This is a genomic window from Sinorhizobium sp. BG8 (genome assembly GCF_016864555.1).
Taxonomy (GTDB): domain Bacteria; phylum Pseudomonadota; class Alphaproteobacteria; order Rhizobiales; family Rhizobiaceae; genus BG8.
In genome coordinates, this window is record NZ_CP044011.1 from 290,172 (window position 1) to 513,348 (window position 223,177).

Annotated in this window: 216 protein-coding genes, 3 tRNA genes, 9 pseudogenes and 2 riboswitches (2 of these 230 only partly in view); of the genes and pseudogenes, 94 read left to right on the top strand and 134 right to left on the bottom strand. The window is 62.2% G+C overall.

Going from position 1 to position 223,177, the window contains the following annotated elements:
- The 3 genes from F3Y30_RS01280 to hemA form a co-directional block, all read left to right on the top strand.
- Positions 1 to 313, top strand: the 3' portion of a protein-coding gene (locus F3Y30_RS01280; RefSeq protein ID WP_203424793.1) for a xanthine dehydrogenase family protein molybdopterin-binding subunit. Its footprint begins 2,036 nt before the window's first position; 313 of the gene's 2,349 nt are visible here — the last part of the coding sequence; the start codon falls outside the window, past its left edge; it ends in the stop codon at positions 311 to 313.
- A gap of 17 nt (positions 314 to 330) precedes the next feature.
- Complete coding sequence (locus F3Y30_RS01285; protein WP_203424794.1) at positions 331 to 1,128, top strand: xanthine dehydrogenase family protein subunit M; 798 nt, start codon at positions 331 to 333, stop codon at positions 1,126 to 1,128.
- 239 nt (positions 1,129 to 1,367) lie between these two features.
- Positions 1,368 to 2,582, top strand: coding sequence for a 5-aminolevulinate synthase (gene hemA / locus F3Y30_RS01290; protein WP_203424795.1), 1,215 nt, complete (start codon positions 1,368 to 1,370; stop codon positions 2,580 to 2,582).
- 42 nt (positions 2,583 to 2,624) lie between these two features.
- On the opposite strand, the gene dxr is transcribed toward hemA, so the two are convergent.
- The gene (dxr, locus tag F3Y30_RS01295) at positions 2,625 to 3,818 is read right to left on the bottom strand and encodes a 1-deoxy-D-xylulose-5-phosphate reductoisomerase (protein ID WP_203424796.1); all 1,194 of its coding nucleotides are present in this window, start codon (positions 3,816 to 3,818) and stop codon (positions 2,625 to 2,627) included.
- Between the two features lie 200 nt (positions 3,819 to 4,018).
- On the opposite strand from dxr, the gene F3Y30_RS26125 reads away from it, so the two are divergent.
- The 3 genes from F3Y30_RS26125 to F3Y30_RS01310 all read left to right on the top strand — a co-directional run bounded on the left by F3Y30_RS26125 (position 4,019) and on the right by F3Y30_RS01310 (position 5,684).
- Positions 4,019 to 4,738 carry an META domain-containing protein gene (locus tag F3Y30_RS26125; RefSeq protein WP_246752840.1) on the top strand — a complete coding sequence of 240 codons (720 nt, stop codon included), beginning with the start codon at positions 4,019 to 4,021 and terminating at the stop codon, positions 4,736 to 4,738.
- A gap of 73 nt (positions 4,739 to 4,811) precedes the next feature.
- Positions 4,812 to 5,192 (top strand): CAP-Gly domain protein, encoded by a 381-nt coding sequence (locus tag F3Y30_RS01305; protein ID WP_203424797.1) that lies wholly within the window; start codon positions 4,812 to 4,814, stop codon positions 5,190 to 5,192.
- A 144-nt stretch (positions 5,193 to 5,336) separates the two neighbouring features.
- On the top strand, positions 5,337 to 5,684 hold the full coding sequence (locus F3Y30_RS01310) for a hypothetical protein (protein ID WP_203424798.1): 348 nt from the start codon (positions 5,337 to 5,339) through the stop codon (positions 5,682 to 5,684).
- Positions 5,685 to 5,782: 98 nt separating this feature from the next.
- On the opposite strand, the gene F3Y30_RS01315 is transcribed toward F3Y30_RS01310, so the two are convergent.
- Together F3Y30_RS01315 and F3Y30_RS01320 are read right to left on the bottom strand one after the other, a co-directional pair.
- Positions 5,783 to 5,859 (bottom strand) — tRNA-Arg (locus F3Y30_RS01315).
- A 170-nt stretch (positions 5,860 to 6,029) separates the two neighbouring features.
- On the bottom strand, positions 6,030 to 7,190 hold the full coding sequence (locus tag F3Y30_RS01320; protein ID WP_203424799.1) for a M20 aminoacylase family protein: 1,161 nt from the start codon (positions 7,188 to 7,190) through the stop codon (positions 6,030 to 6,032).
- Between the two features lie 190 nt (positions 7,191 to 7,380).
- Here F3Y30_RS01320 and F3Y30_RS01325 point away from each other — a divergent pair, with 190 nt between their 5' ends.
- A complete protein-coding gene (locus tag F3Y30_RS01325) occupies positions 7,381 to 8,442 on the top strand; it encodes a D-alanyl-D-alanine carboxypeptidase family protein (RefSeq protein ID WP_203426437.1) in 1,062 nt (353 codons plus the stop codon).
- 11 nt (positions 8,443 to 8,453) lie between these two features.
- Positions 8,454 to 9,662 (top strand): GTP-binding protein, encoded by a 1,209-nt coding sequence (locus F3Y30_RS01330; RefSeq protein WP_203424800.1) that lies wholly within the window; start codon positions 8,454 to 8,456, stop codon positions 9,660 to 9,662.
- 12 nt (positions 9,663 to 9,674) lie between these two features.
- Here F3Y30_RS01330 and F3Y30_RS01335 read toward each other — a convergent pair whose 3' ends face one another.
- From F3Y30_RS01335 to F3Y30_RS01355, 5 genes and pseudogenes are all read right to left on the bottom strand, one after another.
- Positions 9,675 to 9,923, bottom strand: a complete 249-nt coding sequence (locus F3Y30_RS01335) for a sulfurtransferase TusA family protein (protein WP_203424801.1) — start codon at positions 9,921 to 9,923, stop codon at positions 9,675 to 9,677.
- Entirely contained in the window at positions 9,920 to 11,473 is a 1,554-nt protein-coding gene (locus F3Y30_RS26675) for a murein L,D-transpeptidase family protein (RefSeq protein ID WP_203424802.1), read from the bottom strand. The genes F3Y30_RS01335 and F3Y30_RS26675 overlap by 4 nt, the downstream gene beginning before the upstream one ends.
- Positions 11,474 to 11,687: 214 nt before the next feature.
- Positions 11,688 to 12,641, bottom strand: a complete 954-nt coding sequence (locus tag F3Y30_RS01345) for an acetyl-CoA carboxylase carboxyltransferase subunit alpha (protein ID WP_203426438.1) — start codon at positions 12,639 to 12,641, stop codon at positions 11,688 to 11,690.
- A gap of 102 nt (positions 12,642 to 12,743) precedes the next feature.
- Positions 12,744 to 13,670: pseudogene (gene xerD / locus F3Y30_RS01350) on the bottom strand (site-specific tyrosine recombinase XerD); the annotation flags it as partial.
- A gap of 8 nt (positions 13,671 to 13,678) precedes the next feature.
- Positions 13,679 to 13,828, bottom strand: a complete 150-nt coding sequence (locus F3Y30_RS01355) for a hypothetical protein (protein ID WP_203424803.1) — start codon at positions 13,826 to 13,828, stop codon at positions 13,679 to 13,681.
- Between the two features lie 164 nt (positions 13,829 to 13,992).
- On the opposite strand from F3Y30_RS01355, the gene F3Y30_RS01360 reads away from it, so the two are divergent.
- The 3 genes and pseudogenes from F3Y30_RS01360 (at position 13,993) to F3Y30_RS01370 (ending at position 17,016) form a co-directional block, all read left to right on the top strand.
- Positions 13,993 to 14,574 carry a shikimate kinase gene (locus tag F3Y30_RS01360; protein ID WP_203424804.1) on the top strand — a complete coding sequence of 194 codons (582 nt, stop codon included), beginning with the start codon at positions 13,993 to 13,995 and terminating at the stop codon, positions 14,572 to 14,574.
- A 5-nt stretch (positions 14,575 to 14,579) separates the two neighbouring features.
- Positions 14,580 to 15,710, top strand: coding sequence for a 3-dehydroquinate synthase (gene aroB, locus F3Y30_RS01365; RefSeq protein WP_203426439.1), 1,131 nt, complete (start codon positions 14,580 to 14,582; stop codon positions 15,708 to 15,710).
- Positions 15,707 to 17,016, top strand: a pseudogene (locus tag F3Y30_RS01370) (HlyC/CorC family transporter). Before aroB ends, F3Y30_RS01370 begins: the two are co-directional and overlap by 4 nt.
- Before the next feature lie 30 nt (positions 17,017 to 17,046).
- Here F3Y30_RS01370 and F3Y30_RS01375 read toward each other — a convergent pair.
- Positions 17,047 to 17,328: a BolA family protein gene (locus tag F3Y30_RS01375; protein WP_203424805.1), complete on the bottom strand. Its 282-nt coding sequence runs from the start codon at positions 17,326 to 17,328 to the stop codon at positions 17,047 to 17,049.
- Between the two features lie 111 nt (positions 17,329 to 17,439).
- Here F3Y30_RS01375 and F3Y30_RS01380 point away from each other — a divergent pair, with 111 nt between their 5' ends.
- The 4 genes from F3Y30_RS01380 to F3Y30_RS01395 all read left to right on the top strand — a co-directional run bounded on the left by F3Y30_RS01380 (position 17,440) and on the right by F3Y30_RS01395 (position 22,110).
- Complete coding sequence (locus tag F3Y30_RS01380; RefSeq protein ID WP_203426440.1) at positions 17,440 to 18,072, top strand: J domain-containing protein; 633 nt, start codon at positions 17,440 to 17,442, stop codon at positions 18,070 to 18,072.
- A gap of 64 nt (positions 18,073 to 18,136) precedes the next feature.
- Positions 18,137 to 19,135, top strand: a complete 999-nt coding sequence (gene cobS, locus F3Y30_RS01385) for a cobaltochelatase subunit CobS (RefSeq protein WP_203424806.1) — start codon at positions 18,137 to 18,139, stop codon at positions 19,133 to 19,135.
- A 16-nt stretch (positions 19,136 to 19,151) separates the two neighbouring features.
- Positions 19,152 to 21,053: a cobaltochelatase subunit CobT gene (gene cobT, locus F3Y30_RS01390; RefSeq protein ID WP_203424807.1), complete on the top strand. Its 1,902-nt coding sequence runs from the start codon at positions 19,152 to 19,154 to the stop codon at positions 21,051 to 21,053.
- A 97-nt stretch (positions 21,054 to 21,150) separates the two neighbouring features.
- Positions 21,151 to 22,110, top strand: a complete 960-nt coding sequence (locus F3Y30_RS01395) for an esterase-like activity of phytase family protein (protein WP_246752934.1) — start codon at positions 21,151 to 21,153, stop codon at positions 22,108 to 22,110.
- Between the two features lie 6 nt (positions 22,111 to 22,116).
- Here the strand turns inward: F3Y30_RS01395 and F3Y30_RS01400 are convergent, their stop codons facing one another.
- Positions 22,117 to 22,653: a gamma-glutamylcyclotransferase gene (locus F3Y30_RS01400; protein WP_203426442.1), complete on the bottom strand. Its 537-nt coding sequence runs from the start codon at positions 22,651 to 22,653 to the stop codon at positions 22,117 to 22,119.
- Between the two features lie 95 nt (positions 22,654 to 22,748).
- Between F3Y30_RS01400 and F3Y30_RS01405 the strand changes: the two genes are divergently transcribed.
- On the top strand, positions 22,749 to 23,756 hold the full coding sequence (locus tag F3Y30_RS01405; RefSeq protein WP_203424808.1) for a DUF2125 domain-containing protein: 1,008 nt from the start codon (positions 22,749 to 22,751) through the stop codon (positions 23,754 to 23,756).
- 51 nt (positions 23,757 to 23,807) lie between these two features.
- Here the strand turns inward: F3Y30_RS01405 and F3Y30_RS01410 are convergent, their stop codons facing one another.
- Both F3Y30_RS01410 and F3Y30_RS01415 read right to left on the bottom strand, forming a co-directional pair.
- Positions 23,808 to 24,737 (bottom strand): prephenate/arogenate dehydrogenase family protein, encoded by a 930-nt coding sequence (locus tag F3Y30_RS01410; RefSeq protein ID WP_203424809.1) that lies wholly within the window; start codon positions 24,735 to 24,737, stop codon positions 23,808 to 23,810.
- Positions 24,738 to 24,823: 86 nt separating this feature from the next.
- Complete coding sequence (locus F3Y30_RS01415; protein WP_203424810.1) at positions 24,824 to 25,615, bottom strand: class I SAM-dependent methyltransferase; 792 nt, start codon at positions 25,613 to 25,615, stop codon at positions 24,824 to 24,826.
- Between the two features lie 89 nt (positions 25,616 to 25,704).
- Here F3Y30_RS01415 and gloB point away from each other — a divergent pair, with 89 nt between their 5' ends.
- Both gloB and F3Y30_RS01425 read left to right on the top strand, forming a co-directional pair.
- On the top strand, positions 25,705 to 26,475 hold the full coding sequence (gene gloB, locus F3Y30_RS01420) for a hydroxyacylglutathione hydrolase (protein ID WP_203424811.1): 771 nt from the start codon (positions 25,705 to 25,707) through the stop codon (positions 26,473 to 26,475).
- Positions 26,475 to 26,903, top strand: coding sequence for a cupin domain-containing protein (locus F3Y30_RS01425; RefSeq protein WP_203424812.1), 429 nt, complete (start codon positions 26,475 to 26,477; stop codon positions 26,901 to 26,903). Before gloB ends, F3Y30_RS01425 begins: the two co-directional genes overlap by 1 nt.
- Before the next feature lie 33 nt (positions 26,904 to 26,936).
- Here F3Y30_RS01425 and F3Y30_RS01430 read toward each other — a convergent pair whose 3' ends face one another.
- Together F3Y30_RS01430 and F3Y30_RS01435 are read right to left on the bottom strand one after the other, a co-directional pair.
- The gene (locus tag F3Y30_RS01430; protein ID WP_203424813.1) at positions 26,937 to 27,827 is read right to left on the bottom strand and encodes an EamA family transporter; all 891 of its coding nucleotides are present in this window, start codon (positions 27,825 to 27,827) and stop codon (positions 26,937 to 26,939) included.
- 30 nt (positions 27,828 to 27,857) lie between these two features.
- On the bottom strand, positions 27,858 to 28,601 hold the full coding sequence (locus F3Y30_RS01435) for a DUF3108 domain-containing protein (protein WP_246752935.1): 744 nt from the start codon (positions 28,599 to 28,601) through the stop codon (positions 27,858 to 27,860).
- 338 nt (positions 28,602 to 28,939) lie between these two features.
- Between F3Y30_RS01435 and rpmB the strand changes: the two genes are divergently transcribed.
- Together rpmB and F3Y30_RS01445 are read left to right on the top strand one after the other, a co-directional pair.
- Positions 28,940 to 29,230 (top strand): 50S ribosomal protein L28, encoded by a 291-nt coding sequence (gene rpmB / locus F3Y30_RS01440; protein ID WP_203424815.1) that lies wholly within the window; start codon positions 28,940 to 28,942, stop codon positions 29,228 to 29,230.
- Positions 29,231 to 29,345: 115 nt separating this feature from the next.
- Positions 29,346 to 29,984 carry a VUT family protein gene (locus tag F3Y30_RS01445; protein WP_203424816.1) on the top strand — a complete coding sequence of 213 codons (639 nt, stop codon included), beginning with the start codon at positions 29,346 to 29,348 and terminating at the stop codon, positions 29,982 to 29,984.
- A 92-nt stretch (positions 29,985 to 30,076) separates the two neighbouring features.
- On the opposite strand, the gene F3Y30_RS01450 is transcribed toward F3Y30_RS01445, so the two are convergent.
- Genes F3Y30_RS01450 through ftsE form a run of 4 tightly spaced genes read right to left on the bottom strand, consistent with a single transcriptional unit; the run spans position 30,077 to position 33,381 of the window.
- Complete coding sequence (locus tag F3Y30_RS01450; RefSeq protein WP_203424817.1) at positions 30,077 to 30,865, bottom strand: 1-acyl-sn-glycerol-3-phosphate acyltransferase; 789 nt, start codon at positions 30,863 to 30,865, stop codon at positions 30,077 to 30,079.
- A 41-nt stretch (positions 30,866 to 30,906) separates the two neighbouring features.
- Complete coding sequence (locus tag F3Y30_RS01455) at positions 30,907 to 31,662, bottom strand: YdcF family protein (RefSeq protein ID WP_246752841.1); 756 nt, start codon at positions 31,660 to 31,662, stop codon at positions 30,907 to 30,909.
- Between the two features lie 59 nt (positions 31,663 to 31,721).
- The gene (locus tag F3Y30_RS01460) at positions 31,722 to 32,729 is read right to left on the bottom strand and encodes an ABC transporter permease (RefSeq protein ID WP_203424818.1); all 1,008 of its coding nucleotides are present in this window, start codon (positions 32,727 to 32,729) and stop codon (positions 31,722 to 31,724) included.
- Positions 32,722 to 33,381, bottom strand: coding sequence for a cell division ATP-binding protein FtsE (gene ftsE, locus F3Y30_RS01465; RefSeq protein ID WP_203424819.1), 660 nt, complete (start codon positions 33,379 to 33,381; stop codon positions 32,722 to 32,724). Before ftsE ends, F3Y30_RS01460 begins: the two co-directional genes overlap by 8 nt.
- A 204-nt stretch (positions 33,382 to 33,585) precedes the next feature.
- Here ftsE and F3Y30_RS01470 point away from each other — a divergent pair, with 204 nt between their 5' ends.
- The 3 genes from F3Y30_RS01470 to F3Y30_RS01480 all read left to right on the top strand — a co-directional run bounded on the left by F3Y30_RS01470 (position 33,586) and on the right by F3Y30_RS01480 (position 35,507).
- Positions 33,586 to 34,296, top strand: coding sequence for a hypothetical protein (locus F3Y30_RS01470; protein WP_203424820.1), 711 nt, complete (start codon positions 33,586 to 33,588; stop codon positions 34,294 to 34,296).
- Positions 34,297 to 34,380: 84 nt separating this feature from the next.
- Complete coding sequence (gene hpt, locus F3Y30_RS01475; protein ID WP_203424821.1) at positions 34,381 to 34,926, top strand: hypoxanthine phosphoribosyltransferase; 546 nt, start codon at positions 34,381 to 34,383, stop codon at positions 34,924 to 34,926.
- Between the two features lie 221 nt (positions 34,927 to 35,147).
- A complete protein-coding gene (locus F3Y30_RS01480) occupies positions 35,148 to 35,507 on the top strand; it encodes a response regulator (protein WP_203424822.1) in 360 nt (119 codons plus the stop codon).
- Between the two features lie 89 nt (positions 35,508 to 35,596).
- On the opposite strand, the gene F3Y30_RS01485 is transcribed toward F3Y30_RS01480, so the two are convergent.
- The 4 genes from F3Y30_RS01485 to argH all read right to left on the bottom strand — a co-directional run bounded on the left by F3Y30_RS01485 (position 35,597) and on the right by argH (position 41,404).
- Entirely contained in the window at positions 35,597 to 38,242 is a 2,646-nt protein-coding gene (locus F3Y30_RS01485) for a TIGR02302 family protein (RefSeq protein ID WP_203424823.1), read from the bottom strand.
- Positions 38,243 to 38,419: 177 nt separating this feature from the next.
- Positions 38,420 to 39,688 carry a diaminopimelate decarboxylase gene (lysA, locus tag F3Y30_RS01490; protein ID WP_203424824.1) on the bottom strand — a complete coding sequence of 423 codons (1,269 nt, stop codon included), beginning with the start codon at positions 39,686 to 39,688 and terminating at the stop codon, positions 38,420 to 38,422.
- A gap of 12 nt (positions 39,689 to 39,700) precedes the next feature.
- Positions 39,701 to 39,892: a lipoprotein gene (locus F3Y30_RS01495; protein ID WP_203424825.1), complete on the bottom strand. Its 192-nt coding sequence runs from the start codon at positions 39,890 to 39,892 to the stop codon at positions 39,701 to 39,703.
- 108 nt (positions 39,893 to 40,000) lie between these two features.
- On the bottom strand, positions 40,001 to 41,404 hold the full coding sequence (gene argH / locus F3Y30_RS01500) for an argininosuccinate lyase (protein WP_203424826.1): 1,404 nt from the start codon (positions 41,402 to 41,404) through the stop codon (positions 40,001 to 40,003).
- Between the two features lie 27 nt (positions 41,405 to 41,431).
- On the opposite strand from argH, the gene F3Y30_RS01505 reads away from it, so the two are divergent.
- Positions 41,432 to 42,103: a TlpA disulfide reductase family protein gene (locus F3Y30_RS01505; protein ID WP_203424827.1), complete on the top strand. Its 672-nt coding sequence runs from the start codon at positions 41,432 to 41,434 to the stop codon at positions 42,101 to 42,103.
- Between the two features lie 24 nt (positions 42,104 to 42,127).
- Here F3Y30_RS01505 and F3Y30_RS01510 read toward each other — a convergent pair.
- The 11 genes and pseudogenes from F3Y30_RS01510 to F3Y30_RS01565 form a co-directional block, all read right to left on the bottom strand.
- Positions 42,128 to 43,149 (bottom strand): annotated as a pseudogene (locus F3Y30_RS01510) (sulfate/molybdate ABC transporter ATP-binding protein).
- Positions 43,146 to 44,039, bottom strand: coding sequence for a sulfate ABC transporter permease subunit CysW (cysW, locus tag F3Y30_RS01520; protein ID WP_203424829.1), 894 nt, complete (start codon positions 44,037 to 44,039; stop codon positions 43,146 to 43,148). The pseudogene F3Y30_RS01510 and the gene cysW overlap by 4 nt, the downstream one beginning before the upstream one ends.
- A 2-nt stretch (positions 44,040 to 44,041) precedes the next feature.
- Positions 44,042 to 44,863: a sulfate ABC transporter permease subunit CysT gene (gene cysT, locus F3Y30_RS01525; RefSeq protein WP_246752842.1), complete on the bottom strand. Its 822-nt coding sequence runs from the start codon at positions 44,861 to 44,863 to the stop codon at positions 44,042 to 44,044.
- 80 nt (positions 44,864 to 44,943) lie between these two features.
- On the bottom strand, positions 44,944 to 45,927 hold the full coding sequence (cysP, locus tag F3Y30_RS01530) for a thiosulfate ABC transporter substrate-binding protein CysP (RefSeq protein ID WP_203424831.1): 984 nt from the start codon (positions 45,925 to 45,927) through the stop codon (positions 44,944 to 44,946).
- Between the two features lie 267 nt (positions 45,928 to 46,194).
- Positions 46,195 to 47,067 carry a 3-hydroxybutyryl-CoA dehydrogenase gene (locus tag F3Y30_RS01535; protein ID WP_203424832.1) on the bottom strand — a complete coding sequence of 291 codons (873 nt, stop codon included), beginning with the start codon at positions 47,065 to 47,067 and terminating at the stop codon, positions 46,195 to 46,197.
- Between the two features lie 148 nt (positions 47,068 to 47,215).
- A complete protein-coding gene (locus F3Y30_RS01540; RefSeq protein ID WP_203424833.1) occupies positions 47,216 to 48,145 on the bottom strand; it encodes an electron transfer flavoprotein subunit alpha/FixB family protein in 930 nt (309 codons plus the stop codon).
- 25 nt (positions 48,146 to 48,170) lie between these two features.
- Entirely contained in the window at positions 48,171 to 48,920 is a 750-nt protein-coding gene (locus tag F3Y30_RS01545) for an electron transfer flavoprotein subunit beta/FixA family protein (protein WP_203424834.1), read from the bottom strand.
- 178 nt (positions 48,921 to 49,098) lie between these two features.
- The gene (locus F3Y30_RS01550; protein ID WP_203424835.1) at positions 49,099 to 49,887 is read right to left on the bottom strand and encodes a rhomboid family intramembrane serine protease; all 789 of its coding nucleotides are present in this window, start codon (positions 49,885 to 49,887) and stop codon (positions 49,099 to 49,101) included.
- Between the two features lie 33 nt (positions 49,888 to 49,920).
- Complete coding sequence (locus F3Y30_RS01555) at positions 49,921 to 50,499, bottom strand: cob(I)yrinic acid a,c-diamide adenosyltransferase (RefSeq protein WP_203424836.1); 579 nt, start codon at positions 50,497 to 50,499, stop codon at positions 49,921 to 49,923.
- Between the two features lie 14 nt (positions 50,500 to 50,513).
- On the bottom strand, positions 50,514 to 50,717 hold the full coding sequence (locus F3Y30_RS01560; RefSeq protein ID WP_203424837.1) for a twin transmembrane helix small protein: 204 nt from the start codon (positions 50,715 to 50,717) through the stop codon (positions 50,514 to 50,516).
- 110 nt (positions 50,718 to 50,827) lie between these two features.
- Positions 50,828 to 51,676 carry an SDR family oxidoreductase gene (locus tag F3Y30_RS01565; protein WP_203424838.1) on the bottom strand — a complete coding sequence of 283 codons (849 nt, stop codon included), beginning with the start codon at positions 51,674 to 51,676 and terminating at the stop codon, positions 50,828 to 50,830.
- Between the two features lie 101 nt (positions 51,677 to 51,777).
- Between F3Y30_RS01565 and F3Y30_RS01570 the strand changes: the two genes are divergently transcribed.
- Positions 51,778 to 52,719 (top strand): YihY/virulence factor BrkB family protein, encoded by a 942-nt coding sequence (locus F3Y30_RS01570; RefSeq protein ID WP_203424839.1) that lies wholly within the window; start codon positions 51,778 to 51,780, stop codon positions 52,717 to 52,719.
- Here F3Y30_RS01570 and gluQRS read toward each other — a convergent pair.
- Positions 52,678 to 53,571: a tRNA glutamyl-Q(34) synthetase GluQRS gene (gene gluQRS, locus F3Y30_RS01575; protein ID WP_203424840.1), complete on the bottom strand. Its 894-nt coding sequence runs from the start codon at positions 53,569 to 53,571 to the stop codon at positions 52,678 to 52,680. The two genes, F3Y30_RS01570 and gluQRS, sit on opposite strands and share 42 nt — an antisense overlap.
- 82 nt (positions 53,572 to 53,653) lie before the next feature.
- On the opposite strand from gluQRS, the gene F3Y30_RS01580 reads away from it, so the two are divergent.
- Positions 53,654 to 54,304, top strand: a complete 651-nt coding sequence (locus tag F3Y30_RS01580; protein ID WP_203426445.1) for a DNA-3-methyladenine glycosylase — start codon at positions 53,654 to 53,656, stop codon at positions 54,302 to 54,304.
- A 115-nt stretch (positions 54,305 to 54,419) separates the two neighbouring features.
- Positions 54,420 to 54,977, top strand: coding sequence for an HNH endonuclease (locus F3Y30_RS01585; protein WP_203424841.1), 558 nt, complete (start codon positions 54,420 to 54,422; stop codon positions 54,975 to 54,977).
- Between the two features lie 109 nt (positions 54,978 to 55,086).
- Here F3Y30_RS01585 and F3Y30_RS01590 read toward each other — a convergent pair whose 3' ends face one another.
- Both F3Y30_RS01590 and F3Y30_RS01595 read right to left on the bottom strand, forming a co-directional pair.
- On the bottom strand, positions 55,087 to 55,599 hold the full coding sequence (locus tag F3Y30_RS01590; protein WP_203424842.1) for a disulfide bond formation protein B: 513 nt from the start codon (positions 55,597 to 55,599) through the stop codon (positions 55,087 to 55,089).
- 20 nt (positions 55,600 to 55,619) lie between these two features.
- Complete coding sequence (locus F3Y30_RS01595; RefSeq protein ID WP_203424843.1) at positions 55,620 to 56,207, bottom strand: YqaA family protein; 588 nt, start codon at positions 56,205 to 56,207, stop codon at positions 55,620 to 55,622.
- 157 nt (positions 56,208 to 56,364) lie between these two features.
- On the opposite strand from F3Y30_RS01595, the gene F3Y30_RS01600 reads away from it, so the two are divergent.
- The 4 genes from F3Y30_RS01600 (at position 56,365) to F3Y30_RS01615 (ending at position 59,216) form a co-directional block, all read left to right on the top strand.
- Positions 56,365 to 56,449, top strand: a tRNA-Leu gene (locus F3Y30_RS01600).
- A 306-nt stretch (positions 56,450 to 56,755) separates the two neighbouring features.
- On the top strand, positions 56,756 to 57,016 hold the full coding sequence (locus tag F3Y30_RS01605) for a hypothetical protein (RefSeq protein WP_203424844.1): 261 nt from the start codon (positions 56,756 to 56,758) through the stop codon (positions 57,014 to 57,016).
- Between the two features lie 219 nt (positions 57,017 to 57,235).
- Positions 57,236 to 57,499: a BON domain-containing protein gene (locus tag F3Y30_RS01610; protein ID WP_203424845.1), complete on the top strand. Its 264-nt coding sequence runs from the start codon at positions 57,236 to 57,238 to the stop codon at positions 57,497 to 57,499.
- 67 nt (positions 57,500 to 57,566) lie between these two features.
- A complete protein-coding gene (locus F3Y30_RS01615) occupies positions 57,567 to 59,216 on the top strand; it encodes an AMP-binding protein (protein ID WP_203424846.1) in 1,650 nt (549 codons plus the stop codon).
- A gap of 9 nt (positions 59,217 to 59,225) precedes the next feature.
- Here F3Y30_RS01615 and F3Y30_RS01620 read toward each other — a convergent pair whose 3' ends face one another.
- From F3Y30_RS01620 to secA, 3 genes and pseudogenes are all read right to left on the bottom strand, one after another.
- Complete coding sequence (locus F3Y30_RS01620; protein WP_203424847.1) at positions 59,226 to 60,491, bottom strand: GNAT family N-acetyltransferase; 1,266 nt, start codon at positions 60,489 to 60,491, stop codon at positions 59,226 to 59,228.
- A gap of 4 nt (positions 60,492 to 60,495) precedes the next feature.
- Entirely contained in the window at positions 60,496 to 61,908 is a 1,413-nt protein-coding gene (locus F3Y30_RS01625; protein WP_203424848.1) for a lipopolysaccharide biosynthesis protein, read from the bottom strand.
- Between the two features lie 225 nt (positions 61,909 to 62,133).
- Positions 62,134 to 64,850, bottom strand: a pseudogene (secA, locus tag F3Y30_RS01630) (preprotein translocase subunit SecA).
- Between the two features lie 237 nt (positions 64,851 to 65,087).
- Between secA and F3Y30_RS01635 the strand changes: the two are divergent.
- From F3Y30_RS01635 to F3Y30_RS01660, 6 genes are all read left to right on the top strand, one after another.
- Positions 65,088 to 65,963: a peptidylprolyl isomerase gene (locus F3Y30_RS01635; protein WP_203424849.1), complete on the top strand. Its 876-nt coding sequence runs from the start codon at positions 65,088 to 65,090 to the stop codon at positions 65,961 to 65,963.
- Positions 65,964 to 66,014: 51 nt separating this feature from the next.
- Positions 66,015 to 67,256, top strand: coding sequence for a bifunctional glutamate N-acetyltransferase/amino-acid acetyltransferase ArgJ (gene argJ / locus F3Y30_RS01640; protein ID WP_203424850.1), 1,242 nt, complete (start codon positions 66,015 to 66,017; stop codon positions 67,254 to 67,256).
- A gap of 14 nt (positions 67,257 to 67,270) precedes the next feature.
- Positions 67,271 to 68,077, top strand: a complete 807-nt coding sequence (locus F3Y30_RS01645; RefSeq protein WP_246752843.1) for a GNAT family N-acetyltransferase — start codon at positions 67,271 to 67,273, stop codon at positions 68,075 to 68,077.
- Positions 68,074 to 68,490, top strand: coding sequence for an 8-oxo-dGTP diphosphatase MutT (mutT, locus tag F3Y30_RS01650; protein ID WP_203424851.1), 417 nt, complete (start codon positions 68,074 to 68,076; stop codon positions 68,488 to 68,490). The genes F3Y30_RS01645 and mutT overlap by 4 nt, the downstream gene beginning before the upstream one ends.
- A 108-nt stretch (positions 68,491 to 68,598) precedes the next feature.
- Positions 68,599 to 68,919: a hypothetical protein gene (locus F3Y30_RS01655; RefSeq protein WP_203424852.1), complete on the top strand. Its 321-nt coding sequence runs from the start codon at positions 68,599 to 68,601 to the stop codon at positions 68,917 to 68,919.
- A gap of 47 nt (positions 68,920 to 68,966) precedes the next feature.
- The gene (locus tag F3Y30_RS01660; RefSeq protein ID WP_203424853.1) at positions 68,967 to 69,143 is read left to right on the top strand and encodes a Flp family type IVb pilin; all 177 of its coding nucleotides are present in this window, start codon (positions 68,967 to 68,969) and stop codon (positions 69,141 to 69,143) included.
- A 13-nt stretch (positions 69,144 to 69,156) separates the two neighbouring features.
- Here F3Y30_RS01660 and F3Y30_RS01665 read toward each other — a convergent pair whose 3' ends face one another.
- Complete coding sequence (locus F3Y30_RS01665) at positions 69,157 to 70,029, bottom strand: class I SAM-dependent methyltransferase (RefSeq protein ID WP_203424854.1); 873 nt, start codon at positions 70,027 to 70,029, stop codon at positions 69,157 to 69,159.
- 95 nt (positions 70,030 to 70,124) lie between these two features.
- Between F3Y30_RS01665 and F3Y30_RS01670 the strand changes: the two genes are divergently transcribed.
- Genes F3Y30_RS01670 through F3Y30_RS01690 form a run of 5 tightly spaced genes read left to right on the top strand, consistent with a single transcriptional unit; the run spans position 70,125 to position 73,080 of the window.
- Positions 70,125 to 70,901: a ComF family protein gene (locus F3Y30_RS01670; RefSeq protein ID WP_203424855.1), complete on the top strand. Its 777-nt coding sequence runs from the start codon at positions 70,125 to 70,127 to the stop codon at positions 70,899 to 70,901.
- Between the two features lie 42 nt (positions 70,902 to 70,943).
- Positions 70,944 to 71,201: a glutaredoxin 3 gene (gene grxC / locus F3Y30_RS01675; protein WP_203424856.1), complete on the top strand. Its 258-nt coding sequence runs from the start codon at positions 70,944 to 70,946 to the stop codon at positions 71,199 to 71,201.
- Between the two features lie 11 nt (positions 71,202 to 71,212).
- Entirely contained in the window at positions 71,213 to 72,070 is an 858-nt protein-coding gene (locus F3Y30_RS01680; protein WP_203424857.1) for a carbon-nitrogen hydrolase family protein, read from the top strand.
- Complete coding sequence (locus F3Y30_RS01685; RefSeq protein WP_203424858.1) at positions 72,067 to 72,495, top strand: DUF1178 family protein; 429 nt, start codon at positions 72,067 to 72,069, stop codon at positions 72,493 to 72,495. The genes F3Y30_RS01680 and F3Y30_RS01685 overlap by 4 nt, the downstream gene beginning before the upstream one ends.
- Positions 72,496 to 72,522: 27 nt before the next feature.
- Positions 72,523 to 73,080 (top strand): DUF3291 domain-containing protein, encoded by a 558-nt coding sequence (locus F3Y30_RS01690; protein WP_203426447.1) that lies wholly within the window; start codon positions 72,523 to 72,525, stop codon positions 73,078 to 73,080.
- Here F3Y30_RS01690 and ubiG read toward each other — a convergent pair whose 3' ends face one another.
- On the bottom strand, positions 73,081 to 73,827 hold the full coding sequence (ubiG, locus tag F3Y30_RS01695; RefSeq protein WP_203424859.1) for a bifunctional 2-polyprenyl-6-hydroxyphenol methylase/3-demethylubiquinol 3-O-methyltransferase UbiG: 747 nt from the start codon (positions 73,825 to 73,827) through the stop codon (positions 73,081 to 73,083).
- Positions 73,828 to 74,048: 221 nt separating this feature from the next.
- Between ubiG and F3Y30_RS01700 the strand changes: the two genes are divergently transcribed.
- The 3 genes from F3Y30_RS01700 (at position 74,049) to F3Y30_RS01710 (ending at position 76,467) form a co-directional block, all read left to right on the top strand.
- Positions 74,049 to 74,858 carry a DUF6030 family protein gene (locus F3Y30_RS01700; protein ID WP_203424860.1) on the top strand — a complete coding sequence of 270 codons (810 nt, stop codon included), beginning with the start codon at positions 74,049 to 74,051 and terminating at the stop codon, positions 74,856 to 74,858.
- 133 nt (positions 74,859 to 74,991) lie between these two features.
- Positions 74,992 to 75,585, top strand: coding sequence for a hypothetical protein (locus F3Y30_RS01705; RefSeq protein ID WP_203424861.1), 594 nt, complete (start codon positions 74,992 to 74,994; stop codon positions 75,583 to 75,585).
- Between the two features lie 48 nt (positions 75,586 to 75,633).
- A complete protein-coding gene (locus F3Y30_RS01710; protein WP_246752844.1) occupies positions 75,634 to 76,467 on the top strand; it encodes a metallophosphoesterase family protein in 834 nt (277 codons plus the stop codon).
- A 72-nt stretch (positions 76,468 to 76,539) separates the two neighbouring features.
- On the opposite strand, the gene F3Y30_RS01715 is transcribed toward F3Y30_RS01710, so the two are convergent.
- The 9 genes and pseudogenes from F3Y30_RS01715 to F3Y30_RS01755 form a co-directional block, all read right to left on the bottom strand.
- Complete coding sequence (locus tag F3Y30_RS01715; RefSeq protein WP_203424862.1) at positions 76,540 to 77,967, bottom strand: mannose-1-phosphate guanylyltransferase/mannose-6-phosphate isomerase; 1,428 nt, start codon at positions 77,965 to 77,967, stop codon at positions 76,540 to 76,542.
- Positions 77,968 to 78,215: 248 nt separating this feature from the next.
- Positions 78,216 to 78,623 carry a F0F1 ATP synthase subunit epsilon gene (locus tag F3Y30_RS01720; protein WP_203424863.1) on the bottom strand — a complete coding sequence of 136 codons (408 nt, stop codon included), beginning with the start codon at positions 78,621 to 78,623 and terminating at the stop codon, positions 78,216 to 78,218.
- A gap of 75 nt (positions 78,624 to 78,698) precedes the next feature.
- Positions 78,699 to 80,225, bottom strand: coding sequence for a F0F1 ATP synthase subunit beta (gene atpD / locus F3Y30_RS01725; RefSeq protein WP_203424864.1), 1,527 nt, complete (start codon positions 80,223 to 80,225; stop codon positions 78,699 to 78,701).
- 26 nt (positions 80,226 to 80,251) lie between these two features.
- Positions 80,252 to 81,130 carry a F0F1 ATP synthase subunit gamma gene (locus F3Y30_RS01730; RefSeq protein ID WP_203424865.1) on the bottom strand — a complete coding sequence of 293 codons (879 nt, stop codon included), beginning with the start codon at positions 81,128 to 81,130 and terminating at the stop codon, positions 80,252 to 80,254.
- A gap of 28 nt (positions 81,131 to 81,158) precedes the next feature.
- Entirely contained in the window at positions 81,159 to 82,688 is a 1,530-nt protein-coding gene (atpA, locus tag F3Y30_RS01735) for a F0F1 ATP synthase subunit alpha (protein WP_203424866.1), read from the bottom strand.
- Positions 82,688 to 83,254: a F0F1 ATP synthase subunit delta gene (locus F3Y30_RS01740; RefSeq protein ID WP_203424867.1), complete on the bottom strand. Its 567-nt coding sequence runs from the start codon at positions 83,252 to 83,254 to the stop codon at positions 82,688 to 82,690. The genes atpA and F3Y30_RS01740 overlap by 1 nt, the downstream gene beginning before the upstream one ends.
- 259 nt (positions 83,255 to 83,513) lie before the next feature.
- The gene (locus F3Y30_RS01745; protein ID WP_203424868.1) at positions 83,514 to 83,897 is read right to left on the bottom strand and encodes a DUF4345 domain-containing protein; all 384 of its coding nucleotides are present in this window, start codon (positions 83,895 to 83,897) and stop codon (positions 83,514 to 83,516) included.
- Positions 83,898 to 84,152: 255 nt separating this feature from the next.
- Positions 84,153 to 86,356 (bottom strand): annotated as a pseudogene (locus F3Y30_RS01750) (primosomal protein N').
- Between the two features lie 188 nt (positions 86,357 to 86,544).
- Complete coding sequence (locus F3Y30_RS01755) at positions 86,545 to 87,447, bottom strand: 1-acyl-sn-glycerol-3-phosphate acyltransferase (protein ID WP_203424869.1); 903 nt, start codon at positions 87,445 to 87,447, stop codon at positions 86,545 to 86,547.
- Positions 87,448 to 87,577: 130 nt separating this feature from the next.
- Between F3Y30_RS01755 and F3Y30_RS01760 the strand changes: the two genes are divergently transcribed.
- Both F3Y30_RS01760 and F3Y30_RS01765 read left to right on the top strand, forming a co-directional pair.
- On the top strand, positions 87,578 to 88,513 hold the full coding sequence (locus F3Y30_RS01760; RefSeq protein ID WP_203424870.1) for a tyrosine recombinase XerC: 936 nt from the start codon (positions 87,578 to 87,580) through the stop codon (positions 88,511 to 88,513).
- 91 nt (positions 88,514 to 88,604) lie between these two features.
- Positions 88,605 to 89,687 carry a TraB/GumN family protein gene (locus tag F3Y30_RS01765; RefSeq protein WP_203424871.1) on the top strand — a complete coding sequence of 361 codons (1,083 nt, stop codon included), beginning with the start codon at positions 88,605 to 88,607 and terminating at the stop codon, positions 89,685 to 89,687.
- A 20-nt stretch (positions 89,688 to 89,707) separates the two neighbouring features.
- On the opposite strand, the gene F3Y30_RS01770 is transcribed toward F3Y30_RS01765, so the two are convergent.
- The 18 genes from F3Y30_RS01770 to sdhC form a co-directional block, all read right to left on the bottom strand.
- Positions 89,708 to 90,166 (bottom strand): DUF2867 domain-containing protein, encoded by a 459-nt coding sequence (locus F3Y30_RS01770; protein ID WP_246752845.1) that lies wholly within the window; start codon positions 90,164 to 90,166, stop codon positions 89,708 to 89,710.
- 200 nt (positions 90,167 to 90,366) lie between these two features.
- The gene (gene lpdA / locus F3Y30_RS01775; protein WP_203424873.1) at positions 90,367 to 91,773 is read right to left on the bottom strand and encodes a dihydrolipoyl dehydrogenase; all 1,407 of its coding nucleotides are present in this window, start codon (positions 91,771 to 91,773) and stop codon (positions 90,367 to 90,369) included.
- A 23-nt stretch (positions 91,774 to 91,796) separates the two neighbouring features.
- Positions 91,797 to 92,552: an SDR family oxidoreductase gene (locus tag F3Y30_RS01780; protein ID WP_203424874.1), complete on the bottom strand. Its 756-nt coding sequence runs from the start codon at positions 92,550 to 92,552 to the stop codon at positions 91,797 to 91,799.
- Positions 92,549 to 93,061 (bottom strand): hypothetical protein, encoded by a 513-nt coding sequence (locus tag F3Y30_RS01785; protein ID WP_203424875.1) that lies wholly within the window; start codon positions 93,059 to 93,061, stop codon positions 92,549 to 92,551. The genes F3Y30_RS01780 and F3Y30_RS01785 overlap by 4 nt, the downstream gene beginning before the upstream one ends.
- A gap of 3 nt (positions 93,062 to 93,064) precedes the next feature.
- A complete protein-coding gene (locus tag F3Y30_RS01790; protein ID WP_203424876.1) occupies positions 93,065 to 93,709 on the bottom strand; it encodes a LysE family translocator in 645 nt (214 codons plus the stop codon).
- A gap of 46 nt (positions 93,710 to 93,755) precedes the next feature.
- Positions 93,756 to 94,169 (bottom strand): MAPEG family protein, encoded by a 414-nt coding sequence (locus F3Y30_RS01795; protein ID WP_203424877.1) that lies wholly within the window; start codon positions 94,167 to 94,169, stop codon positions 93,756 to 93,758.
- Between the two features lie 10 nt (positions 94,170 to 94,179).
- Entirely contained in the window at positions 94,180 to 95,415 is a 1,236-nt protein-coding gene (odhB, locus tag F3Y30_RS01800; RefSeq protein WP_203424878.1) for a 2-oxoglutarate dehydrogenase complex dihydrolipoyllysine-residue succinyltransferase, read from the bottom strand.
- 41 nt (positions 95,416 to 95,456) lie between these two features.
- Positions 95,457 to 95,768 (bottom strand): YciI family protein, encoded by a 312-nt coding sequence (locus tag F3Y30_RS01805; protein WP_203424879.1) that lies wholly within the window; start codon positions 95,766 to 95,768, stop codon positions 95,457 to 95,459.
- Between the two features lie 13 nt (positions 95,769 to 95,781).
- Positions 95,782 to 98,778, bottom strand: coding sequence for a 2-oxoglutarate dehydrogenase E1 component (locus F3Y30_RS01810; RefSeq protein WP_203424880.1), 2,997 nt, complete (start codon positions 98,776 to 98,778; stop codon positions 95,782 to 95,784).
- Positions 98,779 to 98,928: 150 nt separating this feature from the next.
- Positions 98,929 to 99,831, bottom strand: coding sequence for a succinate--CoA ligase subunit alpha (gene sucD, locus F3Y30_RS01815; RefSeq protein ID WP_203424881.1), 903 nt, complete (start codon positions 99,829 to 99,831; stop codon positions 98,929 to 98,931).
- A 17-nt stretch (positions 99,832 to 99,848) separates the two neighbouring features.
- Positions 99,849 to 101,042 carry an ADP-forming succinate--CoA ligase subunit beta gene (gene sucC / locus F3Y30_RS01820; RefSeq protein ID WP_203424882.1) on the bottom strand — a complete coding sequence of 398 codons (1,194 nt, stop codon included), beginning with the start codon at positions 101,040 to 101,042 and terminating at the stop codon, positions 99,849 to 99,851.
- Between the two features lie 30 nt (positions 101,043 to 101,072).
- Positions 101,073 to 102,035, bottom strand: coding sequence for a malate dehydrogenase (mdh, locus tag F3Y30_RS01825; RefSeq protein WP_203424883.1), 963 nt, complete (start codon positions 102,033 to 102,035; stop codon positions 101,073 to 101,075).
- A 178-nt stretch (positions 102,036 to 102,213) separates the two neighbouring features.
- Positions 102,214 to 103,395, bottom strand: coding sequence for a cell division protein ZapE (gene zapE, locus F3Y30_RS01830; protein WP_246752846.1), 1,182 nt, complete (start codon positions 103,393 to 103,395; stop codon positions 102,214 to 102,216).
- A gap of 34 nt (positions 103,396 to 103,429) precedes the next feature.
- Complete coding sequence (locus F3Y30_RS01835) at positions 103,430 to 103,966, bottom strand: protease inhibitor Inh/omp19 family protein (RefSeq protein ID WP_203424884.1); 537 nt, start codon at positions 103,964 to 103,966, stop codon at positions 103,430 to 103,432.
- 358 nt (positions 103,967 to 104,324) lie between these two features.
- Positions 104,325 to 105,104: a succinate dehydrogenase iron-sulfur subunit gene (locus F3Y30_RS01840; protein WP_203424885.1), complete on the bottom strand. Its 780-nt coding sequence runs from the start codon at positions 105,102 to 105,104 to the stop codon at positions 104,325 to 104,327.
- Between the two features lie 18 nt (positions 105,105 to 105,122).
- Entirely contained in the window at positions 105,123 to 106,964 is a 1,842-nt protein-coding gene (sdhA, locus tag F3Y30_RS01845) for a succinate dehydrogenase flavoprotein subunit (RefSeq protein ID WP_203424886.1), read from the bottom strand.
- Positions 106,965 to 106,970: 6 nt separating this feature from the next.
- Complete coding sequence (gene sdhD / locus F3Y30_RS01850) at positions 106,971 to 107,351, bottom strand: succinate dehydrogenase, hydrophobic membrane anchor protein (RefSeq protein ID WP_203424887.1); 381 nt, start codon at positions 107,349 to 107,351, stop codon at positions 106,971 to 106,973.
- A 13-nt stretch (positions 107,352 to 107,364) separates the two neighbouring features.
- Positions 107,365 to 107,757: a succinate dehydrogenase, cytochrome b556 subunit gene (gene sdhC, locus F3Y30_RS01855; protein ID WP_203424888.1), complete on the bottom strand. Its 393-nt coding sequence runs from the start codon at positions 107,755 to 107,757 to the stop codon at positions 107,365 to 107,367.
- Between the two features lie 306 nt (positions 107,758 to 108,063).
- Between sdhC and F3Y30_RS01860 the strand changes: the two genes are divergently transcribed.
- Complete coding sequence (locus F3Y30_RS01860) at positions 108,064 to 108,768, top strand: hypothetical protein (protein ID WP_203424889.1); 705 nt, start codon at positions 108,064 to 108,066, stop codon at positions 108,766 to 108,768.
- Positions 108,769 to 108,780: 12 nt separating this feature from the next.
- Here F3Y30_RS01860 and F3Y30_RS01865 read toward each other — a convergent pair.
- From F3Y30_RS01865 to tsaD, 5 genes and pseudogenes are all read right to left on the bottom strand, one after another.
- Positions 108,781 to 109,484 (bottom strand): annotated as a pseudogene (locus F3Y30_RS01865) (methyltransferase).
- Positions 109,481 to 109,912, bottom strand: a complete 432-nt coding sequence (locus F3Y30_RS01870) for an EVE domain-containing protein (RefSeq protein ID WP_203424891.1) — start codon at positions 109,910 to 109,912, stop codon at positions 109,481 to 109,483. The pseudogene F3Y30_RS01865 and the gene F3Y30_RS01870 overlap by 4 nt, the downstream one beginning before the upstream one ends.
- A gap of 4 nt (positions 109,913 to 109,916) precedes the next feature.
- Positions 109,917 to 110,210, bottom strand: a complete 294-nt coding sequence (locus tag F3Y30_RS01875; protein ID WP_203424892.1) for a YciI-like protein — start codon at positions 110,208 to 110,210, stop codon at positions 109,917 to 109,919.
- Positions 110,211 to 110,231: 21 nt separating this feature from the next.
- Entirely contained in the window at positions 110,232 to 111,221 is a 990-nt protein-coding gene (locus F3Y30_RS01880) for an NAD(P)H-dependent glycerol-3-phosphate dehydrogenase (RefSeq protein WP_203424893.1), read from the bottom strand.
- Positions 111,218 to 112,312, bottom strand: a complete 1,095-nt coding sequence (gene tsaD, locus F3Y30_RS01885; protein ID WP_203424894.1) for a tRNA (adenosine(37)-N6)-threonylcarbamoyltransferase complex transferase subunit TsaD — start codon at positions 112,310 to 112,312, stop codon at positions 111,218 to 111,220. The genes F3Y30_RS01880 and tsaD overlap by 4 nt, the downstream gene beginning before the upstream one ends.
- Positions 112,313 to 112,385: 73 nt before the next feature.
- Between tsaD and hemC the strand changes: the two genes are divergently transcribed.
- The 7 genes from hemC to F3Y30_RS01920 all read left to right on the top strand — a co-directional run bounded on the left by hemC (position 112,386) and on the right by F3Y30_RS01920 (position 118,796).
- On the top strand, positions 112,386 to 113,315 hold the full coding sequence (gene hemC / locus F3Y30_RS01890; RefSeq protein WP_203424895.1) for a hydroxymethylbilane synthase: 930 nt from the start codon (positions 112,386 to 112,388) through the stop codon (positions 113,313 to 113,315).
- Entirely contained in the window at positions 113,315 to 114,040 is a 726-nt protein-coding gene (locus F3Y30_RS01895) for a uroporphyrinogen-III synthase (protein ID WP_203424896.1), read from the top strand. The genes hemC and F3Y30_RS01895 overlap by 1 nt, the downstream gene beginning before the upstream one ends.
- Positions 114,041 to 114,157: 117 nt before the next feature.
- Positions 114,158 to 115,432, top strand: a complete 1,275-nt coding sequence (locus F3Y30_RS01900) for a COG4223 family protein (RefSeq protein ID WP_203424897.1) — start codon at positions 114,158 to 114,160, stop codon at positions 115,430 to 115,432.
- Between the two features lie 11 nt (positions 115,433 to 115,443).
- Complete coding sequence (locus F3Y30_RS01905; RefSeq protein WP_203424898.1) at positions 115,444 to 117,036, top strand: heme biosynthesis protein HemY; 1,593 nt, start codon at positions 115,444 to 115,446, stop codon at positions 117,034 to 117,036.
- 26 nt (positions 117,037 to 117,062) lie between these two features.
- Entirely contained in the window at positions 117,063 to 117,548 is a 486-nt protein-coding gene (locus F3Y30_RS01910; protein WP_203424899.1) for a TerB family tellurite resistance protein, read from the top strand.
- Positions 117,549 to 117,552: 4 nt separating this feature from the next.
- Positions 117,553 to 118,269, top strand: coding sequence for a glutamine amidotransferase (locus F3Y30_RS01915; protein ID WP_203424900.1), 717 nt, complete (start codon positions 117,553 to 117,555; stop codon positions 118,267 to 118,269).
- A gap of 230 nt (positions 118,270 to 118,499) precedes the next feature.
- Complete coding sequence (locus tag F3Y30_RS01920; protein ID WP_203424901.1) at positions 118,500 to 118,796, top strand: YggT family protein; 297 nt, start codon at positions 118,500 to 118,502, stop codon at positions 118,794 to 118,796.
- Between the two features lie 118 nt (positions 118,797 to 118,914).
- On the opposite strand, the gene ppa is transcribed toward F3Y30_RS01920, so the two are convergent.
- The 5 genes from ppa to F3Y30_RS01945 form a co-directional block, all read right to left on the bottom strand.
- Positions 118,915 to 119,448 (bottom strand): inorganic diphosphatase, encoded by a 534-nt coding sequence (gene ppa / locus F3Y30_RS01925; protein WP_203424902.1) that lies wholly within the window; start codon positions 119,446 to 119,448, stop codon positions 118,915 to 118,917.
- A gap of 174 nt (positions 119,449 to 119,622) precedes the next feature.
- Positions 119,623 to 120,129, bottom strand: a complete 507-nt coding sequence (locus tag F3Y30_RS01930; protein WP_203424903.1) for a GNAT family N-acetyltransferase — start codon at positions 120,127 to 120,129, stop codon at positions 119,623 to 119,625.
- A 206-nt stretch (positions 120,130 to 120,335) separates the two neighbouring features.
- Complete coding sequence (typA, locus tag F3Y30_RS01935; RefSeq protein ID WP_203424904.1) at positions 120,336 to 122,165, bottom strand: translational GTPase TypA; 1,830 nt, start codon at positions 122,163 to 122,165, stop codon at positions 120,336 to 120,338.
- A gap of 138 nt (positions 122,166 to 122,303) precedes the next feature.
- On the bottom strand, positions 122,304 to 123,866 hold the full coding sequence (locus F3Y30_RS01940; RefSeq protein ID WP_203424905.1) for an alkaline phosphatase D family protein: 1,563 nt from the start codon (positions 123,864 to 123,866) through the stop codon (positions 122,304 to 122,306).
- A gap of 131 nt (positions 123,867 to 123,997) precedes the next feature.
- Entirely contained in the window at positions 123,998 to 126,061 is a 2,064-nt protein-coding gene (locus F3Y30_RS01945; RefSeq protein ID WP_203424906.1) for a M3 family metallopeptidase, read from the bottom strand.
- 406 nt (positions 126,062 to 126,467) lie between these two features.
- Here F3Y30_RS01945 and F3Y30_RS01950 point away from each other — a divergent pair, with 406 nt between their 5' ends.
- On the top strand, positions 126,468 to 127,559 hold the full coding sequence (locus F3Y30_RS01950) for a DUF475 domain-containing protein (protein WP_203424907.1): 1,092 nt from the start codon (positions 126,468 to 126,470) through the stop codon (positions 127,557 to 127,559).
- 124 nt (positions 127,560 to 127,683) lie between these two features.
- Here the strand turns inward: F3Y30_RS01950 and F3Y30_RS01955 are convergent, their stop codons facing one another.
- The 5 genes from F3Y30_RS01955 to F3Y30_RS01975 form a co-directional block, all read right to left on the bottom strand.
- Positions 127,684 to 127,851, bottom strand: a complete 168-nt coding sequence (locus F3Y30_RS01955) for a hypothetical protein (protein WP_203424908.1) — start codon at positions 127,849 to 127,851, stop codon at positions 127,684 to 127,686.
- Positions 127,852 to 128,021: 170 nt separating this feature from the next.
- A complete protein-coding gene (locus tag F3Y30_RS01960; protein WP_203424909.1) occupies positions 128,022 to 129,539 on the bottom strand; it encodes a tripartite tricarboxylate transporter permease in 1,518 nt (505 codons plus the stop codon).
- A gap of 9 nt (positions 129,540 to 129,548) precedes the next feature.
- Positions 129,549 to 130,040: a tripartite tricarboxylate transporter TctB family protein gene (locus tag F3Y30_RS01965; RefSeq protein WP_203424910.1), complete on the bottom strand. Its 492-nt coding sequence runs from the start codon at positions 130,038 to 130,040 to the stop codon at positions 129,549 to 129,551.
- Complete coding sequence (locus tag F3Y30_RS01970) at positions 130,037 to 130,981, bottom strand: tripartite tricarboxylate transporter substrate binding protein (RefSeq protein WP_203424911.1); 945 nt, start codon at positions 130,979 to 130,981, stop codon at positions 130,037 to 130,039. Before F3Y30_RS01970 ends, F3Y30_RS01965 begins: the two co-directional genes overlap by 4 nt.
- A gap of 255 nt (positions 130,982 to 131,236) precedes the next feature.
- Positions 131,237 to 132,304, bottom strand: a complete 1,068-nt coding sequence (locus F3Y30_RS01975) for an ABC transporter substrate-binding protein (RefSeq protein WP_203426450.1) — start codon at positions 132,302 to 132,304, stop codon at positions 131,237 to 131,239.
- A gap of 79 nt (positions 132,305 to 132,383) precedes the next feature.
- On the opposite strand from F3Y30_RS01975, the gene F3Y30_RS01980 reads away from it, so the two are divergent.
- Both F3Y30_RS01980 and F3Y30_RS01985 read left to right on the top strand, forming a co-directional pair.
- Complete coding sequence (locus F3Y30_RS01980; protein ID WP_203424912.1) at positions 132,384 to 133,058, top strand: response regulator transcription factor; 675 nt, start codon at positions 132,384 to 132,386, stop codon at positions 133,056 to 133,058.
- Positions 133,055 to 134,449, top strand: a complete 1,395-nt coding sequence (locus F3Y30_RS01985; protein WP_203424913.1) for a sensor histidine kinase — start codon at positions 133,055 to 133,057, stop codon at positions 134,447 to 134,449. Before F3Y30_RS01980 ends, F3Y30_RS01985 begins: the two co-directional genes overlap by 4 nt.
- A 3-nt stretch (positions 134,450 to 134,452) precedes the next feature.
- Here F3Y30_RS01985 and F3Y30_RS01990 read toward each other — a convergent pair whose 3' ends face one another.
- On the bottom strand, positions 134,453 to 135,094 hold the full coding sequence (locus F3Y30_RS01990) for a LysE family translocator (protein WP_203424914.1): 642 nt from the start codon (positions 135,092 to 135,094) through the stop codon (positions 134,453 to 134,455).
- A gap of 155 nt (positions 135,095 to 135,249) precedes the next feature.
- Between F3Y30_RS01990 and F3Y30_RS01995 the strand changes: the two genes are divergently transcribed.
- On the top strand, positions 135,250 to 135,729 hold the full coding sequence (locus tag F3Y30_RS01995) for a MarR family transcriptional regulator (RefSeq protein ID WP_203424915.1): 480 nt from the start codon (positions 135,250 to 135,252) through the stop codon (positions 135,727 to 135,729).
- Positions 135,726 to 136,955 carry a multidrug effflux MFS transporter gene (locus F3Y30_RS02000; RefSeq protein WP_203424916.1) on the top strand — a complete coding sequence of 410 codons (1,230 nt, stop codon included), beginning with the start codon at positions 135,726 to 135,728 and terminating at the stop codon, positions 136,953 to 136,955. Before F3Y30_RS01995 ends, F3Y30_RS02000 begins: the two co-directional genes overlap by 4 nt.
- Positions 136,956 to 137,028: 73 nt before the next feature.
- On the opposite strand, the gene F3Y30_RS02005 is transcribed toward F3Y30_RS02000, so the two are convergent.
- On the bottom strand, positions 137,029 to 138,252 hold the full coding sequence (locus tag F3Y30_RS02005; RefSeq protein ID WP_203424917.1) for an argininosuccinate synthase: 1,224 nt from the start codon (positions 138,250 to 138,252) through the stop codon (positions 137,029 to 137,031).
- Positions 138,253 to 138,428: 176 nt separating this feature from the next.
- Here F3Y30_RS02005 and F3Y30_RS02010 point away from each other — a divergent pair, with 176 nt between their 5' ends.
- On the top strand, positions 138,429 to 139,073 hold the full coding sequence (locus F3Y30_RS02010) for a LysE family translocator (RefSeq protein WP_203424918.1): 645 nt from the start codon (positions 138,429 to 138,431) through the stop codon (positions 139,071 to 139,073).
- 25 nt (positions 139,074 to 139,098) lie between these two features.
- Here the strand turns inward: F3Y30_RS02010 and F3Y30_RS02015 are convergent, their stop codons facing one another.
- From F3Y30_RS02015 to F3Y30_RS02050, 8 genes are all read right to left on the bottom strand, one after another.
- Positions 139,099 to 139,893 (bottom strand): ABC transporter ATP-binding protein, encoded by a 795-nt coding sequence (locus F3Y30_RS02015; RefSeq protein WP_203424919.1) that lies wholly within the window; start codon positions 139,891 to 139,893, stop codon positions 139,099 to 139,101.
- Positions 139,890 to 140,771, bottom strand: coding sequence for an ABC transporter permease (locus F3Y30_RS02020; RefSeq protein ID WP_203424920.1), 882 nt, complete (start codon positions 140,769 to 140,771; stop codon positions 139,890 to 139,892). The genes F3Y30_RS02015 and F3Y30_RS02020 overlap by 4 nt, the downstream gene beginning before the upstream one ends.
- A 130-nt stretch (positions 140,772 to 140,901) precedes the next feature.
- The gene (locus F3Y30_RS02025; RefSeq protein ID WP_203424921.1) at positions 140,902 to 141,855 is read right to left on the bottom strand and encodes an ABC transporter substrate-binding protein; all 954 of its coding nucleotides are present in this window, start codon (positions 141,853 to 141,855) and stop codon (positions 140,902 to 140,904) included.
- A 90-nt stretch (positions 141,856 to 141,945) separates the two neighbouring features.
- The gene (gene rlmN, locus F3Y30_RS02030; RefSeq protein ID WP_203424922.1) at positions 141,946 to 143,187 is read right to left on the bottom strand and encodes a 23S rRNA (adenine(2503)-C(2))-methyltransferase RlmN; all 1,242 of its coding nucleotides are present in this window, start codon (positions 143,185 to 143,187) and stop codon (positions 141,946 to 141,948) included.
- 260 nt (positions 143,188 to 143,447) lie between these two features.
- Positions 143,448 to 143,951 carry an invasion associated locus B family protein gene (locus tag F3Y30_RS02035; RefSeq protein ID WP_203424923.1) on the bottom strand — a complete coding sequence of 168 codons (504 nt, stop codon included), beginning with the start codon at positions 143,949 to 143,951 and terminating at the stop codon, positions 143,448 to 143,450.
- 401 nt (positions 143,952 to 144,352) lie between these two features.
- Complete coding sequence (locus F3Y30_RS02040) at positions 144,353 to 144,733, bottom strand: YkvA family protein (RefSeq protein ID WP_203424924.1); 381 nt, start codon at positions 144,731 to 144,733, stop codon at positions 144,353 to 144,355.
- 269 nt (positions 144,734 to 145,002) lie between these two features.
- A complete protein-coding gene (locus tag F3Y30_RS02045; protein ID WP_203424925.1) occupies positions 145,003 to 145,728 on the bottom strand; it encodes a beta-ketoacyl-ACP reductase in 726 nt (241 codons plus the stop codon).
- A 97-nt stretch (positions 145,729 to 145,825) separates the two neighbouring features.
- Entirely contained in the window at positions 145,826 to 147,007 is a 1,182-nt protein-coding gene (locus F3Y30_RS02050; protein ID WP_203424926.1) for an acetyl-CoA C-acetyltransferase, read from the bottom strand.
- A gap of 323 nt (positions 147,008 to 147,330) precedes the next feature.
- Here F3Y30_RS02050 and phaR point away from each other — a divergent pair, with 323 nt between their 5' ends.
- On the top strand, positions 147,331 to 147,909 hold the full coding sequence (gene phaR, locus F3Y30_RS02055; protein WP_203426451.1) for a polyhydroxyalkanoate synthesis repressor PhaR: 579 nt from the start codon (positions 147,331 to 147,333) through the stop codon (positions 147,907 to 147,909).
- 162 nt (positions 147,910 to 148,071) lie between these two features.
- Here the strand turns inward: phaR and rpmF are convergent, their stop codons facing one another.
- The 3 genes from rpmF to mtgA form a co-directional block, all read right to left on the bottom strand.
- Entirely contained in the window at positions 148,072 to 148,257 is a 186-nt protein-coding gene (gene rpmF, locus F3Y30_RS02060) for a 50S ribosomal protein L32 (protein WP_203424927.1), read from the bottom strand.
- Positions 148,258 to 148,434: 177 nt separating this feature from the next.
- A complete protein-coding gene (locus tag F3Y30_RS02065) occupies positions 148,435 to 149,082 on the bottom strand; it encodes a glutathione S-transferase family protein (RefSeq protein WP_203424928.1) in 648 nt (215 codons plus the stop codon).
- A 75-nt stretch (positions 149,083 to 149,157) separates the two neighbouring features.
- Positions 149,158 to 149,904, bottom strand: coding sequence for a monofunctional biosynthetic peptidoglycan transglycosylase (mtgA, locus tag F3Y30_RS02070; protein ID WP_203424929.1), 747 nt, complete (start codon positions 149,902 to 149,904; stop codon positions 149,158 to 149,160).
- A gap of 139 nt (positions 149,905 to 150,043) precedes the next feature.
- On the opposite strand from mtgA, the gene F3Y30_RS02075 reads away from it, so the two are divergent.
- From F3Y30_RS02075 to F3Y30_RS02085, 3 genes are read left to right on the top strand one after another with little or no spacing between them, the layout of a single operon-like run.
- Positions 150,044 to 150,961 carry a polyprenyl synthetase family protein gene (locus F3Y30_RS02075; RefSeq protein ID WP_203424930.1) on the top strand — a complete coding sequence of 306 codons (918 nt, stop codon included), beginning with the start codon at positions 150,044 to 150,046 and terminating at the stop codon, positions 150,959 to 150,961.
- A gap of 4 nt (positions 150,962 to 150,965) precedes the next feature.
- Positions 150,966 to 152,021, top strand: a complete 1,056-nt coding sequence (gene hisC / locus F3Y30_RS02080) for a histidinol-phosphate transaminase (protein WP_203424931.1) — start codon at positions 150,966 to 150,968, stop codon at positions 152,019 to 152,021.
- A 59-nt stretch (positions 152,022 to 152,080) separates the two neighbouring features.
- Positions 152,081 to 152,722: a LysE family translocator gene (locus F3Y30_RS02085; RefSeq protein WP_203424932.1), complete on the top strand. Its 642-nt coding sequence runs from the start codon at positions 152,081 to 152,083 to the stop codon at positions 152,720 to 152,722.
- Position 152,723: 1 nt separating this feature from the next.
- Here F3Y30_RS02085 and ispG read toward each other — a convergent pair whose 3' ends face one another.
- The 4 genes from ispG to F3Y30_RS02105 form a co-directional block, all read right to left on the bottom strand.
- Positions 152,724 to 153,977: a flavodoxin-dependent (E)-4-hydroxy-3-methylbut-2-enyl-diphosphate synthase gene (ispG, locus tag F3Y30_RS02090; protein ID WP_203424933.1), complete on the bottom strand. Its 1,254-nt coding sequence runs from the start codon at positions 153,975 to 153,977 to the stop codon at positions 152,724 to 152,726.
- A gap of 405 nt (positions 153,978 to 154,382) precedes the next feature.
- The gene (locus F3Y30_RS02095; protein ID WP_203424934.1) at positions 154,383 to 155,162 is read right to left on the bottom strand and encodes a Bax inhibitor-1/YccA family protein; all 780 of its coding nucleotides are present in this window, start codon (positions 155,160 to 155,162) and stop codon (positions 154,383 to 154,385) included.
- A 264-nt stretch (positions 155,163 to 155,426) separates the two neighbouring features.
- Positions 155,427 to 157,970, bottom strand: coding sequence for an ABC transporter permease (locus F3Y30_RS02100; RefSeq protein WP_203424935.1), 2,544 nt, complete (start codon positions 157,968 to 157,970; stop codon positions 155,427 to 155,429).
- Positions 157,967 to 158,677 carry an ABC transporter ATP-binding protein gene (locus tag F3Y30_RS02105; protein WP_203424936.1) on the bottom strand — a complete coding sequence of 237 codons (711 nt, stop codon included), beginning with the start codon at positions 158,675 to 158,677 and terminating at the stop codon, positions 157,967 to 157,969. Before F3Y30_RS02105 ends, F3Y30_RS02100 begins: the two co-directional genes overlap by 4 nt.
- Positions 158,678 to 158,739: 62 nt before the next feature.
- Here F3Y30_RS02105 and F3Y30_RS02110 point away from each other — a divergent pair, with 62 nt between their 5' ends.
- The 7 genes from F3Y30_RS02110 (at position 158,740) to F3Y30_RS02140 (ending at position 166,400) form a co-directional block, all read left to right on the top strand.
- Positions 158,740 to 159,384, top strand: coding sequence for an arylesterase (locus tag F3Y30_RS02110; RefSeq protein WP_203424937.1), 645 nt, complete (start codon positions 158,740 to 158,742; stop codon positions 159,382 to 159,384).
- Positions 159,385 to 159,472: 88 nt separating this feature from the next.
- Entirely contained in the window at positions 159,473 to 160,054 is a 582-nt protein-coding gene (gene thpR / locus F3Y30_RS02115) for an RNA 2',3'-cyclic phosphodiesterase (RefSeq protein WP_203424938.1), read from the top strand.
- 358 nt (positions 160,055 to 160,412) lie between these two features.
- On the top strand, positions 160,413 to 163,406 hold the full coding sequence (locus tag F3Y30_RS02120; protein WP_203426452.1) for a helicase-related protein: 2,994 nt from the start codon (positions 160,413 to 160,415) through the stop codon (positions 163,404 to 163,406).
- A 4-nt stretch (positions 163,407 to 163,410) separates the two neighbouring features.
- Positions 163,411 to 163,821, top strand: a complete 411-nt coding sequence (locus F3Y30_RS02125) for an RNA-binding S4 domain-containing protein (RefSeq protein WP_203424939.1) — start codon at positions 163,411 to 163,413, stop codon at positions 163,819 to 163,821.
- A 193-nt stretch (positions 163,822 to 164,014) separates the two neighbouring features.
- On the top strand, positions 164,015 to 164,353 hold the full coding sequence (gene fdxA / locus F3Y30_RS02130; RefSeq protein ID WP_203424940.1) for a ferredoxin FdxA: 339 nt from the start codon (positions 164,015 to 164,017) through the stop codon (positions 164,351 to 164,353).
- 374 nt (positions 164,354 to 164,727) lie between these two features.
- Positions 164,728 to 165,297, top strand: a complete 570-nt coding sequence (locus tag F3Y30_RS02135; protein WP_203424941.1) for a CarD family transcriptional regulator — start codon at positions 164,728 to 164,730, stop codon at positions 165,295 to 165,297.
- Between the two features lie 233 nt (positions 165,298 to 165,530).
- Positions 165,531 to 166,400 (top strand): RNA polymerase factor sigma-32, encoded by an 870-nt coding sequence (locus F3Y30_RS02140; RefSeq protein WP_203424942.1) that lies wholly within the window; start codon positions 165,531 to 165,533, stop codon positions 166,398 to 166,400.
- 65 nt (positions 166,401 to 166,465) lie between these two features.
- Here F3Y30_RS02140 and F3Y30_RS02145 read toward each other — a convergent pair whose 3' ends face one another.
- The 4 genes from F3Y30_RS02145 to thiB form a co-directional block, all read right to left on the bottom strand.
- Positions 166,466 to 167,905, bottom strand: coding sequence for a M48 family metalloprotease (locus F3Y30_RS02145; RefSeq protein ID WP_348649860.1), 1,440 nt, complete (start codon positions 167,903 to 167,905; stop codon positions 166,466 to 166,468).
- A 278-nt stretch (positions 167,906 to 168,183) separates the two neighbouring features.
- Positions 168,184 to 168,918: a thiamine ABC transporter ATP-binding protein gene (gene thiQ, locus F3Y30_RS02150; RefSeq protein ID WP_203424944.1), complete on the bottom strand. Its 735-nt coding sequence runs from the start codon at positions 168,916 to 168,918 to the stop codon at positions 168,184 to 168,186.
- Positions 168,911 to 170,533, bottom strand: coding sequence for a thiamine/thiamine pyrophosphate ABC transporter permease (thiP, locus tag F3Y30_RS02155; protein ID WP_203424945.1), 1,623 nt, complete (start codon positions 170,531 to 170,533; stop codon positions 168,911 to 168,913). Before thiP ends, thiQ begins: the two co-directional genes overlap by 8 nt.
- Positions 170,534 to 170,536: 3 nt before the next feature.
- Positions 170,537 to 171,544, bottom strand: a complete 1,008-nt coding sequence (gene thiB, locus F3Y30_RS02160; protein ID WP_203424946.1) for a thiamine ABC transporter substrate binding subunit — start codon at positions 171,542 to 171,544, stop codon at positions 170,537 to 170,539.
- A gap of 36 nt (positions 171,545 to 171,580) precedes the next feature.
- Positions 171,581 to 171,695, bottom strand: a riboswitch (TPP riboswitch).
- A 185-nt stretch (positions 171,696 to 171,880) separates the two neighbouring features.
- On the opposite strand from thiB, the gene F3Y30_RS02165 reads away from it, so the two are divergent.
- From F3Y30_RS02165 to F3Y30_RS02190, 6 genes are all read left to right on the top strand, one after another.
- Complete coding sequence (locus F3Y30_RS02165) at positions 171,881 to 172,537, top strand: thiamine diphosphokinase (protein WP_203424947.1); 657 nt, start codon at positions 171,881 to 171,883, stop codon at positions 172,535 to 172,537.
- 3 nt (positions 172,538 to 172,540) lie between these two features.
- Positions 172,541 to 174,364, top strand: coding sequence for an ABC-F family ATP-binding cassette domain-containing protein (locus tag F3Y30_RS02170; protein ID WP_203424948.1), 1,824 nt, complete (start codon positions 172,541 to 172,543; stop codon positions 174,362 to 174,364).
- Positions 174,365 to 174,476: 112 nt separating this feature from the next.
- Complete coding sequence (locus F3Y30_RS02175; protein WP_203424949.1) at positions 174,477 to 175,274, top strand: basic amino acid ABC transporter substrate-binding protein; 798 nt, start codon at positions 174,477 to 174,479, stop codon at positions 175,272 to 175,274.
- A gap of 9 nt (positions 175,275 to 175,283) precedes the next feature.
- Entirely contained in the window at positions 175,284 to 176,105 is an 822-nt protein-coding gene (locus F3Y30_RS02180) for an amino acid ABC transporter permease (RefSeq protein WP_203424950.1), read from the top strand.
- Between the two features lie 257 nt (positions 176,106 to 176,362).
- On the top strand, positions 176,363 to 177,772 hold the full coding sequence (gene leuC / locus F3Y30_RS02185; RefSeq protein ID WP_203424951.1) for a 3-isopropylmalate dehydratase large subunit: 1,410 nt from the start codon (positions 176,363 to 176,365) through the stop codon (positions 177,770 to 177,772).
- A 145-nt stretch (positions 177,773 to 177,917) separates the two neighbouring features.
- On the top strand, positions 177,918 to 178,475 hold the full coding sequence (locus tag F3Y30_RS02190) for a histidine phosphatase family protein (protein WP_203424952.1): 558 nt from the start codon (positions 177,918 to 177,920) through the stop codon (positions 178,473 to 178,475).
- A gap of 45 nt (positions 178,476 to 178,520) precedes the next feature.
- Here F3Y30_RS02190 and F3Y30_RS02195 read toward each other — a convergent pair whose 3' ends face one another.
- Together F3Y30_RS02195 and F3Y30_RS02200 are read right to left on the bottom strand one after the other, a co-directional pair.
- A complete protein-coding gene (locus F3Y30_RS02195) occupies positions 178,521 to 179,351 on the bottom strand; it encodes an aldo/keto reductase (protein WP_203424953.1) in 831 nt (276 codons plus the stop codon).
- Between the two features lie 126 nt (positions 179,352 to 179,477).
- The gene (locus F3Y30_RS02200) at positions 179,478 to 179,993 is read right to left on the bottom strand and encodes a L,D-transpeptidase family protein (RefSeq protein ID WP_203426453.1); all 516 of its coding nucleotides are present in this window, start codon (positions 179,991 to 179,993) and stop codon (positions 179,478 to 179,480) included.
- 189 nt (positions 179,994 to 180,182) lie between these two features.
- On the opposite strand from F3Y30_RS02200, the gene F3Y30_RS02205 reads away from it, so the two are divergent.
- Together F3Y30_RS02205 and F3Y30_RS02210 are read left to right on the top strand one after the other, a co-directional pair.
- Positions 180,183 to 180,866 (top strand): response regulator transcription factor, encoded by a 684-nt coding sequence (locus F3Y30_RS02205; RefSeq protein WP_203424954.1) that lies wholly within the window; start codon positions 180,183 to 180,185, stop codon positions 180,864 to 180,866.
- A gap of 14 nt (positions 180,867 to 180,880) precedes the next feature.
- A complete protein-coding gene (locus tag F3Y30_RS02210) occupies positions 180,881 to 181,336 on the top strand; it encodes a cyclic nucleotide-binding domain-containing protein (RefSeq protein ID WP_203424955.1) in 456 nt (151 codons plus the stop codon).
- A gap of 9 nt (positions 181,337 to 181,345) precedes the next feature.
- Here F3Y30_RS02210 and F3Y30_RS02215 read toward each other — a convergent pair whose 3' ends face one another.
- From F3Y30_RS02215 to tesB, 6 genes are all read right to left on the bottom strand, one after another.
- A complete protein-coding gene (locus F3Y30_RS02215) occupies positions 181,346 to 182,152 on the bottom strand; it encodes an exodeoxyribonuclease III (RefSeq protein ID WP_203424956.1) in 807 nt (268 codons plus the stop codon).
- Positions 182,153 to 182,363: 211 nt separating this feature from the next.
- Entirely contained in the window at positions 182,364 to 183,026 is a 663-nt protein-coding gene (locus F3Y30_RS02220) for an outer membrane lipoprotein carrier protein LolA (protein ID WP_246752847.1), read from the bottom strand.
- Positions 183,027 to 183,138: 112 nt separating this feature from the next.
- Positions 183,139 to 185,793, bottom strand: a complete 2,655-nt coding sequence (locus F3Y30_RS02225; protein ID WP_203424958.1) for a DNA translocase FtsK — start codon at positions 185,791 to 185,793, stop codon at positions 183,139 to 183,141.
- A 267-nt stretch (positions 185,794 to 186,060) separates the two neighbouring features.
- Positions 186,061 to 187,422 (bottom strand): ammonium transporter, encoded by a 1,362-nt coding sequence (locus tag F3Y30_RS02230; protein WP_203424959.1) that lies wholly within the window; start codon positions 187,420 to 187,422, stop codon positions 186,061 to 186,063.
- Between the two features lie 28 nt (positions 187,423 to 187,450).
- The gene (locus F3Y30_RS02235) at positions 187,451 to 187,801 is read right to left on the bottom strand and encodes a P-II family nitrogen regulator (protein ID WP_203424960.1); all 351 of its coding nucleotides are present in this window, start codon (positions 187,799 to 187,801) and stop codon (positions 187,451 to 187,453) included.
- A gap of 214 nt (positions 187,802 to 188,015) precedes the next feature.
- Entirely contained in the window at positions 188,016 to 188,903 is an 888-nt protein-coding gene (gene tesB / locus F3Y30_RS02240; protein WP_203424961.1) for an acyl-CoA thioesterase II, read from the bottom strand.
- 76 nt (positions 188,904 to 188,979) lie between these two features.
- Between tesB and F3Y30_RS02245 the strand changes: the two genes are divergently transcribed.
- Complete coding sequence (locus F3Y30_RS02245; RefSeq protein ID WP_281435453.1) at positions 188,980 to 190,209, top strand: ubiquinone biosynthesis hydroxylase; 1,230 nt, start codon at positions 188,980 to 188,982, stop codon at positions 190,207 to 190,209.
- Between the two features lie 99 nt (positions 190,210 to 190,308).
- Here F3Y30_RS02245 and F3Y30_RS02250 read toward each other — a convergent pair whose 3' ends face one another.
- From F3Y30_RS02250 to F3Y30_RS02265, 4 genes are all read right to left on the bottom strand, one after another.
- Complete coding sequence (locus tag F3Y30_RS02250) at positions 190,309 to 190,464, bottom strand: Trm112 family protein (protein WP_203426454.1); 156 nt, start codon at positions 190,462 to 190,464, stop codon at positions 190,309 to 190,311.
- 61 nt (positions 190,465 to 190,525) lie between these two features.
- Positions 190,526 to 191,206, bottom strand: coding sequence for an LON peptidase substrate-binding domain-containing protein (locus tag F3Y30_RS02255; protein ID WP_203424963.1), 681 nt, complete (start codon positions 191,204 to 191,206; stop codon positions 190,526 to 190,528).
- Between the two features lie 123 nt (positions 191,207 to 191,329).
- Positions 191,330 to 192,289: a thioredoxin gene (gene trxA, locus F3Y30_RS02260; protein WP_203424964.1), complete on the bottom strand. Its 960-nt coding sequence runs from the start codon at positions 192,287 to 192,289 to the stop codon at positions 191,330 to 191,332.
- Positions 192,290 to 192,346: 57 nt separating this feature from the next.
- Positions 192,347 to 192,856 (bottom strand): prolyl-tRNA synthetase associated domain-containing protein, encoded by a 510-nt coding sequence (locus tag F3Y30_RS02265; RefSeq protein WP_203424965.1) that lies wholly within the window; start codon positions 192,854 to 192,856, stop codon positions 192,347 to 192,349.
- Positions 192,857 to 193,172: 316 nt separating this feature from the next.
- Between F3Y30_RS02265 and F3Y30_RS02270 the strand changes: the two genes are divergently transcribed.
- Positions 193,173 to 193,247, top strand: a tRNA-Gly gene (locus F3Y30_RS02270).
- Positions 193,248 to 193,551: 304 nt separating this feature from the next.
- On the opposite strand, the gene F3Y30_RS02275 is transcribed toward F3Y30_RS02270, so the two are convergent.
- The 4 genes from F3Y30_RS02275 to rplS all read right to left on the bottom strand — a co-directional run bounded on the left by F3Y30_RS02275 (position 193,552) and on the right by rplS (position 196,835).
- Complete coding sequence (locus F3Y30_RS02275; RefSeq protein WP_203424966.1) at positions 193,552 to 194,574, bottom strand: aldose epimerase family protein; 1,023 nt, start codon at positions 194,572 to 194,574, stop codon at positions 193,552 to 193,554.
- Between the two features lie 109 nt (positions 194,575 to 194,683).
- Complete coding sequence (locus tag F3Y30_RS02280; RefSeq protein WP_246752849.1) at positions 194,684 to 195,133, bottom strand: GNAT family N-acetyltransferase; 450 nt, start codon at positions 195,131 to 195,133, stop codon at positions 194,684 to 194,686.
- Positions 195,134 to 195,137: 4 nt separating this feature from the next.
- A complete protein-coding gene (metA, locus tag F3Y30_RS02285) occupies positions 195,138 to 196,061 on the bottom strand; it encodes a homoserine O-succinyltransferase (protein WP_203424968.1) in 924 nt (307 codons plus the stop codon).
- Between the two features lie 58 nt (positions 196,062 to 196,119).
- A riboswitch (SAM riboswitch) is annotated at positions 196,120 to 196,197 on the bottom strand.
- Positions 196,198 to 196,316: 119 nt separating this feature from the next.
- Positions 196,317 to 196,835, bottom strand: coding sequence for a 50S ribosomal protein L19 (gene rplS / locus F3Y30_RS02290; protein ID WP_203424969.1), 519 nt, complete (start codon positions 196,833 to 196,835; stop codon positions 196,317 to 196,319).
- A gap of 307 nt (positions 196,836 to 197,142) precedes the next feature.
- On the opposite strand from rplS, the gene F3Y30_RS02295 reads away from it, so the two are divergent.
- Complete coding sequence (locus F3Y30_RS02295) at positions 197,143 to 197,889, top strand: sulfite exporter TauE/SafE family protein (protein WP_203424970.1); 747 nt, start codon at positions 197,143 to 197,145, stop codon at positions 197,887 to 197,889.
- On the opposite strand, the gene trmD is transcribed toward F3Y30_RS02295, so the two are convergent.
- The 5 genes from trmD to ffh form a co-directional block, all read right to left on the bottom strand.
- Positions 197,871 to 198,566 (bottom strand): tRNA (guanosine(37)-N1)-methyltransferase TrmD, encoded by a 696-nt coding sequence (gene trmD, locus F3Y30_RS02300; protein WP_203424971.1) that lies wholly within the window; start codon positions 198,564 to 198,566, stop codon positions 197,871 to 197,873. The two genes, F3Y30_RS02295 and trmD, sit on opposite strands and share 19 nt — an antisense overlap.
- Before the next feature lie 2 nt (positions 198,567 to 198,568).
- Positions 198,569 to 199,138: a ribosome maturation factor RimM gene (rimM, locus tag F3Y30_RS02305; RefSeq protein ID WP_203424972.1), complete on the bottom strand. Its 570-nt coding sequence runs from the start codon at positions 199,136 to 199,138 to the stop codon at positions 198,569 to 198,571.
- Between the two features lie 83 nt (positions 199,139 to 199,221).
- A complete protein-coding gene (rpsP, locus tag F3Y30_RS02310; protein WP_203424973.1) occupies positions 199,222 to 199,587 on the bottom strand; it encodes a 30S ribosomal protein S16 in 366 nt (121 codons plus the stop codon).
- 36 nt (positions 199,588 to 199,623) lie between these two features.
- On the bottom strand, positions 199,624 to 199,944 hold the full coding sequence (locus F3Y30_RS02315) for a chorismate mutase (protein ID WP_203424974.1): 321 nt from the start codon (positions 199,942 to 199,944) through the stop codon (positions 199,624 to 199,626).
- A gap of 14 nt (positions 199,945 to 199,958) precedes the next feature.
- Entirely contained in the window at positions 199,959 to 201,533 is a 1,575-nt protein-coding gene (ffh, locus tag F3Y30_RS02320) for a signal recognition particle protein (protein ID WP_203424975.1), read from the bottom strand.
- A gap of 366 nt (positions 201,534 to 201,899) precedes the next feature.
- Here ffh and F3Y30_RS02325 point away from each other — a divergent pair, with 366 nt between their 5' ends.
- From F3Y30_RS02325 to F3Y30_RS02345, 5 genes and pseudogenes are all read left to right on the top strand, one after another.
- On the top strand, positions 201,900 to 203,018 hold the full coding sequence (locus tag F3Y30_RS02325; protein ID WP_203424976.1) for an MBL fold metallo-hydrolase: 1,119 nt from the start codon (positions 201,900 to 201,902) through the stop codon (positions 203,016 to 203,018).
- A 71-nt stretch (positions 203,019 to 203,089) separates the two neighbouring features.
- Positions 203,090 to 203,997, top strand: a pseudogene (dapF, locus tag F3Y30_RS02330) (diaminopimelate epimerase).
- Complete coding sequence (gene mtaB / locus F3Y30_RS02335) at positions 203,994 to 205,271, top strand: tRNA (N(6)-L-threonylcarbamoyladenosine(37)-C(2))-methylthiotransferase MtaB (protein WP_203424977.1); 1,278 nt, start codon at positions 203,994 to 203,996, stop codon at positions 205,269 to 205,271. The pseudogene dapF and the gene mtaB overlap by 4 nt, the downstream one beginning before the upstream one ends.
- 12 nt (positions 205,272 to 205,283) lie before the next feature.
- Positions 205,284 to 206,879 (top strand): signal recognition particle-docking protein FtsY, encoded by a 1,596-nt coding sequence (gene ftsY / locus F3Y30_RS02340; protein WP_203424978.1) that lies wholly within the window; start codon positions 205,284 to 205,286, stop codon positions 206,877 to 206,879.
- On the top strand, positions 206,876 to 207,526 hold the full coding sequence (locus F3Y30_RS02345; RefSeq protein ID WP_203424979.1) for a septation protein A: 651 nt from the start codon (positions 206,876 to 206,878) through the stop codon (positions 207,524 to 207,526). The genes ftsY and F3Y30_RS02345 overlap by 4 nt, the downstream gene beginning before the upstream one ends.
- 10 nt (positions 207,527 to 207,536) lie before the next feature.
- Here the strand turns inward: F3Y30_RS02345 and F3Y30_RS02350 are convergent, their stop codons facing one another.
- The 5 genes and pseudogenes from F3Y30_RS02350 to ccmA all read right to left on the bottom strand — a co-directional run bounded on the left by F3Y30_RS02350 (position 207,537) and on the right by ccmA (position 210,513).
- Complete coding sequence (locus F3Y30_RS02350; RefSeq protein ID WP_203424980.1) at positions 207,537 to 208,142, bottom strand: DsbE family thiol:disulfide interchange protein; 606 nt, start codon at positions 208,140 to 208,142, stop codon at positions 207,537 to 207,539.
- Positions 208,139 to 208,303: a heme exporter protein CcmD gene (gene ccmD / locus F3Y30_RS02355; protein WP_203426455.1), complete on the bottom strand. Its 165-nt coding sequence runs from the start codon at positions 208,301 to 208,303 to the stop codon at positions 208,139 to 208,141. The genes F3Y30_RS02350 and ccmD overlap by 4 nt, the downstream gene beginning before the upstream one ends.
- The gene (locus F3Y30_RS02360) at positions 208,297 to 209,061 is read right to left on the bottom strand and encodes a heme ABC transporter permease (RefSeq protein WP_203424981.1); all 765 of its coding nucleotides are present in this window, start codon (positions 209,059 to 209,061) and stop codon (positions 208,297 to 208,299) included. The genes ccmD and F3Y30_RS02360 overlap by 7 nt, the downstream gene beginning before the upstream one ends.
- A gap of 60 nt (positions 209,062 to 209,121) precedes the next feature.
- A pseudogene (gene ccmB / locus F3Y30_RS02365) lies at positions 209,122 to 209,780 on the bottom strand (heme exporter protein CcmB).
- Positions 209,781 to 209,868: 88 nt separating this feature from the next.
- Positions 209,869 to 210,513 carry a heme ABC exporter ATP-binding protein CcmA gene (gene ccmA, locus F3Y30_RS02370; protein ID WP_203426456.1) on the bottom strand — a complete coding sequence of 215 codons (645 nt, stop codon included), beginning with the start codon at positions 210,511 to 210,513 and terminating at the stop codon, positions 209,869 to 209,871.
- Between ccmA and F3Y30_RS02375 the strand changes: the two genes are divergently transcribed.
- The 4 genes from F3Y30_RS02375 (at position 210,457) to F3Y30_RS02390 (ending at position 215,249) form a co-directional block, all read left to right on the top strand.
- Positions 210,457 to 210,669, top strand: a complete 213-nt coding sequence (locus F3Y30_RS02375) for a hypothetical protein (protein ID WP_203426722.1) — start codon at positions 210,457 to 210,459, stop codon at positions 210,667 to 210,669. The genes ccmA and F3Y30_RS02375 overlap by 57 nt on opposite strands.
- 111 nt (positions 210,670 to 210,780) lie before the next feature.
- Positions 210,781 to 213,474, top strand: coding sequence for an aconitate hydratase AcnA (gene acnA, locus F3Y30_RS02380; protein WP_203424982.1), 2,694 nt, complete (start codon positions 210,781 to 210,783; stop codon positions 213,472 to 213,474).
- Positions 213,475 to 213,676: 202 nt separating this feature from the next.
- Positions 213,677 to 214,444 carry a thioredoxin family protein gene (locus F3Y30_RS02385; protein WP_246752850.1) on the top strand — a complete coding sequence of 256 codons (768 nt, stop codon included), beginning with the start codon at positions 213,677 to 213,679 and terminating at the stop codon, positions 214,442 to 214,444.
- A gap of 409 nt (positions 214,445 to 214,853) precedes the next feature.
- A complete protein-coding gene (locus tag F3Y30_RS02390) occupies positions 214,854 to 215,249 on the top strand; it encodes a DUF2794 domain-containing protein (protein ID WP_203424984.1) in 396 nt (131 codons plus the stop codon).
- A gap of 16 nt (positions 215,250 to 215,265) precedes the next feature.
- On the opposite strand, the gene F3Y30_RS02395 is transcribed toward F3Y30_RS02390, so the two are convergent.
- From F3Y30_RS02395 to F3Y30_RS02405, 3 genes and pseudogenes are all read right to left on the bottom strand, one after another.
- A complete protein-coding gene (locus F3Y30_RS02395; RefSeq protein WP_203424985.1) occupies positions 215,266 to 215,826 on the bottom strand; it encodes a GNAT family N-acetyltransferase in 561 nt (186 codons plus the stop codon).
- A 173-nt stretch (positions 215,827 to 215,999) separates the two neighbouring features.
- Positions 216,000 to 219,457: pseudogene (pyc, locus tag F3Y30_RS02400) on the bottom strand (pyruvate carboxylase).
- Between the two features lie 111 nt (positions 219,458 to 219,568).
- A complete protein-coding gene (locus F3Y30_RS02405) occupies positions 219,569 to 220,309 on the bottom strand; it encodes a LuxR family transcriptional regulator (RefSeq protein WP_203424986.1) in 741 nt (246 codons plus the stop codon).
- 29 nt (positions 220,310 to 220,338) lie between these two features.
- On the opposite strand from F3Y30_RS02405, the gene F3Y30_RS02410 reads away from it, so the two are divergent.
- Entirely contained in the window at positions 220,339 to 220,614 is a 276-nt protein-coding gene (locus tag F3Y30_RS02410) for a hypothetical protein (RefSeq protein ID WP_203424987.1), read from the top strand.
- Between the two features lie 3 nt (positions 220,615 to 220,617).
- The gene (locus F3Y30_RS02415) at positions 220,618 to 222,375 is read left to right on the top strand and encodes a glucan ABC transporter ATP-binding protein/ permease (RefSeq protein ID WP_203424988.1); all 1,758 of its coding nucleotides are present in this window, start codon (positions 220,618 to 220,620) and stop codon (positions 222,373 to 222,375) included.
- Positions 222,376 to 222,520: 145 nt separating this feature from the next.
- Here the strand turns inward: F3Y30_RS02415 and opgC are convergent, their stop codons facing one another.
- Positions 222,521 to 223,177: the 3' portion of an OpgC domain-containing protein gene (gene opgC / locus F3Y30_RS02420; RefSeq protein WP_203424989.1), read on the bottom strand. 540 nt of this gene lie beyond the right edge of the window; 657 of the gene's 1,197 nt are visible here — the last part of the coding sequence; the start codon falls outside the window, past its right edge; its stop codon occupies positions 222,521 to 222,523.

Here is a 223,177-nt window from a genome sequence, read left to right on the forward strand (position 1 = left end):
CGGCATCGCGCAGGGTGTCGGCCAGGCGCTCCTCGAGGGCGTGCATTACGATCCCGAGAACGGCCAGCTCGTGACCGCAAGCTACATGGACTACACCATGCCGCGGGCGGACGACCTGCCGTCCTTCAATGTCTCCCACCAGAACACGCCCTGCCCCGGCAATCCGCTCGGCATCAAGGGGTGCGGGGAAGCCGGGGCGATCGGATCTCCGCCGGCGCTGATGAACGCGATCACCGACGCCATCGGCAACAATGACCTGTCCATGCCAGCGACGCCCCAGAAGGTCTGGGCCGCAGCCAATGCCGTGAACTGACGGGGAAGGATCAGACCATGTATCAGACCACCTATCACCGCGCCGCCTCCGTCGACGAAGCCCTCCGCCTGCATGCGGGCGGAGAGGAAAGCAAGTATGTCTCGGGAGGGATGACGCTCATCCCGACCATGAAGCAGCGGCTGGCGGCGCCGACCGATCTGATCGACCTGCGTCGCATTGCCTCTCTCAAGGGCATCTCGATCAGCGGCAAGACCGTGCGCATAGGCGCAGCGACGACGCATTACGAAGTGTCCTCGTCGGCCGAGTTGCGGGCCGTCTGTCCTGCCATATGCGATCTGGCCGCCCATATCGGCGATCCCCACGTGCGCCACATGGGGACCATCGGCGGTTCGATCGCCAACGATGATCCGGCTGCCGACTATCCTTCCGCGATGCTGGCACTGGGTGCGACCATCGTCACGAACAAGCGCGAGATCGCCGCCAGCGACTTTTTCGTGGGCATGTTCGAAACGGCTCTCGAAGACGGCGAGATCATCACCTCGATCTCCTTCGACGCTCCCGCCAAGGCTGCCTATGCAAAGTTCCCCAATCCGGCATCGCGCTATGCCATGGCCGGTGTCTTCGTCGCGCGCGATGCCGGCGGCACCGTGCGCGTTGCCGTGACCGGCGCGGGATCAAACGGCGTCTTCCGGCAGACGGACATGGAAGCGGCTCTCTCCGCGAACTGGTCCGCGGACGCGATTGCAGGCATCACCGTGGATCCCGCCGATCTGCTCTCCGACATTCACGGCAGCGCGGAATATCGCGCCAATCTCGTGAAGGTCATGGCCAAGCGGGCCGTTGCGGCGGCCTGACCGAGTGCATCCGGCCGGGAATGAAGGGGACGGTCCCGGCCGTCCCTTTTGTTGCGGACTTGACATGCATCAACAACGAGGGGAATTAGTCTCGGTAGTCTGGAATGGTTCAAATATAGGCGCCGTTTTGCCGCAGCCCTGCTTGTTGCAGACCATACTTTGCGGGTGTAGGTGCGGTGCCACTTGAGAAAGCGGATAGTGCCGCTTCAGGGTGCCGGTTTTCCGGTCAGGAGACTGTGATGGATTTCGAAAGCTTCTTCAAAACCGAGCTGGAAGGCTTGCATCAGGAGGGCCGCTACCGCGTCTTTGCTGATCTGGAGCGCCACAAGGGCAATTTCCCCAAGGCGACGCGCCACACGGTTTCGGGACCGCAGGAAGTCACGGTCTGGTGTTCCAACGACTACCTCGGAATGGGCCAGCACCCGAAGGTCACCGAGGCGATGAAGCTGGCGATCGACCAATGTGGCGCCGGTGCCGGTGGCACCCGCAACATTTCGGGCACCAACCACTATCACGTCTTGCTGGAACGCGAGCTTGCTGACCTTCACGGTAAGGAAGCCGCCCTGCTCTTCACGTCGGGCTATGTCTCCAACTGGGCCGCGCTCGGCACGCTCTGTTCCAAGATCCCCGGTGTCATCGTGTTTTCGGACGCCGGGAACCACGCTTCGATGATCGAGGGCATTCGCCACTCGAAGTGCGAGCGGGCCATCTGGAAGCACAACGACCTCAAGGATCTCGAAGCCAAGCTCGCCGCTGCCGACCCGCGTGCGCCCAAGCTCATTGCCTTCGAATCGGTCTACTCGATGGACGGTGACATCGCGCCGATCAAGGAGATCTGCGATATTGCCGACCGCTACGGTGCCATGACCTACCTCGACGAGGTGCACGCCGTCGGCATGTACGGTCCGCGCGGCGGGGGAATTGCGGAGCGCGAAGGCCTGATGCACCGGCTGACGGTGATCGAAGGCACGCTCGGCAAGGCATTCGGCGTCATGGGCGGCTACATCGCAGCTTCCACGGCACTGTGCGATTTCATCCGTTCCTTCGCGTCCGGGTTCATCTTTACGACAGCACTGCCGCCGACGCTTGCCGCAGGTGCCGTCGCCTCGATCCGCCACCTCAAGGAAAGCCAGCAGGAACGTTTCGCCCATCAGGAACGGGTTCGCCGCCTTCGAGCGCAGCTCGACCGGAATGGCATTCCGCACATGGGCAATCCGAGCCACATCGTGCCGGTGATGGTTGGCGACGCCGCAAAGTGCAAGTGGATCTCGGACCTGCTGCTCGACAACTTCGGCGTCTACGTGCAGCCGATCAACTATCCGACGGTGCCGAAGAAGACCGAGCGCCTCAGGATCACCCCGACGCCGCTGCACTCGGATGCCGACATCGACCATCTGGTCGGCGCGCTCCATTCCCTGTGGTCGCGCTGTGCGCTTGCCCGCGCCGTGGCATAAGACAGGCGCATTGACGCGCCCCTGCAAAACAATGGCCGCCCTCTAGGCGGCCATTTCCTTTTTCGAGATGATCTCGCGGGCCATTCGCCGCGCCTCGGCGTCGGCTTCGAAGACATGAGCCATCTTGGTGGCGCTGCCACAGCCGATCATTCCATCCATCACTTCTTCGGCGATCTCGGCCATGTCGAGGAAGCCGATCCTTCCATCGACGAAGGCATAGCAGGCCACTTCCTCGGCGGCATTCATGACGGCAGCCTGCAGTCCGCCGCGTTCGAGTGCGACGCGCGCCAGCCGAAGCGCCGGGAAGCGGTCTTCGTCCGGAGCCTCGAAGTCGAGACGCGAGAGCCTGGTGAAATCGAGCCGCTCGACGTTGAGGGACGGGCGCTTCGGATAGGTGAGCGCATAACCGATCGCAGTGCGCATGTCGGGGCACCCGAGCTGCGCGATCACCGAGCCGTCGGTGTAACCGACCATGGAGTGGATCACCGATTGCGGATGGACGACCACCTCGATCTGGTCCGGCCGGACGTCAAAGAGGTGCTTGGCCTCGACCATCTCCAGCGCCTTGTTGAACATGGAGGCGCTTCCGATCGAGATCTTGAGGCCCATGGACCAGTTCGGATGCGCGCGTGCCGCTGCGGCCGTGACCCCTGCCATCTGCTCGCGCGTAGACGTGCGGAAGGGTCCGCCGGATGCCGTGAGCACGATCCTCTCGACGGCGTGGCGCTGGTCGTCCTCGAGCGACTGGAAGATCGCGCTGTGTTCACTGTCGACGGGGATCAGCCGCCCGCCGCCCTGAGCGACCGCGTCCACGAAGAGGCTGCCGGCAGAAACCAGGCATTCCTTGTTGGCAAGGGCGATATCGGCGCCGCGCTCGGCCGCAGCAAGCGTCGGGGCAAGGCCTGCCGTGCCGACGATCGCCGCCATGACCCAATCGGATTCCATCGCCGCCGCTTCGATCAGGGCCTCGCGCCCGGCGGCCACTGCCGTGCCGCTTCCCGAAAGCGCCTGCTTGAGCTCCGCATAGCGGCTCTCGTCGGCGGTAACCGCGATGCGCGCGCCGCAGGCACGTGCCTGTTCGGCCAACAGCTCCACATTACCGTTACCGGTGACGGCGACCACTTCGAAGCTTTCGCGTCCGCCAAGCTGGTCGATCACATCGAGTGTACTGGTGCCGATCGATCCGGTCGCGCCGAGAATCGTCAGGCGGCGTCTTTCACTTTCGCCCCGAGCCATGGGTGGATTCCGTCATTTTCTTCTTCTATTGGATAGGCTGTACAGCTGAACGGCACGCGCAACAAGACTCGCGACCACACGGAGGAAGCCGAATCGCCAGGAAAGGCAGCGGCGAAGCTGCTTTATCTTGACCTTTTCGCCGGAGCAGCCATAACGTCCACGCGAAGCGCCGGGCGCTTGAAGGACAATTGGAGGATTCTGTGCGGATATCGATTAAGGCTTGTGCGATAGCCCTGTTGTTTCTTCCTCCGTTTTCGCAAGCGTCGGCCGCAGATATCATCGTTCCCCAGGGACTGGGCGGGACCTGGGTCGCCCAGGACATCAACGGCGGAGCCGTGATCGACACGCTGCGCACGACACTCGAAATCCGGCCCGACGGCTCTTACGGCGGCAATGGCGGCTGTAACACCTACAGGGGCAACCTGAAGGTGGAAGAAGGCGGCGCGATCACCTTCGCGCCGGCCGCCGCGACCCGCAAGATGTGCGCGCCCGCGATCATGGACCAGGAACAGAAGTTCTTCGACGCCCTCGGCACGGTGAAGTCCTGGAGGCTCGAGAACGGGTTCCTCCATCTTGCCGACAAGGATGGCGGACATGCCCTGCGGCTTTCGGCCTCCCCGGATGGAACCGATATCGTCATCCACTTGCCGCAGACCCTTTCGGTCGCCCGCGAAACCGTGAACTATGTATGCGACGACGGACAGAAGCTTTCCGTCGAATACATCAATGCGATGCCTATTTCGCTGGCCGTGCTGGCGATCGGCGAAAACACCGTGATTGCCAGCAACGTGCTGTCCGCATCCGGAGCCAAGTACACGGGCGGTCAGTACGAATGGTGGACGAAGGGCGAGGAAGCAACGCTCTACGACCTTACCAGGGGCGAGAACGCACCCGGCGTCGTCTGCCGCCGGCCGAGCTGATCCGGGCGCCGGACGTCCGGCGGGATGGATCCTTGAAAAACACGAGGGACCTCGAGCGGGAGGACTTGCGACAATGACGACATTCCGCGTCGGCCAGAAAGTGGTCTGCGTCAACGATCGCTTCAAGAACGTGTCGATCGACCAGGGCATTCGGAAAGGCCAGATCTACACGGTGCGCTGGACCGGCCAATACCGCCACTATGTCGACGGCGATTTCTACGGCATCAAGCTGGTGGAGCTTTACCGGGGCAATGACGATGGGCCCGAAGGCTACGGCGCAGTCGACATGCCGTTCAGGGCAACGCGCTTCCGACCGCTCGTCAGCGATCGCTTCCGCAGCATGCTGGGCATGAAGGCACCGAAGCCGAAGGTCGAGGCTCGCCCCTCCATGATCCCGTCCGTTCGCCCGAAACCCAAGGTCGCCGCGCCGGTGAAGGAAGAGGAAACTGTCTGATGGACGGAAGCTCTCGGGCGCAAGTGCAAAAGCGTCCCGAGCCTCTCCCTACATCCGCCGGCTCGCCCTCCTTTTTCAACTGAAGCAGGCCCAGTCTTGCCTGGCGGCATGATCGGTCCCCGAGAAACGAATGGAGCAGGGCTCGTGAACGACAAGCTGTCAAAGCAGTTTCACGCCGAGATGCTGGCGATCTACGACCACTGTGCGGCGCTGGGCTTCAGACCGGTCCTGCTGCGTCGGTTCGTCATCCTCAACGGAGGCGTGAAGGCAGCCAAGGAACTGGTCTTCAAGCCCGGGACGACGGGCCTCGAGCGGCTCGTTGCCGCCGGAAGACAGGAGCTGTCGCTGGAGGCAAGAATGCTCGCGCCGCAGTACAGTCCGCTCTTCACGGCAGCCGAGATAAAGGAGGCCACCCAGCGCCTGGCGAACGCATCGCCGCGCTCGCGCTCGAGGGGAAGACTGACGGCACAGGTCACGCCTCGCGAATCGTAGGAGATACGCGGAGTCCAGGACCCCGGCCCGGAAAACGAACGCATAGGAACGTCGTGGGAACGTACAGGGACGCAGGATAGACTAACGAATTGATTTGGTGGTGATCCCGACGCGATTCGAACGCGTGACCCCCAGATTAGGAATCTGGTGCTCTATCCTGCTGAGCTACGGGACCACTGACAGCACCCATACAAAAGCTCGCCGTCGAAGCCAAGCGATTTTACGAGCGGGGCACCTGCTGACGGTCCGGATTGCCGGATGGCGGGCCAGCAGGAGCGGACGTCCGGCAAGATTCTCCCTGGGACGCCGTCCCGCGGAGCCCATCCGGCCCGACGCCTCGTTTTGTCAGGCGGCCAATCGGCTCTCCGCGAGTCGCACCCAGTAGCTCACCCCGTGCGGTATGACCTCGTCGTTGAAGTCGTAAGCAGGGTGGTGGAGGCCTGCCGTCTCGCCGTTGCCGATGAAGACGAAGGCTCCGGGCCGGGAAAGCAGCATGTAGGAGAAGTCCTCGCCGCCCATCATCGGATCGATGGACGCGTTGACCTTCCCGTTGCCGGCAATCTCGGTCGCCGTCTCGACCGCGTACCCCGTTTCTCCGGGATGGTTGACCGTAACCGGATAGTTACGGTGATACCGGACGGCGATCTCGGCGCCGTGGGCTGCTGCCAGCCCGGCGCAGATCTGGCGGATGCGCGCCTCGGCTTCCTCGCGCATCTCGTTGCTGAGGGTGCGCACCGTGCCGGCGAGCGTCGCCTGCTCCGGAATGACGTTGTGGGCGAAGCCGGCGTTGAACTTCGTGACCGAGACGACGAGGCACGAAACCGGATCCGCAGACCGCGAGACGATCGTCTGGAGCGCCGAAACGATGCTGGAGCCGATCACGATCGGATCGATGGTCTTGTGTGGCTGCGCCGCGTGCCCGCCGCGCCCGTTGATGGTGATGTCGAATTCGTCGGTCGCGGCCATGATCGCGCCGACCCTTACGCCGAAATTTCCGACCGGCATGCCCGGCAGGTTGTGCATGCCGTAGACCTCGGAGATGGAGAAGCGTTCCATCATGCCGTCCTTGACCATCTCGTTGCCGCCGCCGCCGCCCTCCTCGGCCGGCTGGAAGATCACGGCGACGTTGCCGTCGAAATTGCGGGTTTCAGCAAGGTACTTCGCAGCCCCCAGCAGCATCGCCGTGTGGCCGTCATGACCGCAGGCATGCATCTTGCCGGTCGTCTGCGAGGCCCAGGACTTTCCGCTCGCTTCCACAATGGGCAGGGCATCCATGTCGGCGCGAAGGCCGATGGTGCGGCCGGGGCCTCGTCCCTTGATCAACCCCACGACCCCCGTCCGTCCGATTCCGGTGACCACCTCGTCCACACCGAAGCTCGCAAGCTTCTCTGCAACGAAGGCCGCGGTCTTCTCGACGGCGAACATCAGTTCGGGCTCCCGGTGCAGGTGTCTGCGCCACTCCGTGATCTCGTCATGAAGTTCTGCGGCACGGTTCAATACGGGCATGCGGAGTTCCTGTCGTTGCGGCCTCAGAAAAATGGCCATGAATCGGCGGATGGCTTTGCCATCACCCTGCCATATAGGGTAAATAGGGCGAGGCTTCGAGACAACTGCCGATTTCCGAAGGACAGAACCCTTGCAGACGAGTGGACGATTCATGCGCCGGAATGCGGCTTTCTTTGGAGCGGCGACCGCGATGGCCGCCTCGTTCTTTGCCACGACGGTGATGGCGGAAACTGGCCCGCGCATGCTGGTCGACGTGAACTCGCTCAAGGTGATCGAGCACAGGGACGCCTTCCACAAGTGGTATCCGGCCTCGCTGACCAAGCTGATGACGGCCTACACCGTATTCCGCGCGATCAAGGCCGGCGAAATCACGCTGCAAAGCCCGGTCGTCATGACCAAGAACGCCGCCGGCGAACCACCGAGCAAGATGGGCTTCAAGCCCGGCCAGGCGATGACGCTCGACAGCGCCCTGAAGATGATGCTGATCAAGTCCGCCAACGATATCGCGGTCGCGATCGCCGAGTCGGTCGGCGGCTCCGAGCCGGCCTTCATCCAGCGCATGAACAGCGAAGCAGCCCGCATCGGCATGAGCTCTTCCCACTTCATCAATCCCAACGGCCTGCCGGGCAAGGGCCAGTACACCACCGCCCGGGATCTCGCCGTTCTGGCAGTGACGATCAAGCGCGAATTCCCCGAGTATGCTCCCTATTTCGCCATGGAAGGGTTCACCACGGGCAAGCGCAACTACAAGAACTACAACATGCTGATCGGTCGCTTCGATGGCGCCGATGGCATGAAGACGGGCTTCATCTGCGCCTCCGGCTTCAACCAGGTTTCGTCGGCCACCCGCAACGGGCGGAGCGTCGTTTCGGTCGTTCTTGGCGAAGAAAGCCTCGGTGCGCGCGCCGACGCTTCGGCGAACATGCTGCAGAAAGGGCTGACCGCTGGAGGAGCCGGCGCGACGACTCTCGGCCGCTTGCAGCCCTATGGCGATACGATCGAAGTGGCTGATATCTCTAGGGAGATCTGCTCCAAGCATGGCGCCAAAATTCGCAGCGAAGGCCGCGACGAGGCCGGGCGCCAGAAGCTGTCCTCTCCCTATATCCATGAGCTGGATCGCCCGCTGAACCTGGTCTTTGCGGGCCTTATCAGCGGCGGGGTGGCCAAGGCATCGGCGAACGAACAGGCTTCCGTGGGCGATACCGGCGAAGCCGCGAACGTGCCCATCCCGATCCCGCGCCCGACCTTCTGATCGGTAATACGATGTCCTTCGTGAACAAGAGGGTGCCCGTCTCGATCGTGACCGGATTTCTGGGCGCGGGCAAAACCACCCTGCTCAACCGTCTGCTTAGGGATCCGGACCTTACAGATACCGCCGTCATCATCAACGAGTTCGGGGAGGTCGGCATCGACCACCTGCTGGTCGAGAGCTCGGGCGACGGCATCATCGAACTTTCCGACGGCTGCCTGTGCTGCACGGTTCGCGGCGAACTGGTCGACACGCTCGCCGACCTCATGGATCGCATGCAGACCGGCCGCATAAGCCCTTTGCAGCGCGTCGTCATAGAGACCACGGGGCTCGCGGACCCGGCGCCGGTACTGCAGGCGGTGATGGGAAACCCGGTGATTGCCCACAGCTTCAGCCTTGACGGCGTCGTTGCCGTCGTCGACGCCGTCAACGGACTGTCGACGCTCGCGAACCATCCGGAAGCCGTAAAGCAGGTCGCGGTCGCGGACCGGCTCGTGGTGAGCAAGCAATCGCTGGCCGATAAGGACGCGATTTCCGCACTGTTCTCGGAGCTTTCGGTGCTCAATCCGCGCGCGTTGATCGTGGATGCCGACGATGCGGTGGCCGTACATGCCTCGCTGCTTGCATGCGGGCTCTACGACCCGGGCTCAAAGACGCCTGACGTCCAGCGCTGGCTGAATGACGAGGCGGCATCGACGCACGGGCATGGCGACCATGACCACCCGGACCATGACCACGCCGACGACCATCACGATCATGACGGGCATGAGCCGCACGCGCACCATCACGGGCACGCGCATGGCCACGGTCATGGACACCAGCACGCCCACGACGTGACCCGTCATGACGCGACGATACGCTCGTTCAGCCTTGTCCACGACAGGCCGATCGATCCCATGGCGCTTGAGATGTTCATCGACCTGCTGCGCTCGGCGCACGGGGAGAAGCTGCTTCGCATGAAGGCGATCGTGGCGGTCAGCGACAAGCCGGAGCGGCCGGTGATCCTTCACGGCGTGCAGACGGTGTTCCACCCTCCGGAGCGGCTCGCCGCCTGGCCGGATCCGTCCGACCGGCGCACGCGGATGGTGCTGATCACCAAGGACCTTCCGGAAACCTTTGTACGCGACCTCTTCGATGCGTTTACAGGCAAGCCCCGGATAGACAGGCCGGACAGGTCCGCGCTCGAGGACAACCCCCTCGCGATACCTGGTCTCAAACTGTAGAGGGTAGACCCCTCATCCAATCTTGCGGATGAGGAAACGGTGACCGTCGTCGAGGCGCTCGGACGCCTCCAGGCCGTGGCCGTATTGCTTGCAGAAATGCGGAATATCGATCACCGCGAGCGGATCGGTCGTCTCGACCCAGACAGCCGCCCCGGCGGACATCGACTCAAGCCTCTTACGCGTCTTCAGAACTGGCAGTGGGCACTTCAACCCCTTGAGGTCGTAGGTGTCGACGCGATCGAGTTGGTCGCCCACGGTCATTTCTTCCAGAATTTCCAGAACGGCTTCTTCTCGCCCTGCTCGGGCTGAGCCTGGGCAACATAGGCATTCGCGTTCTCGCCGGGAACGACCGCCGCGGCTGCGCCCTCGGATGCCGCCTGCTGCTGCTGTGCACCGGCAACAGGATTAGGATTTGCCTCGGCCGGCTTCTTCTCGGCGATGGCGGAAGCTTCCTCGGCAGCCAGGCTGTGCGGCGCGGTGGCACTGCGGGCCTCGGCTTCGACGCTTGCTGCGGCATCGACCGGCGCGGGCCCGACCGCGGCAACGGCGTTATTCTCTGTGTCCTTGGACCACAACTTCCAGAAGGGTTTCTTTTCCGGCTGCTGGGGCTCTGCCTGGACGCCGGCGATCGTGGGGTTCTCGCCCGGAACCGGCACCCCGCCGGTGGCTTTCGCCGCCGCCTTGCCCTCGGCCACGTCGGACGCGAGATTGGCGAGTTCAGCCGCCTTGCGGTCCTCCTCCGCCTTCTGTGCCCGGTCGGCCATTTCGATCTTGCGCTGGGCGGCTTCCTCCGCCCTCTTCTTCTCCGCCTCGATCTCGCGAAGCGTCATCAGCTTGCCGGCATCGATGGAGTTGCCGGTCGGGGCGTAGGCGAGCTCGCGACCCTTGCGCTGCTCGGCGACGATCGCCTTGCGCTGGGCCTCGCTCGGCTCGAGCCAGACGGTGCCCTCGTACTTCTTCATCGCCTTCTGGTATTCCATGGCATAGGTCTTCTGATGAGAAGCCAGCGCCATCTGCAACGAGGCAGGGGTAGACATCGCCGGGCACTTGCCTCCAGAGGCGAAGGTGCCCTCGGTTGCCTGCTGGTTGAAGACGTACTTCTTGTCGCAGACATTGACCTCGGGCGGACGCTTGGTGACCTCGAAGTGGTCATAGCCCACTTTGAGCATCTTCCAGAATTCCATGTTCGGATTGTCGCGGTGACGCGCCATATTCTCCGCGGTCATGCGGAAGGGAAAGATCTGAAGCTGGATGTTCTGCTGGCCGCCCTTGAACGCATCGCGCGCGAAGGCGAAAATCTCGATCATCTGCTCGTCGGTCATCGAGTAGCAGCCCGACGACGAACAGGCGCCGTGGATCATTAGATTGCTGCCGAAGAAGCCGTTTGCACGGTCATAATTGTTCGGGAAACCCGTGTTGATCGCCAGGTAGTAGCTCGAATGCGGGTTCATCAGCGCCTTGGAGAGCGGATAGAAACCCTCCGGTGCCTGACGGTCGCCTTCCTTCTGCTTCGGACCCAGCTTTCCCGACCAGGCGCAGATCTTGTAGCTCTTGACCATCTGGAACCGGTCAAGGCGATTCGCCTTCCAGACCTCGAGGGTGCCTTCTTCCTTGAAGATGCGGACCATCACCGGTGCCGCGCGGTCGATGTTCATCGAGGCCATCTTCGAGACGATCTGTCCCGAAAGGGGATATTCGACCTTGTTGGAAACCGACTTCAGGTTGACCGACGCGGTATCCAGCGTGTCGTTTGTGCAGCCACCGGCAGCGACGGCCATCATGGAAACAGCGGCAAGAACTTTCAGGCGCATTACAAAAATCCGTGATGTGAACAGGCTTCCGCCGGCTCATCCGGCGTGTCGGGCAGGAAATTCTACCCTGCTTATACTTCACAAAGTATTACCGGCAAACCTTTCGCGGAGCTTCCGCCGACCGGTGCTACCGGTCAGACATCAGGAATATGGCCAACGTTTGGCCATACTCGCGCCTGGAGCGAAAACGGATCACGTGTTGCAAGTCAGTCCGTCAGAGCTGCCGGCCGATATTGAGGTAGCGCTGGCGGCGGTCACGACGCAACTGGTCGCCCGGCTTGGCCGAAAGATCCTTCAGAGCGCCAGCGATTACGTCGCCGGTGGCGGCGATCACGCTCTCCGGATCGCGGTGCGCACCACCGACGGGTTCCGGGATGATGCCGTCGATCACGCCGAAGGCTCTCAGATCCTCCGCGGTGATCTTCATGTTGCTCGCGGCTTCCTTGGCACGCGTCGAATCACGCCAAAGGATGGAGGCAGCCCCCTCCGGCGAGATGACGCTGTAGATTGCGTGTTCGAGCATGTAGACCCGGTCGCCGGTCGCAATCGCGATGGCACCACCCGAACCGCCCTCGCCGAGGACGACGGACACGATCGGCACGCGGACGTTGAGGCACATTTCGGTCGACCGGGCGATCGCCTCGGCCTGTCCTCGTTCCTCGGCACCGATGCCCGGATAGGCGCCGGCGGTGTCAATCAGCGTGACGACCGGCAACCCGAAACGGTCTGCCATCTCGAGAATGCGGATAGCCTTCCGGTAGCCTTCCGGGCGAGCACTGCCGAAGTTGTGCTTCAGTCGCGACTTGGTGTCGTTGCCCTTTTCCTGGCCGATGATGGCGACCGGCTGGCCGCGAAAACGCCCGAGCCCGGCCTGGATTGCCTCGTCGTCTGCAAACTTGCGGTCGCCCGAGAGCGGTGTGAACTCTTCGAAGAGCCCGGCTGCATAGTCCATGAAGTGCGGCCGCTGCGGATGCCGGGCGACCTGCGTCTTCTGCCATGGAGTGAGCTTCGAATAGATATCGACCATCGCCTCGCGGGCGCGGACCTCCAATCGGCCAACCTCATCCGACGTATCGATGCTCTGATCTTCCTCGGCGAGCTTCTTGAGCTCATGGATCTTGCCTTCGAGGTCGGAGATGGGTTTTTCGAAATCGAGGTAATTATGCATGAGTTGCGTTCCGATCAATTGCTCCAACTGGCCCAGACCTTGGGAGAATGTCCTTCGGCCAGGAAACGTTGGCGTCCTAATCCGGCTTTTTTCCCTGCTTGGCAAGGGGTGATGGTTTTGAACAAGTTCATGTAGGCGCTCTTCGAGCACATGCGTGTAGATTTGCGTTGTCGAAATGTCCGAATGGCCCAGCAGTTCCTGCACAGCACGCAAGTCCGCTCCGTTCTGGAGCAGATGGCTTGCGAAGGCATGGCGCAGCACGTGCGGCGAAAGACTTGCCGCACGGATGCCCGCCCGCGATGCGAGGCCCTTCAGCTCCCGGGCGAAAACCTGGCGCGGCAGATACCCTTCCTTTCCGTTCGAGGGGAACAGATAGGTACTCTGTTCGCGTTTTCCATCCGCCTCGCTTTCGGCGGCGAGCGACTCGCCATAGATTGCCAGGGCCGCGCTTGCCGCGCGCGACAACGGGACGAGCCGCTCCTTGTTGCCCTTGCCCTTGATCACCAGGAACCGGCCTTCCTGCGCAAGCACCGTCACGGGTAGAGACACGAGCTCGCTGACGCGCATGCCGGTCGCGTAGAGCGTTTCGATCAGCGCATGCATGCGCCGGCGCGCGAGCAGCCCCGGGCCAGGCTCGGCGGCCTCGCGCTCCGCCTGCCCGATCAATCGCGTCACATCCGCGATGCTGAGAGTCTTCGGCAGCGACCGGGCCTTGCGGGGCGCGTCGAGAATGCCTGTAGGATCGTCGCCCCGCATGCCCTCGCCATAAAGGAATTTGTAGAACTGGCGCAGCGCCGACAGGCTGCGCGCCTGCGACGACGCCTTGAAGCCCTGCCGCGCGAGATGGGAAAGATAGGCGCGCAGATCCTCAGACCCGGCTTCCGTCAGCCGTACGCCTCTTTCGCCGAGAAAGGAGCGAGCGTCGTCGAGGTCCCGCTCATAGGACTGCAGGGTGTTTTCCGCGGCCCCCCTCTCGGCACTCATCATCTCGAGGAAGGATTCGAGATGAACCGCGCTCAGGTCTCGCATTGGGCCCCCTATGGCTGCGGATTGATGCGCTCGGCGGGAATGCGGATGGTCACCTCGCGCTGACGGGGCTCGACAAACGTAACCAGCGCCACCATGGTTCCATAGATCGTTCCCGCGATGACGGCGCAGACAAACAGGAACCGGAAGAGGGTCGGCATTTCGCACTCCTTGTTGCCGGGATCTATAACACAAGGAGGAGGCGCCAGCGCAAGACATCGATCGGCAAGTGCGAGGGGTCTCCGCTTGAACGCTTGACGCTTCCCGTGCATTTGTCGATACGGATTTAGAACCACAACCGGAACCTGGGGCCAGGACCTCACCCATGACAGAGCTGATCGAACCGGTTTCCCCGACGCTGACCGAGCAGGCACGTGCCGCGCTGGGCAAGCGCAACCTCGTGCTGATCGGATTGATGGGTGCCGGAAAGTCGGCGATCGGCCGCCTGACGGCGCAGGCCCTCGGCGTTCCCTTCATCGACACCGACCATGAGATCGAGCGCGTTTCGCGCATGTCGATCTCCGATCTCTTCGCTGCCTACGGCGAAGAAGAGTTTCGCGCGCTTGAAACGCGCGTCATCAAGCGGCTCCTGAAAACCGGCCCCCGCGTGGTTTCGACCGGCGGCGGCGCCTACATCAACGACCGAACCCGAAAGCATATCAAGCGCGGCGGCCTGACCTTGTGGCTGAAGGCCGACCTCGATGTCCTCTGGGACCGCGTCAGCAAGCGCGACACGCGCCCGCTCCTGAAGACCGAAAACCCGAGGCAGACGCTCGAAAATCTCATGCACGCCCGCTACCCGATCTATGCCGAGGCGGACCTGGTGGTGCTCTCCCGTGACGTCCGCAAGGAAATCGTGGTGGAAGACGTGCTCGCTGCAATTGCCGGAACCATTCCCGAGAAGTGAAGATGATGAACACCCATGCCCTTCCCGCCGCCCGTACCGTTCGCGTCGAACTGGGCGATCGTTCCTACGACATCCTCATTGGTCCGGGCCTCATCGCCCAGGCAGGCGCTGAGGTCTCGGGCAGGCTGAAGGGCAGAAAGGTAGCCGTCGTCACCGACGAGCACGTGGCGCCCCTCTATCTTGAGCGCTTCATGAACTCGCTGAAGGAGAGCGGCATCGATGCCGTCGCGCAAATCCTTCCTGCCGGCGAGAAGACCAAGAGCTTCGAGCACCTGATCACGGTTTGCGACGGAGTGCTGGCCGCCCGGATCGAGCGAAACGACGCCGTCGTGGCGCTCGGCGGGGGCGTGATCGGCGACCTCACGGGCTTTGCCGCCGGCATCGCGCGCCGCGGATCCCGCTTCATCCAGGTACCGACCTCCCTGCTTGCGCAGGTCGATTCGTCGGTCGGCGGCAAGACCGGCATCAACTCGCCGCACGGCAAGAACCTGATCGGCGTCTTCCACCAGCCCGACCTGGTGCTCGCCGACACCGACGTGCTCGACAGCCTTTCACCGCGCGAATTCCGCGCCGGCTATGCCGAGGTGGCGAAATACGGCCTCATCGACAAGCCCGAATTCTTCGCCTGGCTCGAGAAGCACTGGGAGGATGTCTTCGCCGGGGGCGCGGCCCGTATCGACGCAATCGCCACGAGCTGCCAGGCAAAGGCGGATGTGGTGGCGGCCGACGAACGGGAAAACGGCAGGCGTGCCCTGCTCAATCTCGGCCACACTTTCGGGCACGCGCTCGAGGCCGCCACGAAGTACGACAGTGCCCGCCTCGTTCACGGCGAGGGCGTTGCGATCGGCATGGTGCTCGCCCATCAGTTTTCCGCGCGTATGAACCTGGCGAGCCCCGACGACGCGGTGCGCGTCGAGGCTCATCTGCGCCGGGTCGGCCTGCCCGTCTCCATGGACGAGATCCCCGGCGGCCTGCCACCCGCGGAGGTGCTGATGGACGCCATCGCCCAGGACAAGAAGGTCAAGGGCGGCAAGCTCACCTTCATCCTTACAAGAGGCATCGGCCAGTCCTTCGTGGCGGACGACGTGCCAGCGTCGGAGGTGCTGGGCTTTCTGGAGCAGAAAAGGCCCAAATGACCGGCGAGACCATCATCGCGCTTTTCGCGGAGTACGGACTGATCCTCCTGTCGATCCTCGGACTGATCGTGGCGTCGGCATTTTTCTCCGGTTCCGAGACCGCTTTGACCGCGGCATCACGCGCTCGCATGCATACGCTGGAGAACAATGGCGAGGAGCGGGCCAGCATCGTCAACCGCCTGATCTCGCGACGAGACCGCCTCATCGGGGCCTTGCTGATCGGCAACAATCTCGCCAACATCCTGGCATCCTCGCTCGCAACGAGCCTCTTCCTGCAACTATTCGGCGATTCCGGCGTCGCGATCGCGACCCTCGTGATGACCGTCATTCTCGTGATCTTTTCGGAAGTGCTGCCGAAGAGCTGGGCGATCGCCTCTCCGGACCGCTTCGCCCTCGCCGTATCGCGGATGGTGCGCGCATTCGTCGCCCTCGTCGGACCGCTCTCGACAGGGGTCAACGCCATCGTTCGCTTCCTGCTCGGTCTATTCGGCGTAACGCTCTCCAATGACGTTCCCATGCTTTCCGCGAGCGACGAGCTTCGCGGGGCCGTCGATCTGCTTCACCGCGAAGGATCGGTGGTCAAGGCCGACCGGGATCGCCTTGGCGGCGTTCTTGACCTCGGTGAACTCGAGGTCTCGGACATCATGATCCACCGCACGTCCATGCGCGGGATCAATGCCGACGACCCGCCCGAGGTCGTCGTGAGAGCAGTCCTGGAAAGTCCCTATACGCGGATGCCCCTCTGGCGCGGCGCGACCGACAACATCGTCGGGGTCGTCCACGCCAAGGATCTGCTGCGCGCGCTGGCGGAACCGGACGCCGAGCCGGGAAACATCGATATCACCAGGATCGCCCAGAAGCCCTGGTTCGTCCCGGACACCACCAACCTGAAGGAACAGCTCAACGCCTTCCTTCGCCGCAAGGCACATTTCGCCGTCGTCGTCGACGAATACGGCGAGGTGCAGGGGTGGTCACGCTCGAGGACATCCTGGAGGAAATCGTCGGCGATATCTCGGACGAGCACGACATCGACATGCAGGGCGTGAGGCAGGAAGCCGACGGCTCGATCGTCGTGGACGGCAACGTGCCGATTCGCGATCTCAACCGGGCGCTTGACTGGCAACTGCCCGATGAGGAGGCGACGACGATCGCCGGACTGGTGATCCACGAATCGAAGTCGATTCCGGAGGAACGCCAGGCCTTCACCTTCTATGGCAAGCGCTTCATCGTCATGAAGCGGGTGAAGAACCGCATCACCAAACTGAGAATCCGGCCCGCCGAAGAAGGACCGCCCTCGGTCCCCTAAGCTTCCTCAAGACATCTGCATCGCCCGTCCTCAGCGCGCGCCGGGCTCTCCCGGCGCTGCTGCCTCGATCGCGAGGGCATGCAGGCCCGCATTGAATTCGTCCTTCAGAAGCTCGTTCACCACGCGGTGCCTTGCGACCCGCCCCATCCCGGAAAATGCGGCGGAAACGATGCGCACCCGCATGTGGGTTTCGCCCGCGCCGGAGAAATCCGGTTGGTGCCCGGCATGAAGGTGGCTTTCGTTCACGACTTCGAGGCGCTCTGGCGAAAGGGCTTCCGACAACCTATCTTCTATCCGTGATTTCACAGTCATCGGTATGCCTTTCGGGCCCGGGGCTTGCCCTCGGGCTGAGTAAAATACTCCCAGAAAGCCAGCAACATTCCGCTTTGTCAATTCTTGTTGTGCCCCTCCACGGAGCCCATAATCAGGCCCATGAAACTTGATTCAAAATACTTCGATGGCATCCGGACCCGCCGCCGGGTGGAGCGCCCCGAGCCCATGGCACCCACGTGCCAGTGGGACGGGTGCGAGGAGAACGGCGTTCATCGCGCGCCGGTCGGCCGCAATGCGGAGGGCCAGTTTTTCCTCTTCTGCTTCGAGCACGTGAAGGAATACAACAAGGGCTACAACTACTTCTCCGGCCTTTCGGACAACGAGATCGCCCGCTACCAGAAGGAAGCGATCACCGGGCACCGCCCGACCTGGACGATCGGCGTCAACAAGGCGGCCAAGAACGGTCCCGCCCAGGGACACGTGCGTTCGGGCACGGCAGGCGCCAACCAGCGCATCCGCGATCCCTTCGGGTTCGTTGACCAGAGCCGGGCTCGCGGACCACGGCTGGAACCTCGCACCCGCAAGCTGAAGACCCTGGAAGCCAAGGCCTTCGACACGCTCGGCCTGCACGCGAACGCCACGGCGCAGGACGTCAAGAGCGCCTACAAGAGCCTTGTAAAAAAGCATCATCCCGATGCAAACGGCGGAGACAGGGGTTCGGAAGAACGTTTTCGCGCCGTTATTCAAGCATATCAATTGTTAAAGCAGGCCGGCTTCTGCTAGAGCAGGCGGAGCAGCCAACAGGATTTGAGGCGGGCGCGCGGATGGCGTCCGCTGCGGAGACATGATGACCAAGATGGATCTCGATATTTCCAACCTCCCGGACACCACGGTTTCGGTGCGGGAGGTTTTCGGCATTGACACGGACATTCGGGTGCCGGCCTATTCCAAGCCGGACGCCTATGTGCCCGAACTGGATCCGGACTATCTGTTCGATCGCGACACGACGCTCGCGATCCTGGCCGGTTTTGCCCACAATCGCCGCGTCATGGTGTCCGGCTATCACGGCACCGGCAAGTCGACCCACATCGAGCAGGTCGCCGCGCGTCTGAACTGGCCCTGCGTGCGCGTCAACCTCGACAGCCATGTCAGCCGTATCGATCTGGTCGGCAAGGATGCGATCGTCGTCAAGGACGGGCTCCAGGTCACCGAATTCAAGGACGGCATCCTGCCCTGGGCCTACCAGCACAATGTCGCGCTCGTGTTCGACGAGTATGACGCCGGTCGCCCGGACGTGATGTTCGTGATCCAGCGCGTGCTGGAATCGTCCGGCCGCCTGACGCTTCTCGACCAGAGCCGCGTGATCCGCCCCCATCCCGCCTTCCGCCTGTTTGCGACGGCGAACACTGTCGGCCTCGGCGACACGACGGGCCTCTATCACGGCACCCAGCAGATCAACCAGGCACAGATGGACCGCTGGTCGATCGTCACCGCCCTCAACTACCTGCCGCACGACAACGAGGTGAACATCGTCGCCGCCAAGGTGAAGTCGCTCGCTGGCAGGAAGGATGGACGTGAGACGATCTCGCGGATGGTCCGCGTCGCCGACCTGACCCGCGCCGCCTTCATCAACGGCGACCTTTCCACCGTCATGAGCCCGCGTACGGTCATCACCTGGGCGGAGAACGCCGAGATCTTCGGTGACATTGCGTTCGCATTCCGCGTCACCTTCCTCAACAAGTGTGACGAACTCGAAAGGGCACTCGTTGCCGAGCAGTACCAGCGCGCGTTCGGCGTCGAGCTGAAGGAAAGCGCGGCGAACATCGTGCTGGAGGCGACGGCCTGAGAGCCGGAGAGAATGCATGGCTGCTCGCGGTGACAATATCAGGCCAAGACCCGGCGCGCCGGTTGACGTGGAGCCCTTCCGCAGGGCTCTGACGGGGTGCGTGCGCGCGGTTGCGGGAGATCCGGAAGTCGAGGTCGTCTTCGCAAACGAGCGACCGGGACTGACGGGCGAGCGCATCCGGCTGCCGGAGATTTCCAAGCGGCCGACGCGCGAGGAACTGGCGGTGACCCGCGGCCTCGGCGATTCGATGGCGCTTCGCAAGGCCTGCCACAATGCCCGCGTCCACGCGACCATGTCGCCCCAGGGTGCCGACGCACGCGCCATCTTCGACGCCGTCGAGCAGGCCCGCGTCGAGGCGATCGGCGCGACAAGGATGGCCGGCATGGCCTCCAACCTCAGCTCGATGCTCTCTGAAAAATACGCCAAGGCGAACTTCGGCGCGATCACGCGGCAAGCGGATGCGCCGCTCGAGGAAGCAGTCGCGCTGATCGTTCGCGAGAAGCTGACCGGCGAAAGGCCACCGTCCTCCGCCGGCAAGGTGCTCGACCTCTGGCGCGAGTTCATCGAGGAGAAAGCCGCCACCGACATGGAGGGGCTTTCCGCCGCCATGAACGACCAGCAGGCCTTTGCCCGGGTCGTACGCAAGATGCTCTCGTCGATGAACGTCGCCGAGCAGTATGGCGAGGACGAGACCGAACCGGACGACCAGGACACCGAGACGGACGAGGACCAGCCGCGCAGCAACGAGGAGGACGACAGCACCTCCGAGGAGGAAGCCGGCGACGATACGGCACCCGCCGAAGAGAACGAGACCTCCCAGGAGGAAATGGACGAAGGCGAGATGGATGGCGCGGAGATATCCGACGACGATCTCACCGACGACGACAGCGATGATTCCGAGACGCCCGGCGAAGTGCGGCGCCCGAACAATCCCTTCACGGATTTCAACGACAAGGTCGACTATTCCGTCTTCACCGAAGAGTTCGACGAGACGATCATGGCCGAGGAGCTCTGCGACGAAGCAGAGCTGGACCGGTTGCGAGCGTTCCTCGACAAGCAGCTCGCCCATCTGCAGGGCGCTGTCGGCCGGCTTGCGAACCGCCTGCAGCGCCGCCTGATGGCGCAACAGAACCGGTCCTGGGAGTTCGACCTCGAGGAAGGCTACCTCGACAGCGCGCGCCTGCAACGCATCATCATCGACCCGATGCAGCCGCTTTCGTTCAAGCGCGAGAAGGATACGAACTTCCGCGACACGGTCGTCACGCTGCTGATCGACAATTCCGGCTCGATGCGCGGCAGGCCGATCACGGTTGCCGCCACCTGCGCCGACATCCTTGCCCGCACGCTCGAGCGGTGCGGCGTCAAGGTCGAGATCCTGGGCTTCACCACGAAGGCCTGGAAGGGCGGACAATCGCGCGAGACCTGGCTCGCGAGCGGCAAGCCGCAGACACCGGGCCGGCTCAACGACCTGCGCCACATCATATACAAATCCGCCGACGCGCCCTGGCGGCGGGCCCGGCGCAATCTTGGCCTGATGATGCGCGAGGGATTGCTCAAGGAGAACATCGACGGTGAGGCGCTGATCTGGGCGCACAACCGGCTCCTCGGACGCCCGGAGCAGCGTCGGATCCTGATGATGATCTCCGACGGGGCCCCGGTCGACGACTCGACTCTTTCCGTCAATCCCGGCAACTACCTTGAACGGCACCTTCGCGCCGTCATCGAGCAGATCGAGACACGTTCCCCCGTCGAACTGCTGGCGATCGGCATCGGGCACGACGTGACGCGCTACTACCGCCGCGCTGTGACGATCGTCGACGCCGACGAACTTGCGGGCGCCATGACCGAACAGCTTGCATCGCTCTTCGCGGACGAAAGCATGAGCCCGAGAGCAGGACGAACCCGGCGTGCAAGCTGATCCGCATTCCCACGGCGAGCAGCGATTGCGCAGATCCTGCAGGCGCAGGTCAGCGTCGAAGCTGCTTACGGCAGTTGCGGCGGTCGCCACCCTCGCCCTGTCCTGTTCCGGTATCGCCCGCGCGGGTCCGATCGACGTTCCTGTCGACAGCAGGACGATCACCGCATTCGCGATCGGCTCCCCTGCCCGCGTCTTCGACAAGCTCGAATTCGTCGGTGGCATCACCTATTCCTCGAACAACGCGCTGCTTGGTGCTGTCTCCTCGATCCGGTTCCGTCCGGACGGCACGCACTTCGTCGCGGTTCTCGACACCGGCCACTGGCTGACGGGGCGCATTGAGCGCGACGAAGGCGGAGCGCTCTCGGGTCTCGCGGACGTGCGGATTTCTCCCATGCTCGATGCGAAAGGCCAGGAGTCCAAGGTCAAGTACGAAGTGGACGCGGAAGGGCTTGCGCTCGCCGAGGGCAAGGCGCTGGTGAGCTACGAGCAGTTTCACCGCATCATGGCCTATCCGGACCCGGGCTTCGAGACGTCCGGGCCGAGCGGTTTACTGCCATTGCCGTATCCAACGCGGGAGCTGCGAAGCAACAGGGGTTTCGAGACGCTTGCCATGTCGCCCGAGCATGGACCGCTAGGCGCCGTCCCCGTAATCGTCGCCGAACGCAGCCTCGACGATGCCGGCAACATGCTGGCCGCCATCCTCGACGGCCCGATGCAGGGCAAGTTCAGCGTCGTTCGCCACGATCCCTACGACGTCACCGATGGCGCGTTCCTGCCAAACGGCGACCTGCTGCTCCTCGAGCGGCGGTTCCGGCTTTCGGACGGCGTCGGAATGCGCATCCGCAGGATCGCCGCCGATGACATCAAGCCGGGCGCCGTGGTCGACGGAGAAGTGTTGCTCGACGCCGACATGAGCCACCAGATCGACAACATGGAAGGCATGGACATCGTTGCCATGCCCGACGGCGACGTGCACATCATCGTGGTGTCCGACGACAACCACTCGATCCTGCAGCGCAACCTGATGCTGGAATTCCGCTTCGCCGGCCTCGACTGACGTCGGTCAGGCTGAAAGCGCCCTGAGCTTCACCGCCGCCCGGCCCACATCCTCCAGCCAATGGTCTCGGATACCCATTTCTCGCAGGTGGTCGAGCGTGCTGGTGACATAGTCGATGTTCGCACCGGACCTGCCTGTCGCACGGCTGACGGTCTCGGCCGCCTCCTCTATGCCGAGCGATCCCGCATACTGCTGGTGCTCGCGGTCGATGACATAGGTCACCGCCGTGACCCTGCGTCCATCGGCAAGCGAGGCCAGCAGATTGCGCTCCTTGTAGACGTGGGTGACGAGTTCGCGCTCGCGCAGATAGTCGACGACGGCCGCGCTTCGCTCCGGCAGGACACGGAAAGCCATTCCCCTGCACGACCCGCCCCTGTCCAGGCCGAGGACGAGGCCGGGGCTTTCCTGCGTGCCCCGATGCACCCAGGAGCGCACGCAGAGCGAGCGCCTGAAACCGTAGAGATGGGCCTGCTGCCGTTCCTCGAATTCGAACCCCGGATTCCACATCAGGGATCCGTAGCCAAACACCCAAAATTCGTCCATATCCACGCCGCTTACCTCGAAGACCGAAAAGCTGCCGCATTTCCGGTCATTCTCCGGAGCACAGGCAAATCAAGCGCCCACCATTGGAGAACATCATGGCATCGTCAAGCCACGCCGTTCAGCGAGGCAGCGCCCGTAAGATACGGGCCCTCGCGATTGGCGTGCTCCTCTTCGTTGTGCTCTATTGCGCGGCCTGGTTTTATGGCGCGAACCGGCTCTCGACCTTCCTCGGTGACCGCATGAGCGCACTGGACAACGGTCGTTTCTCGGTGTCCTGCCAGGATCTCGACGTCCGCGGCTTTCCCTTCCGCGTCGGCGTTTTCTGCAATTCGGTCGACATCGACGACAGGACGTCCGGTACTTCCGCGACCCTTGGCGCGCTGCGATCGGCGGCGCAGGTCTACAGGCCCGGGCATGCGGTCGTGGAGGTCGACGGGCCTGCGCAGATCCGCGTCTCGCCCGATCTTTCGCTCACGGCCGACTGGGCGCTCCTGCGCGCAAGCGGCGTCGCATGGCGGGATGGATTGCAGCGCGCATCGCTTGCCTATGACGAAATGAAGGGCAAGCTCAGCGCACCTTCGGCAGGCGGATCGGCGCGCTTCGTCATTCGCCACGGCGAGATGCATATGCGCCAGAATGGCGAGGCGCTCGACGTGGCCCTGTCGGTCAACGGCCTGTCCCTCGAACTCGAGGGCAGCATGCTTCCCGTGGTCGACGTTGCGGCCGACGCGACGCTCGACGGGGCAAGCTCCTGGATTTCCAGCGAGGGGATGCCACCGAACGCCCCCCGCGGCCTGAAGGGCGCTCTCCACGGCGTCTCGCTCGACTTCGGCGATGGGCACACCGCATCGCTCTCGGGACCGTTCTCGATCGACGACGACGGCGAGCTTTCAGGAAATTTCGATCTCGTCATCCACGGCATCGACGTCTGGAGGGATTCAGTCTCGCGCTCCTTCCCCGAAATGGCGGGAACGACATCAGGCATAGCGGAAATGATCAAGGGACTCTCGGAGGACGGGCAGAATGCGACGGTGAAGCTCACCGTCAACAAGGGAACCGTCTATCTGGGCGTGATCCCGATCGCCTTCCTGGAGAGCTTCTGACGATCTGTTGCCGGAAATCGCTTCGGCAAGCGGCCGTGCAGAGGGACTGTATCAGCCCTTGGACGGATCGGCGGGACGGCCGAAGTTCGGCGCCGCCGTATCCTGCCCCGCATCGATGATCGACCGGCGGATCGCGCGGGTGCGGGTGAAGAGGTCGAAGAGCTTCTCGCCATCGCCCCAGCGGATCGCGCGCTGCAGATAGGCGAGATCCTCGGAGAAGCGGGCGAGCATCTCCAGAATTGCCTCCTTGTTGTGAAGGCAAACGTCCCGCCACATGGTCGGGTCGGAGGCGGCGAGACGGGTGAAGTCGCGGAAGCCGGACGCCGAATACTTGATGACTTCCGACTCCGTCACCGTCTCCAGGTCGTCGGCGGTGCCGACGATGTTGTAGGCGATGATGTGGGGCAGGTGCGAGACGATGGCCAGCACCTTGTCGTGGTGGGCGGTATCCATCTCGTCCACTTTCGAGCCCAGCGTCTCCCAGAACGTGGTGAGCTTCTTCTTGGCCGCCTTGTCGGTGCCCGGTACAGGCGTGAGAATGCACCAGCGGCCGCGAAACAGCTCCGGAAAGCCCGCGTCCGGCCCCGAGTGCTCCGTGCCGGCCAGCGGATGGCCGGGAATGAAGTGCACGTTCTTCGGCATGTGCGGCAGCATCTGCGCCACGACCGACGCCTTGGTCGATCCGACGTCCGTGACGATGGCGCCCGGCTTCAGGTGGGGTGCGATCTCGCGAGCGACGTCGCCGGACGCACCGACGGGGACGGACACGATGACCAGATCCGCGTCCTGCACGGCTTCTCCAGCGTCGAGCGTGTAATCCGTGCCGAGCTCGAGTTCCCTTGCGCGATCGAGCGTCTTCTGGCTGCGCGTGGACACGGTCACGGAACCGGCGATCCCGAGGTTCTTGACGGCGCGGGCGATCGATGAGCCGATCAGGCCGATGCCGATCAGGGTGATTTTGTCGAATTGACGATCTGACATGCCGCGCGTTCCATGATGAATAGTCGCCGCCGGGTCCGCTTCAAACATGTACGGCACCCGGTCGTTCCCGGAGGTTTCAGCAGCACTTACCGGTGAAGCTGTGGATTGTCGAGGCCCTGGGTCGGTGCCGCCGACTTGGCATGCTTGCGCGTGGTGGGGACGCCGTGACCTGCAAGGACCGGAACGAAGACGCGCCGAGATGCCCTGACCGCGACCGGCAGGCCCTGATAGAGGCGCTTCTGTGCCTCGACGACGATGACGCCCGCGAACATCGGCCAGAGCATCCGCCCGAGCCGCTCGAATATGCCGCGCAGCTTGAGCACGCTCCTGAGTTTCGAAGGCGGGAAGAACAGAGCGTCCGCATAGGCGCCGGGCGTGAAGTTTGTTTCCCGCAGGAGTGCGGTGAGCTGCCGCCTGGAATAGGGCCGTCCCGATCCGAACGGTGTGTGCTCCATTCGTGCCCACACGCCGCGACGGTTCGGGACCACGATGACGAGGCGACCACCGGGCGCCAGCACCCGCCAGAGCTCCTTCATGGTTTCCCGCGGGTTTTCCGCATATTCCAGCGAATGTACCATGAGGATGCGGTCTATCGATGCATCCGGCAGCGGCAGTTCCTCGTCGAAGACCAGCGCCGTGGACGACAGCTCGCCCGGCGGCCAGTTCACCGCGCCCTGGCCGGCCGGCATGAAGGCAAACGTCCGCTCTGTATCCTCGCGAAAGCGCTCGAGATAGGGGATCGCATAGCCGAGGCCGATCAGCCGCTCTTCCGGGAGACGGGCCCAGATCGAGGAGAGCGCCATCGTGATCGAATGGCTCGCAAGTCGCCCGAGCTGTGAATGATAGAATTCGCGGAGATCGACAATATCGGCGTGCATGGGTGTGATGTTAGCGATGGGCGGATGGACTTCAAGGCCGGAACCCTTACATTCCCGCCGAACGAAAGAAACTGAAGGGAGATCCGACCATGGCCGCGCTTGAGATCGAGCTGTTCAACTGCCGCAGTGACAATTTCGGCGTGCTGTTGCACGATCCGGTGACAGGCGCAACGGCGAGTATCGATGCGCCCGAGGAGAAGCCGATACTCGACGCGCTTGCCCAGCGCGGGTGGCACCTGAGCCACATCCTGACTACCCATCATCACGGCGATCACGTTGAGGCAAACCTCGCGCTGAAGGAGCGCTTCGGCGTCACGATCATCGGCCCGGCCCGGGAATCGCCGCGCATTCCGGGCATCGACCGCGGCGTCGACGAAGGAGACAGCTTCGATTTCGCCGGCCATCCGGTGGAGGTGATCTCGACACCGGGCCATACGGCCGGTCACATCTGCTTTCATTTTCCCGAGGACAACCTGCTGTTTGCGGCCGATACGCTCTTTGCGCTCGGCTGCGGGCGTCTTTTCGAGGGAACGCCCGCCGAGATGTGGAACTCGCTCTCGAAGCTCGCACGCCTGCCCGAGGAAACCGAGGTCTACTTCGGCCATGAATATACCCTCTCCAACGCCCGCTTCGCGGTGACAGTCGATCCGGAAAACGCCGAACTCGCTCAGCGCGCCGCGGAGATCGAGAAGCTGCGTGCGGCGGGCAGGCCCACGGCACCGACGACGATCGGGCTCGAGAAGAGAACCAATCCGTTCCTGCGCGCCGCCGATCCCGCGATCCGCAAGCACCTCGGGATAGAGACGGCAAGCGACGCGGAAGTTTTCGGCGAGATCCGCGCCCGCAAGGATCGCTTCTGATGACTCCGGCCGAGATCATCGAGGCGCTGGGCATGCAGCGACATCCTGAAGGCGGCTCGTACGTTCAGACGTTCCGCGACGCAGCCGGAGGATCGCGCGGTCACTCCACCGCGATCTACTACCTTCTCGAGAAGGGCGAGCGCTCCCACTGGCATCGGGTGCGGGATGCCGCCGAGGTCTGGCACTACTATGCCGGTGGGCCACTGGCGCTTTCGATTTCCGAGGACGGCATCACGGCGGAAACGAAGACGCTCGGCCCCGACCTTGCCGCGGGCGAGCGCCCCCAGATGCTGGTTCCCGCCAACTGGTGGCAGTCGGCCGAACCGCTCGGCGAATGGACCCTCGTCGGATGCACGGTCGCGCCGGGGTTCGACTTCGCTTCATTCGAGATGGCGGAACCGGGCTGGGAGCCCGGCCCGACCTGCTGAGGGCAGAGCGCGGCTTTTGCCCGGATCGGTGCGTCAGGCGCCTTCTGCGGCCCGTTGCCGGCCCCGTCGGAAGATCATTTCGTTGGCGGCGAGCACGGCGCCTCCCGTCACGAGCAAGCACGCCGCCGCAATGCGCCACGAGGGTTCCGCGAAGCCCGCGAGAATGAGGATCAGGGTCGACAGAAGCGGTGCTGCATAGCTTGCAGCTCCGAGGATCTGGATGTCACCATTCTTGACCCCGAAATCCCAGGCGTAGAAAGCGGCTCCGACAGGCAGCAGGCCGAGACCCAGTACGGCGAGCCACTCGAAAGCGGACCCGGGCCAGACGGTCGTCTCGAGCCCAAGATGGCAGAAAAGCGACAGCACCGATGTGACAAGGCAAAAGCCGGTAACGACATCGGTGGATACCGCCTCGAATCGGCGCGTGAGCAGCGAATAGCCCGACCACGTGAAGGCACAGAGGAACGCTGCTCCATAACCGATCGCATACTCACCATCGAAGGCGACGCCGTTGCGCCCGACGATCAGCACCGTGCCCGCAAGGCCCGCAAGCGCTCCGGCGATGTGATACCAGCGCAACCGCTCTCCGGGCAGGAGCGCCGAGCCAACGACGATCAACAGCGGCCAGAGATAGGCGATCAGCCCCGCCTCAACCGCCGGAGCGTTCCGGAGCGCGGTGAAATAAAGGAAGTGATAGCCGAAAAGGCCGGCGATACCGACGATCCAGACCTTGGCCGGCTGCCGGAGCAAGGCCAGTCGTTGCGGTCTTGCTGCGAGCACCAGGATACCGGGGATGCTGCCGATGAAGAAGCAGATCGCCGAAAGCTGGAACGGCGGCATCTTGCCCGACGCGGCCGTGAAAAGGGCAAGCAGGGACCACATGAGAATTGCGGAAAAGCCGATCAGCGTCGCGCGAAATTTCACGTTCGATCATCCTCGAAAGGGAAGGGAGAACTAGCCGCCGAAGCGGGTGGCCGATACGGTCACCGGCCCGTATTTGGTAGGAATACGCACGAAGACGGGAGCGTAGACATTGGCGGTGTCCGCTTTGGCGAACCAGATTTCCATGGTCTTCAACTGACGCAGATACTCCACATCGAGGCGCCCCTTGCGGTAGCCGGACTTCGGCACGAAACGAATGCCGCAGACGATGACCTCGCCCTCGAAGCCCTTGGTCGAGAAGGATCGCGTGCCCTTCGCCACAAGCTTGATGTCCATCCGCGACTCGCCGTCGAAGATCGGCAGCGTCTTGGGGCAGACCCGCGTGCCCGCCGGAATGATCAGTCCCGAGATAGGATCAAGGACGGAGCGCATGTCACTCTTCGTCACCGGCACCCAGTTCTTCGTGCGCCTGCGTTGGGGCTGCATCTGGGCCGAAACGACATTGCCGTTGTCGAAGGTTACATCGATCTTGCGACCTCGCTTGCCGCTCTGGTAGACGACGGAATAGGTCTGCGCGCGCAGCTTGTCGCGGGCAATCGTGCCGGAAACGGAAGTTGTTCCGCGCGTGCTCGAAAGAATGTCTGCGAGGCCGGCCGAACTCATCCGGCCATGGATGGAATAGCGACTTCCGGAGAACTCGGATCGGAATGTTGCGACAGCGACCGGCAGGCCCGCGAGCCTTATGCTGTAATCGGTAACGTGCTCGACTTCGGCAGCGAACGCCGGAACACTGCCGCCCGACAGCATGAGCGGCATTGCGACGGCTGCAATCCAACTCCGCCAGTTCATTCGCACCACGCTCCTCTGCACGCCTTGGCGTATAAATTCATTGAGGCGATTATACGCCGTTTGCGCGGGGCGACAGCAGGTAATCTCGAGCCGCCCGCACGCGTCGCGCGCTCCGCGCACGACTTGTCTTTTGGCCGCAAATCAGCGCATTTTGCAACAGAATTCCCGTCAGGCCCAAGGTTTGGCTTGACGTGCCTGCGCGGTATGACTATAGAACCGCAACTTTCCAATAAGGCCAGACGGACTGCGGCCGGGCACGGCACTGGAATCGTATTGTCCGAAACCGAAGAAGAATAGGTGTATCCATGTCCCGTAGTTGCGAATTGACCGGCAAGGGCGTCCAGTCGGGCAACAATGTGAGCCACGCAAACAACAAGACCAAGCGTAGGTTCCTGCCGAACCTCTGCAATGTCACGTTGATCTCCGACTCGCTCGGCCAGCGTTTCCGTCTTCGCGTTTCTGCGGCTGCACTGCGTTCCGTTGAACATCGCGGCGGTCTCGATGCCTTCCTGCTGAAGGCAAACGAGAACGAACTGTCGATGCGCGCACGTCTGCTGCGTCGCCAGATCGTCAAGAAGACGGCTGCTGCCGCCTGATTTCAGGCCGGTAACCACTATAACAGCTTGAAGGCTTGACCGGACCGCCGGTCAGGCCTTTTGGTTTGTTCTATCGATTATCACTCCAACTGGTGGCATCACCCAGGATAAAAAAATGCAGGCGAACCGCATTACGTTTTTCTACGTCCTCCTGATGACGCTCGTCGTCGTCTCCTCCAATATCCTCGTCCAGTATCCGCTTTCCGGAACCCTTTTCGGCATAAGCCTGGGCGATCTGCTGACCTATGGCGCCTTCACCTATCCGGTCGCCTTCCTGGTCACCGACCTCACGAACCGTCAGTTCGGACCGAAGATCGCCCGTCGCGTCGTGGTGGCCGGCTTCGCCGTCGCTGTCCTCTTCTCCTTCGCGGTCGCGTCGCCGCGTATCGCGATTGCCTCGGGCTCGGCCTTCCTGGCGGGCCAGCTCCTCGACATCTCCGTGTTCAACAAGCTCCGCCGACAGACCTGGTGGCGGGCACCGCTGATCGCCTCGCTGATCGGCTCGGCGCTCGATACGCTGATGTTCTTCTCCTTTGCCTTCGCGCCCTTCTTCTCCTTCTTCGGTCCGAACGACGATTTCGCGATCGGATCGGCTCCGATCTTCGGCGTCCTTGCCGCAGAAGCGCCGCGCTGGATCTCCTGGGCACTCGGGGACTTTACGGTGAAGGTGCTGGTGGGCATCGTCATGCTCCTGCCCTACGGCGCTCTGATGAGCGTCCTGAAGCCGATGCCGGGCGTGGAAAAGACGGCCTGACGGCAGCACAACGCCTCTCATGAAAACGGCCGCCGCGGAGAAATCCGCGGCGGCCGTTTCTGTTTGTCCTGCCGGTGGCTTGAGCCTCGGCGCTACTCGGCCCTGCCCTGCAGCTCGGCAATGCGCTCGGCCGCCATCGGCGGCAGCGGGAGCTTCGGATTGTCCTTCGCCGTTTCGACGAGCAGCTTGTCGCTCGCCGATTCCATGACCTCGACGAGATGCGCCAGGAAATCATCGGGATCCATGCCCGGAGCGATGGGAGGCAGGACACGGACCTTGAAGTGCCCCGGATAGCGCAGGAACTTGCGGCGCGGCCAGAAGAGGCCCGGATGCATGACGACGGGGACCACGGGAACGTCGAGATCGCGATAGAGGCGGGCGATACCGTATTTGTATTCCGGAGGGGCTCCGGGCGGGCGACGCGTGCCTTCAGGATAGATGATGAGCTGTCGGCCGCGCCTGAGCTCCGCCTTGGTTCGGTTCATCACCTCGGCCATGACCTTGCCCCGCGCACCGCGGTTGACGGGAACCATCCGCTGCTTGAGCAGGTACCAGCCGAACAGCGGTATCCACGTCAACTCGCGCTTCAGGATGTAGAAGGGATCGTCCAGCCACGGCAGCAGCGCATAGGCATCCCAGAAGGACTGGTGCTTGGGTGCGAAGATGTAGCTGCCTTTCGGGATGTTTTCGAGACCTTCGATCTCGAACGTCGTCCCGACCACCTTTTCGAAAAGCCAGTGATTGGTGCGGACCCAGTTCTTTGGAACTGCATAGGCCTTCTTCCGCGGCAGCAGGAAGTAGACCGGGGTCAGCACGACCATTTGCATGATCAGGTTCAGGTAGAAAAGGAAATTGAACAGCAGAGAACGGAAGACGATCATCAAGCAGGCTTTCATCGAGAGCGGCAACGCTGCCTACACGATTATTTCGCCATCGAAAACTCCCCGCCGTCGTTCTCTTGCGCCCGATTATCCAGGGCCACGTCGCCGCGAAGTCCTTTCGATGAACCGGCGCCTGCCATATCGCGCAGCGTGGCGGCCGTATACTTGATGTACTCCGAAATCATCGGCCTCACGACGGCCCGCTTGGCCAGCCAATAGCCGCTCTTGAGATCCGCGCTGACGACGGGATAGGAAATGAATTCCGTCCGGTTGTCGCTGCGCTTCAGTTCCAGGAGGCTGCGCGGCATATGATAGTTGTTGGTGACCACGAGTATGCTGCGGTAGCCGTGATCGCTGATCCACCGCGCGGTTTCGTTTGCATTACCGATTGTGTCGATCGCGTCGTGGCCGATATCGACGCAGCATTCGAAGAGCGTCGAGGAGCTCTGGTTAAGCTTGCGGATCTGGTTGCCGCTTGTCGTCGGATGGACGCCGGAGATGAGCAGCCGCTGGCCGGCGCCGGATTTCAGAAGCTCGAGCCCCTGGCCGATCCGCTGGGCACTCCCCGTCAGCACGACGATGGCATCCGCCTTCGGGTGGATCGGAGGCTGGAGCGCCGCGACCTGGTCGGCGAAGCGAAGAAAGCCGACAAAGGCTACCGCGGAGACAACGGCGAGTGCGAGGATGACATAGCGCACAACGCGGCGTGCCGGGCGCGAAGACCTGGTTGCCTTTTCGCCCTCGCAAACCATGGGCCCGCTCACGAGCTCCGCGTCAGCCTGGTTACCCGCTTTCATCGAATCTCCATAAACCGAGATTGCGGCATTGAGTAGTCCGGATAACGCCTTTCCCCTTGTCAGGCATTCGGGACCGAATCCGTGCGCGCCGGATCGGAACGGATAAGATCGATTTCGTAAATCGTCCGCATCACCGTGAAGCGGGCGGTCAGCGTCGTCAACGCCGCGATGATGAGCATGGTTCCGATGATCCCGAGATAGCCGGTGATGCCGATCGCGAAGGTTCCGAAGAGTGCGGTCGCCTGATCGCTCTGGGGTGTTGCCAGCGAATGGCTCTGCCAGATGCCGGCGGCCGCGAAGCAGAGCGCGGCGAGCGCTCCTCCCGCAAACGAACCCTTGAGGCTGATTTTGAGGAAATGCTTCTGGAACTCGGAGGCGACGAAGCCCGCCTCGGCACCGACGAAGTGCAGAACCTCCACGATGTGCCGGTTTCCGGAAAGCGCACCCCGCGTCGCGAAGATGACTGTCAGCACCATCGCCGAGAAGACAAGGACGAGGACGGCGGTGCCGATCAGCGCGGTCGTCCTCGCCATGGCGACCAGTCGATCGACCCATGTGCGATGGTCGTCAAGGAAGGCCTGCGGGATCTTCTCGGCGAGCGTCTTGCGCATTTCCGCGAAGTCCGGCGGGTTCTGTTCGTCGATCGTGATGATGACGAGGCGCGGCACGGGCAGCTCGTCGAGATCCAGCCCCTCCCCGAGCCACGGCTCCAGCAGGCGGGCGGTCGCCGCCCGGTCCATGATCTGGCCGTCCTTGGTACCGTTGAAGGTCAGCGCCAGGTCGCGGGCGTCGCGCAGCGCCTTCTCCATGTCGATGGTGTCGTCAGGCTTTATCTGGATGGTGATCTCGCGGGAGATCTGGCTTTGCCAGCTTGCCGCCGTCGCCCGCACCATGGTGACGGCGCCGAAGGTCAGGCAGGCGAGGAAGGCCATGATCGCGATGACGAGCATCAGCGCATTGCCGGACACATTGGCCGGAGGCACGATCGGTCCGATCGGCCGCACGCGCATTTCCGGCCGCCGCCCCGACGTCCCGCTCCGGTTTTGATCGCGCCCTTCGTCAGTCATAGATGTCCAGCCGTCCCTGGGAAAGAATCATGCGCCTCGCCTCCACCTGATCCATCAGCGACAGATCGTGCGTGGCGATGACGACAGCCGTGCCGAGCCGGTTCAGCTCGAGGAAGAGGCTCAGCAGACGCCGGGCCATCGGCGGGTCGACGTTGCCGGTGGGCTCGTCGGCAAGGAGGATCTCGGGCCGATCGATCAGCGCGCGCGCAATCGCGGCACGCTGCTTCTCACCACCGGAAAGCACGGGCGGAAGCACGTTGATTCGCTCACCGAGCCCGACCCATTTCAGAAGTTCGAGCACGTCCGCCCGATAGCTCGATTCTTCCTTGCCCCGCACACGCAGCGGCAGCGCGACGTTTTCGTACGTGGTCAGGTGTTCGAGCAGACGAAAGTCCTGGAAGACGATGCCGATCCGGCGTCGGAGCATCGGCAGTTCGTCGCGCGGGATCGTGGAGACCTCGCGGTCGAAGGTGCGGATGATTCCCCGCGTCGGTTTCAGCGAAAGAAGCAGAAGCCGCAGCAGCGTCGTCTTTCCCGCCCCGGACGGGCCGGTCAAGAACTGAAAGGAGCGTACAGGTATGTCGAAGGTAAGATCGCGGAGAATCTCCGGACCCATTCCATATCTCAAGCCGACGTTTTCGAAGTGAATCAATGGTCAACCCAGTTCAACGAGCAGGAATCCGTCCGTATCGGCCCACCAACTATCGCAGGCGGATCGCACAGGAAAAAGGCCCTTGTGGGACGGATTTCCGAAGCATTAACCAATATGGTTTACGTTTGGTAAGGATTTGATTCAATGCCCGACTTTTCGCAGTCGGTCATGCCAGGCAGTCGCCATGCGCAGGAGGAAAGAGCCATGAGCGCGTTCCGATCTAAACAGTTCAGGACAGCAGGCACAATCGATCTCCTTCCACCCGAATCCTCGGCCGGAACCCGCGGGTCGACGTTCGTCAGGCGCAAGCCCGAGATTGTCGATGCCGACTTCGTGGTCGTTGAATGGGAACCCGGCTTGCGAACCGGTCGTGCTCCCAACGACAACGCCAAGACCCGGGCTCGTTTCCACGCCCAGGAGGCACGACGCGACGCGCGGCTTTCGCCCGCCCTCCGCCTGCTTCTTTCAGCGATTCCCGCCGCAGCGCGGCTCGGCGAGCGGGTCCTCCGGCTACTGCCGGCACGCGCTTTTGCCACCGCCGTGGCGCTTTCGTTCCTCTCGATCTTCACCGCGACCGGCGGCTTTGCAGCGCTTTACGAAGCCATCGGTTCAACCAACGAGCAGCAGCCAATCACGATCACGGGTGTCACGACATCGCTGGATGATCGCAATGGCATGAAGGTTCTTTCCGTCTACGGAACGGTCGAGAACCGCGATCTCGTGGCGCATGCAGTCCCCGATATCGTGGTGGACGTGATTTCGGGCGGATATCTTACGAGCCAGCGGATCGCGCCCGAGGATGCCACCTTGCCGGCCGGCGCGAGCAATCATTTCGCGCTAAAAGCCCCGCATTCGGGCGGAAAACTGCCGAAAGTCTCGGTTTCGTTCGCTCCTGTGGGTGCAGCCACGGAATGAGTGTGATATGCGCTTTGCCAAACCCCGCGGCATGGCGAAACATCACCGTTCGGCCGCATGAGCCATAACGGGAATCCTATGCCAATGCAGGTCGTACGCGGAAAGAGAATCCGGACCCTCTATAGTCCTGAGCAGATTGCGCAGCGCAACAACGAACTCGCAGCCCAAATCAAGGGAGGACCGATCCAGGACCTGCTCGTGATCTCGGTGCTGAAAGGCTCGTTCATCTTCGCCGCCGACCTCATTCGCGCAATGCACGCCACGGGACTTGCTCCCGAGGTCGAGTTCATCACCCTGTCCAGTTACGGGAAAGGCACGGTGTCGCAGGGCGTGAAGATCATCAAGGACATCGACAGTGATGTCCACGGCCGGGATATCCTGCTGATCGATGACATCCTCGAATCCGGCCGTACGCTGCGTTTCGCAAAGGAGCTGATGTACGAGCGCGGCGCACGCCACGTCACCATCGCGGTGTTGCTCGACAAGCGGGTGAAGCGCCAGACGGAGCTCGAGGCCGACTACGTCGGATTCGAATGCCCGGACTACTTCGTCGTGGGCTACGGCATGGACGTGGCCTATGCATTCCGCGAGCTGCCCTTCGTCGGCGTCGTCGAGGGCGACGACGAGTAATCCTCGTTTGCGGCACACTCACCTTTCACGTTTACCGATCGCAAAGGAAACTCTGGTCTTTTGTGGGCGCGGCCGGTTCGAGAGAGCACGGTCGCGACCGGATGAGCCGGTCGGTGCGCATGCCCCTTGCCACGGAATGATCCACTGGGAAGGATGATGCGCTGTTTTTCGACTGCTGCTGCAGCTCCGACCAAAAGGCGGGCGTGGCAAAAGGGGGAGCGATGGCGAGAATACTGATCACCGAAGACGAAGATTCCCTGCGCATCTTCGTGGCACGAGCCCTGAGGCTCGACGGCCACGAGACGGTCGAGGCGGCCGACGGAGCCGCTGGACTGGAAGCGCTCGGCACGGGCGGATTCGACCTGCTGCTCTCCGATATCCGCATGCCGGTCATGGACGGCATCGAACTGGCGCACAAGGCGTCAAATGCCTATCCCGGCCTCAAGATCCTGTTGATGACCGGCTATGCGGAGCAGCGCGAGCGTGCCGACGATCTGGCGACGAAGATTGTCGACGTCGTGAGCAAACCCTTCACCCTGCCCGATATCCGCTCCGCGGTCGCTCACGCGCTGGCGGCCTGAACGCCGGCGTAATCTTGATGATGGATGCGCGCGACTAAGCCTGGATCAGCAGTGATCCATGCCCCCCGCGGCAAGCGTCGCGCAATTCGTCAGTGGATACCGAGCAGCCGCTCCAGGTAGTCGCGCTCCAGTCCGGGAGTGATGCCGGTGCCGAGGCGCCGGCGGATCTCTTCGAGGATCTCGCGGGCGCGCTGGATATCGATTTCCTCGGGAACTTTTGTCGGGCCGCCGAAATCCGGACCTTCGCTGCTGGTCTGGCGTTCGCGCCCGAGCGGATCGCGGCCATTGCGGCCGGCCTGCGGCAGGCCTTCGCCTTCACCCTGTCCCTGGCCCATCGCCTGCATCTGGCTCATCATGTCCTGTGCGCCCTGGCGAAGCGCCTCGAGCGCCCTGCCCTGGCTGCCGACGGCGGGTTCGCCCTGGCCCTTGCCGAGCGATTCGGACGCTCCCTTCATTTCGCGGCCGGCATCGCCGAAGCCCTTGCCAGGCTTGATGCCCATACCCTTCAGGGCCTGTTCCAGTTGGCTGAGCTGTTTGCCAAGGGCGTCCTGCTGGGCCTTCAGATCCTTCAGCGCCTGCCGCAATTCATCGGCAGTCATCTCGTCTGCAGGTGACTGCTGCGCCTCGCCCTGCTGTTGCTCATTGCCCCGGTCACCCGGCTGCTGGTCGAACAGCTCCTGGTCCTGCCCATCGAGCGGGTCGCCGCGCTGCATGCGGTCGCGCAGGGCCTGATCATACTTGAACGTCTGGTCCATCAGCTGCTGCTGCTGCTGCATCAACTCGCCGAGCTTGTCCATCTGCTGGCGCATCGCATCCGATTGCTGGCCCTGCTGGGGTCTGCGGCCCGCCTGCAGGTTGTTCAGCATCCGCTGCATCTGCGACAGGAGTTCGCGCGCCTCGTCCTTGGAACCCGACCGCGCCAGGTTTTCGATCTGGTCCATCATCCGCTGCAGATCCTGCTGGCGCAGCACCTGGCCCTGTTGCTGGGCATTCTCCTGCATCTGGCCGTTCTTGGCGGCCTGGCGCGCCAGTTCCTCCAGATAGGCCTGCATCGCCTCGCGCAGTTCCTTCATCAGCTTGGCGATTTCCTCGTCGGACGCATTGCGTTCCAGGGCGTCGGAGAGCGCCTTCTGTGCATCCCTGAGGCGTCTGTCCGCGAGCGAGAGGTTTCCGTCCTCGATGCCCAGCGCGATCTCCCAGAGATAGTCGGCGGTCTCACGCATCTGGTCGTCGTTTCGAGCCATGCGCATGCGTTCCTGCGCCGACTTCAAGAGCAGGAAATGCGTGAGGCTCGGGATAGTCTCCTCCGGCCGAATGAGCAGGGCCTCATTCAGCGCGATGGCGCGGGGAAGCTGATTCGCGTCGAGCGCCATGACCTGCCGCTGCTCGGCGACTGCAGCGGCGAGCGGTTCGAAGAAATTCTTGGCGGGAAGCCGGATGACCTGAGGCTGGCTACGGCCCTCCTGTCCTGCAGCGTCCCGCGCAACGAGCGTGATGCGCACCATCTTGCCGGAAAGCGGATGTTCCGAAAGGTTGCGGCTCGTCGTTCCCTTGGCCGTGCGGGCACTGCGGCGCGGCAGATCGAGACGGTACTCCGGCGGCGGATAGAGCGGCCGTGCATCCTTGGCGGGAACATCGACTGGCACAATTTCGGCGAAGGCCTCCTGAACGCCGTAATCGTCCTTGGCGATGAAGCTGATTTCCAGGGCCGCAGCGACGGTCTTGCGCGGGATTCCGTCGAATGCGATCTCAGGCACCCGATCGGGAATGACGGAGAACGTCCACTTCCGGCCATCGATCAAAAGCTCGCCTCCGCGGACGATCTTGTAGTCGAGCGTCTGGGCAGGCACCTGCCCCGGAGGCGTGGCACTGGCCGCGACCGTCGTCTCGGCGGCGGCTTTCTTGTCCGTCGACTCGGCCTGCGTCTTGTCCTTGGACCGCAGCACGGTCGGAGAGGTCTCGCCTTCCGGCTGGAAGCTCGCCACGTCGTCACCGGAGCCGCCGGTTATGCGGATGGTCAGCTCGCTGAACTGCGGCACCCGCACGACTTCACCTTCAGTCTCGGCACCTCCCGTGAGAAACACCGGCGCGCGGCCCGTGTGCACGGGCGGCGTCACCCAGGCGTCAATCCGGATGTCGGGCTTTTCCTCGGCGGGAACCTGAAGAACGAACGCATCGGACAGAAGTCCGCCGCGGTTCGAATAGGAGAACGCGAAAGCGATTGCCACCAGGAGCACGGGTACCGCGCGTATCCCAAGCCGATCGTGCCGCGCAATGTCGGGCCGGGGCCATCCGGTGTGCAGCGCCCCGATCATGCGGGCCATGCGGGCCTGATGCTCTTTCCAGAGAGCCACCGCAAAGGAGTCCGCGGCAACCGGCCTGTCCTCCTGGACGCGGATGGCCTGGTGAGCGAGCGCATTGCGGCTTTCGAGCATGCGGTAGGCGTCATCCGCCGTCGGCCACGACAGACCTCTCAGACGAGAGGCAAGCACCAGGAAAGCAATGACGAAGCCGGCGAGAACTCCCAGATGCAGCCAGGCCGCGGAATATCTGAAGAGGCCGAACCACGTGACGGCGAGGAACGTGAGCACCAGTAGCAGGATGGGAAGGAGCCGCGGCACGAGGGCTTCGGCAAAGAGCACCGCCTGTGCGGCAACGCGCTTTGCCCTGATGCGGCGGGAGACGCTTCTGCCAGCGCCGCCGTCCTTCTGAAGCCTGCCTTTATCGACCGCCATCAAGCCTCGTTCCCGTTTGGATCACGCCTTGGCCGACTGCGGTGCCAGGCGCCCGTGCAATGGAAGATAACACTCTTTGTGGCGAAGACGAGAGCGAACGCAAAAACGTGATCGCCCATCCGGCGAAAGCCGGGGGCGATCCACTGCTATGCACCGGCCTGTTTCGCGGGACAGACGTCAGGCGAGCCAGTCGGGGATGGAATCGAGGCCGATGATATCGTCGTAGGTAGGCCGCGGGCGAATCACGTGGGACGAGCGTCCCTTCACCAGCACTTCCGGAATAAGCAGGCGCGTGTTGTAGGTTCCGGCCTGTACGGCCCCGTAAGCGCCGGCCGAACCGACCGCGATCAGATCGCCGGGCTTCGGCATGGCCATCTCGCGGTCGAGCGCCAGATAGTCGCCGGTCTCGCAGACCGGGCCCACCACGTCCGCCGTGATGCGCGGCGCGCTTGCGGCCGAAATCTTTACCGGCATGATTTCGTGCCAGGCTTCATAGAGCGTCGGCCGGATGAGATCGTTCATGGCGGCATCGACGATGACGAAGGTCTTTTCCCCGCCATCCTTCACATAGATCACTTCCGTGACCAGAATGCCCGCGTTTCCGACGATCAAACGGCCCGGCTCGGTCACGATCTTGCAGTCGAGGCCGCGCAGTTGCTCCTTGACGATCTCGGCGTAGGCATCGGGGAGCGGCGGCGGTGAATTGTCGGTCTTGTAGGGGATACCGAGACCGCCGCCCACGTCGACGTGGTCGATCGTATGCCCGTCGGAACGAAGCGTCGTCACGAGTTCCCTGAGGAGCTTGAACGCATCCTCGAACGGTTGCAGCTCGGTGATCTGGCTGCCGATATGCATGTCGATGCCGGTGATCTTGATGCCCGGCAGCGTGGCCGCGTGCGCGTATACGGCGCGCGCGCGCTCCCAGGAGATACCGAACTTGTTCTCCTTCTTGCCGGTCGAGATCTTCGCGTGGGTTCGCGCGTCGACATCCGGATTGATGCGGAAGGACACATGCGCCTGCTTGCCGAGCTTGACCGCGCGGGCGTTGAGTATCTCGAGCTCCGGCTCCGATTCCACATTGAAGCAGTAGATGCCGGCTTCCAGGCCGAGATCCATCTCCCTCGGCGTCTTTCCGACGCCGGAGAACATGATTCGGGAAGCCGGTACGCCGGCTGCGAGCGCGCGGCGAAGCTCCCCTTCGGAGACGACGTCGATACCGGCGCCCAGCCGCGCCAGCGTCTTCAGGACCGCCTGGTTGGAATTCGCCTTCATGGCATAGCAGACCATTGCGTCCACGCCGTCGAAAGCCTTCGAGAAGACCTTGTAGTGACGCTCCAGCGTCGCGGTGGAATAGCAATAGAAAGGCGTTCCGACCGCCTTGGCGATTTCCGGAACGGGAACGTCCTCGGCGTAGAGAATGCCGTCTCGATGCTCGAAATGATTCACTGTCAAATTCCGTCAGAGAAGGGGGTCGAGAAAGAATGGCCTGTCTTCGACCGGCTGCTTCTTGTTTTTCGACATGCCGCTGTCCTGCTTGGCAAGGGGTGCGCGTCCCGGAGGCTCCAGGTCGCCCTTGCGCCCGCAGCCCGCGACGAGGACGCCCATGAGCGCCAGCGCGAGCGTCAGTCTGCCGATGTCTTTCAGTATCATGCGTGCGTTCCCGGATTGCGGCCAGATGCCGAGCGATCGAATTCTCTTAACGAATCTGGATGCGATTGTGCACCCTGATTCTGGTCATGAATCCTGCAACCGGCGTGATCAGTTGCGTTCGCGCCACCAGGCGATCTGGCGGCGGACGTTTTCCGGCGCGGTGCCGCCGAAGGAGGTGCGGCTTGCCACCGACGCTTCCACGGTCAACACGTCGTAGACCTTCTCGGTGATCGCCGGGTTGATCGCCTTCAGATCGTCGAGCGCGAGCTCGGCAAGCTCGCAACCGCGTTCCTCCGCCAGCGCGACCGCGTGGCCCGTGGCGTGATGCGCATCGCGGAACGGCAGGCCTGCCTCTCGCACCAGCCAGTCCGCGAGATCCGTGGCCGTGGAATAACCGGATCCGGCCGCAGCCTTCATGCGATCGACGCGGATCGTCATGTCACGCACCATTCCGGTCATCGCCGCAATCGCCAGCTCGAGGCTTTCCGCGGCGTCGAAGACCTGTTCCTTGTCTTCCTGCATATCCTTGGAATAGGCGAGCGGCAGCCCCTTCATTACCGTCAGCAATGCGATAAGCGAACCGTTGACGCGGCCGGTCTTGGCGCGCACCAGCTCCGCGGCATCCGGGTTCTTCTTCTGCGGCATGATCGACGAGCCCGTCGAGAACGCGTCGGAAAGCCGGATGAAGCCGAACTGCGGCGTCGACCAGATGACGATCTCTTCGGCAAGGCGCGAGAGATGGGTGGCAGCGATCGCGGCGATCGAGAGGAACTCGAGGGCGAAGTCGCGGTCCGAAACCGTGTCGATCGAGTTGCGGGTCGGACCACGGAAGCCGAGCGCCGCGGCGGTCATGTGGCGGTCGATCGGGAAGCCGGTGCCGGCGAGCGCCGCAGCGCCGATCGGGCTCTCGTCCATATGCTCGATGGCGTGGCGCACGCGCGAGCGGTCCCGGCCGAACATCTCGACATAGGCCATGCAGTGGTGACCGAAGGTGACGGGCTGCGCCGTCTGGAGGTGGGTGAAGCCGGGCATGACCGTGTCGGCATGCTCTTCCGCCCGATCCAGGAAAGCCGCAATGAGCGCCGTCAGCGCAGTGTCGGTCTTCTGCAGCTCTTCCTTGACCCAGAGGCGGAAGTCGAGGGCCACCTGATCGTTGCGCGAGCGCGCCGTATGGAGACGTCCTGCCGCCGGTCCGATGAGGGTGGCAAGGCGCGCCTCGACATTCATGTGAATGTCCTCCAGGCGGCGCGAAAACTCAAACTGGCCGCTCTCGATCTCTGACAGGATCGTGTTCAGCCCGTGAACGATCTTGTCTTTGTCATCAGCGGAAATGATGCCTTGATGCGCGAGCATCGTCGCATGCGCTATAGAGCCGCGGATGTCCTGGGCATAAAGCTTCTTGTCGAAGCCGATCGAGGCATTTATCTCCTCCATGATCGCATCCGGGCCGGAAGCAAAGCGGCCGCCCCACATCTGGTTCGAGGATTTGGTCTCAGAAGTTCCGTCAGCCATGGGATGATGCCTATCCTGGAGAATGAAATGACAGCGAAGAAGGTGCCGGCCGCCAAACTGATCGCAATCGCCGGTGTTGCCGGACTTTTCGCCGGTGCGGCAGCGATATACGTGATCGAGAGCCAGTCTGGCAATGGCAAGGCGGTTGCTTCCGCAAGCAGTGCCGAATGCGGCGCGGCTGCAGCCTTGGCCGAGAGCCTCGTTCCTCTATCCAAGGGTCAGGTCGCGGCGATGATGAGCGTCCCCGAGCATCGCAAGCTCCCGGATCTTTCGTTCACCGGCCCGGACGGTGCCCCGAAGCGCATCGCCGACTTCAGCGGCAAGACATTGCTTGTGAACCTCTGGGCGACATGGTGCGTTCCCTGCCGCGAGGAAATGCCTGCGCTCAACGCGCTGCAGAAATCGATGGGAAGCGATCGCTTCGAGGTGGTCGCGATCAACATCGACACCGGTACCGACGACAAGCCCAAGGCATTCCTGGAGGAAACCGGGGTCCACGACCTCGCCTACTATCGCGACAGCTCCATGGAGACGTTCAATACGCTGAAGAAGGAAGGCCTCGCGTTCGGATTGCCTGCCACGCTGCTGATGGACGAGAAAGGTTGCCTTGTCTCGTCCATGAACGGACCTGCCGCCTGGGACAGCGACGATGCCAAGGCGCTGATCGGCGCCGCGATCGGGACGCGCCCGGCCACGTGAGATTGCCCCTCCGGTCATTGCCGGTCAAGGCGTGGCGTAGATCCGTGGACGGCGGATATCTATGAAACCGAGCTCCCCCTTGCGGTGCGGAAACTCAGGCGACGTGTCGAATTCGACCGGATGGCCGCCGGTCGTCATCGCCAGCACGCGCCGCGAGTCCGGCCGGTCGATCACCCGCACGATCTGCGCCGCGATGCCTTGGCCGTCTTCGCGCCAGGTCACGTCCGTCGGACGGAAGTGGATGCTGGCCGCTCCCTCGGCAAGGCCGGGTGCATCGAAGGGAACGTCCTGCACGTAGGCCCTCGCATCCCTCACGACGGCGGGCAGCACGTTCGCGTCGCCCAGAAAATTCATGACGAAGGCATTCGCCGGAGAGCGGCAAACCTCCTCCGGCGTGCCGTGCTGGACGATCTTGCCCTTGTCCAGGATGACGACGCGATCCGCAAGGTCCAGCGCTTCCTCCTGGTCGTGCGTCACGAAGAGGGTCGTGATGCCGAGTTCGTCATGGATCTTGCGCAACCAACGCCGGAGGTCGCGCCGGACGTTGGCATCGAGCGCCCCGAAGGGCTCGTCGAGCAGCAGGACACGGGGATCGACGGCCAGCGCCCGGGCAAGCGCCACGCGCTGGCGCTGGCCACCCGATATCTGTGCCGGATACCTGTCCTTGAGCCCGGCGAGCTGCACGAGGCGCAGCAGTTCGTCCACCCGCTCGGCGATCGCGCCAGCGGAGCGCCGGACCTTCGACACCTTCATCCCGAAGGCGATGTTTTCTCCGACCGTCATGTGCGGAAACAGGGCATAGTGCTGGAAGACGAAACCCACCCCCGATCGCGGACCGGAATGCCGGTTGCATTTTCCTCGCCGAAGTAGATATCGCCGCCGTCTGCATATTCCAGGCCCGCGACCATGCGCAGGATCGTCGTCTTGCCGGAACCGGAAGGACCGAGCAGAGCCACCAGTTCCCCGCTTTCGATCTCGAGAGAAACACCGTGGACGGCGCGGAAGGTATCGAAGGTCTTCACGACCTTGTCGAGGCGGATTTTCAAGCTTTGACCTCCGTCGGAACGGGTTCGGCGCCTGCAAGCGACGACGGACGACGGATGCGACCGGCGCCCTTTCGCTCGAGCAGGACCTTGGCGACGAGCGTGACGATCGCCAGCGCCGCGAGGATGGACGCGGCCGCGAAGGCGCCAACCGCATTATAGTCGTGATAGAGCAGCTCGATGTGGAGCGGCAGGGTGTTCGTCTGCCCACGAATATTGCCGGACACCACGGAGACGGCACCAAACTCGCCCATGACGCGCGAGTTGCAGAGCACGACGCCGTAGAGCAGTGCCCACTTGACGTTGGGCAGCGTGACGGAGAAGAACGTGCGCCAGCCGCTGGCGCCGAGCGAGGTTGCCGCCTCCTCGAGATCGCGTCCCTGCGCCTGCATCAGCGGGATCAGCTCGCGCGCGACGAAGGGCGCCGTCACGAACATGCTGGCGAGCACGATGCCCGGAAGCGCGAACAGGATCTTCAGGTCCGCTGCCTGCAGGGCCGGGCCGAACAGGCCCTGGAGGCCGTAGACGAAGAGATAGGCGACACCCGCCACGATCGGAGAGATCGAGAAGGGAAGCTCGATCAGGATGAGCAGGACGCGCTTGCCGGGAAAATCGAACTTCGTGATGGCCCAGGCTGCCGCCACGCCGAAGACCGTGTTGAGTGGCACCGCGATTAGTGCCGTGACGACGGTCAAAAGGATCGCATGGAGCGTATCCGGATGGGCAAGCGTCTTTGCGAAGTAGCCGAGCCCCATTGAAAACGCCTGCACGCCGATGACGACGAGCGGCGCCACGATCACGATCGCGACGAGGGTAAGGATGATGGCGAGCAGCACGCGGCGGAAACGCGGGTTATCGCCGACGCGCGGCGGGCGGCGCGAATGATTTCGCATCGTCAGCCCCTCACTGTATAGCGCAGGGCCCGCGCCTGAAGGAGATTGGTGACCGCCAGCATCAGGAAGGCCGTGATGAGCATGACCGACGCGATGGCCGCGGAAGCGGGATAGTCGTATTCCTCAAGACGGATGAAGGCGAGAAGCGCGGTGATCTCCGTCTCGAAGGGCTGGTTGCCGGCAATGAAGATGATCGCCCCGAACTCGCCGAGGCTGCGGGCAAAGGACAGGGACAGGCCGGCAAGCAGGGCAGGCGCGAGAAGCGGCAGCATGACCCGCACGAAGATCGCCAGATCACTCGCGCCGAGCGTCTGGCCGGCTTCCTCGAGCGCCGGATCGATCTCCTCGAGGACCGGCTGGACCGTGCGAACGATGAAGGGTAGGCTCGTGAAGGACATCGCGACCATGATGCCGAGCGGGGTATAGGCGACCTTGATGCCTAGAACCGCAAGGGGGGCGCCGAACCAGCCGTTAGTGGCAAAGAGCGTCGTCAGCGAAATGCCCGCCACAGCGGTCGGCAGGGCGAACGGAAGATCGACCAGGGCATCCACGAACCGCCGGCCGGGAAAGCGGTAGCGCACCAGGACCCAGGCGAGGCCCAGTCCGAAGAACAGGTTGAAGACCGTCGCCGCCAGCGCGCAAAGCACGGTCACCCGATAGCTCGCGACTGCGCGCTCGGAGGACACGATGCGCCAGTAGTCCTCTAATCCCAGGCTCGCCGCTTTGAAAACCAGCGCAGCGAGCGGCAACACGACGATAATCGCCGCATAGACCAGTGTTATGCCGAGCGAAAGCGGCAGACCCGGCAACACCCGCCGTTTCACGTTCCCCGTCCTTTCAACAATGCAGAAGCCGGCGGGCATCGAAGGCCCGCCGGCTGGTCTGCAACCGCAGTGGATTCCTCTTAACGGCTACCGTAGATGCTGTCGAGAATTCCGCCCTCGGCGAAATGTTCCGCGGAGATCTTTTTCCAGCCGCCGAACACGTCATCGACGTTGACGAGGCGGATCTCCGGGAACTGGCTCTTGAATTCAGCCGCAACCGCCGGGTCATGGACGCGGTGGCCGAACTCGGCTGCGACCTTCTGGCCGGCCGGAGAATACAGGAACTGGAGATAGGAGGTGGCAAGCTCTCGGGTACCGTGTGCATCGGCAACCTTGTCGACGACTGCGACCGGGAATTCGGCAAGCAGGGAGACCGACGGGACGACGGACTCGAACTTGTCCTCGCCGTACTGCTTGGCGATCGCCTTGGTCTCGGCCTCGAAGGTGATGATGACGTCGCCGATCTCGCGCTCGACGAAGGTGGTGGTCGCTGCGCGTCCGCCGGTATCGAAGACCGGCACGTTGTCGAAGATCTTGGCGACGAATTCCTTCACCTTCGTCTCGTCACCGTTGAACGCTTCCTTGGCATAAGCCGTGGCGGCGAGATAGGTGTAGCGCGCATTGCCCGACGTCTTCGGGTTCGGGAAGATGACCTTGACGTCGTCGCGGGCGAGGTCGCTCCAGTCCTTGATGTTCTTCGGATTGCCGGCGCGAACGAGGAACGAGGGGAAGGAATAGAACGGCGAGGCTGCGTTCGGGAACTTCTTCTGCCAGTCTTCCGCGACGAACCCGTTCTTCACGAGGAAATCGATGTCGGTAACCTGGTTGAAGGTGACCACATCAGCCTCGAGCCCCTCGACGATCGCGCGTGCCTGCTTGGACGTGCCTCCGTGCGACTGGTCGATCGTCACGCCGGGATGCTCCTTGACGAAGGCCTCGTTCTCGGCGACGAACAGTTCCCGCGCGACGTCGTAGGAGGCGTTCAGCAGCTTGTCGGCGGCATTGGCGGACAGAGGCGATGCAAGGGCGACGAGGGCAGCGCCGACCAGCAGCAAGCGTTTCATATCAATTCTCCCGAATGGATTGAGTATCTGCCGCGACAATAACGGCCCTACACAACCGATCCGAGACAAGGCGGACCCTGCGCCCGTAGCGAAGAGGAAAATAATTCCCGGAAACGGCCGCCGTGGAGAAAAGCGGCTGGGCTCCCGCGGTTACTCTGGAAAGGCGGCTAGACGGCACCCGATAGCGGGAACCGGTTCGGGAGAAAGACATGCGTGAAAACAATGCCCTGATGCATTGGAAGCGGATTTCTTGGATCAGGGGACGCCTTAGCGCGTCGGGACCGGAACGTCGCCACGATAGTCGTAGAAGCCGCGCCCCGATTTCCTTCCGAGCCAGCCAGCCTCGACATACTTCACGAGCAGCGGGCAAGGCCGGTACTTCGAATCGGCCAGGCCGTCATAGAGAACCTGCATGATCGAAAGGCAGGTATCGAGGCCAATGAAATCGGCAAGCTGGAGGGGCCCCATCGGATGATTCGCGCCGAGCCGCATGGCGGTATCAATCGCCTCGACCGATCCGACGCCTTCGTAGAGCGTGTAGATCGCCTCGTTGATCATCGGCAGCAGGATGCGGTTGACGATGAAGGCGGGAAAATCCTCGGCAACGGTGATGGTCTTGTCCAGCGAGGAGACAAATTCCTTGGCGGCCGCGAAGGTGTTTTCCTCGGTGGCGATCCCGCGCACCAGTTCCACGAGCTTCATCACGGGAACCGGGTTCATGAAATGAATGCCCATGAAGCGCTCCGGACGGTCGGTCGCGGAGGCGAGGCGGGTGATCGAAAGCGAAGACGTATTGGTCGCCAGTATGGCATCCGCCTTCAGGACCGGACAAACCTGCGCGTAGATCTTGCGCTTGACCGTTTCGTCCTCGGTGGCCGCCTCGATGACGAGGTCCGCCTGGGAAAGGTCGTTGAGATCCGTCGTCCCCTTGATGAGGGACAGGGCCTTCTTGCGGTCCTCGTCGGTCATCTTGCCCGAGGTCACCTGGCGGGCGAGATTGCCGTTGACGGTCGCCAGGCCGGCTTCGATCCGCTCTGCCGAAAGATCGTAGAGCTGAACCTTGTATCCGGCCAGGGCCGAGACATGCGCAATCCCGCAGCCCATCTGTCCCGCTCCGATGATACCGAGATTCTTGATCACAGCTCTGGTTCCCTACCTCAGACGAAGCCGGACGAGCACGGCCACAAAAAACCGGGCCGGAAGAACCGGCCCGGGGTTAAGTGATAAAGCGGTACAGCACATTTTTCCAGTGATTATTCACTGGAGAAGGCGTGCCCCTGCAGCGCGGTCAAAGCGCCTTTTCAAGTTCCGGCAGGACGTCGAAGAGGTCGGCGACGAGGCCGTAGTCCGCGACCTGGAAGATCGGGGCTTCCTCGTCCTTGTTGATGGCGACGATGACCTTCGAATCCTTCATGCCGGCCAGATGCTGGATGGCGCCGGAGATGCCGCAGGCGATGTAGAGTTCGGGCGCGACCACCTTGCCGGTCTGGCCAACCTGCCAGTCGTTCGGCGCATAGCCGGCATCGACGGCGGCGCGCGACGCACCGACGGCCGCCCCGAGCTTGTCGGCGACCGGCAGGATCACCTCCTTGAACTTCTCCGACGAGCCGAGCGCCCGGCCGCCCGAGATGATGATCTTCGCCGACGTCAGCTCCGGACGGTCCGACGACGACAGCGCATCGCCGACGAAGCTGGAAAGGCCCGGGTTTGCGCCGGCCGAAACCGTCTCGACCGCAGCCGAGCCGCCGTCCGCCGCTGCGGCAAAGCTTGCCGTGCGCACGGTGATCACCTTCTTCGCATCGGTCGCCTGCACCGTCTGGATGGCGTTGCCGGCATAGATCGGCCGCTTGAACGTGTCGGACGAGACCACCTCGATGATCTCAGACACCTGCGCGACGTCGAGAAGGGCCGCGACCCGCGGCAGCACGTTCTTGCCGACCGAGGTGGCGGCCGCAAGGATCGTGTCATAGGAACCCGACAGCGAGACGATCAGGGCCGCCAGCGGTTCGGCCAGGTTGTTGGCGAGGCTGGCGTCGTCGGCGACGAGCACCTTGGCGACGCCGGACAGCCTTGCCGCCTGTTCGCCAACCGCCCCGGCACCGGAGCCGGCAACCAGCACATGCACCGCGCCGCCGATCTGCGTTGCCGCCGTCAGCGCCTTGGCCGTCTGGTCGGAAAGGTGGTTCTTGTCGTGGTCAGCCAGAAGAAGAATGGCCATGATGTAATCTCCTATCTCTTCCGGATCAAAGCACGCCGGCTTCGGTCTTCAGCTTCTCGACGAGCTCGGCGACCGACTTCACCTTGACGCCGGCCTTGCGCCCGCCCGGCTCCTCGGTCTTCAGCACCTTCAGCCGGGCTGTCGTGTCGACGCCGAAATCGCCCGGGCTCTTCTTGTCGAGCGGCTTCTTCTTCGCCTTCATGATGTTCGGCAGCGAGGCGTAGCGCGGCTCGTTGAGCCGAAGGTCCGTCGTCACCACCGCCGGCAGCGTCACTTCGATCGTCTGCAGGCCGCCGTCGACCTCACGGGTAACCTTTGCCTTGCCCTCGCCGATCTCGACCTTCGAGGCAAACGTCCCCTGCGCCCAGCCGAGCAGCGCCGACAGCATCTGGCCGGTCTGGTTCGAGTCGTCATCGATCGCCTGCTTGCCGACGATGATCAGCCCCGGCTGTTCGGCCTCGGCCACGCCCTTGAGGATCTTGGCGACGGCGAGCGGCTCGACCTGATCCTCGGTCTCGACCAGGATCGCCCGGTCGGCTCCCATGGCGAGTGCCGTCCTCAGCGTCTCCTCGGCCTTGGCGGGACCGATCGACACCACCACGACCTCCTCCGCCTTGCCGGCTTCCTTCAGACGCAGCGCCTCTTCCACGGAGATCTCGTCGAACGGATTCATCGACATCTTCACATTCGCAAGCTCGACACCCGTGCCATCCGCCTTCACGCGGATCTTCACGTTGTAGTCAACAACCCGCTTAACGGGGACCAAGATCTTCATGGCTTCCTTCCTTCAAATGCCCGCGAGGGAAAATGCGCCTTTCAAGGGCGGCCTGATTGTCGGTTGGCGACATCGATACGCGTTTTTTTCCCAATTACAATGTCGCAAGATCGCCTCTCACCTCAAAACATCTAATTTACGCTTACGTTCACGTCAAACGTCGTGAGCCAGATCACCCTCAGCGTCCCCAGCGGGGCGGAGGCGTTCTCGCAGCATCGGTCGGAAGAGATTCCGACCCTGTCGCGGCACCTTCGGCATGCCGCACCGCTCGCGGCGTGACGATGCTCCTGTCGAAAAGGGGAACGCCCGGTCGGCGGAGCACGACCACGAGGATTGCGCCCGCGACGATGCCGCCGACATGAGCGCCCCAGGACACCGTATTATCCTGGTCGACGAAGAGCATGTAGAACTGCTGGGCGATCCAGAAGGCGAGCGGCACCACCGCGGGCAGCGGCAGCGGGATCCGGAACAGCACCAGAACCCATACGCGAACCCTTGGGTGGAGCAGGAAGTAGGCCGATACAATGCCCGAGATCGCTCCGGACGCGCCGATCAGAGGAAACTCCGAGTCCGGCTGCGTGATGCCGTGCAGGAGGGCGCCGGAGGCTGCGCACAGCAGGTAGAAGACCAGAAAGCGGACATGTCCGAGCGCGTCCTCGACATTGTCGCCGAAGACCCAGAGAAAGAGCATGTTCGACGCGAGATGCATGAAATCCCCATGCAGAAACGCGTAGGTGAGGTAGGTCGCGGTTTCCGGAACGATCACCAGGTTCGGCTCGAGGTCCGCATAGCCGAAAACGACGGCCGGGATATAGCCGAGGCCGACGACAGCCTCGTCGGAGAAGGTCTGGGTGGAGGCGAACCCCGTCACCAGATAGACCAGCACGTTCACGACGATGAGACCGATCGTCACGTACTGGGCCCTTATGTACTTCAAGGAATTCGTGTCATGCAGCGGTATGAACATCGGCACCCCTTGTGAACGGCCGTTGGCGGCAATCTACCTGTTCTTGCCAGGGACCCAGAGGACGTCGGACCGGCCCTGGTCGTTCGTCCAGCGGGCGGCGACGAAGAGGAAATCCGAGAGCCGATTGATATAGGCGACCGCCTCCTTCGATACGACCTCTCCTTCGCTGCTCTGGAGCTCGACCATGCGCCTTTCGGCACGCCTCGCGACCGTCCGGGCGATATGCAGCGTCGCCGCGGCAGCGCTGCCTCCCGGCAGCACGAAGGACCTCAGGGGCTGCAGGTCGGCATTCAAGAGGTCGATTTCAGCCTCCAGCCGGTCAACCTGCGCCTGGACGATGCGAAGCGGCTCGTATTCCAGCGGCTCTCCGGTATCCGGTGCCGCAAGATCGGCACCGAGATCGAAGAGATCGTTCTGTATGCGCATGAGCATGGCGTCGATCGCCGGCCAGGCGGACAGGTGCTGGCGCGCGAGGCCGATGACGCTGTTGGTTTCGTCGATTTCGCCATAAGCCTCGACGCGAAGGTCGTGCTTCAGCCGGCGCGGACCGGAGACGAGACCCGTCGTGCCATCGTCCCCCGTGCGGGTGTAGATCTTGTTCAGCTTGACCATGCGCTTCCTTCAGCTCAGGACGGACGCCCGCCGCCGGTGACCCAGAGGGTGAGCATGATGAGGACGATGGCGACGGCCTGCAAGAGCACCCGCATCTGCATGAGCTTGTTCGAGGTGTTGCCGCTGCCGCCGCGCGCCATGTTGACCAGACCGCGAATGAGCACGATCGCGACGAGCCCCATGACGAGGAGTGTGAGAAAGGTCAGAAACGAGGACATTTTCGGCGAGCCTATTCTTGCTGTTCATCAAAATTATACACCCGAAATAGCGCCTTCGCCGACCCGCGCACAGTTTTTCCTGCGGCACGGGCTGCGACCGACGGCCGCGCTCAGCCGAAACGGCCGATTATCCGGTAGAAAAGATCAGATGGCAGGAACCTCTTCAGGAGAACCCCCTGCTTCGCCGGGGTCGTGACGACATAATGCGCTTTCGGCGCGGGTGCCGTCAGCGCCTTCTTCAGGACGTCGTACACGGCTTCCGGGCCGAGCTTGCCCTTCGACGGTCCGCTTTCGCCCGTAAGGCGCTTCAACTGGCGTCGATACTCCTCGGCATGGACCGAGTGCTCGAGGTCGATGTTTTTCCTGATGTGCGTGAGCGCATTGGCGGTAAAACGGGATTCGATCGGCCCCGGCTCGATCAGGCTGACATGGATGCCGCTCCCCGCCAGCTCCATCCGCAAGGTCAGCGACAGGCCCTCCAGCGCGAATTTCGACGCGTTGTAGGCACCCCGCCAGCGATAGGGCACGATGCCGAGGATCGAGGAGCATTGCACGATACGCCCGTGTCCCTGGGCGCGCATCGCGGGGATCACCCGGCGCGTCAGATCGTGCCAGCCGATGACATTGGTCTCGAGCTGCTGGCGCAGCGCGTCGGCCGGCAGGTCCTCGACCGCACCCGCCTGGCCATAGGCGCCGTTGTTGAACAACGCATCGAGCCGTCCGTTCGTAAGGGACAGGACATGGTCGACCAGCGCAGCGATCGTCTCGGGCTGCGTGTAGTCCATCAGGAACGTTTCGATGCCCTCGGCCTCGAGCCCCGTCGCATCCTCGACGCGGCGGACGGTCGCAAAGACGCGCCATCCATCCTTCGTCAGCGCACGGGCGCAATGGGCACCAATTCCAGAAGAGCAACCGGTGACGATGATGCTCGGAAGGCCTTGCGAAAGGGCTGATGTCATTTCGGTTCCTGTACAAATCTGCTTTCGTTTCCCATATTCACCCGAAGGTTACAATCAGGCGCCGACTGCATCGCAAGGCAACGGCATGAAATGGATGGCGCATGCCCACCTCCCTCCGCATTCTCTACAGGGTCGTCTTCGATGCGATCTGGCATTTTTCGGAGGATGACGGTTGGGCCATGGCAAGCCACGTGGCGCTCTCCACGCTACTCGCGCTGTTCCCCTTCCTGATCTTCGGAACGGCCCTGGCCTCCTTTCTCGGGGCCGACCAGTTCGCCGACACCGCCGTCCACCTGATCTTCGACACATGGCCCCCCTCGATCGCGGAGCCGATCTCGCGGGAGGTCGTCGCCGTGCTGACGATCCCGCGCGGCGGCCTTCTCACTCTCTCGGTGCTTGCGGCGGCCTACTTCGCCTCCAACGGCGTCGAGGCGTTGCGCGTCTCTCTCAACCGCGCCTATCGCGTGGCCGAAACGCGCTACTGGTACATGACGCGCCTCGCGAGCCTCGGCTTCGTCGTCGTCGGCGTGCTGGCGCTCGTCGTCATCAGCATCGCGCTCGTTGCGGTCCCCATTGCCGTGAAGGAAAGTGGCACCTGGCTCCCCTGGCTGACCTATATCTACTCGGTCGTGCAGAACTGGGGCATCATGGGCACGATTATCGTCCTGTTCGTCGGGTTGCTCATCGCGCATCTGTGGATGCCGGCGGGACATCGTCGAATTATGGATGTCCTTCCCGGCATCATTCTCACGCTGCTTGCCTGGAGCATCGGCGCCTACGCCTTCGCCCGATATCTCGCTGCCTTCGCCACGTATGTGACGACCTATGCGGGCCTTGCCTCTATCATGGTCGCGCTGGTCTTCCTCTACATCGTCGGCGTGATCTTCATTCTGGGAGCGGAAATCAACGCCGCCATCCTCAAGTACCGGGTCAAGCACATTATCCGTGACCGGTTCCGCGAACCAAGGGAGCAGAAGGTACTGGGCGACAAGGGAGACGAACTATCCGACACCCGCAAGGAGCGCGCGAACATCCGCCGGTGAGAAGCCTCTTTCGCGGGAGGAGGCCAGTCCCGTGTCGCCGTTGCTCTTGGAAAGCTTGCGCCCGTCAGGACCGAGCACCAGCCCGTGGTGGCGATAGCGAGGCGCGGGAAGCCCGAGCAGAACCTGCAGCAGCCGATGGACCGACGTCGCGTGGAAGAGATCCTGACCCCGCACCACGTCCGTCACGCCCTGGGCCCAGTCGTCGAGCGTGACAGCCAGATGATAGCTGCCCGGCGCGTCGGAACGGGAGAGGACGACGTCCCCCCACTGCCCAGGATCAGCTGCGATCTTGCCTGTCTGGCCCTCCGGCCCTTTGCCTTCCTCCTCCCAGGAGAGCAGCGGCCCCGCCTCCTGCGTCGCTCGGCTCATGTTCAGTCGCCATGCATGCTTGCGTCCCTCGGCGATCCACCGGCGAGCAACGGCGGGGTCGAGCTCCCTTTCCTGCTCCGGATAGAGAAGCGCGCCGTCCGGATCACACGGCCAGTTTCCGCCGTCGAGCGAATGGGTCTTCGCAATCGACTTCACCTCGCCGCGGCTGAGGAAGGCGGGATAGACGAGCCCCCTGGCGATCAGGCGTTCGAGGGCCTCGGCATAGCCGGCAAGGTGCTCCGACTGGCGGCGGACCGGCGTCTCCCAGGAAAGCCCCAGCCAGGCCAGGTCCCGATAGATGGCTTCCTCGAATTCCGGCCGGGAACGGGTGGTATCGACATCCTCGATACGCAGGAGGAATCGTCCGCCGCACGCTTGCGCCAGGTCGTGGTTCAGGATGGCGGAAAATGCGTGACCGAGATGCAGCGCTCCGTTTGGACTGGGGGCGAAGCGGAACACGCGTTTTGACAAAGACAGATCCATGGTTTTCTCTTGGCATGAATTCGGCATTGGCGTCACTATCGTCGTGATGGCGCGATAGTCCGCTTTGGTGAATGTCATGCAGATGCACATGATAAGGACGAAGGAAGATGTCGCAGCCGGTCTCGTGGACCTGGCGCTGCTCGACCGCCGCCTTTTTTCCGTGATCGACAAGGCGGGGCCCGTGCCGCTGCGCAGGCTCGATCCCGGCTATCGCGGGATCGCCGGGATCATCGTCTCGCAAATGGTTTCCCGGGCGAGCGCCAACGCCATCTGGGGGAGGCTCGAGGCCGCAGCGGTGGAGATCACGCCCCACCACGTCCTCAACCTCAGCGATGCCGACCTGCGGGGCGCCGGACTGTCGCGCTCGAAGGCCGAGACGCTGCGCCGGGTAGCCGAGGCGATCGACGGCAACGCGCTGGATCTCGACGCCGTCTGCCACATGGAGGCGGAAGCCGCGATCCGCCTGCTGACCCAGATCAAGGGCGTCGGCCGATGGACCGCGGAGGTCTATCTTCTCTTCTGCGCCGGTCATCCGGACGTCTTCCCGGCAGGGGATGTTGCGCTGCAAAATGCGGTCGCACATGCCTTCGGGCTGGTCGTGCGTCCCTCCGCCGCGGAACTCGATCAGATCGCGGCAACGTGGTCGCCGTGGCGGGGTGTTTCGGCACGGCTTTTTTGGGCCTATTATTCCCGTGCGATGCGAAGCGAGGCAGCGCCAGTGATGCCGGAATAGCACGCGGCGCACGGAGTGGCGAAAGTTCTGTTTTGCTTTTTCTTTCAGGCTTCACAATGCTGTAACATCAGGCCTAATATAGAGATGCAGATGCCGAATCGATCAGGAGAATCACTTGACGATTTCTGTTTCACCACAGGCCCTGCCAGCTCTGGTTCTGAATGCTGACTACAGGCCACTGAGTTACTACCCCTTGTCGTTGTGGTCCTGGCAGGACGCGATCAAGGCCGTATTCCTAGACCGCGTAAACATCATAGCCGAGTACGAGCATTCGGTGTCATCCCCGAGCTTCACGATGCGCCTGCCGAGCGTCGTGTGCCTCAAGAACTACGTGCAGCCTTCGCGCCACCCCGCCTTCACACGGTTCAACGTGTTCCTGCGCGACAAGTTCGAATGCCAGTATTGCAGTTCGCCGGACGACCTCACCTTCGACCATGTCATTCCGCGTGCCCACGGGGGCGAAACGACATGGTGTAACGTGGTGGCCGCCTGCTCGCCCTGCAATCTCAGGAAGGGCAGCAAGCTGCCGAAGCAGGCGGGCATGTTCCCGCATCAGAAGCCCTACCAGCCGACGGTTCAGGATCTGCACAACAACGGGCGTCTGTTTCCACCCAACTATCTGCATGAGAGCTGGATGGACTATCTCTACTGGGATGTCGAACTGCAGCCCTGAGGGCTCTGCGGCATTGGCGCAAGCCCCTCTCGCAGGTGCGATCCGATCTGACGGAGGCACCCGGGAGGAGCCATGTCCCTTCAGATCCGCACCAAAAGAGCGCGTGGACCTACGCGCGTTTCCCGCGTGCACCGCCGAAAGCTATTGCCGCAAGGATCAGGCTCGCGATCACGTTCCATCCCGCAAACGACAGTCCGAGGAAACGGAAAGACGCATCGGAACATGACGGTGGCTTCGTCGTGCTGAGCTCGGAAAGGAGCGAGCCTGCATCGCGCGCGATGCCTGGCGCAGACGTCGAGCACGTCGCCGGCCCTTCCCAGAAGTGCCACTCGACGCCCGAGTGGTAGACGCCAAGCCCGGCACCGACCAGCATCATCACGCCCACGATCACGAGCAGGCTGCGGGTGAGCCAGGCAGGACCGCCGAAGAATGCGGACGCTGCCGCGAGCACGGCAACGGGAATGCCGTAATAGTAGGGATCGCGCTGCAGGAGGCAGAGCGCACAGGGAATGTAACCGCCGATGTGCTGGAAGCCGAGGGCGCCGCCCACCGTTCCCGCCATGCCGAGGGCAAGCAACAGGGAGGGCAGCAGGCGATTTTTCGGTGTGACGGACGAGTTCATGACGGTGCGTTCCATGTGGGTCAGCGGATGAAGCGATAAGCGATATAGACCAGGATGAGCAGCGCCGCCCCGACTCCGGTAATCAGAGCGAGCCGCTTTTCTATGAAATGCCGTATGGACTCGCCATGTCGGCGCAGCAACCATGCCAGGAAGTAGAAGCGCGCGCTCCTCGCGATGGCGGACGCCACAATGAACACCCCGAGATTGATGTTGGCGGCACCGGAAAGGATCGTGACGACCTTGATCGGCGGAAGATGGGCAAGTCCCGAGGTGACCAGCATAAGGACCAGTGTCTGGTACCCGACGGAGGCTCTCAGCTCCTCCAGCGCCTCGTACTTTCCGTAGAAGGTGAGAACGGGTTTGGCGATCGTCTCGAAGGCGTAGTGGCCGAGATACCATCCGGCGACACCCCCGAGGACGGAGGCGATCGAAGCGATCAGCGCGCAACGCCACGCCCTCTCCGGGCGCGCGAGCGCGAGCGGAAGAAACAGGACGTCGGCGGGAACGAGGAAGACCGAACTCTCAACGAAGGCGATGACGGCGAGCCAGACCTCGGCGGATTTCCTCGCTGCAAGGGACATCGTCCAGTCATAGAGGCGTCGCAGCATACGGGTGTTCCAGTTGACAGGTCGCGATATCTAGCAGGTGACGCCGATATGTAAATTGGCGCACGCGATTGTGATCATGGGTTTGGGAACGCATTTGCTGTTGACCGGTCCAAAACGCATCGTGTAAACGGCGATGACTGCTTGTCGCAGGTGCCGTGCCCCATTGGCGGAACTGGTAGACGCGCTCGACTCAAAATCGAGTTCCGAAAGGAGTGCTGGTTCGATTCCGGCATGGGGCACCAAAGCTTTCATTTCACCCATCAATACTCCGTTTTTGGGGCTCCGCGAGCGATCGGATGGCCTGGTCGCCGGCAGGCTCGCTCATCTCGCCCCGCCATCCTCGGTGAACCGTGCCACCCGCGCTCATTGCTTCCGGTCCGATTTCCATGGCCAAGGGGTGATCGAGGCAGCGCTCGCGCCCGACATGCCTTTTCCTTCCTCCCGCTATTGTTTGGCCTCGATTGGGGCGCATGATCTCCGCCTTCACAAACAAATCAACGGCGCCATGCGTAGACAAGAGTGCCGATTTCAGGAGGAGGAGGACCCGCATGTCTTCCAAGATCTATCGACAGTCCATTGGTCCACAGGACCTGCGGATGGTGCGCGAGATCCTGCAGCGTGCAGGCTACATCACGTCGAACATGGATGCCGGGCAAGGACCCCACCGCAAGGCAGCCTTGATGCTCATCCGGCGCTTCAAGTCGGCGTCCCTTGATATCGAAACGACCCGGCTCTCACGGCAGGAGCCTCCGCCAGTCCCCGATTCCGGCGCGGAGAGAAGCGCTTCACGGATGAATGCGCGCCCTTGAAAGGTTCGAATGCGCGGAGTGTCGTGCTGGTCCCGGACAGCGGGTTGCATGCGAGGGCGTACATCAGCGCTGAGGAAGGCATCACCACGGCAGGGGCTCAGAAAGCCTGCGCCCCTGCGGCTGTCTCCCCAAGCTCGTCCTGAGCCTGTTCCTGCCGGCCTGTTGAACCTTTAGGCGCGCCGGGCGTTCCAGACCATCGATTCGAGGAAGGAGAAGGCGATGGTTTTCAAGACGGGGACCTTTCACGGGGAGAAACCCGAGCATTTCGACGGGCCTCATCCGGCGTGGCTCGAATCCGCCGTGGCCGAAAACTTGGCCGCCGCAGGTGATGTCGATGCATCGGACATTACGGTGACCTGCAGGGGCACCCGGGTGATCCTCACCGGCAATGTGGCCTCCGAAGAGGAGGCACAGCGCGCCGTAGCGGTGGCAGGCGCCACAAAAGGCGTCGAATCGGTAGAAAACCGGCTTTCGAGCATCTAGGGCGACGATTGCCGGGGCGACCCGGAAAGTGTTAGGTGCAGTGCAGCGAAACGGAGCTGCACCGAACATGCTTGCCGAAAAGCCGACCTATGACGAACTTTATCGCGAGTTCGTCTGGCAGATTCCGGAAAAATTCAACATTGGGCGGGCAATTGCCGACGATTGGGCAGCGCGTGAACCTGATCGCGTCTGCCTTCAGCATTTCAGCCCGGACGGCAATCACAAGTCCCTCACCTACGGCACGCTTTCCGCCCGCTCCTCGTCCGTCGCGCATGGGCTTGTTGCGCACGGTGTACGGCCGGGCGATCGCGTCGCGATCTTGCTGCCACAGGGTTTCGAGACCGTCATCGCCCATCTCGCAATCTACAAGCTCGGTGCGATCGCCCTTCCGCTCGCATTGCTCTTCGGTGCCGAAGCGCTGGAGTTCCGGCTGAAGGACTCGGGCGCGTCGGCAATCATTACCAATCGCTTCGGCCTCGAACGTCTGGGCAGCATCCCTGCGGAGCTGCACGATCTTGAGCTCGTCGTCGTTGCCGACGGCGAGCCTCCAGCAACAGCCGTCTCGTTCCACGCGCTTGCGGAGAGTTATCCGTCGGTCTTCGACGCGGTGGACAGCGGCCCGGACGACCCTGCGATGATGATCTATACATCAGGGACGACAGGACCGCCGAAAGGTGCGCTTCACGGCCATCGTGTCCTGCTCGGCCACGTCCCAGGCTTCCAGATGCACCATGAGTTCCTGCCACAGCCCGGCGACCGCATATGGACCCCGGCAGACTGGGCCTGGGCCGGAGGCCTTCTGAACGTCCTGCTCCCGTCGCTTCTGCTGGGTGTGCCGGTGGTATCGTCGCCGGGCCAAAAATTCGATCCGCACATGGCCTTCCGGATCATGGCGGAGATGAAGGTGCGCAATGCCTTCATTCCACCTACCGCCCTCAGGCTGATGAAATCAGTCGAGAACCCACTCGAGAAATACGACATCAGGCTGCGCACGATCGGGTCTGCCGGCGAATCGCTCGGAAGCGAGACCTGGCAATGGGTCCGCGATACCCTTGATATCACCATCAACGAGTTCTACGGCCAGACCGAATGCAACATCGTGATCGGTTCGATCGGCAAACTCGGCGTCTCCCGGCCCGGCCCCATCGGTAAGGCCGTTCCGGGCCATGAGGTCGCGATCATCGATGCCAACGGGGTGGTCCTGCCGGCCGGGACTGTTGGCCAGGTCGCGGTCCGCCGGCCAGACCCTGTCATGTTCCTCGGCTACTGGAACAAGCCCGACGCGACGGCCGCCAAGTTCGTCGGTGACTGGATGACGACCGGCGATCTCGGAAGCATGGATGCCGAGGGATACGTCACGTTCTTCGGCCGCGACGACGATGTCATCACCTCCTCCGGATACCGGATAGGCCCGAGCGAGATCGAGGACTGTCTCGCAGGGCACCCTGCGGTGCAACTGGCGGCCGTCGTCGGCAAGCCGGACAGCCTGCGCACGGAAATCGTCAAGGCCTATGTGGTTCTCGAGACAGGTATCGCGGCGGGCGTCGCCCTGGCCGACGAAATCCGCGAATGGGTGAAGACCCGGCTGTCGATGCACGAGTACCCGCGCGAGATCGAATTCGTGGATTCGTTGCCTCTCACGACGTCCGGAAAGGTCATCAGGCACCTGCTGCGGTCACGGGCCGCCGAGGAGGCGCGCGCGACGGGCGCCGCCTGATCCCTCGCCTCAGCGCTTGGCGAGCGCGCGGATCTTCTCACGCAGGAGCCGCGCCATCTTGCGCGTGTTGCGGTAGAGATGCAGTTGGGTCGCCACCTGGCGGACGTCCCGGTCCTTGTTCTGCGCAAGACCGATGACAAGCGTTCCCATTGCCTCGCGCTCCTGCCAGAACCGGCTCATGATCGGATGGGTAGGAATGGCACAGGAATCCGACCGCACGATATTGGCATCATCCAGATGCCATTCGGTCAGTTCGGCGACGAGAAGCTTTCCTGGCGAATACATCGCATAGGCCTCGTCATAGGCCGTCTTCCAGGTGTAGGCCTCGCCGCCGGTCATGAAGACGATCATCGAAGCGATCGCCCGCCCGTCGAGGTCGAGCGTGTGGATGCGCACGCCGTCGGTCTCGGCGAGATTGGAGATCGCTTCGCGCGCGAAGGCGGCGCGGTAGCGGTCCGTTATCATTGCGGTGCGCGCGCGGCCCTTCCAGCCGCTTGCTTCGAGCAGCAGGAACTCCTCCATGCGCAGGCGGATATCCTGCGGCTGGCGGGCAACGCTGTAGGATAACTGGCCCGCCTGATCGAGTTTTCGCCACTGCCGGTGCAGCTCGCGAAAATGGTTGGGCGAGATGGCGTTTCGCACATAGGTCGCGCCATCCGCAAAGCTTTCAAGCATGGGACGCTCGTAGGGCTCGGCGACCGCCACCGGAAGATTCCGCCCGATCGCGACCGCGCGCATCAGGCGCGCGAAAGGCCCGTTCAGCCTCAGGTCCGGAAGGACGAGGACACCGGGCAAGGCGAGATCCGGACGACCAAGGGCCTCCAGAAGATTGTCCATCGTTTCCGAGGCTTCCTCGGCGTCGATCAATGGCGTTCCGAGCGGTCCGAAAGGGTGGGCCCAGGCACGAATGATGCTTCCGCCGACCGCAAAGCCGGGTTTGTCGACCGAGAACGGCATCAGATAGCGTATGCGGCTTCGCCTTGAATCCTCGTCACGGATGACCGACAGCCGTATGATCCTGTCCTCGAGCCGCGGCATGGCGGGTGCAAGAAAACGGCCCGTGAAGAAGACGTTCGGCTCGAGCGCGCGATTCGCCAGGAAATCGAGCTCCTGCTGGAGATCGTAGCCCGCAATCCCCGGATAGACCGACAGCGTTCGGCCGGGGCGGCCGATCGCGACCTCCCTCTCCGCTTCCGGCCGCTCGACACGCTGCATGCGGGAAGGCTGGGTCTGTGGGGCCGCCAGGTTGTCCTGAAAGTGTACCGGGTCGATCATGGCGTCAAACCTGCCTGTTTTCCATCCTCGCCAAGGGATTGGCAAAGGCGAAGAGGACAATTCCAATCTTGCGGCGGACGGTGATGTGCAGAAGCAGTGCTTCCACCATCATCGCACCCATTGTAGCGAGAGCCGCGCCGGTCAGGCCGAAGAGTGGGATGAGCGTCACATTGAGGGCGACATTGGCGGCAAGTGCCGCGGCATAGACCACTACGCAAAGCCGCTGTTCTCCTGCCATCGTCAGAAGCACTTCCCCCGGCCCCACGGCGGCCTTTGCGATGATCCCCGCATAGAGGATGACCATCAGGCTGTATCCCGCGGTGAACGCCGATCCGAAGAGCGCCAGCAGGAATTCTCCAGCGAGCAACACGGCAAGCCCGACGGCGAGTGATGGCCAGAAGCTCCAGCGGGCCGTCTCGCCGGCGAAGGAAGCAAGCGCCGAGCGGTCGCCGTCGGCAAAAAGTGCCGAGAAGCGCGGGGCGGCCGCCGCCTTCACGGAGAACAACACGAAATGGACGAGCGCCATGGTCTTTGCGGCGGCGAAATAGATCGCGACGCTTTCGGGATCCAGAAACATCCCGACGACCACGACGTCGGAATTCGTCAGCAGAAAGCCGAAACCCTCGATGAGGAAAATCGGGATCGCCACCTTGAACCAGGTCGGGAATTCGATCCGTCGCGGACCCGGGAGGTAGCGGCGTTTCAGGCGCCAGACGATGTTGAAGAACTGCACGACCGACGTGAGATAGGTTGCCGCCAGCCCCGCGGCCATCGCTGTGCGGGCAGTGGCGGGCGCCCCGCACAACACGGCTCCCACCATGAAGATCAGGATGAGCAGCGGACGGGTGATGTAGGTGGGGCTGAGGGCCACGACTGCCCAGCTGTGGGCACGGGCCGTCCCCTCGAGCACATCGCCGAGAGCGATCATCGGCAGGCAGAAGATGCCGAGATAGAGCGGGATGATGTAGTAGCTCTCGAGATGCGAGCCGAACGCCCAGAGGCCGGCAAGGCTGATCGCAGCCAGCGTTCCGGATGACACCATGGCGAAGACGCGCGCAGTCGAGGTCAGGCCGCGGATCTCTTCACGCGCATCGCGTGCATTGTATTGCGGCAAGAACCGGACGACCGTCGAGTGGAACCCGAGGCACGACAGGTTACCGAAAAGGACGACGAGGACCCAGACGAAAACGAATATGCCGTATTCGAACTCGCCCATCATGCGCGCAAGCACAATCTGCGAGACAAAGGCGATCACGGCGCTGACGACGCGTATGGCGAATGCGATCAGAGCCATACGCTGGGCCAGATTGTGGGGATCGTCGCCGGTCAAAATGATGGCGAGCGTCCGGATCAGCGGCGCCAACTTCCCGCGAAGTCCGGGGGGCAGAAGCCTCTCCGCCGACTGAATGACCGCCATGAACACAGGAACCCGTACGCTACGCAGAACTGGACGACACTCTTGTCAGATCACGGTTAACAAAGCGTGTGCCAACCCTACGGTTGCATGAGGAGTTGGCCGCCCGCCGGATGTCAGGGCATCCCCGGCAAGTGACTGCTCGCGCACGGCCCGGTCAAACCGAACGGCCCGGGATCTTGGTCGATCCCGGGCCGCTGGAATTTCGGTGGCATAGTTGACTGGCCGTCAGACCTGCTCGAAGGCACCGTGGCAATGCTTGTACTTCTTGCCGGAACCGCACGGGCACGGCTCGTTGCGCGATACCCTGCCCCAGGATGCCGGATCCTGTGGGTTGCGGTCCTCGGGGGCGACGGCGGTGGCCATGAAGCCACCCTCGTGGAAGTCGTCTTCGCCCGTCGTGCCGTCGATGTGGTGACCCTCCATCTGCGGAAGTGCCGGAGCAGGAGCCTCGGCGGCCTCGCGGACCAGTTCCACCCTCATCATCTGACCCGTGACGGTCTGGCGAAGGTTTGCGAGAAGCGCCTGGAAGAGTTCGAAAGCCTCCGACTTGTATTCCTGCAGCGGGTCGCGCTGCGCGTAGCCGCGGAACCCGATGACCGAACGCAGGTGATCGAGGTTTACGATGTGCTCGCGCCAGAGGTGATCGAGCGTCTGCAGCACGACCGAACGCTCGACATAGTTCATGATTTCTGGGCCGAAGCGCTGGGCACGGTCGGCCGCAGCCTCGTCCGCAGCCTTCGTGATCCGTCCGAGAATATCGCTCTCGTCGATGCCTTCCTCGGCTGCCCACGCTTCGAGGGGCAGGTCGAGATTGAGATGCTGGGCAACGCCTGCCTTGAGGCCGGCGATGTCCCACTGCTCGGCGTAGGCCCGCTCGGGTATGTGCATCTTGACGAGATTTTCGATGACCTCGTTGCGCATGTCGTCGACGGTTTCGGAGATGTTTTCCGCTTCCATCAGCTCGAGCCGCTGCTCGAAGATGACCTTGCGCTGGTCATTGAGCACGTCGTCGTACTTCAGAAGGTTCTTGCGGATATCGAAGTTCCTCGCCTCGACCTTCTTCTGTGCGCGCTCGAGCGCCTTGTTGATCCACGGATGAACAATCGCCTCGCCTTCCTTGAGGCCGAGCTTCTGGAGCATGCTGTCCATGCGATCGGAACCGAAAATCCGCATCAGGTCGTCCTGAAGGGACAGGAAGAACTTCGACCGTCCGGGGTCGCCCTGGCGGCCCGAACGGCCACGCAGTTGGTTGTCGATGCGGCGGCTCTCGTGACGCTCCGTCGCAAGGACATAGAGGCCCCGGCGGCAAGCGCCTGCTCCTTGAGCTTCTTGACCTCCTCGATGATGCTGCTCCGCTTGGCGTCGCGCTCGGCACCCGGCTCGATCTCCGCCAGTTCCCGTTCGAGGCGCATTTCGAGGTTGCCGCCGAGCTGGATGTCCGTGCCGCGGCCCGCCATGTTGGTCGCAATGGTCACGGCACCCGGTACTCCGGCCTGGGAAACGATATAGGCTTCCTGCTCGTGGTAGCGCGCATTCAGCACCTGGAAGCCGCTGAATCCGGAGCGCTTCAGCATCTCCGCAAGCAGTTCCGACTTCTCGATCGAGGTGGTGCCGACAAGGATCGGCTGTCCGCGCTCGCGGCAATCCTTGATCTCGGCGATGATCGCCTTGTATTTTTCCTCGGCGGTCCGGTAGACCTCGTCGTCCTCGTCGATGCGCTTGATCGGCAGGTTGGTCGGGACCTCGACCACATCGAGACCGTAGATGTTGCCGAATTCCTCGGCCTCGGTCGACGCGGTACCCGTCATGCCGCCAAGCTTCGAGTACATGCGGAAGTAGTTCTGGAAGGTGACCGAGGCGAGCGTCTGGTTTTCCGGCTGGATCTGGACCTTTTCCTTGGCCTCCAGCGCCTGGTGCTGGCCTTCCGAGTAGCGCCGTCCCGGCATCATGCGACCGGTGAACTCGTCGATGATGACGATTTCGTCGTTGCGGACGATGTAGTCCTTGTCGCGGGTGAACAGCTTGTGGGCCTTCAGCGCATTGTTGATGTGATGGACGATGGCCACGTTCTCGACGTCATAGAGCGACTCGCCCTTGAGCAGGTTTGCCGCGCGCAGCAGCCCTTCGAGTTTCTCCGTCCCGATTTCGGAGAAGTTCGCGGAGCGCTGCTTCTCGTCGATCTCGTAGTCGGCCTCGTCCAGCATGGGAATGAAGGCGTCGATCGTGATGTAGAGATCGGATCGGTCGTCGAGCGGTCCGGAAATGATAAGCGGCGTGCGGGCCTCGTCCACGAGAATGGAGTCGACTTCGTCCACAATTGCGAAGAAGTGGCCACGCTGGACCATCTGGCCGCGATCATACTTCATATTGTCGCGCAGATAGTCGAAGCCGAGTTCGTTGTTGGTCGCGTACGTCACGTCGCAGGCATAGGCGGCGCGGCGCTGGTCATCATCGAGACCATGCACGATGACGCCCGTCGTCATGCCGAGAAAGCCGTAGACCCTGCCCATCATCGCGGAGTCGCGCGTGGCCAGATAGTCGTTCACGGTAACCACGTGAACGCCGTTTCCGGCAAGGGCGTTCAGATAGACGGGCAGTGTCGCCACGAGCGTCTTGCCTTCGCCGGTCTTCATTTCGGCGATCGACTTCTCGTGAAGGATCATGCCGCCAACCAGCTGGACGTCGAAGGGGCGGAGGCCGAGCACCCGGCGTGCCGCCTCGCGTGCGACCGCAAACGCCGGCACGAGCAGATCGTCCAGGGTCTTTCCGGCCGCCAGCTGCGCGCGGAATTCCACCGTCTTGGCTGCGAGCTGCTCGTCGGTGAGAGCCTTCATCTCGCCCTCGAGCGCGTTTATGGCATCTACCTTCGGCTGGTAGGAGCGGATTCGTCGCTCGTTCGACGACCCAAACAGTTTACGGGCGAGACCGCCAAGACTGACCATCAGGATGGTCCTTTCTATTGTGCACCGGCAAAGGGTTGTCCGGCAGGGTAAAATGCGCGCAAAGCCGTGAAACGCCCGGAAACTGTTCTGGACGCGAGATTGCGTGACAGATAAGAGGGGGGTCGAATGATGTCAACGGCGCAGTCGGTTGCAGAACCGCCACATTGTGGTGTTGTGGAGCCGAATGGAACCCGGAATCGATGGGATTTCGGCGTGGATGTGAAAGGTCTTTTGAGTATGTTCAAGCACAGCAAGTTTGCAGCGGTCGCTATTCTGGCGATCTCCGCCTATCACGGCGCTGCCTTCGCGCAGGATGCAGCAGACCCGGTCGTGGCCAAGGTCGGTGGCGTCGAAGTCCATCAGTCGGAACTGACCCTTGCTATGACGGGCCTCGATCCGCAGCTCGCCAACCTCCCCGAGGAGCAGAAGCGCGTCGCCGCACTTTCCGCCATCATCGACGTCAAGCTGCTCGCCGCCGACGCCAACAAGGAAGGCCTGCAGAACGACGAGACTTTCAAGCAGCGCGTCGCCTACCTCACCGACCGCGAGCTCCACAATGCCTACTTCAAGAAGCATGTGGTCGATTCCGTCACGCCGGAAGAGGTGAAGGCCCGCTACGAGAAGGAAATCGCTGCGATCGAACCGCAGGAAGAGGTGCACGCGCGCCACATCCTGGTGAAAACCCAGCAGGAAGCCAAGGACGTCATCGTGGCGCTTGATGGCGGCAAGGACTTCGTCGAACTCGCCAAGGAGAAGTCGACGGATCCGAACAAGTCCGAAGGCGGCGATCTCGGCTATTTCACGAAGGGCCGCATGGTCCCGGAATTTGAAACGGCAGCCTTCGCGCTCGAAAAGGGTACCTACTCCAAGGAGCCGGTGCAGACGCAGTTCGGCTTCCACGTCATCAAGGTCGAGGACAAGCGCAAGCAGGCGCCGCCTACTCTCGAGCAGGTGCAGGATCAGGTTCGCCAGCTCGTCATGCGCGACAAGTACGTTAAGCTCCTGGAAGACGCCAAGGCTGAATCGACCGTCGAGATCGAGGATCCGGCCCTGAAGAAGGCCTATGAAGAGGTCAACAAGCAGCAGGCCGATCAGAAGCCGCAGCAGCAGTAGGATCAATCGGGGCCCGGCATGTCCGGGCCCCTTTTTGCTCAGGGTTTCTCCATGTCCGGTACCGTTTCCCCCCTCGCCCCGAAAACCTTTGCCGAAATGCCCGCCATCCGCGGAGTTCGCATGGCGACTGCCGCCGCGGGCATCAAGTACAAGAACCGCACGGACGTGCTGATGATGGTGTTCGACGAACCCGCCACTGTGGCAGGCGTCTTCACCCGCTCCAAGTGCCCGTCCGCGCCTGTCGATTTCTGCCGTGCGAACCTGCCCGGCGGCACAGCGCGCGCCGTGGTCGTCAACTCCGGCAATGCCAATGCCTTCACCGGCAAGAAGGGACGCGAATCCACCGCGCTCACCGCACAGGCAGCGGCCCGAGCCACCGGTTGCAGCGAGGGTGAAATCTTCCTCGCTTCCACCGGGGTGATCGGCGAACCGCTCGACGCGACCAAGTTCGCAGGCGTTCTCGATGAGCTCGTCGTCTCGGCGACGGGTGATTTCTGGTTCGAGGCCGCCAAGGCGATCATGACGACGGACACCTATCCCAAGGTGGCGACGCGCGTCGCGAAGATCGGCGACGTGGATGTCCGCATCAACGGGATCGCGAAGGGCGCAGGCATGATTGCCCCGGACATGGCGACGATGCTGTCCTTCGTCGTCACCGACGCCGACATACCCGCTCCCGTACTCCAGGCCCTGCTTTCCGAAGCGGTGGAACCTACATTCAATTCGGTGACGGTCGACAGCGACACCTCCACATCCGATACGCTCATGCTCTTTGCAACGGGAGCGGCAGCAGGTGATGGCCAGAAGCCGGTCGCCGGCGCCAACGATACCGCGCTGGCAGGTTTTCGCTCCGCCCTCAATGACCTTCTCCGGGATCTGGCGCTTCAGGTCGTGCGGGATGGCGAGGGTGCGCGCAAGATGGTCGCCGTGACGGTAGAGGGTGCAGAACACGACGCGGCGGCAAAGCGCATTGCGCTGTCGATCGCCAACTCGCCTCTCGTCAAAACCGCGGTCGCGGGCGAAGACGCCAACTGGGGACGCGTGGTGATGGCAGTCGGCAAGTCCGGCGAGATGGCCGACCGCGATCGACTGGCAATATGGTTCGGAGACGTGCGCGTCGCCGTCGACGGAGAGCGCGATCCCGCCTACTCGGAAGCAGCCGCGAGTGCAGTAATGAAGGAACAGGACATCAGCATTCGCGCCGAAATCGGATTGGGCACCGGACGTGCGACGGTATGGACCTGTGATCTCACCAAGGAGTATGTCGAAATCAATGGCGACTACCGCAGTTGACCATGGGAGCAGGAATGTCCCCGCCGCCCTCCTTCGATGCTCGCAACACGGAAGTGAGTGCCATGTCTGATCTGCCGAACGTGCGCCGGCTCGAAGCGGTCGGCTTCAGGGCATGGCCAGCAGCGTCGGTCATCTATGACGGCAGCTGGCTCATCCGCCTGACTGCCGGTCATCCCTCGAAGAGGCTGAATTCGGTCAACCCACTCGATCCCGCTGACTACGGCGATATCCCGATCCGTCTGGAGAAGGCGGCGAAGCGCTTTTCCGACTACGGACGCCCGCTACTGGTGCGCCAGACGCCGCTGACGCCGAAGCAGCTCGTCGCCCACATGGACGAGGCGGGCTGGAGCACGTTCGGGGAGACGATCGTCATGATGGCGGACGTGACGGTGACGGAAAGCGCCGATGGCGTCGATCATCTTCCGAGCCGCGACGTCGGTCGGTTCGTCGACGCCCGCATACGTGTCTGCAACGAGGACCCGATGCTGAAGCCGGGGCTGACCGAGATCATCAACGCGATCAAGCCGCCGGCCGGTCTCTTCATCTTCGAGGAACGGAATTTCGGCCCCGTGGCGGTCTCGCTCGCTGTGCAGGACAATGACCTTGCCGGCATCCTCCAGCTTGGCGTCAAGGCGGAAAGACAGGGTCAGGGTATCGGCACCGACATTCTCGGCGCGTCGATCCGCTGGGCTAAGATCCGCGGCGCGCGGCGTGCCTGGGTGCAGGTCGAAGCCGACAATGCAGCCGGACTTGCGCTGTACCGCAAAACCGGATTCCGTGAAGTCTACCGGTATGCCTACCGAGGACCGGAAAACCCATGAGCGATACGCGCCAGCACCCCATCCTGCTCGTGGCCGCCTGCGCGCTCGTCGACACCGACGGTCGCATCCTGCTTGCGCAACGCCCCGAAGGCAAATCGCTGGCGGGTCTCTGGGAGTTTCCGGGTGGAAAGGTCGAGAAGGGCGAAACGCCCGAGGAGACGCTGATACGGGAACTCGACGAGGAGCTTGGTATCCACACCAAGGTCGCGTGCCTCGCGCCGCTGACGTTCGCGAGCCACACCTATGACGACTTTCACCTGCTGATGCCGCTCTACATCTGCCGACGCTACGAAGGCATCGCCGTCGGGCGTGAGGGACAGGCGCTCAAATGGGTGCGGCCCCGCGATCTCAGGGATTACCCCATGCCGCCGGCGGACGAGCCGCTTATCCCTTTCCTCATCGATTTGCTGTGATATTCCTGCCGCAACCTTAGGATTTGCATGCTTCGTTAATCGATCGTTTATACCCCTGGGGCAAATAATCTCTCTCGAAAACAAGTGTGCGTGTGCGAGAGATTGTTGATGCGTGACGAAGATTTCTGGAACGCGGTCCAGGACAAGGACCTGACGCCTGCCGGATCCACTCGGACCGGCGTCCTGAACCTTGCACTGCTGTTCGGCACTGCCGTGATCGCGCTCGCCCTTGTCCTGACGCCCGTTCTCTCTTCGAAGACGAGCCCAAGGATGATGGCCAATACGCCCGACCAGTTCGACATGATCAAGACGGGTTCGATTCCGTCCGAGGGCACCGGGAAGCGTTATACCGTACGCCGCAGCGTCCTGCAGGAAATGCCGGGCGCGGTCTGCATCATCAACGGTGAAGGGTCCAGCAGCGGCTGCTGAACGTTTCGCAATCCGGCCCGGCCAGACGGTCCGAAAGAGGAATGGAAATGATAGAGAATTTTATTAAGCCATTTCTGAAAGACGAGCGCGGGGCAACGGCTGTCGAATATGGCCTCCTTGCGGCACTTATCGCGATCGGCCTTTTGTCCGGCCTCACCGCGTTCAGCGACTCGCTCAACAACGTGTTCATGACCATCGACACGAGCATCAACGAAGCGGGCTGACGATCGGCGACGCCTAGCTCTCAGGGATGCCTTTCAGCGCATCTGCAAGCCGGACCTTGGCGGAACCCGGCTTCAATGGCTTTTGCTGGCTTTCGTGCGGAGCCCAGCCGGAGGCGTATATGATCGAGAAGGTCGCACGGATGCGCCCGTCCGGGTCCGAGTGGCGCTCGGCGTAAAGTTCGGCCGCACGCAGGAACACCGTCCGCGAAAGCGGCCTGCGACTGCGCGCCGCCAGCGGATTGGCCATGCCCATTGCCCGCAGGTCCTTCATCAGCGGGAAAATCGAGTCGTAGCGGACCGTATAGGTCTCCTTGTCGGTAACCGGCAACGCGAAGCCGCCCCGCTGAAGCAGCGCACCCACTTCCCGGACGTCCGGGAACGGAATGACCCGCGGACTTGCACCGCCCGCAACCTCGCTTTCCGCCGCCAGCAGGACATCGCGCAACTCCTTCAGCGTCTCGCTTCCCGGGATGGCGGCAAGGAACAGGCCGTCCGGCGCAAGCGCGCGGCGTATCTGCACGAAAACTCCCGGAGTATCGCCGGTAAGGTGGAGCGACAGCGGCGAGACGATGAGGTTCACCGATTGCGGATCCAGCGGGACGATTTCGAGGGATGAAACGGTCACCGTGGCACCATCGTCTGCAAAGCGCTGATCCGTCTCGATCCGTTCGATCGAGCCGACCTTGCCGGTGGCGGCAAGCGCCTTTGCCGTGGTTCCCGTGTAACCGTGCAGTTCGGCCGCGTGCTCGAAGTGGCGCTCGACGACACTCAGGCGCTCCGCAAGTTCGCGCGCCGCGATATCGAGCAGAAAATCTGCGCGGTCCGGGCTCGAAAGCGCCCGAACACGGTTCCTCTCGATGAGAGCCTGGTCAAAAAGTGTCTCCACGGCTGTCGTCCAATCCGCTAAGTTTCTGCTGCGGGTCCCTGTTGCCCGCCATCTTCGCACCGCTTTGGCCGCACACAGATAGTAAAGTCAACCTGATGTCGCAAAGACTGACGAGCAGATTGCGCGGACGTGTCGTTTCCGCCCTGACCACTGTGGCGGGTGCGGCGGTCGACTTCGCCTATCCGCCCTCCTGCTTCGGCTGCGGTGTCTTGCTCGAGCGGGACCAGGGCATCTGCGGTCGCTGCTGGTCCGCCGTCCGCTTCATCGAGCGCCCCTATTGCGAGGTCCTGGGGCTACCCTTTTCCCACGACCTCGGGCGGGAGATACTGAGTGCAGAGGCGATTGCTAACCCGCCGCCCTTTGACCGCCTTCGCTCTGCCGCCCTGCACGACGAGCTGGCCAGAGGGCTCGTGCACGCCTTGAAATACCGCGACCGGACCGATCTGGCCCGCATCATGGCGCGGTGGATGGTAAGGGCGGCCGACGGTGCGCTCGATACATGCGATGCGATCGTGCCCGTGCCCCTCCACCGCACGCGCCTGCTTTGGCGCAAGTTCAACCAGTCGGCCGAACTTGCCCGCGCGATCGGCCGCATCTCCGGCAAGCCCGTTATCGTCGATGCCATCAAGCGGACCCGGCGGACCCGGCGACAGGTAGGTCTTGGCGCGCGCGCCCGCGAAGACAACGTCCGCGGCGCCTTCGCGGTGACGGAAACAGGCCGGATCTCGCTTGCGGGCAAGCGCATCGTGCTTGTCGACGATGTCTACACGACCGGTGCCACCGTTTCGTCCATTAGCCGTGTTCTCAAGCGTGCGGGCGCCCGCGAGGTTGTGGTTTTGACCTTTGCAAGGGCCATGGCAGAACCTATATGAAGATCAAGCGCGAGCCGCGCAAACTGATGGAGCATGTGTTTTATGGCACCGGTGGTAATCTATACGCGACAGTTCTGCGGCTATTGCAGTGCGGCGAAGAAACTCCTCGAGAACAAGGGCGTTCCGTTCGAGGAACATGACGCGACCCACTCCCAGGAACTACGCCAGGAGATGATCCGCAAGGCGAATGGCAGGAGCACCTTCCCGCAGATCTTCATCGGCGAGGAACATATTGGTGGCTGCGACGACCTGCATGCGCTCGATCGCGAGGGCAAGCTCGATCCGTTGCTGGCCGCCTGAGGAGACTGTCGATGACCGTCAAGATCGCCGCCATCCAGATGTGCTCCGGGGTTGACCCTGAGAAGAACGTCGCGACGCTGGCACGTCTCGTCGAAAGCGCTGCAGCGGCGGGGGCGGTCTATGTACAGACTCCGGAAATGACCGGGGCGATCCAGAAGAATCGCGCCGGGCTCCAGGCCATATTGAAGCCGGAAGAGGAAGACATTGTCGTGCGCCGGGCGGCATTGCTCGCCCGCGACCTCGGGATCTTCCTGCATATCGGATCCACCGCCATCGCGCGGCCGGACGGCAAGGTCGCCAATCGCGGCTTCCTCTTCGCCCCCGGCGGAGAGCGCGTATGCAGTTACGACAAGATCCACATGTTCGACGTGGATCTCGACAACGGCGAGAGCTGGAGGGAAAGCTCGGTCTATGCACCCGGCAGCACAGCACGCGTTGCTAGTCTTCCGTTCGCTAAGCTCGGTTTCGCCATCTGTTACGACGTGCGGTTCCCCGAGCTCTTCAAGGCAGAAGCACAGGCCGGTGCCGAGATCATTTCCCTGCCTGCGGCGTTCACGCGCCAGACCGGCGAGGCCCATTGGGAAACGCTCCTGAAAGCCCGTGCGATCGAGAATGGCGTCTTCGTCATCGCCGCCGCTCAGGCAGGCCTGCATGAGGACGGCCGGGAGACGTTCGGTCATTCGATGATCATCGACCCCTGGGGCCGGGTTCTCGCCTCTGCAGGCGGCACCGGCGAGGATGTCATCACCGCCGAAGTAGACCTGTCCGCCGTCGCCGCCGCCCGCGCGAAGATCCCCAATCTGAAGAACGGTCGTCCGTTCACGGTGGAGGAGATCGCGCTGCCAGCGAAAGGAGGCGTTGCCGCTTGATCCGTTTTGATCTGATCTGTGACCACGGGCACGAATTCGAGGGCTGGTTCACCTCCGGAAGCGATTTCGACCGGCAGCAGGAAAGGCACCTCGTCACATGTCCCGCCTGCGGCTCTGCCACTGTCTCCAAAAGGCTGATGGCACCGGCGGTATCCACCGCCCGCAGCAGGGAAGGGCAGCACAGCCTCGTCATGAACCCGCAGCAGCAGGAAATGGTGAGCAAGCTGCGCGAAATCGTCGACACGATCCGCGCGAACGCCGACGACGTAGGAGAACGCTTTCCCGAGGAAGCCCGCAAGGTCCACTACGGAGAGACGGAACAACGCGGACTGATCGGCCGCGCGAGCGCCGAAGAGGCAAAGGCGCTGATCGAGGAAGGGATCCAGATTGCTCCCCTGCCCGTTCTGCCGGACGACGTGAACTGAGTGTCGTCACGGCCGTATCATCTTGCGATGTACAATTTCGGCCTCCATGTCGACGACTATGAGAGCCCGGCGGTAGAGGGCTTCCGCCTGCGCGAGGCTGCGAATTTCGAGGCGGCATCGCGCGCGAGCGGTTTCGTTGCACGCTCCGCCTATCCGGACGAACAGGACCTCGAATGCTGGGGTCCGCAGCAGTTCCCCCGCTTCCTGGAAGGGAGCGGCTTCGAGAGCGGGCCTTCCTCGCTCTCCCTCTGGACCGACATCGAATCCTTGATGGCCTTTTCCTACAACGGCGTTCATGCGGATGCCCTGAAGCATGCCCGCAAGTGGAACCGGAAACAGGCCTGGCCGCCTCTCGTACTCTGGTGGGTGCCGGAAGGCGAACGGCCGACGTGGGCGGAAGGGGCCGGGCGGCTGGAACATCTGCATGACCATGGAGCGAGCAGCCGCGCCTTCACGTTCAAGCTGCCCTTTGATCGCACCGGGTCACCCTACTCCGTCGACCGGACCGCTATGCGCGAAAAAGTGCTGGCAAACAGACCTGGCCAGGCGGATCTGCTTTCGCACGTTCGCGCACTGAAGGCCTGATCACTTCGCTCGCGCGGCAACCATCATGTAGTTGACATCCATGTCCTTCGACAGGTTCCACTGATTGGACAGCGGACTGAAGAATACTCCTGTTCGCTCGACGACCGTAAGACCGGCTGCCGAAAGCGGACGCTCGATTTCTTCTGGACGCACGAGTTTCTCGTACTGATGCGTACCGCGCGGTAGCCAGCGCAGAATGTTCTCGGCCGCAAATATTGCGAGCGCCGCGGCCTTGAGCGTCCGGTTGATGGTGGCCACGAACATCATGCCGCCGGGACGCACCATGGATGCACAGGTCGACAGGAAGAAGTCGACATCGGCGACATGCTCCACGACCTCCATGTTGAGGACGATATCGAACGTCTCGCCCGCCTCGGCGAGCGCTTCCGCCGTGACCGCCCGATAATCGACGGCAACTCCGCTCCCAGCCGCATGCGCCTTGGCAATACCGATGTTCTTCTCGGACGCATCGGCTCCGATCACATCCGCTCCCATCCGCGCTATCGGCTCCGACAGAAGTCCGCCGCCGCAACCGATATCGAGAACGCGCAGCCCCTCCAGCGGCCTGTGGCCGCGGGGATCGCGTCCGAAATGCTGCGACACGAGATCGCGGATGTAGGTGAGCCGGACGGGATTGAACTTGTGGAGCGGACGGAACTTGCCCGTCGGATCCCACCATTCCGCAGCCATCGCCGAGAAGCGGTCGACTTCCGCCTGGTCAATCGTCGTGCGTGATGGCTCGTTCATGGCGTTTTCCTGTACTGCTGCCCGTTTGAAGTCGGACGGCTGGACACGGATGTCAAGGGCCTTGAGGAGGACAGGCAAATTCGACGCACCGGCGGTTCCCTTCCGCGCGGCGCGGGGGTCCTTGCAGCGGCCACTGTTGTAGCTTATCACCACGGAAGGACTTTGCCGCGAAAGTTGCACCGGACGCGGTCGGCCAGTTACCACTTCCGGATTTCAAGGACATGACGGAGCGCCCCCGGAGCAGATCTGGTAAAGTTTTCTTCGTCGTTTTGCTGCTGTGTATCGTCGCCGCGATCACCGCCACTTTCCTGGCCGCCAACAACCTGCGCAACCTGAACACCCTGCTCGTCCGGTTCGGCTTCGAGCCGATCGACCTCTTGGGAGCACAGGCGCCGGTCGAGCCCCGTAAGAAGCAGGCCGTACGCAAGGAACCGCCACGCCCTCAGGTTGAACTCCCGGACCACCTCATGGCGGGACAGGGGGCCCTTGAGACGAAGTTCATCCGGTCCATCCGAAGGAACCCGCGCGCGCTCTGCGACGACCTCCAGAAGAGGGGGATCGTCAGTTCAGGATGGAAGGAAGGTCTGCTCGAGACCGGCGGTTGGGAATGCTCGGCGTTCCGGGAATATCCATCCGGTGAAAAGGACGGCGCCGCCCCCTCTTCGACGTTCCTTTCCATTCGCGGATCGAAGGAAGAGTTCGTCACGAGCTTCAGGATAAAGCTCAACATCGAGAATACCGAAAGCCAGAAACAGGTCACCGACGCGGTCATTGCGGCAACCGAGGTGTTTCTGGCGGAAGTTCGATGGAACGACGCGCCTGAGATCCTCGACAACATCCGGGCACTCAAGGAGTTCGACGTGGTACGGTTCGGAAACCGGATCCAGCTGAAGAGGGAAGCGGGAGACACGCCACGCTTCAATTTTCTCGTGACTCCGGATCGCAAGCGCCCCGCCAATCCGTACCTTCCTGACTACTTCGACCGTGACCGCTGGCTTCCCCTCCCCGATGATGCCGCCGGAAAACGCTGACGTCTTGCGGCGAAGGTGTTTTGCGTTCACGATCAGGCAGTTCCAGTAGGAGATCCGCCCGGAGAACGCCTTGCAGGAAAGCATCCGCCATCGCGGCTTCTCGATGCGCTCCGAACGTGGAAGGCCGCGAGGCATGCCGTGGTTGACAGCAACGGTTGCGGTGAGCCTCGTGCTGCCGGTTGCTGCCATGGGTGCAGGCCTGCCCGACGGCTTGTTGTCGGGCGAGCAACTGTGGACCGACAGGCCGGTCCGGATAGACCGGGCGAAACAGACATTCGAGCGGATCGAGATCGAACGGCCAGTCCTGCCGTTGAGCCTCGACATTCCCTCCCGGGTTATCGTCTTCGATAGCACGTCCTTCCTGCACGAAGGGCGGATCTACGTCTTAAATGGAGGAATTGCCGTTGGCCCGCGCAGGCTTTGCCACGACGAGGCCCAGCGGGTCTTCACCTGCGGCCAGCAGGCACGCCTCTACCTCAAGCGGTTGATCGCCACGCGGACACTGCAGTGCCGGGAACTCTATCGCGTTGCGATCGCGCACTTCGTGGACTGCTACATTGGTGGCAGGGATCTCTCCGAGATCCTCGTCGCAAAGGGGGCTGCCTGGGCGGCGACGCGATCGCTGCAGAATGCGCAGCGCCAGAGCATGAACGAGGGGCGCGGCATATGGACAGACACGGAATGCCGCGCGCAGGCGCACTGCGCGTCCGAGTCCACCGCCCGGTAAAGCTGCCCCGCCAGCCGCCGCCCTTGCAGGCTTGGATACGGACCACGGATGGGAGCAGAAACTGTTTCCTCCGTCAGCGATCTCGCTTATGACGGTTCCATGAAATCGCTGTTGAGCCGGATCGTTCGCCCAGTGCCTGCATCAGATCCCGAGAATACCCGCCGCAGGAGACTGCGGATCGACGACATGCCGTTTCCGATCTACGCGATCGGGGATGTTCACGGCTGTTACGACGAATTGATCGACGCAGAGAGGAGGGTGTTGGCTGACCTCGGTTCCCCCGACCGAGAGGCGACCCTGATCTACCTCGGCGACTATGTGGATCGCGGGCCGAATTCGAAGGCTGTTCTGGATCATCTCGCGCGCCGCAACCATGGCGACGGCCTTACGCGCATCGCTCTATGCGGCAATCACGACGATGCGTTCCTCAGCTTCATCAACGACCCCGCGAACACGATGTACTGGCTGGATTTCGGCGGGGACGCGACTCTGCGCTCCTACGGCATCGAGCCCTACCAGTATTTCGGACGCTCGGGCGGGCTGACCGAGTTGAAGTTGCGGATGAAAGAGGTGATCCCGCAGGAGCATGTCAACTTCCTGCAGTATCTCCCCATCGCGCTCCAAGTTCGCAGCGTCGTCTTCGTCCATGCCGGCGTTCGCCCCGGCGTTCCCATGGAACGGCAGAGCGACGAGGATCTCATCTGGATCCGAGAACCGTTCCTGACCGAAGGACCGCGCCTTCCGCTCGTGGTCATCCACGGCCACACCGCGTCCCAGGAGCCCGTCTTCGACGAGCGCCGCATCTGCATCGATACCTGCTGCTATGCAACGGGGCGGCTCGCCGTCCTGAGGTTGGGACCGCACGGAGCCCATATTCTCTGAAGACAATGCCGAGGGCCCGGCGACCAACCGCCGGTGCCATCGTGCCAGACGGCGATTGCCGTCGCTCCCTGCCTAGTGGCGGCCGAACTCATCCTCAATGCGAATGATGTCGTCCTCGCCGAGGTAGGATCCCGTCTGGACCTCGATGAGTTCGAGCAGGATCTTCCCCGGATTTGCGAGGCGATGGACCTCGCCCTGGGGAATGTAGACAGACTCGTTTTCGCGTAGCGGAACCGTCTTGGTCCCGATCGTCACCTCCGCGGTGCCGCGCACGACGATCCAGTGTTCCGAGCGATGGTGGTGCTTTTGCAGGGAGAGCCGCTTGCCTGGCGTCACGAACAGACGCTTGACCTGGAACCGGTCGCCGTTCAGCACCGATGTATAGCCGCCCCAGGGTCGATAGGATGTGCGGTGCGTTTCCGTGAGCTTGGCGGTCTCCGCGATCGCAGCGAGGTGCTTGACCATCTTGCCTACACTCTGGCTATCCTCCAGGCGTCCGACATAGACGGCATCCTCGCTCGCGATGACCGCCAGATCGTCCAGCCCCTGAACGGCGACGTGGATATCCTTCGAAAGGACGAGGGAATTGCGCGTATCGAGCAACGTCGCCCTTCCATCCGAAACATTGCCCTGTTCATCGTGCTTGCCGAGCTTCCAGACCGAGTCCCAGCTGCCGAGATCCGACCAGGTGATCGGGGAGGGAACAACCGCGGCAATCGGTGTTTTCTCGAAGACCGCGTAGTCCACGGAAATGTCCGGTGCGCGTGCAAATGCCTCCGCGTCGAGCCTCTCGAAATCGAGATCCCGTTCGGCTTTTGCAAGCGCATCGCCGACTGCCTCGACAACCGCGCTGGCATGGACGCGCAACTCCTTGAGGAACGGACCGACCGGCAACATGAACATACCGGAGTTCCAGAGATAGTTGCCGGACGCCAGCATCTCTTCGGCGCGGTCGCGATCCGGCTTTTCTACGAACCGCTTCACAGCATGCGCTCCGCTTGAAAGCGGATCGCCTATTTCGATGTAGCCATAACCGGTAGCGGGTTCCGTCGGGGTGATGCCGAAGGTCACGAGCCGGCCAGCCTCAGCCGCTTCGCGGGCCTTGCGAATGCAATCGAAATAGACGCTGTCGGCGGTGATCTCGTGATCGGAGGCAAGGACCTGCATGATCGCATCTTCGCCGAAGGCCGCGGCCGTGATGAGTGCAGCCACGGCCAGAGCCGGTGCGGTGTTCCGCGCCACGGGCTCGAGCACGATCGATTTCAATTCAACACCCGCGGACCTGGCCTGCTCGGCGACAAGAAAGCGGAAATCCGCGTTGGTCACGACGATCGGCTGCTCGTAAAGCGCCGGATCGGAGACCCTTTCGAGGGTCTTCTGAAAGAGCGTCTTGTCGCCCAGAAATTCCAGAAACTGCTTCGGTGCCGAAGCGCGAGACAAAGGCCACAACCGGGTGCCTTTTCCACCGGCCATGATGACGGGTACAATCTTGTCAGTCATAAACTCTCATTCCCAAAACCAGCAACCGATATAGGTCAGCAAGGCGGAGTGTCCACCCCGGAACGATGGATGCACGAATGCCCACTCCCCTCTGCGTGGAGCAAATCTACCGGAAACTGATTAAGGAAGATGTCCCGTGCGGACGATTTTCACGGCCGCGGACTATCAATCATGCCGAAGCCGCAGAAGAATCGGCAAAGAAAAACCCCGCACATGGCGGGGTTGCTTCAAGAGGCTGTTCCTGACTTTCAGGCAGGAATGACGATGCCCTGCAGCGTGGTCAGCTGGGCCAGATGGCTCTCCAGTCCGTGACGCTGTTCATCGGTGGTCGCGCCGGCAAGCTCGTTGCGGGCGATTTCGATGCGCTTGGCAATGTCTTCGCGATTGACTTCGTCCACGTGGACCGCCGATTCCGCGAGAACCGTGCAACCGGTCGGCAGGATATCCGCAAAGCCGCCGAAAATGACGAACCGATCGGTCGTGCCGTCAGCGAAACGGACAGTGATCACGCCGGGCTTGATCGTCGTCATCGTCGGGGCGTGATTGGCCATAACGGTCATTTCGCCCTCGGTTGCCGGAATGACGACTTCGCTGACGCTTGCCGACAGGAGCAGGCGCTCAGGGGAAACGAGTTCGAGATTGAAGCTATCGGCCATAACGATTCACTTTTTCTGATCTGGTCAGAGCTGGGAAGACGCCCGCCCGAGCGGGCGCCTTTCGGCATTGGCTTATCAAGCGGCTTCGGCAGCCAGCTTCTTTGCCTTCTCGACGGCTTCCTCGATGGAGCCGACCATGTAGAAGGCAGCTTCCGGCAGGTGGTCGTACTCGCCGTTCACGAGGCCCTTGAAGCCCTTGATCGTGTCTTCGAGAGCAACCAGCTTGCCCGGGGAACCGGTGAACACTTCGGCGACGAAGAACGGCTGGGACAGGAAGCGCTCGATCTTGCGGGCGCGGGCCACGGCCAGCTTGTCGTCTTCGGAGAGTTCGTCCATGCCGAGGATGGCGATGATGTCCTGGAGCGACTTGTAGCGCTGCAGGGTCGTCTGCACCTTGCGCGACACTTCGTAGTGCTCTTCGCCGACGATCATCGGGTCGAGCATGCGCGAGGTCGAGTCGAGCGGGTCAACGGCCGGGTAGATACCCTTTTCAGCGATCGAACGCGACAGAACCGTCGTTGCGTCCAGGTGGGCGAACGAGGTTGCCGGTGCCGGGTCGGTCAAGTCGTCGGCGGGAACGTAGATCGCCTGAACCGAGGTGATCGAGCCCTTGGTGGTCGTGGTGATGCGTTCCTGCATCTGGCCCATGTCGGTTGCGAGCGTCGGCTGATAGCCCACGGCCGAAGGAATACGGCCGAGAAGTGCCGACACTTCCGAACCCGCCTGGGTGAAGCGGAAGATGTTGTCGACGAAGAACAGAACGTCCTGGCCCTTGTCGCGGAAGTCTTCTGCGATCGTCAGACCGGTCAGTGCCACGCGGGCGCGTGCACCCGGCGGCTCGTTCATCTGGCCGTATACGAGGGCTGCCTTGGAGCCTTCGCCACCGCCGTGCTTGTTAACGCCGGACTCGATCATTTCGTGGTAGAGGTCGTTGCCTTCGCGGGTACGCTCACCCACGCCTGCGAACACCGAGTAACCACCGTGCGCCTTGGCGACGTTGTTGATCAGTTCCATGATGAGAACGGTCTTGCCGACGCCTGCACCGCCGAAGAGGCCGATCTTGCCACCCTTTGCATACGGAGCGAGAAGGTCGACGACCTTGATGCCGGTGACGAGGATCTGTGCTTCCGTGGACTGCTCAACGTAGGCCGGAGCGTCCTGGTGGATCGCACGCTTGGAAGCGGTGACCAGCGGACCGGCTTCATCGACGGGCTCGCCGATGACGTTCATGATACGGCCGAGCGTTTCGTCGCCGACCGGTACCGAGATCGGTGCGCCGGTGTCGGTGACGGCCTGGCCGCGGACGAGACCTTCGGTCGAGTCCATGGCGATCGTGCGGACGGTGTTCTCGCCGAGGTGCTGGGCGACTTCGAGAACCAAGCGGTTGCCGTGGTTGTCGGTTTCCAGCGCGTTCAGGATGAGCGGCAGTCCACCTTCGAACGCCACGTCGACGACGGCGCCGATGACCTGCGTCACGCGGCCGGTTGCGCCCTTGGCGCTGACCGACGATACGGTGGAAGCGGCCTTAGCAGTTGCCGTCTTGCGCGGTGCAGCGGGCTTCTTTTCCGCCGCGGTTTCTTTCGGGGTAGCTGCCTTAGCCATGATTCTTACCCTCTTTGTCCTGGTCCTTAGAGCGCTTCAGCGCCCGAGATGATTTCGATGAGTTCCTTGGTGATCTGAGCCTGACGCTGGCGGTTGTAGCTGAGCGTCAGCTTATTGATCATCTCACCGGCATTACGTGTCGCGTTGTCCATGGCGCTCATCTTGGCACCCATTTCACCGGCGACGTTCTCGAGCAAGGCCCGGAAGATCTGAACGGAAATGTTGCGCGGGATGAGATCGCTGAGGATCGCTGCAGCATCCGGCTCGTAGTCGTAGATCGCCGAGGCATTGTCCTGCGCAACAGCTTCGCCGGCGGATGCCGGGATCAACTGCTGAGCCGTCGGGATCTGCGCGATGACCGACTTGAACTCGGAATAGAACAGCGTGCAGACGTCGAACTCGCCCTTTTCGAAGAGCCCGATCACCTTGCGGCCGATGACATCCGCGTTGCCGAAACCGATGCGCTTCACTTCGCGAAGATCGACACGGTCAATGATCAGCGACGCAAATTCGCGGCGAAGGATATCGAAGCCCTTCTTGCCGACGCAGATGATCTTGACCGTCTTGCCGTTCGCCAGAAGCTTGCGCGTGTGGTCACGGGCGAGGCGGGCGATCTGCGAGTTGAAACCGCCGCAAAGACCGCGTTCAGCCGTGCAGACGACGAGCAGGTGCACGTCGTCCTTGCCGGTACCCGTCATCAGGCGCGGAGCGCTCTCGTCCTGGCCGACCGCCTGAGCGATGTTGGCCAGAACAGAACTCATGCGCTGCGAATAGGGCCGCGCGGCCTCGGCCGCCTCCTGCGCACGCCGAAGCTTCGCCGCGGCGACCATTTTCATCGCCTTGGTGATCTTCTGCGTCGCCTTGACGGAGGCGATCCGGTTTTTCAGATCCTTAAGTGAAGGCATCCGTTGTCCGTCCTAGAATGGAACCCGATCAGGCGAAGGATTTGGCGAAAGCATCGAGCGCAGCCTTGAGCTTGCCCTTGATGTCGTCGCTGATGGCCTTGTCCTTGCGGATAGCTTCGAGAATGTCCTTGCCTTCGGAACGCATGTAGGTGAGCAGGCCCTGCTCGAACTTGCCAACCTGGTTGACAGGCAGCTTGTCGAGGTAGCCGTTCACGCCGGCGAAGATCACCGCGACCTGCTCTTCCGTCTTCAGCGGCGAGAACTGCGGCTGCTTCAGGAGTTCGGTCAGTCGTGCACCACGGTTCAGCAGGCGCTGCGTCGCAGCGTCGAGGTCCGAACCGAACTGGGCAAAGGCGGCCATTTCGCGATACTGGGCGAGTTCACCCTTGATCGAGCCTGCGACCTGCTTCATCGCCTTGATCTGAGCGGCCGATCCCACGCGGGAAACCGACAGACCGACGTTAACGGCCGGGCGGATACCCTGGTAGAACAGGTCCGTTTCGAGGAAGATCTGGCCGTCGGTGATCGAGATCACGTTGGTCGGGATGAATGCGGAAACGTCGTTGCCCTGCGTTTCGATGACCGGCAGAGCGGTCAGCGAGCCAGCGCCGTTGTCGTCGTTCAGCTTTGCAGCGCGCTCGAGCAGGCGGGAGTGCAGGTAGAAAACGTCGCCCGGATAGGCTTCGCGGCCCGGCGGACGGCGCAGCAGGAGCGACATCTGGCGGTAGGAAACGGCCTGCTTGGACAGGTCGTCATAGCCGATGAGGGCGTGCTTGCCGTTGTCGCGGAAGTATTCGCCCATCGCGCAGCCGGCGAACGGTGCGATGTACTGCATCGGAGCAGGGTCCGAAGCGGTCGCAGCAACGATGATCGAGTACTGCAGAGCGCCGCGCTCTTCGAGAACCTTCACGAACTGGGCAACCGTCGAACGCTTCTGGCCGATAGCGACGTAAACGCAGTAAAGCTTGTCGCCTTCCGGTCCGTTGTCGTGGATAGCCTTCTGGTTCAGGATCGTGTCGAGAATGATCGCGGTCTTGCCGGTCTGGCGGTCGCCGATGACGAGCTCGCGCTGACCACGGCCGACCGGGATGAGAGCGTCGATGGCCTTGAGGCCGGTAGACATGGGCTCATGCACCGACTTGCGCGGGATGATGCCCGGCGCCTTGACGTCGACGCGTGCGCGCTGCTTGGCATTGATCGGGCCCTTGCCGTCGATCGGGTTGCCGAGCGCGTCGACCACGCGGCCGAGCAGCTCCGGACCAACCGGAACGTCCACGATGGCACCGGTCCGCTTGACGATGTCGCCTTCCTTGATGTCGCGGTCGGAGCCGAAGATAACGACACCGACGTTGTCGGATTCAAGGTTCAGCGCCATGCCGCGAATTCCGCCCGGGAATTCGACCATTTCGCCGGCCTGCACATTGTCGAGTCCGTAGACGCGGGCAATACCGTCACCGACGGAAAGCACCTGGCCGACTTCGGAGACTTCTGCCTCCTTGCCGAAGTTTTTGATCTGATCTTTGAGAATTGCGGAAATTTCCGCGGCGCGGATATCCATCAGCCGACCTCTTTCAGTGCAAGCTTAAGGGTAGAGAGTTTGGTGCGAAGGGAAGTATCGATCTGACGGGAACCGACCTTGACGATCAGCCCACCGAGAATCGAGGGGTCGAGGGTGACGTTAACAGTCACGTCTTTGCCGGTGACGCCCTTGAGCGCCGCCTTCAATTCGTTCGTCTGCGCCGCGGTCAGCGCATGGGCCGAGGTCACGTCCGCAGCAATTTCGCCACGATGGCGGGCTGCGATCACGCGATAGGCCTTGATGATTCCGGAAAGGACAAACAGGCGGCGATTGGAGGCTACCACCTTGAGGAAATTGTCGACGAGACCCTTGATGCCGGCCTTTGCCGCAATTGCCGAAATAGCTTTCAGCTGATCTTCAGCAGAAAAAACCGGGCTGAGGATGAGGCGCTTGAAATCTGCGCTCTCGTCGATCATGGCCTGGATGCGATCGAGCTCCGCACCGACGCTCTCGGCCGAGCCAGCTTCAAGCGCGAGTTCGAAAAGCGAGGACGCATATCTCTCTGCAACACCGGAAATAAGCTGGGATGTGTCTGCCACGGGCACAAGCTTCTCTTATTTTCATTCAGAGCGGTTGCCTCTGGAGAAATCCACAGGCCCAAAACCCTGAAAACGTTGCGATTTTCTTCAGCTCCCACAGGCTCGACGGCCCGCTTTTTCTGAATTTCGCGGTTCGTCTAGCATACGAAGTCTGGACTCGCAACACGCGCAGAGCACGAATACGACAGAAGTCGACGAGACTCTGCGCAAAAAATGGCGAAATTGGATCAGGTTTGCACCGGCAACGGCGATGCTGACCGCAAGCTCAAAGGAATCCGAAGACGTAGGCAAGCGGCAGACCCGCCAATATGCCTTGGACGAAGAGGAGGATGAGGCTCTTCACGCCGAACGAGCGGTCCGACATCATCGAGAGGATGCGACCGAACGCCGCGAGGGCGAAAGCGCCGCCCATGGCGAGGTAGATCCAGCTTTGCGCCAGAAGAAGTGCGGCAATCGCAAGCCCTGCATGGAACCCGCCGATCGAGCGCGCGGCTGCAAGCCCTTCGCTGTTGCTGTCCCTCAGCTCCAGACCGCTCAACCGCAAGGCGAGACCGGGCGCGAAGAGACCGAGGAGCCCGATAAGCGCAGTCACCACCGCCGCCGAAAACGCCAGGAATTCACCGGTTTCCGTCGGCACGTAGAATTCCATGGGCTGATCTCCGGTTGCCTGCCATAAGTCCTTCGGCGTTATGGCATAGTTCGCACTTCCCCGGAACGTGGATCGCACGCTTATGCACCGGGATAAATGAAGGCGCGGAACGATCGCGACGATCAGCCTCCCCACGCGGAAAAGGTTGAATTCCCGCCCGCGCTTTCGGCATTCCCGCGAATCAGGAATGCGCTCCACCAGCAGCTTTGATGCCATTTCGGGTTGAGGACCGCTGAAAGCTCCGGCGGATCCGCCCTAGAGAAAGCTCTGCGGATCGATGTCGATCTGGACCTGGATACTGCCGCGCACCTTCGGCCCGCGCCCTACGGTTTCGCGGACAAAGGCCTGCATGTCGCTGTTGCGTCGGCCATGAACCAGCAACCGGAACCGGTGCCTGCCGCGGACAAGCGCAAGAGGGGCCTCGGCGGGGCCGAGGATCGAGATACCGGAGACGGCCGGCGCCGCCTGGCGCAAGCTCCGTGCATGCCCCTCCGCCTCGGCCCGGCTGTCGGCGGAGACGATGATCGACGCAAGCCGTCCGAAGGGTGGCAGGATCGCCTTCTCGCGCTCCCCGATCTCCCGCTCGTAGAAGGCTTCGGCGTCGCCTGAAACGATCGCCTGCATTACGGGGTGCATCGGCTGATAGGTCTGGATGAGGCCATGGCTCTTCAGTCCGGATCGGCCGGCGCGGCCCGTGACCTGCGACAGGAGCTGGAAGGTACGCTCGGCCGCTCGCGGGTCTCCGTTCGCAAGCCCGAGGTCGGCATCGACCACGCCGACGAGCGACATGAGCGGGAAGTTGTGCCCCTTTGCCACGAGCTGGGTGCCGATCACGATATCCGCCTCACCCTTGGCGATCGCCTCGAGCTCGAGCCGCAGTCGCTTGACGCCCATCAGATCGGAAGACAGGACGATCGTTCGGGCATCGGGAAAATGCTTCTCGACCTCTTCAGCGATTCGCTCCACCCCCGGCCCGCAGGCCGCGAGATGGTCGAATGTCCCGCATTCGGGGCAGACCTCGGGGGTCCTCTCCGCATAGCCGCAGTGATGGCACTGTATCTGCCCGCGAAAGCGATGCTCCACCAGCCAGCTCGAGCATTGCGGGCACTGGAAGCGATGGCCGCATACCCGGCAGAGTGTGAGCGGGGCATATCCCCGCCGGTTCAGGAACAGGAGTGCCTGTTCGCCCTTCTCGACGGTCTTGCCGATGGCGCGCAGCATGACTGGCGAGAGAAACCCGCCGCGCTGCGGCGGGTGTCGGCGCATGTCGACCAGGTGCAGGTCAGGCAGCGCCGCGTCGCCGAAGCGCGTCGGCAGGTGAAGCGTCCGATAACGGCCGACGTCGCCGTTTACCCGGCTTTCGACCGAGGGGGTCGCCGACACTAGGACGACCGGGAAATCTCCGATGCGCGCCCGGACGACAGCCATGTCGCGCGCGTTGTAGAAGACGCGGTCTTCCTGCTTGTAGGCGGGGTCATGCTCCTCGTCGACGATGACGAGGCCAAGTTCCTCGAACGGCAGGAACAAGGCGGAGCGAGCGCCCGCCACGACGCGAACGTCGCCGGTTGCCACCTGCCGCCATACCTTTTCTCGCGTACGCGGAGCGAGATCCGAATGCCATTCGGCGGGCTTGGAGCCGAATCGATCCTGAAAGCGTTCGAGAAAACCGGCGGTCAGGGCAATTTCGGGAAGAAGAATCAGTACCTGCTTCCCACGTCGGAGCGTCTCGGCGATTGCCTCGAAATAGACCTCCGTCTTACCGGATCCCGTGATGCCGTCGATCAGCGAGACGGCAAACACGCCTTCGCGGACGCTCTGCACCAGCGATTCGGCAGCCTCCGTCTGCGGTCCCTGCAGTCGCGGCTGCGTATAGTCGGGATCGGGTCGCGCGACGACCGGCGGCGGCGGCAGGAAAACGGTCTCGAAGCATCCTTGCAAAACGAGCCCGTCAATGACGCTGGAAGAGGTTCCGGCCGCATGCGCGAGACCGGATCGTGTCCACGGATGCCCTTCTTCTGCAAGGGACAGTACCCTCTCGCGGGCCGCCGTCACCCGCTCGGGTCTTGCCCCCGTGAAACGCAGCGCCTCGACCATCGGCTCGGGATCGAAGGCAGCCGGCGCGCGCAGCGCCATGCGCGCGACAAGCCCGGGCGGGGTCAGCGTGTATCCCGCGACCCAATCGAGAAAGGTCCGCATGTCCGCGGAAAGGGGCGGACAATCGAAGACCTTCTCGATGGGACGGAGCTTCTTTGGGTCGAGGGACCGTCACCACCATCGTCCCAGACGACACCGGACACCAGTCGCGGGCCAAGCGGCACCTGCACGATCGAGCCAGGCTCCACCGCCATGCCGTCCGGAACCGCATAGGAATAGGCTTGCGGTGCCGGCATGGGAACCAGCACCGGCACGCTGCGCACGGAAGGCGCATCGCCGAAGAGATCGACCGAATCGCTGCTCATGATCTGCGACCTTGCATGCGCCGGGCCGGGAAGAAAACGGGAAATGCGGAAAGCCAAGCCGCCTCGCGCGCAGGCCGATCGAGGCGCGCACCCTTCATGAAATCGATCCCGATGGCCGGCGTGAAATGCGGAAGCATGCCCTTCCCTACTCATTTCACCGAAACGAGGAAAGGGCAGTTTTCGACCGACTATCGCACGGCAAACGGCGTGTGCGGATCGCGCGCGAGTTCGAAGACGCTGTGGCGCTCGAGTGCGCGGGTGATGTCCACCGGGTCACCATCGAGTTTGTCGGGCGGGATGAGGTTGCCGACGGTGAATTCGAAGCGGTTACCCTTCTTGTTCAGAAGCTCGTGGAAGACGGTCATGTCGCGCAGTTCCGTGGACCACTTCGCCAGCCAGTAGAAGAGCCCCGAATTGCGGGCCTTCATATGGATAGGCAGGATTGGCAGGTCATGCTTGCGGGCAAGTGTCACGACCGAGGTCTTCCACGGCCGCTCCTTGAGCCGCCCTTCGGCCCAGTAGGCAATTCGCCCGGAGGGAAACAGGATGGCAGCCTTGCCGTCCGAAATCGCCCGGTTGGTGATCTGCAGCGTCTCGCGGGTTTTCAGCTTGCTCTTGTGCTCATCCCGCCACTCCACCGGAATGACCATCTCTACGATCCGCGGATTGACGCGGATGGCGTCGCGATTGGCGAAGAACATCATGTCCGGGCGCCGACGCTTGAGCAGGTCGAAGACGGCCACTCCGTCCGCTATGCCGGTCGGATGATTGCTCACGAGAAGAAATCCACCCGTCTTCGGGATCCGCTCTTCATTGCGAACCGCGATCTCGAGGCCAAGAATATCACTCAGGAATTCGAAAGCCTGGTATCCCGGCAGGTTCGCCACCGCATCCGCAAATTCGATCGCACGCCGGTAGTTGAGGATCGTGTAGACGAACGGCCTCAAGGCCGGCCACATCGGATGTCGCACGATGCGCGCGCCGCGCTCGGCGATGAGCGTATCCACGATATGACCCGGCTGGCCTTGCGAGACGAGCGCGAGGGTGTCAGCGAAGTGTCCGATCATCGTTGCCGAATCGCGCCTTGTCATGATGTGCCCGTTCGATTGCCGCCCAGATATGGCAACTCAGTGTGATCCTCAGATGACAGGCGGGCCGTCACCGTTAGCAAATCCCTAACACTGGCGCGTCACTATGACGGCTCTCTCTTTGGGGACCGACATGGATCAACTGCTAATCATCGCGGATTCGGAGCTCATGGCGGAGCGGCAGGTCTGGCTTGACGCTCTCGCCGAGGAACGCCGCCTGTCGGAAAACACGCTGACGGCCTATGAGCGAGATACCCGGCAGTTCCTCGGCTTTCTGACGGGTCATCTGGCGGGGCCGGCGAAACTTCGCGACATCCGCGAACTGCGCCCTGCCGACCTTCGTGCGTTTCTTGCTTCTCGCCGGCGCGACGGAGCGGGCGCGCGTACGCTCGGCCGCGGCCTTGCGGGCCTGCGTTCCTTCCTCCGCCATCTCGAAAGAAAGGGTCTCGTCAATGCAGCGGGTGCAGCGGCGGTCCGCTCGCCGAAGCAACCCAAATCACTACCGAAGCCGCTGACCGACCGGCAGGCGCTCGCCGTGGTCGATTCCGGCGAACAGCTGGCCGACGAACCCTGGGTCAGCCAGAGGAATGCCGCCGTTCTTGCCCTTCTCTATGGCTGCGGCTTGCGAATTTCGGAGGCTTTATCGCTGACGCCAGCGGATTTTTCCGGCACGCCCACTTCGCTGCGCATCGTCGGCAAGGGCAACAAGACGAGAATCGTTCCTTTGATCGAGGCGGCGCGCAAGGGCGTGACGGATTACATCGCCCTCTGCCCGTTCCAGCTGGCGGCCGAAGGGCCACTGTTCAGGGGAGCGCGCGGCGGACCACTCCGGGCGGCGATCATACAGCGCGAAATGCAGAAGTTACGCAGTGCACTCGGCCTTCCCGATACCGCCACGCCGCACGCGCTGCGCCATTCTTTCGCGACGCATCTGCTAGCAGGCGGTGGCGATCTGCGAACCATCCAGGAACTGCTCGGGCATGCAAGCCTCTCGACAACGCAGGTCTATACCGGTGTTGATTCCGCACGGCTGCTGGAGATCTACGACCGCGCCCATCCGCGTGCGTGACACCGGAAAAAGACGCTTTTGAACCCCATTGTTAAGGGAATGTGAGTGGCGACCTGGTAGGGTCGCGCGAGTATCATTCGGAGCATCGTGCATGGTCAGCTATGTTCATCGGGGTCGGGCGGCCGTGGCAAACGGCCTGGCGGAAGCCACACTGTGGCTGATGGCGGGGCTTCACGTTCTGGCCGCTCTATCGTTCGTCGCGGTCCTTTTCGCCGCGGCCCAAGCTGACGCCGCTGAAGAACCCGCAAGCTGCGGTGGCGCGAACATCCTCGCCGAAATTCAGGAAAGCGATCCGGCGATGTATCAGCGCCTCGTCGAGGAGGCCGGCGCCGCGCCAAACGGCAAGGGCATTTTCTGGAAGGTCGAGAAGGAGGGCACGGCCCCGTCGTACCTGCTTGGAACAATGCACGTCACGGACCCACGCGTCCTGGCGATGCCCGAGGCCGCACGCAGCGCCTATGCAGCCGCGTCGACGGTCGTCATCGAATCCGATGAGATCGCCGACGAGAAGAAGGCCGCGACCGCGCTGCTCGCGCATCCGGAACTCACGATGTTCATGGATGGGCGGACCATCACCGATCTCCTCGACAAGCACGACGTGGAAGTGCTTTCCGCGGGCCTGAAGAAGCGCGGGCTCTCGCTCGCTGCCGTTTCCCGGATGAAACCATGGATGCTCGCGAGCTTCGTAGCACTTCCGGCCTGCGAGCTCGCACGCAAAGCAGCCGGCGCATCCTTCCTCGACCAGAAGCTCGCGAAGGACGCGATAGCCGACGGCAAGACGCTGAAGGGTCTCGAAACGCTGCTGGAGCAAATCTCATCGCTGGACTCGCTGCCCCTGGAGCCGCAGCTCGAGGGCCTGGTTCAGACGGTAGCGCTCGGAGACCAGTTGAACGACGTGATCGAGACCATGAGCCAACTCTATCTCGCCGGCGATATCGGGATGATCATGCCGATGATGCGTGCGGCGGTGGCCGAGGATGAGGATGGCACCGGCTATGCAGACTTCGAGCAGCGCATCATCATCGATCGCAACCATCGGATGGCCGAACGGGGCGCGCCGATTCTCGACGGCGGAAATGTCTTCATGGCCGTCGGCGCATTGCACCTGCCTGGCGAAGAGGGCCTGATCGAGCTGTTTCGCAAACAGGGTTTCGTGATCACCAGGGTCCAATAGCGACTTCGGAAGAGCAGCTGTCAGGCAGACCGCACATTCGTGCAAAACGGGCGCAGGGTGGCGGGAACGATGCGCTTGTGCAGCGGGCCGACGAACAACAGGTAGACCCGGCCGAGCAGGTTCTTGCGGTGGACCAGTGTCGTGACACCGATGATCTGGCCGACAGCACCCTGCCTCGTGTCGACTACGATTCGGAAATCCAGATGACGGTCATCGAACCCGAGCACCGCCCTGTGCGGCGTTGCCTCGATCACTGGAAAACCGCCTGCACTCGCCCCTGCCTTCATCTCCACGGACCTCAGGCCGACAAGTGCCACCATGCGGTTTCTGAGAAACATCAGTCCACGAATCCACGAGGGCGGATTTTCCAACAGCCGGTACGCCGCATCGATCGGCGCCAGGCCGCCCTCGCGAAAATCGCCTTCGAAACGGTCACGCCAGTCGGCTGAGGGAAGTGGGGAGAGGAGATCGGCTTGCACGTGGGACGTCCTGTTTATGCCGAGCGGAGAATTTCTGCTGGTCGTGCAAAAGGAAATGGGACGAATCGCCGCCCCTGAGCCGAGACGCCAAGGAGACCTTCCCCCGCTCATCGCATCGACCGGTAGCTTCACGAAATGCAGAGAGCCCCGGTCCGTGCATGCCGGACCGGGGCTCTCTGCGGGGTATCAGTGGAAGACGATCACATATGGATCGGCTTGAAGAAGGCTGCGAGCGCCGCTTCCTTGACAGCCTCCGACATGGTCGGATGTGCATGGCAGGTGCGGCCCAGGTCTTCCGCGGAACCGCTGAATTCCATCAGCACGGCGATCTCGTGGATCATCTCGCCCGCGCCGAACCCGACGATGTGGCCGCCCAGCACCCGATCGGTATCCTTGTCCGAAAGGATCTTCACAAAACCGTCCGTCACCTGCATTGCGCGGGCACGGCCATTCGCGGTGAAAGGAAACTTGCCGACCTTGTAGGCGACACCGGCCGCCTTCAGTTCTTCTTCCGTCTTGCCGACGGAGGCGACTTCCGGCTGCGTGTAGACCACGCCCGGGATGACGTCATAGTTCACGTGTCCGGCCTGGCCCGCAAGGATTTCGGCAACAGCGACGCCCTCGTCTTCGGCCTTGTGTGCCAGCATAGGTCCGCGAACGACGTCGCCGATCGCATAGATCCCCTGCACGCTCGTCTGGAAGTGGTTGTCGATCTCGATGCCGCCGTTCCGGGTCATGACGACGCCAGCATCGGCAAGCCCGAGCTTGTCGGTGAACGGCTTGCGGCCGGTCGCGATCAGCACCACGTCGGCATCGATCGTCGCAGCCTCGCCGCCCTTGACCGGTTCGTATGTCACCTTGGCGCCGGCGCCAGACTTCTCGACCGCCGTCACCTTGGCGCCGAGCTTGAAATCCATGCCCTGCTTCGCGAGCATCCGCTGGAACTGCTTGGAGACCTCGCCGTCCATGCCGCCGAGGATGGTGTCGAGGTACTCGACGACGGTGACCTTGGCGCCGAGCCGCGACCAGACGGAACCGAGTTCGAGGCCGATGACGCCGCCACCGACCACGACGAGGTGGTTCGGCACCTTGTCGAGCGCAATGCCGCCCGTGGAGGATATGATCACCTTCTCGTCGATCTCGACAGGAACCCCGGGAATGCCTGCAACGTCGGAACCGGTGGCGATGACGATGTATTTCGATTCGAGGATCTGCTCCTCGCCCTTGTCATTGGTGACCGACACCTTGCCCTGGCCGAGGACCTTGCCGGTCCCCTGGATTCCGTCGATCTTGTTCTTCTTGAAGAGGAACGCGACACCGTCGACGTTCGCCTTCACCGTCGCGTCCTTGTGCGCCATCATCTTCTCGAGGTTCAGCTTGGGCTGCAGCCCCTCGATGCCGAGGGCATCCATGCCGTGAGCCGCGTGGGCATACATCTCGGACGCATGCAGCAACGCCTTGGACGGAATGCAGCCGATGTTGAGGCATGTGCCGCCATAGGTGGCGCGCTTTTCGACCACTGCCGTCTTGAGACCGAGTTGGGCCGCCTTGATTGCGCAGACGTAGCCACCCGGGCCGGAGCCGATTACGATGAGATCATATGCCATTGAAAATCCTTCCTGCGGAGCCGTTACCTGCCGCCGCTGACATTGAGAACGGCGCCCGTTACATAGGATGCCGCGTCGGAGATGAGATAGAGAATTGCCTTTGCCACTTCATCGGCCGTTCCCGGCCGCTGCATGGGGATGGAGGAAGCCATTTCGCGCGCACGATCGGGTGTGCCGCTCGCGATGTGGATGTCGGTATCGATGATCCCGGGACGAACGGCGTTGACGCGAATGCCCTCCGCCGCCACCTCGCGCGCGAGACCCACCGTGAAGCTTTCGATCGCGCCCTTGGTTGCGGCGTAATCGACATACTGTCCCGCCCCGCCGATCACGGCCGCCATGGAAGAGACGTTGACGATCGAGCCGCCCTTGCCGCCATGTCTGGTCGACATGCGGCGCACGGCCTCCTGGGCGCATCGGATCGAACCGATCGCGTTGACGGCGAACATCCGCTCGAGCCGTTCAACGGATATCTCATCAAGCCGCTGCAAAAGACCGGTTATCCCGGCGTTGTTGACCATGCCGTCAAGCCTTCCGAACGTCGCGTCCAAGGCTGAGAAAATCGCCGCAAGTCCGAGCTCGGTGCCGACATCACCCTCGATGGCGACTGCCGAGCCACCGTTTGCCCGTATCTCGGACACAACGGCTTCTGCCGCATCCGCGTTCGACGCATAGTTCACGGCGACCTGCCAGCCTTCGGAAGCGGCAAGCCGGCACACGCTGGCGCCGATGCCGCGGCTTCCGCCAGTGACGAGGAGAACGGGGTTGCCGGCGCTCATTGTCCGCATCCTTTCATCACGAGTACATCCCAGGGAGCGACGGTCGGCTTTTTCTCGTCCCAGATGGACGAATACCTGATCGCCGGCCCGAGGCCAGGAAACAGGAGCTGCTGGGCCGCTTGTTGATCTGCGGGCGGCAGGACGCCAACCACACCGGATTGCTCTACCGAATAGACGACGCCTTCCCAAACGGTGCAGGCGGCGATCTCGTCACCGGTTGCGTCACCTTCGGGGCAATTGTTCATGATCATCCCGCCCGGTCGAGGAACGTCGTCGCCACTTGTCATGACGATGCCGTCAAGAACGAGGCCGGAGCCCAGCACATGGACCTTGAAATGATGGCTGGTTGCGGCTGCTTGCGAACCGACGGGCTCGAAGCGGAACTCGTAGCCCTCGTCCCGGTCCTCGTAGATCGCCTTCTCCTGGCGGCACTCCACGGCATGTGCCTGGATAGGCGCGATTACCCCGGCAAGAAGGGCTACTGTCAGCAGTCGGAAATTCGAGGCCATCGCTCAGGCGGCCTTCTCGGTCGCGAGCTTGATGCCGAGCGCAATGAACACCACGCCGCTCGTGCGGTCTATCCACTTACTCGCCCGGCCAAAGGCAGCACGCATCCTCGGCGTCGTCATGAAGAGCGAGACGCCGACGAACCAGAGTATGAGGCACGTTGCCATCACCAGCCCGTAGCCGAATTTGACGGCCATTGGCGTATGGGCGCTGACCACGGTCGAGAAGATCGACAGGAAGAAGAAAACCGGCTTGGGGTTGAGCGCGTTGGCCATGAAGCCTAGGCCGAATGCGCGCAGCGCGGACTGGTGCCGGGCAACCGGAGCGCTATCGGCGCCACCCTCAACCGTAAGATCCGCCTTACCCGCTCTCAGCGCCTTGATCCCGATGTAGACGAGATAGGCGACGCCGCACCATTTGACGATGTTGAACAGATAGATCGACTGCGAGATCAGGAGGCCGAGGCCCAGGATCGTGTAGGTGACGTGAAACATCAGCGAACTGCCGATGCCGAAGGAGGTAATGATTGCCGACCGGCGCCCGTGGACGATCGACTGGCGCATCACCATGGCAAGGTCGGCGCCGGGAGACACGATCGCGAACGAGAAGATCGCCATCAGGGACATGAGCTCGAAGACATAGGGATGCATGACAACCTCTCCGGATGGGAGCCGCCGGCGGCGTCCCCTTGCGCCTTCAGAAAACCAGTGCCGCAACCATCATGAGGAGCCCGGCGGCAGCGAGCGTCCAGACCAGCGAACGGACGTATGGTACTCCCGCGAGATAGAGCGGCAAGTAGACGATGCGGCCGACGAACCACACCAACGCGCCCGCAAGTCCCCACCCCGAACGGTCGCCGACGATGACCAGCGTAAGCGCCAGTCCGACGAAAGCGGGATAGGTCTCACGGAAGTTGGCGGCGGCCCGCTCGGCCCTGCCGGCGAGAATGCCGACCGGGCGCCTGTCTCCGTCACGCGGTCCCGCATTCCACGCGGACCCGAGTTCCCGCGTGGAAAGCATCGCCTGCAGCACGATGTGAACGAAGAGCAGCACCGCGCTCCACGCCACGAGCGCGGCCAGAGGCGAAAGGGTCGGCACCGCCTGCTCCATGTTTCGTCCCTTAGAGGTCCAGAACCAGACGCTCCGGATCTTCCAGGCTTTCCTTGACCCGTACGAGGAACGTCACCGCTTCCTTGCCGTCGACCATGCGGTGGTCGTAGGACAGCGCCAGATACATCATCGGACGGATAACGATCTGCCCGCCGACGACGACCGGACGTTCCTGGATCTTGTGCATGCCAAGAATGCCGGATTGCGGGGCGTTGAGGATCGGCGAAGACATCAGCGAGCCGTAGACGCCGCCGTTCGAAATCGTGAAGGTGCCGCCCTGCATGTCGTTCATGGAGAGCTGGCCATCGCGGGCGAGCTTGCCGAGGCGACCGATGTCCTTCTCGATCTCGGCAATCGACATCTGGTCCGCATCGCGTACGACTGGGACGACGAGGCCCTTGTCGGTCCCGACGGCCACACCGATATGGCAGTAGTTCTTGTAGATGATGTCGGTGCCGTCGATCTCTGCGTTGACGGCCGGAATTTCCTTCAAGGCGTGCGTGACGGCCTTGGTGAAGAAGCCCATGAAGCCGAGCTTCACGCCGTGCTTCTTCTCGAAGATGTCCTTGTACTTGTTGCGCAGGTCCATGACCGCCTTCATGTCCACCTCGTTGTAGGTGGTCAGCATGGCGGCCGTGTTCTGCGCATCCTTCAGGCGCCGTGCGATGGTCTGGCGCAGGCGGGTCATCTTCACGCGTTCCTCGCGCGGCGCATCGGCCTCAGCGGAGGGAGCACGCGCGACAACCGGCTGGGCGACGGCGGGAGCAGGGATGCCCTTGGCGACGGCAGCCAGGACATCACCCTTCAGCACCTGTCCACGCTTGCCGGAACCCTCGACCTGATCGGCGGAGAGATTGCTCTCGGCGAGAAGCTTTGCGGCGGACGGGGCAGGCGGCGTAGCCGAAGCCGGGGCTGCGGCGGCAGCGACGGGCTGGGCAGCGGCCGGCGCCGCGTTGACGGCCTTTGCAGGCTCGGCGGCAGCAGCTGGTGCGGCGGCACCGGCGGCAGCACCCTCTGCGATCTGTCCAAGAAGCGCGCCGAGGCCAACGGTTTCGCCGTTGGCTGCAACAATCTCGGTAAGAACGCCGGAAGCGGGAGCCGGTACTTCTACAGTTACCTTGTCGGTTTCGAGTTCGAGGATCGGTTCGTCGGCCTTCACGGCATCGCCGACCTTCTTGAACCAGGTGCCGACGGTGGCTTCGCTGACGGATTCACCGAGGGTCGGGACGCGGATTTCAGTAGCCATTGTTCAAGTCCTGAGGTGGTTATGGTTGAATATCTTGTCGGTTACCCGGCCAGGTCCGGCCGGAGAATAAGTGATGGCATTGGCGAAACATCGAAACGGAAGCCGAGACCCGCGCGAATGACAGGATCCTCGCCCGCAAGTGCCTCGGCCTCGGCGAAAGTCGCGACTTCGACCACCGCCATGCCCCAGGCGCCCTCTCCTTCGAAGACAGGCCCGACGGCGATGGCCGTGCGTGCTGCTGCCTTTTCCCGCCAGTAGGCCGCGTGTCTGTCGAACGCGGCCTTCTCCAGTTCGTTTGCATCATGCGGAAAGCGTGGGCGCGGCGGCACGAGTTTCAGATGAAAATATGCCATCGCGCCAACCTCCTTAACCGCCGAGAGCATCCTCGAGGAATGCCGCGAGCTGCGAAAGATGCTTGGACATCAGGCCCGTCGCCGGAGATGCGGCTGCGGGACGTCCGGTGTAGCGGACGCGCTGATACTTGGCATCGATATGCGCCAGAACCCACTCGAGATAGGGGTCGATGAACGACCACGCACCCATGTTCTTCGGCTCTTCCTGGCACCAGACCATCTCGGCGTTGCGGAAGCGGCTGAGCTCGTTGATCAGCGCCTTCGCCGGGAACGGATAGAGCTGCTCCAGGCGCAGGAGGTAGATGTCGTCGATGCCACGCTTTTCGCGCTCTTCCAGGAGGTCGTAGTAGACCTTGCCCGAGCACATGACGACACGACGGATCTTCGCATCCTTCTGGAGCTTGATCGGACCGTCCTTGATGACCTCCGCATCGTCCCACAAGAGGCGGTGGAACGAAGACTCGCCCGCCAGTTCGGAGAGCGACGACACCGCCCGCTTGTGACGCAGCAGCGACTTCGGCGTCATCATGATGAGCGGCTTGCGGAAATCACGCTTCACCTGGCGGCGAAGGATGTGAAAGTAGTTCGCCGGTGTGGTGACGTTGGCGACCTGCATGTTGTCTTCCGCGCACATCTGAAGCCAGCGTTCGAGACGCGCCGAGGAGTGCTCCGGACCCTGGCCCTCATAACCGTGCGGCAGCAGGCAGACGAGGCCGGACATGCGAAGCCACTTGCGTTCGCCGGACGAGATGAACTGGTCGAAGACCACCTGCGCGCCGTTCGCAAAGTCACCGAACTGGGCTTCCCAGAGGGTGAGTGCATTCGGGCGAGCCAGCGAGTAGCCGTATTCGAAGCCGAGGACGGCCTCTTCGGAGAGCATCGAGTTGATGACCTCGTAACGGCCCTGTGCCGGAGAAAGATTGGCGAGCGGGATGTAGCGATCTTCGGTCTCCTGATCGTAGAGAACCGTGTGGCGCTGCGAGAAGGTGCCGCGTTCGCAATCCTGGCCGGAAAGACGGATCTTGGTGCCCTCGACGCAGAGCGTGCCGAAGGCGAGCGCCTCGGCCATGGCCCAGTCGATGCCTTCGCCGCTCGAGATCATGTTGGCGCGGTTATCCATGAAACGCTGGATGGTTTTGTGCGCCTTGAAGCCCTCGGGGATTTCGGAAAGCTTGCGTCCGATTTCCTTCAGCTGCTTCATCGACACAGATGTCTTTCCGCGCCGCTGCTCGTCCTGATTGTCGGCAGCACGCAGACCGGACCATGCACCGTCGAGCCAGTCAGCCTTGTTCGGCTTGTAGGACTGGCCGGCCTCGAACTCCTGCTCGAGAGAGGCGCGCCAATCGGCCCTCATCTTCTCGAATTCGCCTTCGGTCATGTGACCTTCGGCGATCAGGCGTTCGGCATAGAGCTGGACGACCGTCTTGTGAGCGCGGATTGCCCGGTACATCTTCGGCTGCGTGAACGCCGGCTCGTCGCCCTCGTTGTGGCCGAAGCGGCGGTAGCAGAACATGTCGATGACGACGGGCTTGTGGAACTTCATGCGGAATTCGGTCGCAACCTTGGCCGCATAGACCACGGCTTCCGGATCGTCGCCGTTCACATGGAAGATCGGGGCTTCGATCATCTTGGCCACGTCCGACGGATAGGGAGACGAACGGGAGAAGGCCGGATTGGTGGTGAAACCGATCTGGTTGTTGATGATGAAGTGGACGGTGCCGGCAACGCGGTGACCGCGCAGGCCCGAGAGACCGAGGATTTCGGCCACGACGCCCTGCCCTGCGAAAGCGGCATCGCCGTGCAGCAGCAGCGGCATGACCTTCACGCGTTCGCGCAAGGGAATGATGTCCCCCTCGAACACGGTCGCCATCTGGTCCTGCTTCGCCCGCGCCTTGCCCATCACGACAGGGTTGACGATCTCGAGGTGCGACGGATTGGCAGTCAGCGACAGGTGCACCTTGTTGCCGTCGAACTCGCGGTCCGATGAGGCGCCGAGGTGGTACTTCACGTCACCCGAACCTTCGACGTCGTCAGGCGCGTAGGAGCCGCCCTTGAATTCGTGGAAGATCGCCCGGTGCGGCTTTGCCATGACCTGGGACAGAACGTTGAGGCGTCCGCGGTGCGCCATGCCGAGAACGATCTCCTTGAGACCGAGCTGGCCGCCGCGCTTGATGATCTGTTCCAGTGCGGGAATGAGAGATTCGCCGCCGTCCAGGCCGAAGCGCTTGGTACCCTTGTACTTCACGTCGATGAACTGCTCGAAGCCCTCGGACTCGATCAGCTTCTGCAGGATCGCCTTCTTGCCTTCCGGCGTGAACTCTACACCCTTGTCCGGGCCTTCGATGCGTTCCTGGATCCAGCCTTTGATCTCGGGGTCGGAGATGTGCATGAACTCGACGCCGAGCGTGGAGCAGTAGGTACGCTCCAGGATCTCCATCATCTGCCGGATCGTGCCGTATTCGAGACCCAGCACGTTGTCGAGGAAGATCTTGCGGTCGTAGTCAGCCTCGGTGAAGCCGTAGGACGACGGAGAAAGCTCGTTATAGTCCTCGACCGGCGCAGCAAGCCCGAGCGGATCGAGCTTCGCATGGAGGTGGCCGCGCATGCGATAGGCGCGGATCATCATGATGGCGCGTACCGAGTCACGGGTCGCCTGGTTGACGTCGGCCTCGATCACCGGCTTGCCGGTTTCGGCAGCCACGGCCTCGGCCTTCGCCTTGACCTTCTTGTCGATGACCTTCTCGACGACGGCCCAGTCGCCGTCCAGCGCGGAGACCAGTTCGCCATTGGCGACGATCGGCCAGTTCTTCTTCTTCCAGGAAGCGCCCTTGGCAGCCTTCACCACGTCGGCGGGCTGATCAGCCAGCGCCTTGAAGAAGTCCCGCCACTCCTCGTTTACCGAGGAGGGGTCCTCTTCATACTTGGCATAGAGCTGCTCGATATAGGCTGCATTGGCTCCGTCGAGAAACGACGTGACCAGGAATTGCTCGTTGGCGTCTTGCCTTGCCATGGCTTATCGCGGGCGCCGCGCCCGCCTCCCGACTATGGTTCACCGGTTCGTCCGGTCATGATGTTCCGCGGGCGTGAACCGCCTCGGCGGAAGCGACAGTGATAGCGGGGCCGGCTCTTCGAAGCCGCCCCCGCCAGATTGGTGTACTTCTCAGCCCTTGAGGACTTCGACGAGCGTCTTGCCGAGGCGAGCCGGCGAAGGAGACACGCGGATGCCCGCGGCTTCCATCGCGGCGATCTTCGATTCCGCATCGCCCTTGCCGCCGGAGACGACAGCACCGGCATGACCCATGGTGCGGCCCTTCGGCGCCGTACGGCCAGCGATGAAGCCGGCCATCGGCTTCTTGCGGCCCTTCTTCGCCTCGTCGATGAGGAACTGCGCCGCATCCTCTTCCGCCGAGCCACCGATTTCGCCGATCATGATGATCGAAGTGGTGGCCTCGTCTGCGAGGAACATCTCGAGGACGTCGATGAACTCGGTGCCCTTGACCGGGTCGCCGCCGATGCCGACAGCGGTGGTCTGGCCGAGACCCTCGTTGGAGGTCTGGAAGACAGCCTCATAGGTAAGCGTGCCGGAGCGGGATACAATGCCGACGGAACCCTTGCGGAAGATGGAGCCCGGCATGATGCCGATCTTGCATTCTTCCGGCGTCAGGATACCCGGGCAGTTCGGGCCGAGCAGGCGCGACTTGGAGCGGTCGAGGCGGGCCTTGAGGCGCACCATGTCGGCAACCGGAATGCCTTCCGTGATGCAGGTGATGAACGGGATTTCCGCATCGATCGCCTCGATGATCGCGTCCGCGGCGCCAGCCGGCGGAACGTAGATCACGGATGCGTCCGCGCCGGTCTTTTCCTTGCCTTCGGCAACGGAAGCGAAGATCGGCAGGGTTTCGCCCTTGGAGCCGGTCCAGGTTTCGCCGCCCTTCTTCGGGTGGATACCGCCGACCATCTGCGTGCCGTAGTAGGCGAGCGCCTGTTCGGTGTGGAAGGAGCCGGTCTTGCCGGTCAGGCCCTGAACGAGGACCTTGGTGTTCTTGTTGACGAGAATCGACATGAGGTCTGGTCCTTGAGTTAGCCGTTGATCGCGGCGACGATCTTCTTGGCAGCGTCGTCCAGATCATCCGCGGCGGTGATCGCCAGACCGGATTCGTTCAGGATCTTCTTGCCAAGCTCGACATTCGTGCCTTCGAGACGAACGACCAGCGGAACCTTGAGGCCAACTTCCTGCACGGCTGCGACCACGCCTTCAGCGATAACGTCGCACTTCATGATGCCGCCGAAGATGTTGACGAGGATGCCCTCGACCTTCGGGTCGGCGGTGATGATCTTGAAGGCCGCAGCCACCTTCTCCTTGCCGGCGCCGCCGCCGACGTCGCAGAAGTTCGCCGGCTCCTTGCCGTAGAGCTTGATGATGTCCATCGTCGCCATTGCGAGACCGGCGCCGTTGACCATGCAGCCGATATTGCCGTCAAGCGCGACATAGGCGAGGTCCCACTTGGAGGCCTCGATTTCCTTGGCGTCCTCTTCGGTTTCGTCGCGCAGCGCCTTGATGTCGTCGTGGCGGAACAGGGCGTTGCCGTCGAACGAGACCTTGGCGTCGAGAACGCGCACGCGGCCGTTCTTCATGACGATCAGCGGGTTGATCTCAAGCAGGCTCATGTCCTTCTCGACAAAGGCCTTGTAGAGGATCGGGAAGAGCTTTTCGGCGTCGGCCTTGGCTTCGCCTTCGAGCTTCAGGGCCGCGGTCAGCTTCGCCAGATCGGCGGCGGTGACGCCGGCTTCCGGGTTGATTGCGACGGTGAGGATCTTTTCCGGCGTGTCATGCGCGACGGCCTCGATGTCCATGCCGCCTTCGGTCGAAACGACGAAGGCAACCTGGCCGACCGAGCGGTCGACGAGCAGCGAAAGATAGAGTTCGCGGTCGATGTCGGCGCCGTCCTCGATGTAGAGGCGGTTCACCTGCTTGCCGGCTTCGCCGGTCTGCGCGGTGACGAGCGTGTTGCCGAGCATTTCCTTGGCATGGGCCTTGGCTTCGTCGATCGAGAAGGCGAGGCGCACGCCGCCCTTGGCGTCGGGCCCGAGTTCCTTGAACTTGCCCTTGCCGCGGCCGCCGGCGTGGATCTGGCTTTTCACCACGTAAAGCGGGCCGGGGAGAGACTTCGCAGCAGCTTCTGCCTCGTCGGCGGAGAAGATTGCAACACCTTCCGCGACCGGCGCGCCAAAGCTCTTCAGGAGAGCCTTGGCCTGATATTCATGAATGTTCATGGGATCTGTCCTGTTATCTGCCGGAGGCGACTACTTGAGGGCCGGCGCGATGTTGATGCATGCCTCGCAGAGACCGGCGACGGCGCCGACCGACTTGTCGAAGGCTTCCTGCTCAGGCTTGTTGAGGTCGATCTCGATGATGCGCTCGACACCGCCCGCACCGATGACGGTGGGAACGCCGACATACATGTCCTTCACACCGTACTGGCCGGAGAGATAGGCGGCGCAAGGCAGGACGCGCTTCTTGTCCTTGAGATAGGATTCCGCCATCTCGATCGCAGAAGCAGCCGGCGCATAGTAGGCCGAACCGGTCTTCAGCAGGCCAACGATTTCAGCGCCGCCATCACGGGTACGCTGGATGATTTCTTCGAGGCGCTCCTTGGTGATCCAACCCATCTTGACGAGGTCGGTCAGCGGAATGCCGGCAATCGTGGAGTAGCGAGCGAGCGGCACCATGGTATCGCCATGGCCGCCGAGAACGAAAGCGGTGACGTCCTGAACGGAAACCTTGAACTCTTCGGAAAGGAAGAGGCGGAAGCGAGCGGAGTCGAGCACGCCGGCCATGCCGACGACCATGTTCTTCGGCAGACCCGAGAACTTCTGGAGAGCCCAGACCATCGCGTCGAGCGGGTTGGTGATGCAGATGACGAAGGCGTTCGGGGCATACTTCTTGATGCCCGCGCCAACCTGTTCCATGACCTTGAGGTTGATGCCGAGCAGGTCGTCGCGGCTCATGCCCGGCTTGCGGGCGACGCCTGCGGTGACGATGCAGACATCAGCGCCTTCGATCGCCGCATAGTCGCTGGCGCCGGTGAGCGAGGCGTTGAAGCCTTCGACGGGTGAGGACTGGGCGATATCGAGGCCCTTGCCCTGCGGAATGCCGTCCGCGATGTCGAACAGAACGATGTCGCCCAGTTCCTTCAGGCCGGCCAGATGCGCCAGCGTGCCACCGATCATTCCAGAACCAATAAGTGCGATCTTCTTGCGCGCCATGAAAGTGCTTCCTTTGCGATCCAAGTTCGAGGGCCGGACGTCGCAAACGCCAAACCGTCGGCGCAAGCCATTACGCCTCATCGGTTAATAATTCAACCCATTCTTTTGGACCAAGGAATTTCAATCGGTTAGAACCAGAAATTCTTACGTAAACGTAAGAATTCTCGTTGCACTTCCGTCACATTCCACGTCGCTTCTCAACGAAGTTGCGATAATAATCCTCGCTGCGCAGCTCGATCAGGCGGGAGACCGTACGGTCGAACTCGAACCCTTCGGTGCCCTTCCGGGTGACCAGCAGCTTTTCCGGAGCGGCGGCCGCCGAAGCGAAAAGACGGGCACCCTGGTCGTAGATCGTATCGACGAGATTGATGAAGCGCTTGGTCTCGTTGCGCTTGTCAGCCCCGAGAAAGGGGATGTGATCGACGAAGAGCGTATCGTAGCGCTCTAGGATCGCGAGATAGTCGGCCGCACCGACCGGCCGTTCGCAAAGATCCGCAAATGAGAACCGGGCCGACTTTCCCGCCGCTACCGGGACAACGATCCGGCGGCCCTTGATGGCGATCTCCGAGGAATTCACCTGCTCCCCCTCCGCCTCGCGATGCCAGGCCGCATCCATCGCCGCATCGCTCTCCGGTCCCAGGGGATACCGGAACACGGGGAGACCCGCGTCCTTCTCCAGCCTGTAGTCGGTATCGGAATCGAGAGCGACGACCTCGACATGCTTTTTGAGCAGTCCGACGAATGGCAGGAACAGTCCCCTGTTGAGGCCGTCCTTGTAAAGATTATCCGGCTCCACGTTGGACGTGGCGACGAGTATGCAGCCGCGCGCGAAGAGCTCCGCGAACAGGCGCGACAGGATCATAGCATCCGCAATGTCCGTGACCGAGAACTCGTCGAAGCAAAGGAGGCGCGCCTCCTCGATCAGCGCAGCCGCAACAGGCGGAACCGGATCAGCCTGCTTCGTCTCGCCATTCTTCAATTGCTGGCGATGCTTGTGGATGCGCTCATGGACATCGGCCATGAACTCGTGGAAGTGCGCCCGCCGCTTTCGCCGTGCCGGCGCCAGCTCGAAGAACATGTCCATCAGCATGGTTTTGCCGCGGCCGACGCCGCCGTAGATGTAGAGCCCCTTGGGCGCACTCGCCGTCTCAGGCTTCCGCGCGGCGAAGAGCCAGCCGAGCGCGCTCGACTTGCGCGCCGGGCGCTGGGCGTGGATCTCTTCGAGGAGGCGATCGAACCGGAGCGCCATTGCCGCCTGCAGCGGATCGGGCTGAAGTGCGCCCGATGCGACCATCGACTTCAAACGGTCGGAAACCCCGTGTTCGGGGTATGCGGAGACCTTGTCCCAGTCCTGGCCCATGGGCGAACGCTACCGATCTCGGAGGCGGAAGATGTTAACGCGACAGGCTTACCGGCTGTCCGGAACTCGTCGAACCGTCGAAGCGGGTGTCCGCAGTCTTGTAGAGCGTCGCGATGGAATTGCCGTTGCGATCCTTCAGGATGACCTGCTTGCCGGCGACTTCCCAGGATCCCATGGCGGTCAACTCTCCGGCGCAACCACGCGTGCCGCCGCGCGATCCGCTGCCCAGGTTGGTGAGCGTCAGGAACATGTCGCACGAAGAGGGACCATTGGAGACGCGCCAGTTGCCGACCATGGATTCCTTGGTGACGTCAAGGGCCGTGGCTGCGGCAGCCGTGTCGGTCGCAGCACCCTGGCCGGTCGCCATTGCCGTGTCGGTGGACGGCTTCTCGGGGAACTGCGACGTATCCGTGGAAGGATCCGGAAGCTGGCTCGACTGAACCGTTCCGATCGGCTGTGCTTCGAGCGGAGTGGCCATCGGCTGCGTGTTGATGCCGCTCATCGAGGTTCGCTGGCACCCGGCGAGCGCGAGCGCAATCATCAGTCCGCTCGCTGCATGAACAATCCGCATGTCGACACTCCTGCCCTGTCCCGGAATCTATGGTGCTACGCAACAACTCCCGCGGAATTACCTTGAATCGTCCTTGCAAATCAAGTCTGCAGCCGAATGTTTAATTTACCGGTAGCAGAGAATTACTGGAGATGGGTAGTGCCGGTTGTGCACTGCGGCACTCCTGCCGCGATCCTTTCACGCGAGCACCACACCTGCCAGCAGCGGATCGCCGCAAGCGGTACAGAACTAAGACGCCGGAGAACCGCGGCCGGACTGGGCAGTCCGGCGGCCGGTGGGCCTCGCTGCGCACGTTGCAGGCTGCAGTTTCTGTGACGTCCTTCTGCCGAAGGCGGTTCACGTTTTCGGGAAGAATGCTCTAGAGCCGGCGCTCGACCATCATCTTCTTGATCTCGCCGATCGCCTTTGCCGGGTTCAGCCCCTTCGGGCAGGCCTGGGCGCAGTTCATGATCGTGTGGCAGCGATAGAGGCGGAACGGATCCTCAAGATTGTCGAGACGTTCGCCCTTTGCCTCGTCGCGGCTGTCGATCAGCCAGCGATACGCCTGCAGGAGTACCGCCGGACCGAGGTAGCGGTCGCCGTTCCACCAATAGCTCGGACAGGAAGTCGAGCAGCAGGCGCAAAGGATGCATTCGTAGAGCCCGTCGAGCTTCAGGCGATCCTCGTGGCTCTGCTTCCATTCCTTGGCAGGCGTCGGAGACACCGTCTTCAGCCAGGGCTCGATCGAGCGATGCTGGGCGTAGAAGTTGTTGAGGTCCGGCACGAGGTCCTTGACGACCGGCATGTGCGGCAGCGGGTAGACCTTGATCGCTCCCTTCACCTCGTCCATGCCCTTGGTGCAGGCGAGCGTGTTGGTGCCGTCGATGTTCATCGCGCAGGAACCGCAGATTCCCTCACGGCAGGACCGGCGTAGCGTCAGCGTCGGGTCGATCTTGTTCTTGATGTAGAGCAGCGCGTCGAGAACCATCGGGCCGCAGTCGTCGACATCGATGTAGAATGTATCGATGCTCGGGTTCTTCCCGTCGTCCGGGCTCCAGCGATAGATGCGGAATTCGCGCGTGTTCGTGGCGCCGGCAGGCTTTGGCCACACCTTGCCTTCGGTGAGCTGGGAATTCTTGGGGAGAGCGAGTTCAACCATGTCCAGTTCACCTCGGGATCAGTAGACGCGGGCCTTGGGCTCGATCTTCTTCGGATCGATCCCGGGAGCGATAAGGTCGGTGTGAACGGGCCGATAGTCGAGCGTGACGTCGCCGGCCTCATTGACCCAGGCGAGCGTGTGCTTGCGCCAGTTGACGTCGTCGCGGCCGCCAAGCGGGCCGTCCTTGTAGTCCTCGCGCGCATGCGCGCCGCGGCTTTCCTTGCGGGCTTCCGCGCCGACGACCGTGGTGATGGCGTTGGCCATGAGGTTTTCCAGCTCGAGGGTCTCGACGAGGTCGGAGTTCCAGATCATCGAGCGGTCGGTAACCTTCACGTCAGGCAGTTCCTGCCAGATCGCCTTCATGCGGCAGCAGCCTGATTCAAGCGATTCCTGGGTGCGGAACACCGCTGCGTCTTCCTGCATCGTGCGCTGCATCTTCTCGCGAAGGATAGCCGTCGGCGTGCCGCCGTTCGCATGGCGAAGCCGGTCGAAACGCTCCATGATCTTGTCGCAGGCGGCCTTGTCGAGTTCGGGCACGGCCTCGTCGCGGTCGATGATCTGGCCGGCGCGGATGGCTGCCGCCCTGCCGAAGACGACGAGGTCGATCAGCGAGTTCGAGCCGAGCCGGTTGGCTCCGTGTACCGAGGCACAGCCGGCTTCACCGACGGCCATCAGGCCGGGAGCGAGGCGTTCGGGATTGGATCCGTCCGCGTTCAGCACTTCGCCCCAGTAGTTCGTCGGAATGCCGCCCATGTTGTAGTGGACGGTCGGCAGGACCGGGATAGGCTCGCGGGTAACGTCGACGCCGGCGAAGATCTTCGCGCTTTCGGAGATGCCCGGCAGACGCTCGTGCAGCACCGCCGGATCGAGATGGTCGAGATGCAGGAAGATATGATCCTTGCCCTTGCCGACGCCCCGACCCTCGCGGATTTCCATCGTCATGCAGCGCGAGACCACGTCGCGCGACGCAAGGTCCTTTGCCGATGGTGCATAGCGCTCCATGAAGCGTTCGCCTTCGGAGTTGACGAGATAACCGCCCTCGCCGCGCGCACCTTCCGTAATCAGACAGCCGGCGCCGTAGATGCCGGTTGGATGGAACTGAACAAACTCCATGTCCTGCAGCGGCAGGCCGGCGCGCGCGATCATTCCGCCGCCGTCGCCCGTGCAGGTATGCGCTGATGTCGCGGAGAAATAGGCCCGTCCGTAGCCGCCGGTGGCGAGCACCACCATCTTGGCCGAGAACCGGTGGATCGTGCCGTCATCGAGGTTCCATGCCACGACGCCGGTGCAGCGGCCGTCGCTCGACATGATCAGGTCGATGGCAAAATACTCGATGAAGAACTCGGCATTGTTGCGAAGCGACTGGCCGTAGAGCGTGTGCAGGATCGCATGCCCGGTGCGGTCGGCTGCCGCGCAGGTGCGCTGCACGGGCGGCCCTTCGCCGTAGTTCTGCATGTGGCCGCCGAAGGGGCGCTGGTAGATCTTGCCCTCTTCGTTGCGCGAGAACGGAACGCCATAGTGCTCGAGTTCGTAGACAGCCTTCGGCGCTTCCATAGTCAGGTACTGCATGGCATCGACATCGCCGAGCCAGTCGGAGCCCTTGACGGTATCGTAGAGGTGCCATTGCCAGCTGTCCGGCGTCATGTTCTGCAGCGAGGCGGCGATGCCGCCCTGTGCCGCGACAGTGTGCGAACGCGTCGGAAACACCTTGGTGATGCACGCGGTCTTCAGACCCTGTTCGGCCATGCCGAGGGTTGCCCGCAGGCCGGCGCCGCCCGCTCCAACCACGATCACGTCGAAAGAGTGGTCGACATACTCATAGGCTTTGCCGCTTGCGGCCGGCGAAGAGATCGATGCCATGATGGATTATCCTGCGAAAGCGATTTTCAGGACGGCAAAAAGACAGAGCCCGCCCACGAGAATCGTAAAGAACGTATTGAGCATCAGGAGCGCGATTTTCTGGCCTTCGGCGTGAACATAGTCCTCGATGATGACCTGCATGCCGAGCTTCATGTGATAAAGACCGGAGATAACCACGAAGCCCATCAGAACCGCGATCAGCGGGTTGGAGAGCGCCGCTCTGGTCTCCGCATAGGAAGCTGAGCTGTGGGTAATGAGGAAGCCGACGAAGAAAATCAGAAGCGGCACGTTGGCGACCGCCGTCAGACGCTGGCGCCAGAAGTGCTCCGTGCCTTCCTTCGCCGAGCCGAGACCGCGAACCTTGCCGAGAGGTGTGCGCATATCCATTGATCGTACTCCTTCAGCGCATCGCATAGCCGACGATCCAGATCAGGATCGTCAACACCACGGAGCAGACCACCGTCGCCTTCGCGACCTTGGTCGCAAAATGCTTCTCGTAGCCGTAACCCATGTCCCACATGAAATGGCGCAGCCCGCCCAGCATGTGGTGCACCAGCGCCCAGGTGTAACCGAAAAGGATGAGCCGACCGACAAGCGTTCCGAAGAACCAGCTCGCCCATTCGAAATATGCTTCTCCGGATGCGAGCGCGACCAGCCACCAGGCGACAAGGATTGTGCCGAAGTAAAGCGCCCCGCCGGTGATGCGGTGAACAATGGACATAACCATTGTTGGAATCGGCTTGTAGATTTGGAGATGCGGCGAAAGCGGCCGGCTTTTGGTGACATTCGTCATCGGAACCTCACGGAACCCCGGAGGTCGGCCCTAAAACTGGACAGTTTTTCTCCGGAATTGCAGTATGTTGTGCGCAATGCAGTGCATGCGACGTTTAATCACCGGATTGCCTAACCACAAGTCTCATTGCAGTGCAAAATCAATTTAATCGATTAGACGCAGAAGGTGTATTTTCGGCCACCAGCACGCGGCCCTCGCCGGTTAACGATAAGTAACGATTCCATAACCAGATTCGTGACTTTCGGGGTCGGATGGTCCAGACTGTCGTTAAGGATCTGTTAAGCGTATTCCGGAGGCTGGAGCAGAATGACTCTGTTTTTATCGACCCGCCTGGTCAAGGTCGCGGTAGCCGCAACTCTGTTCTGCGGGGCATTGGCCCAAGTCGCCGAAGCGGCCGACCGGACGCGGTTCCATCACCGGCACAACTCGCATGCCCGCAACCACAAGAACAAGATTCCCGACATAAACACGTTCAACGGAAACCGCCCATACTTCGGAACCAACCGACGCTTTGCCTGGGACGGCCGTGGCGATTGGGGCGGCCGGGGTAACTGGGGCGGTCGGGGTGATTGGGGCGACCGGGGGAATTGGCAAGGACAGCGCCAGTGGCGTGGGCAGCGCAACTGGAACAATGGCGACCAGTTTCCACGCATAAACACGTTCAACGGAAATCGCCCCTACTACCGGGGCTATGGACCCTATGCCTGGGACGGACAGACCAACTACGGGCGCCGCGGATATTTCGGCCGGGACGAGATCGTGATCAGGAACCAGCGCCCGTGGCCGACCGGCCAGACCAGCAGCGGTTATGAGAACAACTTCTACGGCGGCGCCCTTTCCGCCTACAACGATCCGGGCAACGGCATGTATTTCTACTGGGCGGGCAATGACTTCCCGGGTATGGACAGGATGCCGCCAATGCCGTCGCGGGGTGGCAAGGTCATCGCCGTGACGCCGGGCTATACCGGCGGCTGCTCATGGGAATCAGGCGTCTGTGTGGTGAGGCCCTGAGGGACACAGTCCTCAGGCGGGTTCCGGCAGGAACCGCCAGACGGTCGTCTTCTTGACTTCGCTGTCTTCCAGCTGGCGGGTGACGGAAACCTCGTAACTCGCGAGCGCCTCCATGCGCTGGCGCGGGCAATAGCTGCGCCCGGGATCGCCGACCATCACGAGCGCGCCCCGCTGCGCAAGGCGAGAAAACCACGGCACAAGCCGATCGGCGAACTCGCGATCGTAGAAGACGTCACCGGCAAGGACGACATCCCAGCCCTCATCGCGTCCGATGAGATCGTCTTTCAGGAATGTCAGCCGCACATCGTTGAGGGCAGCGTTCAGCCGCACTGCGGTTTCCGCCCAGGGATCGATGTCGGCGGCCGTCACGTGCTCGGCACCCGCCATGGCAGCGGCAATGGCTACGAGGCCCGATCCGCTGGCGAAATCCAGTACGCTGCGGCCTCTCACCAGCTCCGGATTATCGATGACATGCCGTGCAAGCCCCTGCCCGCCCGCCCAGGCGAACGCCCAGAACGGCGGCGGCAGTCCGATCTCCTCGAGCTCCGCCTCCGTCTTCAGCCAGAGCTCGTGAGCTTCAGACGCGAGATGCAACCGAACTTCGGGCACGTGCGGCGGAACCAGCACACCGGTATTCGCCAGAATGAAGCTCTCCGGATCTGTCTTCACGCTTCCGTCCTGTCGGGCCGGCTGCAGCCCTCGTTCTCGGATCTCACTTCGGCGGATTGTCCAGTCCGCCCATGCGGCAGACCTCGATCCACTCATCATCGGTTACGGGCTGTACCGAAAGCCGCATCGACGTCACCAGCGACATTTCGGACAGGGCCGGATTGGCCTTGATGTCCTTCAGGCTCACCGGCCGCGGCAGGTCACGAACGGCACGGATATCGACGCAGTCCCAGCGCGGATCGTCACCTGCAGTGGAATCAGGGTGGGAGAGCGCGCAGACCTCCGTGATGCCGACGATCTCCAGCCCTTCGTTCGAGTGATAGAAGAACCCCTTGTCGCCGATCTTCATCGCACGCATGTTGTTGCGCGCGAGATAGTTGCGCACGCCCGTCCATTCCGTTCCCTGCTCGCCTGCTTCCTTCTGCATGGTCCAGGACCATTTGAACGGTTCGGACTTATACAGCCAGAATGCCATTCCTTCACGCCTCCGGCTTGTTGAACGTCCAGGTCCAGGGCTTCACGTCCACGGTCGCGAACAGGCCCGCCTTGCTGAACGGATCGGCCTCTGCAAGCGCGCGGGCCGCATCGAAGCTGTCTGCCTTGACGACCACGAGGCTGCCGTTTGGTTTGCCGTCGCCATCGAGGAACGGCCCGGCGAATGCGAGCCTGCCTTCGGCGTTGAGGCGATTGAGGTGCTCCACATGCGCGGGGCGGGTATCGAGCCGCAGTTGAAGGGAGTTCGGTTTGTCGGTGCAAAGGAGAGCGAAGTACATGTCAGTCGTTCCTTTCGTTGATCATTCCTGAGTGATTGGGCGGGACATCAGCTGCACGATCGCCGTCTTGATGTCCATGCGGCCACCGACGATCGCGGCAACCGCTGCCGTGACCGGCATATCGATGCTCAGCTTTTCGGCGACCGAGGCGGCCACCGACGCAGCAAACGCGCCTTCGACGAGGTCGCCGGGCCATCCGTCCGCCGTTCCGTGCCGACCGAGCGCGATGCCGAAGCGCAGATTGCGCGACTGGTGGCTTGTTCCCGTCAGCACGAGATCGCCCAGACCCGAAAGACCAGTCACCGTGATCGGATCGCCCCCATGTGCCGCAACGAATCGCGACATTTCCGCCAGCCCTCTCGCTATCAGTGCCGCCCGGGCGGAATCGCCGAGCCCCGCGCCTTCCACGATTCCGCAGGCGATCGCGAGCACATTCTTGAGCGCCCCGCCGAGTTGCACTCCGATGCGGTCGGCGGATGGATAGAGCCGGAAGGTCGGCCCCGAAAGAGTCTCGGCGATTTCAGCGGCCTGTCGCGCCGTCTCCCCGGCGATGACCATCGCGGTCGGCAGCCCCTTCGCGATGTCTGCGGCAAAGCCCGGACCGGACAGCACGGCAACATGCCTGCCGGGCAATTCCTCTTCCAGCACCTCCGTCAGCAGGCGACCGGACGACTTCTCCATGCCCTTGGCGCATATCGCTACCGATGCCTGGGGATCAAGATAGGACGCCAGTTCCCGCGCCGCCGTTCTCTGCGCCTGCGAGGGCATGGCAAAGAGTACGATGGGTGCGCCTTGAAGAACCGTCGGATCGATAGACGCCGTGAGATTTTGGGACAGGTCGATCCCTGGCAGTACCTTCTCGCTTCGATGCCGCTCGGAGACTTCGCGCGCCACGCTTTCCTGGCGCGCAAGCAGGACCACGTCGCAGTCCCCCTTCGCAGCCGCGACCGTTGCGAGCGCAGTGCCAAACGCCCCCGCACCGACGACAACGACTTTTTTCCTGTCACTCATGCTTTTGCGCCCCTCTTGCCGGAACCGAGCAGCGCTGCCGCATCAGCATCGAGTGGCCAGCGTGAGCGCGGCGCGACGGAAAGGGGATCGGCCTCCAGTCCGGTCGCCATTCGCTCGAGCGCTGCCCAGGCAATCATGGCGGCGTTGTCGGTACAGAGCGCATGGGGCGGCGCGACGAACCGAAAGCCGCGCCGGGCGCAAAGCTTCTCCAGCGTCTGACGCAGGACCAGGTTCGCTGCCACACCTCCCGCGACGACGAGCGCGGGCGATCCCACGTCCGCAAACTCCTTCTTGAAACGCTCGAGGCCGCGTCCGATGCGATCTTCCAGCGTGCGCGAGACCGCCTTCTGGAACGAGGCGCAGATGTCGGCAACGTCCTGGTCGGTCAACGGCTCTATCGACTGCGCGGCCTGGCGAACGGCCGTCTTTAGGCCGGAGAAGGAAAAGTCGAGCCGCGCTTCACCGACCAGGGGCCGGGGCAGCGGAAAGCGATCCGCATTGCCGTTTCGCGCCGCGCGCTCGACCGCGGGTCCCCCCGGATAAGGCAGGCCCAGAAGCTTCGCCGTCTTGTCGAAGGCTTCTCCGAGCGCATCGTCGATGGTCGTGCCCCAGCGTTCATACTTGTCGACCCCGCGCACGAGGATCAGCTGCGTATGTCCGCCCGAGACGAGAAGCATGAGATAGGGGAAGGACAGCCCGTCCGTCAGCCGCGCCGTGAGCGCGTGTCCCTCGAGATGATTGATTGCGTAGAGGGGCTTTCCTGTGGCGCGTGCGATCGCCTTGCCCGTCATGAGGCCGACGATCAGGCCGCCGATCAGCCCCGGTCCGCTTGTCGCCGCAATCGCATCAACGTCGGCAAGCTTGAGGTCCGCCCGCAACAGGGCCTCGGAAATCAGACTGTCCAGTGCTTCGACATGCGCGCGCGCCGCAATTTCCGGCACGACGCCGCCATAGGCGCTATGCTCGTCAAGCTGGCTCAGCACCACCTCTCCGAGGATTGTGCCTTCCCCGCTTTCGGAGCGCCGCACGACAGCCGCGGCGGTCTCGTCGCAGCTTGTCTCGATGCCGAGTATGGTGAGATGGGACGACATGAAGCACGCTGGTTGATTGCGATGGCTGCGAAAGCCGGTTACGAGAACTCCCGGTAACAACGGATGACGGCGGATGCAAACAAAACCTTTCAGGATCGGCACGCGGGGCAGTCCCCTGGCCATGGCCCAGGCTCACGAAACGCGCGCGCGCCTCATGGCCGCCCACGGCCTTCCGGAAGAGATGTTCGAGATCGTGGTCCTTTCAACGAAAGGCGACCGCATTACCGACCGGTCGCTGGCCCTCATCGGAGGCAAGGGTCTCTTCACGGAAGAGATCGAAGCCCAGCTTTCGTCCGGAGAGCTCGACTTCGCGGTGCACTCCTCCAAGGACATGCCGACGAAGCTTCCCGAGGGGCTCGAGCTTGCAGCTTTCCTGCCCCGCGAGGACATACGCGACGCATTCATCGGCCGCACATCGAAACGCCTCTTGGAACTGCCTGAAAATGCAACGGTCGGCTCCGCCTCCCTGAGGCGCCAGGCTCTCATTCGCAGGCTTCGCCCGGATCTCAATGTTGTCGTGTTCCGCGGTCAGGTCGAGACGCGGCTGCGCAAGCTCGACGAGGGCCAGGCCGATGCCACCCTGCTCGCTTTCGCGGGCCTGAAGCGCCTCGGCAAGAGCGACATCCCCACGGAGCTCCTCGATCCCGATCAGTTTCCGCCCGCCCCGGCGCAGGGCGCCATATGCGTCGAGGCGCGAAGGGACGATCGCCGTGTGCGCGACCTGCTCTCAGCGATCGACGATGCGACCACCCATCAGGCGGTCGCCTGCGAACGCAGCTTCCTCGCTTCGCTGGACGGCTCCTGTCGCACCCCGATCGCGGGCTACGCGGTATCGGACGGAATGCAAGTCCGGTTCCGCGGCATGATCCTCACCCCGGACGGCACCCGGTTCCACGAGGTCGAGGAGACGGGCCACGCTTCGGCCGCGGCGATGGTCGGTGAAAGAGCGGGCGTGCGCATCCGGGAAGAGGCGGGCTCCTCCTTCTTCGAGAGCTGGAGCTGATGCGCGTACTCGTCATCCGCCCCGAGCCTTCTGCCCAGCGTACCGCAAGAAAACTCACTTCGCTCGGTCACGACCCTATCGTCTTGCCGCTTGCGGCAGCCGAGAATGACACCGACGGGACACGGGAAGCGCTGAAGGAGCCGCACTCGTCGCTCGCCATCACGAGCGCGCAGGCGGTGCGCGTCCTGCAGTCCCTCGGCCCCGAGCTGGATCGACACCTCCTTTCGACGGTCTTCGCCGTTGGCCGATCGACGGCCCGTGTTGCGACAGAGACGGGCTTCCGGACCGTTCTCACCGCCGAAGGCGACGGCCGCGAACTCGCGGACTTCATCGCCGCGCATTACCGCAATTTCGGCACCCCCGTGGAACCGACGCTTTATCTCGCTGGTATTCCCCGCGCGCCAAACTTCGAGGCCCGTCTCAAGGAACACGACATCCGTTTCAAGACGGTCGACAGCTATCGGATGAAGCCGATCCGGCCGCCGCGGGCGACGTTGCGGCCGATACTGCTGGATGGCAGACCGGACGCAATCCTCTTCCATTCGCGGGAATCCGCCGTTCGCTTCTTCCAGCTGCCAATGGTCGAAGAGTATCCGGACCAGTTGCAAAGCACGCTCCTTCTCTGCATGAGCCGCAATGTCGCTACGGCCGTACCCGAACGGTTTGCCGCTTCCGTGGTCGTCGCATCCAGACCGGACGAAGACAGTCTCCTCGACCTGCTGTAGCCGTCAGGAATTGCCCCGCTCGGCGAGGCAAAGTCAGCAAAATTCGCCGAGGGGCTTTTCCTCGATGGCAAGCCTGTCTACGTTTGTGGCAGAGCATCAGACCTTGAGGAGTTCTCCATGGACCCCGACAAACCGTCGCGTCGACAAAAATCCGACCAGCCGCCAGTCACGATCGAAATAGAGTCTCCCCCCATCAAGGAGAGCGATCCACACGTACCGGCGGAGCAGGAGGTGGATACTGCGGTCTCCGCCCAGCCCGAGGAGACCGTCGCTGACGCTCCTGTAGGGTCGGAAGCAGCAGCTTCAGAGAAGGTTGCCGAGGAGGAAAATTCCGCCTCCACGACATTTTCCGAGGCCGAGTCGCATTCCTATTTCGGCGGCAGCGATGCCGCGAAGGCACCGGAACCCGTCCCCCCTCGCAGGGGCAGTGCCGGACCGCTCGCTGCCGGCATACTCGGCGGCCTGATCGCGCTCGTGGGTGCTGGAAGCCTGCAATATGGGGGCTACCTGCCGTTCCTCGGTCCACAAGAGGAGGAATCGAACGCGGCCGTCGATGCGCTTTCCGAGGAAGTTGCGAGCCTGAAGGCTACGCTGGCGCAAGCGCCGAGCGCGAGCCCTGACCTTGTGCCACTGGAGACCCGGATCGCCAGTCTGGAGCAGAGCCTTGCGAACGCACCTTCGTTGAGCAGCGGAAACACGACCGAGACATCAACGGCACTTGCCTCTCTTGAAGCGAAGGTTTCGGCCCTTTCAACAGAACTCGCAACGGTCAGCAAGCAGGCAGAAGACGCGGCGCGCGCAAGCAGCGGGAGCGAGACCCAACTCGATGAGAGGCTTGCTGTCGTCGAACAGAAGCTTGAGAAGCCTGAGAAGGATGTCTCTGTGGCCCGCGCCATGGGCGCGGCCACGCTGAAGACGGCGATTGACCGCGGTGGCCCATACCTGGCGGAGCTCGAAGCACTTGCGAGCGTCGCACCGGACGATCCGGCAATTGCGGGCCTTCGCGAACGGGCTGCCGTCGGTGTCGTATCGCGCAGCCAGCTCGCCGCAACCTTTCCGGATACCGCCGACAAGATACTGGCGGCCATCCATCAGCCTCAGGGCGACGAGGGCGTCATTGCCCGGCTGATGTCGAGTGCCACCTCCGCCATCCGCATTCGCCCGGTCGGCAGCGTCGAGGGAGACAGTCCCGAGGCGATCGTCGCGCGTATTGAAGACAAGGTGCGCAATGGCGACCTGAAGGGCGCGGCAATCGAATGGGAAGTTCTGCCTGAGGCAGGAAAGGCCGCCGGAGCCGACTACAAGACACTGCTGGATCAGCGGGTCGCCGTCGAGGATCTGGTCGGCGCCGTCGTTTCACGTTCCATGTCAAGCACCGGAACCCAGGGATGAGGAAAGAGTAGATGGTTCGTATCCTGGTCTTCGCACTCATTGTTCTGGCCCTGGGATCGGGCTTTGCCTGGCTTGCGGACCGCCCCGGCGAGCTCTCGCTCGTCTGGCAGGGCCAGCGTGCCGACATGAGCCTGATGGTCGCCGCCACGCTGCTCGTATCCTTCCTTGCGGCAGTGATGCTTGCCTGGTGGATCGTTCGGGTCGTCCTGACGTCGCCCCATTCCATTCAGCGCTACTTCCGCGCCCGCAAGCGGGACCGGGGCTATCAGGCCCTGTCGACAGGACTTATCGCCGCCGGAGCCGGTGATGCGTCCCTCGCCCGCAAGATGAATGCACGGGCAAGAGGTCTCATCCGCGCGGACCAGGAACCCCTGATCCACCTGCTCGAGGCACAGGCCGCCCTGATCGAAGGACGGCACGACGAGGCCCGGCAGACATTCGAACGCATGGCGGACGATCCAGAAACGAGGGAACTGGGCCTGCGCGGCCTGTACCTCGAAGCGCGAAGGCTCGGCGCAAACGAAGCGGCACGCCAGTACGCCGAGCGAGCCGCGGAGAAGGCTCCACACCTCCCATGGGCCGCCGAAGCGGCGCTCGAGTATCGTTCGCAGGCAGGCGACTGGGACGACGCGCTTCGGCTCGTCGATCAGACACGATCCACCACAAGCACGGACAAGGCGGCGAACGACCGAAGGAAGGCCGTGCTTTTGACGGCAAGGGCCGGCGGCAGGCTGGAGGCCGACCCGAGGGGTGCTCGCGACGATGCGACCCACGCACTGAAGCTCTCGGAAAACTTCGTGCCGGCAGGTCTGATCGCCGCGAAGGCCTACCTCCGCGAAAACAACCTCCGCAAGGCGGCATCCCTGCTCGAACAGCTTTGGAAGGGCCAGCCGCATCCCGAAGTCGCCAAGCTCTATGTCAGGGCGCGCAACGGCGACTCGGCAAGCGAGCGGCTGAAGCGTGCGGAAAAGCTCGAGGGCCTGCGTCCAAACAATGTCGAGGCGCTGATTGCCGTGTCCGAAGCGGCGCTCGAAGCACGGAATTTCCACCTGGCACGCGACAAGGCGGAGGCGGCGGCGCGATTGTCGCCACGTGAAGGCATCTTCCTGCTCCTGGCCGATATCGAGGATGCCGAAACCGGCGATCAGGGCCGCATCCGCCACTGGATGAACCAGGCATTGAAGTCTCCGCGTGACCCGGCCTGGACCTCCGACGGTATTGTCGCTTCGGAGTGGATGCCGGTTTCACCGGTGACCGGCAAGCTGGACGCCTTCGAGTGGCGGGCACCCGTCTCCCAGCTCGACGGTCCGGTCGAGGAAGGATCGGCCAATCCGGCGGAGGAGGCGATCCGCACGCTCCCGCCGATCGCCGTTACGGCCGCGAAGGCAGAGGCGGCAAGCCAGCCGGTCGCAGAGAAGGTTCAGACAATCCATATTGAACCCGCCCAGAAGGCAGAGAAGAAAACGTCGGACAAGACGGCTGAAGACAAGAAACAGGCCGGCAGCATCGGGGAGGAGAAGCCATTCTTCGGCGGACTGCCGGATGATCCCGGCGTGAAGGGCGAAGTGCGCAAGGAAGCGGCTTCCGCATTCCGGTTGTTCTGATCGACGCAAGGGGTAGTGGGCTAAGGATGTTCGAGCGGTTGCAGCAATTCGTCGCGAGCCTGTCGGGAGATTCGAAACGCGGCCTTGCCACAGGTGATCCGCGCGTCGCCGTGATCGGGCTGTGCATCCAGGTCATGGAAGCGGACGGGCAGATCCTGGAGGTGGAACGCGAGGCGTTGCGATCGGCTTTCAAGGACCGCTACCACGTGAACGACGCCGAGTTCGACGCACTCGTCGACGCTGGAACAAGTGCCGAGAGCGAGGCGATCGATTTCTTTCGCTTTACCTCCGAACTCAAGCGCCAGCTCTCGGAAGACCAGCGAATTGACCTTGTCGGCCTGCTGTGGGAAATCGTTTATGCCGATGGCGTCCGCAGCGAGCTGGAAGATCATGCCCTCTGGCGCATAGCTGATCTGCTTGGGGTGACCAGCAGGGAGCGCATCATGAAGCGGCAGGAGGTAGCCGGGAGGATTGGTGAAACCGGAGGGGGCGAGGAAGCGCAGGACGCCTGAGACGATGTTGGAAATACCGCGGAAGCCGGGCGACAACCGGCCCATTCTGATCGTGCTCCACCAGGAGTCCTCCAGCCCAGGGAGGGTCGGCCACATCCTTCGAGAGATGGGCTTCGACCTGGACATTCGCAGACCCGTTCTCGACGATCCTCTTCCGCCGACATTGAACGACCACGCCGGCGCCGTCGTGTTCGGCGGCCCCATGAGCGCGAATGACAACTATGACTACGTCCGGCGCGAGATCGACTGGCTCTCGGTCCCCCTGACGGAGAACCGCCCGTTTCTGGGCATCTGCCTCGGGGCGCAGATGCTGGTCCGGCATCTCGGAGGTAAGGTCGGCCCCGATGCCAACGGCATGACGGAGATCGGCTGGTATCCGTTGAAGGCAACGGATGCCGGCCACGAACTGATGGTCTGGCCAAGCATGGTCTATCAGTTCCACCGCGAGGGCTTCGAGCTACCGCGCGACGCAACCCTGCTTGCAACCGGCCACCACTATGAAAACCAGGCGTTCCGATATGGAGAATCCGCCTGGGGTATCCAGTTCCATGGCGAGCTCACGCTCGCGATGATGCACCGCTGGGTCGTTCGCGGCGCCGAGCGTTTCGAACTGCCGGGAGCCCAGATCGGCAAGGCGCATCTCGATGGCCGCATGCTTTACGACGCTGCTCTGCGTGTCTGGATGAAGGCATTTCTCAACCGCATCTTTCATGAGCAGTGAACCCGGTCGTCATTCGCTCCCTGCGTGCTCGGAATGAGCCGGCCATGAAAGTTGCCGACCGGGGAGCGGAACGGTTGTTCCAATAGCGGTAAGCGGCCGGATGATGCGCGGGGGATCGTCACGGGCGCAAGGACGCACGTTAAACATGTTTGCCGGTTGGACCGTACTGCGCACTTGCTGCTTTCCGCGCCAATGTCTACATGTCAGCACGGATTAAATTGGAGAAGACAATGATAGCGGTCATCAACACCCTATTGTTCATCATCAGCATCGCGTGGTTTTTGGTCATCGCATCGGCGATCTTTTCCTGGCTCTACGCGTTCAACGTGATCAACGCGAACAATCAGGTCATCGCCACGATCGGGCGATCGCTCTACCAGTTGACTGAACCGGTCTACCGGCCGATCCGTCGCATCCTGCCGAATTTCGGCGGCGTCGATCTTTCGCCACTCGTTGTTCTGGTCATCCTGTTCTTCCTGGAGCAGGTCATCCGCAGCGTCCTCGCACCCGCCCTCCTCGGGCTCTGAGCCGGCCAGTCGGTCCGGCTCCGCCGTGCGGCCATCAGCGGACCAGAAATGAAAAATCCTCCGGCTCGCTTGGCGAACCGGAGGATTGATTGGACGACCGTCGATTACTCCGGTCGAGTTACTTCTGAGCCTTGGCCCGCTCTACCGCTTCCTTGATCAGTTCCTTGGCCGCAGCCGCGTCCTGCCAGCCGAAGATCTTGACCCACTTGCCGGGTTCCAGATCCTTGTAGTGCTCGAAGAAGTGTTCGATCTGCTTGAGAGTGATTTCCGGCAGGTCCGTGTAGTTTTGAACCTTTTCGTAGCGCAGGGTGAGGTGCGTCGAGGGAACGGCGATGATCTTCTCGTCCTTGCCCGAATTGTCTTCCATCATCAGCACGCCGATCGGGCGCACATTGATGACACAGCCCGGAACGAGCGGCCGGGTGCTGGCGATCAGAACGTCGATCGGGTCGCCGTCGTCGGAGAGCGTGTGCGGCACGAAGCCATAGTTGCCGGGATAGGTCATCGGCGTATAGAGGAACCGGTCGACGACGAGCGTGCCGGCTTCCTTGTCCATCTCATACTTGATCGGATGTCCACCGACGGGAACCTCGACGATTACGTTGACGTCTTCCGGCGGGTTCTTTCCGATGGAGATTGCATCGATACGCATGGTGACTCCTGAATGCTGTGGAATTTGCGGTCTCGATAAAGGGAAACATCCTGCAACGCAACATCACTTTCGTTGTGCCGCCGCAGGGGGCGACACTAAAGCACTGCCGGACCACGGCCCGGTGGCGATCACCGACCCGTCCTGCAACCTCGTTCGATGCGTGAAGTGGCGGCGTTATCGCCAGGCGAAACCGATCTTCTTCAGATCCTTGTCGCCGAAGTTTTCCATTCCCTCGGCGATGTCGACGCCGCCCTCCGAGCGGAAGAACCGCTCAGCGTGCTCGCTGTCTTCGAGGCACCAGACCACAAGCCCGTCACACCCAAGGGACTTGAGCAAGCGCCGGGCTTCCCCGAAGAGCATCCGCCCGAGGCCGAGCCCCTGGTATTCCGGACGCAGATAGATCTCGTAGATTTCGCCCTCGTAGGGCAGCGCCTTGGCGCGATTCAATCCGAGGGTGGCATAACCCGCCACCGTCCCAGCAACGTCGAGAACCAGCAGTGTCGCCGGGCCGCGGGTCGCCTTGCGCCACCAGTTCTCGTTGCGGCGTTCCACCATGTTGATCAGCGGCTTGTGCGGTATGAGGCCGGAGTAGGTGTGCAGCCAGGATACCCGATGGGTCTCGGATATCGCCCGCGCGTCCTGCGGCTCGGCGCGCCGCACATCGATCGACAAAGTTTTCATGATGTGACTCTATTCCGGCACAAACGCCGCAGGAATCCCGGCGACTCCGGCGATCCCGCTTGCCCACAGGCAAGTTTGTTACGGCGCTTCGGAAAGTTAACGCTTTTTTAACATTCGTCACAAGGCGTAAAACGATAGCACACATGAAAAACCCCGGCGCGAGGGCCGGGGCTTTTCATCACTTCCATGTGACCGCCAAGGGCGAATCACATGCCGGCTGCTGCACGGGACTTTTCGAAGCGCTTGCGCTCATTCGGATCAAGATAGAGCTTGCGGAGACGGATGGACTTCGGCGTGACTTCCACCAGCTCATCGTCCTGGATCCAAGAAAGCGCGCGCTCAAGCGTCATCTTGATCGGCGGGGTGAGGCGCACCGCTTCATCCTTGCCGGCGGCGCGGATGTTGGTGAGCTTCTTGCCCTTCAGCACGTTCACTTCCAGATCGTTGTCGCGGGTATGGATGCCGACGATCATGCCTTCGTAGACCTTCTCGCCAGCGTCGATGACCATCGGCCCGCGGTCTTCGAGGTTGAAGAGGGCGTAGGCCACTGCCTCGCCGGCTTCGTTGGCCAGCAGGACTCCGTTCACACGCCCGCCGATCTCGCCCTTGAAGGGCTGGTAGTCGTGGAACAGGCGGTTCATGATCGCGGTGCCGCGCGTATCGGTCAGAAGCTCAGACTGGTAGCCGATGAGGCCGCGTGTCGGCGCGAAGAAGACGAGACGGACGCGGTTGCCGCCGGAAGGACGAAGCTCGACCATCTCGGCCTTGCGCTCCGACATCTTCTGCACGACGACGCCGGAATGCTCTTCATCCACGTCGATGACGACTTCCTCGATCGGCTCGAGCATCTGGCCCGTCGCCTCATCCTTGTGCATGACAACGCGCGGACGCGAAACGGCAATCTCGAAGCCTTCGCGGCGCATCGTTTCGATGAGCACGGCGAGCTGAAGTTCGCCACGACCGGAAACGAAGAACGAGTCCTTGTCGCCCGACTCTTCGATCTTCAGCGCGACGTTGCCTTCGGCTTCCTTGAAGAGACGGTCGCGGATGACGCGGCTCGTCACCTTGTCGCCTTCGGTGCCGGCAAGCGGCGAGTCATTGACAATGAAGGACATGGTAACGGTCGGCGGGTCGATCGGCTGTGCCTTCATGGCCTCGGAGACCGAGGGATCGCAGAATGTATCGGCGACCGTACCCTTGGTCAGGCCGGCAATGGCCACGATGTCGCCCGCATGGGCTTCTTCGATAGCCGTGCGCTCGATACCGCGGAAGGCGAGGATCTTCGATATACGGCCGTTTTCGATGAGCTGGCCGTCCTGGCCGAGAACCTTGACGGTCTGGTTCGGCTTGATCGAACCGGAATGGATGCGGCCGGTGATGATACGACCGAGGAAGGGGTTGGCTTCGAGGATTGTGCCAATCATGCGGAACGGGCCTTCGGCAACCGTCGGCTCCGGCACGTGCTTCAGCACGAGATCGAGCAGCGGCGCCATGCCTTCGTCCTGCGGGCCTTCCGGGTTGACGTTCATCCAGCCGTTGCGGCCCGAACCGTAGAGGATCGGGAAGTCGAGCTGTTCGTCGGTGGCGTCGAGATTGGCGAAAAGGTCGAAGACCTCGTTCAGCACTTCCTCGTGGCGGCCGTCCGGACGGTCGATCTTGTTGATCGCGACGATCGGCTTCAGGCCGACCTTGAGCGCCTTGCCGACCACGAACTTGGTCTGCGGCATCGGGCCTTCGGAGCTATCGACGAGAACGATCGCGCCGTCCACCATCGAGAGGATGCGCTCCACTTCACCGCCGAAGTCGGCGTGGCCGGGCGTGTCCACGATGTTGATGCGCGTGCCCTTCCACTCGACCGAAGTCGCCTTGGCGAGAATGGTGATGCCGCGTTCCTTTTCCAGGTCGTTGGAATCCATGACGCGTTCAGCAACGCGCTGGTTCTCGCGGAAGGAGCCGGACTGTTTCAGGAGTTCGTCGACGAGGGTGGTCTTCCCATGGTCAACGTGCGCGATGATCGCGATATTGCGAATGGACATATGAATATCTCTGAGGTTACGGGCGCGCACGCATGCGGAAGGCGCCATTTGCATTTGGGGCGTCCATACATCGAATTACGCAATTGCGAAAGGGGGCAAGCCGAACTCTGTCTCCTAAACGCTGCAAAGCTGGCGGCTTCATGCGTTACGCATTGGGTCTAGCGTCACCCTGAACAGTTCCTGATCCTCCCGATCCATGAGCCGCACGGTGAGTTGTTCGGTCTGTCCATTGATGTCGACGATGCCGAAGAACTGCAGGCCCGCCGACGGAGGGAGATTGCTGTCCGCCCCGCCCCCGGACGCCTTCATGAATCGGACTTCGGGTCCGAACGTCATGTCGAGAGGGTGCGGACCGTAGGTTCCCGAATGCAATGGGCCGGAAACAAACTCCCAGAAAGGCAGGAACTCCTTGAAGCGCGCCCTTGCTGGGTCATAGTGGTGTGCCGCCGTGTAGTGAACATCGGCGGTCAGCCAAATGACATTCTGGATGGCATTGTCGCGAAGAAAGGTGAGAAGGTCGGCAATTTCCGTCTCCCGGGCCGCGGGCGGCCCGTTAAGCCCGTCGGCGACGCCTTCATAGCCGAGCTTGTTCGCATAGTCGTCCCACACGACGACACCGAGCGGCATGTCGCAGGCGATCACTTTCCAGACCGCTTTCGACGCCAAGAGTTCGCGTCTCAGCCAGTCCGCCTGCCTCCAGCCGAACAGGCCGTTTTCCAGACTTCCCTGGTTGGGGCTACGGTAGGATCTGAGATCGACGAAGAACACGTCGACCAGCGGGCCGTAGGCGACCTTGCGAAAAATCCGACCCGGCTGGGCCGGAAAGTAGCCGATCGGCGTCATCTCCTGGAAGGCGCGCATGGCCCGCGCCGCATAGAGGGAGACATCCTTGTCCGGATAGCGGGGATCGTCCCTGAGGTCCGTCGACGCCGACCAGTTGTTCAGAACCTCGTGATCGTCCCACTGGAAGAACACTGGACACTGGGCGTTGAAATCGAGAACGTTCCGGTCAAGCAGATTGTATTTCCACTGGCCGCGGTACTCTTCGAGCGTCCGGGCGACCTGGCGCTTCTCGTCCGTGACGATGCGGTTCTTCCAGATCGTCCCGTCCTTTAGCTTGATCTCGTCGGGGATTGGGCCGTCAGCGTAGATGGTGTCGCCGGAATGGATGAAGAAATCCGGCTCGTGCCGCAGCATTGTCGAGTAGGTCTTCATACCGACATCATCGATGCCCCAGCCCTGCCCCGCCGTATCCCCGGACCAGACGAACCGCACCGACCGCCGGCGCAGTGGCCCCGTGCGAAACCGCCCGACCACTGGCTCTGAGACCAGGTGACCGGCATAGGGATCGGTCGCCGTGAACCGGTAGAAAATGTCCTGGTCCGGCAACAACCCCTTGAGCTGGGTCTTAACCGCGAAGTCGTTGCCCGGCAGTGCCTTCAATGGGGGCAGGCGGACAGGGTCGGAGAACCCCTCGGTCGTCGCGTATTCGACCGTAACCTCGGCCGCGCGATCGACCCGGGTCCAGATCATGCCGGAGGACGGATCGACGTCGCCTGACTGCACACCGTGGGTGAAAAGCGGGCGCCCATGTCCGCGGGCGTAGTATGGAACGGCCAATGCGGAAGAAGCGGCGAGAGCGCCTGCACCGGACGCAAGAAGGAAGGACCGCCTCGTAAGCACATCAGGAACAATCGCCATGCCACCTCCGGCCGAAACCTGCGAATCGGATAGCGATTCGCAGGCTGACCATTGGCGGCCGAGGTGTCAGGCGCGCAACGAAACGATGACTGTTCGCGTACATTTCGGTGACAGAAGCGTGAAGGAGAGGCTCAGGCCGCCAGCCCCTTCTTCACAAGCATCGCATCCACGCTCGGCAGTTTGCCGCGGAACGCCTTGTAGGCGTCCTCGGGATCAATCGAGCCGCCGACCGAATAGATGTTTGTCTTGAGTCTCAGTGCCATTTCCGGATCGAAGGCGTCCCCGGTCTCGGTAAACGCTGCAAAGGCATCGGCGTCGAGAACTTCGGACCACATGTAGGAATAGTAGCCCGCCGAGTAGCCGTCTCCCGAGAAAACGTGCTGGAAGTGCGGCGTCGCATGGCGCATGACAATCGAGGCGGGCATGCCCAGGCCCTCCAGTACATCCGCCTGGACGGCCATCGGATCCTCGACCGGTCCGCGCGTATGGAAAGCCATGTCGACCAGCGCGGAGGACGTGAACTCGACGGTCGCGAAGCCGGCATTGAAGGTGCGCGCGGCGAGCACCTTGTCCAGCAGCGCCTGGGGCATCGCCTGCCCTGTCTCATAGTGGACGGCATAGGCCTTGAGGATGTCGGGCACCGTCAGCCAGTGCTCGTAGAGCTGCGACGGCAGCTCCACGAAGTCACGGGAGACCCCGGTGCCGGAAACGGACGGATAGGTGACGTTCGACAACATGCCGTGAAGCGCGTGGCCGAACTCGTGGAAGAGCGTACGGGCATCATCGAGCGAAAGCAGTGCCGGCTTGCCTTCTGCTGGCTTGGCGAAGTTGCAGACATTGTAGATGATCGGGATCTCGCCAATCGCACCGTTCTTCAACGGAAGCTTGTGCTGGCTCTGGAAGGCGCTCATCCAGGCGCCCGAGCGCTTTGAGGCGCGCGCGAAATAGTCGCCGAGGAACATGGCCAGAAGCCGGTCGTCGCGATCACGGATCTCGAACACCCTTACGTCGGGATGATAGGCGGGCACATCCTTTTTCTCGACCGCCCGTATGCCGAACAGCCGGCCCGCGACGTCGAAGCAGGCCTCGATGATCTTCTCGAGCTGCAGGTAGGGTTTCAGTTCCGCTTCGGAGAAATCGAACTTTCGCGCACGCAGCTTTTCCGCATAGTGGCGCCAATCCCATGGCATCACGGGATGGTTCTTGCCTTCCTCCACCACGAGTTCGGCAAGTTCCGCCTCTTCCTCCCGTGCACGCGCGACGGCCTTTGCCCAGACGGTGGTCAGAAGTTCGTTGACCGACTCCGGCGTCTTGGCCATCGTATTGTCGAGCTTCAGGGCAGCATAGTGTGCGTAGCCAAGCAGCGACGCCTTCTCGGCGCGCAGTGCCAGCGTCTCCTTGACGATCTCCCGATTGTCCGTCTCTCCGCCGTTGCGTCCCCGTGCCGCCCAGGCATGGAATGCCTGTTCCCGCAGAACCCGGTTGGTGGAGAAGGTGAGAAACGGTTCGATGATCGATCGCGAGAGCGTCACCGCATACTTGCCGTCCTCGCCGCGCTCGCGGGCGGCGGCGGCCATCGCGTCGCGGAGGAAATCGGGCAATCCCGCGAGTTCACTTTCCTCGGAAAGCAGCAGCGCCCAGCTCTTTTCATCGGCAAGCACGTTCTGGCCGAACTTCGCGCCGAGGCCGGCGAGTGTCTCGTTGATTGCGGTCAACCTCTCCTGCTTGTCCTTTGCAAGTGCGGCCCCGGACTTGACGAAGCCTTTCCAGTGGCGCTCAAGGACACGCGTCTGCTCACCCGACAGGTCGAGCTCCTCCCTTTTCTGCCAAAGTTCATCGATGCGGGAAAAGAGCGCCTGATTGGTACCGATCCTGGAGTAGTGCCGCGACATCTTTGGTGCAATCTCGCGTTCCAGCGCCTGTATCGTCTCATTGGTGTTGGCTCCGGCGCGGTTCCAGAAGAGTGCCGACACGCGTGACAGCTCGTCGCCGGCAATCTCAAGCGCCGTCACCGTATTGTCGAACGTCGGCGCGGCTGTATTGCCCGCGATCGCCTCAACCTCTGTCTGGTGAGCATCGAAGGCCGCATCGAAAGCGGACGAAAAGGCATTATCCTCCACCAGATCGAAACGCGGCAGGCCGTTCAGGCCGTTCCATTCTACGAGAGCGGGGGAGATGCGTGGATCTGCGGTCATTCTGTCCATCCTGTACCTTCAAATCATCAGACGGCGAATATAGGCACAACGAACGGGGATTGGTACGCCGATGGCGCAGCGGACTGGAAAATTGGATCGCATCCGGCTAAATTGCGTCGAGACCCGGACGGCCGGCACCGAACCACTTGACGCAAGCGTCGACATCGGTGACAACGGCCGGGTTCCGCGGCCTTACATTCCGGATGCCGCAGATCGAACATTGGTGCCGGGCCCCTCTGGCGAGAGTTTTACGGCGCTCTCGTGATGTCGGTACCGCCAGCAGATGAGCCGGCGGATTCTAGAACATGAAGATTTTGATCATGCCTGATCCGCATGCCTGTGTCGGCATGCGTTTTTCCACTACCCGTTCCAACACTTACAAGCTTTCGGGGCAGGAGGTGCGGCCATGACCCGACCTGCAATGCCCCAGAATGCCACGGGCTACTTCAAGTGGGCCTTCATCGTGACCATTGTCGGGCTGGTGCTCGGCGCATGGGTCGGATGGCAGGCGACCGGCACGCTCAGCGGCATGGCGACCGTCTTTTTCATCTGTGCCGTCCTTGCGGTGCTTGAGATATCGCTCTCCTTCGACAACGCCATCGTCAACGCCAACAAGCTCAAGGACATGACGCCGGTCTGGCAGCACCGGTTCCTGACCTGGGGTATCGTGATCGCCGTCTTCGGCATGCGTATCGTATTCCCCCTGCTGATCGTGGTGATCGCCGCAAACATCGGGCCGATCGAGGCACTGGTCCTCGCCGCCAAGAACCCGGCGGAATACGCCCGGATCATGACGGATGCGCACCTCCCCATTGCAGCCTTTGGTGGCACCTTCCTGATGATGGTGGGCCTCACCTATTTCTTCGATCATGAGAAGGACGTGCACTGGATCGCCTTCATCGAGAAGCATATGTCCCGCTTCGCGACCATCAAGGGCATCGAGATCGCCTTCGTTCTTTGCTTGATCCTGCTGTTCTCCAATCTTCTCGAGGGCGAGGAAGCAACCACCTTCGTCTATTCGGCGATCTACGGCCTGCTGACCTTCCTGGCGGTCGAGGTCGTGGGTGGCCTGCTCGATGCGTCCCAGCAGACGATGAGCGCAGCGGCAAAAGGCGGCCTCGGGGCTTTCATCTACCTGGAAGTTCTGGATGCCAGCTTCTCGTTCGACGGCGTCATCGGCGCCTTCGCCCTGACCCAGAACCTGTTCATCATCGCCATCGGCCTCGGCATCGGCGCGATGTACGTGCGCTCGATGACCATCATGCTGGTGGACAAGGGTACGCTCGCGGAATACCGCTATCTCGAGCACGGGGCCTTCTACGCGATCCTGATCCTCTCGGTGATCATGTACTGCCAGACGCTGGTGCATATTCCCGAAGTGATCACGGGCCTCGGTGGCGCGGGCCTGATCGGTATCTCGCTCTGGTCCTCCATCCGCCACAATCGTCTTGAGCAGCAAGAGGAAGAGCGTCGGGAACGCGCGGTCGAGCACGTATAATCCCATTCACGAAACTGAGCCGGGCCGCTCCAGCATTGAAGCGGCCCGCGGTTCCGAAAAGCCAAAAGGCCCGCCGGTCACGCGACCGGCGGGCCTTTTGGTTATGAATTCGATGGATGGGTAATCAGCGGCTATGCGGGAAGGAAGCCGGGTCGATCCCCAGGGTGTTGAGGTCGCGCGTCTTCGGACGGCGGCCAGCCTCGACGGCAGCGGCAGCGGCATTGGCGGCGCTCAGAACGGCAAAGGCACGGCCCAAGAAGCCATTGCGGATGGTGTTACGGAAGTCGGACATCGTCTTGCTCTCTTTTCTCAACTCTCTTTGACGCAAGACAGATGAGGCTTCGCAGCCTTGTAGACAAGTCACGCAGTGGCAGGTCAGCCATGCAGATAGAGCAGGCCGGCATCCGAAGGGATGGCCGGCCTGCTCCAATTTTGCCTTGGGAGGCTACAGGAACCTGGAACTCAGTCCTCGCTTGCCGCGAGCTGCGACAGGACCTTGCCGCGTCCCCGTGCCCGAAGGATCAGGGGAATGACGAGGGCAGCAAGCGCGATCGCCAGCAGGACGACGGCGACCGGTGATCCGAGGAACGTGGTCGGATCGCCCTGACTGATTGAGAGTGCCCGGCGCAGCTGCTGTTCGGCGAGCGGCCCGAGGATAAGGCCGACCACTACTGGCGCGATCGGGTAGCCGAACACGCGCATGGCGTAGCCGAGCAGACCGAAGGCGAGCAGCATTCCGAGTTCGAACACCGATGGATTGGCGCCGATCGTCCCGAGCGTCGCAAACAGCAGGATGCCCGCATAGAGCCATGGCTTCGGGATGGTCAGCAGCTTCACCCACAGACCGATCAGCGGCAGGTTGAGAACGAGCAGCATCAGATTGGCGATCAGCAGGCTGGCAATGAGACCCCATACGAGCTGCGGATTGGTCGCAAAGAGAAGCGGTCCGGGCTGGAGACCGTACTGCTGGAAGCCGGCGAGCATGATCGCCGCGGTCGCCGTGGTCGGCAGTCCGAGGGTCAGGAGCGGCACGAGCGTACCCGCGGCGGAGGCATTGTTGGCCGCCTCCGGCCCCGCCACCCCTTCGATGGCGCCATTTCCGAATTCTTCTGGATGCTTGGTCAGCCGCTTTTCTGTGGCGTAGGAGAGGAAGGTGCCGATTTCGGCGCCGCCAGCCGGCATCGCCCCGATGGGAAAGCCGATCGCGGTGCCCCGAAGCCAGGGCTTCCAGGACCGCGCCCAGTCGGCGGCGTTCATCCAAACGGATCCCTTAACGGCCTCAACCTTGTCCGGGCCACGATCGCCCTGAGCGGCAATAAACAGTGTTTCACCGATGGCGAACATAGCCACTGCAAGGGTCGTCACCTCGATGCCGTCGAGCAGGTCCGGAACGCCGAAGCTCAGGCGCGCCTGGCCGGTCAGCTGGTCGATACCGACGACGGCAAGTGCAAGACCGATGAACAGGGAGGTAAGCCCCCTGAGGGTCGAGTCGCCAAATGCCGAGGAAACGGTGATGAAGGCGAGAACCATCAGCGCGAAGTATTCGCGGGGTCCGAAAACCAGAGCGAGCTTTACGATGTAGGGCGCGATGAAGGCAAGTGCCAGCGTGGCGATGAGGCCGGCAACGAAGGATCCGATCGCCGCCGTCGCTAGAGCAGGTCCGCCCCTCCCCGCACGAGCCATCTTGTTGCCCTCGAGCGCGGTGACGATCGACGAGCTTTCGCCGGGCGTATTGAGAAGGATCGACGTCGTGGATCCGCCATACATGCCGCCATAGTAGATACCGGCGAACATGATGAGCGATCCTCCCGGGTCGAGCCGGTAGGTGACCGGCAGCAAGAGCGCCACCGTGAGCGCCGGACCGATACCAGGCAAGACGCCGACGGCCGTTCCTAGCGTCACGCCGATAAGCGCATAGAGCAGATTCATCGGCTGCGCGGCAACGAGCAGCCCCTGAAGAAGAAATTCAAACGTACCCATCGTCGGACCTCAGAAGAACAAATGCTCGAGGGGGCCGGCTGGCAAGGAGAGTTGCAGCAGCTTGGCGAAGACGACCCACACGGCAAAACTGATCAGAATTCCGACGGGAATGGTGATCCACAACTGCCGTTTGCCGAAACCACGGGCCGTCAGTGCGAAAAGCAGCCCGGTAGCGATTGCGAAACCCGCGATCTTCAGCAGGATCATCTGGATGGCTAGACCACCGACGATCCAGGCCACGGGCGCAGTTTCCTGGTGGTCGCGCTCGGGAAAGTCGCCGCGGAATGCCTCGATGGCGGTCCAGCCGGCAAGGGCGATCAGACAGCATGCAATGACATAGGGAACCGTGGTCGGTCCGACCTGCGAATAGCCCACCAGTCCGCTCAGCCGGGACACGTCCCAGAAGATCAGCAGTCCCAGCGCCGCAAGAACCACGGCGATGACAAGCGCCGCCCTGTCAGGGCGGCGCGACGTTGTTGCGGGGGAAGTCCCGTTCTTCATTGTACGAGCCCGATGTCCTTGAGGACGGTTTCCGTTGCGGACGTATCCTTTGCGAGTTGCTCATCGAACGCGCTGCCGGAGAGATAGGTGTCCTGCCAGCCCTTGGTCTTCAGAACGTCCTGCCAGGCGGCGGATTTTGCGAGCTTCTCGATATCGCTGGAGACCGCGGCCTTCTGTTCGTCCGTCAGGCCCGGAGCTGCAGCGACCATGCGCCAGTTCTCGACGACCACGTCGAGGCCACTTTCCTTGATCGTCGGCGCGTCGACGCCTTCTATGCGGTCCGCGCTCGACACCGCGAGCAGTCGCAGCGTTCCCGCCTTCACCTGGGACTCGAATTCGCCGTAGCCGGAGATGCCGGCGCTCACCTGCGCGCCGAGGATGGCGGCCAGTGCTTCGCCACCGCCCGAGTAAGCGATGTAGTTGATCTTCTTGGGATCGACGCCTGCAGCCTTGGCGATGAGGCCGACTGCGATGTGGTCCGTGCCGCCCGCCGAACCGCCGGCCCAGGAAACGGCGCCTGGATCCTTCTTCAGGGCTTCGACCAGGTCTCCCATCGTCTGGAAGGGCGACGAGGCCGGGACGACGATCGCCTCGTACTCGCCGGTGAGGCGTGCGATCGGCGTGACATCCTTGAGCGTCACGGGCGACTTGTTGGTGAGGATCGCGCCGACCATGACGTAGCCGCCGACGATGAGTGCGTTGGGATTACCCTGGTTCTGGCTCGCGAACTGCGCAAGTCCGATCGTTCCGCCCGCGCCGGGCACATTGACCACCTGCACGTTGCCGGAGATTCCCTCCTGCTGCATGACAGTCTGCAGCGAACGCGCGGTCTGGTCCCATCCGCCGCCCGGATTTGCAGGGGCGATGATGGTGTAGTCCGCCGCCAACGCGGGAAGCGCCATCGCGCCGGCGAGAATCGATGCCAAGAAGAATTGTTTCACGAAATGTCCTCCGTCAGGCGCGGTTTGTCCGCGCGTTGTAGATCGTCGAGGAAGGAGGAGTTGCGTTCGCAGCGGTCTCGGGACTGCCGTCCCGGATCGTTCAAGTGCCATGCTCCTCCCGGCCTCCACCTCATCCGCCTCCACGGACGATGAAGAACCCTAAGCCAGCACATCAAGCTGACATCTAGCTGACATTCTAGGGCGCGAGGCAACGGAAGGAAACATTCGCCCGCAACGATTTCGAGGCCACTCGCCCTATTGGTTGCGCAAAACCTCGTTCCAGCGGTCGATCAGCCGGGCGCGTTTGACCTGGTCGAGATAAACCATCAGCCCCGGGCTGACAGGTACGGGCTTCAACTGAGCTCCGAGCATCTCGCGCATGGTATTCGCCGTATTCTCCCCGCCGACATCCGGGCTGACAGCGGCAATCTGGAGTTCCCGCGCCATGATCGTCTGCCCTTCCGTCGACATGAAGAACGCGAGATACCGGCGCCCCAGCTCCGGCTGCGCTGCCGCCTGCGGCACGAGGCCGATCCGTGACATGACGACGGTGTAGTCTCTGGGAAGCACGATTCCGACATCCGGGTTTCTTGACGCCCAGTCCGCCGCGTAGGAGCCAAGGATGTTGTACCCGAGAACGAAACGTCCATCGGCGACGCGCTCGAGGATAGCCGAACTGGTCGAGTAGAGCTTGACCCCCGCAGCGCCCATGGCTCGAATAACCGACCATATGTCGCCGAACTGCTCCTGATCGCGCGCCATGAACAGAAAGCCGACACCGGAGCGCTCGATGTCGTAGGTACCGATCCGACCATGAATTTGGTCGCCGTGGCGTTTGAGGTAGTCGACGAACTCCGCCCTGGAAGCCGGCGGTTTCTCGTCCTTGAAACTCGGCTTGTGATAGACGAACACCGCCGGCTCGAACGTCAATGCGTAGGCCGTGTTGCGCCAGTTCGCCCATTCCGGCCATCGCTCGCTCATGGGCAGGTCGCTCCGCTGGGCATAGCCGTCGTTGCTGAGCTTGACCTGCAGGTCCATTGCCGACGAGAAAGCGAAATCTGCGGTCTTTTCGCCCGCGTCCGTTTCCCTCACGATGCGGTCATAGACTTCTCCGGTAAGCATCTCCTCGTAGCGGACGGCAACGTCCGGATTGGCCTTCTGGAACCCCTCGATCATCGGTCGAGCTAGAGGCTCGTCGAGTGACGAATAGACGACCAGCACCGGCGCGTCGGCAGCTCCGGATACTGCGCGATAGGATACGGTTGCCCCCTCGGCTAAGCCGACGAAGATCGAAAGAAACGCGCAGACAAGCAGGAACCGCATTTCGGCAGATTGCACCACGCCGAAATCGTTCACAAGCCGCAGCCAACCCGCTAATGTCATGCGGGGAGAGCACAGGCGCATGCGAATTCTACTGGTCGAAGACAACGAAGCCCTGGCGGACGGGCTTTCCACCATCCTGCGCGGCACCGGCCACGCAGTCGATACCGTCCGCGACGGCGCGTCTGCCGATGCGGCGATCGCGACGGAGAACTTCGATCTCGTCATTCTGGACCTCAATCTTCCTGAGATGGATGGGCTTGAGGTGTTGCGGGCGATGCGGGCCCGGCAAAACAAGGCGTCGGTTCTGATCCTGACCGCGCGCGGCAGTGCCGAGGAAAAGGTCAAGGGCCTCGATCTCGGCGCAGACGACTACATGATCAAGCCTTTCGACATATCCGAGCTCGAGGCGCGCGTGCGAATGCTGCTGCGCCGCCAGGCAGGTCTGAGATCCTCCGCGATCAGTTTCGGCGGCGTCGATCTCGACCTGAATTTCCGCACTTTTTCTGCCGCGGGCACACCGCTCGACATACCGGCGCGCGAGACGGGTCTTCTCGAAATCCTCTTCATGCGAGCCGGCAAGGTCGTGTCCAAGGAAGCCATCATGCAGTCGCTGGCCGCCTTCGATGACGATCTCAGCCCCAACGCGATCGAACAATATGTAAGCCGGCTAAGAAAACGTCTCGCACCCCATGGCCTCACCGTCCGAACCGCGCGCGGCATCGGCTACTATCTCGACAAGGCAGCGCCGGTTTGACGCTCCTGCCCTCCTCATCTCTCAGACGGCAGCTCCTGTTCTGGCTGCTGGTCTCGACGGCAGTGATCGGCGCGCTTGCGCTCGTCGACACCTATCGGGAAGCCGTGAAGACGGCCAACCTCGTCTCGGACCGCGTGCTCGCGGGTTCCGCCCTCGCGATCGCCGAACGCGTCGTGGTTGCCGAGAATGGCAGCCTCGAGGTCGACATCCCCTATGTGGCCCTCGAAATGCTGACGTCGGCGGCGCAGGATCGGGTTTTCTATCGCGTCGACGGCCCGCCGGGAAAGTTCATAACCGGCTACAAAGGCTTACCGACGATCGCGCAGACGGATTCGCAGCTCGCGGTTTTCGACAATGCTACCTTTCGCGGTGAACGTATTCGCATCGCCGTGCTCCAGCGCTCTGCCTCGACTGGGATCAATTCCGTTCCCTTTGCCGTGACGGTGGCGGAAACCACAATCGCCCGTCGCCAGCTGACGCAGGCGATCCTGCTGCGCTCGGCGCTCCGGCTCGCCCTGATGATCGCGGGCGCGGCGACGATCGTCTGGATCGCCGTGACGCTTTCGCTCCGGCCGCTCTACCGCCTCGGGGATGCTATTGCAGAGCGCAACCCGGACGACCTGCATCCCATCGAGCAGATCGTGCCTGCGGAAGTGCAGGGCCTTGTGGAGACGGTCAATTCCTTCATGGTCAGGCTACAATCCGCACTCGACGCCCTCAGGAACTTTTCCGGCAATGCCAGCCACCAGTTGCGCACGCCGCTGGCGATCATCCGCACCCAGCTTGCGCTCGCCGGCCGCGCCACGACACTGGCCGAGGCGCAGGATGCGGCCCGCAAGGGCGACATAGCCGTGGCCCACGCGGAACGGATTCTCGCACAGCTCCTGCTCATGGCGAAACTGGACGCTGCCGGATCCAAGGGACGTCAGGCACTGTCGCCCATAGACATCACTGCGATCTCGCAGGAGATTACCGCCGACCGCGTCCCTGCCGCGAGCGCGGCCGGGATAGATCTTGGCTTCGACGGGAGTGGACCTGTGCTCGTGCAGGCAGAGCCGCTGCTCTTCGGCGAACTCGTACGCAATCTCGTCGAGAACGCGATCCTCTACGCCGGTGCAGGCGCGGAAGTGACGGTGCGTACACGCAGCACCGGCGACGGGGCGCTGCTCGAAGTCGAGGACGACGGCCCCGGCATTCCGAAAGAGCGCCGGGAGCTGGTTCGCCAAAGGTTCGCCCGGGAGCACCATCGTGACGCGCCGGGCATGGGATTGGGTCTTCCGATCGTCGAGGAGATCGCCCAGCTCTTCGGAGGAACGCTTTCGCTTAAGGACGGCGCCGGCAGCAACGGATTGCTGGTCGAGGTCAGCTTTCCTGCCCCCGCGACCTCCTGAGCCTCAAGGTTTGCGCCAGCCGAGAAGGCCGGGTGCCGCATGGCATACCGCCTGAACCGCAAATCCCATGAACAGCACACCGGACATCCTCACGATCGCGAGTTCGTGGCGTCGGTAGAAACGGCGCACATGCGCAGCGCCGATAATCCCTATCAGGATGACGTCCGCCGTCAGGAAGCCGAAGAACGAGACGGCAAGCAGCAGTGGCAGGGCGTGAAAATCCAGCGCGTTGGACGAGCTTGCCAGAAGCGCGGTAAACGTCGCGAGCGCCACCGGATAGCCCTTGGGATTGGTGAGCCCGAAGATAAGCCCACGCCGCAGGGGCCGTTCGACCGTCAATACCGCGGCGCCTTCCGCATGCCGCTTTGCACTCAGCGCCGTCCAGCCGATCCAGGCGAGATAGAAACCGCAGAGCAGACCGAGGACGTCGAAAACTGTCGAGCCGATGGTTTTTGCGCCGACGATCGCGACGAGCGCAAGCGCAGACCACAGGAGATCGCCGGCCAGATGACCGCCCATGAAGAGCGCCCCGGCCTTTCGGCCCTGCCCGGCGCCGATACCAAGGAGCGCCAGAAAGGCGGGACCGGGTATAAGAACATAGAGCAGTGCCGCCATGAAGGCACCGAACAGCATTGACGACGTCATGAAATCTCCTGCGACGGGACGTACCATTCGACCCTGTCGCCAGGTTGCAGTCAAGCCTGGTGAAACGACCAGACCACGGCGCCACTGATGCGACTGAGCTTGCTCCATTCGATCGCAGATGCTAAGTAAACCTTATTAAATTCCAGTCCCGAACGATGCAGACCAAATTCGACCCCGATACCATCGGCATGCTCCTGTCCGACGTCTCGCGCTTGCTGCGCGGCGCATTCGACCGAAGCATCAATGCCTCCGCCCTTGGCATCACGCCGGGCGAGGCCCGCACCCTCATCCAGATCTCCGCCTACGGTCGCAGCAAGCAAGCGGACATCGCAGTTCGCATGGGCATCGAGCCGATGACGCTCTCCGCCTATCTCGACAGACTTGAGGCTCTGGGGCTGGTTGAACGCGTCCCCGACGCCTGCGATCGCCGCGCGAAGAACGTTGTCGTCACCGAAAAGGCAGATCCGCTGCTCGCCGACATAAAGGCAGAGATGCGAATTCTCATGGGTGACGTTACTGCAGGTCTCGATCTGGAGGAACGCGAGGACCTGCGGGCCAAGCTCATCATTCTGCGCCAGAACCTGCGTCAGCCCGATCGGTCGTCAAATCCCGGCGAAAAAGGCGAAAATTCATGACGCGGCGAATGACCGAGCGGAGAACGGCATCCCTGGGCGCCCTTCTGGCGACCATCGGCCCCATATCGATGTCGCTGTACACACCCGCCATGCCGGAGCTCGTGCACGCCTTCGCAACGACCGAATCGGCGATCAAGCTGACGCTTTCCTTGTACTTCTGCGGCTTCGCCTTTGCCCAGCTCGTTGCCGGGCCATTGGCGGATGCCTTCGGGCGCCGGACCGCGACGGTGATATTCCTGGCGATCTACCTGGTCGGCAGCCTCTCGGCCGCCTTCGCGCCCTCGATCGAGTGGCTGCTCGCAGGCAGGCTCATTCAGGGGATCGGAGCCTCCGTCGGCATCACAGTGGCGCGCGCCATCGTGCGCGATCAGTTCATAGGCGCGGAAGCCGCGCGTATCATGAACCTGGTGGGGATCATGCTGGCCATAGGGCCTGCCATGGCACCGACGATCGGTGGCCTTACGCTCGCCGCCTTCGGCTGGTCTTCCATTTTCTTCCTCATGGTCGGTTTCGGCCTGTTGTCGTGCCTCACGATCACGGTCTTCATGAAGGAGACAATCGTTCCCAACAGGCGCCGAGCGGCACCCGGCCCACTCGTCGCGGCCTACTGGGAGCTTTTGCGAGACAGTCGCTTCGTCGCCTCTGCCCTTGTCATGGGCGGGGCCGTCGGGGCGCTCTACGCCCAGTCGACGATGCTGCCCTTCATCCTCATCGAGAAGGTTGGCCTAACCCCGACGCAATTCGGCATGGGAATGCTGATGCAGTCCGGTTCCTATTTCACTGGCTCAGTGGCGCTTCGGTACTTTTCGCGCCGATATGGCGGATCTCTGTCGGTTCGCACCGGGCTCGGCTTCATCGGCGCCGGCAGCCTGATCATGGCGCTTTCGGTCGCCTACGTCCCACCTTCGTTTCTTTCGATCATGTTGCCCGTCGCCTTCTACACGTTCGGCATCGCCTTCGTGACACCTCATATGACGACAGCCGGGATGTACCCGTTCCCCCACATCGCCGGTTCCGCTTCCGCCCTGATGGGTTTCGTTCAGATGGGCTCGGGCTTTGCCGCCGGAATGCTGGCAGCCGCCATTGGCATTCCCCTCACGTCCTTCGGCACGATCATCCCTTCCATGGGGCTGATGGCGATTGCGAGCTACGTGTGGTTCCTGACATCCGTCCGGAAGGCCGAGCGGCAAGCCGCCTCCGAGGCTGCTGCTGCCATCGGCGAATAGACACCTTCATCAATGAAAAGGCCCGCCGGCGCATGCGCGGGCGGGCCTGGTTCTGTCAGAAAGCAGCGGTCGGTCAGCCGCGGCGGTTGCGGGCAGCAAGAGTGCGCAGGCGAAGCGCATTGAGCTTGATGAAGCCCGCAGCGTCCTTCTGATCATAGGCGCCCTGGTCGTCCTCGAACGTGACGAGCTTGTCGGAATAGAGCGACTTGTCGCTCTTGCGGCCGGTGACCATGACATTGCCCTTGTAGAGCTTGAGCGTCACCTCGCCCTCGACATGCTCCTGGCTCTTGTCGATGAGCGCCTGCAGCATTTCGCGCTCCGGCGAGAACCAGAAGCCGTAGTAGATGAGCTCCGCGTAGCGCGGCATCATTTCGTCCTTGAGGTGCGCCGCGCCGCGATCGAGCGTGATCGATTCCATCGCACGGTGCGCCGCAAGCAGGATTGTGCCGCCAGGCGTTTCGTAGACGCCACGGGACTTCATTCCGACGAAGCGGTTCTCCACGAGGTCGAGACGCCCAATGCCATTGTCGCGGCCATAGGTGTTGAGGGTTGCGAGCAGCGTTGCGGGCGACATTCGCACGCCGTTGATCGAAACCGCGTCGCCACGCTCGAAGCCGACGGTGATGACTGTCGCCTTGTCCGGCGCGGCTTCCGGCGAGATCGTGCGCATGTGCACATATTCCGGAGCTTCCTGCGCCGGGTCCTCAAGGACCTTGCCTTCGGAGGACGAGTGCAGAAGGTTTGCATCGACCGAGAACGGCGCTTCGCCCTTCTTGTCCTTGGCGACCGGGATCTGGTGCTGTTCGGCGAAGTTCAGGAGATCCGTACGGCTCTTGAACGACCAGTCGCGCCAGGGGGCGATGATCTTGATGTCGGGGTTCAGTGCATAGGCCGAAAGCTCGAAGCGAACCTGGTCGTTGCCCTTGCCGGTGGCGCCATGGGCGATCGCGTCGGCACCGGTCTTCTTGGCGATCTCGATCAGGTGCTTGGAGATCAGCGGGCGAGCGATCGAGGTGCCGAGCAGGTAGACGCCTTCGTACACGGCGTTGGCACGGAACATCGGGAACACGAAGTCGCGAACGAACTCCTCGCGGACATCCTCGATGAAGATTTCCTTGATGCCGAGCATCTCCGCCTTCTTGCGCGCCGGCTCGAGCTCTTCGCCCTGGCCGAGATCGGCGGTGAAGGTGACGACTTCGGCGCCGAGTTCCGTCTGGAGCCACTTCAGGATGATGGAGGTATCGAGACCGCCGGAGTAGGCGAGAACGACCTTCTTAACTTGCTTTTGCGCTGCCATGGTTGTCTGTCCGTCTGGTGCTTGGATAGGAGGCCGTGCCGCCCGAGAATTCCGCGGCACTTTTAGCCAGAAAGCGCCGGGACACAAGCACAACACGACGAAGTGCCGCAATTTGGATGGCAAAATATCCGATCGCAGAGTATCAGTCAGCAACGACACGACATCGGATCCGACACATGGACTTCCTGCCTTCGCTTCCCACGCTGCTCGCCTTCACCGCCGCGACGCTGTTGCTTGCGGCCACACCCGGGCCTGACATGACGCTCTCGATCAGCCGCGCCCTTTCGCAGGGCAAGGCTGCCGCATTCTTCGTGGTCATCGGAACGAGCCTCGGCTGTGTCGTTCACACGCTCTTGGTCGCGTTCGGCATTTCGGCCCTGATCACTGCTTCTCCAACGGCTTTCATGATCCTGAAGACGGGAGGAGCCGCCTACCTGTTCTGGCTGGCGGTGCAGGCAATTCGCTACGGATCGAGCCTCGCCGTTGGCACCAAGGTCGAGGCAAAGGCGGCGACACCGCTCGCCAACATTTCGACCGGCCTGTCGGTAAATCTTCTCAATCCGAAGGTTATCATCTTCTTCATGACGTTCCTGCCGCAGTTCGTGACTGCGCACGATCCGGCGGTGACCCAGAAGCTGCTCTTCCTCGGCTTCTTCTTCATCGTCGCGGCCATGCCCGTCAACATGGCCGTCATACTGACCGCCGACTGGCTGTCGAGCTGGCTTCAGCGAAAGAAATACGTGATGCGGGCCATCGACTACACGTTTGCAGGCGTGTTCTCGATCTTCGCCGTGAAGATTTTCTTCACCCAGGCGCGCTAGCCGGAGCGCGCCCGAGGGGACTTCTTCAGCCGATCAGCAGCGCATCGTCATCGAGCGTTTCGCCGCGCATCTTGCGGAACATTGCAATCAGGTCCTCGACCTGGAGCGTCTTCCTGCTGTCGCCGCTCACGTCGAGGATGATCTCGCCGCCGTGGAGCATCACCGTGCGGTGGCCGAAATCGAGTGCCTGGCGCATCGAATGTGTGACCATCAGCGTGGTGAGCTTGCGTTCGGAAACGATCTTCTGCGTGAGCTTCATGATGAACTCGGCCATCCCCGGGTCGAGAGCCGCCGTATGCTCGTCGAGCAGCAGAACTTCGGAGCCGGCAAGCGTCGCCATGACCAGCGAGACCGCCTGCCTCTGGCCACCGGAGAGGAGATCCATGCGATCACCCATCCGGTTCTCGAGCCCGAGATTGAGTTCTGCGATGCGATCCCTGAACACCGACCGCCGCTGCGGCCCGAGCGACGCGACAAGACCGCGGCGTTCGCCGCGCCTTGAGGCAAGCGCCATGTTTTCCTCGATCGATAGCGAACCGCAGCTCCCGGTGAGGGGATCCTGGAACACGCGGGCAACAAGGCCCGCGCGCGCGGATGTCGCCTTGCGCGTGACGTCGGCACTGCCGATTAGGACTTGTCCTTCGGTTGGCAGCACGTCACCCGCAAGCACGCTGAGCAGTGTCGACTTGCCTGCACCGTTCGATCCGATCACCGTGACGAACGAACCCTGCTCGATCGTCAGGCTGACGCCGTTGAGCGCCTGCTTTTGCAAGGGCGTCCCGCGTCCGAATACGACCTTGATATCCTTGAGTGTGATCATGAGGTGGCTCCACCGCGGCGAAGTCGGGGAAGGACAAGCGCGATCGTAACCAACAGGGCGGTGACGAAATTCAGGTCCGACGCCTGCAGCCCCAGGACATCGGTCGATAGCGCGAGCTGGATGGCGATGCGGTAGAGAATAGAACCCAGAACGCAGCCGATGAGCGCGATAAGGATGCCGCGGGTCCCAAGCAGCGTTTCGCCGATGATGACAGCGGCGAGACCGACGACGATCGTGCCGACGCCCGAGGTTACATCTGCGAAACCGTTCGTCTGTGCAAAGAGCGCGCCGCCAAGCGCCACGAGAGCGTTGGAGATCGCCATGCCGAGGTAGATCTGCCGGCTGGTGTCCACGCCCTGTGCCCGCGCCATTCGGGCATTGGCGCCGGTCGCCCGCATGGCCAGGCCCGCATCGCTTTCGAGGAAGCGCCAGACGAGCACGATCGCAATGACGACGAGGACGCCGATGAAGAGCGGGCGCACGTAGAAATCCCTGAGGCCGTGGCCGAAGAACGGGCTCAGCATGGTGTCGGCGTTGATCAGCGCCACGTTGGGCTTGCCCATGACGCGCAGGTTCACGGAGAAGAGCGCGATCATGGTGAGGATAGATGCGAGCAGGTTCAGGATACGGAAGCGCACATTCAGCAAGGCCGTGACCAGGCCTGCTGCGGCCCCCGCAACCATGGCCACGGCTGCCGCGAGCCAGGGGTTCACGCCTGCAATGATCAGGACGGCCGTCACCGCAGCGCCAAGGGGAAACGATCCGTCGACCGTGAGATCCGGAAAATCGAGGACACGGAAGGCGAGGAACACGCCGAGCGCGACGAAGGCGTAAACCAGCCCCAGTTCAACGGCTCCCCAGAATGCGATCTGACTCACTGCAATCGGTCCTCATTCCTGATGTCCGCCCCGCCCGACGGCGAAGCGAAGCGTTTCAAATAGAGTTGACCGCCACCGGGTGTCCGGGGCGGTCAAATATCGGTTCTGTTCGAAACCGTTGTACGGCTTCTTACTCGACGACGCGGTTTGCGCGGCCGAGGACGCTTTCGGGCAGGGTTACGCCCATCTTCCCGGCGGCAGCCTTGTTCACCACGAGATCGCTTCCCGCAGCGATCCGCACCGGGATGTCGCCGGCATTCTCGCCCTTCAGGATACGCACCACGACCTCTCCGGTCTGCTTGCCGACATCGTGGTAGTTGAAGCCGAGAGCCGCGAGCGACCCACGCGAGACGGAGTCCGTGTCGGCCGTGAAGAGCGGCAGCTTTGCCTCCTCCGCAACGGCGACCGCACCTTCGAGTGCGGAAATGATCGTGTTGTCGGTCGGGACGTAGATGGCATCGGCACGCCCGACGAGCGCGCGAGCGGCACCCTGAACCTCGGCAGATTTCGTTGCGGCGGATTCGACGATGGAAAGACCGGCCTTCTCGGCTTCAGCTTTCAATACTGCAAGCAACGAGACGGAGTTGGCTTCCCCGGAGTTGTAGAGGTAGCCGATCGTCTTGACGTTGGGGAGGATCTCCTTGATCAGCGCCACGTGCTCGGCCACGGGAGACATGTCGGAAAGTCCGGTCACGTTGCCGCCGGGCTTTTCCATGTCCTTGACGAGCTGCGCGCCGAGCGGATCGGAGACAGCCGTGAAAACGATCGGGATATCACGGGTCGCCGAAACGACTGCCTGAGCCGACGGTGTGGAGATCGGCACGATCACCGTCGGATCCTCGCCAGCGAACTGGCGCGCGATCTGCGCGGCGGTCGCCGGATTGCCCTGTGCGGACTCATAGATGAATTTGAGGTTCTCGCCATCCTTGTAGCCGGCGGCGGCCAGGGCCTCCTTGACGCCGTCGCGAACCGCGTCAAGCGCCGGATGTTCCACGATAGCCGTGACGGCAACCGTGACCTCGTCAGCGCGAGCGGGCATGGACATTGCCACAGTGGCGGCAAGGGCCAGCAAAAATGAACGCATTTTGGACCTCCGTAGGTGATTTTGGCGCCTTTTTAGGCAACGGAGGCGCCTCAATCAATCGGCAACGGAATCTTTACCAATCAAACTTTGTTATGCGTCGTCTTCGCCATGATTGGCGATCATCATTGCCTCGAACGCCATCCTGTCGACCTTGCGCATGCGCTCGGAGTCCGACTTGAGCTGACCGCACGCGGCAAGAATGTCGCGCCCGCGGGGCGTGCGAATCGGCGAGGCATATCCGGCGGCATTGATGAAATCGGCGAACTTCTCGATCTGTTCCCAGTCGGAACACTGGTAGTTCGTACCCGGCCACGGATTGAACGGAATGAGATTGATCTTGGCCGGAATGCCCTTGAGCAGCCGCACGAGTTCCTTGGCATCCTCGAGCGTATCGTTGACGTCCTTCAGCATGACGTACTCGAAGGTGATCCTGCGCGCATTGGAAAGGCTGGGATAGGCCCGGCAGGCGTCGAGAAGTTCCTTCAGCGGATACTTCTTGTTGATCGGCACCAGCATGTCGCGCAGATCGTCGCGCACGGCATGCAGCGAAATCGCCAGCATGACGCCGATTTCTTCGCCGGTGCGGTAGATTTCCGGAACGACGCCCGACGTCGAAAGCGTTATGCGCCGCTTCGAGAGCGAAAGCCCGTCGCCATCCGACGCGATCAGCAGCGCCGTCTTGACGTGTTCGAAATTGTAGAGCGGTTCGCCCATGCCCATCATCACGATGTTGCTGATCTTGCGACCCTCGGCCGGTACGATCGCACCCGCGGGCGTATCACGGTCCGGAAAATCTCCGAGCCGGTCGCGCGCCAGCAGCAACTGGGAGAGGATTTCCTCCGCGGTCAGATTGCGCACGAGCTTCTGCGTTCCCGTATGACAGAAGGAGCAGGTGAGCGTGCAGCCGACCTGGCTCGATATGCACAGCGTGCCGCGGCCTTCCTCCGGGATGTAGACGCTCTCGACCTCAACCGGCCGACCCGCGCCGCGCGGCGGAAAGCGCAGAAGCCATTTCCGGGTGCCGTCCGTCGAGATCTGTTCTTCGACGATCTCCGGACGTGCGATGGTGAAATGCTGCTTCAGCATCTCACGCATCTCCTTCGACACGTTGGTCATGTGATCGAAGTCGGAAACGCCGCGCACATAGAGCCAGTGCCAGAGCTGGCTCACCCGCATCTTGACCTGGCGCTCGGGAACGCCGCATTCGGCAAGTGCCTTTGCCATGTCCTCGCGCGGGAGACCGATCAGCGACGGCTTCTCGGCCGCCATTGCCTTGCGCTGCACTGGCGCAGCGGCCCGTTCGGCGGTGTTTACAAAGTCCATAGTCGCCATAAGAGCAATCCTGTTACGGCTGAACGTTCTCGCGGAGGAATCCCTCCGTGCGGTGGCCGTCTGTCAAGCATGAAAATCTGTCGAGCCCGATTGCGCGAACAGCCGCGCAGCTCCTTGAGCGCGCCTTTAGCATTGTTTTTCCGCAAAGTCACCCTGCATGCCGCAGGCCGGTCCATGGCGCGCACAGCAGCTTCTCAACGCGAAAGGGCCGGTCGCTGCGACCGGCCCTTTCGCAAAGCCTTGCGGCTCCAAGGCTGAAATTACTTGCACGCCTCGATCTGCTTCAGCGCGGCCGAGATACCGGACAGCGAATAGGCGTAGGACGTTACGGTGCCCTTGCGCGATGTCGCCTTTACCGACATGTCCTTGCCGGACTTCATCGCCGCGACGAGGGCCGGCTCTTCGGCGGCGTTCTCCACCCAGGCAGAATTGCCCTTGGTGAACATCACGAAGTTGCGTCCGTCGATGATGACGCTCACCTTGGAGTTCTCCTGGAGGGGGTAACCCATCATTGCCTGCGGTTCGTAGCTGATATTCTGACCGGGGCGCTGCGATACCAGGAAGAAGATATCACCGTGGTCGACGTTGGCCGGGCTCTTCTCCTTGGGAACGGAGAGGACGTAGCATACCTTGCCGCCACTCGCCTGATAGGAATAAGCACCCCAGGCGTTGAACTGCTGAATGCGGGTCGGGGACTGCGCGGAAGCAATGCCGGAAGTTGCCAGAACAATTGAGAGTGCGGTCGCGAGCTTTCTTACGAACATGTTTTCCTGCCGATTGTCTTGTCTTTCGACGCCCTTATGGTGCTGAGCGGTACAATGTATGATGAAGATTTGATTTATTTTGACTTAATTCACGTTACCAAACCGTCAACGCGCATTCCATTTTCCTCATGCGGTTGAAATACAATGGGTCAGCGCTCCATGCAAATCGTACCGCCTGCCTTCTAGAAGGCGGGTGCTACAGGACCGTCGATGGTGAGATAGAAACCCGTCAGACGACTCTATGCCATAAAGATTCAGGCAAGAATTTGACGCTTGTCGAACCCGCCGCTCCGATTTCGCGCGCCGCAAAGCATCTCTCCCCCGACAAGGCCCGTATGAAGCTGGATGTCCGCAGAATCATGCGGTGCAGACGAAGATGACTGCCGGCCTGTTCTCCCGGATCAACGGTCCCCTGCGTCCGTGGACAGCGCCCTGTCCGCCGCCTCATAGTGCTGCTCGCGGATGTGGCCGCCGATCGCCGCAAGCGCGGCAGCGATGATCGCAACGTCGTCGGAATAGCCGATCACGGCAAGGAAGTCAGGGAGCGAATCGAACGGAAGGACGAAGTAGGCAAGTGCCGCGAGCAAAATGCCCCGAACGCGCACCGGCGTCTTCGGATCCATGGCGCAATAGTAGGCGGCCACGAGGTCACGGCTGAAGGGAACCTGTCGGAAGGCACGCTTCAGCGTCGGCCAGAAGCGCTTCTTTACCTTTCGCTGCTGGTTTTCCTGCTCGTCTTCATCGCCGGGCAGCAGGATTTCGCCGATCTTTACGTCATCCATTCCCACACTCCATGAGCATGCCGCGCACGCGGCGCTCTGCCGCTAACGATATGGGTATGGTCCAGATCCGCTTCAACCGGATGAGAGACTTCAGCTGCGCACGACCAAAGCCGGAACGAATCGGCGACAAAGGGCGGACACAGCTGGTTTCCGCTTTTGTTCACCGCAACATTTGGTGCAAAATCAAACTGTTAACCATAGGAAACAGTGGATAAGTTGCGCCAGCGGTCGCCGGCGCGCTACCCTAGGGGCGCCGGCGACTGCCTTGTTCATACGACGAACTGGCCGCCGTTTACGCTGAGTGTAGATCCGGTAATGAACCCGGCATCGTCGGAAGCGAGAAACACTGCTGCGCGCGCGATCTCTTCCGGCTCGCCGAGCCGCCCCACCGGGATCTGGGGAATGATGCGCTCGTTTAACACTTTTTCCGGAACTGCAAGGACCATTTCCGTTCCGATGTAGCCGGGGCAAATGGCATTGACAGTAATGCCCTTCGCCGCACCTTCCTGCGCGAGCGCCTTGGTGAAGCCGAGGTCTCCTGCCTTCGCCGCCGAATAGTTGGCCTGCCCCATCTGCCCCTTCTGTCCGTTGATCGAGGAGATGTTGATGACGCGGCCGAAGTTGCGATCCCGCATGCCGGTCCAGACCGGGTGCGTCATGTTGAAGAGGCCTGTCAGGTTGGTGTTTATGACGGCTCCCCATTGATCAGGGGTCATCTTGTGGAACATGGCATCCCGCGTGATGCCGGCATTGTTGACGAGGATTTCGATGGGGCCGAGATCCGCCTCCACCTTTGCGATGCCTGCAACACAGGCCTCGTAGCTCGATACGTCCCACTTGTAGACGGGAATGCCGGTCTTGGCCTTGAAAGCCTCAGCGGCCTCGTCGTTTCCGGCGTAGTTGGCCGCAACCTTGTACCCTGCATCCTTCAGCGCGATAGAGATGGCCGCGCCAATACCGCGTGACCCGCCGGTCACCAATGCTATCCTGGTCATATGCTTCACTCCCTAATCGTATTTTGATTGGATGCGCGGAGCATTCCCCACGGCACACGATCGCGTGCCGCCGGGTGCCCGTTTGGTAAGTGAATGCTTACATGCGTTCAACGCAGAGAGCGACGCCCATTCCGCCCCCGATGCAAAGTGTGGCCAGTCCTTTCGATACGCCACGGCGCTTCATCTCAAAAAGTAGCGTGTTGAGTACGCGTGCACCCGAAGCACCGATCGGATGCCCGATCGCGATCGCTCCGCCGTTGACGTTGACGATCGACGGATCCCAGCCGAGGTCCTTGTTGACGGCGCATGCCTGGGCGGCAAAGGCTTCGTTTGCTTCCACGAGATCGAGGTCTCCGACCTTCCAGCCGGCTCTCTCCAGCGCCTTGCGCGATGCCGGAATGGGACCGGTTCCCATGATTTTCGGATCGACCCCGGCAGTAGCCCAGGAGACGATGCGCGCCAGAGGCGCGATGCCCCGGCGGGAGGCCTCCGCTTCGCTCATCAGCAGCGTCGCAGCCGCCCCGTCGTTGATGCCGGAGGCGTTTGCGGCAGTCACCGTTCCATCCTTGTCGAAGGCCGGGCGCAGCTTCGCCACCGAATCCAGCGTTGCGCCGTGGCGGATATATTCGTCCGCATCGACGACGATGTCGCCCTTCCGGGTCTTGACGACGAAAGGCACGATCTCGTCCTTGAAGCGTCCTTCCTTCTGCGCAGCCTCGGCCTTGTTCTGGGAGGAAACGGCAAAGAGATCCTGCTCCTCGCGCGAAAGCTGCCACTGCTTGGCGACGTTTTCTGCAGTGATGCCCATGTGGTAGCCGTAGAATGCGTCCGTCAGGCCGTCCTTGATCATCGTATCGATCATCTTGAAGTCGCCCATCTTGACCCCGCCGCGCAGGTGGGCGCAATGCGGAGCCATGGACATCGACTCCATGCCGCCGGCGACGATGATGGAAGCATCACCGGTGGCGATCTGCTGCATGCCGAGCGCAACGGCGCGCAAGCCCGAACCGCAGAGCTGGTTCATGGTCCAGGCCGTCTTCTCCTGGGGAATGCCCGCCTTAATGGCTGCCTGGCGCGCCGGATTCTGCCCCTCGCCCGCCTGCAGCACCTGGCCAAGAATGACTTCATCCACCTCTTCAGCGGCGACACCGGCGCGCTCGAGAACCGCAGAAATCACCGTGGCGCCCAGCTCATGGGCGGGATTGTTGGCGAAGGCTCCGTTGAATGTGCCGACGGCGGTGCGTGCGGCGCTGGCGATGACAATGGATGGAGTGCTCATGGAGTGCTTCCTCGTTTGTTGTCCTGCGTCCCCTGCGGCACCAGTGCGATACCGTTGATATGGGCACGCTCGTCCGGGTAGTTCACGATACACCGGCAAAGCAGTGCCGGCGAACCCTCAAGTCAAAACTGGCAAAGCTGGGGGGCAGAGTCAAACGGATCGTCGGCTCGCTGCAATCAAACTGGCTGGCGCTTGCGTTTCGCCAAGTTATTTTGCGCAGCATTTTTCGCCGCAACGCACAATTCGATTGTCAGCAGGTTTTTTTTGCGGATACTCATTTCGACCAAAAAGCAGAATTGGAACACGGGGATGAGGAGACCCAGATGGCCAAGAATGACGGTCAGATAGTCATCAAGAAATACGCGAACCGAAGACTCTACAATACCGGAACGAGCACCTATGTGACGCTCGACGATTTGGCCGTCATGGTGAAGAAGGGAGAGGACTTCACCGTGCAGGACGCCAAATCCGGGGAGGACATAACGCATTCCGTCCTGACGCAGATCATCTTCGAGCAGGAATCCAAGACCGGCAATACATTGCTGCCGATCTCGTTCCTGCGGCAGCTGATCTCGTATTACGGCGACCAGATGCAGATGGTCGTGCCGAGTTATCTCGAGCATTCAATGCAGGCGTTCACCGAACAACAGGCACAGATGCGCGAGCAGATCAACAAGGCATTCGGGGACACGCCGATCAGCAAGAATCTCCAGCTCCCGATTCAGATCGTCGAGGAGCAGGTGCGGCGCAACACGGAAATGTTCCACAAGGCGATGCAGATGTTCTCGCCCTTCATGAATACTCCGCAGCCGAAGGAAACGAAGAAGGCGGAAGCCAAGGACATCGACGATCTCAAGGAGCAGTTGCGCGCGCTGCAGAACAAGCTCGACAAGTTCGGCTGAAGCCGAAGGTAACGCGCGAACCGGGCGTGAGGCGCAATGTTCGCTTCTGCCCGAATGCACTGGGTGTCGCGAGGCACATCGGGCAACGGGCCAAGAGAAGAAGAAAAAGAAAAGGGGCCGGTTACACCAGCCCCTTTTTATCGTAACCCATCAGAGGAAAGCTTATGCGCTTTCCTTCGGCGTCAGGACCTGACGGCCGCGATACATGCCGGTCTTCAGATCGACATGGTGCGGGCGGCGCAGTTCGCCGGAGTTCTTGTCTTCGATATAGGTCGGAGCCTTAAGACCGTCAGCAGAACGGCGCATACCGCGCTTGGACGGGCTTGTTTTTCTTTTCGGTACAGCCATTTCACTACTCCACTTAACGGGCAAAACATGTCCCCGGCCACTCAAAATGGCCGAAAAAGACATGTATCTATCTCGGAAATTTGCCGGGCTTATACATGGCAAAATCCTGCTTGACCAGTCCCTCAACACAATTTTTCGAATCCGCTCCGTCCGGCCGAAGGTTGGAGCAGCATATGGTCAAGCCTCGTCTTCGGGAACGATCCAGGGCTCGGCAAGGGCTGCCGTTTCCCACTTCTTCCAGGCCGGATGCGCCTTCACCCGGCTCATATAGGCCAGGGCGACCGGATCCTTGGTCAACTCGTAGACTTCGAGCCGGTTCACGACCGGGGCATACATCGCGTCTGCCGCCGAGAATTCACCGAAGAGGAACGGTCCACCCGAACGGTCGAGGCACTCACGCCAGATGGCCAGAATTCGCGCAACGTCCTCGGTGACGCCCTCCGGAAGCGCAATCGCGCCCCGCTCGCGCCGGATGTTCATGGGGCAGGCGCCGCGCAGCGCCCGGAACCCCGACAGCATCTCCATCGAGATCGACCGGGCGCTGGCGCGCGCCGCACGGTCCGCGGGCCAGATGCCGGCATCCGGATAAAGCTCCGCGACATACTCGATGATGGCGAGCGACTCCCAAACACTGATGTCGCCGTGCTTCAGGACCGGCACGCGGCCAGTTGGCGAGAACTTGTGAAACTCCGGATTGCCTGCAGGGAAATCGAACGGGATCACCACGTCTTCAAAGGATACTCCCGCCGCGGTCATCGCGATCCATGGGCGAAACGACCATGAGGAATAGTTCTTGTTTCCGATATAGAGAACGAGGTCGGACATAGGGGGCTCCTGCACATTTCGGATGGCGCGACACTATTCGCCGGCGCCGTCTGCGGCCAATGAAATGCACTGAACTCACTCATAAAGGCATTTGATGTATTCGCCTGAACGGCTCGCACGGCGCTCGATCAGGGAAGCCAGCCGCTTGAGGCCGCGCCCCGGCTTGGAGGCGTTGCGGTCGATCGGATTGGGAAGCGACACGGCAAGCAAGGCAGCCTGCCTCCGCGAAAGCTTCGATGCCGGCACGTTGAAATGGTGCTGGGCAGCCGCTTCGATGCCATAGATGCCGGGGCCCCACTCGGCAATGTTGAGGTAGATCTCCATCAGGCGCCGTTTGCTCCAGACGAAATCCGCCGCAAGCGCCAGCGGGAGCTCCATTGCCTTGCGCACGAAGGAGCGGCCGTTCCAGAGGAACAAATTCTTCGCCGTCTGCATGGGGATCGTGCTCGCGCCGCGCGTCGCCTCGCCATCGAGGGCATCGTTGACCACGCCGCGCATTTCGCCCCAATCGACTCCGCGATGACGGCAGAACTGGCCGTCCTCGGACATCATGACGGACTGGACCAGAACCGGGGCGATCTCGTCGAATTCGACCCATTGCCGGTCGTATCCGCGAAACGTCACGAGATCGGCGAGCATCAGGGTAGAAATCGGACGGACAGGTTCGATGGCGTAGATGAGGATCAGGGCATAGGGAAGGAACAGGATGGCCAGCGCTGCCAGCGCCAGCTTCCTCCAGGAGCGGCGAAGCCGTTTGCTCACACCCTCGCCCTCACTGGCCGGCAACTCCGTGTCCGTGCGTGTGTCCGGTAAGATCTCCAAAAGCAGCGGTCCGTCCTCTCGCCATCCCCGGTTTTCATAACCTCAGCGCCGTAGCAAAGCCAGTGGCGGCGGCGATTCTTTGTCAGTCTCCCAGGGATTCGCCGTTGCCAGCGGAATAGGCCCGTGCCAAAGAGCGGCCATGACCAAAGAGACACAAGATTTCCAGCACCGCCTGAAGGCAAATGCGGAGGCTGTCGAGACGGTTCTGGCGCGGCTGCTTTCTCCGGAGCCGGAAGGCGGCGAGATCGTGCGCCCCGCGCACCTGCTTGGCGCGATGCGACATGGAGTGCTGAATGGCGGTAAACGCCTGCGCCCTTTCCTGGTCATCGAATCGGCAGCCTTGTTCCCTGGAGCAGATCGCGAGGCGGCGCTGAGGGTCGGCGCAGCCCTGGAGTGCATCCACTGTTACTCACTCGTTCACGACGACCTGCCGGCGATGGACGACGACGATCTTCGACGAGGACAGCCGACCGTTCACATCGCCTTCGACGAAGCGACCGCAATTCTGGCGGGCGACAGCCTGCTGACCTTCGCTTTCGACATCATCGCCGCGCCGGAAACAGTTCTCCCTGATCGAACGAAAACCGAACTCGTCCTCGCGCTTGCCCGCGCCGCTGGGATCGGCGGGATGGCGGGCGGTCAGGCGCTTGACCTGGCTGCCGAGAGCACGACCCCGGATGAGAGCGGCATCGTCACACTGCAGGCCATGAAGACGGGCGCCCTGATCCGCTTTGGCTGCGAGGCTGGCGCGATCCTCGCTGGCGCGGCTACCGCCGAGCGGGTGATGCTGCGCCGGTTCGGCGAAGTCATCGGGCTTGCCTTTCAGCTTGCCGACGATCTTCTGGATCTGACCGCCGACGCCGAGACAATGGGCAAGGCCACCGGCAAGGACGCCTCGCGGGGCAAGGGCACCCTGGTGGCGCTTCATGGCCAGGGTTGGGCAGAGCATCGCCTGGATGCCCTGGTGCGCGAGGCAGAGGCCATTCTTGCGCCGTTCGGCGACAAGGCAGGGACATTGGTGGAAACGGCGCGTTTCATCGCGAACCGCAGGAGTTGACGTTATGAGCACCTATTGGTCCCCGATCGTTGCATCGCTCAAGCCCTATGTGGCGGGCGAGCAGCCGCGAATAGAAAACCTGGTAAAGCTCAATACGAACGAGAATCCCTACGGCCCGTCGCCGATCGCGATCGACGCGATAAAGGCTGCCGCTAGCGACAGTCTCAAGCTCTACCCCGACGCGAACGCGGTCGCTCTCAGGAAGGCGATTGCGAAGCGCTACGGAGTGACTGCCGATGAGGTCTTCGTCGGCAACGGATCAGACGAGGTGCTGGCCCACACCTTCGTGGCACTCCTCAATCACGAGTCTCCACTGCTCTATCCGGACATAAGCTACAGCTTTTATCCGACCTATTGCCGCCTGTTCGGGATAGACGCGGTCGAGGTACCACTGACGGAAGACTTCACGGTCGACCTCGCCGACTACAACCGTCCTGCGGGCGCGATCATTCTTCCCAATCCCAATGCGCCGACCGGTATCGGCCTTCCGCTTTCAGCGATCGAGGCGCTCGTGGCCGAGCACAGAGACATTCCCGTCGTGATAGACGAGGCCTATGTCGATTTCGGAGGAGAGACCGCAGTCCCCCTCACACGTAAGTACGACAATCTGCTTGTGGTTCAGACGCTTTCGAAATCGCGGTCGCTTGCCGGACTGCGTGTCGGGTTCGCCATTGGCCAGCGGCCGCTGATCGACGCGCTGGAGCGCGTGAAGGACAGCTTCAATTCCTATCCGCTCGACCGCGCCGCCCAAGCGGGCGCGATCGCGGCAATCGAAGACGAAGCCTGGTTCGACGAGACGCGGCTGAAGGTCATGGCATCGCGCGAGCGCGTCACCGGAGCGCTGCGCCAGCGCGGCTTCGAGGTCTTGCCATCGCTGGCGAACTTCGTCTTCGCGCGTCACCCCGATCGCAGCGGCGAGGCGCTTGCGAAGGGACTTCGCGAGCGCGCCGTTCTGGTACGCCATTTCGCCAAACCGCGTATTTCGGACTTCCTTCGCATTACCATCGGCACCTCGGAGGATTGCGACCGTCTGATTGCCGCACTCGACGACATCCTTTGACAGGACCACACGGTGAAGTATCTGATGTAAACCGGCCATCGTGATAAGGACGAGGTTCGATGACTGAAATCCTGCCCTTCATGCCGCAACTGACCGTCGCCTGGACGGCCTACCTGATCGCCACCGCATCGCCGGGGCCTGCGATCATGGCGATCATTTCAACATCGGTCAGCCAGGGCCGCAGGGCAGGTCTTCTCTTGGCCGCCGGCGTTCTCACCGGGTCCTATACATGGGCAGTGCTGACGGCATCCGGCCTTTCTGCACTGATCCGCAGCTACGGGCACGCGCTTGTGGTGCTGAAAATCCTCGGCGGCGCCTATCTGCTGTGGCTCGCGTGGGTTGCCCTTCGATCCGCGAGCAGAAACGGCAAGGCTTACTCGGCCGAGCAGACGCTGCCCGCGCTTTCCGCGCGACGGCAGTATCTCAAGGGCCTTGGCATCCACCTTACCAATCCGAAGGCGATCTTCTCGTGGATCATGCTGACGTCGATCGGCATGCCGGCAGGCGCCCCGGCAGGGGTGATGGTAACACTGATCGCCGGATGCATGGTGCTCGGGCTCATCACGTTCATCGGGTTTGCACTGGTGTTCTCGCTCGGGCCGGTCCACAGGGCATACCTGAAGTCCCGCCGCGTCATAGAGGCCATGATGGCGGGCTTCTTCGCATTCGCGGGCGTGAAACTGTTGACGGCCCGGATTTGACCTACTCCGCTGCCGCCTGTCCTTCGCCGAAGCGTTTCTCGATGTAGTCGGCGACGAGGGTCTCGAAATCGCCCGCGATGTTCGTACCCCTCAACGTCATCGCCTTCTTTCCGTCGATGTAGACGGGTGCGGCCGGCAGTTCGCCGGTGCCGGGAAGCGAGATGCCGATGTCCGCGTGCTTGCTCTCGCCCGGACCGTTGACGATGCAACCCATGACGGCGACCTTCAGCGCCTCGACGCCCGGATACTTTTCCCGCCAGACCGGCATGTTGCGACGGATGTCGTCCTGGATCTTCTGGGCCAGTTCCTGGAAAACCGTCGAGGTCGTGCGGCCGCAACCCGGACAAGCCGCGACGACGGGCACGAACTGGCGGAAGCCCATGACCTGAAGGAGTTCCTGGGCGACCTGGACTTCACGGGTACGGTCACCGCCCGGTTCCGGCGTCAGCGAAATGCGGATCGTATCGCCGATGCCCTGCTGGAGCAGGATGCCGAGCGATGCCGAGGATGCGACAATGCCCTTGGAACCCATGCCCGCCTCGGTCAGACCGAGATGCAGTGCATGGTCGGAGCGGGCCGAGAGCATCGCATAGACGGCGATGAGATCCTGCACGTTGCTCACCTTGGCCGAGAGGATGATGCGGTTGCGGGCCAACCCGATCTCTTCCGCAAGCTCGGCCGACAGGAGCGCCGACTGGCAGATCGCCTCGCGCATCACCTCCTGCGCGGTCAGCGGAAAGCCTCTCGCCTGGTTCTCGTCCATCAGGCGGGTGAGCAGCTCCTGATCGAGCGAACCCCAGTTGACCCCGATGCGCACCGGTTTGTCGTATTCGATCGCGCGCTCGATGATGGCACCGAACTGCTTGTCTTTCTTGTCCTTGAAGCCGACATTTCCCGGATTGATGCGGTACTTCGCGAGCGCTTCGGCGCAGGCCGGATGATCGGCCAGCAGCTTGTGTCCGATGTAGTGGAAATCACCGATCAACGGCACGTCCATGCCGAGCCGCAGGAGGCGATCGCGGATCTTGGGAACCGCCGCGGCGCTTTCGTCGCGATCGACCGTGATGCGCACCATTTCCGACCCCGACCGGAAGAGGGCGGCGACCTGGGCGACGGTGCCATCGATATCCGCCGTGTCGGTATTCGTCATGGACTGCACGACGATCGGTGCACCACCACCGACCATCACGCCGCCCACGTCAACGCCGACGGAGTGGCGGCGGGGTTTCGGTTCGAAGTCGAAGGAAGAAGACATGGATGGCCTCGTATCGAGTAGGCTTTCGGCTCAGCCGATGTTCATGCATTCAGGTGGAGGAGGAATTGTGGCTTGTCAACATCGCCTGGTCCGGTGACGCGGATTTGATAGACCGCACGATTGTCCCCTCTTCCGCGTGTCGCCGGCGAGGAGAGGCGACCGGATGGACCGGGCGCTTATCCGTATCTTCCGACACAGCCGGCGCCCGGTGAAGGCTGCAGGCAACCACCCGACCTGCGCGTTGAGCCCAGCCGCGCAACTGCAGGCATCAGGAGGTACGACTCACAGCGGCGCCGACCGATGACGTGAACGTCGGGTTGGGCAAAAAACAAAACCCGGTCGTTTCCGACCGGGTTTGTCTGTTTCGCTTGGGCGTGAACCTGTTTACCGGTTCGCCTTTCGCAGTTACTCGCGGTTTCCGAGGAAACGCAGCAGGAACAGGAAGAGGTTGATGAAGTCGAGGTAGAGCGTCAGAGCGCCCATGATAGCCTTGCGGCCGGAAACGACGTCATCATCTGCCTCGAAGTACATTCCCTTAATCTTCTGCGTATCCCATGCGGTCAGGCCGGCGAAGATGAGCACGCCGATCACCGATATCGCGAAGTCCAGCGCCGAGGAGGCGAGGAAGAGGTTCACGAGGGATGCGATGATCAGACCGAAGAGCCCCATGACAAGGAAGGAACCCATCCCGGAAAGATCACGCTTCGTCGTGTATCCGTAGAGCGACAGGGCGCCGAAGGAAGCAGCCGTAATGAACAGCGTCTTAACAATGCTGGCCTGGGTGTAGACGAGGAAGATGGACGACAGGGACAACCCCATCAGCGCGGCATAGATCCAGAAGGTCGTCTGTGCCGCGGCCACGCTCATCGACTGGATGCGGAAGCTCAGGTAGAACACCAGCGCAACGGGAGCCAGCATGACCACCCATTTCAGTGCCGACGTGTAGAGAGCGACTCCGAGGCTGGTCAGGAGCGTTCCGTTGGGCAGCGTTGCCGCCGCGGCAGCCTGATCGCTCGTCGTCGCAAGTTGGAAGAAGACGAATGCCGCTACACCGGTGATCGCCAAGCCCAGTGCCATCAGGTTGTAAACCTTCAGCATATAGGAGCGCAGGCCCTCATCGATCACGATGCCGGACTGTACGCCGGTATTCGCCATTCGGGTCTGGTAGTTGCGGGGATCAGCCATTTTTTCCTCTCGTAAAGCCCCGATGGTTTCTACGGTGTCGAGTGTTGGATTCATGTCCTTGAGGACCATGAACCATCTTGCGAACCCTCGCGGCCAACGCCGCATTGATCCGACACCCCAGGCGCCGCTGCGGGACTCCAGCATGCCTTGATCAAATATGATCACGAATTGTGTTCCGCACAAGACCTACGTGCAACCACTCGGTCGATTCAGACCACCGCCTCGAGGGAGTGGCCGCCTCAACACCCTGCAACACTGGGTTTCTCAAAGCTCGCGCAATACGGGTGCCGCCTTCTGCCCGAGCACCCGCCATGTACCGGCCAGGCCGATCCCGATCGTCATCACCAATGCCGTGGCTATCGTCGTCACTGCGACGTCCGGCAGGAAACGGAAGCCTATACGCATGATGTCACTCACCACGAACCATGCCGAAACGCTTCCGGCGAAGAGGGCGAAGATTGCCGTGGCCGTGCCGAGCAGCATGTATTCATAGGTGTAGGCGCGCACGAGCGTCGAGCGCGTGGCACCCAGCGTCTTGAGAACCACTGCGTCGTGGATGCGCGCCCTGTTGCCCGCCGCAAGCGCGCCCGCAAGCACGAGAACCGACGTTATGAGCGCGACCGCGGCAGCCGCCCGGATTGCGACCGAAAGCTGTCCAACCAGATCGTTCACTATATCGAGTGCATCCTTCACCCTCACGCTGGTGATCGTCGGGTATGCATTCGTCACCGCCCTGAGGGTGGCCGCCTCCTGTTCGTCGGTCGCACCTGGATCGATCATGGTGGCAAGCCAGGCGTGCGGCGCGCCGGCGAAAGTGTTCGGGGAGAACACCATCACGAAGTTGATCGAAAGGGACTCCCACTCGACCGTCCGGAAGTTGGCAATCCTTGCCGTGATGTTGCGGCCCAGCACGTTGACCGTCACCGTATCCCCGACCTTCAGGCCGAGTTCACCTGCCTCCCGGGACGAGAACGAGACCAGCGGCTCTCCAGAGTAATCCTGCGGCCACCACTGCCCCTCCGAGAGCGTTGAGTTCTCCGGGATATTCTTCGCATAGGTTATGCCGCGATCACCCTGAAGCACCCATCGGCTGCCCTGCGGCACGTTCCGCCGGCTGACGTCCTCTCCGTTGAACGCGAGAATCCGGCCGCGCAGCATCGGCACTTCGATAATCTTGCCCCCCGGCATGTTCTCGGACAGGACGCGCCGGAAACCTTCGACTTCGCTTCCCTGGATATCGACGAAAAAGAAGTTCGGCGCCCGCTCGGGAAGGCTGCCCGTCAGTTCGCGGCGCAGATTTCCGTCAATCAGGCTGAGGGTAACGAGCAGTGTCAGTCCGAGACCAAGGGACAGGATGACCGACGCCGTCAGCGCGCTCGGCCGATGGATGTTGCCGATGGCAAGGCGCAAGGAGGGCGAATGCACCCGCGGGCTCCGGCGTGCCAGCACGGTCACTCCGTATGCGACCAGACGCAACACCACGAAGGCGAACACGACGGCGCCAAGGAAGACGATCGCGATGTAGCGATCGAAGGCTGTCCAGACGGCAAGCCCGCCGAGCACGGTCAGAAAGAACGCAGCCCCTGCGATGTAAGGCCAGGCCGGGAGGCGGGCCGTCTCGAACCCCTGTTCGCGGAAAAGAGCCGTTGCCGGCACCGCCCGCGCATGGCCGAGAGGCATGATTGCAAAGGCGAGCGCGGTTACCACGCCGAAGATAGCGGCGAGCCCCAGCGCACCGGGGTAAAGCGCGGGCTCGGCGGAGATCGGGAGCAGATCGGCCAGGAAACGCATCGCGACCACCGGCATCAGCGCGCCGATGACGAGACCGCCAACGATTCCGATGATCGCGATCATCAGGATCTGGGCAAGATAGATTATCGAAATCAGCGACGCCGGAGCGCCGAGGCACTTGAAGGTCGCGATGACGCCCCTCTTGGAATCGAGATAGGCACGCACCGCATTCGCCACTCCAACCCCGCCGACCACCAGCGAGGTCAGGCCGACAAGTGTCAGAAACTGCGAAAACCGTGTGACGTTGTTCGAGAGCGAGGGCGTGGCATTCTCGCTGGTGCGGATCGACCAGCCGGCCGATGGAAACGCCTCGTTGGACCGTTTGCGGATTCCGGTCAGGCCGGCGACCGGATCCTCCATCTTCACCTTGTAGGCATGCTCGACGAGACTTCCCGTTTGAACAAGCCCCGTCTGAGCGATCGCTTCCTGTGAGATCATCAGCCGCGGTGCGAGCCCAAAACCCTCCGAAAGCGCGTCAGGCTCCTTCACCATCGTGCCCGTCAAGACAAGCCGGGCGCTGCCGAGCATCAGCTCGTCCCCGACCCTGATGCCAAGCCGCTCGAGAAGCAGGGGCGCAGCGACTGCTCCGAACCTCTCTCCGTCCTTTGCGAGGAGCTGCGGAAGCGGTCGCTGCGGGGCGGTTTCCACCTCCCCGTAGAGCGGGTAGGCATCGTCAACAGCCTTGATTTCGACGAGCGCCTGGTCGCGGCCATCGGCAAGGCGTGCCATTGAACGAAGCCCCGTGGAAACCGCGACCTTTCCAAGTGAATTGAAATAGCTGCGTTCCGCATCGGTGGCTGTCCGGTTGTTGAGTTCGAAACGGACATCTCCCGCAAGAAGCGTCTGCCCCTGGCGGGCGAGCGCTCCGGTAATCGCGCCGGATACGGAGTTTACGCCCGCGATTGCGGCTGTCCCGAGCGCGATGCACGCCAGGAATATGTAGAAGCCTCGGAGCCCGCCGCGCATCTCGCGAAAGGCGAGTCGGAAAGCGAGCACCACGGTCGACCGCGCGCTCATGCCGGCACCGTCTCACCCGCGGCGGCAGCCTGACTGCCGGACACGATTTCGCCGGAGCGCATCCTCACCTGCCGACCGCAGCGCCCCGCAAGAGACGGATCATGCGTCACGAGTACCAGCGTCATGTTGCGTTCAGCCTGCTGCAGGAACAGAAGGTCGGCGATCTGCCGGCCCGTCTCGCTGTCGAGGTTTCCTGTCGGCTCGTCCGCGATCAGCAGTTTCGGTGATGGCGCAAGCGCCCTGGCGATCGCCACGCGCTGCTGCTCGCCGCCCGACAGCTGCCCCGGATAGTGCGACAGTCTTTCGCCGAGACCGACTGCCTTCAGCTCACGCTTCGCGATACCGAATGCATCCCTGACATTGGCGAGTTCCAGCGGCACGGCGACATTTTCCAGCGCGGTCATGTTCGGGATCAGGTGAAACGACTGGAAGACGATACCGATGTTCCGTCCGCGAAAAGCGGCGACCTGATCCTCGTTCATCGTGTGGAGAGGCGCTCCGTCGATGTGGATCTCGCCGCCGTCCAGGCGCTCCAGCCCTGCCAGCACCATGAGCAGCGTCGATTTTCCTGACCCGGACGGCCCGACTATACCGATCGATTCCCCTGCCCGGATGGTGAGGTCGACGCCTTTGAGCACGTGGACGGAGGCGGCGGCACGTCCAAGCGTGAGATCGGCATTTTTCAGGTCGATTATGGTTTTGGCCAAGAAAATCTGCCCTATATGACTGGATGAAATGAAACTGACACCGGCAATTTAGGATCCCCGGAATGCTGTTTAAAGCCGCTCACGGAATTTTCACCGGCATGACGCTTCTGTCTCTTGCATTTGCATCGCCTTTGGCAGCCCAGGCGGCAAGCCTCGTCGGCTTTGGCGACAGCCTGATGGCAGGATACCAGTTGCCGGCGGAGGAGTCCTTTCCCGCGCAGCTGGAGAAGGCGCTGAAGGAGAAGGGCTTCGACATCACGATCGTAAATGCCGGTGTTTCGGGAGACACCAGTTCAGGAGGCCTGGCGCGAATCGACTGGTCCGTGCCGGATGGCACGCAAGGCGTCATCCTCGAACTCGGTGCAAACGATGCGCTTCGCGGCATCCCACCTGAACAGACGGAAAAGAACCTTGATGCGATGATCGCGCGACTGAAGGAACGCAAGGTTGGCGTTCTGCTCGTCGGAATGCTCGCCCCTCCGAACATGGGCCCCGAATATGCGCAGACCTTCAACGCGATCTATTCGCGACTTGCCGAGAAGCACGGCATTCCCCTCTATCCGTTTTTCCTCGACGGCGTGGTCACGCAGGCGCAGTTGCAGCTCGAGGACGGCATGCATCCGAACGGCAAGGGCGTCGCGGTCATGGTCGAACGCATTCTTCCTGCAGTCGAGTCATTCCTGACAAGCTTGGGGAAAGACGGATAGTACAATCTCGCGGGTGCGAAATAGGGGTTGCGTCTCGACTCGATGCGTGATTCGCTAAGCTATCTCTAGTAGAGACGGGGACCTCGCCATGCCGAGACTGTTTATCGCCCTCGAAATTCCGCGTAGTGCCGCAATGAGCCTTTCATTGTTACGCGGAGGTCTCCCCGGAGCTCGGTGGATCGACGTAGAAAACTTCCACATTACGCTGCGCTTTATCGGTGATGTTGACGGACGAACGGCCGATGAAGTCGTCAACAAGCTCGACCGGATCGACCGCAGCGAATTCCAGATCGCCCTCAACGGGGTTGCCTCGTTCGGCTCCAGGAAACCGCACTCCATCTACGCCGGCGTAACGCCGGCGCCGGAAATGTATGCGCTGCAGGCCGAGATCGAACGCATCTGCCAACGCCTTGGACTTCCTGCGGATCCGCGCAAATTTACCCCGCATGTGACCCTCGCGAGGCTTCGCAATGCAAGGCTGGAGGACGTCGTCTCCTATCTTTCTGGACGCGCGAATTTCCAGACGGCCCCCTTCACCATCAATCGATTCGTCGTCATGTCGTCGAAGGAATCGGTCGGCGGAGGTCCTTACCTGACGGAAGAAGTCTTCCCGCTCTCCGAAGCGCGGACGTCTCATGCCGCATCGGGTATCGAGGATCGTCCCTCCTGACGCTTGCACCTCGACGCTTCTAACGTCGTCGAAAGCAGTCCAGGCGGGAGTCTAGATGTGGTGACCCCTGAACGAATCACTTCTATATGATGCGGTGAACAAAACCTGAATCCGTGCGAGTCTGCGATTCGTCTCTGATTCGTTCTTTTGGTGTTCCGATTCCACTTTTCGTCCGGGACACACGGATTTTACCCGTCCGGAAGCCCCGTCGAGGTCACGAAATTGGACGTTTGGAGCGCCGTCCCCTTGCTATTGCACCGCGGCATGGGCATTTGTTGCCTGCCGGCTGAGAGGGTCCCAAGTCCCTTTGCGGCACGTAACTGAATTCTTGCCGAGGCGTTCCTTGTCTTCTGCACCGATGATTCTGAGTGGCCGCGGCGTGACTGCGGTCCTCGGCCCGACCAATACGGGCAAGACCCACTACGCTATCGAACGCATGGTGGCGCATGAGACGGGCGTAATCGGCCTGCCGCTGAGACTGCTTGCGCGCGAGGTCTATACCAGACTCGTCGAAAAGGTCGGCCATCACAATGTCGCGCTGATCACCGGCGAAGAAAAGATCGCACCGCACAAGGCGCGCTACTCGGTGTGCACGGTCGAAGCCATGCCGCGCGAGACACGTGCCTCCTTCGTGGCAATCGACGAGGTGCAGCTCGCCGGGGACCTCGAGCGCGGCCATATCTTCACCGATCGCGTCCTTCATCTGCGCGGCCGCGACGAGACGCTTCTCCTCGGCGCCGCCACCATGAAGCCGATCCTGCAACATCTGCTTCCCGGCATCACGATCGTCGAGCGACCGCGCCTTTCGCAGCTCTTCTATGCGGGCTCCAAGAAGATCACGCGCCTTCCCCAGCGCACTGCCATCGTCGCGTTTTCCGCCGACGAGGTCTACGCCATCGCCGAACTGATCCGCCGGCAGCGCGGCGGCGCGGCAGTGGTCCTCGGCGCCCTGTCGCCGCGCACTCGAAACGCGCAGGTGGGGCTCTATCAGGAAGGCGACGTCGAGTACCTGGTTGCCACCGATGCCATCGGCATGGGCCTGAACCTTGATGTCGATCACGTCGCCTTCGCGCAGGACCGCAAATACGACGGCTACCAGTACCGGAACCTCAATCCGGGCGAAATCGGCCAGGTCGCCGGGCGCGCCGGCCGGCATCTGCGGGATGGCACCTTCGGCGTGACCGGGCGGGTCAATCCAATGGACGAGGAACTCGTCCAGCGCATCGAGACCCATGATTTCGATCCCGTTCGCGTCCTGCAGTGGCGGTCGAAGAACCTCGATTTCAGCTCGATTACCGGTTTGAAGGCGAGTCTCGACGCGCCGCCCACGATCAGTGGCCTCACCCGCGCCCTCCCGGCAATCGACCAGCAGGCGCTCGAGCATCTGTCGCGATACCCCGATATCAAGGAAATCGCGACCACGGCCGAGCGGGTGGAAAAGCTGTGGGAGGCATGTGCCCTGCCGGACTATCGGCGAATTACGCCCGTCCAGCACGCCGATCTTATCTCGACCCTCTATGCCGATCTCGTCCGGCGCGGTACGGTGAACGAGGATTTCATGGCCGAGCAGGTGCGACGCGCCGATCGCACCGATGGTGAGATTGACACACTTTCGGCACGAATCGCACAGATCAGGACTTGGACCTATGTGTCGAACCGGCCCGGATGGCTTGCCGATCCGACACACTGGCAGGAAAAGACGCGGGAAATCGAGGATCGATTGTCCGATGCGTTACATGAAAGGTTGACGAAACGCTTTGTTGATCGCAGGACATCTGTGCTCATGAAGCGCCTGAGAGAGAATGCAATGCTGGAAGCTGAGATCAGTGTGAATGGCGATGTCTTCGTAGAAGGACATCATGTGGGACAATTGGCCGGATTCCGGTTCACGCCGGCGGCGGGCACGGAAGGTCCCGACGCGAAAGCGGTGCAGTCAGCCTCGCAGAAGGCCCTGGCGCTCGAGTTTGAGGCTCGCGCGGCGCGCCTCCATGCCGCAGGCAATGGCGATCTCGCGGTCGGCTCGGACGGCTATGTCCGCTGGCTCGGCGATCCCGTGGCCCGTCTTTCGGCGAGCGATCACATCATGCGCCCCCGCGTGATCCTGCTCGCAGACGAGCAGTTGACCGGAAATGCGCGCGACCACGTGGCCGCCCGCATCGAGCGCTTCGTGAACTATCATATCGCTAACGTGCTCAAGCCGCTCGACGATCTGTCGCGTGCAGAAGACCTTGAAGGTCTTGCGAAGGGACTTGCGTTCCAGCTCGTCGAGAGCCTGGGTGTCCTGTTCCGTCGCGATGTGGCCGAGGACGTGAAGTCCCTGGACCAGGACGCGCGTGCGTCGATCCGCAAGCACGGCATCCGTTTCGGTGCATACCACATCTTCATGCCGGCCCTGCTGAAGCCGGCACCGGCCGAGTTGATCACCCTGCTCTGGGCGTTGAAGAACGACGGACTCGACAAGCCGGGCTATGGCGACCTCATTCCGGTCCTGGCTGCCGGGCGTACGTCTGTTGTCACCGATCCCGCTTTCGAGCGCACCTTCTACAAGCTGGCCGGTTTCCGCTTCCTCGGAAAGCGTGCCGTGCGCATCGACATCCTCGAGCGCCTGGCCGACCTGATCCGGCCGCTCTTGCAGTGGAAGCCCGGCACTCCGCGCCCGGATGGTGCCTATGACGGCCGCCGTTTCACGACGACAACCGCCATGCTCTCCATTCTCGGCGCGACGCCGGACGACATGGAAGAAATCCTGAAGGGGCTCGGCTATCGCGCTGACAGCGTGAAAGCGGAAGAAGCCGCGGCCTTCCTCGCCTCTCAAACCGCAGCGGCTGCTCCGGCAGCGGAAGCGGCCGAGACGACGGACGACAACGGCAAGGCGGATCACGACGACGCCGACGCTGCCACGGAAACAGAGGGCGAGGCCCAACCCGCCGAAAGTGTTCAGGCAGCAGAGGAACAGTCGAGCCCGTTGGACGTTTCAAGCGAAGCGGCTGCAGCCGAGGCAGCGGAGCCGAAGCCGGTTCTGCTGTGGCGGCCGGGTTCGCGCCATGACAACCAGCGCCACAACCACCGCGACCGCGGACAGGGTGAACGGCATGGTGATCGACGCGACGGCAAGAAGCAGGCGGGCGGGCGCCCGGATCGAGCCAAGGGCCGCGACGGAAGGTCGCAGGATGCAGGCCGTCCGGATCGGGGCAACCGCCCTGATCGCGGTGAGCGGCCGGAGCGCAACGAACGCGGCGGTAAGCCGCAGCAGCAGAGGTTCGAGGCTCGGCCTCCGCGCAAGGAGAAGCCGATCGATCCGGATTCGCCCTTCGCGAAGCTCGCCGCGCTCAAGGAGCAGATGAAGAAGTAGCCATATGGCAAACGGTCAGGAACAGCCAACGGGTCTGGCGCGCCAGCGCATCGACAAGTGGCTGTTCTTTGCCCGGCTGAAGAAGTCTCGCTCTCTTGCAGCAAAAGCGGTGGAGTCGGGCGATGTCGCGGTCAACGGCCAGCAGATCCGGCAACCATCCTATGGCCTGAAAGCAGGCGACGTCGTGGTGGTGTCTGCCGACCGTCACGACATTGTCGTGAAAGTCCTCTCAGGCGGTGTACGACGTGGCCCCTACGAGGAGGCGCGCCTCCTCTATGAAGACATGACGCCTCCGCCTCCCCCGAAAGGTGAACGCAATCTCTTTGCCGAGGTGACGCGCGACCGGGGTGCAGGCCGCCCGACCAAACGCGAGAGGCGCCAGATCGACCGCTTGCAGGATGGAACGGACGATTAGAAAACTGTCCTTCAATGCCGCGGCTTTTAAGCATCGTTTGTCCTTGCAAAGCGATGGCAAAGTCTTTACCTGCAACGCGATAGAGGGCACATACTGAGGCGTAGAATGCGCGCGGCGATGCGTCTTCGTGATGGATTTTGGGACGAATTGTCCCGTCGCGGGACATGCCGCAGAGAATTCTCTGGAGTAACTCATGACGTATGTCGTGACCGACAATTGCATACGCTGCAAATATACGGACTGCGTTGAGGTCTGCCCCGTCGATTGCTTCTACGAGGGCGAGAATTTTCTCGTGATCCATCCCGACGAGTGCATCGATTGCGGTGTTTGCGAACCGGAATGTCCCGCCGAGGCGATCAAACCGGACACCGAGCCCGGACTCGACAAGTGGTTGAAGATAAACTCTGAATTTGCTCAGATTTGGCCCAACATCACCGTAAAGCGTGATGCCATGCCCGAAGCAAAAGAGATGGACGGCGAGGAAGGGAAGTACGAAAAGTACTTCTCGGCCAACCCTGGCCAGGGCGACTGACGGATCGCTCTCCATCTGCTTCTGCACTGTGGAAAACAGCCTTCCCACCCACTTTGGGGATAGGGCAGGCTTGATGACCCATGTAAAGCAAATTATTGATTCGGACACTTTTTTATGCTAGGGTCAAAAAACTGATCCAAATTGTGGCACTTTGCCGTGCCCAAAACACCACCACGAAAGCAAACGATCTCAAGACGACGCTCACCTCCCATAGGCAACCTCGTGTTGCTGCACTGTGATCGCGTCGTATGAATGTTTGTGCTTGGCTGTGCGGACCAGAGTTGAGACATCGCCCACGATGTCCCGTCTTTCCCGGGCCTCGCTGACCCGGCCCCGGCACCCGCCGGGAGCGTAACAGGGAGTATTTGAGCAGAATGACGACCCAGCAGAAGAAATCCTCGACGCGCCAAGGCTTCAAGACCGGTGAATCCATCGTCTATCCAGCCCACGGCGTAGGGCAAATCGTCGCCATCGAGGAGCAGGAAGTTGCAGGCATGAAGCTTGAGCTTTTTGTCATTGATTTCGAAAAGGACAAGATGCGCCTGAAAGTGCCGGTCGCAAAGGCCGTATCCATCGGCATGCGCAAGCTTTCCGAGACGGACTTCGTCGAACGTGCATTGAAAGTCGTGCAGGGCAAGGCCCGCGTGAAGCGTACCATGTGGTCGCGCCGCGCACAGGAGTACGATGCGAAGATCAATTCAGGTGACTTGATCTCGATCGCCGAAGTCGTACGCGATCTCTATCGTGCAGAGAACCAGCCGGAACAGTCTTATTCCGAGCGCCAGCTTTACGAGGCGGCACTTGACCGCATGGCGCGTGAAATCGCCGCCGTCAACAAGATGTCCGAAACCGAAGCTGTTCGCCTCGTTGAGACCAATCTCAGCAAGGGTCCGAAGCGCGGCAAGCTGATCGAGGAAGACGATACGCAGGACGAAGCCGCTTAAGCTTCCCCGCATCGACGACGATTCAAAACCCGGCTGTTTCAGCCGGGTTTTTTTGTGGAACTTTTTTGGGGCGTACGCGTTGCGACCACGAAGAAATGGGCAACCTACGCCGTTACAGACGTGCCACGGTTGCCCATCGCTCACCGCAGACGAAGATTTGCGCTGATTGCGGTTCGTAATCCGGCCAATATATCTAAGCGTAAGTGACGATCGGTTTACGGGGGACATGGTTCATGATTACCACCACAGCAGACCGCCGCATGATCAAGCTTGCAATGTCGGCGCCCTATCTCGAGCGCGACGAGGAGCAGGCGCTCGCTCACGCGTGGAAGGAAAATAACGATCAGGAAGCCCGCAATCGCATCGCCATGGCCCACATGCGTCTGGTCATATCGATGGCGGCCAGGTTTCGTAATTTCGGTCTGCCCGTGGGCGATCTTGTCCAGGAGGGCCATATCGGGCTGCTGGAGGCGGCGGCGCGCTTCGAGCCTGACCGCCAGGTCAGATTCTCGACCTATGCCACCTGGTGGATCAGGGCCTCCATTCAGGACTACGTATTGCGCAACTGGTCCATCGTTCGCGGCGGCACCAGCTCCGCGCAGAAGGCGCTGTTCTTCAATCTGCGGCGGCTGAGGGCACGCCTTGCAAGCGGCGACCGCCAACTTACTTCAGAGGCCGTGCACGAGGAGATTGCGGCGGCGATCGGCGTCAGCACGGCGGATGTCCGCAACATGGATGCGAGGCTCTCCTCATCCGACATTTCCCTGCAGGCCCCGCTTTCTTCCGGCGACGATGAAGGTGCGAACCGGCTCGACCTGCTCGCAAGTGATACGCCGCTCCCGGATGAGCAAGTCGGAGAGATAATCGACGGGGAGCGCCGGCGCGGATGGCTCCATTCCGCACTCGCCCAGTTGAACGCTCGTGAAATGAAGATCATTCACGCCCGACGCCTCGCTGAAGAGGGTGCCACTCTGGAGGAACTCGGGGCGGATCTCGGCATCTCGAAGGAACGAGTGAGGCAGATCGAATGCCGGGCGCTCGAGAAGCTCAGAACAGCTTTGGTCGAGAGCACCCCCGGATTTTCCGCGACGATGCAAGCGTGACCAGCGTGCCGAGGCACTCAGTCGGTCACAGCGAGTGAGATATCGCGGAGCGACACGCCACGCTGTCACTCCGTGATGATCTTTACCTTGTCGCCCGGTTTGACGGTGCTCGTGGCCGTCATGGCGTTGATCAGGCGGAACAGATCAAGCTTCCGGTCCGTACCCATCATCCTGCCCGCCAGGGACGCCACGGTGTCGTCCTTTCCTGCCGTCACGACACGCACGCGAAGTGGCTTCAATTGGGCAGCTTCCTCCGGCGTAAGTCTTCGGAACGAGGCCCTCAGAACATCCGCGGTCGTCCGCAGCGCTGGCGAACCCTTCGGCACGGCGGTGAGGAACCGGTAGATCTGATCGTCGATGCGAACGACGGTCACGTCGAAGTCCCAGCGATCTGCCGAGGCGCTGGCCGTTGCTGCTTCCAGGCCATTGATGGTGATCGGCTGGATCGTTTCCGGCAGCAGGCCCGTGACCCACCCACTGGAAATATAGTTCACGAGGCTCTGCCGTTGACTGTCCGCAACGCCATCGAAGCGGATGGCAACGTCGCCAGGGCCCGTCGCCAGCACGGCTTCCGCCTTGTTGTCGATCTGGAAGCCTGCAGGCACGTCGAAGCGAATCCCGAGCTTGCCATGCAGGAAGGTCTGCCCGCGAACATAGCCCTCCTGCGGGCTATCTCCGTAGAGCAGGCCGTTGATGCCGGCGAGATAATAGTCCCGGCCCCGATCGCCCACCGTTCCCTCCGGTCCGAAGGCCCGCGCATGCAGCCGCGCCAGCTCGACGCGCTGGGGAGCGTTCGGATGGCTCGAGAGGAAGTCCAGGCTCTGGTCGGACTCGGGGTCGACGGCGGTAAACCGGCTGTATGCGGCCATCGAGTCAAGGAAACGCGCTGCCGCATAGGGATCGTAACCCGCTTCCCCGAGCATGCGTACGCCGATGACGTCGGCCTGCAGTTCCTGGTTTCGCGAGAAGGCGGCGAGCCGGAGTTTGCCCCGGGCGAGCGCCTGCTTGCCGGCAATGTTGCTGGACAGCACTTCGGCCACCACGCGGCTGGCGATGACCTCGGCCTCTTCCTTCTTCTGCCGTTCGATGCCGTGGTTGGCCGTCACGTGCGCCATTTCATGCGAAAGGACTGCAGCCACTTCCGAGGCGTCGTTCGCAAGCGCGAGCAGGCCACGTGTCACATAGAGATAGCCGCCAGGAAGCGCGAACGCGTTGATCGCCGGCGAATTGAGGATCGTGATCCGATAGGACTGAGTCGGGTTTTCCGAGACCGCCGTCAGGGCTCCCGCTATGCGCGCAACGAGCCGCTCGGTCTTCGCGTCCTTGTACTCGCCGCCGTAGCTCGCAACGATGCGCGGATGCTCGCGGGCACCAAGCTGGGCACGCGGGTCGTTCTTCTGCACCTCAGCGACGATCTGGGGATTGGACGAGGGCGAGACGGAAGGTTCATAAGACTGCTCAAGAACCGACTGGCACGCGGACAGGAGTGCAGCTGCGAGAAGCACACCCGGCAGGACTTTCCGCAAACGGCGCCCAGAGTCCCTCACTGCAAGCTGGTCTATGCTCCGCATTCCTGTTGCCACGCCCCTTCACGGTCGGATACTCGAGGCGCTTCCTGCTCCAGCAGCACGCCAGGGAACCTTACCCTCTCCTGCCACCGAGAGATAGGCGCCGCTTCCGCTGAGGGCAACTCCCGATCGACAATGCATTCCGTTTGTGGCTCCGGTGACACAGGGCAGCGTCTAAAATATGGCAATCCCTCTCTCAAAAATAATATTATTTTTCAATACGCAAGGAACTTCAGGAGGGAGGCGTTGTCGCGGTGGGAGAAGAAGTCCGCGACGGGCTCGAATACACGGATCGCGCCGTCCTCGATGAACATAGCACGATCGGCTATCCTGCGTATGTCGTCCGGCTGATGGGTGATCATCAGGATCGTGCTCTTGGTCTCACGCTTCAACTCAACGAGGAGTGATGTCATCTCGGCGCGCATGGCCGGATCGAGCGAGGCAAAGGGCTCATCAAGAAGGATGATGGGCCGCTGGCGTACGAAGGCACGGGCGAGCGCCACACGTTGCCTTTCTCCGCCCGACAGCGAGGACGGCATGCGTTGGGCGTAGTTGCCGAGACCGACCCGCGTCAGCGCATCTGCAATCCGCTGTCGTTCGGCCCCGGTAAGCTTCAGGGCGGGATTGATCCCCAGTCCGACATTTTCGGCAACCGCAAGATGCGAAAAGAGATTGTTGTCCTGAAACACCAGGGATACGGGGCGCTCTGCCGGACCACGGCCCTGCATGTTTTCGCCCAAAATCTCGACTGATCCCGACTGGAGCCGCTGGAAGCCGGCGATGACGTTGAAAAGCGTTGACTTGCCCGCCCCGGAAGGTCCCGCGACAGCGACCGAGATCCCTTGCGGAATCTCGCAGTCGAAAACGAGCCTCTTCTCCGCGAACGCGACGGTCGCGTTCTTCAGCCGGATCGCGCTCGCCGCGCCGGGATGGGTTCGCGTCTCAACCATTGGCGGTTTCCCCGGTCCCCCACGACAATGTCGAAGGCAATACGAGCAAGAGGCAGATTGCGCCGAGGACAAGCGCAATGCCCGCGGCGTCATCGGTGCGATAACTGCCCATCCGGCTGAACAGCAGCCACGGAAGCGTGGTGAAACCCTCGGCCCCGAAAATCGCGATTGCTCCGAGGTCCCCGAGCGACAACGCCATTGCAAAGGCAAAGGCGGTCAGCAGAGGGCGCTTCAGGGCTGGAAGATCGATCCAACGTACACGATGCATGCCGGTTACGCCGAGGCTGAGAGCCAGTCGCGCCGTTCGTGCGATATGGGTTCTGTAGGCAGGTTCGAGCACCTGCACGACGAATGGCATAGCCATCAGTGCATTGATCACCACCACGACGTAGGGTGCCATATGCCCGGTCTCCCCGAATGTGCGAAGGACGAGGAACCACCCGGTTGCAATAACGATCGGTGGAACGAGCAGGATGAGCGAGGCGGTCCCCTTGAGCAGGATTGCAAGGAACCGGGTGGAACCAAGGGACGTATCGGTCGGCAGGGTAAGATGCGGTAGCACGATCACCGGAACGACCAGCGCGAGGGAGAGCAGGCCCGAGCTGAAGGCAATCGCGAGGCTTGTGACCAATGCCTTGTGAAGCAAAGGGTCGGCGGCAAGCCGCCCGAGATCTGCTGCGAACCCGGATACCACGATCGCCACAATGGGAGCACCCACGAAGGAGGCGAACGCTACGAGGATCGCCGCATCGGCCAAGCGTCTCCCGGCAGCGTCGAAGCGGCGGATCTCCCGCCCCGTAGTCGTCCCTTCCGCCGGTCGATTGCCGACAAGCGCCATGATCGTCAGGAGCGCGCCGGTCACGAGGATCTGCAGGAAAGAAAGCAGGACGGCGCGCGGCGGATCGAAATCGAACCTCAGGGCCTGGTAGATCGCGACCTCGATGGTGGTCACTGCGGGGCCACCTCCAAGCGTGAGCACGATGGTGAAGCTGGTCACGCACAGCATGAAGATGAGGCCGGCAATCCCGGGAATGAGCTGGCGCAGGACGGGCCACTCGATGAGGCGGAACACCGCGCCCGGCCTCATGCCGAGATTGGCAGTTGAAAGCCAGTACTCCGCGGGAATGCGATCGAGTCCGGCGAGCAGCAGCCGAGTTGCCAGTGGCAGGTTGAAAAAGACATGGGCGATGAGGATGCCCGACAGTCCATAGATGCTGACAGGTCTCGTTGCGCCTGCAAACAGGAGGAGATCGTTGACAATGCCCTGCCGGCCCCAGATCGTGACGATGCCGAGCGCTACCACGAGCGCCGGCATGCCCAGAGGCAGCGCCGCGAGACGGACAAGCCAGTTTCGTCCCGGAAATCGACGCTGGCGTGCCAGCGCCCTGGCGACCGGAATGGCGAAAGCCACGGACAGGAAGGTGGAAAGGAACGCCTGCAGGAGCGTGAAGCGCGCGACCCGCCAGACATAGGCATCAAGCAGAACTTCCCCACTTCGTTGGCCGGCACCGTTCGCCAGGAGCACCGCGATCGAAATGCCGACGAACGAAGCGACGAAGCCGAGGACAAGAGCCCCGGCCCCACGCACAAATCGCTTCTCGGCACGAGAATACATCGGTCAGTTCGCACTCATGGCCGACAGCCATTCGTCGATCCAGGCCTTGCGGTGCGCGGCCACCTCGTCCGACCCGAGAAGGAGTGTCTTTTCAGGCTTCACCAGCTTGCCGAAGGCATCCGGGAGCGGATCCTTCGTTGCACCGACCGGCATCATCCAGTTCGTCTCGGGGATGATCGACTGGAAATCGGGTCCGGTCATGAACGACAGGAACTGGCGCGCAAGATCCTTGTCGTCGCTTGTTTTCGTCATTCCCGCGACTTCGATCTGGACATAGTGCCCCTCCGTGAAAGAGGCCGCCTGATAGCGGTCCGTGTTCTCGGCAATCATGTGATAGGCGGGCGACGTCGTGTAGGAGAGCACCATCGGCGCCTCGCCCTTGGTGAAGAGCCCGTAGGATTCGGACCAGCCCGGCGTGACCGTGAGAACACGCGGCTTGAGCTTCGTCCAGGCTTCCGCGGCCTTGTCGCCATAGACGGACTTCATCCAGAGAAGCAGCCCGAGACCCGGGGTCGACGTGCGCGGGTCCTGGATGACGATCTTCTCATCCGGATTGCCCTCGACGAGCTCCTTCAAGCTGTGAGGCGGATCCTTGAGCGCATCGGTGTCGTAGATGATTGCGAAGTGCCCATAGTCGTAGGGAAGAAAGGTATCGTCCGAGAACCCGCCTGGAACGGTAAGCCCTTGCGGCGAAAGACCGTGCGGCTCGAAGAGACCTGTTGCCTTCGCCTCTGTTATCAGGCTTGTGTCAAGACCGAGGACGATGTCCGCCTTCGTGCTTTCACCCTCGAGCTTCAACCGCGTCAGTAGCTCGACCCCATCGGCGACCCCGACCCATTCGACCTTGCAGGCGCATGATTTCTCGAACGCGGCTGCGACCTTCGCTCCCGGGCCCCATTCCGCGACGAAGCTCTCATAGGTGTAGATTGTCAGCGTTTTTTCGGCCGCGAGGGCCGAAGCCGAAAGGCCGGCGGCAAGTGTCGCCACCATTGCAAAAAGTTTCACGCGCATCAGCGCCTCCTCTTCCAAGTGAACGGGAATAGCGCGCTGATCGAGCCGTCTAATCCCTCCGCCGGTACAAGCCGGATCAGGTTCCGCGGGTTGGCCCGAAAGCCTCTCAGCCGGTAGATCTAAGGATCGTCCGGCACCCCGTTAGAGCAACAAAAGCTTTAGACCCGCCCCCTTGGCTTGGCAAGGCCCGGTTCTTCACAAGCTCCTGCACCGAAGTCCTCCGTGAAACCGCAGGATAGAACCCGGACAATCGGTCGAACGCGCGGGAGCGGGAAGCGCTCCACGGTCGAACGGGAAAATGCGGATTTTCCTTTGGCAGCGGATGCGCTATGGGCAATGCCCATGAACGATCAGACCTTTGTCATTCTCCTCGGCGGAACACTCGAGCCAACGCCACGTTTCAAGGCCGACATAGCCGGCGCGCGCTTCGTCGCGGCCGACGGCGGCATGCGCCACGCCACCATGCTGGGCGTACGGCCTGAAGTCTGGGTCGGCGATTTCGACTCGAGTTCTGCAGGCCTCATAGCCAACTGGCCAGACGTGCCGCGAGAACCGTATCCGGCAGCAAAGAACGAAACCGACGGAGAGATCGCAGTCGCGGCGGCGCTCGCCCGCGGCGCGAAAAGCATAATACTCGCAGGCGCACTGGGCGGGGAACGCAGCGATCACGCCTTCATGCACATGCTGCTCGCACTCCGGCTGGCGGAGCAGGGCCTCGAACTGAGGCTCACTTCCGGCGAAGAGGAGGCCTGGCCGCTGCTTCCGGGAACCAATTCCGTTTCGTTGCCCAAGGGCAGCCTGTTCTCCATCCTCGGCTTGTCGAGCCTGGACCGGCTCTCCATCGCCAACGTCCGCTATCCGCTTTCCGATTTCGATCTGCCGTTCGGCTCTTCACGCACAATCTCGAACATCGCTGAGGGGACCGTGCGCATCTCACTCCGTGCCGGGCGGGGCCTCTTGCTCGCCCGCCCGTACGACCTGTCAGGAGCCTGACCCTTGGCACCACCTATTCTCAAACTGACCGACATCTTCCTGAGCTTCGGCGGCACGCCACTGCTGGCGGGCGCCCAGCTCCAGGTCGAACCTGGCGACCGCATCTGCCTCGTCGGGCGCAACGGCTCAGGAAAATCGACGTTGCTGAAGATCGCCGCCGGTCTGGTCGAGCCGCAGTCCGGAGAGGTTTTCCGCCACCCCACGGCGACGATCCGGTACCTGCACCAGGCGCCGGATTTCGAAGGATATGACACGGTTTCCGCCTATGCGGAGTCGGGTCTCGGCCCGAGCGACGATCCCTACAGGGTCGCCTATCTCCTAGAGCATCTCGGACTGACCGGCTCGGAGGACCCCAGAAGCCTTTCGGGCGGGGAAGCGCGCCGTGCGGCCCTTGCCCGCGTCCTGGCGCCGGAGCCCGATATCCTGCTGCTCGACGAGCCGACCAACCATCTCGATCTGCCGACGATCGAATGGCTGGAAGGTGAACTTGCGAACAGCCGCTCGGCTCTCGTGCTGATTTCGCACGACCGGCGTTTCCTCGAAAAGGTATCGAACGCGACCGTGTGGCTTGATCGCGGCACCTCGCGACGCCTGGACCGTGGATTCGGCCATTTCGAGGCCTGGCGGGACCAGGTGCTGGAAGCGGAGGAGCTTGAACAACACAAGCTCGGCAAGGCCATCGAGCGCGAGGAACACTGGCTTCGCTACGGTGTGACGGCAAGGCGCAAGCGCAACATGCGCCGTCTTGGCGAGCTACAGGACATGCGCAGCAAGTATCGTGGGCACAAGGGACCGCAGGGAACCGTCCAGGCGACGCTCTCCGACGCCAACGAGTCCGGCAAGCTTGTCATTGAAGCCGAAAAGATTACCAAGAACTATGGCGAGCGCACGATCGTCGCCCCGTTCTCCATTCGCGTCCATCGCGGCGACCGCATCGGCCTGGTCGGCCCGAACGGCGCCGGCAAGACAACGTTGCTCAAGTTGCTGACGGGGCAGACCCCGCCCGATGCCGGCACCGTCAAGCTCGGCACCAATCTGGAGATGGCGACACTCGACCAACGGCGCGAGGAGCTCGATCTGGACGACACGCTTGCGCACTACCTGACGGATGGTCGTGGCGAGAACCTCCTCGTCAATGGCGAACAGCGTCACGTGACGGGCTATATGAAGGAATTCCTGTTCCAGCCGGAACAGGCACGCACCCCGATCCGGAACCTGTCGGGTGGTGAGCGCGCGCGGCTGATGCTCGCACGCATCCTGTCGCGCCCGACGAACCTGCTGATCCTGGACGAGCCTACCAACGATCTCGACATCGAGACCCTGGATCTGCTCCAGGAAATAGTTGCCGGGTTCCCGGGAACGGTCATCCTCGTCAGCCACGATCGCGACTTCCTTGACCGGACGGTCACGTCGACGATCGCACCCTCCAATCCCGAGGCGCCCGACGGCCGCTGGATCGAGTATGCCGGCGGATACACCGATATGATGGCGCAGCGCCGCGGCATGCAGGAAGAGCGCCGCAAGGCGGAGCGCGCCGAAAAGGCAAAAGAGCAGCCTGCGCCCGCCGCGGAAGCAAAAAGCGCGGCAAAGGGTAAGCTCTCCTACAAGCAGAAGTTCGCCTTGGAGAATCTGCCCAAGGAAATGGCCAAGGCGGAAGCGGAGATCGCAAAGCGCGAAACCAGAATGGCCGATCCCAATCTTTTCACCAAAGACCCGGATGCCTTTTCGAAGATTGCGGCCGAACTCGAGAAACTCCGCGACGGACTGGCACGGATGGAAGAGGAATGGCTCGAGCTCGAAATGCTGAGGGAAGAACTGGAAGGCTGACGGCGGGCCTGGGCAAACCATCGCTCGTCGGCGTGCCGCCGCATGCTTGCGGCTTGCCTACAAGCAGAGAATTGTGACAGTCTCGGCAGCCACAATTTTCAGGAGTTCATTCATGTTTTCCCGACGCACGGTCATTGCCGGCCTCGCCGCTGTCCTGTTTTCATCTCTCCCTACCATCTCTGCAGATCTTCCTGATCTCGGTGGCAAGACGGTCGTGGTGGTGACGGAGAACGCCTATCCGCCGCTGCAGTTCGTCGATCCCAAGACAGGCCAGCAGGTGGGATGGGAATATGACGCGATGAACGAGATCGCCAAGCGACTCAACTTCAAGGTCGAGTACCAGAACACCAGTTGGGATGCGATGATACAGGCCGTGTCCGATGGCCAGTACCAGATCGGCATGACCGGCATTACCATCAAGGACGAGCGCAAGGAAAAGGTCGATTTCTCGGATCCCTACATGCGCTCGGAGATGTTCATGCTGGTGCGCGGCGACGAGACGCGCTTCGACGACGCCAAGAGCTTTGCCGGACTTGAGGATGGCCTCGTCGGTGCACAGCCGGGGACGACGCCTTTCTATGTCGCGGTCTACAATGTTCTCGACGGCAACGAGCAGAACCCGCGCATCAAGCTCTTCGAAACTTTCGGCGCGACGGTCCAGGCGCTCAAGGCGGGCGACGTCGACGTGGTGCTCACGGACGGCACCGCCGGCAAGGGCTACGTCGATGCATCGGGCGGCGAACTGAAGCTGGTCGGAGGCCCGCTCGGCACGGAGGACTTCGGCTTCATCTTCGCCAAGGGCTCGGATCTCGTCGCCCCGGTGAATGCGGCAATCGCCGCGTTGAAGGCGGACGGCACGCTCGATACGCTGAATAAGAAGTGGTTCCTCGACTACAAGATGGGCCAGTAAAGCGGAGCCATGGCATCCGCGCCTGCCTCATCCCGGCAAGACAAGGGCGATTATCCCTGGTGGCTGGTTGCCCTTGCCGTTGTTGCCGCCGTTCTGGCCGCAGTCATCGCGACGAACGATCTCTATGTGCAGGTCCTCAGCACCGTCGCAAAGGGTTTGTGGGTAACGATCTTCGTCACGCTGGTCGGCTTCATTCTCGCAACCCTCTTGGGTCTCTGCATAGCCTTGCTCGGACTGTCGGAGCGCGCAGCCTTGCGCCAGGTCGCCCGCTTCTACACGGAAGTCATTCGCGGCGTGCCGATTCTCGTGCTCCTGTTCTACATCGCATTCGTCGGCGCGCCGGCGGTTGTCGCCGTGATCAACTTCGCCATCAGCCCGCTTGTCTCATGGGGTGTCGCCGAGCCGATGCAGGTCAGGGACGTGTCCCTGATGTGGCGCGCCATCATAGCCCTGATGATCGGATATTCCGCGTTTATCGGAGAGGTCTTCCGGGCGGGCATCCAGTCGGTGGACAAGGGGCAGGTCGAGGCTGCCAAGGCGCTCGGCCTCTCGCGGGTGCAGCGGTTCCGACTCGTCGTCTTCCCGCAGGCGATTCGTGTCATTCTTCCACCGCTCGGCAACGACTTTGTCGCAATGGTGAAGGATTCCTCCCTCGTCTCGGTGCTCGGCGTCGCAGACATCACGCAGATGGCGAAGGTCTATGCCTCGGGCTCCTTCCGCTTCTTCGAGACCTACTCGATCGTCGCCTACATCTATCTCATCCTGACGATCGGGCTGTCGCTGGCACTGAGGGCGCTGGAGAAGCGTCTGCGCCGGGCTTATGAGCGGTAGTCTCCATCTGGCGCACGGCCGATTCTCTGCGATTGCCGAGCTGTCAAAAAATTGATATGTGCACCTCCATGGAATCCAAGTTCGGATGCATTGGGACGCGTATCGTCGTGCTGCAGGATCACAAGCGCCTGCCGGCACGCTTCTTCTCGTGCATTTACGGCGCGCTCAACAGCCGCCTACCCTGATCCGGTCAGGTTTCGCAGCCCAGTGCTGCGTCAATTTCCCATATCTTTATGCTGCAAATCGGATGAAGAGCCATGAGCGCACCCCGTACCCTCTACGACAAGATTTTCGACGACCACATCGTCAGCCGCCAGGATGACGGAACCTGTCTTCTCTACATCGACCGTCATCTCGTCCACGAAGTGACGTCGCCGCAGGCCTTCGAAGGTCTGCGCATGGCCGGCCGCAAGGTTCGCGCCCCGCAGAAGACGCTGGCGGTCGTGGACCACAACGTACCGACCACGCTTGACCGCTACGAAGGCATCAAGAACGAGGAAAGCCGCATCCAGGTCGAGGCGCTCGCCCATAACGCTGCCGAATTTGGCGTTGAATACTTTTCCGAGCACGACAAGCGCCAGGGCATCGTCCACATCGTCGGTCCGGAGCAGGGCTTTACGCTGCCGGGCATGACCATCGTCTGCGGTGACAGCCACACCTCCACGCACGGCGCTTTCGGCGCGCTGGCGCACGGCATCGGCACGTCGGAAGTCGAGCACGTGCTCGCCACTCAGACGCTGATCCAGAAGAAGGCGAAGAACATGCTGGTGCGCGTCGATGGCCAGCTTCCGCCGCACGTGACCGCCAAGGACATCATCCTTGCCATCATCGGTGAAATCGGCACCGCCGGCGGTACCGGCCACGTCATCGAATTTGCCGGCGAAGCGATCCGGTCGCTTTCGATGGAAGGCCGCATGACGGTCTGCAACATGACGATCGAAGGCGGTGCACGCGCAGGCCTGATCGCCCCGGACGAGAAGACCTTCGAATACATCAAGGACAAGCCGCTCGCTCCGAAGGGTGCGGCGCTCGACCAGGCCCTCGAATATTGGAAGACCCTCAAGTCGGACGAAGGCGCACATTACGACCGCGTGGTGGTGCTCGATGCCGCCAACCTGCCGCCGATCGTATCCTGGGGATCTTCGCCCGAAGACGTGACCTCGGTTCAGGGTGCGGTTCCCAATCCGGATGACATCCAGGACGAAAACAAGCGTACGTCGAAGTGGCGCGCACTGGACTACATGGGCCTGAAGCCGGGGACGCCGATCACCGATATCGCGATCGACCGCGTGTTCATCGGCTCCTGCACAAACGGCCGCATCGAGGACCTGCGCGAAGTCGCCAAGGTCGTCGAGGGCAAGACCGTCGCCTCGACCGTCAACGCCATGATCGTTCCGGGCTCCGGCCTCGTGAAGGAGCAAGCGGAGGCGGAAGGCCTGGACAAGATCTTCAAGGACGCAGGATTCGACTGGCGGGAACCGGGTTGCTCGATGTGCCTCGCCATGAACGACGACCGACTGAAGCCGGGTGAACGCTGTGCGTCCACGTCGAACCGCAACTTCGAAGGCCGTCAGGGCTTCAAGGGCCGGACACACCTGGTATCGCCGGCAATGGCAGCCGCCGCCGCGATCGCCGGCCACTTCGTTGACATCCGCGAGTGGAAGTAATCGCAAGCGTTGCGAACAGGATCGAAGCCGCCCCTAAAACGGGCGGCTTTTTTTGTTATCTTATGAAATGAGACGCCTATGGGGATCGTGCCCCCGTAGTGTGAGGGAGAAAACGACATCGCAGCCATAGCGAAGGGAGGACACATTGCCAGAGCAGAAGAAGGCGAAAGCCTCCAAGGGCCCGCATCGCCTGATCCTCCTGCGCCATGCGAAGTCCGCCTGGCCTGACGGCGTTGAAGATCACGACCGCCCCCTCGCCCTTCGCGGTCAGAAGGCTGCACGCGCGATGGGTGCCTATATGACGCGCAGCAATATCGTTCCCGATCTCGTCCTCGTTTCCACATCGCGCAGGACACAAGAGACCTGGGATCTCGTTGCCAGGGAGCTGGATAACATCCATGAAGTGAGGCGTAGCGTTTCGAAGCTCTATGCGGCCGGAGCGGATCAGCTTCTTTCGATAGTTCGCGAGATCGAGCCGTCCTATAACACGGTCATGCTGATCGCACACAATCCGGGACTTCAGGACCTCGCCGTCCGCCTGGTCGGCGAGTGCGATCCCGAGGTGTTCGAGCGTTTGCGGGAGAAGTTCCCGACGGGCGCTCTCGCTATCATGGAATTCGAGATCCGCAGCTGGGAGGAAATCTCGCCCGCCTCGGGTCGCCTCGTGCAGTTCACCACGCCGAAATCGCTAGCGCGCGCCTGAAAGGGATGCGCCCCCGGGATGCCACCCGGAAGCGCGATCTTTGCCTCAGAACGTTGCCGTGTTCGGGTCAGGTCCGATGCGGCCGCCCGCATTTTCCAGCTTGGCGATTGCCGCGAGGTCGTCCGCGTCGAGCTTGAAATCGAAGACCTGGAAATTCTCGGCAATACGCGAAGGCGTCACCGACTTCGGAATGACCACCAGGCCGTTGTCGATATGCCACCGGATGATGACCTGGGCAGGCGTGCGGCCGTGTTTGCCGGCGATCGCGCCAATGACGCTGTTCGAAAGGAGGGCGCCCTGTCCGAGCGGGCTCCAGGATTGCGTGACGATGCCGAGCTTTTCATGCGCCGCTCGTGCCGCCTTCTGCTGGAAGTCCGGATGAAGCTCGATCTGGTTTATGACCGGGGTCACGCCGCTCTCGCCGATGATGCGCGCGATATGCTCCGGATAGAAGTTGGAGACACCGATGGAGCGAGCCCTGCCCTCCTCTTTCAGGCGAACGAAGGCCTTCCACGTTTCCACGTATCGGCCACGCTGCGGCGAAGGCCAGTGAATGAGGTAAAGATCGACATAGTCCGTGCCCAGTCGCTTCAGGCTCTGGTCGAACGCCTTGAGTGTTGAATCGAAACCCTGATCGTCATTCCAGAGCTTCGTCGTGAGGAAGATCTCCTTGCGATCCACGCCCGATTTGCGGATGCCCTGGCCGACGCCTTCCTCGTTCCCATAGATGGCGGCGGTATCGACGTGGCGATAGCCCGCTGAAATGGCGGCTTCGACCGCCGTCACCGCGACATCGTTGGGCGTTTGCCACACGCCAAGGCCGACCTGCGGTATCGATTTTCCATCGTTGAAGGGGATGGTCGTTTGATTGCTCACAATAGGTCTCCACAGTTGAAAGCGTGATGAAAAGGTTCGGATGAAGCCGAACTGGCTCGCGAAGATGTCCGCTGCCGAATGGGCGGCTTCGCCTACATAGGGATCCAGGCCGCGGATTTCACCACTTCAGATTACTTTGAGCGGTGTTCCAACGCGGAGATATCGCAGGAGCCTTCTCAGATCCGAAAGCTCCAGCGCGACGCAGCCCGCTGTTGGCTCGTAGCCGGGACGAATGAGGTGAAGGAAGATGGCTGATCCACGCTCACGCCGGCGGGAGGTAATGTTCCAGTCGAGTACCAGGCAGATGTCGTAAAGATCATCCTTGCGCATCATGTCCTCGGCGCTCGCCTTGAAAGGCGATTTCACCAGCCGATTGTAGGCAGGGTGGCCGGACTGATCGCACCAGAGCATATCCGAGCGGGTTCGTCTGAGCGGCAGAGCGGTCGGGAGTGAACGCATCCTGTCACCCCGCACAAAGCCGTAGAGCAGCTTCATCGTTGCAATCGGGGTGGCGCCGTCTCCTTCACCCTTGAACGCGGTCGTCCCATTCCGCCCGATCGCGGCTTCGGCACGGAACTCGCCGTAATGGAGGATTGCACGATGCTTCGCACCGACCGCCCGCCGCACCACGATCGGCCGCATCGGCTTGCGTCTCTTCCCGCCCGCTGCTCTCGATTTTGCCATCATGCCGGTCACATTCTTTTGCCTTGCCCACGACACACAACGCGCGCATAGGTCGCGCCCGCTGGCGTCGTTTTGCATACCCCGCGAGCGTACTTGCCAAAAGCCCAATTTGGCTTAGTTTTCGAGTGAAATGCAGAAAGGACCCCTATGACATCCCGGACCATCCTTCTCGTTGACGACGACAACGACCTGCGGGAGACACTCGTTGAGCAACTCTCTCTCTACGACGAGTTTACGATCCTCCAGGAGACGACGGCAGCCAAGGGGATGCAGGCAGCCCGGAGCAATCAGGTCGATCTGCTGATCATGGACGTTGGCCTGCCCGACATGGATGGTCGCGAGGCGGTGAAGCTTCTGAGGAAAGGCGGCTTCAAGGCGCCGATCATCATGCTGACCGGCCACGACACCGATTCCGACACGATTCTCGGGCTGGAAGCCGGCGCGAACGACTACGTCACCAAGCCCTTCCGTTTCGCTGTCCTCCTGGCGCGCATTCGTGCCCAGCTGCGCCAGCACGAGAGCAGCGAGGACGCGACCTTCACGGTAGGACCATACACGTTCAAGCCCGGCCAGAAGTTGCTGACGATGGAAAACGGCCAGAAGATCCGCCTCACCGAGAAGGAAGCGGCCATCATCCGCTATCTCTATCGCGCCGATCAGCGGGTGGTGACGCGCGACGTGCTCCTCGAGGAAGTTTGGGGCTACAATTCCGGAGTTACGACCCACACGTTGGAGACGCACGTCTACCGCCTCAGGCAAAAGATCGAGCGAGACCCTTCCAATGCGGAGATTCTCGTGACAGAGAACGGCGGCTACAAGATCGTACCCTAACCGGAGCACCGGCTTTGGCTCTCAACGACGATATCGCCCTATTCTCGAAGGTACCGCTTTTCTCGGGCCTGTCGGAAGACAAGCTGCGGCTGATGGCCTTCGGTGCCGAGCGGCGGCGGATCGTTGAGGGGCAGACGCTGTTTCGCGAGGGAACCTCGGCTGACTGCGGCTTTGTCATCGCGAGCGGCCTGTTCCGCCTCACGTCGATGGCACGCGACGGCTCGCCCCGCGACGAAGGAAAGGCTGGTGCCGGCACGTTACTCTCCGAACTTGCGATGATTTCTGCGGTCGAGCGCAAGTACACGGCGGTTGCGGAGGAAGACAGCGATGTCATCCGCATCAACCGGCCGCTCTTTCGTCGGATGCTCGAGGAGTATCCAGACGTGGCCGTGATTGTAGAGGCGCGCATCCGCGCCAATCTGGAAGCCATGATCGGCAGGGTCAGCAGCACCGCCCACCGCTTCGCCTGACGGCGTCGGTCAGAGATCGAACGCGGCGATGACCGGCACGTGGTCGGACGGCCGCTCCCAGCCCCTCGCCTCCCGAAGAACCGAGATGTCCGACAGGTGTGGTCCAAGATCCGCCGACGACCAGATGTGATCGAGGCGACGGCCACGATCCGCCGCCGCCCAATCCTGCGCGCGATAGCTCCACCAGGTGTAAAGTTTCTGGTCGGCGGGAATCTTCTGGCGCATCAGGTCCACCCATCCTCCCTTCGTCATCACCTCGATGAGGCCATCCGTCTCGACAGGCGTATGGCTGACGATCTTCAGGAGTTGCTTGTGCGACCAGACATCGTGTTCCAACGGTGCGATGTTGAGATCACCCACCAGGATTGACGAGATACCCGCCTCAGCTTCGGCACGAAGCAGCTTCATTTCCTCCAGGAAATCGAGCTTGTGGCCGAATTTCGCATTGATTGTCCGGTCCGGTTCGTCGCCGCCGGCCGGTACATAGAAATTGTGGAGACGAATAGCCTTGCCGCCGTGATTGAAGACGACCGACACGTGCCTGGCATCACCCACGCCGCAATAGTCGCGCCGCTCCACCAGTTCCGTCAGCGGCAGCCGCGATATGGTGGCGACGCCGTGATATCCCTTCTGTCCATGGATGACGATGTGCTCATAGCCGAGCGCCCTGAGGGGCTTGGACGGAAAGAGATCGTTCGGGCATTTCGTTTCCTGGAGGCACAGGATGTCCGGCGCATGGGTCTTCAGGAAGTGCTCGACCAGCGGCATCCTCAGTCGCACGGAATTGATGTTCCAGGTCGCAATCGAAAGTGCCATGCCGCATCCCTTGTCCAGGCGCCCGTCACTCGGGCCGATGCAAAGGCTCTTAGAGCGACGGATGCTCAAATGGAAGCAGTCTGCCGGATTGAATCTTGCTGAAGACCGAGGATTTGTTGACGGCCGCACATTGAGCTGCGGGCGGGACCGAAGCTTACGATCCCGGATAAGACCCAAAGGCCATCCCGCTGCCTGAAAAAATGGCCGGTCGTTACTTGCGAATCTCGTCGTAGGGTATGTCGAAGATGCGGGGGGCGAGTTCCACTCCGGTCTTCACGTTGAAGATCATCACCGAGGTATCCTTGCCCTGTGCATCCGTGATCGTCCACTGGCGCAGGTCGTAGCTCTTCGGATCGAACATCATGGTGATGGTGGAATCGCCGAACATGCTCTTGTCGCCGAGCACGATGGTGGTGAGGTCTGCCTCTTCCTTGACGTTGCGCACCATCTTGGCCGAAAGGTCGATCTTCTCCGCAAGCAGAAGCTTCAGCGGCGTTTTCGAGAGGGGATAGATATCCCAGGTCTTCAGCTTGCGATTGCCGATCACCACGGATTTGCCGTCGGAGATGACACGCATGGGCGACGGATCTTCATAGTTGAAACGGATCTTGCCGGGGCGGTCGATGTAGAACTTGCCGCCGGTCTGCTCTCCCCGCGGACCGAACTGGACGAACTCGCCCATCATGGTCTTCACGGAGGCGAAATGATCGGCGATCTTCTGCGCCGCACCCGAAACCTGCGCCTCAGCTTCGTCCGGCCGGAATGCCGATGAGCCGACGGCGAGCACGAAAGCGACAAGACCAACGAAATCGCGCCGCGTGAGGCCAGCGCGACCAGGTTCAATGGCGGGGCCGCGCGTTTCGGTTTTGGTCATCTCGATCTCCTTCATGTCGCTCTCATGTGCGGCAAGTACGGCGCCATCAAGGCGCACCCTGCCATCGTCCCAGTCCCGCCTTTGAACGCGGTGGGTCTGCCTGCCGTTCCGTTCAGCGTTCGGTGATTTCCGATTCGGTCGGAACCAGGATTTCCCGCTTGCCGGCGTGGTTTGCGGGGCCGATCAGCCCTTCCTGCTCCATCCGTTCGATCAGCGAAGCCGCTCGATTATACCCGATCCCGAGGCGCCGCTGAATGTAGGATGTGGATGCCTTTCCGTCGCGCAGTACGACAGCGACGGCCTGATCGTAGGGGTCGTCGGAATCCTCCAGATTGGAGGTTCCCGCCGGCCCGCCGCCGCCGTCGTCGTCATCGTCGTCCTCGGTGATGGCATCAAGATACTGCGGGACACCCTGGGCTTTCAGGTGGGCAACCACAGCCTCCACTTCATGGTCGGACACGAAAGGCCCGTGGACACGCTGTATGCGTCCGCCGCCGGCCATGTAGAGCATGTCGCCCATTCCGAGGAGCTGTTCGGCTCCCTGCTCGCCCAGAATGGTGCGGCTGTCGATCTTGGACGTCACCTGGAAAGAAATGCGCGTCGGGAAATTTGCCTTGATCGTGCCGGTAATGACGTCGACGGACGGGCGCTGCGTCGCCATGATCACATGGATACCGGCAGCGCGCGCCATCTGCGCCAGCCGCTGGACGGCGCCTTCGATGTCCTTGCCCGCCACCATCATCAGATCCGCCATTTCGTCAATGATGACGACGATGTAGGGCATCGGCTGGAGATCGAATTCCTCCGTCTCGTAGACTGCCTCGCCGGTCTGGCGGTCGAAGCCGGTCTGAACGGTGCGCGTGATCGCCTCACCCTTGGCAAGTGCCTGCTCCACGCGGCTGTTGAAGCCGTCGATGTTGCGGACACCGATCTTCGACATTTTCTTGTAGCGCTCCTCCATCTCGCGCACCGTCCACTTGAGCGCGACCACCGCCTTCTTCGGATCGGTGACGACAGGCGACAGGAGATGGGGAATCCCGTCATAGACGGAGAGCTCGAGCATCTTCGGATCGATCATGATCAACCGGCATTGCTCGGGCCGCAGACGGTAGAGCAGCGAAAGGATCATGGTGTTGATCGCGACCGACTTGCCCGAACCGGTCGTACCGGCAACGAGCAGGTGTGGCATCTTGGCGATGTCGGAAATGACCGGCTCGCCGCCGATCGTTTTTCCGAGCGCCATTGCGAGCTTGGCCTTGCTGCCCTCGAAATCGCGGCTGGCGATCAGCTCGCGCAGATAGACTGTCTCGCGGCCCATGTTCGGCAATTCGATGCCGATCGCATTGCGGCCGGGAACCACGGCGACGCGCGCAGCAATCGCGCTCATCGAACGGGCGATGTCGTCTGCAAGCCCGATGACCCGCGATGACTTGATCCCGGGCGCAGGTTCGAGCTCGTACAAGGTAACCACCGGGCCGGGACGGACATGAATGATCTCGCCCTTGACCCCGAAATCCTCGAGAACGCCCTCAAGCATGCGGGCGTTCTGCTCGAGCGCATCGGCGGAAAGGGTCGCATCCCGTGCAACGCTCTTGGGCTCGGCGAGCAGATGGAGCGGCGGCAGCTGGAACCCGTCAGGTCCCGCGAAGGAGGCCTGCGCCTCCCGTTCCATCCGCTGACCGACCTTCGGCCTGGGCGCAGGGGTGGCGACACGGCGGCCGCCGGCAGCGGTCGCACGCGCCGGTGCCGGGCGCGGCGCCCAATCGGAGGCAACATCGTCGTCATCCGGAAGGATGCCGTCGGGGCGCTGCAGATCGTCGTCCATGTCGAAAGGTATGTCGTCGTCTTCGGCGGCGATGGAGGGCGGCACGATCCTTCGGCGCTCGGAAGCGTCCATGGACGGTTCCAGCCGTTCTCCTGGCGCTCTTGCAGCCTTTGCACGGGTTGGCTCGTTCAGCGTGCCGAACTCGTCGTCATTGAAGTCGTATGGTTGCTCGACCGCGCGAGAACGGCGCCCGGAGAAGCCGAACAGGCGTCGCATCCGCGCCTGCCCCGTGTACCAGACGTGTGTCAGGGCGCCGGCAACCACCATGAGCGGACCCTCGCCATCTTCCTCCTCGTCAGGCCCGGCGATGGTGCGCGCCCTGCTCTCCGGCTGGACTGCAGGCACGTCATCTTCTTCCTCGACGGGATCGACGCCGATGAGCCCGGCGCTGTAGATCAGCAGCCAGCAGGCCGGCACGGCTATGATGGCCCCAAGCACGCTCGCAAGCGTTCCGGTCGGGTAGGCGCCGGTAAAGAGCGCCGGAAGGCGCAGGATCATGTCTCCGAAGACGCCGCCAAGGCCATTGGGCAGCGGCCAGGTCGGGGGAGCTGGTACGCAGCTCAGCGCGGCCGCAGAAAGAATGGCGCCGCCGAGCCAGGCGGCGGCCCGCTTCGGTATGTGGTCGAAACGCTTACCCTTGATGAGGATGAGGCCCCAGGACACCGCCGGCAGCAGGGCGAGCACGCACCCAAGTCCGAAGAACTGCATGAACAGGTCGGCGAAGATCGCGCCGGAATAACCCAGGATGTTCGTGGGATCTCCATCCGAAGCGTAGGAGAGGCTGGGGTCGGATACGTTCCATGTCGAAAGGGCGGCAATTGCGAGCGCCAGCGCAAGAAACAGGCCGAAGCCCGCGAGCGCCTGGATCTGCCGCCACACGAAGGTTGACAGGACGAATCGTTCTGATCGGTTGTCCAACATTGCCGAAGTACTTCTGCCCATGTTTGTAAGCCCGCTGCCCGCTCTGCCCGGATGCGCATCCCCACGACGCAGGGACATGCATGATGCGCGACCCTAACAAGCGAAGCCTTAATGTCGTGTTAACCATGGCAGACCATCAGGCCCTCGCCGGCGAGAATTCGCTTCAATCGCCCTTCGCCGAACGAAAAAGGCCCGGACCAAGGTCCGGGCCAAGTACGGTACGCTTGCGCATGACCGCGACAGGATTTTTGAGCGGCGGCAATCGTTGGGCGTGCCGCCGCGAGTTTCTTAGGCGTGGTAAGCCGCTTCACCGTGCGATGCGAGATCGAGACCTTCGCGTTCGGCTTCGACGGAAACGCGCAGGCCGACGATTGCGTCAACGACCTTGTAGAGGATGACCGAGACGACACCGCACCATACGATGGTGATGACGACTGCAGTCAGCTGCGTGACGAACTGCGAGGCGATGGAGAAGTCTTCAGCGCCGGTGCCGCCGAGCGACGGAGCCGTCAGGATGCCCGTGCCGAGAGCGCCAAGGATACCGCCCACGCCGTGAACGCCGAAGACGTCAGCGGTGTCGTCATAGCCGAACTTGTTCTTCACCACCGAGACGAAGAAGTAGCAAACCGGCGAAACGATCAGGCCGAGGACGATTGCACCCATCGGGCCAACCGAGCCGGCAGCCGGCGTGACAGCGACGAGACCGGCGATCATGCCGGATGCGGCGCCGAGCATGGAAGCCTTGCCGCGCGTGAAGCTTTCAGCGATCGACCATGCGAGGATAGCTGCTGCAGTGGCGAGGAAGGTGTTGACCGTTGCGAGAACGGCACCGCCGGAAGCTTCCAGGTTGGAGCCGGCATTGAAGCCGAACCAGCCGAACCACAGCATGGCCGCACCGACCAGCGTTAAGGTCATGGAATGGGGAGCCATCATGTCCTTGCCGAAGCCTGTGCGCTTGCCAACCATGATCGCGCCGACGAGACCGGCGATACCAGCGTTGATGTGAACGACCGTGCCGCCGGCGAAGTCGAGTGCGCCCATGCCGAAGATCAGGCCGTTTGCGTCCCAGACCATGTGGGCGACCGGGAAGTAGACGAACGTTGCCCACAGGATGCAGAAGAGCACTGCGGCCGAGAACTTGATGCGCTCGGCGAAGGCGCCGATGATCAGAGCCGGCGTGATTGCCGCGAAGGTCATCTGGAACATGATGAAGAGATATTCCGGAATGACGACGCCGTCGGTGAACGTGGCGGATGTGCTGTCAACCGTTACGCCCGACAGGAAGACCTTGCCGAAGCCACCGAAATAGGCGCTGGTGGATCCGCCGAAGGCGAAGGAATAGCCGTAGACGACCCAGATGATCATCATTGCAGCGCCGATGACCGTGCACTGCATCAGCACGGAAAGCATGTTCTTCGCGCGGACCAGGCCGCCGTAGAAAAGACCGAGGCCGGGAATCAGCATGAAGAGCACGAGCAGGGTCGTGAGGTACATGAAGACGGTGTCGGCCTTGTCCGGTACAGGCGCCGCGGCTGCGGCCTCCGTGGCGGCCGGTGCCGCTTCCTGCGCGAAAGCCACGACCGGAGCGAGGACTGCTGCGGAAGCAGCGCCTACGCGGGCAAGAGTTGTTGAGATCTTGAATGACGACATGTGAAGTTGCTCCCTGAACTGCCTGTGCTTACAGCGCTTCGGAATCGGTTTCGCCGGTACGGATGCGCACGGCATGATCGATCGAGTAGACGAAAATCTTGCCGTCACCGATCTGGCCCGTCTTGGCAGCGGACGCGATGGCTTCGACGGTCTTTTCTACGACGTCGCTGGGGACCGCGATCTCGATCTTCAGTTTCGGCAAGAAGCTCACGGCATATTCGGTACCGCGATAAATCTCGGTGTGTCCCTTCTGGCGCCCGTATCCCTTCACTTCGGTCACGGTCAGGCCTTGGATCCCAACTGCGGTGAGGGCTTCGCGAACCTCATCGAGCTTGAAAGGCTTGATAATGGCCATCACAATTTTCATCTGGTTTCCCATCCTTGTGTTTACCCACGGCGCGGAGCCGTTTCTCCTTGCCGCTGCGAACGCCCCGTCCACAACGACCGTGCCTACACATTCAAGGGCCGTGCCAGATTCACATTCACCGACTATCTACCTGAAATATAACGACAATAATTCATTCAGGCGCGAAAAGTTAAAAAATCGTCAAGTCTAATGCCTATATAATGTGCAAATCTGCAAAATTGCATATCTATTCATCAATTGCCTTTTTCCGAATCAGCCCTTCCTGCGCTACCGAGGCAACCAGCGCTCCCTGGAGATCAAAAAGGCTGCCGCGGGTCATGCCACGCGCACCCGACGCAGACGGACTGTCCTGCGTGTAGAGCAGCCAGCCGTCCAGCTTGCAGGGGCGATGAAACCACATGGCATGGTCGAGGCTCGCCACCTGCAGGGACCGGTCGAACACCGACGTTCCGTGAGCGAGAAGCGAGGTATCCAACAGGGTCATGTCGGAAAGATATCCGAGGATCGCCGCCTGGAGGTGACGGTCCTCCGGAACCGGACCGGTCGTTCGCACCCAGACATGCTGGCGCGGATCCAGTTTCTTCCGCGAGACGTAGCGCTCGAGTGAAACCGGCCTCAGCTCGATCGGCCGCGGGCGCTCCCAGTAGGCGCGCACGTGGGCGGGCGCATTGGCAAGGAACTGCGTCTTGATCGCCTCCTCGCCCATAAGCGTATCCGGCAGCGGCACCTCCGGCATCGCGATCTGGTGATCGAAGCCCTCTTCGTCGTACTGGAATGAAGCGGTCATCAGGTAGATCGGTTTTCCGTGCTGGATCGCGACGACGCGCCGTGTCGCAAAGGACTCGCCATCGCGCACACGCTCGACCTCATAGATGATCGGGACGGACGGGTCGCCGGGCCGGATGAAATAGGCATGGAGAGAGTGGATATGGCGCCCTTCGCCCACCGTGCGCGAGGCGGCGACCACCGCCTGGGCGATCGCCTGACCGCCGAAGACGCGTTGCCAGCCGACCTGCGGGCTCTGTCCGCGGAACAGGTTCTGTTCGAGATTTTCCAGGTCCAGTATCGCGAGAAGCGTTTCCATGGCGAGTGTCTTCGGTATCTGACGCGACATTTGGTTCCTCTTGCGCTGTAGGAAACTCCTTTTCCATCATCTATATAGGCGGGAACGACAGCTCAAGTGGAAGGAGATCCGGGCGATGATCGACATGCTTGTCGCAGGCGGCGGTTACGTGGGTCTCTCATTGGCGGTGGCCGTGAAAATGGCCGCACCCCACCTCGAGATCGCGGTCGTCGACGGGGCGCCGCAAAGCGCATGGGAGCGGGATGAACGCGCCTCCGCGATCGTTGCAGCAGCGCGCAATCTCCTTGACGTTCTGGGTGTCTGGCCAGAGATCGCGGACAAGGCGGAACCGATCCGCCGCATGATCATAACCGATTCCCGCACGGCCGACCCGGTCCGTCCCGTCTTCCTGACCTTCGAGGATGCATCGTCCGACCAGGAAGGCTCGCCCTTCGCCCACATGGTGGAAAATCGCGACATGACGAGGAGCCTTCTCGGGAAGGCCGCAGCCCTTGGCGTTTCCGTCCGCTGGTCCACCACCGCCGAAGGCTTCGCCACCGGGCAGCATTCGGTTGCTGTTCAGCTTTCCGATGGTACGTCGGTCGAAACGCGCTTGCTCGTGGCCTGCGACGGCGTGCGCTCGCGCTTGCGCGACGCCGCGGGCATCAAGACGGTTCGCTTCGATTACGGCCAGTCCGGTATTGTCACGACCGTCGAACATGAACGCCCGCACGAAGGAACAGCGGAAGAACATTTCCTGCCCGCCGGTCCCTTCGCCACCCTGCCGCTGAGAGGCAACCGCTCGTCGCTGGTCTGGACGGAACGAACGGAAGATGCCCGCAAGCTGGTTGAGAGCGATGAGCTCGTTTTCGAGGAGGAACTGGAACGCCGCTTCAGCCACAAGCTCGGTGCGCTCACCCTGGCCGGCGGAAGGAAGGCCTTTCCGCTCGGCCTCACCCTTGCACGGGGCTTCGTCGCACCGCGGTTTGCGCTCGCGGGAGATGCGGCCCATGGCATCCATCCGATTTCCGGACAGGGACTGAACCTCGGCTTCAAGGACGTCGCAGCACTCGCCGAGACTGTGGTGGAGGCGGACCGGCTCGGCCTCGACATCGGCGCGCTGTCGGTTCTGGAGCGCTATGAGACCTGGCGACGCTTCGATACCTTCCGCATGGGCGTGACCACCGACGTGCTCAATCGCCTCTTCTCGAACGATATCACGCCCGTGCGCATGCTGCGCGACCTGGGCCTTGGCATCGTCGACAGGCTGCCGGGATTGAAGTCCTATTTCATTGGTCAGGCAAAGGGCATTTCCGGAAGCGACCTGCCACGCATGCTGGTCGGTCAACCCATCTGATCTTAGGAAGGCAGGCGATCTGCTCGCCGGCTCCCTCCAATCCTTCGTATCAGGGGCTTTCGGGCGCCAAACCGCTGCGCCCTATTGCCAGGATTTTCTCTAGTCTTTGATTTCCCGCGCTTCCGAGATAAGCATGATCGGGATTCCGTCGCGGATCGGATAGGCAAGCTGTGCCTTCTCCGACACGAGCTCGCTGGCCTCGGCGTCATAGACCAGCCGCCCCTTGGTCAAGGGGCACACTAAAAGCTCCAGCATCTTGGGGTCTACGCGGCTGCTCTTCAGATCTGTCACTATCGCTCTCCGCCAGGTGGGAAAACTACTGCAGGACAGTATCGATATCGCCGAAACTGCGGGCAAGCACAATCTCGGTGATTGCGATCAGTGTTTCCGCGCGGGTCTTGAGGTCGGGTGCCTCGAGCAGGGCCTGCTTCTCCGCTGGCCCATAGGGTGACATCATCGACATCGAATTGACGAGAGTGGTGTTGCTGGCGCGCTCGACGCTTTCCCAGTCCGCTTCCAGCTTGTTTGCATCCAGATAGGCCCGGAATGCCGCAAGCAGTGCCTCCCTGTCCACGGCCGCCTCGTCGTCGATGCCGGAGAGATCCGCACCGAACGGAGCGATGCGGAACGTCCGGTACGCCTTACCGGTTCGCACTTCGGCGATGAGCCGGTAGCGGCACACGCCTGTCAGGGACGTGATATAGCGGCCATCGCCGGTTTCTGCGAAGGAAGTGATGCGGCCGATGCACCCGACCTGACAGAGCGCAGGCGCCTCCGAGGCCGGGTCATGCTCCTGATGGTCGCCGAAGACCGGCTGTACCATGCCGATCAGCCTGCTGCCCGCGAGCGCATCGTCGAACATGGAAAGATAGCGCGGCTCGAAAATATTGAGTGGCAACTGGCCACCGGGAAGAAGTAGCGCACCCGACAGCGGGAAAACGGCGATCGTCTCTGGAACATCGTCGGCTCTCAAATAGCGTGCGTTCCCCACCTGCATCGAAATGCCTCTACTCCTCCGCGGCCGCCACTTACAATATCATCACGCGGCCGGTGCTGTGTTCGCTTCCTTCGCAATGTGGGGTGTGACGCGCAATTCTCAAGATGACGCGCGCACCTCGCCTCACGAAAACAGGATCGAGGACAGACGGCGGCGCGCCGAGATTGTCGCCGGATCCTTGGGGCCCCAGACGTCGAAGAACTGCAGCAGCTCGCGGCGCGCGCCGTCGTCGTCGAAACCGCGATCCCGCTTCATGATCGTCAGCAGGTGATCGGCCGCGGCTTCGCGATCTCCCTCGACATTGCGGATCTTTGCCAGCTTCATCCGCGCCTCATGGTCGTCCGGATTCAGCGACAAAGCCTGCTCGAGAGCGGCGGGGTCACCGAGCTTGCGAGCCTCTTCGATCTGTCCAAGCTTCTTCAACACGGCAACGATGGCCGGATCGTTCGCAAGTGCCTCAGGGAGGTCGGCGAGCGCCTGGCGGGCGTCATCGGGCTGCCCGGCGGCCAGCATGCACTCCGCAATGCCAGCGAGAGCCGTGCCATTCTCGGCGTCGGCCTGAAGAATTGCGCCGTAGAGATCCGCAGCCGCCTGGATGTCTCCCGCCGCCAGCAGGGTCTTCGCTTCCTCCAGCGCGGCCTCGATCTCGGCCTTGCCGTCGGCGCCTGCGGGGCCTGCGATCTTGTCGATGAACTGCCGCACCTGGCTTTCCGGTACGGCGCCCATGAACCCGTCGACCGGACGGCCGCCGGAAAACGCCACGACAGCCGGGATCGACTGAATGCCGAGCTGGCCGGGAATGGACGGATGCTCGTCGATGTTGAGCTTCACCAGCTTCACGCGCCCTGCCGCTTCCGTGACCACCTTTTCGATGATCGGCTGGAGCTGCTTGCAGGGGCCGCACCAGGGGGCCCAGAAGTCGACGAGCACCGGCTGCTCGCGCGAAGCCTCGAGCACGTCACGGGCGAACTGGGCGGTCGTCGTGTCCTTGATCAGGTCCGCCGCCGGTGCGTTTCCGTAACTCGCCGACGCGGTCATCTGCCCGCCGTAGGATGCTGCATAGGGGTTGTCGCCTGCGCTCATGTCTCGTGCTCCCGCGGAGATCGCTCCGCTAATCCTGCGTTGCCAGAAGATCGTATGTCAGGCTGTCACTTTCAAGACAAGCGGCTCATGCCCGGTAGCTTCGATGAAACGCAGCAGGTCCTTGGAAGCGACGGACGTCGTCGCGTCGTTTCGCAGGGGATGCGCATTGATGACATCGTACCGCATCAGATCCTCGTCGATGATGACCTTCACCGCTTTGGCAGTGTCGTTGATCGCGCCGAACGCCGTGACGGCACCGGGGATCACCCCGAGGTATTCCATCAGCTTTTCGGGCTTGCCGAAGGAAACCTTGCTTGCCGCGCCGATCACCGTATGCACGGTCTTCAGGTCGACCGTCGCGTTCTCCTCCACGGTCAGCAGGAAGTAGTTGTCCTTCTTGTCCTTCACGAACAGGTTCTTGGTGTGGCCGCCGGGGATTTCGTCCCTCAGCGCAACCGATTCGGCGACAGTGAAGACCGGATCGTGATTCTTGGTCGAATGCTGGATGCTGAGGCCATCGAGAAACTGGAAAAGCTCGGCATCGGTCTTCGGCTGCATATCGTTCATTGGCATCGTTCCACGTGTCGTTTGACGCTCGCAACCGCCAAACCGGACTTTGGCGGTCCGCGATTGCGGGTCCGCGCCGGTTCCGATTCCCTGCTGGCGGGACGGGCTCTTGCTTTACTGCCGCTGATACGGCCAATGCGCCCGGGGCGCAACAGTTCGCCACCGTTGAAAATGCGCCCACTCCGACGCCTTGGAAAAAATTCTGAAAAAACTCGTCGTTTCCCTGTTGCATTTGCAAAGGGCTTAGGCCATATAGCGCCCGTCGCCGCAACGCAGCGACCTTCGGCCACCGACTACCCCAGGCCGTCGACGATGAGCGGGTGTAGCTCAGGGGTAGAGCACAACCTTGCCAAGGTTGGGGTCGGGCGTTCGAATCGCCTCACCCGCTCCATTTTCTCCCAAGAGATTATATGCGAACGATCTGGTTCAGCGCGACGCCGTGAACTGTTCACTGATGCGACTTTTCAGGAGCGATGTGATTCGGTCGATCAAACCGTCCGACAAGAGGGGCGGCTGGCTTCAGGCGATCCGGAAGGCTGGCTGCATATTCCCCACATCAACTCCCGACCTGGCCGCACCTGTGGCCCTGGGCAAAATTCAATCGTGCAGAATGGCGCGATCCAAACGCCCGCCACTCCAACGCATGACCTGCATCGGGGTGGCATCGCGTTCGGTCGGGAAAGGAATCACCGGCCTCAGGCCTTGGTGAAGATGTAGTCCGTTTCCTGCCGGAGCACCTTGCCCGGCCGCAGGATCGCTTCCGGGAAGCCTTCGTGGTTGATCGCGTCCGGCCAGACCTGCGTTTCCAGGCAGAAACCGGAATACGGCCCGTAGCTGCGGCCCTCCAGGCCGTGCACCGGCGTATTGATCTTGAAGCCGGTGTAGAACTGTATGCCGGGTTCTGTCGTGCGTACGTCCATCGAGACGCCGGAAACAGCGCTTCTTGCCCGGGCGACCAGTCGTTTTTCCTGGCGTTCGGCGCTCAGGCAGAAATTGTGGTCGTAGCTGATCCTGTCGCCCTCGGTCTGGCGGCGCATCGGCGTCATTTTCCGCAGGTCGAACACCGTGCCATCGACGCTACGGACTTCACCGGTTGGAACCTGCCGCTCATCGACGGGAAGGTAACGGTCTGCGGCGATCATGATCTCGTGGTCGAGCGCATCGGCCCTGCCGTCCAGATTGAAGTAGCTGTGCTGGCAGATATTGCAGGGCGTGGCCTCGTCCGTCACCGATTCGTAGACCACCGAAAGCGTGCCCTTGTCGCTCAGGCGATAGGTGCAGGTGACGGTGCAATTGCCGGGGTATCCCGCCCGCCCTGCCGGATCCGTGATCTGCAGGGTGACCCGGTCCCCGGCCTGCTCGACGACCGTCCAGTTGCGCTTGGCTATGCCGTCGCTCCCCCCATGCAGGTGGGTGACACCCTTCTCGTTCAGTTCAAGCTGGAAGGTCTTGCCGTCGATTGAAAATCGTCCGTTCCCGATGCGATTGGAATTCCGGCCGGGCGTAGCACCGAAGTAGGGAGAATGGGAAAGATAGGATGAAAGGTTCTCGTAGCCCAGCACCAGGGGAGCCTGGTGACCATCAAGCCTGAGGTCCTGGATGACCGTTCCCCAAGTCAGCACGCTGGCGGTCAGGCCGCCGCCCGAAAGACGGATGCGATAGACGGTCTCGCCGGTGGCAAGCTCGCCGAACGCTTCGTTCACTGCTTTCGCGGACATGATGTTTTTCTCCCTGCAAAGACCGCGGCAAACTGCTTCATATCCACCGCCACGGCAACTAAAAAGTCATACTGTTCAAGGTGCCATGTGCGCGGCGGGCGAGGTGCCGTCAGAGCGTCTTCTGGTAGACGACGAAGGGGGTCTTCTCAGCGAGGCCGTCATAGAGCCTTCGCGCCGTCGCATTGAACTCCTGGGTCAGCCAGTAGACTTCCGGAGCACCCGCAGCCGCAGCCCTCGCATAGACCGTTTCGATCAAGGCACGCCCGACGCCCTTACCGCGAACGTCGGGATCGGCATAGAGATCCTGCAGGTAGCATGTATCGTTGGTCGCCCACGTGTTCCGATGGAAGAGATAGTGCGCGAGCCCCACGGGCTTGCCGTCCACGACGGCGAGGAGGCCGAAGACTTCGCGCGGCCCCTCGCCGGTCAGTCGCTCAAAAGTGGCGCGATAGACCTCCTCCGGCAATTCGGCTTCGTAGAAGGCAAGATAGGCGGACCACAGGCGACGCCATTCGGTCTCGTCACCCGCGGAAATGCTCCTGATCTCGAAACCGCTCATGGACTCATCCTTGCGTGCCGATCTTTTCCAAATCGAAATGCGTCGTCTGGTAGATCTCGTTGATCCAGTTTCCGAAAAGCAGATGCGCATGGCTGCGCCAGCGATTCTGCGGGGTGTTTTCGGGATCGTTGTGCGGGAAATAGTTGCTCGGCATCTTGATCGGCACGCCGGCGTCGACATCGCGGAAATACTCGTCCGCGAGCGATGTCGAGTCATACTCGACATGATTGAAGATGTAGAGCCGGTTGCCGGCCTTCTCCTGCACGAGGCAAACACCGGTCTCGTCGGAATCCATGAGAATTTCGAGCTCCGGCACCTTGCGGATATCGTCGGCGCGCACCTCGGTCCAGCGCGAAACCGGGATCTGGAAGTCATCTGAGAAGCCGTTCAGGTAGACCGAGGAGGGCTTGCGATTGTGGTGCCAGTAGACGCCGAAGGCCTTTTCCCTCAGCGTATACTTCGGCACCCGATGGAAGTGCCAGATGGCCGCCATCGCGCCCCAGCATACGTTCAGCGTCGAGTGGACATTCGTGGTCGTCCAGTCGAGGATCTTTTTCATCTCCTCCCAGTACGTCACGTCCTGGTAGTCGAGCGTCTCGACCGGGGCGCCGGTAATGATGAAGCCGTCGAACTTGCGATGCTTGATCTCCTCCCACGTATCGTAGAAGGCGAGGAGGTGATCCTCGGAAGTATTCTTGGCCTTGTGGCCACCGATGCGCACCAGCGAGAGTTCCACCTGCAGCGGCGTAGCGCCCACGAGACGCGCCATCTGCACCTCGGTCTTGATCTTGTTCGGCATGAGGTTCAGGAGCCCGATCTGAAGGGGGCGGATATCCTGGCGGATGGCCACCGTTTCGGTCATCACCCGCACACCCTCTTTGACGAGAGTTTCGAAGGCAGGGAGCGTATCGGGTATCTTGATGGGCATGTTTCACTCGATCAAAACAAAAAACCGGCGGCGATGAAATCGCGACCGGTCCACGGAAGGCACCCTCCCAGCGGCCCTTTAGCGACTTGTTTAACGTGGCTGCAAGCCGGCCGGCCAAATCACCACAGGGTTTCTTAGATAGCGCCGGAACCGGCGAAAATCAATCTTGCGCTGCAAAGGCATGTGACAGGCCGGAAACGAAAAGGCCGCCGGTTTTGCCGGCGGCCGCATTTCGTGGCAATCGCTGCGCGCTGCTTATTCGGCAGCTGCTTCTGCAGCCTTTGCGGCTTCGGCAGCGTCTGCTGCTGCCTTTTCAGCGACGAGAGCCTGAGCTGCTGCGACCTTTTCGGCCTCAAGGCGTGCCTTTTCCTCGGCAATGGCCTGGCGCTCGGCATCGTTCAGCTTGCGGGCGCGCGTGCCGGTGTTCTCGACGATACGAGCCGACTTACCGCGACGGTCGCGCAGGTAGTAGAGCTTGGCGCGGCGAACCTTACCGCGGCGAACGACTTCAACGCCTTCGACGAGCGGGGAGTAAACCGGGAATACGCGCTCGACGCCTTCGCCGTAGGAAATCTTGCGGACGGTGAAGCTCTCGTTGAGGCCGCTGCCGGAGCGGGCGATGCAAACGCCTTCATAGGCCTGCACGCGGGTACGGCTGCCTTCCGTCACGCGGACGTTGACGCGCAGCGTGTCGCCCGGCGAGAATTCCGGAAGGGTGCGCTTGGCGGCAATCTTGGCGGCCTGTTCGGCCTCGAGCTGCTGGATGATGTTCATCGGTAAATACCTTTTCTCGTTCTTCTGAAACAGCCAGAGCGCTCGACAGTCACCTTTCGGCCTCGGCCTCGAGGTTTACGTCCCCTTCGGAACGGGAGCGGATTCACCATTCTTTGCTTGCTAGTCGGCGGGAAGATCCCAAATCCGGATGGGCCAATACACCAATCGAACCGGTTTGTCATCCCCTCGCTGCCGCTTTTCTCCGCGCGATTGCCGACCTTCCGGGGCTTGCCCGCCTCGTCACCGGAGGCTATCTGGCCTACGGGAGGACCGGCAGCCGCTTAACGTTGTCGGCCAGGGAGGTTTCATGTCGATTGCCGACATTCTTTTGCTTTTTGCGGCCGGGTTTCTGTCGGGAACGGTGAACGCGATCGCCGGCGGCGGCACGTTCCTTACCTTCGGCGCGATGACCGTGACAGGCCTGCCGCCGATCGTCGCCAACGCCACCTCGTCCATCACCCAGTTTCCCGGCTATGTCACGTCGGCCCTGGCCTACTCGCGCGAGATCCGTGCGGATTGGCGAGAAGCGCTCCTCCTTGGCGGACTGTCGCTCGTCGGCGGACTGGCCGGCGCACTGATTCTACTGTCGCTCTCCAATCCTTCGTTCCGCGCCATGGTGCCATGGCTGCTGCTTGCCGCGACGGCGATCTTCGCTGCGGGACCGCTGCTCCGTCCACGGGCCACCTTCATCGACAAGCCCGTAGGGCTGTTCGGCCTCGTCGGCCAGTTCGCCACCTCGATCTACGGCGGGTTTTTCGGCGCGGGCATGGGCATCATGATGCTGGCCGTCCTCGGCCTGTCGAAAGGTGGCGACTATCACCGGCTCAATGCGCTGAAGAACTTCCTCGCCATGGTGATCGCGGCCGTTGCGATCGTCGTCTTTGCCAGCGGCAACGTCGTCGGGTGGCCCCAGGCTGCGGTGATGATCCCCGGGGGCGCGCTCGGCGGCTATTCCGGGGTGTGGGCGGCGAGGCGGGTGCCCCAGCCGGTCATACGCGCCCTCGTCGTCATGGTGGGGCTGGCGCTGACGGTCTACTATTTCGTGACCGGCTGATCGGAAAGAAGGTCGGGCCGGCGCTCCGCGGTAAGCCGCCGCGCCTCCGCGAGCCGCCACTTCTCGATCTCGCGATGATTGCCGGACGTCAGCACCGGTGGGATGTCGCGACCTTCCCAGTTCTGCGGGCGCGTATAGTGCGGATGCTCGAGCAACCCGTCCTCGAAGCTTTCATGGACGCCGGAAAGCTCGTTGCCCATCACGCCGGGAAGGATGCGCACGATTGCGTCGAGCAGAACCATGGCGGCCGGTTCGCCGCCGGATAGGATGTAGTCTCCGATCGAGACCTCTTCCAGCCCGCGCGCGTCGATGACGCGCTGGTCGATCCCCTCGAACCGTCCGCAGACGATGATCGCACCATTGCAGGCAGCAAGTTCGCGCACACGCTGCTGGGTGAGCGGTTTCCCCCGCGGGCTCATCAGCAGGCGCGGCCTGTCGTCGCCTGCAGAGGCATGGTCTATGGCGCGTGCAAGCACGTCCGGTTTCAGGACCATGCCTGCACCGCCGCCTGCGGGCGTGTCGTCGACGGTCCGGTGACGATCGGTGGCGAAGTCACGGATCTGGACGGTCTCTAACGACCAGTCGCCGCGCGCAAGTGCCTTGCCCGAGAGCGACAGGCCGAGGTGGCCGGGAAACATTTCCGGATAGAGCGTGAGAACGGACGCGCGGAAGCTCACGCCTATTCCTCATCCTGTGGCCGGCGGCGACGGCTGCCGGGTCCTTCTTCGTCATCGTCTTCGAGGCCCGCCGCGATCGGATCGATCAACAGCTTGCCGCCTTCGAGATCGATCTCGATCACGGCCGCTTCGGAAAAGGGGATGAGTACGGGGCGTTTTCCGGGTCCCTTCAGCTCGAGCAGGTCGCCTGCGCCGAAATCAAAGATCCCGGTCACCGTACCATGACTGCGCCCCGTCACGTCGACGGCTTCGAGGCCTTCCAGGTCGGCATAGAAGAACTCGTCGTCGTCCAGCTCCTCGTCCGGCAGGTTGTCGCGCTCGATGAAGAGATCGAGACCGTTGAGGGCCTCGGCGGTCGTCCTGTCGTTGATGCCGCGAAACCGCACCACGACCATGTTTTTCGCTTCCCGAATCTCGAGCACTTCGAAGACCCGGCCGTCTTCGCTGTGGAGATTGCCGTAGTCGCCGAGCGAAACGGGATCAATCGTGAAGGATTTCACGCGAACTTCGCCGCGCAAACCTTGTGCGCCGCCGATCGTCCCCATGAGGACGGGATTCTCGAGTTTGGTCATCTCATGACGTTCCGGAATTTCCTCAAACGAAAACGGGCGGCATCGAAAACGCCGCCCGCTTAGAACCGGTCCGTCCGCCGAACTTATTCGGCGGCAGCGGCAGCAGCGGCGTCTTCTTCCTTCTGCTTCTTCTCGGCGATACGCTCAAGAGCCTTCTTGCCGGGCTTGCCCTTTTCCGGGTTGTTGCGAGTGTCACGCTTTGCAATGCCGGCTTCGTTCAGGAAGCGAAGAACGCGATCGGTCGGCAGCGCGCCCTTGGCGAGCCACTCGGAGATGCGCTCGGCGTTCAGCTCGACGCGCTTTGCATCGTCCTTGGCGAGCATCGGGTTCCAGGAGCCGACCTTCTCGAGGAAGCGGCCGTCGCGCGGCGAACGGGCATCGGCAACAACGATCTGGTAGTACGGGCGCTTCTTGGAACCACCACGGGCAAGACGGATCTTCAGGGACATTTCATTTCTCCTTCGGGATATAACTGACCGCTTCTTTCAAACGGTATGCTGGTTCGTGCCGCTGAAATCGGCGGCAATTGCTTCATGATGCCGGATCACCTCGCGGATGATGAAGTTCAGGAACTTCTCCGCGAAATCCGGATCCAGATTGGCATCATTCGCCAACCGGCGAAGGCGTTCGATCTGGTATTCCTCGCGCGTCGGGTCCGCCGGCGGCAATTCATGGGTTGCTTTCAGAACACCGACCGCCTGGGTACAGCGGAAGCGCTCTGCCAGCATGTGAACGAGCGCTGCATCGATGTTGTCGATCGACTGGCGATAAGCCGCCAGTTGCTTTCGGACCTCTGGATCGATCATGCTACGCTTTGTCCTCACTTCTTCTTCGGCAGGCCGGGAAGCCCCGGGAACCCGCCGCCAAGTCCCGGCAGCTTCGCTCCGCCAAGGCCGGGCAAACCGCCGCCGCCTAGGCCAGGCATGCCACCCGGCTTTCCGAGACCCGCGGCTTCAGCCTGCTTCTGCAGGGCTTCGAGCTGCTTGGGGTCGAGTTTCGACAGATCGGGCATGCCTCCCATTCCGCCGCCGAGGCCGCCAAGCCCCATCTTGCCGGCGAGACCGCCCATCATCTGCTTCATCAGGCCGCCTTTGCCCTTGCCGCCCATCATCTTCATCATGTCGGCCATCTGCCGATGCATCTTGAGAAGCTTGTTGATGTCTGCGGCATCGGTGCCTGAACCGGCGGCGATACGCTTCTTGCGTGAATGCTTGAGCAGGTCGGGGTTGGCGCGCTCGGCCTTCGTCATCGACGAGATGATGGCGATCTGGCGACCGAACATCTTGTCGTCGAGGCCGGCAGCGGCCATCTTGTCCTTCATTCCCGACATGCCGGGCATAAGGCCCATGATGCCGCCCATGCCGCCCATCTTCTGCATCTGGCGCAGCTGGTCGGCGAGGTCGTTGAGGTCGAACTTGCCCTTGGCCATCTTGGCGGCCATAGCGGCCGCCTTTTCGGCGTCGATGTTCTCTGCTGCCTTCTCGACGAGCGAGACGATGTCGCCCATGCCGAGGATGCGGTCGGCGACGCGGCGGGGATGGAATTCCTCCAGCTCGCCCATCCTTTCGCCAACGCCGATCAGCTTGATCGGCTTGCCGGTGACGGCGCGCATCGAGAGCGCCGCACCGCCGCGGCCGTCGCCGTCCATACGGGTCAGCACGAGGCCTGTGATGCCGACGCGATCGTCGAAGTTGCGAGCGAGATTGACGGCATCCTGACCGGTCAGCGCGTCGGCGACGAGCAGGATCTCATGCGGATTGGACTTCCGCTTGATCTCCGCCATCTCGATCATCAGCGGCTCGTCGATGTGGGTGCGGCCGGCGGTATCGAGGATGACGACATCATGCCCGCCAAGCTTGGCGGCCTGTACGGCGCGCGCGGCGATATCGGTGGGGGACTGTCCGGCAATAATCGGCAGCGTGTCGACGCCCGTCTGGACCCCGAGTTGGCGGAGCTGTTCCTGTGCTGCGGGCCTGCGCGTATCGAGCGAGGCCATCAGGACCTTCTTCTTGTCGCGCGTCGTCAGCCGGCTGGCGATCTTGCCCGTGGTGGTCGTCTTACCCGAACCCTGCAGACCGACCATCATGACGACGACCGGCGCGGGCGCATTGAGGTCGATCGACACACCCTCCGACCCGAGCATGGCGATAAGTTCATCATGCACGATCTTCACGACCATCTGGCCGGGCTTGATCGACTTCAGGATTTCGGCACCAACCGCCTTTTCCCGTACCGCTTCGGTAAAGGAGCGGACGACTTCCAGCGCAACGTCAGCTTCCAGCAATGCGCGACGGACCTCGCGCAACGCCGCCGAGACGTCTGCCTCGGAGAGCGCACCGCGGCCTGTCAGGCCATTCAAAATGGCGCCAAGGCGGTCCTGAAGTGTTTCGAACATTGCTTCTTCCTTTTTGTTTCCGCGTTGAGCGAAAACGTCGGTGCACCAGCGACAAAAAACAAGACGCAAAGTCAAAAAGCACCCGAGGGCGCATCGCGCTGTCGGGTGTTGACCTCCGGGATCTCTTTATACCTTCTCGGGTCCCGGTCGGCGGCTTCAAGTTCTGTTACTTGTCGCAGATGGGCGGCATAAACAGGAAACCGGCCGGAAAGTCAAGAACGGCGGGCATTTTCGTCATCTGCGGCCTGCAGCTCTTATGATATCCCCGCCCGCCCGCGCCGGTACTGGCCATATGCCACCGAAATTCCTACTTCTGGCCTTAGGGCTGCGGCGGCTCTGGAAGAGGCAGGAAAGCAGTCGGATCAGATGGCACGGAGAAAAGTGAACAATCCCTACTACGAAGGGCCGGTCAGCGACCACTTCGACGGGACACACTTCTTCAATCCGGGTGGCGTGAAGCCGGCCGGGTTTCGTGATCTCATGCGCTGGCAGTTCGGCGGCGGCAGGTCGGCCTGGCCAAGGCACCGCGCGAGCCCCTTCGTCGCCGCAAGACCGGAAGGACGAATTGACGGAAGCGATCTCCGGGTCACCATGGTCGGGCATGCAACCCTGCTGATCCAGGTCGCCGGGCTCAACATCCTGACGGATCCCGTTTGGTCGGAGCGCGTGAGCCCCTTCTCCTTCGCCGGACCGAAGCGGATCAACGCACCCGGCATTGACTTTGCCGACCTGCCCGACATCGATCTCGTGCTCGTCACCCACAACCACTACGACCATATGGATCTCGCCACCCTTGGGAGACTTTCGGCCGAGCACGCGCCGATGATCATCACGCCGCTCGGCAATGACCGGATCATCCGGCGCGCCATTCCGGCCGCGGACGTCACCGCCACGGACTGGGGTAACACGACCGAAATCTCGCAGGACGTCTTCGTCCATACCGAGCCTTGCCACCACTGGTCTGCCCGCGGGACACGCGACCGTCGCATGGCGCTGTGGGCCGCCTTCGTCATATCGACACCGGCCGGTAAGATCTACCATATCGGCGATACGGGCTTCCATGAGGGACACAACTATCGCGCCGTCAGTGCCAGACACGGGCCGTTTCGTCTGGCCAACCTTCCTTTCGGGGCCTATGAGCCCCGCTGGTTCATGAGCGGCCAGCATCAGAATCCGGCAGAGGCGGTCGAGGGCATGCGCCTCTGCGGGGCGGATCATGTTGCGGGCCATCACTGGGGAACGTTCCAGCTGACGGACGAGGCAATCGACGAACCGGTTGCGGCGCTGAATGAGGCCCTCGAGACTGCGGAAATCGACAGGGCGCGCTTTCGTCCGCTGCAGCCCGGGGAAGTGTTCGATGTGCCGGACGTCCAGTGGTACTCGACGGGTAGCCAGGCACCGGCGATGCACTCCGGAGAAGGACCTCCGGCCGAGACGCCTGCGCATGAAGGCTCGGAGGAAGATGGGGCCGCCGCCCACTGGTAATTCCCGGGCATTTCCGCCATATACATCGCAAGTGGGCGGGACCGCCCCCGCTACCCTATCCGGATTGCCAGATGACTACCGAAGTTCAGTTCGCCCGCATGAACGGGCTGGGGAATAAGATCCTCGTCGTGGATATGCGCGGCCGCGTGGATGCGGTGACGCCTGCCGCCGCGATCGCGCTTAACGCGGATCCGGCCACCCAGTTCGACCAGATCATGGCGATCCATGATCCGAAGGCCGAGGGAACGGACGCCTGGATCGACATTCTGAACTCCGACGGATCCAAGGCGCAGGCTTGTGGCAACGGCACCCGATGCGTCGTGCAGGCGCTCGCCGCTGACACCGGGAGAAAGGTCTTCACCTTCCAGACCGTTGCGGGAATTCTCAATGCCGAGGAACATGCCGACGGCACGATTTCGGTCGACATGGGCACGCCGCTTTTCGATTGGGACAAGATTCCGCTTGCTGAGGAATTCGCCGACACCAGGCGGATCGAGCTTCAGATCGGACCGATCGACAACCCCATTCTGCATTCGCCGTCCGTTGCCTCGATGGGAAATCCCCATGCGATCTTCTGGGTCGACCGGGACGTGATGTCCTACGACCTCGGCCGCTTCGGCCCGCTTCTCGAAAATCACCCGATGTTCCCCGAGCGTGCCAACATCACGCTCGCCCAGGTGACTTCGCGTTCCTCGATGACGACGCGGACCTGGGAGCGCGGGCTGGATTGACGCTCGCATGCGGGTCGGCAGCCTGTGCCGCCGCCGTGAGCGCGGCGCGCACAGGGCGCACAGGGCGCACAGTCACCGTCAACGTCGCCTCCGCCCTTCCCCCCGGCGTGCTGACCATCGAGTGGCGGCAGTCCGATGACCACGTCGTCATGACCGGCCCCGCAGAGTGGGAATGGTCCGGCACGGTCGATCCCGCGACCGGACGCTTTCTTCGCGATGCCGGCGACGACGGAGCGCGCGCACTTTGAGCGGCGTCGAGGTCATAACCTTCGGCTGCCGCCTCAATACCTACGAATCGGAAGTGATGCGAAGCGAGGCTGAGAAGGCGGGCTTGAACAACGCCGTTCTCGTCAACACCTGCGCGGTCACCAGTGAGGCCGTGCGCCAGGCGCGCCAGGCGATCCGCCGGGCACGGCGCGACAATCCGCATGCCCGGATAATCGTCACCGGCTGTGCGGCCCAGACGGAAAAGCATGCGTTCGCCGAGATGGCTGAGGTCGATGCAGTCCTCGGCAACGAGGAAAAGCTGAAGAGCGCCTCCTATCGTTCTCTTCCGGATTTCGGTGTCGCGGCGGAAGAAAAGCTCAGGGTCAACGACATCATGAGCGTGACCGAGACGGCACCGCAGATGGTGAAACTGATCGACGGGCACGTTCGGGCGTTCATCCAGGTGCAGAATGGCTGCGATCATCGCTGCACCTTCTGCATCATCCCGTATGGCCGCGGCAATTCCCGGTCCGTGCCGATGGGCGCGGTCGTCGATCAGGCGCGCCGGCTGGCGGAGAGCGGCTATCGGGAGATCGTGCTCACCGGCGTTGACGCGACCAGCTACGGCGCCGACCTTCCGGGCCACCCGACTTTGGGCCTGCTGGCGAAGGCGCTTCTGAAGCAGGTGCCGGAAATCCAGCGGCTGCGCCTTTCCTCCATCGACAGTATCGAGGCGGACCGCCATCTCTGGGGCCTGATCGCCGAAGAGCCGCGTTTCATGCCTCACCTGCATCTGTCGCTGCAGCACGGCGACGACCTGATCCTCAAGCGGATGAAGCGCCGCCATGGGCGTACCGATGCGATAGCATTTTGTCGTAAGGTGCGGCACCTCAGGCCGGACGTGAGCTTCGGTGCCGACATGATCGCCGGGTTCCCGACGGAAACAGAGGAAATGTTCGCCAATGCGGCGAGCCTTGCGGAGGAGTGCGGCATTGCGCATCTGCACGTTTTCCCCTACAGCCCGCGGCCGGGCACGCCGGCCGCACGCATGCCGCAGGTGGATCGCGCATTGGTCAAGGATCGTGCGTCACGGCTGCGCCGGATCGGCCAGCGCCTGCATCTCGACCACTTGGAGCGGATGGCCGGCAGCCAACAGACCATACTCGTCGAGAACAACGGCCTTGCGCATACGGAAAACTTCACGCTTGTCGACGCGACCGGGCTGAACCCGCGCGACCTTGTGCCGGTCGTCATCACCGGCCACAATGGCAAGCACCTGACCATGCGGGCCGAGCCCGCCTCGCTTCGCAACTAGCGGAATTCATTTATGGCCCTCGGCTTCATCAAGAAGATCTTCACGTTCGGCAAGGACACCGCAGCCGCGAGCGACGACCGGCACGTACCGGATGTGGCGGATACGACGACGGAACCTCTAGTCGATGCAGTCGGGGCGCTCCCGCCTGAAGAAGCGGCAGCGCTTGTCGAACGGGACGAACTCCTCGACGAGGCGGAAGCCATCAATCCTGACCCCGAGAGACTGTCGGCCGATGTCGAGGTCGATATCTATCCGCTGCCGCATGATCATCACCTCGCGCCTGCAGAAGAGCGGTTGGCCGGCGAGGCAGATGTCGAAGGAGCGGACAAGTCCGTTCCGGTGAAACCGGAGGAGCTTTCCGAGGACCTTTCCGATGAGGAATCCCCGGAGGACATGACCTCCCTGCGTGAGCCTCCTTATGACGTAACCGAGCTGCATGTGCAGGAGTCCGAGGCGAAGGAGAGCCTTTCTCAGGTCGACGACGGCGCGAGCGATGCCTCCCTCGGTGAGAGTGGATCCGAAACCGTCGACGACGCGCCCGTGGAGAGCGCCGCGGTTACGGAGATCGAGGAAGAGCAGGCGGACGCAGCCGAAGCCGTGGCGCAACCGGAGACGCCCGTTGCACTCCCCAAGGGTTTCAGCACCGCAACCGATCGCCCCGTCGAGAGCGCGCCGGCGCCGGTCGTAAAGCGAAGCTGGTTCCAGCGCCTGCGCGACGGTCTTTCGCGGACGTCCTCCCACCTCACCGGGCAGATCGCCAGCCTTTTCACGAAGCGCAAGCTCGACGACGCGACCCTGCAGGACCTCGAGGATCTGCTCATCCAGGCGGATCTCGGTGTCGAGACCGCTCTGCGGATCACCGATACTCTCGCATCCGAACGCTACGGCAAGGACGTGACCGGCGGAGATGTCTCCCGCATCATGGCGGGCGAAATAACGAAGGTTCTCGAGCCGGTTGCCAAGCCGCTCGAACTTGATCTCTCGCACAAGCCGCACGTCATCCTTGTCGTCGGGGTCAACGGAACCGGCAAGACGACGACGATAGGCAAGCTCGCAGCCAAGCTCTCCGGAGCCGGGCTGAAGGTCATGATGGCCGCAGGCGACACCTTCCGCGCCGCGGCAATCGAGCAGCTGAAGATCTGGGCGGAGCGGACGGGTTCGGACATCGTCTCCTCCAAGCTCGGCGCGGACGCCGCGGGGCTGGCCTACGAGGCCTATGAGCAGGCCAAGCTCAAGAAGAGCGACGTGCTGATCATCGACACCGCCGGCCGCCTCCAGAACAAGTCGGAGCTGATGGCGGAGCTGGAGAAGATCGTCCGTGTGCTCGGAAAGCTCGATCCGGACGCGCCCCATACGGTGCTCCAGACGCTGGACGCGACGACCGGCCAGAACGCGATGAACCAGGTCGAGATTTTTCGCAATGTCGCGGGAGTAAGCGGCCTTATCATGACAAAATTGGACGGTACGGCACGCGGCGGCATCCTGGTGGCGATCGCCGCCAAACACAAGTTGCCGGTTTACTTCATCGGTGTCGGCGAAGGCATCGATGATCTGGAGCCCTTCGAGGCCAAGGATTTCGCGCAGGCGATCGCAGGAGTTGAGGAATGAGCACGCAGTTGCTTGAGAAGGAAGGAAATGCCGGCCCACCGATCAGCCCCTTGCTGAAACTGGTGCTCGAGCTCGGTCCGCTGGTCGTCTTCTTCTTTGCCAATTCGCGTGGCGAATGGCTGGCGGCCAAACTCCCGATGCTGGGGGAACTCGGCGGTCCGATCTTCATTGCCACCGGCCTCTTCATGGCGGCGACCGCTGCAGCACTCCTCGTGTCCTGGCTTCTGACGCGGACCCTGCCCATGATGCCGCTGATTTCCGGCATCGTCGTCTTCATATTCGGCGCGCTGACGCTCTGGCTCCAGAACGATACCTTCATCAAGATGAAGCCGACGATCGTCAACACGCTCTTCGGAGTGATCCTGCTCGGCGGGCTCTTTTTCGGAAAGTCCCTGCTCGGCTACGTCTTCAATGCCGCCTTCAACCTGACGGCCGAGGGGTGGCGCAAGCTGACGCTGCGCTGGGGCGTGTTCTTTATTTTCCTCGCCATTCTCAACGAAATCGTCTGGCGCGGCTTTTCGACCGATTTCTGGGTGGCCTTCAAGGTCTGGGGCACGATGCCGATCACCATTCTCTTCACGCTGCTGCAGATGCCGCTGATCATGAAGTATTCGGTCGAGACACCGGAGGAAGGCAAGACCCCGTAACGCCCGCGGCTCAGGTGCCGGAAGCGGCAACAGCCTTTTCGATTGCCGGGAAGAGACCTTCTTTCAGGCTCTTCTCGTCGAAGGGGCCGACCTTCTTGTAGAGGATCGTGCCGTCCGGTCCGACAAGGTAGGACTCCGGAATTCCGTAGACGCCCCAGTCGATCGCCATCTTGCCGTTGGGATCGAGACCGACGGCGGCGAAGGGATTGCCAAGCTCCCCGAGGAAACGCAGGGCATTCTCGTTTCCGTCCTTGTAGTTCACACCGACCACAGTCAATCGCGGGTCTTTTGAAAGCTCGAGAATGAGCGGGTGCTCCTGGCGGCAGGGCACGCACCAGGACGCCCAGAAGTTGACGAGCGTGAGCTTGCCCTTGACCGCAGCTGCATTCAACGCCGGGAGCGGCTCGCCGTTGCGCGTCGCACCGGCCAGTGGATCAAGCTCCCTGAAAGGCGCCTTCGTGCCGATCAGGGCAGAGGGAATTTCAGAAACGTCACGACCGGACCGGAGCTGCCCCCAGAAGATCACCGCCAGCGCGGCGAACACGATCAATGGCAGCAAGGCGAGCAGGAAACGCAGCCTGCCCCCGCCTGTCCGCTGTTCTGCTGGAAGACTCACTTGGCTTCTCCCGCGGAGCGCCGCCTTATGCCGGCGTCTTCGAGGACCTTCAGATCCTTCTTGCGCCCGACACCATCGATCGCCACCCAAAGGACAAGACCTGAGACGATGACGAGGGCAGCTCCGTAGGACGCAGCGACATAGAAGAAATGACTCACGATCTTGCGCCTCCCGCACTCCGGGCCGCCTGGCGACGGAGCGTTGCGACGCGGCGGCGAAGGATCTCGTTCCTCATTGCAAGCACATGCAGCGTGAAAAAGATCAGTGTGAAGGCGACGGCCATCATGAGCAGAGGCCACAGGAACTCCGGGTCGATCGTCGGCCCGTCGAGCCGGATCACGCTGGCGGGTTGATGCAGCGTATTCCACCACTCGACCGAAAACTTGATGATCGGAATATTCACGAAGCCGACGAGGATGAGAATGGCACTCACCTTGGCGGCGCGCGTCGGGTCGTCCATCGCCCGGTTGAGGGCTATCAGGCCCAGATACATCAGGAAAAGGACGAAAACGGAGGTCAGCCTAGCGTCCCACACCCACCAGGTGCCCCACATGGGTTTGCCCCAAAGCGACCCTGTGATGAGTGCAAGCAGCGTGAAGCTGGCACCGATCGGCGCGGCCGCCTTGGCCGAAACGTCGGCAAGCGGATGCCGCCAGACCAGAGTGCCGAGTGCCGAAACGGCCATGACAGTGTAGCACATCATGGAAAGCCAGGCCGCCGGCACATGGACATACATGATCCGCACCGTCTCACCCTGCTGGTAGTCGCCTTCCGTGGTGAATGCGAGACAGAGCCCCACCACAAGACACGCGGCACTGAGCGCCGCCATCCACGGCCAGACGGCGGCCGTGATCGCCAGGAACCGCGTCGGGTTGGCAAGATCGCTGAACTTGCGGATGGCAAGGCTTTTTTCGTTCATGCTTGCTCTTTAGCGTTTCACGGGCCCCGCTGCAATTGACTCCTGTCAATCGCCATTACATCAATCGCTGGAGGCGCGCAGTGCAGCCGCGGCCGCCACCGGCCCTACGACTGCAAAGAAGAGGGTGATGGCTATCAGAATGAGAAAAGGGGGCATAAACGGAGCTGGTTCCTGCACCGCGGCATAGACGGAACTGACCCCGAAGATCAGCACCGGGATCGCAAGGGGCAGTACGATGACCGACACCAGAAGCCCGCCCCTCGGCAAGGCGACCGCCACGGCCGCCCCGGCCGCCCCGATGAAGGTGATGGCAGGTGTCCCGACGAGAAGCGTGAGCACCGTCGCTCCGATCGATACCTCGTCCATGTTCATGAAGAGGCCAAGAAGGGGAGAGGCGACCACCAGCGGCAGACCGGTTGCGATCCAGTGGGCCATGCACTTCACGAGCACGGTTGCGACTAGCGGCGTCTCGTGCATCAGCATCAGATCGAGCGAACCATCTTCCCGTTCCGCCTGGAAAAGCCTGTCCAGCCCCAGGAGGGAGGAAAGGAGCGCGCCGATCCAGAGGATGGCGGGCCCGATGCGCGCCAAGAGATTGAGATCGGGCCGACACCGAAGGGAATGACCGCAACCACAGTCATGAAGAACAGCACGCCGATCATTGCCCCGCCGCCGGCACGAACGGAAAGCTTGAGATCACGCAGGAGCAGAGCCGTCATACGGGCATTTCCGGAAAGAGAAACAGGACAGGGACGCGCGCGGGCAGAGTGCCCGGAACTGCGCCAAGAATTCGCAGCTTCAGGTGTTTCACGCCCAGGCCTCCGCCAGAACGCCGGCAAAGCCGCTTAGTCGAAGCTCGCTCACGCCCTCGAGCTGCAGTGGCTGATGCGTGGCCGCGAGCACAATGCCGCCTCTCGCCTGGTGGGCGGTGACGAGGCCTGCGAACATCTCCTCCGCGGCGGCGTCAAGCGCCGCTGTCGGTTCGTCGAGAATCCACACCGGCCGCCATGCGACGAGCAGTTTTGCCATCGCCATGCGCCGCTGCTGGCCCGCCGAAAGATAGCCGAAGGGCAGGTGCGTAATGTCGCCGAGTCCAACGGCCTCGCTCGCTTCGAAAATGTCAATTCCGACGCCGTCAGGTGAATTACCTAGAAACGCCTTCCAGAAGCGGAGGTTCTCTTCGACCGTCAGCTCGCGCTTCATGGCATTGCGATGTCCCAGATAGTGGCAGGCTTCGCCGACCCGTTCCACCGGGTGCGGTGCAGCATCGAGGCGCACGGTACCGCAATGCGGCAGCAGGAGGCCGGCCACGACCCGCAGCAAGGTCGACTTCCCGGCACCATTCGGCCCCTTGATCACCAGCGCCCTGCCCGCTTCCACCTGAAATGAAATATCGTGGAAAATCAGGTCTTCGCCCCGCTTAGCACTCAGGCCTTCCACTACGAGGCGCATCACTTTTCACTTTCCCTTTACGACATCGGCCGCAATGCAAAAAAATGTCCCGATCTGGCGACCGGCGCTCTGGATCGTTTCTTAGAAATTATCTATAACGCCCGCAACACGCCAGCGGTCGGCGTGATTTTCATCCAAGCGCCGAACCCGGAATAAATTCCGCGTACGGACAGCGGAAATGGCCGCACCCGCATCCCATTAGGCGCTTTAACAGCGCAGGGACGTTCGTACGTCAGCTTTTGGCGATCAGACGGAACGGGGTATCCAGTGTCCAAATCCCTTGACAGCTTCAAATGTCGTTCGACCCTCACCGTGAACGGCGTCGACTATGTCTACTACAGCCTCCCCAAGGCTGAGGCGAATGGTCTTGCCGGCGTTTCGAAACTTCCCTACTCGATGAAGGTGCTTCTCGAGAATCTCCTGCGCTTCGAAGATGGGCGCTCGGTCACCAAGGAGCACATCCAGGCTGTCGCCGAATGGCTCGTCAACAAGGGCACCGTCGAAAACGAGATTGCCTATCGTCCCGCCCGCGTCCTCATGCAGGACTTTACCGGCGTTCCCGCGGTTGTCGACCTCGCCGCGATGCGCGACGCGATGGTTTCGCTCGGCGGTGATCCGGAGAAGATCAATCCGCTCGTCCCCGTCGACCTCGTCATCGACCATTCGGTCATCGTCGACGAATTCGGCACGCCGACGGCATTCGCCAAGAACGTCGAGCTGGAATACGAGCGCAACGGTGAGCGTTACCGCTTCCTCAAGTGGGGCCAGCAGGCATTCAAGAACTTCCGGGTTGTTCCGCCCGGCACCGGTATCTGTCATCAGGTGAACCTCGAATACCTCGGCCAGACTGTCTGGACCAAGGAAGAAGACGGCGAAACAATCGCATATCCGGACACCTGCGTCGGCACCGACTCGCACACCACCATGATCAACGGTCTCGGCGTCCTCGGTTGGGGCGTCGGCGGCATCGAGGCGGAAGCGGCGATGCTCGGCCAGCCGGTCTCCATGCTGCTGCCGGAAGTGATCGGCTTCAAGTTGACAGGCAAGCTCAAGGAAGGCGTCACGGCGACCGACCTCGTGCTCACCGTCGTCCAGATGCTCCGCAAGAAGGGCGTTGTCTCGAAGTTCGTCGAATTCTACGGCCCCGGCCTCGACAACATGACGCTCGCCGACCGCGCGACGATCGGCAACATGGGTCCGGAATACGGCGCGACCTGCGGCTTCTTCCCGGTCGATGCCGAAACGATCAACTACCTCACCATGTCGGGCCGCGAAGAGCAGCGCATCGCGCTCGTCGAAGCCTATTCGAAGGCCCAGGGCATGTGGCGCGAGGGTGACGGCTCCGACCTCGTCTTCACCGACACGCTCCAGCTCGACCTCGGCGACGTCGTCCCCTCGATGGCTGGCCCGAAGCGCCCCGAGGGCCGCATCGCGCTCGAAAACATCGCGTCCGGTTTCGCTACCTCGATGGACACCGACTACAAGAAGCCGGGCCAGCTCGCCAACCGCTATGCGGTCGAGGGCACCGATTACGACATCGGCCACGGCGATGTGGCAATTGCCGCCATCACGTCGTGCACCAACACGTCCAACCCTTCGGTGCTCATCGCTGCTGGCCTTCTTGCCCGTAACGCAGTTGCCAGGGGCCTGAAGACCAAGCCCTGGGTCAAGACCTCGCTTGCACCCGGATCCCAGGTCGTCGGCGAGTATCTGGCGAAATCCGGCCTGCAGGCCGATCTCGACGCGCTCGGCTTCAACCTCGTTGGCTTCGGCTGCACGACCTGTATCGGCAACTCCGGACCGCTGCCGGCGCCGATCTCCAAGACGATCAACGAGAAGGGCCTCATCGCTGCCGGCGTCCTTTCAGGCAACCGCAACTTCGAGGGCCGCATTTCGCCGGACGTCCAGGCAAACTACCTCGCCTCTCCGCCGCTCGTCGTCGCATACGCGCTCGCCGGTACGGTCCAGAAGGACCTGACCAAGGAGCCGATCGGCGAGGGCAAGGACGGCAAGCCGGTCTATCTCAAGGACATCTGGCCGTCTTCGCAGGAAATTCAGGAATTCATCCTGAAGTACGTCACCCGCGCGCTCTATGCCGCAAAGTATGCGGACGTCTTCAAGGGCGATGCGAACTGGCAGGCGGTCAACGTTCCCGCCGGCCAGACCTACGCCTGGGACGACGCCTCGACCTATGTCCAGAACCCGCCGTACTTCGTCGGCATGGGCAAGACCGGCGCCGGCCTGAAGAACATCAAGGGCGCTCGCGTCCTTGGCCTCTTCGGCGACAAGATCACCACCGACCACATTTCTCCGGCCGGCTCGATCAAGGCAACGTCCCCGGCTGGTGCTTACCTCACGGACCACGGTGTGGCAGTCGCGGACTTCAACCAGTACGGCACGCGCCGCGGCAACCATGAAGTCATGATGCGTGGTACTTTCGCGAACATCCGCATCCGCAACCATATGCTCGGCCCGAACGGCAAGGAAGGTGGCTACACCATCCACTACCCGTCCAAGGAGGAGATATCGATCTACGACGCGGCCATGAAGTACAAGGAAGAAGGTGTTCCGCTGGTCATCTTCGCCGGCGTCGAATACGGCAACGGTTCGTCGCGTGACTGGGCCGCAAAGGGCACCAACCTGCTCGGCGTTCGCGCCGTGATCGCCCAGTCCTTCGAACGCATCCACCGTTCGAACCTGGTCGGCATGGGTGTTGTGCCGTTCGTCTTCGAGGAGGGCACGACCTGGGCGAGCCTCGACCTCAAGGGCGACGAGACGGTCGAGATCGACGGTCTGGAAGGCGATATCAAGCCGCGCGAGAAGAAAATCGCCAAGATCACCTATGGCGATGGTTCAGTGAAGGAAGTTCCGATCCTTTGCCGCATCGATACGCTCGACGAGGTCACCTACATGAACAACGGTGGCATTCTGCAGACCGTTCTTCGCGATCTCGCGGCCTGACGAAAGCCGTAGAAACGAGACCGAATGCCGGGGTTCATCGACCCCGGCATTCTTGCATTTGGATGGCTTCGTTCTTTAGTATGACTTTCACTCCATCGTGACTTCCTGTTGATGGTGCTTGCGCGTATGACCATGCGCAAGTCGGGTTGCTGGCCAGTGTCCACCGGAACGGATCATGACGAGAGCAGGTAGATTTCAACTTATGGCGGTATTTCTGGCAATGGGCACCACTGCAGCCCTTGCCGAGGACGGAGCCATAAAGGGCGTCGTCGAGCTCTTTACCAGCCAGGGATGTTCCTCCTGTCCTCCCGCCGACAAGGCGCTGGGAGAACTCGCAAAACAGGGAGACGTGGTCGCCCTCGCCTATCATGTGGATTACTGGAACTATCTCGGATGGCCAGACACGCTGGCCTCCCGGGACAACACCGATCGCCAGTATGCCTATGCGAGGATGTTCGGCAGAAGCGGCGTCTATACGCCCCAGGTCGTCCTGAACGGACGCGAGCACATGAACGGATCCAACCTGGATGCGATCCGGCGGCGAATCGGTGAGCTGCAAACGGAGAGCAAGGGTCTTTCCGTGCCGGTCAAGGCGGAGATCAACGGGGATGAGATCCGTATCCGGGTTGGCGCTGGAAAGGGCAAGGCAAACATCGTCGTCGCCTACTTCGATCGCCAGCGCGCGGTGAAAATTGAAACCGGCGAGAACAAGGGGCGCACCGTTCAATACTGGAACGCCGTGACGGACCTGCAGACCATCGGCATGTGGGAAGGAAGCGAAGCAAACCTGATCTTGCCTGCGGCGATGCTCGCCAAGGCCCAGAACAGCGGTTGCGCCATCCTTCTGCAGAGAATGCGTTCGGCCGATACGCCCGGCGCCATCCTGGGCGCCGCAGTCCTTACCGCCGACGGCACGCGCCCCGGCCTGTCGCCTGCTGTCGACGGCGCGCTCGACAGCGCAGGCCGATAGCCGGAATCGATATCCGGCGACCAGGGATGAAAGGGCGTTCGGCAGGAGAGATGGAGAGCGGGACCGCGGATCGATGATCCGTTGAAAGGGGCGGTCCGGCCCGGTCGCTTCGAGGGGCTGGGGCTTAGGGTTCGAAGGCGACCGACCCGGACCTTGACGAAGCTTCCGGCAACGGAATACAGGCATAAGCTTCGACGCGTGCTCTCGCGCCGAACCGATTTACCGCACATGCAAAGCGAACCGGCTGCGAGAGCAACGCGCGAACTTTCTCTTCTAATTTAGGCGCCGTTTGGGCTGAATTGCGGCAACAAGCAATTTTGAATGCAGGTCGCGAGCCGGATCGACTTGCTTTTCAATTCTTGTCAGGCAAACTGTCATCTGTCCGTCATAGTCGAGACGCGGAGATTCGATGACTGATCAGCCGGATTCGCCTCGAAACCAGGCCGGATCACAGGGATCCGGGGTTGTCGTGGACCTGCGGGAGTACCGCAGCAGCAAGGATCCACTCCCCATCACCTTCCATCGCCGAGAACTCGATGCCATCCTCTGGGTCTACGGACGGATGGTCGGGGAAGGTGAGTGGCGCGACTATGCGATAGACCACACGAAGGAAAAGGCCGTCTTCTCGGTATTCAAGCGCTCGGGCGAAATGCCCCTCTACAGGATCGAAAAGAACCCAAAGCTTGCGGCCAGGCAAGGCGCTTTCAGCGTAGTGAACACCCATGGCACGATCCTGAAGCGCGGCCACGACCTGCTGCAGGTTCTCAAGATCTTCGACAAGTCGCTCAAGCTCATCGAGACCTGACCATCCGGGGGATCCGTCAGTCCGCGGCCCTGTTCGTCGCCGGATGCGCATCGAGCGTCGGATCGCTTTCCGCACCCTCTCCCAGCGATTTCTGCATGATCACCGTATCGAGCCAGCGACCATGTTTGAACCCGGTCGCCTTCATGAGACCGCCGTGCTCGAATCCGGCTGAGCGATGCACAGCGATCGACGCCGGATGAGCACCGCCTATGACGGCCACCATTTGGCGAAAACCGAGATCGGTGGAACGCCGGATAAGATCCGCAAGCAATGCCTTGCCGACTCCCTTTCCACGGGCATCGGGAGCCAGGTAGATCGAGTCCTCGACAAGCCAGCGATAGGCCGGGCGGGTGCGGAAAGCCGAAGCATAGGCATAGCCGAGAATTAGACCGGTCTGCTCCACCGCGACAATGTAAGGGTATCCCTGTTCCGTGATCGAGGCATAGCGGGTGCGCATTTCCTCGAAAGAAGGCGGATCGATCTCATAGCTCGCGACGCCATTCAGCACCGACTCTCGATAGATCTCGGTGAAGGCTGCAATATCGCCTGAATCGGCTGCGCGGATGATGTAATTCATGGATGCGCTCAAATGCTTGAAACGCGATGTCCATGTCACATCCTGTCCGCCGGATCAAGCAAGCCCGCCCCGGAGGCAGGAGGTGTATCGCGACTGCACAGCCCCTGCGGCCGTGCTCACGCGTCAGATCGACGTCGAGCCTCGGAACTCAATCCGAGGCTCGTGAGCCGGCACTATGCGCCGTAGACGACGAGAAGATCCTTCGCGTCGATCTGATCTCCCGCCTTGACGAGTACCTCGACGATCGTTCCGTCCTTCTCGGCGTGAAGAGCCGTCTCCATCTTCATCGCTTCAATGGAGAGCAGGATGTCGCCCGCCTTCACGGCCTGGCCGGCGGAAATCGCAACCGTGGAGACGACCCCCGGCATTGGCGCACCAAGATGCAAGGCGTTGCCGGGCTCGGCCTTCCGCCGCACTCCGTTCGCTGCGCCCCGGTTCCGATCGGGGACCTTGATCGGTCGAGGCTGTCCATTGAGTTCGAAGAACACCTTGACCATGCCCTTCTCGTCGACTTCGCCCTGCGCCTGGTTGAGCACGACGAGCGTCTTGCCCTTCTCGATATCCGCAAAGAGCTCGGCGCCGGCCGTAAGCCCGTAGAAATAGGCGGGCGTCGGCAGGACGCTCACGGGGCCGTAGGTTTCCGCTGCAAGCGCATAGTCCGTGAAGACCTTCGGATACATGAGATAGGACGCGAACTCGAAATCGTCGACCTTTCGTTCCAGCTTGTCTTCGATCGCTTTGCGCTCGGCTCCAAGATCCGCATCGGGCAGCAGCGATCCCGGCCGCTCGACATAGTTTTTCTCGCCCTTCAGCGCCTTCTTCTGGAGTGCCTCCGGCCAGCCTCCCGGCGGCTGACCGAGATCACCCTTCAGCATCGACACGACCGATTCCGGGAAGGCGATATCCTTGGCGGGGTTCTCGACGTCGGCGACCGAAAGGTCCTGGCTGACCATCATCAGCGCCATGTCGCCGACGACCTTCGAGGACGGCGTTACCTTGACGATGTCGCCGAACATCTGGTTCGCGTCGGCATAGGCCTGGGCCACTTCATGCCAGCGCGTCTCAAGGCCGAGCGAGCGGGCCTGCTCCTTGAGGTTGGTGAACTGGCCACCCGGCATCTCGTGCAGGTAGACCTCGGAAGCCGGTCCCTTGAGATCGCTTTCGAATGCCGCGTACTGGTGGCGGACAGCCTCCCAGTAGAACGATATGCGCCGGATCCACTCGGGATCGAGGCCCGGGTCACGCTCGGAGCCACGCAACGCCTCGACGATCGAGCCGAGACAGGGCTGCGACGTATTTCCGGAAAGCGCGTCCATCGCGGCATCGACGATGTCGACGCCGGATTCGACCGCCGCAAGCACGGTTGCCGCCGCAATCCCCGAAGTATCATGGGTATGGAAGTGAATAGGCAGGTCGGTCGCCTCGCGCAGTGCCTTGAACAGCACCCGGGCCGCGGCCGGCTTCAGGAGACCCGCCATGTCCTTGACGGCGATGATGTGCGCGCCGGCCTTCTCCAGTTCCGCCGCAAGCGCCGTGTAGTACTTCAGGTCGTACTTCGGTCGCGCCGAACTCATGATGTCGCCGGTGTAGCAGATGGCGGCTTCGCAGATCTTGTTCTCTTCCGCCACCGCATCCATCGACACGCGCATGTTCTCGACCCAGTTCAGGCAGTCGAAGACACGGAAGACATCGATGCCCCCCTTTGCAGCCTGGCGGACGAAGTATTTGACCACATTGTCCGGGTAGTTCTTGTAGCCGACGCCGTTTGCGCCACGCAGAAGCATCTGCAGGAGCAGGTTCGGCGCCCCCTCCCGGACCATGGCAAGGCGCTCCCACGGATCTTCCGTCAGAAACCGCATCGACACGTCGAACGTCGCACCACCCCAGCATTCGAGCGAGAACAGGCTCGGCAAAGCCCGCGCATAGGTATCGGCGATGCGGGCGATGTCGTAGGTCCGCATGCGCGTCGCCAGTAGCGACTGGTGACCGTCGCGCATCGTCGTGTCGGTCATCAGGACGCGGTGCTGACCGCGAACCCATTCGGCGAACTTCTGCGGACCCAGCTCGTCAAGAAGCTGCTTCGTTCCGGGCTGGACCGGCTGATCCGCGAAGGGCACGACGGGCTTTGCGATGTCTTCCGAGGGACGGGGGCGTCCCTTGGCTTCCGGGTGACCGTTGACCGTGACGTCGGCGAGGTATGTGAGCAGCTTCGTCGCACGATCCTGGCGGCGCACCTGCTGGAACAGCTCCGGCGTGGTATCGATAAAGCGTGTGGTGTAGCTGTTGTCCTGGAACTTCGGATGCCCGATGATCGCCTCGAGGAAGGTGAGGTTGGTCGCCACGCCTCGGATACGAAATTCGCGAAGCGCCCGATGCATGCGGCGGATCGCCTCTTCGGCAGTCGGCGCCCAGGCGGTAACTTTCTCCAAGAGCGGATCGTAGTAGCGCGTGATGACGGCGCCGGAATAGGCCGTGCCGCCATCGAGCCGGATACCGAAACCGGTCGCGCCGCGATAGGCGGTGATGCGGCCATAGTCGGGAATGAAGTTCTGTTCCGGGTCCTCGGTGGTGATACGGCACTGCAGGGCGTGGCCGTTCAGCCGGATTTCCTCCTGCGGCGGCACGCCCGATTCCGCCGTGCCGATGGCATAGCCGTCGAGAATGTGGATCTGCGCCTTGACGATATCGATTCCGGTGACCTGTTCGGTGACCGTGTGCTCCACCTGGATGCGCGGATTGACCTCGATGAAGTAGAATTTGCCGGTATCGGCATCCATCAGATATTCGACGGTGCCCGCACCGATGTAGTTCGTCGCCTCGGCGATCCGCAGCGAATAATCCGCGAGCTCCCGCCGCTGGGCATCGGTAAGATAGGGTGCGGGTGCACGCTCCACGACTTTCTGGTTGCGGCGCTGGATCGAGCAATCGCGCTCGAACAGATGGACGGCATTGCCGTGCGTGTCCCCGAGAATCTGGCTTTCGACGTGGCGCGCGCGCTCGACGAGCTTTTCAAGATAGACTTCGTCCTTGCCGAAGGCGGCCTTGGCCTCTCGCTTGGCCTCGGTCACCTCGCGTGCCAGATCCTTTGGATCGCGGATCGCGCGCATGCCGCGGCCACCCCGCCCCACGAGGCCTTGAGCATCACCGGATAGCCGATCTGCTCGGCCATCTTCGCCACTTCAGCCATGTCGTCCGGCAGGGGATCCGTCGCCGGCACGACCGGAACGCCGATGGAGATGGCAAGATTGCGCGCGGCGACCTTGTTGCCGAGCTGGCGCATTGTATCCGGCTTGGGGCCGATGAAGGTTATTCCGGCTTCCGCGCACGCATCGGCAAACTCCGGGCTCTCGGACAGGAGGCCATAGCCGGGGTGAATTGCATCCGCACCCGAAAGCTTGGCGACGCGGATCACTTCCTCGATCGACAGGTAGCTCTCGATTGGACCAAGGTCACGCGCAAGATGCGGTCCGCGCCCGACCTGATAGCTCTCGTCCGCCTTGAAGCGGTGAAGTGCGAGTTTGTCTTCCTCAGCCCATATCGCGACCGTTTTGAGCCCCAGTTCGTTTGCCGCGCGAAAAACGCGGATCGCAATCTCGGACCGGTTGGCAACTAGGATCTTGGATATAGGCAAGTCGAACTCCTCATGACTTGAACGCGGCTATGCTGCACGTGCGAAAGAAATCATCAATGCCTCATAAAGAAAAGCGCAAATTCCGGCAAAGCGGCCGAAAAATTCCCGCCGTCAGGAAACAAGGCCGAGACGGAACGACAATGCGACCGTGTGGTGCCGGTTCTTGGCTTTCAGCTTTTCCTGTATCCCGTTCATATACCAATCGACGGTGTGCGTGGAAATACTGAGAACCCGTGCGATCTCGTTGGAGGTCATGCCGTCGGCAAGATAGGTGAGCGCTTCCATTTCCCGCCGCGTCAGCTGAATGTCGAAGTCTGCCGCGAATTGCTCGTAGGTTTCGGGGCTCGACGCGGAAAGCAGCTTCCAGAACAGGCGCTTCGCGATGCTGTCGAACATGCCCATCTCCGCGGGGTGCAGGTCGACAGGCTTGCCTCCGAGCGTCAGGTTGCCTAGGAGCCCCCGTCGTCCGTGGACGGGGAAGATGTATCCGTCCTCGAGCCCGTGGCTGCGTGCATCGACCATCATCCGCTCCATGCGCGAGCGCATTGGACCGGACCGGTAGGGTGCAATGGTATCGCGCCAGCGAAAGCCCATGCGGGCATGTCCGAGGTAGCGGATCGTTGGATCGGTCAGAATGTACTTCTTCTGGATATAGATTTCCGGCCAATGCTTTGGCCAGCGTCCGGCAAGAACGAGGCTCATCGGGTTTTCGTTGGGCTTTGGCTGGCGAACGATGCCGTAATAGTCGAAGCCGTAGATGGCCAGAAGGCGTTCAAACTCGGCCACGGCCTCATCGCGATTGCAAACTTCGTCGAGGAGGGCCAGGTATTGTACGAGAACATTGATCTTCATATCTCACAGGCCGGAAACCGGCCTCCCCTTTGAATACGGCTAAAGTCAAAAAGCGCGAACTAAAAATGGATGCCGCCGCCAACCCCGGCAGCTTTTCGCAATTGCCTGATTCTTTGCCCCGAAATCAATACGTCCCCACGCTGTTCAGCTTTGGTTCATGCCGGTTCAAGCATGATTTCGGCACCGATGGGAATTTTGCTTGCGGCGGACGGTCTTCGGTACTTCCGAAAGCCCCTGCCAAGAGAATGCTTGCCATCGGTTTCGTTCGCTGCGGCGCACAACTCAAACCCAATGCAAGGGGTTAAAAAGTGTCATTGTTTCAGGTCTACGCAAGGGCCCTTCAGTATCTTGCGGTCTATAAGTTTCGCGTCTCGCTGATCGTGGCGGCCAACATCATCTTGGCAGTCATTACGATCGCGGAACCGATCCTATTCGGCCGGATCGTCGATGCCATATCCTCCAAGTCCGATGTGGCCCCGATGCTGTTCATGTGGGCCGGTTTCGCCGTTTTCAACACAATAGCCTATGTTCTTGTCGCACGCGAGGCAGACCGCCTGGCGCATGGTCGCCGTGCAAGCCTGGTGACCGAGGCGTTCGGGCGGATCATTTCCATGCCGCTCTCCTGGCACAGCCAGCGCGGCACGTCGAATGCCCTGCACACGCTGCTTCGCGCCTGTGAAACGCTGTTCGGGCTGTGGCTGGAATTCATGCGCCAGCATCTGGCGACCGCCGTCGCCCTGGTCCTGCTGGTCCCGACCGCTTTCGCGATGGACGTCCGTCTGTCGCTTGTCCTGCTGGTCCTGGCCGTGCTCTACATTGCGATAAGCAAGCTGGTCATGCACAAGACGCGTGACGGGCAGGCGTCCGTCGAAGGTCACTACCACACGGTCTTCTCCCACGTTTCCGACTCCATCAGCAACGTCTCGGTGCTCCACAGCTACAACCGCATAGAGGCGGAGACCAAGGAGCTGAAGCGCTATGCGGAACAGCTCATCAACGCGCAGTTCCCGGTTCTTGACTGGTGGGCACTCGCAAGCGCGATGAACCGCGTGGCCTCGACGATCTCCATGATGGTCATCCTTGTTATCGGCACCGTGCTGGTCCAGCGCGGAGAGCTCGGAATTGGCGAGGTTGTCGCATTCATCGGCTTTGCCGGCCTTCTCATCGGACGCCTCGACCAGATGAAGGCCTTCGTGACCCAGATTTTCGAAGCACGCGCAAAGCTCGAGGACTTCTTTGTTCTCGAGGACGCGGTATGCGATCGCGAGGAGCCGAGCACGGCGGCCGAAATGGGCGAAGTACGCGGCAAGGTCGAGTTCCGGAACGTCTCGTTCGACTTTGCGAACGCGACACCCGGCGTTCGCGATATCTCGTTCACGGCGGAAGCCGGTCAGACCATTGCAATCGTGGGCCCGACCGGAGCCGGCAAGACGACGCTGGTCAATCTCCTCCAGCGCGTGCACGAGCCGCGGCAGGGCCAGATCCTGGTCGATGGCGTGGACATCTCCACGGTGACCCGCAAGTCTCTGCGCCGTTCGATCGCCACCGTGTTCCAGGATGCCGGCCTTCTGAACCGTTCCATCTCCGACAACATCCGCCTGGGTCGCGAGGATGCGTCCGACGGCGACGTTATCGAAGCGGCAAAGGCAGCGGCAGCGGCCGACTTCATCACCTCGCGTCAAAGTGGCTACGATACCCATGTCGGCGAGCGCGGCAACCGCCTATCGGGTGGCGAGCGTCAGCGTATCGCGATCGCCCGGGCGATCCTGAAGAATGCGCCGATTCTCGTTCTCGACGAGGCGACCAGCGCTCTCGACGTGGAAACCGAGGCCAGGGTCAAGACCGCCATCGACAATCTGCGTAAGAACCGCACCACGTTCATCATCGCGCACCGTCTGTCGACGGTGCGGGAGGCCGATCTCGTGCTGTTCCTCGACCACGGCCAGATTGCCGAAATGGGCAGCTTCCAGGATCTCAGCCAGAGCAATGGCCGCTTTGCCGCCCTGCTTCGGGCAAGTGGCATCCTGACGGACGACGACGTCCGCAAGAGCCACACTGCGGCGTAACCGTCGCCAGCATGTCCTGCGGTGAACAGCAAAACCCGGTGCCGTGCGCGCCGGGTTTTTCTTTGCGTCGTCTTCCCTGCCCGGCGCTAACGCCATGGGCCTGGAGGGCTTTCTTGGGAAGGGACGCGCCCGTTAACCGGACGCGTCAGTCAGTTCGTCGCTGCGTGGAGCGGACCCGCACGGGCAGCAGATCGGCCTCGGGGCGAGCAGGCGCGGACGAGAGCGTATCGAGCCAGTCCAGATAGCGTGCATATGCGAAATGCGCCGCGATGCCGGCTGCCACCAGAGCCGTTCCGAGGAACGGGTTCTTGCCCGTGACGATCATGATGACCTGGCACATCATCGCCAGGATGGTACCGAAGATGAAGACGGCGAGCGAATGGCGGCCGATCGAAACCAGAGGATGGGAGAGCGGCAGCGCAGTCCACCTGGAGATTGCCGGGGTGACTGCGACGAGATAGGCGAGCGCCAGAACGTGAAGAAGCCGGAACAGCGAGAGGAACGTCTTGTCGAAACCGGTCAGGACCGCCGGGAGCCCCAGCGAGACATCGATGCTCCACCACGAGCCCACCACCCAGAGAAACGATAGGACCACATAGCCGAGGGCGATGGCGACGAGGGGCGTACTGCGCACGATCCTGCCGCCCCGCTTCATACGCATGGATACCGTGAGCCCGATGACGAACAGGAACTGCCAGGAGAGCGGGTTCAGGAACCAGTAGCCGTTGTCGAGAAAGTTCGATGGTGCAATGTTCCAGATGCCCGCGCAGAGCCAAAGCAGGCCAGACAAGATGACCAGAAG

What these genes read in the sequence shown, in the direction of transcription:
- F3Y30_RS01720 (WP_203424863.1), bottom strand. Translation starts at nt 78,623, where the DNA reads ATGGCCGATAGCTTCAATCTCGAACTCGTTTCCCCTGAGCGCCTGCTC.
- F3Y30_RS01580 (WP_203426445.1), top strand. Translation starts at nt 53,654, where the DNA reads ATGCACATGATAAGGACGAAGGAAGATGTCGCAGCCGGTCTCGTGGAC.
- F3Y30_RS01980 (WP_203424912.1), top strand. Translation starts at nt 132,384, where the DNA reads ATGCGAATTCTACTGGTCGAAGACAACGAAGCCCTGGCGGACGGGCTT.
- F3Y30_RS01655 (WP_203424852.1), top strand. Translation starts at nt 68,599, where the DNA reads ATGCGTGACGAAGATTTCTGGAACGCGGTCCAGGACAAGGACCTGACG.
- ubiG (WP_203424859.1), bottom strand. Translation starts at nt 73,827, where the DNA reads ATGAACGAGCCATCACGCACGACGATTGACCAGGCGGAAGTCGACCGC.
- ftsY (WP_203424978.1), top strand. Translation starts at nt 205,284, where the DNA reads ATGGCCCTCGGCTTCATCAAGAAGATCTTCACGTTCGGCAAGGACACC.
- grxC (WP_203424856.1), top strand. Translation starts at nt 70,944, where the DNA reads ATGGCACCGGTGGTAATCTATACGCGACAGTTCTGCGGCTATTGCAGT.
- ccmA (WP_203426456.1), bottom strand. Translation starts at nt 210,513, where the DNA reads ATGCGCCTCGTAGTGGAAGGCCTGAGTGCTAAGCGGGGCGAAGACCTG.
- F3Y30_RS01405 (WP_203424808.1), top strand. Translation starts at nt 22,749, where the DNA reads ATGGCATCGTCAAGCCACGCCGTTCAGCGAGGCAGCGCCCGTAAGATA.
- F3Y30_RS01450 (WP_203424817.1), bottom strand. Translation starts at nt 30,865, where the DNA reads ATGATCGTCTTCCGTTCTCTGCTGTTCAATTTCCTTTTCTACCTGAAC.
- F3Y30_RS01285 (WP_203424794.1), top strand. Translation starts at nt 331, where the DNA reads ATGTATCAGACCACCTATCACCGCGCCGCCTCCGTCGACGAAGCCCTC.
- F3Y30_RS01860 (WP_203424889.1), top strand. Translation starts at nt 108,064, where the DNA reads ATGACTCTGTTTTTATCGACCCGCCTGGTCAAGGTCGCGGTAGCCGCA.
- F3Y30_RS01710 (WP_246752844.1), top strand. Translation starts at nt 75,634, where the DNA reads ATGGGAGCAGAAACTGTTTCCTCCGTCAGCGATCTCGCTTATGACGGT.
- sdhC (WP_203424888.1), bottom strand. Translation starts at nt 107,757, where the DNA reads ATGACGAATGTCACCAAAAGCCGGCCGCTTTCGCCGCATCTCCAAATC.
- dxr (WP_203424796.1), bottom strand. Translation starts at nt 3,818, where the DNA reads ATGGCTCGGGGCGAAAGTGAAAGACGCCGCCTGACGATTCTCGGCGCG.
- F3Y30_RS01590 (WP_203424842.1), bottom strand. Translation starts at nt 55,599, where the DNA reads ATGAACTCGTCCGTCACACCGAAAAATCGCCTGCTGCCCTCCCTGTTG.
- F3Y30_RS02385 (WP_246752850.1), top strand. Translation starts at nt 213,677, where the DNA reads ATGGCGGTATTTCTGGCAATGGGCACCACTGCAGCCCTTGCCGAGGAC.
- F3Y30_RS01425 (WP_203424812.1), top strand. Translation starts at nt 26,475, where the DNA reads ATGACTCCGGCCGAGATCATCGAGGCGCTGGGCATGCAGCGACATCCT.
- F3Y30_RS01480 (WP_203424822.1), top strand. Translation starts at nt 35,148, where the DNA reads ATGGCGAGAATACTGATCACCGAAGACGAAGATTCCCTGCGCATCTTC.
- F3Y30_RS02360 (WP_203424981.1), bottom strand. Translation starts at nt 209,061, where the DNA reads ATGAACGAAAAAAGCCTTGCCATCCGCAAGTTCAGCGATCTTGCCAAC.
- F3Y30_RS02100 (WP_203424935.1), bottom strand. Translation starts at nt 157,970, where the DNA reads ATGAGCGCGCGGTCGACCGTGGTGCTCGCTTTCCGACTCGCCTTTCGC.
- F3Y30_RS01470 (WP_203424820.1), top strand. Translation starts at nt 33,586, where the DNA reads ATGAGCGCGTTCCGATCTAAACAGTTCAGGACAGCAGGCACAATCGAT.
- cobS (WP_203424806.1), top strand. Translation starts at nt 18,137, where the DNA reads ATGACCAAGATGGATCTCGATATTTCCAACCTCCCGGACACCACGGTT.
- F3Y30_RS01605 (WP_203424844.1), top strand. Translation starts at nt 56,756, where the DNA reads ATGTCTTCCAAGATCTATCGACAGTCCATTGGTCCACAGGACCTGCGG.
- rlmN (WP_203424922.1), bottom strand. Translation starts at nt 143,187, where the DNA reads ATGGCGACTATGGACTTTGTAAACACCGCCGAACGGGCCGCTGCGCCA.
- F3Y30_RS02230 (WP_203424959.1), bottom strand. Translation starts at nt 187,422, where the DNA reads ATGTCGTCATTCAAGATCTCAACAACTCTTGCCCGCGTAGGCGCTGCT.
- F3Y30_RS02045 (WP_203424925.1), bottom strand. Translation starts at nt 145,728, where the DNA reads ATGACCAGGATAGCATTGGTGACCGGCGGGTCACGCGGTATTGGCGCG.
- F3Y30_RS02315 (WP_203424974.1), bottom strand. Translation starts at nt 199,944, where the DNA reads ATGATCGATCCAGAGGTCCGAAAGCAACTGGCGGCTTATCGCCAGTCG.
- F3Y30_RS01595 (WP_203424843.1), bottom strand. Translation starts at nt 56,207, where the DNA reads ATGCTGCGACGCCTCTATGACTGGACGATGTCCCTTGCAGCGAGGAAA.
- F3Y30_RS01895 (WP_203424896.1), top strand. Translation starts at nt 113,315, where the DNA reads ATGCGCGTACTCGTCATCCGCCCCGAGCCTTCTGCCCAGCGTACCGCA.
- F3Y30_RS02220 (WP_246752847.1), bottom strand. Translation starts at nt 183,026, where the DNA reads ATGACCAAAACCGAAACGCGCGGCCCCGCCATTGAACCTGGTCGCGCT.
- F3Y30_RS01565 (WP_203424838.1), bottom strand. Translation starts at nt 51,676, where the DNA reads ATGACATCAGCCCTTTCGCAAGGCCTTCCGAGCATCATCGTCACCGGT.
- mdh (WP_203424883.1), bottom strand. Translation starts at nt 102,035, where the DNA reads ATGGCGCGCAAGAAGATCGCACTTATTGGTTCTGGAATGATCGGTGGC.
- sdhA (WP_203424886.1), bottom strand. Translation starts at nt 106,964, where the DNA reads ATGGCATCGATCTCTTCGCCGGCCGCAAGCGGCAAAGCCTATGAGTAT.
- F3Y30_RS01780 (WP_203424874.1), bottom strand. Translation starts at nt 92,552, where the DNA reads ATGAGCGCCGGCAACCCCGTTCTCCTCGTCACTGGCGGAAGCCGCGGC.
- F3Y30_RS01700 (WP_203424860.1), top strand. Translation starts at nt 74,049, where the DNA reads ATGACGGAGCGCCCCCGGAGCAGATCTGGTAAAGTTTTCTTCGTCGTT.
- zapE (WP_246752846.1), bottom strand. Translation starts at nt 103,395, where the DNA reads ATGGGCCAGGACTGGGACAAGGTCTCCGCATACCCCGAACACGGGGTT.
- gluQRS (WP_203424840.1), bottom strand. Translation starts at nt 53,571, where the DNA reads ATGGATCTGTCTTTGTCAAAACGCGTGTTCCGCTTCGCCCCCAGTCCA.
- F3Y30_RS02125 (WP_203424939.1), top strand. Translation starts at nt 163,411, where the DNA reads ATGGCAAACGGTCAGGAACAGCCAACGGGTCTGGCGCGCCAGCGCATC.
- cysP (WP_203424831.1), bottom strand. Translation starts at nt 45,927, where the DNA reads ATGAAACGCTTGCTGCTGGTCGGCGCTGCCCTCGTCGCCCTTGCATCG.
- F3Y30_RS02025 (WP_203424921.1), bottom strand. Translation starts at nt 141,855, where the DNA reads ATGCGTTCATTTTTGCTGGCCCTTGCCGCCACTGTGGCAATGTCCATG.
- F3Y30_RS01975 (WP_203426450.1), bottom strand. Translation starts at nt 132,304, where the DNA reads ATGCGGTTCCTGCTTGTCTGCGCGTTTCTTTCGATCTTCGTCGGCTTA.
- F3Y30_RS01765 (WP_203424871.1), top strand. Translation starts at nt 88,605, where the DNA reads ATGGTCAGCTATGTTCATCGGGGTCGGGCGGCCGTGGCAAACGGCCTG.
- F3Y30_RS01445 (WP_203424816.1), top strand. Translation starts at nt 29,346, where the DNA reads ATGCAGGCGAACCGCATTACGTTTTTCTACGTCCTCCTGATGACGCTC.
- gloB (WP_203424811.1), top strand. Translation starts at nt 25,705, where the DNA reads ATGGCCGCGCTTGAGATCGAGCTGTTCAACTGCCGCAGTGACAATTTC.
- F3Y30_RS01325 (WP_203426437.1), top strand. Translation starts at nt 7,381, where the DNA reads ATGGCCGCCTCGTTCTTTGCCACGACGGTGATGGCGGAAACTGGCCCG.
- F3Y30_RS01635 (WP_203424849.1), top strand. Translation starts at nt 65,088, where the DNA reads ATGTTCAAGCACAGCAAGTTTGCAGCGGTCGCTATTCTGGCGATCTCC.
- ppa (WP_203424902.1), bottom strand. Translation starts at nt 119,448, where the DNA reads ATGCGTATCGATGCAATCTCCATCGGAAAGAACCCGCCGGAAGACGTC.
- F3Y30_RS01905 (WP_203424898.1), top strand. Translation starts at nt 115,444, where the DNA reads ATGGTTCGTATCCTGGTCTTCGCACTCATTGTTCTGGCCCTGGGATCG.
- F3Y30_RS01400 (WP_203426442.1), bottom strand. Translation starts at nt 22,653, where the DNA reads ATGGACGAATTTTGGGTGTTTGGCTACGGATCCCTGATGTGGAATCCG.
- F3Y30_RS02395 (WP_203424985.1), bottom strand. Translation starts at nt 215,826, where the DNA reads ATGAATTACATCATCCGCGCAGCCGATTCAGGCGATATTGCAGCCTTC.
- thiB (WP_203424946.1), bottom strand. Translation starts at nt 171,544, where the DNA reads ATGCGCGTGAAACTTTTTGCAATGGTGGCGACACTTGCCGCCGGCCTT.
- F3Y30_RS01460 (WP_203424818.1), bottom strand. Translation starts at nt 32,729, where the DNA reads ATGACTGACGAAGGGCGCGATCAAAACCGGAGCGGGACGTCGGGGCGG.
- aroB (WP_203426439.1), top strand. Translation starts at nt 14,580, where the DNA reads ATGAACACCCATGCCCTTCCCGCCGCCCGTACCGTTCGCGTCGAACTG.
- F3Y30_RS01550 (WP_203424835.1), bottom strand. Translation starts at nt 49,887, where the DNA reads ATGTTCATACCGCTGCATGACACGAATTCCTTGAAGTACATAAGGGCC.
- F3Y30_RS01870 (WP_203424891.1), bottom strand. Translation starts at nt 109,912, where the DNA reads ATGGCATTCTGGCTGTATAAGTCCGAACCGTTCAAATGGTCCTGGACC.
- F3Y30_RS02275 (WP_203424966.1), bottom strand. Translation starts at nt 194,574, where the DNA reads ATGTCCGCGAAAGCAGTGAACGAAGCGTTCGGCGAGCTTGCCACCGGC.
- F3Y30_RS02255 (WP_203424963.1), bottom strand. Translation starts at nt 191,206, where the DNA reads ATGCAGGTGGGGAACGCACGCTATTTGAGAGCCGACGATGTTCCAGAG.
- F3Y30_RS01680 (WP_203424857.1), top strand. Translation starts at nt 71,213, where the DNA reads ATGACCGTCAAGATCGCCGCCATCCAGATGTGCTCCGGGGTTGACCCT.
- sdhD (WP_203424887.1), bottom strand. Translation starts at nt 107,351, where the DNA reads ATGGATATGCGCACACCTCTCGGCAAGGTTCGCGGTCTCGGCTCGGCG.
- F3Y30_RS01910 (WP_203424899.1), top strand. Translation starts at nt 117,063, where the DNA reads ATGTTCGAGCGGTTGCAGCAATTCGTCGCGAGCCTGTCGGGAGATTCG.
- F3Y30_RS01545 (WP_203424834.1), bottom strand. Translation starts at nt 48,920, where the DNA reads ATGAAGATCTTGGTCCCCGTTAAGCGGGTTGTTGACTACAACGTGAAG.
- F3Y30_RS01875 (WP_203424892.1), bottom strand. Translation starts at nt 110,210, where the DNA reads ATGTACTTCGCTCTCCTTTGCACCGACAAACCGAACTCCCTTCAACTG.
- F3Y30_RS01570 (WP_203424839.1), top strand. Translation starts at nt 51,778, where the DNA reads ATGCCCACCTCCCTCCGCATTCTCTACAGGGTCGTCTTCGATGCGATC.
- mutT (WP_203424851.1), top strand. Translation starts at nt 68,074, where the DNA reads ATGAGCGATACGCGCCAGCACCCCATCCTGCTCGTGGCCGCCTGCGCG.
- leuC (WP_203424951.1), top strand. Translation starts at nt 176,363, where the DNA reads ATGAGCGCACCCCGTACCCTCTACGACAAGATTTTCGACGACCACATC.
- F3Y30_RS02065 (WP_203424928.1), bottom strand. Translation starts at nt 149,082, where the DNA reads ATGTCCGACCTCGTTCTCTATATCGGAAACAAGAACTATTCCTCATGG.
- cobT (WP_203424807.1), top strand. Translation starts at nt 19,152, where the DNA reads ATGGCTGCTCGCGGTGACAATATCAGGCCAAGACCCGGCGCGCCGGTT.
- F3Y30_RS02040 (WP_203424924.1), bottom strand. Translation starts at nt 144,733, where the DNA reads ATGGATGACGTAAAGATCGGCGAAATCCTGCTGCCCGGCGATGAAGAC.
- rpmB (WP_203424815.1), top strand. Translation starts at nt 28,940, where the DNA reads ATGTCCCGTAGTTGCGAATTGACCGGCAAGGGCGTCCAGTCGGGCAAC.
- F3Y30_RS02405 (WP_203424986.1), bottom strand. Translation starts at nt 220,309, where the DNA reads ATGAAGATCAATGTTCTCGTACAATACCTGGCCCTCCTCGACGAAGTT.
- thpR (WP_203424938.1), top strand. Translation starts at nt 159,473, where the DNA reads ATGCCGAGACTGTTTATCGCCCTCGAAATTCCGCGTAGTGCCGCAATG.
- F3Y30_RS01330 (WP_203424800.1), top strand. Translation starts at nt 8,454, where the DNA reads ATGTCCTTCGTGAACAAGAGGGTGCCCGTCTCGATCGTGACCGGATTT.
- F3Y30_RS02225 (WP_203424958.1), bottom strand. Translation starts at nt 185,793, where the DNA reads ATGGGCAGAAGTACTTCGGCAATGTTGGACAACCGATCAGAACGATTC.
- F3Y30_RS01805 (WP_203424879.1), bottom strand. Translation starts at nt 95,768, where the DNA reads ATGGCATATTTTCATCTGAAACTCGTGCCGCCGCGCCCACGCTTTCCG.
- F3Y30_RS02010 (WP_203424918.1), top strand. Translation starts at nt 138,429, where the DNA reads ATGGACTTCCTGCCTTCGCTTCCCACGCTGCTCGCCTTCACCGCCGCG.
- F3Y30_RS02165 (WP_203424947.1), top strand. Translation starts at nt 171,881, where the DNA reads ATGCCCATGAACGATCAGACCTTTGTCATTCTCCTCGGCGGAACACTC.
- F3Y30_RS01645 (WP_246752843.1), top strand. Translation starts at nt 67,271, where the DNA reads ATGTCCCCGCCGCCCTCCTTCGATGCTCGCAACACGGAAGTGAGTGCC.
- rpsP (WP_203424973.1), bottom strand. Translation starts at nt 199,587, where the DNA reads ATGTCCCTGAAGATCCGTCTTGCCCGTGGTGGTTCCAAGAAGCGCCCG.
- F3Y30_RS02110 (WP_203424937.1), top strand. Translation starts at nt 158,740, where the DNA reads ATGCTGTTTAAAGCCGCTCACGGAATTTTCACCGGCATGACGCTTCTG.
- thiQ (WP_203424944.1), bottom strand. Translation starts at nt 168,918, where the DNA reads ATGGTTGAGACGCGAACCCATCCCGGCGCGGCGAGCGCGATCCGGCTG.
- F3Y30_RS02140 (WP_203424942.1), top strand. Translation starts at nt 165,531, where the DNA reads ATGATTACCACCACAGCAGACCGCCGCATGATCAAGCTTGCAATGTCG.
- F3Y30_RS01625 (WP_203424848.1), bottom strand. Translation starts at nt 61,908, where the DNA reads ATGGCGGTCATTCAGTCGGCGGAGAGGCTTCTGCCCCCCGGACTTCGC.
- F3Y30_RS01705 (WP_203424861.1), top strand. Translation starts at nt 74,992, where the DNA reads ATGCCGTGGTTGACAGCAACGGTTGCGGTGAGCCTCGTGCTGCCGGTT.
- F3Y30_RS01410 (WP_203424809.1), bottom strand. Translation starts at nt 24,737, where the DNA reads ATGTCAGATCGTCAATTCGACAAAATCACCCTGATCGGCATCGGCCTG.
- F3Y30_RS01555 (WP_203424836.1), bottom strand. Translation starts at nt 50,499, where the DNA reads ATGGTCAAGCTGAACAAGATCTACACCCGCACGGGGGACGATGGCACG.
- F3Y30_RS01990 (WP_203424914.1), bottom strand. Translation starts at nt 135,094, where the DNA reads ATGACGTCGTCAATGCTGTTCGGTGCCTTCATGGCGGCACTGCTCTAT.
- F3Y30_RS01495 (WP_203424825.1), bottom strand. Translation starts at nt 39,892, where the DNA reads ATGATACTGAAAGACATCGGCAGACTGACGCTCGCGCTGGCGCTCATG.
- F3Y30_RS01995 (WP_203424915.1), top strand. Translation starts at nt 135,250, where the DNA reads ATGCAGACCAAATTCGACCCCGATACCATCGGCATGCTCCTGTCCGAC.
- F3Y30_RS01745 (WP_203424868.1), bottom strand. Translation starts at nt 83,897, where the DNA reads ATGGAATTCTACGTGCCGACGGAAACCGGTGAATTCCTGGCGTTTTCG.
- F3Y30_RS01950 (WP_203424907.1), top strand. Translation starts at nt 126,468, where the DNA reads ATGACCCGACCTGCAATGCCCCAGAATGCCACGGGCTACTTCAAGTGG.
- F3Y30_RS02180 (WP_203424950.1), top strand. Translation starts at nt 175,284, where the DNA reads ATGGCATCCGCGCCTGCCTCATCCCGGCAAGACAAGGGCGATTATCCC.
- F3Y30_RS02345 (WP_203424979.1), top strand. Translation starts at nt 206,876, where the DNA reads ATGAGCACGCAGTTGCTTGAGAAGGAAGGAAATGCCGGCCCACCGATC.
- metA (WP_203424968.1), bottom strand. Translation starts at nt 196,061, where the DNA reads ATGCCCATCAAGATACCCGATACGCTCCCTGCCTTCGAAACTCTCGTC.
- F3Y30_RS01785 (WP_203424875.1), bottom strand. Translation starts at nt 93,061, where the DNA reads ATGGCCTCGAATTTCCGACTGCTGACAGTAGCCCTTCTTGCCGGGGTA.
- F3Y30_RS01795 (WP_203424877.1), bottom strand. Translation starts at nt 94,169, where the DNA reads ATGGAGCAGGCGGTGCCGACCCTTTCGCCTCTGGCCGCGCTCGTGGCG.
- argJ (WP_203424850.1), top strand. Translation starts at nt 66,015, where the DNA reads ATGTCCGGTACCGTTTCCCCCCTCGCCCCGAAAACCTTTGCCGAAATG.
- F3Y30_RS01455 (WP_246752841.1), bottom strand. Translation starts at nt 31,662, where the DNA reads ATGAAAGCGGGTAACCAGGCTGACGCGGAGCTCGTGAGCGGGCCCATG.
- tsaD (WP_203424894.1), bottom strand. Translation starts at nt 112,312, where the DNA reads ATGTCGTCCCATCTCACCATACTCGGCATCGAGACAAGCTGCGACGAG.
- F3Y30_RS01345 (WP_203426438.1), bottom strand. Translation starts at nt 12,641, where the DNA reads ATGCATAATTACCTCGATTTCGAAAAACCCATCTCCGACCTCGAAGGC.
- F3Y30_RS01810 (WP_203424880.1), bottom strand. Translation starts at nt 98,778, where the DNA reads ATGGCAAGGCAAGACGCCAACGAGCAATTCCTGGTCACGTCGTTTCTC.
- F3Y30_RS01335 (WP_203424801.1), bottom strand. Translation starts at nt 9,923, where the DNA reads ATGACCGTGGGCGACCAACTCGATCGCGTCGACACCTACGACCTCAAG.
- F3Y30_RS01610 (WP_203424845.1), top strand. Translation starts at nt 57,236, where the DNA reads ATGGTTTTCAAGACGGGGACCTTTCACGGGGAGAAACCCGAGCATTTC.
- F3Y30_RS01930 (WP_203424903.1), bottom strand. Translation starts at nt 120,129, where the DNA reads ATGAAAACTTTGTCGATCGATGTGCGGCGCGCCGAGCCGCAGGACGCG.
- F3Y30_RS02235 (WP_203424960.1), bottom strand. Translation starts at nt 187,801, where the DNA reads ATGGGAAACCAGATGAAAATTGTGATGGCCATTATCAAGCCTTTCAAG.
- F3Y30_RS02175 (WP_203424949.1), top strand. Translation starts at nt 174,477, where the DNA reads ATGTTTTCCCGACGCACGGTCATTGCCGGCCTCGCCGCTGTCCTGTTT.
- F3Y30_RS02000 (WP_203424916.1), top strand. Translation starts at nt 135,726, where the DNA reads ATGACGCGGCGAATGACCGAGCGGAGAACGGCATCCCTGGGCGCCCTT.
- F3Y30_RS01790 (WP_203424876.1), bottom strand. Translation starts at nt 93,709, where the DNA reads ATGCATCCCTATGTCTTCGAGCTCATGTCCCTGATGGCGATCTTCTCG.
- F3Y30_RS02015 (WP_203424919.1), bottom strand. Translation starts at nt 139,893, where the DNA reads ATGATCACACTCAAGGATATCAAGGTCGTATTCGGACGCGGGACGCCC.
- F3Y30_RS01620 (WP_203424847.1), bottom strand. Translation starts at nt 60,491, where the DNA reads ATGATCGACCCGGTACACTTTCAGGACAACCTGGCGGCCCCACAGACC.
- rimM (WP_203424972.1), bottom strand. Translation starts at nt 199,138, where the DNA reads ATGACCAAACTCGAGAATCCCGTCCTCATGGGGACGATCGGCGGCGCA.
- trxA (WP_203424964.1), bottom strand. Translation starts at nt 192,289, where the DNA reads ATGAGCGCAGGCGACAACCCCTATGCAGCATCCTACGGCGGGCAGATG.
- F3Y30_RS02390 (WP_203424984.1), top strand. Translation starts at nt 214,854, where the DNA reads ATGACTGATCAGCCGGATTCGCCTCGAAACCAGGCCGGATCACAGGGA.
- F3Y30_RS02095 (WP_203424934.1), bottom strand. Translation starts at nt 155,162, where the DNA reads ATGGCTGATCCCCGCAACTACCAGACCCGAATGGCGAATACCGGCGTA.
- F3Y30_RS01305 (WP_203424797.1), top strand. Translation starts at nt 4,812, where the DNA reads ATGACGACATTCCGCGTCGGCCAGAAAGTGGTCTGCGTCAACGATCGC.
- rplS (WP_203424969.1), bottom strand. Translation starts at nt 196,835, where the DNA reads ATGAACATCATCCAGCAGCTCGAGGCCGAACAGGCCGCCAAGATTGCC.
- F3Y30_RS02035 (WP_203424923.1), bottom strand. Translation starts at nt 143,951, where the DNA reads ATGTTCGTAAGAAAGCTCGCGACCGCACTCTCAATTGTTCTGGCAACT.
- F3Y30_RS01660 (WP_203424853.1), top strand. Translation starts at nt 68,967, where the DNA reads ATGATAGAGAATTTTATTAAGCCATTTCTGAAAGACGAGCGCGGGGCA.
- F3Y30_RS01840 (WP_203424885.1), bottom strand. Translation starts at nt 105,104, where the DNA reads ATGGTTGAACTCGCTCTCCCCAAGAATTCCCAGCTCACCGAAGGCAAG.
- F3Y30_RS02120 (WP_203426452.1), top strand. Translation starts at nt 160,413, where the DNA reads ATGATTCTGAGTGGCCGCGGCGTGACTGCGGTCCTCGGCCCGACCAAT.
- hpt (WP_203424821.1), top strand. Translation starts at nt 34,381, where the DNA reads ATGCAGGTCGTACGCGGAAAGAGAATCCGGACCCTCTATAGTCCTGAG.
- F3Y30_RS01320 (WP_203424799.1), bottom strand. Translation starts at nt 7,190, where the DNA reads ATGCCCGTATTGAACCGTGCCGCAGAACTTCATGACGAGATCACGGAG.
- F3Y30_RS01435 (WP_246752935.1), bottom strand. Translation starts at nt 28,601, where the DNA reads ATGCCGCTCATGCTGTCGGGCGGCAGTGTTCCGGCGTTCGCTGCCGAA.
- typA (WP_203424904.1), bottom strand. Translation starts at nt 122,165, where the DNA reads ATGTCCATTCGCAATATCGCGATCATCGCGCACGTTGACCATGGGAAG.
- F3Y30_RS01960 (WP_203424909.1), bottom strand. Translation starts at nt 129,539, where the DNA reads ATGGGTACGTTTGAATTTCTTCTTCAGGGGCTGCTCGTTGCCGCGCAG.
- F3Y30_RS01955 (WP_203424908.1), bottom strand. Translation starts at nt 127,851, where the DNA reads ATGTCCGACTTCCGTAACACCATCCGCAATGGCTTCTTGGGCCGTGCC.
- F3Y30_RS01755 (WP_203424869.1), bottom strand. Translation starts at nt 87,447, where the DNA reads ATGACAAGGCGCGATTCGGCAACGATGATCGGACACTTCGCTGACACC.
- F3Y30_RS01730 (WP_203424865.1), bottom strand. Translation starts at nt 81,130, where the DNA reads ATGCCTTCACTTAAGGATCTGAAAAACCGGATCGCCTCCGTCAAGGCG.
- F3Y30_RS02085 (WP_203424932.1), top strand. Translation starts at nt 152,081, where the DNA reads ATGACTGAAATCCTGCCCTTCATGCCGCAACTGACCGTCGCCTGGACG.
- odhB (WP_203424878.1), bottom strand. Translation starts at nt 95,415, where the DNA reads ATGGCTACTGAAATCCGCGTCCCGACCCTCGGTGAATCCGTCAGCGAA.
- F3Y30_RS01415 (WP_203424810.1), bottom strand. Translation starts at nt 25,615, where the DNA reads ATGCACGCCGATATTGTCGATCTCCGCGAATTCTATCATTCACAGCTC.
- rpmF (WP_203424927.1), bottom strand. Translation starts at nt 148,257, where the DNA reads ATGGCTGTACCGAAAAGAAAAACAAGCCCGTCCAAGCGCGGTATGCGC.
- F3Y30_RS02075 (WP_203424930.1), top strand. Translation starts at nt 150,044, where the DNA reads ATGACCAAAGAGACACAAGATTTCCAGCACCGCCTGAAGGCAAATGCG.
- F3Y30_RS02050 (WP_203424926.1), bottom strand. Translation starts at nt 147,007, where the DNA reads ATGAGCACTCCATCCATTGTCATCGCCAGCGCCGCACGCACCGCCGTC.
- F3Y30_RS01540 (WP_203424833.1), bottom strand. Translation starts at nt 48,145, where the DNA reads ATGGCCATTCTTCTTCTGGCTGACCACGACAAGAACCACCTTTCCGAC.
- F3Y30_RS01835 (WP_203424884.1), bottom strand. Translation starts at nt 103,966, where the DNA reads ATGCGGATTGTTCATGCAGCGAGCGGACTGATGATTGCGCTCGCGCTC.
- hemA (WP_203424795.1), top strand. Translation starts at nt 1,368, where the DNA reads ATGGATTTCGAAAGCTTCTTCAAAACCGAGCTGGAAGGCTTGCATCAG.
- F3Y30_RS02005 (WP_203424917.1), bottom strand. Translation starts at nt 138,252, where the DNA reads ATGGCAGCGCAAAAGCAAGTTAAGAAGGTCGTTCTCGCCTACTCCGGC.
- cysW (WP_203424829.1), bottom strand. Translation starts at nt 44,039, where the DNA reads ATGCGAAATCATTCGCGCCGCCCGCCGCGCGTCGGCGATAACCCGCGT.
- F3Y30_RS01965 (WP_203424910.1), bottom strand. Translation starts at nt 130,040, where the DNA reads ATGAAGAACGGGACTTCCCCCGCAACAACGTCGCGCCGCCCTGACAGG.
- F3Y30_RS01690 (WP_203426447.1), top strand. Translation starts at nt 72,523, where the DNA reads ATGTACAATTTCGGCCTCCATGTCGACGACTATGAGAGCCCGGCGGTA.
- F3Y30_RS01880 (WP_203424893.1), bottom strand. Translation starts at nt 111,221, where the DNA reads ATGAGTGACAGGAAAAAAGTCGTTGTCGTCGGTGCGGGGGCGTTTGGC.
- tesB (WP_203424961.1), bottom strand. Translation starts at nt 188,903, where the DNA reads ATGTCGCGTCAGATACCGAAGACACTCGCCATGGAAACGCTTCTCGCG.
- F3Y30_RS01940 (WP_203424905.1), bottom strand. Translation starts at nt 123,866, where the DNA reads ATGGCGATTGTTCCTGATGTGCTTACGAGGCGGTCCTTCCTTCTTGCG.
- F3Y30_RS01615 (WP_203424846.1), top strand. Translation starts at nt 57,567, where the DNA reads ATGCTTGCCGAAAAGCCGACCTATGACGAACTTTATCGCGAGTTCGTC.
- atpD (WP_203424864.1), bottom strand. Translation starts at nt 80,225, where the DNA reads ATGGCTAAGGCAGCTACCCCGAAAGAAACCGCGGCGGAAAAGAAGCCC.
- F3Y30_RS01360 (WP_203424804.1), top strand. Translation starts at nt 13,993, where the DNA reads ATGACAGAGCTGATCGAACCGGTTTCCCCGACGCTGACCGAGCAGGCA.
- F3Y30_RS01915 (WP_203424900.1), top strand. Translation starts at nt 117,553, where the DNA reads ATGTTGGAAATACCGCGGAAGCCGGGCGACAACCGGCCCATTCTGATC.
- F3Y30_RS02135 (WP_203424941.1), top strand. Translation starts at nt 164,728, where the DNA reads ATGACGACCCAGCAGAAGAAATCCTCGACGCGCCAAGGCTTCAAGACC.
- ffh (WP_203424975.1), bottom strand. Translation starts at nt 201,533, where the DNA reads ATGTTCGAAACACTTCAGGACCGCCTTGGCGCCATTTTGAATGGCCTG.
- F3Y30_RS02325 (WP_203424976.1), top strand. Translation starts at nt 201,900, where the DNA reads ATGGCACGGAGAAAAGTGAACAATCCCTACTACGAAGGGCCGGTCAGC.
- F3Y30_RS01945 (WP_203424906.1), bottom strand. Translation starts at nt 126,061, where the DNA reads ATGACCGCAGATCCACGCATCTCCCCCGCTCTCGTAGAATGGAACGGC.
- lpdA (WP_203424873.1), bottom strand. Translation starts at nt 91,773, where the DNA reads ATGGCATATGATCTCATCGTAATCGGCTCCGGCCCGGGTGGCTACGTC.
- F3Y30_RS02265 (WP_203424965.1), bottom strand. Translation starts at nt 192,856, where the DNA reads ATGAACGATATGCAGCCGAAGACCGATGCCGAGCTTTTCCAGTTTCTC.
- fdxA (WP_203424940.1), top strand. Translation starts at nt 164,015, where the DNA reads ATGACGTATGTCGTGACCGACAATTGCATACGCTGCAAATATACGGAC.
- argH (WP_203424826.1), bottom strand. Translation starts at nt 41,404, where the DNA reads ATGGCTGACGGAACTTCTGAGACCAAATCCTCGAACCAGATGTGGGGC.
- F3Y30_RS01920 (WP_203424901.1), top strand. Translation starts at nt 118,500, where the DNA reads ATGATAGCGGTCATCAACACCCTATTGTTCATCATCAGCATCGCGTGG.
- sucC (WP_203424882.1), bottom strand. Translation starts at nt 101,042, where the DNA reads ATGAACATTCATGAATATCAGGCCAAGGCTCTCCTGAAGAGCTTTGGC.
- F3Y30_RS02280 (WP_246752849.1), bottom strand. Translation starts at nt 195,133, where the DNA reads ATGAGCGGTTTCGAGATCAGGAGCATTTCCGCGGGTGACGAGACCGAA.
- F3Y30_RS01505 (WP_203424827.1), top strand. Translation starts at nt 41,432, where the DNA reads ATGACAGCGAAGAAGGTGCCGGCCGCCAAACTGATCGCAATCGCCGGT.
- F3Y30_RS02250 (WP_203426454.1), bottom strand. Translation starts at nt 190,464, where the DNA reads ATGCTGGAGCTTTTAGTGTGCCCCTTGACCAAGGGGCGGCTGGTCTAT.
- F3Y30_RS01485 (WP_203424823.1), bottom strand. Translation starts at nt 38,242, where the DNA reads ATGGCGGTCGATAAAGGCAGGCTTCAGAAGGACGGCGGCGCTGGCAGA.
- F3Y30_RS01560 (WP_203424837.1), bottom strand. Translation starts at nt 50,717, where the DNA reads ATGTCCTCGTTTCTGACCTTTCTCACACTCCTCGTCATGGGGCTCGTC.
- F3Y30_RS01670 (WP_203424855.1), top strand. Translation starts at nt 70,125, where the DNA reads ATGTCGCAAAGACTGACGAGCAGATTGCGCGGACGTGTCGTTTCCGCC.
- F3Y30_RS01715 (WP_203424862.1), bottom strand. Translation starts at nt 77,967, where the DNA reads ATGACTGACAAGATTGTACCCGTCATCATGGCCGGTGGAAAAGGCACC.
- F3Y30_RS02295 (WP_203424970.1), top strand. Translation starts at nt 197,143, where the DNA reads ATGTCGATTGCCGACATTCTTTTGCTTTTTGCGGCCGGGTTTCTGTCG.
- phaR (WP_203426451.1), top strand. Translation starts at nt 147,331, where the DNA reads ATGGCCAAGAATGACGGTCAGATAGTCATCAAGAAATACGCGAACCGA.
- F3Y30_RS01900 (WP_203424897.1), top strand. Translation starts at nt 114,158, where the DNA reads ATGGACCCCGACAAACCGTCGCGTCGACAAAAATCCGACCAGCCGCCA.
- F3Y30_RS01355 (WP_203424803.1), bottom strand. Translation starts at nt 13,828, where the DNA reads ATGCCGACCCTCTTCCGGTTCCTGTTTGTCTGCGCCGTCATCGCGGGA.
- ispG (WP_203424933.1), bottom strand. Translation starts at nt 153,977, where the DNA reads ATGTCTTCTTCCTTCGACTTCGAACCGAAACCCCGCCGCCACTCCGTC.
- F3Y30_RS02200 (WP_203426453.1), bottom strand. Translation starts at nt 179,993, where the DNA reads ATGCGGCCGATCGTGGTGCGGCGGGCGGTCGGTGCGAAGCATCGTGCA.
- F3Y30_RS01760 (WP_203424870.1), top strand. Translation starts at nt 87,578, where the DNA reads ATGGATCAACTGCTAATCATCGCGGATTCGGAGCTCATGGCGGAGCGG.
- F3Y30_RS01375 (WP_203424805.1), bottom strand. Translation starts at nt 17,328, where the DNA reads ATGACTGTGAAATCACGGATAGAAGATAGGTTGTCGGAAGCCCTTTCG.
- F3Y30_RS02205 (WP_203424954.1), top strand. Translation starts at nt 180,183, where the DNA reads ATGACATCCCGGACCATCCTTCTCGTTGACGACGACAACGACCTGCGG.
- atpA (WP_203424866.1), bottom strand. Translation starts at nt 82,688, where the DNA reads ATGGATATCCGCGCCGCGGAAATTTCCGCAATTCTCAAAGATCAGATC.
- F3Y30_RS26675 (WP_203424802.1), bottom strand. Translation starts at nt 11,473, where the DNA reads ATGCGCCTGAAAGTTCTTGCCGCTGTTTCCATGATGGCCGTCGCTGCC.
- sucD (WP_203424881.1), bottom strand. Translation starts at nt 99,831, where the DNA reads ATGTCGATTCTCGTCAACAAGAACACCAAGGTCCTCGTTCAGGGCCTG.
- thiP (WP_203424945.1), bottom strand. Translation starts at nt 170,533, where the DNA reads ATGTATTCTCGTGCCGAGAAGCGATTTGTGCGTGGGGCCGGGGCTCTT.
- hisC (WP_203424931.1), top strand. Translation starts at nt 150,966, where the DNA reads ATGAGCACCTATTGGTCCCCGATCGTTGCATCGCTCAAGCCCTATGTG.
- hemC (WP_203424895.1), top strand. Translation starts at nt 112,386, where the DNA reads ATGCAAACAAAACCTTTCAGGATCGGCACGCGGGGCAGTCCCCTGGCC.
- F3Y30_RS02215 (WP_203424956.1), bottom strand. Translation starts at nt 182,152, where the DNA reads ATGGCACTTTCGATTGCGACCTGGAACATCAATTCCGTGCGACTGAGG.